Source organism: Streptomyces mutabilis, assembly GCF_014649815.1.
Lineage (GTDB): Bacteria > Actinomycetota > Actinomycetes > Streptomycetales > Streptomycetaceae > Streptomyces > Streptomyces mutabilis.
On record NZ_BMTT01000011.1, the window covers coordinates 1 to 227296 of the forward strand.

The 227296-nt window shown below is 72.0% G+C and carries 205 protein-coding genes, 2 tRNA genes and 12 pseudogenes; 80 read left to right on the forward strand and 139 right to left on the reverse strand.

Annotation, left to right across the window (positions count from 1 at the left end; all coding sequences use genetic code 11):
- Positions 1 to 92 precede the first annotated feature (92 nt).
- Positions 93 to 164: transfer RNA gene (locus tag IE142_RS21880), tRNA-Val, on the forward strand.
- A gap of 307 nt (positions 165 to 471) precedes the next feature.
- On the opposite strand, the gene IE142_RS21885 is transcribed toward IE142_RS21880, so the two are convergent.
- Positions 472 to 654 (reverse strand): hypothetical protein, encoded by a 183-nt coding sequence (locus IE142_RS21885; RefSeq protein ID WP_043375017.1) that lies wholly within the window; start codon positions 652 to 654, stop codon positions 472 to 474.
- Positions 655 to 1240: 586 nt separating this feature from the next.
- Between IE142_RS21885 and IE142_RS21890 the strand changes: the two genes are divergently transcribed.
- Positions 1241 to 2737: a serine/threonine protein kinase gene (locus tag IE142_RS21890; protein WP_191887491.1), complete on the forward strand. Its 1497-nt coding sequence runs from the start codon at positions 1241 to 1243 to the stop codon at positions 2735 to 2737.
- Positions 2738 to 2976: 239 nt separating this feature from the next.
- On the opposite strand, the gene IE142_RS21895 is transcribed toward IE142_RS21890, so the two are convergent.
- The 8 genes from IE142_RS21895 to IE142_RS21930 form a co-directional block, all read right to left on the reverse strand.
- Entirely contained in the window at positions 2977 to 3795 is an 819-nt protein-coding gene (locus tag IE142_RS21895; RefSeq protein ID WP_191887330.1) for a TrmH family RNA methyltransferase, read from the reverse strand.
- Position 3796: 1 nt separating this feature from the next.
- Positions 3797 to 5029, reverse strand: a complete 1233-nt coding sequence (cobA, locus tag IE142_RS21900) for a uroporphyrinogen-III C-methyltransferase (protein WP_191887331.1) — start codon at positions 5027 to 5029, stop codon at positions 3797 to 3799.
- 212 nt (positions 5030 to 5241) lie between these two features.
- A complete protein-coding gene (gene cobT, locus IE142_RS21905; protein ID WP_191887332.1) occupies positions 5242 to 9534 on the reverse strand; it encodes a nicotinate-nucleotide--dimethylbenzimidazole phosphoribosyltransferase in 4293 nt (1430 codons plus the stop codon).
- A 347-nt stretch (positions 9535 to 9881) separates the two neighbouring features.
- Positions 9882 to 11102 (reverse strand): precorrin-6y C5,15-methyltransferase (decarboxylating) subunit CbiE, encoded by a 1221-nt coding sequence (gene cbiE, locus IE142_RS21910; protein ID WP_191887333.1) that lies wholly within the window; start codon positions 11100 to 11102, stop codon positions 9882 to 9884.
- A 116-nt stretch (positions 11103 to 11218) separates the two neighbouring features.
- The gene (locus IE142_RS21915) at positions 11219 to 11857 is read right to left on the reverse strand and encodes a GNAT family N-acetyltransferase (protein ID WP_191887334.1); all 639 of its coding nucleotides are present in this window, start codon (positions 11855 to 11857) and stop codon (positions 11219 to 11221) included.
- A 127-nt stretch (positions 11858 to 11984) separates the two neighbouring features.
- Positions 11985 to 12812 carry a MetQ/NlpA family ABC transporter substrate-binding protein gene (locus tag IE142_RS21920; RefSeq protein WP_191887335.1) on the reverse strand — a complete coding sequence of 276 codons (828 nt, stop codon included), beginning with the start codon at positions 12810 to 12812 and terminating at the stop codon, positions 11985 to 11987.
- 67 nt (positions 12813 to 12879) lie between these two features.
- A complete protein-coding gene (locus IE142_RS21925) occupies positions 12880 to 13617 on the reverse strand; it encodes a methionine ABC transporter permease (protein WP_191887336.1) in 738 nt (245 codons plus the stop codon).
- Positions 13614 to 14666: a methionine ABC transporter ATP-binding protein gene (locus IE142_RS21930; RefSeq protein ID WP_191887337.1), complete on the reverse strand. Its 1053-nt coding sequence runs from the start codon at positions 14664 to 14666 to the stop codon at positions 13614 to 13616. Before IE142_RS21930 ends, IE142_RS21925 begins: the two co-directional genes overlap by 4 nt.
- Positions 14667 to 15335: 669 nt before the next feature.
- On the opposite strand from IE142_RS21930, the gene IE142_RS21935 reads away from it, so the two are divergent.
- A complete protein-coding gene (locus tag IE142_RS21935; RefSeq protein WP_191887338.1) occupies positions 15336 to 15695 on the forward strand; it encodes a hypothetical protein in 360 nt (119 codons plus the stop codon).
- Position 15696: 1 nt separating this feature from the next.
- Positions 15697 to 16113 (forward strand): hypothetical protein, encoded by a 417-nt coding sequence (locus tag IE142_RS21940; protein WP_191887339.1) that lies wholly within the window; start codon positions 15697 to 15699, stop codon positions 16111 to 16113.
- 25 nt (positions 16114 to 16138) lie between these two features.
- Here IE142_RS21940 and IE142_RS21945 read toward each other — a convergent pair whose 3' ends face one another.
- The 3 genes from IE142_RS21945 to IE142_RS21955 form a co-directional block, all read right to left on the reverse strand.
- The gene (locus IE142_RS21945) at positions 16139 to 16636 is read right to left on the reverse strand and encodes a GNAT family N-acetyltransferase (RefSeq protein ID WP_043374993.1); all 498 of its coding nucleotides are present in this window, start codon (positions 16634 to 16636) and stop codon (positions 16139 to 16141) included.
- Positions 16637 to 16693: 57 nt separating this feature from the next.
- On the reverse strand, positions 16694 to 17188 hold the full coding sequence (locus tag IE142_RS21950; RefSeq protein WP_191887340.1) for an RNA polymerase sigma factor: 495 nt from the start codon (positions 17186 to 17188) through the stop codon (positions 16694 to 16696).
- 74 nt (positions 17189 to 17262) lie between these two features.
- A complete protein-coding gene (locus tag IE142_RS21955; RefSeq protein WP_191887341.1) occupies positions 17263 to 18438 on the reverse strand; it encodes a glycerophosphodiester phosphodiesterase in 1176 nt (391 codons plus the stop codon).
- A 404-nt stretch (positions 18439 to 18842) separates the two neighbouring features.
- Between IE142_RS21955 and IE142_RS21960 the strand changes: the two genes are divergently transcribed.
- Positions 18843 to 19514, forward strand: a complete 672-nt coding sequence (locus IE142_RS21960; RefSeq protein ID WP_100049552.1) for a lysophospholipid acyltransferase family protein — start codon at positions 18843 to 18845, stop codon at positions 19512 to 19514.
- 107 nt (positions 19515 to 19621) lie between these two features.
- Here IE142_RS21960 and IE142_RS21965 read toward each other — a convergent pair whose 3' ends face one another.
- The 4 genes from IE142_RS21965 to argH all read right to left on the reverse strand — a co-directional run bounded on the left by IE142_RS21965 (position 19622) and on the right by argH (position 24277).
- Positions 19622 to 21154, reverse strand: a complete 1533-nt coding sequence (locus tag IE142_RS21965) for an MFS transporter (protein ID WP_191887342.1) — start codon at positions 21152 to 21154, stop codon at positions 19622 to 19624.
- 3 nt (positions 21155 to 21157) lie between these two features.
- Complete coding sequence (locus tag IE142_RS21970; protein ID WP_229830768.1) at positions 21158 to 21703, reverse strand: TetR/AcrR family transcriptional regulator; 546 nt, start codon at positions 21701 to 21703, stop codon at positions 21158 to 21160.
- A gap of 93 nt (positions 21704 to 21796) precedes the next feature.
- Entirely contained in the window at positions 21797 to 22768 is a 972-nt protein-coding gene (locus IE142_RS21975; protein WP_191887344.1) for an aldo/keto reductase, read from the reverse strand.
- Positions 22769 to 22849: 81 nt separating this feature from the next.
- Positions 22850 to 24277 (reverse strand): argininosuccinate lyase, encoded by a 1428-nt coding sequence (gene argH / locus IE142_RS21980; RefSeq protein WP_191887345.1) that lies wholly within the window; start codon positions 24275 to 24277, stop codon positions 22850 to 22852.
- Positions 24278 to 24602: 325 nt separating this feature from the next.
- On the opposite strand from argH, the gene IE142_RS21985 reads away from it, so the two are divergent.
- The 4 genes and pseudogenes from IE142_RS21985 (at position 24603) to IE142_RS21995 (ending at position 26954) form a co-directional block, all read left to right on the forward strand.
- Entirely contained in the window at positions 24603 to 25190 is a 588-nt protein-coding gene (locus IE142_RS21985; protein ID WP_043374975.1) for a pyridoxamine 5'-phosphate oxidase family protein, read from the forward strand.
- 3 nt (positions 25191 to 25193) lie between these two features.
- Positions 25194 to 25904, forward strand: coding sequence for a L,D-transpeptidase family protein (locus IE142_RS21990; RefSeq protein ID WP_191887346.1), 711 nt, complete (start codon positions 25194 to 25196; stop codon positions 25902 to 25904).
- 84 nt (positions 25905 to 25988) lie between these two features.
- A pseudogene (locus IE142_RS36845) lies at positions 25989 to 26276 on the forward strand (ferric reductase); the annotation flags it as partial.
- Positions 26256 to 26954: an FAD:protein FMN transferase gene (locus IE142_RS21995; protein WP_229830776.1), complete on the forward strand. Its 699-nt coding sequence runs from the start codon at positions 26256 to 26258 to the stop codon at positions 26952 to 26954. The pseudogene IE142_RS36845 and the gene IE142_RS21995, both read left to right, overlap by 21 nt.
- 135 nt (positions 26955 to 27089) lie before the next feature.
- On the opposite strand, the gene IE142_RS22000 is transcribed toward IE142_RS21995, so the two are convergent.
- From IE142_RS22000 to argC, 5 genes are read right to left on the reverse strand one after another with little or no spacing between them, the layout of a single operon-like run.
- Positions 27090 to 27629 (reverse strand): arginine repressor, encoded by a 540-nt coding sequence (locus IE142_RS22000; protein WP_043374970.1) that lies wholly within the window; start codon positions 27627 to 27629, stop codon positions 27090 to 27092.
- Between the two features lie 7 nt (positions 27630 to 27636).
- Positions 27637 to 28845, reverse strand: a complete 1209-nt coding sequence (locus IE142_RS22005) for an acetylornithine transaminase (RefSeq protein WP_191887347.1) — start codon at positions 28843 to 28845, stop codon at positions 27637 to 27639.
- Positions 28846 to 28877: 32 nt separating this feature from the next.
- Positions 28878 to 29780, reverse strand: coding sequence for an acetylglutamate kinase (gene argB / locus IE142_RS22010; protein WP_043374967.1), 903 nt, complete (start codon positions 29778 to 29780; stop codon positions 28878 to 28880).
- Complete coding sequence (gene argJ, locus IE142_RS22015) at positions 29777 to 30928, reverse strand: bifunctional glutamate N-acetyltransferase/amino-acid acetyltransferase ArgJ (RefSeq protein WP_043374965.1); 1152 nt, start codon at positions 30926 to 30928, stop codon at positions 29777 to 29779. The genes argB and argJ overlap by 4 nt, the downstream gene beginning before the upstream one ends.
- Entirely contained in the window at positions 30925 to 31953 is a 1029-nt protein-coding gene (argC, locus tag IE142_RS22020) for an N-acetyl-gamma-glutamyl-phosphate reductase (protein WP_191887348.1), read from the reverse strand. The genes argJ and argC overlap by 4 nt, the downstream gene beginning before the upstream one ends.
- A 183-nt stretch (positions 31954 to 32136) precedes the next feature.
- On the opposite strand from argC, the gene IE142_RS22025 reads away from it, so the two are divergent.
- On the forward strand, positions 32137 to 32274 hold the full coding sequence (locus tag IE142_RS22025) for a hypothetical protein (RefSeq protein WP_191887349.1): 138 nt from the start codon (positions 32137 to 32139) through the stop codon (positions 32272 to 32274).
- A gap of 58 nt (positions 32275 to 32332) precedes the next feature.
- Positions 32333 to 33532 carry an SMI1/KNR4 family protein gene (locus tag IE142_RS22030; protein ID WP_191887350.1) on the forward strand — a complete coding sequence of 400 codons (1200 nt, stop codon included), beginning with the start codon at positions 32333 to 32335 and terminating at the stop codon, positions 33530 to 33532.
- A gap of 24 nt (positions 33533 to 33556) precedes the next feature.
- On the opposite strand, the gene IE142_RS22035 is transcribed toward IE142_RS22030, so the two are convergent.
- The gene (locus IE142_RS22035; RefSeq protein WP_191887493.1) at positions 33557 to 36031 is read right to left on the reverse strand and encodes an alpha-L-arabinofuranosidase family protein; all 2475 of its coding nucleotides are present in this window, start codon (positions 36029 to 36031) and stop codon (positions 33557 to 33559) included.
- Between the two features lie 148 nt (positions 36032 to 36179).
- On the opposite strand from IE142_RS22035, the gene IE142_RS22040 reads away from it, so the two are divergent.
- On the forward strand, positions 36180 to 36632 hold the full coding sequence (locus IE142_RS22040) for a DUF6314 family protein (protein ID WP_191887351.1): 453 nt from the start codon (positions 36180 to 36182) through the stop codon (positions 36630 to 36632).
- 97 nt (positions 36633 to 36729) lie between these two features.
- Positions 36730 to 37564, forward strand: a pseudogene (locus IE142_RS22045) (transposase).
- A 60-nt stretch (positions 37565 to 37624) separates the two neighbouring features.
- Here the strand turns inward: IE142_RS22045 and IE142_RS22050 are convergent.
- From IE142_RS22050 to IE142_RS22055, 3 genes and pseudogenes are all read right to left on the reverse strand, one after another.
- Positions 37625 to 38203, reverse strand: coding sequence for a histidine phosphatase family protein (locus IE142_RS22050; RefSeq protein ID WP_191887352.1), 579 nt, complete (start codon positions 38201 to 38203; stop codon positions 37625 to 37627).
- Between the two features lie 73 nt (positions 38204 to 38276).
- A pseudogene (locus IE142_RS36850) lies at positions 38277 to 38716 on the reverse strand (GNAT family N-acetyltransferase).
- An 84-nt stretch (positions 38717 to 38800) separates the two neighbouring features.
- On the reverse strand, positions 38801 to 40246 hold the full coding sequence (locus tag IE142_RS22055) for an aminotransferase-like domain-containing protein (protein WP_191887353.1): 1446 nt from the start codon (positions 40244 to 40246) through the stop codon (positions 38801 to 38803).
- Here IE142_RS22055 and IE142_RS22060 point away from each other — a divergent pair.
- Positions 40245 to 41171 (forward strand): DMT family transporter, encoded by a 927-nt coding sequence (locus IE142_RS22060; protein WP_191887354.1) that lies wholly within the window; start codon positions 40245 to 40247, stop codon positions 41169 to 41171. The genes IE142_RS22055 and IE142_RS22060 overlap by 2 nt on opposite strands.
- Positions 41172 to 41210: 39 nt before the next feature.
- Positions 41211 to 41405: a DUF1918 domain-containing protein gene (locus IE142_RS22065; protein WP_191887355.1), complete on the forward strand. Its 195-nt coding sequence runs from the start codon at positions 41211 to 41213 to the stop codon at positions 41403 to 41405.
- Positions 41406 to 41426: 21 nt separating this feature from the next.
- On the opposite strand, the gene IE142_RS22070 is transcribed toward IE142_RS22065, so the two are convergent.
- Complete coding sequence (locus IE142_RS22070) at positions 41427 to 42674, reverse strand: glycoside hydrolase family 10-like protein (protein ID WP_191887494.1); 1248 nt, start codon at positions 42672 to 42674, stop codon at positions 41427 to 41429.
- A 177-nt stretch (positions 42675 to 42851) separates the two neighbouring features.
- Between IE142_RS22070 and IE142_RS22075 the strand changes: the two genes are divergently transcribed.
- Complete coding sequence (locus tag IE142_RS22075; protein WP_306432590.1) at positions 42852 to 43724, forward strand: 3-hydroxybutyryl-CoA dehydrogenase; 873 nt, start codon at positions 42852 to 42854, stop codon at positions 43722 to 43724.
- 210 nt (positions 43725 to 43934) lie between these two features.
- Here the strand turns inward: IE142_RS22075 and IE142_RS22080 are convergent.
- The 8 genes and pseudogenes from IE142_RS22080 to infC all read right to left on the reverse strand — a co-directional run.
- Positions 43935 to 44405: pseudogene (locus tag IE142_RS22080) on the reverse strand (NsdA family TPR-like regulatory protein); the annotation flags it as partial.
- Positions 44406 to 44855: 450 nt separating this feature from the next.
- Entirely contained in the window at positions 44856 to 47369 is a 2514-nt protein-coding gene (gene pheT, locus IE142_RS22085) for a phenylalanine--tRNA ligase subunit beta (protein ID WP_191887356.1), read from the reverse strand.
- Positions 47369 to 48490: a phenylalanine--tRNA ligase subunit alpha gene (gene pheS, locus IE142_RS22090; RefSeq protein ID WP_191887357.1), complete on the reverse strand. Its 1122-nt coding sequence runs from the start codon at positions 48488 to 48490 to the stop codon at positions 47369 to 47371. The genes pheT and pheS overlap by 1 nt, the downstream gene beginning before the upstream one ends.
- Before the next feature lie 170 nt (positions 48491 to 48660).
- On the reverse strand, positions 48661 to 49800 hold the full coding sequence (locus IE142_RS22095) for a sensor histidine kinase (RefSeq protein ID WP_191887358.1): 1140 nt from the start codon (positions 49798 to 49800) through the stop codon (positions 48661 to 48663).
- Between the two features lie 50 nt (positions 49801 to 49850).
- Positions 49851 to 50699 carry a TrmH family RNA methyltransferase gene (locus IE142_RS22100; RefSeq protein WP_043377230.1) on the reverse strand — a complete coding sequence of 283 codons (849 nt, stop codon included), beginning with the start codon at positions 50697 to 50699 and terminating at the stop codon, positions 49851 to 49853.
- A gap of 198 nt (positions 50700 to 50897) precedes the next feature.
- On the reverse strand, positions 50898 to 51281 hold the full coding sequence (gene rplT, locus IE142_RS22105) for a 50S ribosomal protein L20 (protein WP_043374933.1): 384 nt from the start codon (positions 51279 to 51281) through the stop codon (positions 50898 to 50900).
- A 96-nt stretch (positions 51282 to 51377) separates the two neighbouring features.
- Entirely contained in the window at positions 51378 to 51572 is a 195-nt protein-coding gene (gene rpmI, locus IE142_RS22110; RefSeq protein WP_003977225.1) for a 50S ribosomal protein L35, read from the reverse strand.
- 111 nt (positions 51573 to 51683) lie between these two features.
- On the reverse strand, positions 51684 to 52337 hold the full coding sequence (gene infC / locus IE142_RS22115; protein ID WP_071528818.1) for a translation initiation factor IF-3: 654 nt from the start codon (positions 52335 to 52337) through the stop codon (positions 51684 to 51686).
- Between the two features lie 386 nt (positions 52338 to 52723).
- Here infC and IE142_RS22120 point away from each other — a divergent pair, with 386 nt between their 5' ends.
- On the forward strand, positions 52724 to 53089 hold the full coding sequence (locus IE142_RS22120) for a DUF1844 domain-containing protein (protein WP_191887359.1): 366 nt from the start codon (positions 52724 to 52726) through the stop codon (positions 53087 to 53089).
- 21 nt (positions 53090 to 53110) lie between these two features.
- On the opposite strand, the gene IE142_RS22125 is transcribed toward IE142_RS22120, so the two are convergent.
- Positions 53111 to 53842 (reverse strand): SseB family protein, encoded by a 732-nt coding sequence (locus IE142_RS22125; RefSeq protein WP_191887360.1) that lies wholly within the window; start codon positions 53840 to 53842, stop codon positions 53111 to 53113.
- 117 nt (positions 53843 to 53959) lie between these two features.
- On the opposite strand from IE142_RS22125, the gene IE142_RS22130 reads away from it, so the two are divergent.
- On the forward strand, positions 53960 to 54946 hold the full coding sequence (locus IE142_RS22130; RefSeq protein ID WP_191887361.1) for a serine hydrolase: 987 nt from the start codon (positions 53960 to 53962) through the stop codon (positions 54944 to 54946).
- Here IE142_RS22130 and mycP read toward each other — a convergent pair.
- Together mycP and IE142_RS22140 are read right to left on the reverse strand one after the other, a co-directional pair.
- Positions 54931 to 56109, reverse strand: coding sequence for a type VII secretion-associated serine protease mycosin (gene mycP / locus IE142_RS22135; protein WP_191887362.1), 1179 nt, complete (start codon positions 56107 to 56109; stop codon positions 54931 to 54933). The genes IE142_RS22130 and mycP overlap by 16 nt on opposite strands.
- Complete coding sequence (locus tag IE142_RS22140) at positions 56106 to 56999, reverse strand: hypothetical protein (RefSeq protein WP_229830778.1); 894 nt, start codon at positions 56997 to 56999, stop codon at positions 56106 to 56108. The genes mycP and IE142_RS22140 overlap by 4 nt, the downstream gene beginning before the upstream one ends.
- 798 nt (positions 57000 to 57797) lie before the next feature.
- On the opposite strand from IE142_RS22140, the gene IE142_RS22145 reads away from it, so the two are divergent.
- On the forward strand, positions 57798 to 59000 hold the full coding sequence (locus tag IE142_RS22145; protein WP_191887363.1) for an amino acid deaminase/aldolase: 1203 nt from the start codon (positions 57798 to 57800) through the stop codon (positions 58998 to 59000).
- Between the two features lie 14 nt (positions 59001 to 59014).
- On the opposite strand, the gene IE142_RS22150 is transcribed toward IE142_RS22145, so the two are convergent.
- The 4 genes from IE142_RS22150 to glnA4 are packed head-to-tail and all read right to left on the reverse strand — an operon-like array spanning position 59015 to position 63563.
- Positions 59015 to 59968, reverse strand: a complete 954-nt coding sequence (locus IE142_RS22150) for a DUF2510 domain-containing protein (RefSeq protein ID WP_191887497.1) — start codon at positions 59966 to 59968, stop codon at positions 59015 to 59017.
- Positions 59969 to 60005: 37 nt separating this feature from the next.
- Entirely contained in the window at positions 60006 to 60788 is a 783-nt protein-coding gene (locus tag IE142_RS22155) for a 3-oxoacyl-ACP reductase (protein ID WP_191887364.1), read from the reverse strand.
- The gene (locus tag IE142_RS22160; RefSeq protein ID WP_191887365.1) at positions 60785 to 62194 is read right to left on the reverse strand and encodes an aldehyde dehydrogenase family protein; all 1410 of its coding nucleotides are present in this window, start codon (positions 62192 to 62194) and stop codon (positions 60785 to 60787) included. Before IE142_RS22160 ends, IE142_RS22155 begins: the two co-directional genes overlap by 4 nt.
- A gap of 7 nt (positions 62195 to 62201) precedes the next feature.
- On the reverse strand, positions 62202 to 63563 hold the full coding sequence (gene glnA4 / locus IE142_RS22165; protein ID WP_191887366.1) for a gamma-glutamylethanolamide synthetase GlnA4: 1362 nt from the start codon (positions 63561 to 63563) through the stop codon (positions 62202 to 62204).
- Positions 63564 to 63636: 73 nt separating this feature from the next.
- On the opposite strand from glnA4, the gene IE142_RS22170 reads away from it, so the two are divergent.
- Positions 63637 to 64371, forward strand: a complete 735-nt coding sequence (locus tag IE142_RS22170; RefSeq protein ID WP_191887367.1) for a FadR/GntR family transcriptional regulator — start codon at positions 63637 to 63639, stop codon at positions 64369 to 64371.
- An 85-nt stretch (positions 64372 to 64456) separates the two neighbouring features.
- Positions 64457 to 65149, forward strand: a complete 693-nt coding sequence (locus IE142_RS22175; protein ID WP_191887368.1) for a gamma-glutamyl-gamma-aminobutyrate hydrolase family protein — start codon at positions 64457 to 64459, stop codon at positions 65147 to 65149.
- 103 nt (positions 65150 to 65252) lie between these two features.
- Here IE142_RS22175 and IE142_RS22180 read toward each other — a convergent pair whose 3' ends face one another.
- Complete coding sequence (locus IE142_RS22180) at positions 65253 to 66221, reverse strand: LysR family transcriptional regulator (protein WP_229830770.1); 969 nt, start codon at positions 66219 to 66221, stop codon at positions 65253 to 65255.
- Positions 66222 to 66291: 70 nt separating this feature from the next.
- On the opposite strand from IE142_RS22180, the gene IE142_RS22185 reads away from it, so the two are divergent.
- Entirely contained in the window at positions 66292 to 67449 is a 1158-nt protein-coding gene (locus tag IE142_RS22185) for a TDT family transporter (RefSeq protein ID WP_191887369.1), read from the forward strand.
- On the opposite strand, the gene IE142_RS22190 is transcribed toward IE142_RS22185, so the two are convergent.
- From IE142_RS22190 to IE142_RS22205, 4 genes are all read right to left on the reverse strand, one after another.
- Positions 67376 to 68095 carry a helical backbone metal receptor gene (locus IE142_RS22190; RefSeq protein ID WP_191887370.1) on the reverse strand — a complete coding sequence of 240 codons (720 nt, stop codon included), beginning with the start codon at positions 68093 to 68095 and terminating at the stop codon, positions 67376 to 67378. The two genes, IE142_RS22185 and IE142_RS22190, sit on opposite strands and share 74 nt — an antisense overlap.
- A gap of 25 nt (positions 68096 to 68120) precedes the next feature.
- Complete coding sequence (locus tag IE142_RS22195; RefSeq protein ID WP_043374896.1) at positions 68121 to 68690, reverse strand: helix-turn-helix domain-containing protein; 570 nt, start codon at positions 68688 to 68690, stop codon at positions 68121 to 68123.
- 432 nt (positions 68691 to 69122) lie between these two features.
- On the reverse strand, positions 69123 to 71738 hold the full coding sequence (locus IE142_RS22200; protein ID WP_191887371.1) for an ABC transporter permease/substrate binding protein: 2616 nt from the start codon (positions 71736 to 71738) through the stop codon (positions 69123 to 69125).
- A complete protein-coding gene (locus tag IE142_RS22205; protein WP_191887372.1) occupies positions 71731 to 72819 on the reverse strand; it encodes a quaternary amine ABC transporter ATP-binding protein in 1089 nt (362 codons plus the stop codon). Before IE142_RS22205 ends, IE142_RS22200 begins: the two co-directional genes overlap by 8 nt.
- A 241-nt stretch (positions 72820 to 73060) precedes the next feature.
- Between IE142_RS22205 and IE142_RS22210 the strand changes: the two genes are divergently transcribed.
- Positions 73061 to 73966, forward strand: coding sequence for a 5'-3' exonuclease (locus tag IE142_RS22210; RefSeq protein WP_191887499.1), 906 nt, complete (start codon positions 73061 to 73063; stop codon positions 73964 to 73966).
- 183 nt (positions 73967 to 74149) lie between these two features.
- A complete protein-coding gene (locus IE142_RS22215; protein ID WP_191887373.1) occupies positions 74150 to 74995 on the forward strand; it encodes a siderophore-interacting protein in 846 nt (281 codons plus the stop codon).
- Positions 74996 to 75028: 33 nt separating this feature from the next.
- Here the strand turns inward: IE142_RS22215 and IE142_RS22220 are convergent, their stop codons facing one another.
- Positions 75029 to 75610, reverse strand: coding sequence for a GNAT family N-acetyltransferase (locus tag IE142_RS22220; protein WP_043374884.1), 582 nt, complete (start codon positions 75608 to 75610; stop codon positions 75029 to 75031).
- A 167-nt stretch (positions 75611 to 75777) separates the two neighbouring features.
- On the opposite strand from IE142_RS22220, the gene IE142_RS22225 reads away from it, so the two are divergent.
- Entirely contained in the window at positions 75778 to 76758 is a 981-nt protein-coding gene (locus tag IE142_RS22225) for an RluA family pseudouridine synthase (protein ID WP_191887374.1), read from the forward strand.
- Here IE142_RS22225 and IE142_RS22230 read toward each other — a convergent pair.
- From IE142_RS22230 to IE142_RS22305, 16 genes are all read right to left on the reverse strand, one after another.
- Entirely contained in the window at positions 76752 to 78248 is a 1497-nt protein-coding gene (locus tag IE142_RS22230; RefSeq protein WP_191887375.1) for a cytochrome P450, read from the reverse strand. The two genes, IE142_RS22225 and IE142_RS22230, sit on opposite strands and share 7 nt — an antisense overlap.
- Before the next feature lie 55 nt (positions 78249 to 78303).
- A complete protein-coding gene (locus tag IE142_RS22235; protein WP_191887376.1) occupies positions 78304 to 78924 on the reverse strand; it encodes a GTP-binding protein in 621 nt (206 codons plus the stop codon).
- A complete protein-coding gene (locus IE142_RS22240; protein WP_191887377.1) occupies positions 78905 to 79318 on the reverse strand; it encodes a DUF742 domain-containing protein in 414 nt (137 codons plus the stop codon). Before IE142_RS22240 ends, IE142_RS22235 begins: the two co-directional genes overlap by 20 nt.
- Positions 79315 to 79692 carry a roadblock/LC7 domain-containing protein gene (locus IE142_RS22245; protein ID WP_370466402.1) on the reverse strand — a complete coding sequence of 126 codons (378 nt, stop codon included), beginning with the start codon at positions 79690 to 79692 and terminating at the stop codon, positions 79315 to 79317. Before IE142_RS22245 ends, IE142_RS22240 begins: the two co-directional genes overlap by 4 nt.
- A gap of 26 nt (positions 79693 to 79718) precedes the next feature.
- Positions 79719 to 81338, reverse strand: coding sequence for a sensor histidine kinase (locus IE142_RS22250; protein ID WP_191887378.1), 1620 nt, complete (start codon positions 81336 to 81338; stop codon positions 79719 to 79721).
- 371 nt (positions 81339 to 81709) lie between these two features.
- A complete protein-coding gene (locus tag IE142_RS22255; protein ID WP_191887379.1) occupies positions 81710 to 84562 on the reverse strand; it encodes a DEAD/DEAH box helicase in 2853 nt (950 codons plus the stop codon).
- An 89-nt stretch (positions 84563 to 84651) separates the two neighbouring features.
- Positions 84652 to 85602, reverse strand: coding sequence for a twin-arginine translocase subunit TatC (gene tatC, locus IE142_RS22260; protein ID WP_191887380.1), 951 nt, complete (start codon positions 85600 to 85602; stop codon positions 84652 to 84654).
- Positions 85603 to 85649: 47 nt separating this feature from the next.
- Positions 85650 to 85937: a Sec-independent protein translocase subunit TatA gene (gene tatA / locus IE142_RS22265; protein WP_043374867.1), complete on the reverse strand. Its 288-nt coding sequence runs from the start codon at positions 85935 to 85937 to the stop codon at positions 85650 to 85652.
- Positions 85938 to 86164: 227 nt separating this feature from the next.
- Positions 86165 to 86359 carry a hypothetical protein gene (locus tag IE142_RS22270; protein WP_191887381.1) on the reverse strand — a complete coding sequence of 65 codons (195 nt, stop codon included), beginning with the start codon at positions 86357 to 86359 and terminating at the stop codon, positions 86165 to 86167.
- A 10-nt stretch (positions 86360 to 86369) separates the two neighbouring features.
- Positions 86370 to 86639 carry a hypothetical protein gene (locus IE142_RS22275; protein ID WP_191887500.1) on the reverse strand — a complete coding sequence of 90 codons (270 nt, stop codon included), beginning with the start codon at positions 86637 to 86639 and terminating at the stop codon, positions 86370 to 86372.
- 20 nt (positions 86640 to 86659) lie between these two features.
- The gene (locus IE142_RS22280; protein ID WP_191887382.1) at positions 86660 to 87706 is read right to left on the reverse strand and encodes a helix-turn-helix transcriptional regulator; all 1047 of its coding nucleotides are present in this window, start codon (positions 87704 to 87706) and stop codon (positions 86660 to 86662) included.
- An 18-nt stretch (positions 87707 to 87724) separates the two neighbouring features.
- Complete coding sequence (locus tag IE142_RS22285; protein ID WP_043374861.1) at positions 87725 to 88678, reverse strand: helix-turn-helix transcriptional regulator; 954 nt, start codon at positions 88676 to 88678, stop codon at positions 87725 to 87727.
- A gap of 154 nt (positions 88679 to 88832) precedes the next feature.
- A complete protein-coding gene (locus IE142_RS22290) occupies positions 88833 to 89204 on the reverse strand; it encodes an FKBP-type peptidyl-prolyl cis-trans isomerase (protein WP_100047305.1) in 372 nt (123 codons plus the stop codon).
- 61 nt (positions 89205 to 89265) lie between these two features.
- Complete coding sequence (locus IE142_RS22295; protein WP_191887501.1) at positions 89266 to 90267, reverse strand: FKBP-type peptidyl-prolyl cis-trans isomerase; 1002 nt, start codon at positions 90265 to 90267, stop codon at positions 89266 to 89268.
- 167 nt (positions 90268 to 90434) lie between these two features.
- Entirely contained in the window at positions 90435 to 91796 is a 1362-nt protein-coding gene (pafA, locus tag IE142_RS22300; RefSeq protein WP_043374854.1) for a Pup--protein ligase, read from the reverse strand.
- A gap of 9 nt (positions 91797 to 91805) precedes the next feature.
- On the reverse strand, positions 91806 to 93065 hold the full coding sequence (locus IE142_RS22305; RefSeq protein WP_191887383.1) for an MFS transporter: 1260 nt from the start codon (positions 93063 to 93065) through the stop codon (positions 91806 to 91808).
- A 105-nt stretch (positions 93066 to 93170) separates the two neighbouring features.
- On the opposite strand from IE142_RS22305, the gene IE142_RS22310 reads away from it, so the two are divergent.
- Entirely contained in the window at positions 93171 to 94187 is a 1017-nt protein-coding gene (locus tag IE142_RS22310; RefSeq protein ID WP_191887384.1) for a LacI family DNA-binding transcriptional regulator, read from the forward strand.
- A gap of 56 nt (positions 94188 to 94243) precedes the next feature.
- Here IE142_RS22310 and prcA read toward each other — a convergent pair whose 3' ends face one another.
- The 6 genes from prcA to arc all read right to left on the reverse strand — a co-directional run bounded on the left by prcA (position 94244) and on the right by arc (position 100406).
- A complete protein-coding gene (gene prcA, locus IE142_RS22315) occupies positions 94244 to 95014 on the reverse strand; it encodes a proteasome subunit alpha (protein WP_107476808.1) in 771 nt (256 codons plus the stop codon).
- A 63-nt stretch (positions 95015 to 95077) separates the two neighbouring features.
- Positions 95078 to 95923: a proteasome subunit beta gene (gene prcB / locus IE142_RS22320; protein WP_191887385.1), complete on the reverse strand. Its 846-nt coding sequence runs from the start codon at positions 95921 to 95923 to the stop codon at positions 95078 to 95080.
- Positions 95875 to 96492 (reverse strand): endonuclease VII domain-containing protein, encoded by a 618-nt coding sequence (locus IE142_RS22325; RefSeq protein WP_191887386.1) that lies wholly within the window; start codon positions 96490 to 96492, stop codon positions 95875 to 95877. The genes prcB and IE142_RS22325 overlap by 49 nt, the downstream gene beginning before the upstream one ends.
- An 8-nt stretch (positions 96493 to 96500) precedes the next feature.
- A complete protein-coding gene (locus tag IE142_RS22330) occupies positions 96501 to 96719 on the reverse strand; it encodes a ubiquitin-like protein Pup (RefSeq protein ID WP_043374843.1) in 219 nt (72 codons plus the stop codon).
- A gap of 176 nt (positions 96720 to 96895) precedes the next feature.
- Positions 96896 to 98407 (reverse strand): depupylase/deamidase Dop, encoded by a 1512-nt coding sequence (gene dop, locus IE142_RS22335; RefSeq protein WP_368857238.1) that lies wholly within the window; start codon positions 98405 to 98407, stop codon positions 96896 to 96898.
- 232 nt (positions 98408 to 98639) lie between these two features.
- Positions 98640 to 100406: a proteasome ATPase gene (gene arc, locus IE142_RS22340; RefSeq protein ID WP_043377224.1), complete on the reverse strand. Its 1767-nt coding sequence runs from the start codon at positions 100404 to 100406 to the stop codon at positions 98640 to 98642.
- A gap of 245 nt (positions 100407 to 100651) precedes the next feature.
- Between arc and IE142_RS22345 the strand changes: the two genes are divergently transcribed.
- Positions 100652 to 100957 carry a ferredoxin gene (locus IE142_RS22345; protein WP_191887387.1) on the forward strand — a complete coding sequence of 102 codons (306 nt, stop codon included), beginning with the start codon at positions 100652 to 100654 and terminating at the stop codon, positions 100955 to 100957.
- 74 nt (positions 100958 to 101031) lie between these two features.
- On the opposite strand, the gene IE142_RS22350 is transcribed toward IE142_RS22345, so the two are convergent.
- The 3 genes from IE142_RS22350 to IE142_RS22360 all read right to left on the reverse strand — a co-directional run bounded on the left by IE142_RS22350 (position 101032) and on the right by IE142_RS22360 (position 104524).
- On the reverse strand, positions 101032 to 101610 hold the full coding sequence (locus IE142_RS22350; RefSeq protein ID WP_191887388.1) for a hypothetical protein: 579 nt from the start codon (positions 101608 to 101610) through the stop codon (positions 101032 to 101034).
- Positions 101611 to 101889: 279 nt separating this feature from the next.
- Positions 101890 to 102792 (reverse strand): tRNA (adenine-N1)-methyltransferase, encoded by a 903-nt coding sequence (locus IE142_RS22355; RefSeq protein ID WP_043374834.1) that lies wholly within the window; start codon positions 102790 to 102792, stop codon positions 101890 to 101892.
- 97 nt (positions 102793 to 102889) lie between these two features.
- On the reverse strand, positions 102890 to 104524 hold the full coding sequence (locus tag IE142_RS22360; RefSeq protein WP_191887389.1) for a site-2 protease family protein: 1635 nt from the start codon (positions 104522 to 104524) through the stop codon (positions 102890 to 102892).
- A 175-nt stretch (positions 104525 to 104699) separates the two neighbouring features.
- Between IE142_RS22360 and IE142_RS22365 the strand changes: the two genes are divergently transcribed.
- A complete protein-coding gene (locus IE142_RS22365; protein ID WP_191887390.1) occupies positions 104700 to 105677 on the forward strand; it encodes a RecB family exonuclease in 978 nt (325 codons plus the stop codon).
- A gap of 14 nt (positions 105678 to 105691) precedes the next feature.
- A complete protein-coding gene (locus IE142_RS22370; protein WP_019325237.1) occupies positions 105692 to 106363 on the forward strand; it encodes a response regulator in 672 nt (223 codons plus the stop codon).
- Between the two features lie 94 nt (positions 106364 to 106457).
- Here the strand turns inward: IE142_RS22370 and IE142_RS22375 are convergent, their stop codons facing one another.
- From IE142_RS22375 to metH, 3 genes are all read right to left on the reverse strand, one after another.
- Positions 106458 to 108062, reverse strand: coding sequence for an ABC transporter substrate-binding protein (locus IE142_RS22375; RefSeq protein ID WP_191887391.1), 1605 nt, complete (start codon positions 108060 to 108062; stop codon positions 106458 to 106460).
- A 454-nt stretch (positions 108063 to 108516) separates the two neighbouring features.
- Positions 108517 to 109218 (reverse strand): HAD family hydrolase, encoded by a 702-nt coding sequence (locus tag IE142_RS22380; RefSeq protein WP_191887392.1) that lies wholly within the window; start codon positions 109216 to 109218, stop codon positions 108517 to 108519.
- Between the two features lie 127 nt (positions 109219 to 109345).
- The gene (gene metH / locus IE142_RS22385; RefSeq protein WP_191887393.1) at positions 109346 to 112858 is read right to left on the reverse strand and encodes a methionine synthase; all 3513 of its coding nucleotides are present in this window, start codon (positions 112856 to 112858) and stop codon (positions 109346 to 109348) included.
- A 478-nt stretch (positions 112859 to 113336) separates the two neighbouring features.
- Here metH and IE142_RS22390 point away from each other — a divergent pair, with 478 nt between their 5' ends.
- The 6 genes from IE142_RS22390 (at position 113337) to parJ (ending at position 120416) form a co-directional block, all read left to right on the forward strand.
- Entirely contained in the window at positions 113337 to 114101 is a 765-nt protein-coding gene (locus tag IE142_RS22390) for an IclR family transcriptional regulator (RefSeq protein WP_191887394.1), read from the forward strand.
- Between the two features lie 328 nt (positions 114102 to 114429).
- Positions 114430 to 115224 (forward strand): MIP/aquaporin family protein, encoded by a 795-nt coding sequence (locus IE142_RS22395; protein ID WP_191887395.1) that lies wholly within the window; start codon positions 114430 to 114432, stop codon positions 115222 to 115224.
- Positions 115225 to 115309: 85 nt separating this feature from the next.
- Entirely contained in the window at positions 115310 to 116848 is a 1539-nt protein-coding gene (glpK, locus tag IE142_RS22400) for a glycerol kinase GlpK (RefSeq protein WP_191887396.1), read from the forward strand.
- Between the two features lie 8 nt (positions 116849 to 116856).
- On the forward strand, positions 116857 to 118473 hold the full coding sequence (locus tag IE142_RS22405; protein ID WP_191887397.1) for a glycerol-3-phosphate dehydrogenase/oxidase: 1617 nt from the start codon (positions 116857 to 116859) through the stop codon (positions 118471 to 118473).
- A 141-nt stretch (positions 118474 to 118614) separates the two neighbouring features.
- A complete protein-coding gene (locus IE142_RS22410) occupies positions 118615 to 119286 on the forward strand; it encodes a FadR/GntR family transcriptional regulator (protein WP_191887398.1) in 672 nt (223 codons plus the stop codon).
- Positions 119287 to 119426: 140 nt separating this feature from the next.
- Complete coding sequence (gene parJ / locus IE142_RS22415; protein WP_100049081.1) at positions 119427 to 120416, forward strand: filament polymerization regulator ParJ; 990 nt, start codon at positions 119427 to 119429, stop codon at positions 120414 to 120416.
- A 61-nt stretch (positions 120417 to 120477) separates the two neighbouring features.
- On the opposite strand, the gene mshC is transcribed toward parJ, so the two are convergent.
- The 4 genes from mshC to IE142_RS22435 form a co-directional block, all read right to left on the reverse strand.
- The gene (mshC, locus tag IE142_RS22420) at positions 120478 to 121707 is read right to left on the reverse strand and encodes a cysteine--1-D-myo-inosityl 2-amino-2-deoxy-alpha-D-glucopyranoside ligase (protein WP_191887399.1); all 1230 of its coding nucleotides are present in this window, start codon (positions 121705 to 121707) and stop codon (positions 120478 to 120480) included.
- Positions 121708 to 121838: 131 nt separating this feature from the next.
- The gene (locus IE142_RS22425; RefSeq protein WP_191887400.1) at positions 121839 to 122669 is read right to left on the reverse strand and encodes an SCO1664 family protein; all 831 of its coding nucleotides are present in this window, start codon (positions 122667 to 122669) and stop codon (positions 121839 to 121841) included.
- Positions 122633 to 123223 (reverse strand): DUF3090 domain-containing protein, encoded by a 591-nt coding sequence (locus IE142_RS22430; RefSeq protein ID WP_043374805.1) that lies wholly within the window; start codon positions 123221 to 123223, stop codon positions 122633 to 122635. The genes IE142_RS22425 and IE142_RS22430 overlap by 37 nt, the downstream gene beginning before the upstream one ends.
- 84 nt (positions 123224 to 123307) lie before the next feature.
- On the reverse strand, positions 123308 to 123994 hold the full coding sequence (locus IE142_RS22435; RefSeq protein ID WP_191887401.1) for a histidine phosphatase family protein: 687 nt from the start codon (positions 123992 to 123994) through the stop codon (positions 123308 to 123310).
- A 61-nt stretch (positions 123995 to 124055) separates the two neighbouring features.
- Between IE142_RS22435 and corA the strand changes: the two genes are divergently transcribed.
- Positions 124056 to 125051, forward strand: a complete 996-nt coding sequence (gene corA / locus IE142_RS22440) for a magnesium/cobalt transporter CorA (RefSeq protein WP_191887402.1) — start codon at positions 124056 to 124058, stop codon at positions 125049 to 125051.
- Between the two features lie 16 nt (positions 125052 to 125067).
- On the opposite strand, the gene IE142_RS22445 is transcribed toward corA, so the two are convergent.
- Both IE142_RS22445 and IE142_RS22450 read right to left on the reverse strand, forming a co-directional pair.
- A complete protein-coding gene (locus IE142_RS22445) occupies positions 125068 to 125856 on the reverse strand; it encodes a ferritin-like domain-containing protein (RefSeq protein ID WP_191887403.1) in 789 nt (262 codons plus the stop codon).
- A 247-nt stretch (positions 125857 to 126103) separates the two neighbouring features.
- Positions 126104 to 127159, reverse strand: a complete 1056-nt coding sequence (locus IE142_RS22450; protein WP_107479992.1) for an LLM class F420-dependent oxidoreductase — start codon at positions 127157 to 127159, stop codon at positions 126104 to 126106.
- Between the two features lie 112 nt (positions 127160 to 127271).
- On the opposite strand from IE142_RS22450, the gene IE142_RS22455 reads away from it, so the two are divergent.
- Both IE142_RS22455 and IE142_RS22460 read left to right on the forward strand, forming a co-directional pair.
- Positions 127272 to 128258 carry an aldo/keto reductase gene (locus IE142_RS22455; RefSeq protein ID WP_191887404.1) on the forward strand — a complete coding sequence of 329 codons (987 nt, stop codon included), beginning with the start codon at positions 127272 to 127274 and terminating at the stop codon, positions 128256 to 128258.
- Positions 128255 to 130696: a helix-hairpin-helix domain-containing protein gene (locus tag IE142_RS22460; RefSeq protein WP_191887405.1), complete on the forward strand. Its 2442-nt coding sequence runs from the start codon at positions 128255 to 128257 to the stop codon at positions 130694 to 130696. Before IE142_RS22455 ends, IE142_RS22460 begins: the two co-directional genes overlap by 4 nt.
- Positions 130697 to 130775: 79 nt before the next feature.
- Here IE142_RS22460 and IE142_RS22465 read toward each other — a convergent pair whose 3' ends face one another.
- Complete coding sequence (locus tag IE142_RS22465; protein ID WP_191887406.1) at positions 130776 to 131510, reverse strand: hypothetical protein; 735 nt, start codon at positions 131508 to 131510, stop codon at positions 130776 to 130778.
- Positions 131511 to 131557: 47 nt separating this feature from the next.
- On the opposite strand from IE142_RS22465, the gene IE142_RS22470 reads away from it, so the two are divergent.
- Entirely contained in the window at positions 131558 to 131746 is a 189-nt protein-coding gene (locus tag IE142_RS22470) for a DUF5703 family protein (RefSeq protein ID WP_027758838.1), read from the forward strand.
- Positions 131747 to 131851: 105 nt separating this feature from the next.
- Here IE142_RS22470 and IE142_RS22475 read toward each other — a convergent pair whose 3' ends face one another.
- The 3 genes from IE142_RS22475 to IE142_RS22485 form a co-directional block, all read right to left on the reverse strand.
- A complete protein-coding gene (locus tag IE142_RS22475) occupies positions 131852 to 132619 on the reverse strand; it encodes a chaplin (protein ID WP_191887407.1) in 768 nt (255 codons plus the stop codon).
- A gap of 209 nt (positions 132620 to 132828) precedes the next feature.
- Positions 132829 to 133062: a chaplin ChpH gene (gene chpH, locus IE142_RS22480; RefSeq protein WP_043374785.1), complete on the reverse strand. Its 234-nt coding sequence runs from the start codon at positions 133060 to 133062 to the stop codon at positions 132829 to 132831.
- A 142-nt stretch (positions 133063 to 133204) separates the two neighbouring features.
- The gene (locus tag IE142_RS22485) at positions 133205 to 134530 is read right to left on the reverse strand and encodes a M20/M25/M40 family metallo-hydrolase (RefSeq protein ID WP_191887408.1); all 1326 of its coding nucleotides are present in this window, start codon (positions 134528 to 134530) and stop codon (positions 133205 to 133207) included.
- A 183-nt stretch (positions 134531 to 134713) separates the two neighbouring features.
- Here IE142_RS22485 and IE142_RS22490 point away from each other — a divergent pair.
- A tRNA-Leu gene (locus tag IE142_RS22490) sits at positions 134714 to 134801 on the forward strand.
- A 70-nt stretch (positions 134802 to 134871) separates the two neighbouring features.
- Positions 134872 to 135246, forward strand: a complete 375-nt coding sequence (locus tag IE142_RS22495; protein ID WP_191887409.1) for a YchJ family protein — start codon at positions 134872 to 134874, stop codon at positions 135244 to 135246.
- Between the two features lie 36 nt (positions 135247 to 135282).
- On the opposite strand, the gene IE142_RS22500 is transcribed toward IE142_RS22495, so the two are convergent.
- Complete coding sequence (locus tag IE142_RS22500) at positions 135283 to 135984, reverse strand: FadR/GntR family transcriptional regulator (RefSeq protein ID WP_191887410.1); 702 nt, start codon at positions 135982 to 135984, stop codon at positions 135283 to 135285.
- A gap of 137 nt (positions 135985 to 136121) precedes the next feature.
- On the opposite strand from IE142_RS22500, the gene IE142_RS22505 reads away from it, so the two are divergent.
- From IE142_RS22505 to IE142_RS22520, 4 genes are all read left to right on the forward strand, one after another.
- Entirely contained in the window at positions 136122 to 136649 is a 528-nt protein-coding gene (locus tag IE142_RS22505; protein ID WP_191887411.1) for a gluconokinase, read from the forward strand.
- Positions 136650 to 136752: 103 nt separating this feature from the next.
- A complete protein-coding gene (locus IE142_RS22510) occupies positions 136753 to 138150 on the forward strand; it encodes a GntP family permease (protein ID WP_191887412.1) in 1398 nt (465 codons plus the stop codon).
- A 136-nt stretch (positions 138151 to 138286) separates the two neighbouring features.
- A complete protein-coding gene (locus IE142_RS22515) occupies positions 138287 to 138511 on the forward strand; it encodes a hypothetical protein (protein WP_191887413.1) in 225 nt (74 codons plus the stop codon).
- 80 nt (positions 138512 to 138591) lie between these two features.
- Complete coding sequence (locus tag IE142_RS22520; RefSeq protein ID WP_191887414.1) at positions 138592 to 138813, forward strand: hypothetical protein; 222 nt, start codon at positions 138592 to 138594, stop codon at positions 138811 to 138813.
- Positions 138814 to 138816: 3 nt separating this feature from the next.
- Here IE142_RS22520 and IE142_RS22525 read toward each other — a convergent pair whose 3' ends face one another.
- Both IE142_RS22525 and IE142_RS22530 read right to left on the reverse strand, forming a co-directional pair.
- Entirely contained in the window at positions 138817 to 140355 is a 1539-nt protein-coding gene (locus IE142_RS22525; protein WP_191887415.1) for an APC family permease, read from the reverse strand.
- 36 nt (positions 140356 to 140391) lie between these two features.
- The gene (locus tag IE142_RS22530; protein WP_191887416.1) at positions 140392 to 141342 is read right to left on the reverse strand and encodes a tetratricopeptide repeat protein; all 951 of its coding nucleotides are present in this window, start codon (positions 141340 to 141342) and stop codon (positions 140392 to 140394) included.
- Positions 141343 to 141595: 253 nt separating this feature from the next.
- Between IE142_RS22530 and IE142_RS22535 the strand changes: the two are divergent.
- The 3 genes and pseudogenes from IE142_RS22535 to IE142_RS22545 all read left to right on the forward strand — a co-directional run bounded on the left by IE142_RS22535 (position 141596) and on the right by IE142_RS22545 (position 142972).
- Positions 141596 to 142107: pseudogene (locus IE142_RS22535) on the forward strand (NUDIX hydrolase).
- A 131-nt stretch (positions 142108 to 142238) separates the two neighbouring features.
- Complete coding sequence (locus IE142_RS22540; protein ID WP_191887417.1) at positions 142239 to 142631, forward strand: YidH family protein; 393 nt, start codon at positions 142239 to 142241, stop codon at positions 142629 to 142631.
- Between the two features lie 2 nt (positions 142632 to 142633).
- Positions 142634 to 142972: a DUF202 domain-containing protein gene (locus tag IE142_RS22545; RefSeq protein ID WP_191887418.1), complete on the forward strand. Its 339-nt coding sequence runs from the start codon at positions 142634 to 142636 to the stop codon at positions 142970 to 142972.
- A gap of 41 nt (positions 142973 to 143013) precedes the next feature.
- Here IE142_RS22545 and IE142_RS22550 read toward each other — a convergent pair whose 3' ends face one another.
- Positions 143014 to 143946 (reverse strand): NADP-dependent oxidoreductase, encoded by a 933-nt coding sequence (locus tag IE142_RS22550; protein ID WP_191887419.1) that lies wholly within the window; start codon positions 143944 to 143946, stop codon positions 143014 to 143016.
- A gap of 73 nt (positions 143947 to 144019) precedes the next feature.
- Here IE142_RS22550 and IE142_RS22555 point away from each other — a divergent pair, with 73 nt between their 5' ends.
- From IE142_RS22555 to IE142_RS22565, 3 genes are all read left to right on the forward strand, one after another.
- Positions 144020 to 144316 carry a hypothetical protein gene (locus IE142_RS22555; RefSeq protein ID WP_191887420.1) on the forward strand — a complete coding sequence of 99 codons (297 nt, stop codon included), beginning with the start codon at positions 144020 to 144022 and terminating at the stop codon, positions 144314 to 144316.
- 141 nt (positions 144317 to 144457) lie between these two features.
- Complete coding sequence (locus IE142_RS22560; RefSeq protein WP_191887421.1) at positions 144458 to 145483, forward strand: phosphotransferase family protein; 1026 nt, start codon at positions 144458 to 144460, stop codon at positions 145481 to 145483.
- 6 nt (positions 145484 to 145489) lie between these two features.
- Positions 145490 to 146704 (forward strand): acyl-CoA dehydrogenase, encoded by a 1215-nt coding sequence (locus IE142_RS22565; RefSeq protein WP_191887422.1) that lies wholly within the window; start codon positions 145490 to 145492, stop codon positions 146702 to 146704.
- Between the two features lie 225 nt (positions 146705 to 146929).
- Here IE142_RS22565 and IE142_RS22570 read toward each other — a convergent pair whose 3' ends face one another.
- From IE142_RS22570 to IE142_RS22575, 3 genes and pseudogenes are all read right to left on the reverse strand, one after another.
- The gene (locus tag IE142_RS22570; RefSeq protein ID WP_100046341.1) at positions 146930 to 147523 is read right to left on the reverse strand and encodes a TetR/AcrR family transcriptional regulator; all 594 of its coding nucleotides are present in this window, start codon (positions 147521 to 147523) and stop codon (positions 146930 to 146932) included.
- A 108-nt stretch (positions 147524 to 147631) separates the two neighbouring features.
- Positions 147632 to 147980: pseudogene (locus tag IE142_RS36860) on the reverse strand (AMP-binding protein); the annotation flags it as partial.
- Positions 147977 to 148747: an SDR family oxidoreductase gene (locus IE142_RS22575; RefSeq protein WP_191887424.1), complete on the reverse strand. Its 771-nt coding sequence runs from the start codon at positions 148745 to 148747 to the stop codon at positions 147977 to 147979. The gene IE142_RS22575 and the pseudogene IE142_RS36860, both read right to left, overlap by 4 nt.
- Before the next feature lie 173 nt (positions 148748 to 148920).
- Here IE142_RS22575 and IE142_RS22580 point away from each other — a divergent pair, with 173 nt between their 5' ends.
- Positions 148921 to 150177 carry an exo-beta-N-acetylmuramidase NamZ family protein gene (locus IE142_RS22580; protein ID WP_191887425.1) on the forward strand — a complete coding sequence of 419 codons (1257 nt, stop codon included), beginning with the start codon at positions 148921 to 148923 and terminating at the stop codon, positions 150175 to 150177.
- A gap of 16 nt (positions 150178 to 150193) precedes the next feature.
- On the opposite strand, the gene IE142_RS22585 is transcribed toward IE142_RS22580, so the two are convergent.
- Positions 150194 to 153001, reverse strand: a complete 2808-nt coding sequence (locus tag IE142_RS22585; protein ID WP_191887426.1) for a penicillin acylase family protein — start codon at positions 152999 to 153001, stop codon at positions 150194 to 150196.
- 222 nt (positions 153002 to 153223) lie between these two features.
- Between IE142_RS22585 and IE142_RS22590 the strand changes: the two genes are divergently transcribed.
- A complete protein-coding gene (locus IE142_RS22590; protein WP_191887427.1) occupies positions 153224 to 153826 on the forward strand; it encodes a hypothetical protein in 603 nt (200 codons plus the stop codon).
- Between the two features lie 96 nt (positions 153827 to 153922).
- Positions 153923 to 154030, forward strand: a pseudogene (locus tag IE142_RS39370) (3-keto-5-aminohexanoate cleavage protein); the annotation flags it as partial.
- Between the two features lie 168 nt (positions 154031 to 154198).
- Here the strand turns inward: IE142_RS39370 and soxR are convergent.
- Positions 154199 to 154717, reverse strand: coding sequence for a redox-sensitive transcriptional activator SoxR (gene soxR / locus IE142_RS22595; protein ID WP_191887428.1), 519 nt, complete (start codon positions 154715 to 154717; stop codon positions 154199 to 154201).
- Between the two features lie 131 nt (positions 154718 to 154848).
- Between soxR and IE142_RS22600 the strand changes: the two genes are divergently transcribed.
- Positions 154849 to 155310 carry a MaoC family dehydratase gene (locus IE142_RS22600; RefSeq protein WP_107477022.1) on the forward strand — a complete coding sequence of 154 codons (462 nt, stop codon included), beginning with the start codon at positions 154849 to 154851 and terminating at the stop codon, positions 155308 to 155310.
- Here IE142_RS22600 and IE142_RS22605 read toward each other — a convergent pair.
- From IE142_RS22605 to IE142_RS22615, 3 genes are all read right to left on the reverse strand, one after another.
- Positions 155301 to 155945 carry a TetR/AcrR family transcriptional regulator gene (locus tag IE142_RS22605; RefSeq protein WP_043374735.1) on the reverse strand — a complete coding sequence of 215 codons (645 nt, stop codon included), beginning with the start codon at positions 155943 to 155945 and terminating at the stop codon, positions 155301 to 155303. The genes IE142_RS22600 and IE142_RS22605 overlap by 10 nt on opposite strands.
- Positions 155946 to 156029: 84 nt before the next feature.
- Complete coding sequence (locus tag IE142_RS22610) at positions 156030 to 156320, reverse strand: YiaA/YiaB family inner membrane protein (protein ID WP_043374733.1); 291 nt, start codon at positions 156318 to 156320, stop codon at positions 156030 to 156032.
- An 82-nt stretch (positions 156321 to 156402) separates the two neighbouring features.
- Entirely contained in the window at positions 156403 to 157554 is a 1152-nt protein-coding gene (locus IE142_RS22615; protein ID WP_191887429.1) for an acyl-CoA dehydrogenase family protein, read from the reverse strand.
- Positions 157555 to 157676: 122 nt separating this feature from the next.
- Here IE142_RS22615 and IE142_RS22620 point away from each other — a divergent pair, with 122 nt between their 5' ends.
- The 3 genes from IE142_RS22620 (at position 157677) to IE142_RS22630 (ending at position 160088) form a co-directional block, all read left to right on the forward strand.
- Complete coding sequence (locus IE142_RS22620; RefSeq protein ID WP_191887430.1) at positions 157677 to 158318, forward strand: TetR/AcrR family transcriptional regulator; 642 nt, start codon at positions 157677 to 157679, stop codon at positions 158316 to 158318.
- A gap of 47 nt (positions 158319 to 158365) precedes the next feature.
- Positions 158366 to 159073 (forward strand): ArsR/SmtB family transcription factor, encoded by a 708-nt coding sequence (locus tag IE142_RS22625; protein WP_191887431.1) that lies wholly within the window; start codon positions 158366 to 158368, stop codon positions 159071 to 159073.
- Between the two features lie 67 nt (positions 159074 to 159140).
- Complete coding sequence (locus tag IE142_RS22630) at positions 159141 to 160088, forward strand: DMT family transporter (RefSeq protein WP_370466403.1); 948 nt, start codon at positions 159141 to 159143, stop codon at positions 160086 to 160088.
- Here IE142_RS22630 and IE142_RS22635 read toward each other — a convergent pair.
- From IE142_RS22635 to IE142_RS22675, 9 genes are all read right to left on the reverse strand, one after another.
- Positions 160085 to 161182, reverse strand: coding sequence for a Zn-dependent alcohol dehydrogenase (locus IE142_RS22635; protein ID WP_191887433.1), 1098 nt, complete (start codon positions 161180 to 161182; stop codon positions 160085 to 160087). The two genes, IE142_RS22630 and IE142_RS22635, sit on opposite strands and share 4 nt — an antisense overlap.
- Before the next feature lie 20 nt (positions 161183 to 161202).
- Positions 161203 to 162591: an aldehyde dehydrogenase family protein gene (locus IE142_RS22640; protein ID WP_191887434.1), complete on the reverse strand. Its 1389-nt coding sequence runs from the start codon at positions 162589 to 162591 to the stop codon at positions 161203 to 161205.
- Positions 162592 to 162714: 123 nt separating this feature from the next.
- On the reverse strand, positions 162715 to 164061 hold the full coding sequence (locus tag IE142_RS22645) for an ABC transporter ATP-binding protein (RefSeq protein ID WP_191887435.1): 1347 nt from the start codon (positions 164059 to 164061) through the stop codon (positions 162715 to 162717).
- A gap of 198 nt (positions 164062 to 164259) precedes the next feature.
- A complete protein-coding gene (locus IE142_RS22650) occupies positions 164260 to 164436 on the reverse strand; it encodes a hypothetical protein (protein WP_191887436.1) in 177 nt (58 codons plus the stop codon).
- Complete coding sequence (locus IE142_RS22655) at positions 164433 to 165677, reverse strand: MFS transporter (protein WP_191887437.1); 1245 nt, start codon at positions 165675 to 165677, stop codon at positions 164433 to 164435. Before IE142_RS22655 ends, IE142_RS22650 begins: the two co-directional genes overlap by 4 nt.
- Before the next feature lie 94 nt (positions 165678 to 165771).
- Entirely contained in the window at positions 165772 to 167226 is a 1455-nt protein-coding gene (locus IE142_RS22660; RefSeq protein ID WP_191887438.1) for a CitMHS family transporter, read from the reverse strand.
- Positions 167227 to 167349: 123 nt separating this feature from the next.
- The gene (locus tag IE142_RS22665) at positions 167350 to 169593 is read right to left on the reverse strand and encodes a molybdopterin oxidoreductase family protein (protein ID WP_191887439.1); all 2244 of its coding nucleotides are present in this window, start codon (positions 169591 to 169593) and stop codon (positions 167350 to 167352) included.
- 116 nt (positions 169594 to 169709) lie between these two features.
- Positions 169710 to 170327, reverse strand: a complete 618-nt coding sequence (locus tag IE142_RS22670; protein ID WP_191887440.1) for a TetR/AcrR family transcriptional regulator — start codon at positions 170325 to 170327, stop codon at positions 169710 to 169712.
- Positions 170328 to 170391: 64 nt separating this feature from the next.
- Positions 170392 to 170976: a hypothetical protein gene (locus IE142_RS22675; protein WP_191887441.1), complete on the reverse strand. Its 585-nt coding sequence runs from the start codon at positions 170974 to 170976 to the stop codon at positions 170392 to 170394.
- Between the two features lie 181 nt (positions 170977 to 171157).
- On the opposite strand from IE142_RS22675, the gene hmgA reads away from it, so the two are divergent.
- Genes hmgA through IE142_RS22690 form a run of 3 tightly spaced genes read left to right on the forward strand, consistent with a single transcriptional unit; the run spans position 171158 to position 174433 of the window.
- The gene (gene hmgA / locus IE142_RS22680) at positions 171158 to 172474 is read left to right on the forward strand and encodes a homogentisate 1,2-dioxygenase (protein WP_191887442.1); all 1317 of its coding nucleotides are present in this window, start codon (positions 171158 to 171160) and stop codon (positions 172472 to 172474) included.
- Positions 172475 to 172500: 26 nt separating this feature from the next.
- Positions 172501 to 173250 carry a GntR family transcriptional regulator gene (locus IE142_RS22685; RefSeq protein WP_191887443.1) on the forward strand — a complete coding sequence of 250 codons (750 nt, stop codon included), beginning with the start codon at positions 172501 to 172503 and terminating at the stop codon, positions 173248 to 173250.
- Positions 173251 to 173272: 22 nt separating this feature from the next.
- The gene (locus IE142_RS22690) at positions 173273 to 174433 is read left to right on the forward strand and encodes a type ISP restriction/modification enzyme (protein ID WP_191887444.1); all 1161 of its coding nucleotides are present in this window, start codon (positions 173273 to 173275) and stop codon (positions 174431 to 174433) included.
- 45 nt (positions 174434 to 174478) lie between these two features.
- Here the strand turns inward: IE142_RS22690 and IE142_RS22695 are convergent.
- From IE142_RS22695 to IE142_RS36865, 3 genes and pseudogenes are all read right to left on the reverse strand, one after another.
- A pseudogene (locus tag IE142_RS22695) lies at positions 174479 to 174708 on the reverse strand (TetR/AcrR family transcriptional regulator); the annotation flags it as partial.
- A 341-nt stretch (positions 174709 to 175049) separates the two neighbouring features.
- Positions 175050 to 175319 carry a hypothetical protein gene (locus IE142_RS22700; protein WP_043374703.1) on the reverse strand — a complete coding sequence of 90 codons (270 nt, stop codon included), beginning with the start codon at positions 175317 to 175319 and terminating at the stop codon, positions 175050 to 175052.
- A 115-nt stretch (positions 175320 to 175434) separates the two neighbouring features.
- Positions 175435 to 176126, reverse strand: a pseudogene (locus IE142_RS36865) (anti-sigma factor); the annotation flags it as partial.
- Positions 176127 to 176192: 66 nt separating this feature from the next.
- Here IE142_RS36865 and IE142_RS22705 point away from each other — a divergent pair.
- On the forward strand, positions 176193 to 176516 hold the full coding sequence (locus IE142_RS22705) for a hypothetical protein (protein WP_370466399.1): 324 nt from the start codon (positions 176193 to 176195) through the stop codon (positions 176514 to 176516).
- 12 nt (positions 176517 to 176528) lie between these two features.
- Here the strand turns inward: IE142_RS22705 and IE142_RS22710 are convergent, their stop codons facing one another.
- On the reverse strand, positions 176529 to 177335 hold the full coding sequence (locus tag IE142_RS22710; RefSeq protein ID WP_191887445.1) for an SGNH/GDSL hydrolase family protein: 807 nt from the start codon (positions 177333 to 177335) through the stop codon (positions 176529 to 176531).
- A 618-nt stretch (positions 177336 to 177953) separates the two neighbouring features.
- Here IE142_RS22710 and IE142_RS22715 point away from each other — a divergent pair.
- From IE142_RS22715 to IE142_RS22735, 5 genes are all read left to right on the forward strand, one after another.
- Entirely contained in the window at positions 177954 to 178832 is an 879-nt protein-coding gene (locus IE142_RS22715; protein ID WP_052412064.1) for a glycosyltransferase family 2 protein, read from the forward strand.
- On the forward strand, positions 178829 to 179830 hold the full coding sequence (locus IE142_RS22720) for a glycosyltransferase family 2 protein (RefSeq protein WP_191887446.1): 1002 nt from the start codon (positions 178829 to 178831) through the stop codon (positions 179828 to 179830). The genes IE142_RS22715 and IE142_RS22720 overlap by 4 nt, the downstream gene beginning before the upstream one ends.
- Complete coding sequence (locus tag IE142_RS22725; RefSeq protein ID WP_191887447.1) at positions 179823 to 180653, forward strand: polysaccharide deacetylase family protein; 831 nt, start codon at positions 179823 to 179825, stop codon at positions 180651 to 180653. The genes IE142_RS22720 and IE142_RS22725 overlap by 8 nt, the downstream gene beginning before the upstream one ends.
- Positions 180654 to 180758: 105 nt before the next feature.
- The gene (locus IE142_RS22730) at positions 180759 to 181853 is read left to right on the forward strand and encodes a DUF5925 domain-containing protein (RefSeq protein ID WP_100047237.1); all 1095 of its coding nucleotides are present in this window, start codon (positions 180759 to 180761) and stop codon (positions 181851 to 181853) included.
- A 16-nt stretch (positions 181854 to 181869) separates the two neighbouring features.
- On the forward strand, positions 181870 to 182634 hold the full coding sequence (locus tag IE142_RS22735) for a DUF72 domain-containing protein (RefSeq protein WP_191887448.1): 765 nt from the start codon (positions 181870 to 181872) through the stop codon (positions 182632 to 182634).
- An 80-nt stretch (positions 182635 to 182714) separates the two neighbouring features.
- Here the strand turns inward: IE142_RS22735 and IE142_RS22740 are convergent, their stop codons facing one another.
- Positions 182715 to 183083: a GntR family transcriptional regulator gene (locus IE142_RS22740; RefSeq protein ID WP_191887449.1), complete on the reverse strand. Its 369-nt coding sequence runs from the start codon at positions 183081 to 183083 to the stop codon at positions 182715 to 182717.
- A 70-nt stretch (positions 183084 to 183153) separates the two neighbouring features.
- Between IE142_RS22740 and IE142_RS22745 the strand changes: the two genes are divergently transcribed.
- Together IE142_RS22745 and IE142_RS22750 are read left to right on the forward strand one after the other, a co-directional pair.
- The gene (locus IE142_RS22745; protein ID WP_191887450.1) at positions 183154 to 184083 is read left to right on the forward strand and encodes a GNAT family N-acetyltransferase; all 930 of its coding nucleotides are present in this window, start codon (positions 183154 to 183156) and stop codon (positions 184081 to 184083) included.
- The gene (locus tag IE142_RS22750; RefSeq protein ID WP_191887451.1) at positions 184064 to 184564 is read left to right on the forward strand and encodes a ribonuclease FAU-1 family protein; all 501 of its coding nucleotides are present in this window, start codon (positions 184064 to 184066) and stop codon (positions 184562 to 184564) included. The genes IE142_RS22745 and IE142_RS22750 overlap by 20 nt, the downstream gene beginning before the upstream one ends.
- A gap of 13 nt (positions 184565 to 184577) precedes the next feature.
- On the opposite strand, the gene IE142_RS22755 is transcribed toward IE142_RS22750, so the two are convergent.
- Complete coding sequence (locus IE142_RS22755; protein ID WP_191887452.1) at positions 184578 to 185207, reverse strand: class I SAM-dependent methyltransferase; 630 nt, start codon at positions 185205 to 185207, stop codon at positions 184578 to 184580.
- 150 nt (positions 185208 to 185357) lie between these two features.
- Here IE142_RS22755 and IE142_RS37385 point away from each other — a divergent pair, with 150 nt between their 5' ends.
- Complete coding sequence (locus IE142_RS37385; RefSeq protein WP_078949008.1) at positions 185358 to 185492, forward strand: hypothetical protein; 135 nt, start codon at positions 185358 to 185360, stop codon at positions 185490 to 185492.
- A gap of 30 nt (positions 185493 to 185522) precedes the next feature.
- Here IE142_RS37385 and IE142_RS22760 read toward each other — a convergent pair.
- A pseudogene (locus IE142_RS22760) lies at positions 185523 to 185678 on the reverse strand (GNAT family N-acetyltransferase); the annotation flags it as partial.
- Between IE142_RS22760 and IE142_RS22765 the strand changes: the two are divergent.
- Positions 185678 to 185983, forward strand: a pseudogene (locus IE142_RS22765) (cupin domain-containing protein); the annotation flags it as partial. The pseudogenes IE142_RS22760 and IE142_RS22765 overlap by 1 nt on opposite strands.
- Positions 185984 to 185995: 12 nt before the next feature.
- Here the strand turns inward: IE142_RS22765 and IE142_RS22770 are convergent.
- Together IE142_RS22770 and IE142_RS22775 are read right to left on the reverse strand one after the other, a co-directional pair.
- Positions 185996 to 186964, reverse strand: coding sequence for a DNA polymerase Y family protein (locus IE142_RS22770; protein ID WP_191887453.1), 969 nt, complete (start codon positions 186962 to 186964; stop codon positions 185996 to 185998).
- A complete protein-coding gene (locus IE142_RS22775) occupies positions 186961 to 190488 on the reverse strand; it encodes a DNA polymerase III subunit alpha (protein WP_191887454.1) in 3528 nt (1175 codons plus the stop codon). Before IE142_RS22775 ends, IE142_RS22770 begins: the two co-directional genes overlap by 4 nt.
- 152 nt (positions 190489 to 190640) lie before the next feature.
- Between IE142_RS22775 and IE142_RS22780 the strand changes: the two genes are divergently transcribed.
- Positions 190641 to 191699 carry an ABC-2 transporter permease gene (locus tag IE142_RS22780; RefSeq protein WP_191887455.1) on the forward strand — a complete coding sequence of 353 codons (1059 nt, stop codon included), beginning with the start codon at positions 190641 to 190643 and terminating at the stop codon, positions 191697 to 191699.
- Between the two features lie 90 nt (positions 191700 to 191789).
- Here the strand turns inward: IE142_RS22780 and IE142_RS22785 are convergent, their stop codons facing one another.
- The 3 genes from IE142_RS22785 to IE142_RS22795 form a co-directional block, all read right to left on the reverse strand.
- Complete coding sequence (locus IE142_RS22785; RefSeq protein ID WP_191887456.1) at positions 191790 to 192872, reverse strand: S1 family peptidase; 1083 nt, start codon at positions 192870 to 192872, stop codon at positions 191790 to 191792.
- A gap of 427 nt (positions 192873 to 193299) precedes the next feature.
- A complete protein-coding gene (locus tag IE142_RS22790) occupies positions 193300 to 194205 on the reverse strand; it encodes a S1 family peptidase (protein ID WP_043374672.1) in 906 nt (301 codons plus the stop codon).
- Positions 194206 to 194459: 254 nt separating this feature from the next.
- Positions 194460 to 195653, reverse strand: a complete 1194-nt coding sequence (locus IE142_RS22795; protein ID WP_191887457.1) for a DUF5685 family protein — start codon at positions 195651 to 195653, stop codon at positions 194460 to 194462.
- Positions 195654 to 195942: 289 nt separating this feature from the next.
- Between IE142_RS22795 and IE142_RS22800 the strand changes: the two genes are divergently transcribed.
- Positions 195943 to 196380 (forward strand): cell division protein SepF, encoded by a 438-nt coding sequence (locus IE142_RS22800; protein WP_043374667.1) that lies wholly within the window; start codon positions 195943 to 195945, stop codon positions 196378 to 196380.
- Positions 196381 to 196441: 61 nt separating this feature from the next.
- Here the strand turns inward: IE142_RS22800 and IE142_RS22805 are convergent, their stop codons facing one another.
- Together IE142_RS22805 and IE142_RS22810 are read right to left on the reverse strand one after the other, a co-directional pair.
- Positions 196442 to 197635: an acyl-CoA dehydrogenase family protein gene (locus tag IE142_RS22805; protein WP_191887458.1), complete on the reverse strand. Its 1194-nt coding sequence runs from the start codon at positions 197633 to 197635 to the stop codon at positions 196442 to 196444.
- Positions 197636 to 197938: 303 nt separating this feature from the next.
- Positions 197939 to 199537: an MFS transporter gene (locus IE142_RS22810; protein ID WP_191887459.1), complete on the reverse strand. Its 1599-nt coding sequence runs from the start codon at positions 199535 to 199537 to the stop codon at positions 197939 to 197941.
- A gap of 255 nt (positions 199538 to 199792) precedes the next feature.
- Here IE142_RS22810 and IE142_RS22815 point away from each other — a divergent pair, with 255 nt between their 5' ends.
- Entirely contained in the window at positions 199793 to 200980 is a 1188-nt protein-coding gene (locus IE142_RS22815; RefSeq protein ID WP_191887460.1) for a glycosyltransferase family 39 protein, read from the forward strand.
- A gap of 236 nt (positions 200981 to 201216) precedes the next feature.
- Positions 201217 to 202233, forward strand: coding sequence for a phosphatase PAP2 family protein (locus IE142_RS22820; protein ID WP_191887461.1), 1017 nt, complete (start codon positions 201217 to 201219; stop codon positions 202231 to 202233).
- 49 nt (positions 202234 to 202282) lie between these two features.
- Here IE142_RS22820 and IE142_RS22825 read toward each other — a convergent pair whose 3' ends face one another.
- Together IE142_RS22825 and IE142_RS22830 are read right to left on the reverse strand one after the other, a co-directional pair.
- Positions 202283 to 202498: an I78 family peptidase inhibitor gene (locus IE142_RS22825; RefSeq protein WP_191887462.1), complete on the reverse strand. Its 216-nt coding sequence runs from the start codon at positions 202496 to 202498 to the stop codon at positions 202283 to 202285.
- A 543-nt stretch (positions 202499 to 203041) separates the two neighbouring features.
- The gene (locus IE142_RS22830) at positions 203042 to 203863 is read right to left on the reverse strand and encodes a hypothetical protein (protein WP_191887463.1); all 822 of its coding nucleotides are present in this window, start codon (positions 203861 to 203863) and stop codon (positions 203042 to 203044) included.
- A 391-nt stretch (positions 203864 to 204254) separates the two neighbouring features.
- Between IE142_RS22830 and IE142_RS22835 the strand changes: the two genes are divergently transcribed.
- Both IE142_RS22835 and IE142_RS22840 read left to right on the forward strand, forming a co-directional pair.
- Complete coding sequence (locus tag IE142_RS22835; protein ID WP_191887464.1) at positions 204255 to 205073, forward strand: DUF8842 C-terminal domain-containing protein; 819 nt, start codon at positions 204255 to 204257, stop codon at positions 205071 to 205073.
- A 76-nt stretch (positions 205074 to 205149) separates the two neighbouring features.
- Positions 205150 to 205440: a hypothetical protein gene (locus tag IE142_RS22840; RefSeq protein ID WP_191887465.1), complete on the forward strand. Its 291-nt coding sequence runs from the start codon at positions 205150 to 205152 to the stop codon at positions 205438 to 205440.
- 68 nt (positions 205441 to 205508) lie between these two features.
- Here the strand turns inward: IE142_RS22840 and der are convergent, their stop codons facing one another.
- The 5 genes from der to aroH all read right to left on the reverse strand — a co-directional run bounded on the left by der (position 205509) and on the right by aroH (position 209959).
- The gene (der, locus tag IE142_RS22845) at positions 205509 to 206987 is read right to left on the reverse strand and encodes a ribosome biogenesis GTPase Der (RefSeq protein WP_030187531.1); all 1479 of its coding nucleotides are present in this window, start codon (positions 206985 to 206987) and stop codon (positions 205509 to 205511) included.
- A 75-nt stretch (positions 206988 to 207062) separates the two neighbouring features.
- Positions 207063 to 207710: a lysophospholipid acyltransferase family protein gene (locus tag IE142_RS22850; RefSeq protein ID WP_043374646.1), complete on the reverse strand. Its 648-nt coding sequence runs from the start codon at positions 207708 to 207710 to the stop codon at positions 207063 to 207065.
- On the reverse strand, positions 207707 to 208402 hold the full coding sequence (gene cmk / locus IE142_RS22855; protein ID WP_191887466.1) for a (d)CMP kinase: 696 nt from the start codon (positions 208400 to 208402) through the stop codon (positions 207707 to 207709). Before cmk ends, IE142_RS22850 begins: the two co-directional genes overlap by 4 nt.
- A gap of 112 nt (positions 208403 to 208514) precedes the next feature.
- Positions 208515 to 209600 (reverse strand): prephenate dehydrogenase, encoded by a 1086-nt coding sequence (locus IE142_RS22860; RefSeq protein WP_191887467.1) that lies wholly within the window; start codon positions 209598 to 209600, stop codon positions 208515 to 208517.
- Positions 209597 to 209959: a chorismate mutase gene (gene aroH, locus IE142_RS22865; protein WP_191887468.1), complete on the reverse strand. Its 363-nt coding sequence runs from the start codon at positions 209957 to 209959 to the stop codon at positions 209597 to 209599. The genes IE142_RS22860 and aroH overlap by 4 nt, the downstream gene beginning before the upstream one ends.
- Before the next feature lie 132 nt (positions 209960 to 210091).
- Between aroH and IE142_RS22870 the strand changes: the two genes are divergently transcribed.
- Positions 210092 to 210490 carry a Rieske (2Fe-2S) protein gene (locus tag IE142_RS22870; RefSeq protein WP_191887469.1) on the forward strand — a complete coding sequence of 133 codons (399 nt, stop codon included), beginning with the start codon at positions 210092 to 210094 and terminating at the stop codon, positions 210488 to 210490.
- Between the two features lie 22 nt (positions 210491 to 210512).
- Entirely contained in the window at positions 210513 to 211256 is a 744-nt protein-coding gene (locus tag IE142_RS22875) for a nucleotidyltransferase domain-containing protein (protein ID WP_191887470.1), read from the forward strand.
- Here the strand turns inward: IE142_RS22875 and IE142_RS22880 are convergent.
- From IE142_RS22880 to pyrG, 12 genes and pseudogenes are all read right to left on the reverse strand, one after another.
- A pseudogene (locus IE142_RS22880) lies at positions 211182 to 211905 on the reverse strand (nucleotidyltransferase domain-containing protein). The gene IE142_RS22875 and the pseudogene IE142_RS22880 sit on opposite strands and share 75 nt — an antisense overlap.
- 7 nt (positions 211906 to 211912) lie before the next feature.
- Positions 211913 to 212935 carry an ADP-ribosylglycohydrolase family protein gene (locus IE142_RS22885; protein ID WP_191887471.1) on the reverse strand — a complete coding sequence of 341 codons (1023 nt, stop codon included), beginning with the start codon at positions 212933 to 212935 and terminating at the stop codon, positions 211913 to 211915.
- On the reverse strand, positions 212932 to 213651 hold the full coding sequence (locus IE142_RS22890) for an NUDIX hydrolase (protein ID WP_191887504.1): 720 nt from the start codon (positions 213649 to 213651) through the stop codon (positions 212932 to 212934). The genes IE142_RS22885 and IE142_RS22890 overlap by 4 nt, the downstream gene beginning before the upstream one ends.
- A 72-nt stretch (positions 213652 to 213723) precedes the next feature.
- Complete coding sequence (locus IE142_RS22895; protein ID WP_191887472.1) at positions 213724 to 214839, reverse strand: pseudouridine synthase; 1116 nt, start codon at positions 214837 to 214839, stop codon at positions 213724 to 213726.
- Positions 214839 to 215492, reverse strand: coding sequence for an SMC-Scp complex subunit ScpB (gene scpB, locus IE142_RS22900; RefSeq protein ID WP_191887473.1), 654 nt, complete (start codon positions 215490 to 215492; stop codon positions 214839 to 214841). The genes IE142_RS22895 and scpB overlap by 1 nt, the downstream gene beginning before the upstream one ends.
- Positions 215489 to 216586 (reverse strand): segregation and condensation protein A, encoded by a 1098-nt coding sequence (locus tag IE142_RS36875; RefSeq protein WP_370466404.1) that lies wholly within the window; start codon positions 216584 to 216586, stop codon positions 215489 to 215491. The genes scpB and IE142_RS36875 overlap by 4 nt, the downstream gene beginning before the upstream one ends.
- Positions 216587 to 216991: 405 nt before the next feature.
- Positions 216992 to 217567, reverse strand: coding sequence for a hypothetical protein (locus IE142_RS22910; RefSeq protein WP_191887475.1), 576 nt, complete (start codon positions 217565 to 217567; stop codon positions 216992 to 216994).
- A complete protein-coding gene (locus tag IE142_RS22915) occupies positions 217552 to 218682 on the reverse strand; it encodes a ParA family protein (RefSeq protein ID WP_167343748.1) in 1131 nt (376 codons plus the stop codon). Before IE142_RS22915 ends, IE142_RS22910 begins: the two co-directional genes overlap by 16 nt.
- Before the next feature lie 388 nt (positions 218683 to 219070).
- Positions 219071 to 220186, reverse strand: a complete 1116-nt coding sequence (ald, locus tag IE142_RS22920; RefSeq protein WP_191887476.1) for an alanine dehydrogenase — start codon at positions 220184 to 220186, stop codon at positions 219071 to 219073.
- A 141-nt stretch (positions 220187 to 220327) separates the two neighbouring features.
- Positions 220328 to 222355, reverse strand: a complete 2028-nt coding sequence (locus tag IE142_RS22925) for a tetratricopeptide repeat protein (protein WP_191887477.1) — start codon at positions 222353 to 222355, stop codon at positions 220328 to 220330.
- Between the two features lie 162 nt (positions 222356 to 222517).
- On the reverse strand, positions 222518 to 223153 hold the full coding sequence (locus IE142_RS22930; protein WP_191887478.1) for an NUDIX domain-containing protein: 636 nt from the start codon (positions 223151 to 223153) through the stop codon (positions 222518 to 222520).
- A gap of 85 nt (positions 223154 to 223238) precedes the next feature.
- Complete coding sequence (gene pyrG / locus IE142_RS22935) at positions 223239 to 224888, reverse strand: CTP synthase (protein ID WP_043374614.1); 1650 nt, start codon at positions 224886 to 224888, stop codon at positions 223239 to 223241.
- Positions 224889 to 225427: 539 nt separating this feature from the next.
- On the opposite strand from pyrG, the gene IE142_RS22940 reads away from it, so the two are divergent.
- Positions 225428 to 227230, forward strand: a complete 1803-nt coding sequence (locus IE142_RS22940; protein ID WP_191887505.1) for a glycoside hydrolase family 15 protein — start codon at positions 225428 to 225430, stop codon at positions 227228 to 227230.
- Positions 227231 to 227296 lie beyond the last annotated feature (66 nt).

The following is a 227296-nucleotide window of genomic DNA, read 5'->3' on the forward strand; positions in this document are numbered from 1 at the left end:
ATTAGCTCAGCGGGAGAGCGCTTCCCTGACACGGAAGAGGTCACTGGTTCAATCCCAGTATCGCGCACGCAGTACCGCACCTGGTGCTCCCAGGACGATTAGCTCAGCGGGAGAGCGCTTCCCTGACACGGAAGAGGTCACTGGTTCAATCCCAGTATCGTCCACACTCACCGAAGCCCCCGGCCGTCTCGCACGGTCCGGGGGCTTCGTCGTGGTTTTCGCTCGGATCAGCCGGCTCAGCTGGAGAAGAGCATGTGGCCGAAGCTCGGAGGCACCGACGCCGCGTCGCACATCGGCTCGCAGCGCCGGGAAGCCCCGGCGACGGGCCGGGAGCTCCCGGGCGGGAAGAGCAATGCCGGCGCAGCTCCCCAGCTGCGCCGGCATTTTGCCGTCCGCCGCACCCCCGTCCCCACGGGGTTTCATGGATGGATGTCCCCGCCCGGACCGCTCTTCCGGGCCTGGGGTCGCCGCTCAGCGCCCCAGCATCACACCCACGGACGACGCCTGTGTGGCCACCGTCTCCCACCCGTCGAAGACGAGGAGGAGCAGGGCCGCCAGGGGCAGGGCCATGACCGTCGCCACCAAGGGGTGACGGCGTCCCTGACGGCGACTTCCGCGTGTGCGGACCAGCGTCCGCGGTACCGTCTGGGCCATGGTCCCTCTCCTGACCGTTTCCGTTGTCTTGGCAGCGGCGGGCGTCTGACCTCGGGGGACGAGTGCTGCACCCGCCGCTTGACCTCAAATCTAGGCGCCCGGCGGTCACCGGACGTCATGCCCTCGTACCGATTGCCGGGCCTCCCGGAGGATGAGCCATGCCCCGGTACGTACTCCTCTGGGTGGAGACCGGGTCCCGGGCCTCGGGGTCTTCCCCGAGGGGGCGCCCGAAGTATCCCTGTTCATCCGTACTGTCCGGTGACATCGCTCTCTCCGGCCACGCCCCGGCGTACGCCCGCCTCCCTCCACCGCTCGTCCCCGCACGCCACCACGGCGCGCGCGTGCCGTCGCCACGGGGTCTCCGCCACTTCCGCCCGCTCACCCGCGCCCGGCCCAATGCCCGCACCGCGGCGGCTGGTTGGGAAGGCCGGCGCCACCCCGGCCGGACGGACCTCGCGTTCCCTGACCGTTCCTCAACTCTCCCACCCGGTACTGACAATCCCTCGCCCCGAGAGGGCGCGGCCTCTGCGCGCGGGCGGCCATGGAAACGTAAGCTGTGGCACGTCACAGGGACCGGGCAGCGGGGATGAACATGGCGATGATGCGCCTGAGGCGCGAGGACCCGCGCGTCGTCGGCTCGTTCAGGCTTCACAGGCGGCTCGGCGCGGGTGGAATGGGCGTGGTCTACCTGGGCTCCGACAAGAAGGGGCAGCGGGTCGCGCTCAAGGTCATCCGGCCGGATCTGGCCGAGGACGAGGAGTTCCGGTCGCGGTTCGCCCGCGAGGTCTCGGCGGCCCGGCGCATCCGGGGCGGCTGCACCGCGCGGCTGGTCGCCGCGGACCTGGAGGCGGACCGCCCCTGGTTCGCGACGCAGTACGTGCCCGGCCCCTCCCTGCACGACAAGGTCGTCGACGGAGGCCCGCTCGGTGCGGCCGACGTGGCCGCTGTGGGCGCCGCCCTGTCCGAGGGGCTCGTCGCGGTGCACGAGGCCGGCGTGGTCCACCGGGACCTGAAGCCGTCCAACATCCTGCTGTCCCCGAAGGGGCCGCGGATCATCGACTTCGGCATCGCCTGGGCCACGGGTGCCTCCACACTCACGCACGTCGGCACCGCGGTCGGGTCCCCCGGGTTCCTCGCGCCGGAGCAGGTGCGCGGGGCGGCGGTCACGCCGGCCACGGACGTGTTCTCGCTCGGTGCCACACTGGCGTACGCCTCGATGGGCGACTCGCCCTTCGGGCACGGCAGTTCCGAGGTGATGCTGTACCGCGTGGTGCACGAGGAGGCCCAGCTGGACGGCGTCCCGGACGCCCTTGCCCCGCTGGTGCGGGCCTGCCTGGCCAAGGACCCCGAGGAGCGCCCGAGCACACTGCAACTGTCTCTGCGGCTCAAGGAGATCGCCGCCCGGGAGGCCCAGGGCCTGGCCGACGTACGGCCGCCGGCGCCGCGCAGCGCGGAGGCGGACCTGCCGACGGGGCGGCTCGCCGACACCTACCCGGAACGTGCGCAGCGGCGTCCACAGGGCCGACCGGGTGCGCAGGGCACCCCCGCCCCGAGGAACACCTCCGGGTCCCGGGGCCCCGGGCCCGCCCGCGGGGCCGACGCGTCACGCGGCGGCACGCCTTCGCGCGGTGGCGCACCGTCGCGGGGCGGGGCCTCGGCCCGGGGCGGCAACGCGTCGCGCGGAGGCGGTACGGGCTCACGGGGGGGCTCGCGGCCCACGCCCGCCTCCCGCAGCAACACGGGACGCACCGGGAGCGGATCCCGCAGCAACACGGGACGCAACGGGAGCGCCTCCCGTCACGACAGCGGGGGCCGGTCCGCGCCGCGCAGCGGGGCCGGCCGTACGGCGCCGCGGACCACGGGGACCGGTTGGCGGCGGCCCGCGAACCCGCGGCTGCTGCGGCAGCGGCTGTTCGTGTTCGTGGTCGTGACGCTGCTGGTCGCGCTCGGCATCGCCGCCGCGCAGGGCTGTCAGGGGCCGTCTCGGGGACTCGGCGACGAGCGGGACGGGGTGCGGGCGGCACAGGAGCGGGTGGACGTACGGGATGACACGCCCGGTCAGGGGCAGGTACCCGGTCTCTGAGGCTCCGGATGTGCCCGGCGGCCGGGGATCGGATGACGCGGTCCTCGTGCGGGGGGGGCGGCGCGTGGGCCGGATCGTCGGCCCGTCGGTCGCGTCGGCCCGTAGGCGCGTCACCCCGTCGGCCTCGTCAACGGTCCTCTGGTAGAGGCCGGCCGCGGGCGCGCGCCCCGCCCGGCGGGCTCCCTCCGGCCGCGTCGACGCCGGACGGCGGACCGCCGGACGAATCCCGTAGCCGACGTCTACGCCGTGGGCCGGCCCGTCGTCACCGCGTAGAAGGCGACCGCCGCCGCCGCGCCCACGTTCAGGGAGTCGACGCCGTGGGACATCGGGATGCGGACCCGTTCGTCGGATGCCGCCAGGGCCCGCCGGGACAGGCCGTCGCCCTCGGCGCCCAGCATCAGGGCCACCCGGTCCATGCGGTGCGGGGCGACCTCGTCGAGGGACTTCGCCCGCTCGTCGGGGGTGAGGGCGAGGAGCGTGAAGCCCGACTCGCGCACCGTCGCCAGTCCGGCGGGCCAGGTGTCGAGGCGGGCGTAGGGAACCGAGAAGACCGCGCCCATCGAAACCTTCACGCTGCGCCGGTAGAGGGGGTCCGCACAGTCCGGGGAGAGGAGTACCGCGTCCATGCCGAGGGCGGCGGCGGAGCGGAAGATCGCGCCGATGTTGGTGTGGTCGTTGACCGACTCCATGACGACCACGCGCCGGGCGGTGGTCAGGATGTCGGCCGCCGCGGGCAGCGGTTTGCGCGCCATCGAGGCGAGCGCGCCGCGGTGCACGTGGTAGCCGGTGACGCGTTCGGCGAGCTGCGGGTCGACGACGTACACCGGTGCGGGGGCCTCGTCGATGACGTCGCGCATGGTGTCGACCCACTTGGCGGAGAGCAGCATCGAGCGCATCCCGTAGCCCGCTTCGCCGGCCCGCCGGATGACCTTCTCGCCCTCGGCGATGAACAGGCCCTCGGCGGGTTCGCGGCGGCGGCGCAGTTCGACGTCGGTCAGGCCGGTGTAGTCGTGCAGGCGCGGGTCGTCGGGGTCGTGGATCGTGATGAGGTCGGCCATGTCACGCCGTCCCGTGCGGGCCGACGCCGACGACCTCGCCCACGACGATGACGGCGGGAGGCTTGACCTCCTGCGCGACGACCGTCTCGGCGACCGTGCCGAGGGTGGCGTCGACCCGGCGCTGGGCGGCCGTCGTGCCCTCCTGGACGAGGGCTACCGGAGTCTCGGGGGACCGTCCGTGTGCGACGAGGGCCTCGGCGATCTTGCCGATCTTGTCCACGCCCATGAGGATCACGAGCGTGCCGGTGAGCTTGGCGAGGGACGGCCAGTCGACCAGGGAGCGCTCGTCGTCGGGGGCGACGTGGCCGCTGACCACGGTGAACTCGTGGGCGACGCCACGGTGGGTGACCGGGATGCCGGCGGCGCCGGGGACCGAGATGGAGCTGGAGATCCCGGGAACGACCGTGCAGGGGATGCCCGCCTCGGCGAGCGCCTGTGCCTCCTCCATGCCCCGGCCGAAGACGAACGGGTCGCCGCCCTTGAGCCGTACGACCGCCTTGCCCTGCTCGGCGTGCTCGATCAGCGCGTTGTTGATGGCCTCCTGGGCCATGAAGCGGCCGTACGGGATCTTCGCCGCGTCGATGACCTCCACGTGCGGCGGCAGCTCGGCGAGCAGGTCGCGCGGGCCGAGCCGGTCGGCGATGACGACGTCGGCCTCGGCGAGCAGACGGCGGCCCCGGACGGTGATCAGGTCCGGGTCGCCGGGTCCGCCGCCGACCAGGGCGACTCCGGCGGTGCGGGTGCGGTGGTGCGGGGCGACGATGGTGCCGTCGCGCAGGCCCTCGACGACCGCGTCCCGGATGGCGGCGGTGTGGCGGGGGTCCCGGCCGCGGGCGTCCGTGGTGAGCACGGCGACGGTGACGCCCTCGCTGTGGCCGGTCGCCGGGGTCCAGGCGGTGGCCCGGTCGGCGTCGTCGGAGCGGACGCACCACACGCGGTGCCGCTCGGCCTCGGCGGAGGCGGCGGCGTTGGCCGCGGTGTCGCTGGTGGCGATCAGGGCGTACCAGGCGTCCGCCAGGTCGCCCTCCTCGTACGGGCGCCGCTCCCAGGTGATCTCGCCCGCGTCGGCCATGGCCTCGACCGAGGGGGTGGCGTCGGGGGACACGAGGCGGATGTCCGCGCCAGCGGCGAGGAGGGCCGGGAGGCGGCGCTGGGCGACCTGACCGCCGCCGAGGACCACCACGCGGCGGCCGGTCAGACGGAGGCCTACGGGGTAGGCGGGGTGTTCAGCCATGCGGGAGCGCTCCTCGTCCTGGCGGTGCGGCGGGCGGCGCTGCGGCATCGGAGCGGCCCTGACGTGCGGATACGTGGGGTCACGTGGGGATACGTGCGGATTCTAGGAGACGGGCACGGGCGGTACGAGGCCGGTCCGGTGTACGGCGGGGTCCGGGGCCCACGGGGGTGGGCGGCGCGGAACAGCCGGTCGCGCCGCCCGCCCCGCTGTGGCTACTTCTCCGTCACGCCCGCCGAGTCGAAGGTCGCGACCTCGTGCATCGCCCGCGCCGTGCTCTGCACCATCGGCAGCGCGAGCAGCGCGCCCGTGCCCTCGCCGAGGCGGAGGTCCAGGTCGACCAGGGGGCGCAGGCCGAGCTTGTTGAGCGCGGCGACGTGGCCGGGCTCGGCGCTGCGGTGACCCGCGATGCAGGCCGCCAGGACCTCGGGGGCGATCGCGCGGGCCACCAGTGCGGCGGCACCGGCGCTGACGCCGTCCAGGATCACCGGTGTGCGCAGGGAGGCGCCACCGAGCAGCAGGCCGACCATGGCCGCGTGTTCGAAGCCGCCGACCGCGGCGAGGACGCCGATCGGGTCGGCCGGGTCGGGCTGGTGCACCTCGATCGCCCGGCGCACGACCTCGGTCTTGCGGACCAGGGTCTCGTCGTTGATGCCGGTGCCCCGGCCGGTGACCTCGGCCGGGTCGGCGCCGGTGAAGACGGAGATGAGCGCGGCGGAGGCGGTGGTGTTCGCGATGCCCATCTCGCCGGTGAGCAGCGCCTTGTTGCCCGCCGCCACCAGGTCGCGGGCAGTCTCGATACCGACCTCGATGGCCTGCTTGGCCTCCTCGCGGGTCATCGCGGGGCCGGCCGTCATGTCGGACGTGCCCGCGCGGACCTTGCGGGGCAGCAGGCCGGGCGTCGCGGGCAGGTCGGCGGCGACCCCGACGTCCACGACGCACACCTCGGCGCCGACCTGGGTGGCGAAGGCGTTGCAGACGGCTCCCCCGCCCAGGAAGTTGGCCACCATCTGGGCGGTGACCTCCTGCGGCCAGGGGGTGACGCCCTGGGCGTGCACCCCGTGGTCGCCGGCGAAGACCGCGACGGCCGCGGGCTCCGGGATCGGCGGCGGGCACTGCCGGGACAGGCCGGACAGCTGCGCGGAGATGATCTCCAGCATGCCGAGCGCCCCGGCCGGCTTGGTCATGCGCTTCTGGCGCTCCCATGCCTCACCGAGCGCCTTGGCGTCGAGCGGGCGGATCTGTGCGACGGTCTCGGCGAGCAGGTCGTGCGGTTCCTCTCCGGGCAGGGCGCGGCGGCCGTACGTCTCCTCGTGGACCACCCAGGACAGCGGGCGGCGCTTGGACCAGCCGGCCTGCATCAGCTCGGGCTCGTCCGGGAACTCGTCGACGTAACCGACGCACAGGTAGGCGACGATGTCCAGGTGTTCGGGCAGGCCCAGGGCGCGGACCATCTCCCGCTCGTCGAAGAAGCTGACCCAGCCGACGCCGAGGCCCTCGGCGCGGGCGGCGAGCCACAGGTTCTCGACGGCGAGCGCGGAGGAGTACGGCGCCATCTTGGGTTGGGTGTGCCGCCCCAGGGTGTGGCGGCCGCCGCGGGTCGGGTCGGCGGTGACGACGATGTTCACCGGGGTGTCGAGGATGGCCTCGATCTTCAGTTCCTTGAACTGCTTGGCCCGGCCCTTGGGCAGCGACTTCGCGTACGCGTCGCGCTGACGCATGGCCAGTTCGTGCATCGCGCGGCGGGTGTCGGCGGAGCGGATGACGACGAAGTCCCAGGGCTGCGAGTGGCCGACGGAGGGCGCGGTGTGGGCGGCCTCGAGGACGCGGAGCAGCACCTCGTGCGGGATGGGGTCGCTGCGGAAGCCGTTGCGGATGTCGCGGCGTTCGCGCATGACCTTCAGGACGGCCTCGCGTTCGGCGTCGGCGTAGGCGGGGGCCGCCGGGCCGGTGGACTGTCGTACTTCCGCCTCCGCGGTCGCGCTCACGTCGTGCGGGTCTTCCTGGTCGGCGGCTCGAGTGTCCAGGTCGTCGGCGTTCTGGGCGACTTCGGGGTCGGCCTCGCGCGGGGCGGGGACCGGGGCCACGGGCTCCGAGGCCTGCGGGGCGTCCTGGGTGCCCGGGGCCTCTTGAGGAGCCTGAGCCGCCTGGGTCTCCCACGTCTGCGGCGGTACGACGAGCGCTTCGTGGGGCGTCGGCGCGAGATGCGGGTTGGTCGGGACCTGCCCGCCGTCGACCGGCACGAACTGGCCCACGGGCTGGTCGGGACCTTGCTCCGCGGGCTGGTCCGGGTGCGGCTCGGACCGGACGCCGTCCGCCGATGCCGCGTCGGCCACCGCCGGTTCGGGCGCGGGGTGCGAAGCGTCCGCTTCCGGCGGTACGTCGGTGCCGACGAGGGACTGAGGGCCCTGAGCGAACTGCGCGTCACGCGGGGCGGACTGGCCGTCCGGGGCGGGCCGGGCGTCCGGGGCGGGCCGGGCGTCCGGGGCGGGCCGGGCGTCCGGCTGGGCATCGGCGACGGGCTGGGGCTCCGGCTGGTGTGCGACGGAGTGCGTGCCGGCGTCCTGGGGTGGGGTGGGCTGGGGTGCGACCTGCTCGGGTGCGGCCTGCACGTCCGCGTGCGGGCGGTCCTCCACCGCCTGGACGGGCTGTGCGGTGTCCGTCGGCTGTGCGGAGGTCTCCGGCGCCGTTGCGGGCTGCCCGGTGGCGGCCGCGGTCTGCGGGAACGGCTGGTGCCCGGCGGGTTCGGCGGCGGACTCGCCGGGTGCCTGACCGGCCGCGACGACGGAGGCGGCCCGGTCGGGCTCGGCCACGGGCGCCTCGGCAGGCGGTGCTTCCTGGGGCTCGGGGACCTCGGTGGGCTCGGCCGTCTGTACGGGCTGGGGAACGTCGGTCGGCTCGGCCACCGTCGGTACGGGCTCGGGAGACTGGGGCGCCGTCTCCGCGACGTCTTGTGCCCGGGACGACTCGACCACCTGCGCGGGGCCGGGGACCTGCGTCGACTCGGCCTCCTGCACGTCCTCGGCAATCTCGGCCCGCCGCACCGCCTGACCCGCCTCCGGGACGCCGGTCGGCTCGACCGGTTGCGCGGCGGGGTCGGCTCCCTGCGGCGGCGCACCCTGCTGCGCGGCTTCGGAGAACTCGGTCGGCTGCTCCGCCGGCGCGGGCTCCGGCACAGTCCCCTCGGCGGTCTCGGCGGCATCAGCTGTTTCGGCGGCCTCGGTCTGCGGTACCGACGGCCCAGGGGCCTCCGCCACGGGGTGAACGGCATCGGCCACCGGCTGTACGGCATCGGCCGCGGGCTCCACGGCGCCCGCCTCGTCAGCCGGAGCCTGGTCGGACGCCTGGTCCGGCGCGGCGGCCTCCTCCGCTCCCGTCTCCGGGAGGACCGCCGCGGACGCCTGCTCGGCCTCGGGACCGGGCACGGTGTCCGTCGCGGGAGCCTCTTCCCCGACGGCGTCGGCCACGACCTCGGGCGCGGGAGTCTCTTCCGCGACGGCGTCGGCCACGACCTCGGGCGCGGCAGTCTCTTCCGCAACGGCGTCGGCCACGACCTCGGGCGCGGCAGTCTCTTCCGCAACGGCGTCGGCCACGACCTCGGGCGCGGCAGTCTCTTCCGCAACGGCGTCGGCCACGACCTCGGGTACAGGCGCCTGAGCCACCACGGGCTCGGCCACGGCCTCCCGCACCTCGTCACCGCCGGCCGGAGTCTCCCTGCCGTACGTCGTCCCGTCACCCGACACGGCGCCGGCACCGTCGGCGTCTCCCGGCGCACCCCCGGTCCGGTCCGAGACCTCGGCGTGGGCGTCCGCGGCCGGACCCTCGGTCTCGCCGGTCTCCCCGCCCGTCGCCGCCACGGCCTCCGTCGCCACGCGGGCCACGAGGGCCTGGGCGGCGCCCACCGGCTCGGGGGCCCGGTCCGCTGCCGGAATAACCGTTTCCGCACGAGCTGTCCCGGTGCCCACCGGCGCCTCGGCCGGCTGCTGGGCCTGCGCAGCCGCCTGCGCGTCCCAGGGCGCCGCACCCTGAGGAGGCATCGCGGCCGCCTGGGGGACGTCGAGGTACTCGGGGCCGGAGGTCGCCGGGCCGGTGTGGCGCACCGGCGCGTCGGCGGGGCCGCGGTCGGCGAGCGAGCGGACCGGGCTGGCGGAGGTGTCGGGGATCGGCGGACCGAGGTGCAGCGGCCTGCGCGGCGGGGCGGGGGCGGACGCGGGCTCGTGCGCCGGCTCGGGCAGACGGACGCCGCCGAGGTCGACCGAGCCGCTGTCGCGGCCGGACGTCTCGTGCGGGCCCGGCTGGTGCACGGTCTCGACGACCGGCTCCGGCGCGGGCGGCGCGACCTCGTTGCCCCAGGCGCTCTGGGCTCCCGGCAGCAACAACAGGTCCTCGTCCTCGGCGGTGGTCTCGGAGAGGTAGGTGTACGCGCCGGGTGCGGGGACGCCCGGCTGCTCCACCATGCCTGCGTTCTCCGGCAGCCCCTCGCCCGGGATCTGGCCGGTGTCGGTCATGCGTAACCCCTCGCCCATCGGTTAGTGCTTCTACGACCAGCTCGCCCGGGACGGCGCACCGACCGCCCCGTAGTGAGAACGAGCGTGCGTGCCCAGCGGCACGAACGACCCGTCGGAAATGACGACAAAGCCATTGAGTGGCATTGTCGCGGTCGTTGCCCCGTCACGACAGCTTGATCCGCGACGGCCCGCTGTGGACTGCGCCACGTTGCGCGTCCTCCGGTGCTGCCGTACCACACCGGACTCCGCAACAGGCGGGCTTTTACGGACATCGACCGATGAATGGTCGGGTGTCCGGGTGCGGCACAACAATCCGCCAGCCTACCCCGCGCGGTACGACTAACCGATCACGGGGCGCGGTCCGGGAGTACCCCGCTGAGCAGGAACACAACGCTCCGCTCCGTCTCCGTCCAGGCCCGGGTGTCGAGTCCGACGGACTGCAGCAGGGCGCACTCGACCCGGTAGCCGTGTTCCGTCAGGTCCCTGCCGACGAGTTCGGCCGCGTCACGGGTCGCGGCGTGCGCGACGATGCGCTGCGGACGGCGGTCGGCGACCGCGGAGACCACGGCCGCTCCCCCGCCGCCGACACGCACGACGTCGGGTTCGGGGAGGTTCTCCAGGACGTGCGGGGCGGTGCCGTGCACGATCTGGAGCTGGACTCCGAAGTGTCGGGCCGTGGCCTCGGTGCGGGCGCAGGCGTCCGGGTCCCGGTCGACGGCGATAACGGCGGCGCCGGCGCGGGCGGCCTCGGTGGCGAAGGCGCCGCCGCCACAGCCGATGTCCCACACGAGGTCGCCGAGGCGGGGCCCGAGCCGGGCGAGTTGGGCCGTGCGGAGCAGCTCGGTCTCTCCCTCGCCGAGGTCACCGCCGTACGCCTCGGCGGGCAGCGACCAGCCGCGCGGCCCGGCGGCGGGCCCCCGGCCGGCGATCCAGCCGGTGCCGTCGCCCGCCGCGCCCGGGCCGGTGCTCCCGCCGACGACGATGACGACGTTCGGGTCGCGCCAGGTGTGGTCGGCCGCCTTCTCCGAGGTGACGACGGTGACCTGTTCGCGCGTGGTGCCGAGTTCCTCGCAGATGACGAAGGTGCGGTGGATGCCCTCCAACAGCAGGCCGAGTTCGGCGGGACCGGCGCCCGGGGAGGTGAGGACGGCGACCTTGGTGTGGGCCCGGCATACGTTCACCGCGCGTCGCAGGGTGCGGGGGTGGGCGACGACCACGTGGGCGTCGTCCCAGGGCATGCCTGCGCGGGCGAAGGCGGTGGCGACGGAGGAGACGGCCGGGACGACTTCCACCTCCAGGCCGAACTCGGGGGCCCGCAGGGTGCGTACGACGCCGAAGAAGCCGGGGTCGCCGTCGGCGAGCACGACCGCGGTGCCGCGGTGGGCGGCGATGCGGCGGGCGGCGAGGGCGACGCTGCCGAGGCGGATGCGTTCCGCGGCGGGCGGTACCTCGGGAAGTGCCAGGTGGTGGGCGGCGCCTGCCACCAGGGTGGCCGCGCCCAGCGCGGAGCGTGCCGCGGCGGTCAGCGGCGAACCGTCCCAGCCGATCACCGTGACCCGGTCGGCCATCGTCGTCAGTCTCCAGGGGTCTTGCGGGTCGTGTCGCGGAACCGTTCGCGGGTGCGCCCCGTGAGGGTACCCGCTGCGGACTCGGGGCGGGGCGTCGGCGCCACCGGCCCCATGGATCAGTTCCAGTCGGGGAAGGTGCCGAAACCGCCGTCGTCGGTCAGCGGCCCGGTCGCTCCCTCGAGGTCCTCCGGCAGGAGGCTCCACACGATGAAGTCGGTGCGTACGTCCGTCCACACGTCGTCGTCGGTGTGGACGCGGGCTATGCAGGCGTTGCGCAGGACGCCCTCGCTGATGCAGCCGATCTTCTGGGCGACCTGCTGGGAGGCGGTGTTGTCGGCGGCGGTGCGCAGCTCGACGCGCTCGAACTTCTGGTCGCCGAAGAGCCACTGGGCGGTGGCGAGCGCCGCCTCAGACGCGTAACCCTCGCCGCGCGCCCAGTGGGCGACTATGTACGACATCTCGGTGGACCGTACGTGCCAGTTGGTCTTGGTGAGCTGGATGACGCCGACCAGCCGTTGGGTGAGGAACTCGGTGACGGCCAGGTCGAGTCCCCGTCCCGCCGTGCGCTCGGCGGGGGCGCGGTCACCGATCCAGGTGCGGGCGTCCTGCTCGGTGAAGGGCTGCGGGGCGTGGGTCCAGGCGGCGACCTGCTCGTCGTTCATCATGGCGGCGAGAGCCGCGACGTCGTCCTCGTCGAGGGGGCGCAGCACCAACCGCTCCGTGCTGATGGAGATGTTGGGGAAGGTGCTCGTCATGCGCCGCTCCGTAACCTGTGTAGCCGTCAGGGCCTGCTCGAACTGCCCAGCATGCAGCATGAAAGCACTCAACCGCACCACGGGGTCCACTCCGGCGGAGCGGACCCCGTGGTGCGGGTGGAGGGGGTCAGAACGACGGCAGCACGGCGCCGTCGTACTTGTCCTCGATGAACTTCTTCACCTCGGGCGAGGTGAGGAGCTTCGCGAGCTTCTTCACCCGCGGGTCGTCCTCCTGGCCCTCCTTGACAGCGAGGAGGTTGTTGTTCGGGTTGTCCTTGGCGGACTCCAGGACCAGGGCGTCCTCGGCCGGCTTGAGGTCGGCCTCGATGGCGTAGTTGCCGTTGACGACCGCGGCGTCGACGTCGCCCAGGGAGCGCGGCGTGGTGGCCGCCTCCAGCTCCTTGAACTTGAGGTTCTTCGGGTTCTCGGTGATGTCCGCGGGGGTCGCCGTGGTGCCGACGCCGTCCTTGAGGGTGATGAGGCCGTTCGCGGCGAGCAGCTGCAGGGCGCGGCCCTCGTTGACGGTGTCGTTCGGGACGGCGACGGTCGCACCGCTCTTCAGGTCCGCGGCCTTGTCGACCTTGTTCGAGTACAGGCCGAGGGGCTCCAGGTGCACGTCGACGACGGACACGATGTGAGTGCCGCGCTTCTTGTTGAAGTCGTCGAGGTACGGGGTGGTCTGGAAGAAGTTGGCGTCCACCGAGCCGTCCTCCGTGGAGGTGTTCGGCGTGACGTAGTCCGTGACCTCCTTCACCTCCAGGTCGAGCCCCGCCTTCTGCGCCAGGTCGTCCTTGACGTAGTTGAGGATCTCGGCGTGCGGGACGGGGCTGGCGGCGACGACCAGCGGTCCGGAGGTGTCGGAGGCGGTGTCCTTGTCCGAGCCGCAGGCGGAGAGCCCGAGGGTGAGGGCTCCGACGGCGAGGACGGCGGTGGTGATCTTGGCGGTGTTACGCACGAAAAGTGCCTTTCCTTGGTGGTGCGACCCCGTCTCGGGTAATACGGGGAGTCTGGGGGGCGGTCGTTCAGGCGACCTTGCTCACGTCGGCCGTGGCGGGCTCCTCGGTCTTCAGCAGCCGCAGCCGGGGGGCGGCTCCGGAGCGTCCGCCGCGGCGGTGCAGGGCGCGGGCGGTGGCGTCGCCGGCGAACTGGATGAGCGAGATGGCGACGGCGAGGATCGCGACGGTGACCCACATCAGGCCGGACTCGAAGCGGTTGTATCCGTAGCGGACGGCGAGGTCGCCGAGGCCGCCGCCGCCGACGGTGCCGGCCATGGCGGAGTAGCCGATGAGGGCGATGATCGTGGTCGTGGTGCTCGCGATCAGCGACGGGAGCGCCTCGGGGACCAGGACCTTGCGGACCACGGTCCAGGTGTTGCCGCCCATGGCCTGGACGGCCTCGACGAGTCCGCCGTCGACCTCGCGGACGGCCGTCTCGACCAGGCGCGCGAAGAACGGTATGCCGCCGATGGCGAGCGGCACGATCGCGGCCTCGCTGCCGATGGTGGTGCCGGTCACCCAGCGGGTGAAGGTCATCAGCGCGACCATGAGGATGATGAACGGCAGCGAGCGGCCGATGTTCACGACCTGCCCGATGACCTTGTTCACCACGGTGTTCTGCAGCAGGCCGCCCTTGTCGGTGAGGACCAGCAGGATACCGAGCGGGAGTCCGCCGACGACCGCGAGCAGGGTGGACCAGCCGACCATGATCAGGGTCTCCTGACCGGCCTGCTCCAGCAGGGGCTGCATCTCGGACCAGGTCACTTGGCACCTTCCTTCACCAGCAGCGGCTGGCCGTCGCCGACCGCGTCGTTGTTCACCACGTCGATCTGGAGGCCCTGCTCGCGCAGGAAGCCGACGGGTACGACGTTGTCCTCGTAGCGGCCGGGCAGTTCGATGCGCATGCGGCCGACCTGGAGCCCGCCGACGGTGTCGATGGCGGCGCCCAGGATCGATATGTCGATGTTGTAGGTCCGGGAGAGGTGGGAGATGACCGGCTGGGTGGCGGCCTCGCCGTGGAAGGTGACGTCGAGGACGGTGCGGTCGTCCCCGGACGGGTCGCCGCCGACCGGGAAGAGGGCGGCGGCCAGTGCGGAGCCGGGCGTCGCGAGCAGGTCGCTCACGGTGCCGGACTCGACGATGCGCCCCTTCTCCATGAGGGCGGCCGAGTCGCAGATGCTCTTGACGACGTCCATCTCGTGGGTGATGAGCAGGACGGTCAGTCCGAGCTGCCGGTTCAGGTCGCGCAGCAGCTGGAGGATGGAGCGGGTGGTCTCCGGGTCGAGGGCGCTGGTGGCCTCGTCGGAGAGCAGCACCTTGGGATCGCCGGCCAGGGCGCGGGCGATGCCGACCCGCTGCTTCTGCCCCCCGGAGAGCTGGGCGGGGTAGGACTTGGCCTTGTCGGCGAGACCGACCAGGTCGAGCAGTTCGAGCGCCTTGCGGGAACGTTCCTGCCCCGTCTTGCCGAGGATTTCCAGCGGCAGCTCGATGTTGTCCTGCACGGTCCGGGAGGAGAGCAGGTTGAAGTGCTGGAAGACCATGCCGATACGGCTGCGCGCCTGCCGCAGTTCCTTGCCGGCGCGGGGGCCGCGGCCCGCCAGCGCGGTGAGGTCCTGGCCGGCGACGGTGACCGTGCCGGCGGTGGGGCGCTCCAGGAGGTTGACGCAGCGGATGAGCGAGGACTTGCCGGCGCCGGACTGGCCGATGACGCCGTACACCTCGCCCTCGCGGACGTGCAGGTCGACGCCGTCCAGGGCGGTGACCTCGCGGCCGCGGGAGCGGTAGACCTTGGTCAGGCCCGATGTGGTGATCACGTGGGTTTCCGTCACTGTCGAGTGCGCGACGCGCTGGTGTGCGCCGGGCACGGGGGGCGTTGTTCTTCGGGGTTCGGGGGGACCTTCGGAACGCGGCACGGTTCTCGCGGTGGCGATGCGCGGTGGCGGTGAACCGGGGAGAAACGTGTGCGCGGGGCGTGGCTCGGCCGCGGGCGCGGAGCGCGGGGACGGACTCGAGCGGGCGCTCGCTTCGGGGCGCGAGGCTCAGGTGGTGCAGGGGCCCTCTAGAAGGCGCACATTCGACACATACAACGAGCACCGGGCGTCATCGTCGCCTCGGTCGCAGGGGTGCGGTCGCTCGTCGTGCTCATGCGATCAGTAAAGCAGACGGGCGGTCCTGACCGGAGACGACCGTCCGGATGCTGGACACCCGTGGGCGGTGACCGGACGCCGGGCCCGGCGGCGGGACGCGACACCGGCCCCGCCCTCCGATCCGTATGACCAGTTCCGACAAGGCGTGCGCGTCGGTGACCGCCGTGCGGGGTGCGGGTCCGGCGACCCGGCGGTCTGTGGCCAACGCCACGGTGGACGCAGCCGGCACCGCCTTCTCCGTGGCCCGCCCCTCGCGGCTTCCGGGGCGGCACGGGCGGGGCGGCGCGAGCGGGGTCGGAGGCGGCGGGGCTTTTGGGGCGTAATAGGGTCGGCGCCATGCTTGACGTCCTGACGCTGGTGACCGGCGTCGCCGCGCTGCTGCTCGCCGCCTGGTGCGGCTGGGCGGCCTACCGTGACCAGCCGACGAAGGACTGGCACTTCATCGGCATGGCCGTGGTCTCGGTGCTGGCGCTGATCCAGCTGGTCGCGGGGACCGTACTGCTGGCGCGGGGCGAGGAGCCGGAGCAGGGCACCACGATCTTCGTGGCGTATCTCCTGGGCGCCTTCGCCTGCGTCCCGGCGGCGGGCTTCATGTCGCTGGCGGAGCGCACCCGCTGGGGTTCGGTGACGGTGGCCGCCGGTGGCGTCGTCCTCGCCGTCCTCGAGGTGCGGCTCTATGACATCTGGGGAGGCTGAGATGGTGGCGACACCAGAGCGGGCGGGCCGGCAGCGACTGATCGGCGGCCCGGGCATCCTGCTGGTGTGGCTGTACGGCGTGATGGTCGTCGGCGCGGTGTCGCGCTCGGTGTACCAGATCGCTACCGAGTTCGACCGGGCGCCGCTCGCCTACACGCTCTCGGCGCTCGCGGGTGTCGTCTACGGCTTCATCACCTGCACCCTGGTGCGCGGTGGCGAGACGGCCCGCAAGGCGGCGCTGGTGTGCTGCGCCGCCGAGCTGGTGGGCGTCCTCGCGGTGGGCACCTGGACACTGGTGGAGCCGTCCGCCTTCCCCGACGCGACCGTGTGGTCGGATTTCGGGATGGGCTACCTTTTCATCCCGGTGCTGCTGCCGCTGTCGGCCCTGTACTGGCTGCGCCGGGCCCGCACCGCGTAGCGACGGACCCGGTGGCACGCGCCGCTCAGGCGGTGGTCGCGTAGGTTCCGGCCGCCTTCTCCAGGACGATCATGGGTACGCCGTCCGCACCCTGCGCCGTCCCCACCGTCTCGTAGCCGACCCGCCGGTACAGCCGCAGGCTGCTCTCGCTGCGGTGCCCGGTGTGCAGGCGGAAGCGCTTGGCACCGCGTTCCTCGACGAGCGCCGACTCCGCGGCCCGCAGCAGCCGGGCGCCGATGCCGTGCCCCTGGAGCCGTGGGTGCACGCAGAGCTTGCCGATGGACGCGGCCCCGTCCTCGGTCACCCGCCCGCGCACCGAGCCGACGACCTCGTCGCCGAGCCGAGCGACGAAGACGCAGTCGCCGGCGACCTCCTCGCGCACGGAGTCGAGGGTCTGGACGAGCGGGTCGATGCGGTAGTTGCCGTACAGCGCCGCCTCGCTCTGGAAGCAGAGGTACTGCAGCCGGAAGATCTGCTCGGCATCCTGCTCGGTCGCCGCCGAGATGGTCACGCTCATGCCCATGTGTGCATGCCTCCCGCTCACCTGATCCGCTGTGGTCCCCCACTCCTATCCCCGTCCTCAACGGGCCGCAACCTCCGGCGTCAGCAATCGACGCAGACATCCCAGACATCGGGAACGTTCCGGTCCAAGACTGCCCTGTGAGATACCCAACTCCCCCGCGATCTCCCGGTATGTGAGGTCTTTCGGCGACAGCAGGGCCTCGATCAGCCGGGGGCAGCGGCCGGGCAGCCGGCGCACGACGTCGCGCAGGGCACGGCGGCGGGCGGCGGCGAGGGCGAGCTGCTCCGGCTCGTGCTCGGCATCGCCGGCGGGTTCTGTCTCGTACGGCCGCTCGTCGCGGCTGGTTCGGCGGCTGCGGCGGGCCTCGTTGCGGACCGCGCTGCGCAGCCAGTCGTGGGGGTCGCGGGGCGGCCCTTCGACCTCCAGCCGTTCGAGGAGGCGCAGCCAGACGGCCTGTTCCAGGTCGCCGGGCTCGGTTCCGGACGCATATGCCTCGGCCGAGGCCTCGGCGGTGAGCAAGGGGTACAGAGAGGCGACCAGGTCGGGTGTCATATGCGGGTCGACGCGACCGCCCGGGCGGTGGGTTGCCCGGGCGGCCGAAGGTCACCCCAACCGGGGTCCTGCGCTCAGCTGTTGACGAAGTCCTCGCGGGCCAGCACGCCGGTGTCGGGGTGGTCGGTGAAGACACCGTCGATGCCGGTGGCGAAGTAGGCCCGGAACGCGCCGAACACGTCGCCGTAGGCGTCGGGCTCGCTGCCCTTGCGGAAGTCCGCGGGCAGGAAGGGGTTCTCGTTGCGCATCGTGTACGGGTGCAGGATCAGGCCCGCGCGGTGCGCGTCGCGGACCAGCGTGGTCGGCTCGGTGAGCCGCCCGGCGGAGTCCTTCGGGATGATCAGGTCCAGGGTCGGGCCGATGCCCTGCGCGTAGGAGGCGATCTCCTTCAGCCCTTCCGGCGTGATGAGGTCGGCGGTCGTGCGCGGGTCGCCGTTCTCGACGAAGTCCCAGGGGCGGCTCTTGGCGCCGGACAGCAGGACGGCGAGGGGGTTGCCGACGAGCCTGTTCATCCGCTGGATGCTGGTGGGCTCGAAGGACTGGATGATGACGGGCGAGTTCTTCCGGTCCTTGCCGTACTTGCGCAAGAGCCGCGCGAGTCGCTCCTCCGTGCCCAGGCCCAGCTTGCGGAAGTAGGTGGGGTGCTTGAGTTCGGGGTAGATCCAGACCTGCTTGCCGCGCTTGCGGGTCTGCTCGTTCTGCCAGCGGAGCACCTCTTCGAAGGTGGGGATCTCCCAGCGGCCGTCGTAGAGGGTGTTGTGCGGGCGGTTGGCCGGGATGCGCTCGGTGGCGCGCAGCGTCTTGAGTTCGGCGAGGGTGAAGTCCTCGGTGAACCAGCCGGTGGTGGAGACCCCGTCGAGCAGCTTGGTGCGCTTGCGGTCGGCGAACTCCGGGTGGTCGGCGACGTCCGTGGTGCCGCCGATCTCCGGCTCGTGCCGGCAGACGAGGTGACCGTCCTTGGTGGGCACCAGGTCGCCGGCCTCGACGATGTCGGCGCCCATGTCGAGGGCGAGTTCGTAGGCGCCGAAGGTGTGCTCGGGGCGGTGGCCGCTGGCGCCGCGGTGGCCGATGACCGTCGGCACGGGCAGGCCCTTCACGCCGCTTCCGCGTCCGCCGCCGTGCCGGGGGTCGGCGGCTCTCGCCGTGCCGGGCAGGCCCAGTACGGCTCCGCCCGCGCCGAGCACCGCCGCCCCGAGGAGCGCCCGCCGTCCGGTGCCGCCCGTCTGCTCGTCCGACTCCTGCGTTCCCATCAGGGCCTCCCTGTCGTTGACCGTCGGTGCGGGCCGATCGTAGGGGCGCATACATGACGGGTGGGAGACCGCGGCGGGAACACGCGGGTGCGTCGGGATGTCGTACGGGCGTGGAGTGGCCGGTGGGACGGGACGGGTGACGTGCCGTCGGCTTCGGACCGGCGGGCCGGAGTACGCGGTCGGTGGCCGCGAGTCCCGTCGTGACGGTGGCTCGCGAGCCCGCGGGAGCGAGCTGCCTCACATCCCCGGCAACCGTCGCCTCCGCGCAACGTCCCTGCACCGCAGGTGAACGCATGTCAACACCGTGTGACGCCCGGGTGACCCGACGTGCGCGACCCCCTGGGCCGCGAGTAATGTCCTCACCTGCACAGACTCATACCGCATCCCCGACACCGGAGGACCCGTTGTCCCGCTTCGCGCTCATCAAGGCAGTGCTCGGTCCGATCATGCGCCTGATGTTCCGCCCACGGGTGGAGGGTGTGGAGAACATCCCGGGCGACGGCCCGGTGATCCTGGCCGGTAACCACCTCACCTTCATCGACTCGATGATCCTGCCGCTCGTCTGCGACCGGCAGGTCTTCTTCATCGGCAAGGACGAGTACGTCACCGGCAAGGGCCTCAAGGGCCGGCTGATGGCCTGGTTCTTCACCGGCGTCGGCATGATCCCGGTCGACCGCGACGGCGGCCGGGGCGGGGTCGCGGCGCTGATGACCGGCCGCCGGGTGCTGGACGAGGGAAGGATCTTCGGCATCTACCCGGAGGGCACCCGCTCTCCCGACGGCCGCCTCTACCGGGGGCGCACCGGCATCGCGCGGCTCACGCTGATGACCGGCGCTCCCGTCGTACCGTTCGCCATGATCGGTACCGACAAGCTCCAGCCGGGCGGCGCGGGCCTGCCGCGACCGGGCAAGGTCACCGTCCGCTTCGGCGAGGCGATGGAGTTCTCCCGCTACGAGGGCATGGACCGCGACCGCTACGTCCTGCGGGCCGTGACCGACTCCGTGATGACCGAGGTCATGCGGCTGTCCGGCCAGGAGTACGTGGACATGTACGCGAGCAAGGCGAAGGCGGCGTAGGGCTGCGGAACGCACGGACACGCAAGACGAACGAATGGGACGGCGGGTCGCTCGGTGAGCGGCCCGCCGTCCACGTCCACGTCCACGGCCCTACGGCCGCCGTACGGCTACGGGTGCTCCACCCGGTCCTCCAGGTGCTGGCCGCGCAGCAGGAACCAGGCGGCCACGGCAGCCGCCAGCAGGACCGTCGCGCCTACGCCCGCCGCGAGGGTCAGGCCGTCGACGAAGGCCTGGCGGGCGGCGTCCAGCAGGGCCCCGGCCGACCGGACCGGCAGGTGCGCGGCGCCCCCCACCGCGCCGCCCAGTGACTCGTGAGCCGCGGCCGGGGTGCCGGCCGGGCCGGTGAAGTCGCGGTAGACGCCGGTCACGATGGAGCCGAGCACGGCGATGCCGAGGGCGGCGCCGAGTTCGTAGGCCGTCTCCGAGACCGCGGAGGCCGCGCCCGCCTGCTCCTTGGGCACGCTGGAGAGGATCACGTCGGCGGTGACGGTGAAGGAGAGCCCGGCGCCGACGCCGACGACCAGCAGGGCGGTACCGAGCAGCGGGTACCCGGTGTGCTGGCCGATGACGGTCAGCACGGCCAGCGCGAGGCCCACGGCGGCCAGTCCGCCGGAGACGACCGCGCGGACCGAGAAGCGCCGTGCGGCGCGACCGGCGATCAGGCCCGCCACCACCGCGCCGATCGCGGCGGGCAGTTCTGCCAGGCCCGCCTCGAACGGCCGCCTTCCCTGCACCAGTTGCAGGTACTGGGAGAGGAAGAACACCAGCCCGGACAGGCCGAGGATGGTCAGCAGGTCGGCCAGGACCGCACCGCTGAAGCCGCGGCTGCGGAACAGCCGCATGTCGAGCAGCGGGGCCGGCATGGTCAGCTGGCGGCGGACGAAGCCGTGGAGCGCGGCGGCGCCCAGCAGGCCCGCGGCGAGCGTGGCCCACGCGAACCCGTGCGCGGCGGCCTCCTTGACGGCGTACACGACACCGACCATGCCGACCAGCGAGAGCACGACGCTGAGCAGGTCCCACGGGCCCGGGTTCGGGTTGCGCGACTCCGGCAGCAGCTTGATGCCGACGACGACCAGGACGGCCATCACGGGCAGGTTGATCAGGAAGACCGAGCCCCACCAGAAGTGCTCCAGCAGGAAGCCGCCGACGACCGGGCCGACCGCCGCACCGGCCGAGGCCGCCGCGCCCCAGATGCCGACGGCGAGGCTGCGCTCGCGCGGGTCGTGGAAGAGGTTGCGGATCAGGGCGAGGGTGGCCGGCATCAGGGTGGCGCCGGCGACGCCGAGCAGGGCCCGGGCGACGATCATCAGCTCGGGGGTGTGCGCGTAGGCGTTGAGGACGGAGATCGCGCCGAACGCCGTGGCGCCGATGAGCAGGATCCGCTTGCGGCCGATGCGGTCGCCGAGGCTGCCCATGGAGACGAGCAGTCCGGCGATGACGAAGGAGTAGACGTCGCCGATCCACAGCAGCTGGGTGCCGGAGGGGGCGAGGTCCTCGCTGATGTAGGGGGTCGCGAGACCGAGCACGGTCGCGTCGACGGCCACCAGCAGTACGGCCAGCACGAGGACGGACAGCGCCAGCCAGCGGCCGGGGCGCTTCACCGCCTCGGTGGACTGCGCCGACTGCAGGGTGCGGGTCATGGTTCACTCTCTCCGAAGCGCGCCGCCGAGCAGCAGCTCGACGATCATGTGGTTGAAGTCGTTGCGGGCCACGCGGCCCGCGGCCACGGCCCAGGCACCCGCGCCCAGCAGGCCGTAGAGGGCCTCGGTGAGCCAGGCCGGGGTGAGGTCGATGCGGAACTCCCCACTCTCCTGGCCCCGTCGGAACAGGTCGGTGAGCCCGGCGTCGATGCGGGCCCAGCCCGCGTTCTGCTCCTCGCCCTCGAACAGCTGGTTCTCGGTGTGCAGGAAGGCGAGCAGCGCGGCGGCGGGTTCGATCCCGCGCACGAGCCGGCGCACCGCGTCGGCCGCCGGTCCGTCGTCCGTGCGGGCCGCATCCAGGGCGGCCTCGCACTCGGCGATGCCGAGCTCTTCCAGCGCCTTGACGAGGGCGTCGCGTCCGGCGAAGTGCCGGTGGAGCGTGGCCCGGCTGATCCCGGCGGCCCTGGCGACCTCGTCCATGGTCGCGGTGGATTTCCGGGTCAGCAGGGCCGCGGCGCTGCGCAGTACCTGTTCTGGATCGACGGCCATGAGACGACGATAACCCACATGAGACATTCATGTCTCACACTGGGCAAGGGTGACTCACCTCTCAGGTCAGTCACGGTCTCGAAGAGGCGAGGCTCAGTGCCAGCGCAGCTGCCCGCGCCGCCCCCAGTACGCCTGCGGGTCCTCGACGAGTGCTCCGAGGCGTGCCACCTGGTCTTCGTCGAGGTCGACCACGGCGGCGTGCAGATTCGAGCCGAGCTGGTTGACGGTCGCCGCGCCGGAGAGGACCACGCCGGCCCAGGGCTGTCGCAGGATCAGCGCCAGGGCGACCGCGTCACAGCCCAGGGCCGTCTCCTCCGCCACCGCCTTCAGTGCCTCGGGCGCGTACGGCTCCGCGAGGCGGCCGTTGGCCATGCCCTCCTTGACGATCACGGTGAGTCCGGCGTCGTGCGCCTCGGCGAGCGCGGGCCCGGCGGAGGTCTCCAGCATGTTGTACGTCGACTGCACGGTGCGGAAGAGGGGTTCGCCGTCGACGGTCACGGCGAGCGCCGCGCGAATGGCGTCGGCCTGGGCGGGACCGCTGGTGGAGAAGCCTACGCTGACGCCGCGCGCGGCGGCCTCGGCCAGCTTGGCGTGCAGGTCCTTGTCGGTGAGGGCCGGGCTGTCGGGGGTGAGCGAGTGGATCTGGTACAGGTCCAGTCGGTCACCGAGCAGGGCGTCGCTCTCGGCGCGCTGGCGCTCGTACGTGGCGACGCCGTGGTCCTTGACCTCGTGCTGCTCGGCGTCGGCGGACCAGTCGGCCGTGTAGGTGTAGCCCCACTTGCTGCCGACGACGACGTCGTCGACATCGGGGCGTTCCCGGAGCCAGCCGGCCAGGAACTCCTCAGAGCGGCCGTAGGAGCGGGCGGCGTCGAAGTAGCGCACGCCCTGGGCGTAGGCGGCGTCGAGGAGGTCGTGGGTGCGTTCGCGCATCGCCTCGACGGTGCGGTCGGCCGGCAGGTCCCGGTCGCGGCCGAGGTTGATGTAGCCGGGGCGGCCGACGGCGGCGAGACCCAGTCCGATGTTGCAGGTGGGGGTGGTCGCCGCGGCCAGGCGGGCGAAGGGCATCGCGGACTCCGTTCGGTCGGCTGCTGAGCTTTTGAAGCTGTTGACCAACGTAACCGCGATGCCCCCCGGGCACACCGGGTGCTACTTCTTGGCGTCCACCCACGCGTGCTGGGCGGCCACGTCTTCCTTCACCTCGGCGAGCTGGACGGCGACCGCGCCGGGCGCCGTGCCGCCGCGGCCGTTGCGGGAGGCGAGGGCGCCGGGGACGTTCAGGACGCTGCGGACCTCGGGGGTGAGGTGGGCGGAGATCTTCGCGAACTGCTCGTCGGTCAGCTCGTCCAGCTCCTTGCCCTCGGCCTCGGCGACCTTCACGCACTCGCCGGCCACCTCGTGCGCGACGCGGAACGGCACGCCCTGCCGCACCAGCCACTCGGCGATGTCGGTGGCGAGCGAGAACCCGGCCGGGGCCAGCTCCTCCATCCGCTCACGGTGCACGGTGAGGGTGGCCATCATGCCGGTGAAGGCGGGGAGCAGGATCTCCAGCTGGTCGATGGAGTCGAAGACCGGCTCCTTGTCCTCCTGGAGGTCTCGGTTGTACGCGAGCGGGAGGGCCTTGAGGGTGGCCATCAGGCCGGTCAGGTTGCCGATGAGGCGGCCGGACTTGCCGCGGGCCAGCTCGGCGATGTCCGGGTTCTTCTTCTGCGGCATGATCGACGAGCCGGTGGAGAACGCGTCGTGCAGCGTGACGAAGGAGAACTCCTTCGTGTTCCACAAGATGATCTCCTCGGCGATCCGGGAGACGTTGACGCCGATCATCGCGGTGATGAAGGCGAACTCGGCGACGAAGTCGCGGGAGGCCGTGCCGTCGATGGAGTTGCCGGCGCTGCCGCGCTCGAAGCCGAGGTCCGCGGCGACCGCCTCCGGGTCCAGGCCGAGGCTGCTGCCCGCGAGCGCTCCCGAGCCGTACGGCGACACGGCCGTGCGCTCGTCCCACTGGCGCAGCCGCTCCGCGTCCCGCCCGAGCGCCTGGACGTGGGCGAGGACATGGTGGGCGAAGAGCACCGGCTGGGCGTGCTGGAGGTGGGTGCGGCCGGGCATCGCCACGTCCGGGTGGGCTTCGGCGAGGCCGATCAGCGCGTCCTGGAGTTCGGCGATCAGGCCGCCGACGATACGGGCGTGGTCCCGCAGGTACATGCGGAAGAGGGTCGCGACCTGGTCGTTGCGGGACCGGCCGGCGCGCAGCTTGCCGCCGAGGTCGGGACCGAGGCGTTCCAGCAGGCCCCGCTCCAGGGCGGTGTGGACGTCCTCGTCGGCGATGGTGCCGGTGAAGGAACCGTCGGCGACATCGGACTCCAGCTGGTCGAGACCGGCGATCATCCGGGTCAGCTCGTCCTCGGTGAGCAGCCCCGCCTTGTGCAGCACGCGCGCGTGGGCACGCGAGCCGGCGATGTCGTAGGGCGCGAGCCGCCAGTCGAAGTGGACGGACGCGGACAGCTTCGCCAGCGCCTCGGCGGGACCGTCGGCGAAACGGCCGCCCCAGAGCCGGACGTCACCGCTGTTGCTGCTCACTTGGGTCGCTCCTCAAGGCCGTCGATGTGCCACCGCTTCCGCACGGTTGCCTCCGGTGGCATGCATGAGTATGCAGAGTACTGCATGATTCGTCAATTCAGTGGCCGGTTGAGTGCGCAGGGCCCTGAGCCCGTATCCCCCTGGCCGGGCACAGTCGCCGTGGCCGCCCCGTGGAACGCCGGCCGGGACGGCCACGGCTTCGCCCGGCGCGGGTGCGGGTGCGGGTGCGGGTGCGGGCACAGCCTGCCAGGGTTCGCGTCCGGATGGCGGGACCGCCGACCGGATTCCCGGACAGGCGTACGACCGCCACCCATAATCGTTAGACATGGGAAAGACTCACGCACGCATAGACGGCAGGCTCCGCACCTTCATAGAGGCACAGCCCCTCTTCTTCACCGCCACCGCACCCTTGTCCGGCGACGGCACGGTCAACCTCTCCCCCAAGGGCCTCACGGGCAGTTTCGCCGTCCTGGACGACCTCACCGTGGCCTACCTCGACTTCGCCGGCTCCACCGCCGAGACCATCGCCCACCTGCGTGAGAACGGGCGGATCACCCTGATGTGGTGCGCCTTCCAGGGGCCGCCGAACATCGTCCGGGTGCACGGCCGCGGCGAGCCGGTCTTCCGCGACGACCCCCGTTTCCCGGAACTTCTCACCCACTTCCCGGACATCGACCCGAGCGCGCACGGGCTGCGCGCCGTCATCGTCGTGACCGCCGAGCTCATCCGGGACTCCTGCGGCTACGCGGTCCCCTTCATGGCGTACGAGTCGGACCGGGACCTGCACGGCAAGCGTTTCGCCCGCGAGGACGACGCCTCGCTCAGCGCGTACTTCACCAAGAAGGAGCACATCGCGACGAGCCTGGACGGACTTCCCGGGCTGCCGTTGCCGCTGCCCCCCTCTACCGTCTGAGCCATGCGTCCCGGTGTCGTCGCCGCCCTCCTCTCCGCCTCCCTGCTCGTGCCCGGTGCCGCGCCCGCCGGCGGGTCCGCTCCGCGGCCGCTGCCGGCCCGGATGGCGGACACCGGCGGCGGCACCCAGCTGATCACCGCGGTCGCGCCGGGCACCGGCTCGACCGATGGCCGGGTGACCTGGTGGGAGCGCGGGGGCGGCGGTCGGTGGGTGAAGGCCGGTTCCGCACCGGCCCGCTTCGGCGCGGGCGGGCTGACCGACGGGTCGACGCGCGAGCAGGGCACGAACACCACCCCGACCGGCCTGTACGACCTGCCGTACGCCTTCGGCATCGAGCCCGCGCCGCACGGGACGGCCTACCGGTACCGCCCCGTCCGCGAGAACTCCTGGTGGTGTCAGGACAATGCCTCCCGCGCCTACAACCGCTGGACCGAACCCCGCCCCGCCGACTGCCGCGCCACCGAGGCCGAGCACCTGATCACCTACACGGAGCAGTACGCCCACGCGCTGGTCGTCGGCTTCAACTACCACCGCCCGGTGCGCGGCCGCGGTGCGGGCATCTTCCTGCACGTGAACGGAGGCGGGGCGACGGCGGGCTGCGTGTCGGTGCCCGAGGAGGCGATGCGGCGCATCCTGGGGTGGGCGGAGCCGTCTGAGCGCCCGCACATCGCCATCGGCACCTCGGGCGGGGCGACGGCGATCACGCGCTACTGAACGGCGACGGCCCGGCGGACGCTGAACGCTCGGCCGGCACGGCGCGTATCTGTGGGCCAAGGGTCAAGTCCCCACGGAGGAACCGTGACCACCACGCTCGCCGGCGGCCGTGCCGCCCGCCGTCAGACGATGCGGCGCATCCGTCCGCGCCGCTCCCCCGCCGTCCCTCTGCTGCTCGTCGTGTGGGCGGGCGCGGCGGGCGTGTTGTGGCTGTGGTGGCGCAACACGCCCGCCATCTCCGACCGGACCGGCATGATCCTGAACGCGGGCCGGATCACGGGCCTGCTCGCCGGGTACCTGATGGCACTGGTGGTGCTCCAGATGGCGCGCGTGCCGGCGCTCGAGCGGCGGGTGGGCTCCGACCGGGTCGCGCTGGACGAGGCGGCAGCGGAACTGCGGCGGGTCGACGAGGTGTTCAGCACCTATCGGGAGGACAGTGAGGTCTCCCGGCTGGCAGGCGGTGAGACGACGCTCGCACGGTGCGCGCACGAGGTCGCCGAGGTGCTGGAGCTGGCCGCTGAGGCGGAACGGGTGAGCGACGGCTGGTTCAGCACGTCGTACCGGGGGCGGCCGGATCCGACGGGGATCGTCAAGGGCTGGGCCGTGGAGTGTGCCGCCCGGCGGGTCGCGGCGGCCGGTGCGACGGGCGTCAGCGTCAACGGGGGCGGGACCGTGCAGTTGCTCGGTACGCCGGGGGCGGGGCGGCCGTGGCGGGTCGGCGTGTCGGACCCGCTGCGTCCGGGTGGGCTGGCGGCGGCCGTGTCGGCGGCGGGGGCGCCGGAGCTGGCCGTGGCGACGTCCGGCTCGGCGGAGCGGGGCGCGCACGTCGTCGATCCGCGCACGGGGCGGTCCGCGGTAACCGATCTGGTGTCGGTGACGGTGGTGGCGGCCCGGCTGACGTGGGCGGACTGCTGGGCCACGGCGGCGTTCGCGAGGGGGGCGCGGGAGGGGTTGCGGTGGCTGGAGTCGCTGGACGGGGTGGAGGCGCTGTTGGTGACGGCGAGGGGCGAGGTGCGGTGCACGGGAGGGCTGGCCGCCCGCTTGGGCTGAGGTACCCGCGTATCACTCACCCGCAGCCGCGGGGGGTGCTGTGGCCGGCCTCGCTGCAGCGCACCCGGGGGCGCGGGGAACTGCGCGACCAGCCACCGCCCACCCGCAACCGCCCCCCGGCAGCCTCCGCGGCGCTCAGCTCCCGTTCTGAGCCAGCCGCAGCAAATGGTCCGCCAACGCCTGCCCACCCGTCGGCTCCCTGCTGATCAGCAGCAACGTGTCGTCACCCGCGATCGTCCCCAGGATGTCGTGCAGCTCCGCCTGGTCGATCGCCGAGGCGAGGAACTGCGCCGCCCCCGGAGGAGTCCGCAGGACCACGAGGTTCGCCGACGCCTCCGCGGAGATCAGCAGCTCCGCGGAGAGCCGCCGCATCCGCTCCTCCTTCGCCGACTCCCCGAGCGGCGCCCGCGGGGTGCGGAAACCACCCTCGCTGGGCACCGCGTAGATGAGGTCGCCGTCGTTGTTGCGGATCTTGACCGCGTTCAGCTCGTCCAGGTCCCGGGAGAGCGTCGCCTGCGTGACGGTCAGCCCGTCGTCGGCGAGCAGCTTCGCGAGCTGGCTCTGCGAGCGCACCGCCTGCCGGTTGAGGATGTCCACGATCCGGCGGTGCCGTGCGGTGCGGGTCTGCGGTACGGCAGGCCCACCGGTCTGCTCGTGCTCCTGCGCCTGGCTCATCGTCGTCTCATTCTCCGGATCGTCCGTCCCCGTGGGCCGCGTCGGCGGCTTGGTCAAGGATGCCGGGCAGCGCCCGGAGGAACGCGTCCACCACGTCGTCGCCGAGGTTCAGCGGCGGCATCAGCCGTACGACATCGGGTGCGGGCGCGTTCACCAGGATTCCGGCGTCCTGAGCCGTCTGCTGCACCTGGGGCGCGAGCGGCTCGGTGAGCACGATACCCAGGAGGAGTCCGGCGCCCCTGACGTGGGCGATCAACGGGTGGCCCAGCGCCTCGACCGCGCCGCGGATCTTCTCGCTCTGCCGCTTGACGTTGTCCAGCAGCCCCTCGTCCGCGATGGTGTCGAGGACGGCGAGGCCGGCGGCGCAGGCGACCGGGTTGCCGCCGAAGGTCGTGCCGTGCTGACCCGGCTGGAGGAGCTCGGCGGCACGGCCGAAGGCGACGGTCGCGCCGAGCGGCAGGCCGCCGCCGAGGCCCTTGGCCAGGGTGACGACGTCCGGCAGGACGCCCTCGTGCGCCTGGTACTCGAACCAGTGCCCGGTCCGGCCGACGCCGGTCTGCACCTCGTCCAGGACGAGCAGCGCGCCGGTGGCGGCGGTGATGGCGCGGGCCGCCTTCAGGTAGCCGGGGGGCGGGACGACGACGCCGTTCTCGCCCTGGATCGGCTCGATGATCACCAGGGCCGTCTCCTCGGTGACCGCGGCGGCCAGCGCCTGCGGGTCGCCGTACGGGACGTGCGTGACCTCGCCGGGCAGCGGCAGGAAGGGCGCCTGCTTGCCGGGCTGGCCGGTCAGCGCCAGCGCCCCCATGGTCCGGCCGTGGAAGCCGCCGTCGGTGGCGACCATGTGCGGGCGCCCGGTCAGCCGGCCGATCTTGAAGGCGCCCTCGTTGGCCTCGGCGCCGGAGTTGCAGAAGTAGACCTTGCCGTCGCGGCCGAAGCGCTGGAGCAGCCGTTCGGCGAGCGCGACGGGCGGCTCGGCGATGAAGAGGTTGGAGACGTGGCCGAGGGAGGCGATCTGCCGGCTCACCGCCTCGACCACCGCCGGGTGCGCGTGGCCGAGTGCGTTGACCGCGATGCCGCCGACGAAGTCCAGGTACTCCTTGCCGTCGGCGTCCCAGAGCCGCGAGCCCTCGCCGCGCACCAGGGGCAGGCTGGGCGTGCCGTAGTTGTTCATCAGCGCGCCCTGCCAGCGCCCGGTCAGCTCTTCGTTGCCCACGGCTTCCCCTGTGTTCGGTCCCCCGGCGTTGCTCACGACTCCCCCTGTCCGTCCGGCACGACCATCGTGCCGATGCCCTCGTCGGTGAAGATCTCCAGCAGGATCGAGTGCTGGACCCGGCCGTCGATGACCCGGGCGGTGGTCACGCCGTTGCGTACGGCGTGCAGGCAGCCCTCCATCTTCGGCACCATGCCGCTGGACAGCTCGGGCAGGAGCTTCTCCAACTGGACGGCGGTGAGACGGCTGATCACCTCGTCGGAGTTCGGCCAGTCCTCGTACAGGCCCTCGACGTCGGTGAGGACCATGAGAGTCTCGGCGCCGAGCGCCGCAGCGAGTGCCGCAGCCGCCGTATCAGCATTGACGTTGTAGACATGTCCGTCGTCCTGGGAGCGGGCGATCGAGGAGACGACCGGGATGCGGCCGTCGGCGAGCAGCGCCTCGATGGCACCGGTGTCGATCTCGGTGATCTCGCCGACCCGTCCGATGTCGACGGACTCGCCGTCGATCTCGGGCCGGTGCTTGGTGGCGGTGATGGTGTGCGCGTCCTCGCCGGTGAGGCCGACGGCGAGCGGTCCGTGCTGGTTGAGCAGCCCGACCAGCTCGCGCTGGACCTGCCCGGCCAGCACCATCCGTACGACGTCCATGGCGTCCTCGGTGGTGACGCGCAGCCCGGCCTTGAACTCGCTGACGATGCCGGCCTTGTCGAGCGCCTTGCTGATCTGCGGGCCGCCGCCGTGCACGACGACGGGCTTGAGGCCGGCGTGGCGCAGGAAGACGACGTCCTGGGCGAAGGCGGCCTTCAGGTCCTCGTCGATCATGGCGTTGCCGCCGAACTTGATGACGACCGTCTTGCCGTGGTGGCGAGTCAGCCAGGGCAGCGCCTCGATGAGGATCTGGGCCTTGGGGAGCGCGGTGTGCTTCCTCGTCGTACTCATGAGCTGTAGGCGCTGTTCTCGTGGACGTAGTCGGCGGTGAGGTCGTTGGTCCAGATGGTGGCGGTGGCGTCGCCGGCGGCGAGGTCGGCGACGATGTGGACCTCGCGGTAGCGCATGTCGACCAGTTCGCGGTCCTCCCCGACGCCGCCGTTCTTGCAGACCCAGACGCCGTTGATGGCGACGTTGAGGCGGTCCGGCTCGAAGGCGGCCGAGGTGGTGCCGATCGCGGAGAGCACGCGGCCCCAGTTGGGGTCCTCGCCGTGGATGGCGCACTTGAGGAGGTTGTTGCGGGCGATGGTGCGGCCCACCTGGACGGCGTCGTCCTCGGTCGCGGCGTTCACGACCTCGACCTTGATGTCCTTGCTGGCGCCCTCGGCGTCCCGGATGAGCTGCTGCCCGAGGTCGTCGCAGACGGTGCGGACGGCCTCGGCGAAGTCGTCGTGGGCCGGGGTGACGCCGGAGGCGCCGGAGGCGAGCAGCAGCACCGTGTCGTTGGTCGACATGCAGCCGTCGGAGTCGACCCGGTCGAAGGTGACCCGGGTGGCGGCGCGCAGCGCGCTGTCGAGGGCGTCGGCCTCCAGGTCGGCGTCGGTGGTGAGGACGACGAGCATGGTGGCGAGGCCCGGCGCGAGCATGCCGGCCCCCTTGGCCATACCGCCCACGGTCCAGCCGTCCTCGGTGACGACGGAGGTCTTGTGCACGGTGTCGGTGGTCTTGATGGCGATCGCGGCCTTCTCGCCGCCGTGCTCGGAGAGCTGACCGGCGGCGGTCTCGACGCCGGGGAGCAGCTTGTCCATGGGCAGCAGTACGCCGATGAGTCCCGTCGAGCAGACGGCGACCTCGCCCGCGCCCGTCCCCAGCACCTCGGCGACCTTCTCGGCGGTCGCGTGGGTGTCCTGGAAGCCCTTGGGGCCGGTGCAGGCGTTGGCGCCGCCGGAGTTGAGGACGACCGCGGACAGCTGCCCGCTCTTGAGCACCTGCTCCGACCACAGGACCGGCGCGGCCTTGACGCGGTTGGAGGTGAAGACACCGGCGGCGGCGCGTCGGGGGCCGTTGTTGACCACGAGGGCCAGGTCGGGGTTCCCGCTGTCCTTGATCCCGGCGGCGATGCCCGCCGCCGTGAATCCCTTTGCTGCCGTCACACTCACGGCGCGACTCCGATCGTCGTCAGTCCGGTGGTCTCGTCTAGACCGAGGGCGAGGTTCATGCTCTGGACGGCACCGCCCGCGGTGCCCTTGGCCAGGTTGTCGATGGCGCTGATCGCGATGATGCGGCCCGCTGCGGCGTCGTACGCGACCTGCACCTGAACGGCGTTGGAACCGTAGACGGACGCGGTCGCGGGCCACTGGCCCTCGGGCAGCAGGTGCACGAAGGGCTCGTCGGCGAGGGCCTTCTCGTAGGCGGCGCGGACGGCCTCGGCGGTGACGCCGGGCTTCGCCTTGGCGGTGCAGGTGGCGAGGATGCCGCGGGGCATCGGCGCGAGGGTAGGAGTGAAGGAGACGGTGACCGGTTCCCCCGCCACCGCGCCGAGGTTCTGCATCATCTCGGGGGTGTGCCGGTGCAGGCCCCCGACGCCGTACGGCGACATGGAGCCCATGACCTCGCTGCCCAGCAGGTGCGGCTTGGCCGCCTTGCCCGCGCCGGAGGTGCCGGAGGCGGCGACGATCACCGCCTCGGGCTCGGCGAGCGCGGCGGCGTACGCCGGGAAGAGCGCCAGGGAGACGGCGGTCGGGTAGCAACCGGGAACCGCGACACGCCTGGACCCCTCCAGCGCGGCGCGGGCCCCCGGCAGTTCGGGGAGGCCGTAGGGCCAGGTGCCGGCGTGCGGGGAGCCGTAGAACCTCTCCCAGTCACCGGCGTCCTGCAGCCGGAAGTCGGCGCCCATGTCGATCACCAGCACGTCCGGGCCGAGCTGCTCGGCGACGGCGGCGGACTGCCCGTGCGGCAGCGCGAGGAACACGACGTCGTGCCCGGCGAGCACCTCGGGCGTGGTCGGCTCCAGCACCCGGCCGGCCAGCGGCAGCAGGTGCGGCTGCAGCGCGCCGAGCTTCTGTCCCGCGTTGGAGTTGCCGGTCAGGGCACCGATCTCGACGCCGGGGTGTGCGAGCAGCAGACGCAGCAGCTCACCGCCCGCGTACCCACTCGCTCCGGCCACCGCCGCACGTACCGCCATGACATCCTCCATCCTTGATGGCATGACTATACGTACCGCCGCACTTTTATGCAATCCGCTTCCGGGAGCACGGCGTCGGCCGTGGCCTTCCCGCCATGGGCAATACGTTCGGCGCCGGCCACGACACCCTGTACCTGTCCGACGGCGCCACCGCCGCGTTGGTCGACGTGCTGGCCCCGGCCGTTGTCGTTCGACCCCACGGACACCGATCCCGGCGACCGCGACGGGCTCCCGAACCGCCACCTCGTCGCCTGCTGCGTACGGCACCGGGTACTGAGCGGACTGCCGTACTGGGAGGGGTGCGTCTTCTGCCACCGGTGACCGTGGGAGATGATCGGCGGGCTTCGCAGCCGATCACCACAGTGCACCGGAGGACCGTGTGACCGTCGATCTCGCCGACTTCACCGCACCCGACGGCGAGCGGCCGCCCGCTCCCGTACCCGTGGACTGGGCAGCCGTCGAGGAGTGGCTCGGGGTTCGGCTGCCGGGTGAGTACAAGCGGCTCGCCGACCGGTACGGGCCGCTGGACTTCGGCGAGTTCTTCTGGATCCACGTGCCCTGCGTGGAGGAGGGCCGGTTCGACTACGGCCAGTGGCTGCGCGAGACGCACCGCGAGGCTCGGATCGAGGCCCGGGACCAGCCGGAGGCGGAGCGCCACGCGATCCACCCCGAGCCGGGCGGGCTCCTGGCCTGGGGGGTCACCCGTGGCTCCGACACGCTCTTCTGGGACACGTCCGTCTCCACCGACCCGGACGAGTGGACCGTCGTCGTGCGGCACCAGGGCTCGGTGCCGGGCAGTGGGCTGCGGGACTGGCACGCGTACGACCTCACCCTCACCGAGTACCTGCGGCACGCCGTCCGCGACGGCTGGGAGCTGCCCTCCCCGCCCGGCCCGCTGATGGGCCCGTTGCCCGGACGCGTCGCCCGGACCGCCTTCCTGCCCACGGCCGCCCCCTGGACGCCGCCGGAGCCCGTCCCGCCCCGGCTCACCGCCGAGGAGCGGCAGGTCGCCCTGGAGACCGGCGCCGGGCTGGACGCCCTTCGTCTGCTGTCACCGCCGCCCGAGCACCCGTACCTCGGCGGCGGCACCTGGGACAGGCTGTTCGCGGAGCTGGGTACGCGGTTGCCGGGCGAGTACACGCGGCTGATGGACGTCTACGGCGCCGGTTGCTGGAGCGAGTGGCTGCGCTTCCTGACGCCCCTGCGGACCGGCGAGCGGCGCTTCGTCACCCATGTGGAGGAGGTCCTGGAGGCGTACCGCTCGCTCGGGAGCGGGTACCCGGAGGAGTACCCGCTCTCCCTCTGGCCCGAGCCCGGCGGCTTCCTGCCCTTCGCCAACTCCATCGACGCCGACCACCTCGGCTGGCTCACCGAGGGCGACGACCCCGACGCGTGGCCCTTGGTCGTCTGGCCGCGCCACGCCCCGCAGGGGGCGCCGCTGGAGGGCGGCCTGGTCGACACCCTGGTCGCCTGGCAGCGCGGCCGGCTCGTCACCCACGGGCTGGCCGGCCCGGACGAGGAGGACGACCCGCTGGAGTCCGCCGGGTTCGAGGCCTGGGACGACCGCGCGTACTGGTGAGGCCGCCCCAGGCCCGCTCGACGACTACCGCTGCCTGATCCGCAGGAACGTCACCGAGTTCGCCGGGAAGGTGTACGTGAACTCGTCAGCCACGCCCGAGAAGGTGGACCGCACCGGCGTGACCGGGGTGTCCGTCTCCGTGTTGACCGCGTCCTGGTCGGCGGCCAGCGTGGTGACGCGGGCCTTGGGAGCGACCTTCGCGCCGCCGAGGTCGACCGCCGTGCGGGCCGGCGTGTCCTGAGCGTTGACGACCTTGACGATCAGCTCGCCGGTGCGCTCGTCCTCGGTGACGATCTGGCGGAACGGCTCGGCCGGCTTGTCGTCGGTGAAGCTGCCCCACTCCTTCCCGTCGAGGTAGAGGGTGACCTGGCGGCCCCGCACCTTGACGTCGATGTCGTAGGCGCGGCCCGTCTCGATCGAGCCCGCCTTCGACAGGAGCGTCGACTTGCCGCCGTCCGAGGCCTGTTCGACGGCGGACTGGGTGTTGTTCCAGCCGCCCAGGTTCCACCAGTAGTAGTTGCCGGTGTCCTTGACGCCGAAGGCGATCAGGAAGCCCTCGTTGCCGGACTTCTTGGTGGCCTTCACGTGCAGGTCGTAGTCCTTCCAGGCCGGGTCACCCGCCGTGACCATGGTGTTCTCGGCCGCGGTGTCGGTCTGCACGTACGCGCCGTCCTGGACGGTCCAGGATCCGGTGCCGGTGTGGGTCCACTGCGAGGCGTCACCGGAGAAGTCGTCGGACAGCAGGGTCTCGCCGTCCGCCGACGTCACCCGCACGTCGTCGTACGCCGCGCTGGTCGCCCACGTCGACAGGCCGACCGCACCGGTGATGGGGCCGCTGACGGCCGGGGTGCCGGTCGCCGTGGACGGGACGACCCGGTCGCCGGTGTTGTTCATGAAGAGCTTCTGGACCTCGTAGTTGGCCGAGCCCCAGGACGCGTGGTTGTTGAACCAGATCATGTCCGGGCTCCACTGCACGTAGTCCTCGTTGGCGAGCAGCGGGGCGTAGGAGGCGAGCTTGACGATGTCCGCGTTGCGCTCCAGGCCGGTCATGAAGGCCGCCTCGGCGAGGGCGTTCTTCCAGGCGTTGCCCTGGGAGGCGTACTCGCCGAGGAAGACCTTGGGGCCGTTCCTGTCGTAGGAGTCGTAGCGGTCGTTGTTCTGCAGGAACCACTGCGGGCTGTTGTAGTAGTGCTCGTCGACCATGTCGACGCCGGCCTCGCGGTTGAGCTGCCAGGCGGTGTCGAAGGTGGCTCCGGAGTCGTCCGGACCGGAGTTGGAGACGACGGTGATGTCCGGGTACTCGGACTCGATGGCGGCGCGGAACTCCTTGAAGCGGGCCATGAACTCCCGGGGCAGGTTCTCCTCGTTGCCGACGCCGATGTGGGTGAGGTGGAAGGGCTTGGGGTGGCCCATCTCGGCGCGCTTGGCGCCCCACTCGCTGGTGCGCGGACCGTTGGCGAACTCGATGAGGTCCAGGGTGTCCTGGATGTGCCGCCTCAGCAGCGCGTCGTCGTCGGTGGCCTTGTTCTGGCCGCAGCCGGTGACCAGCGCGGGGACGACGGGCAGCGGCATGGCGCCGATGTCCTCGGCGAAGCGGAAGTACTCGTAGTAGCCGAGGCCGTAGCTCTGGTTGTAGCCCCAGAAGTTGGCGTTGGTGGCGCGCTCCTCGACCGGGCCGATGGTGTCCTTCCACTGGTAGCTGCGCTCGCGCTGCCAGCCGCTCGCCTCGCTGTAGTCCTCCATGGAGCCGGTGTTGACCAGGCAGCCGCCGGGGAAGCGCAGGAAGCCGGGGCTGAGGGCCTCGATCTTCTCGGCGAGATCCTTGCGCAGACCGTTGGACTGCCCCTTGTAGGTGTCGCGGGGGAAGAGGGACACCATGTCCAGGGCGGCCGGTGCGGTGGTGGCGACGGCGAGGCGGCCTCGGTTGCTGGTGCGGGTGGCCGTGAAGGTGGCGGTGTACTTGCGCCACTCCCCCTCGGCAGCGATCTCGCGCACCTTCGCGAGCGTGCCCGCCGCGTCCCTGAGCGTGACGGTGAGGGTCGTGCCGCTCTCGGCGCGGGCCCACACCGAGAAGTCGTACTTCTTGCCCTTCTCCACACGGATGCCGGTGTTGTAGCCGCTGTTGGCGACGGAGGAACCGGCGCCCAGGGCCAGGTAGTTGCGGTTGCGCTCGTTGAGGCGGCCGGCGTCGTCCAGCACCTCGGCGGTGCCGTCGGCCGTCCAGGAGGTGAGCGGTGTGTACGAGGCGTTGTCGGCCGTCGAGTACTCGAAGGACCGGTTCTGCACGAGCTCGGCGTACAGGCCGCCGTCGGCGGCCCGGTTGATGTCCTCGTAGAAGACGCCGTACATCGTGTCGTCGATCGCGGCGCCCTCGGCGGACGGGTCGACGGTGATCGTGTAGTCGGCGGCGGCCTCCGCGTGTGCGGGGGACGGCAGCAGGGCCGATGCCGTCAGGAGGGCGGTTATGCCGAGACCGAGTCTCCAGCGGGTGCCTGACATGGATGACATGGATACTCCGCGGCTCTCACTAGGTCATTCGAAATATCGGACACTGGTCAGCACTTCGAACGGCAAGATAGGTAGGGGGCGGAGGCGCGTCAATGGGTCGCGCGGCAACCAGGGGGCCGGAGACGGAAAGCTGGTGGAAATGGGCGAGTTGTGGCCGGTGCCGGACGTGTTCGCGTACCTCGCGGGCCGGTGGCGCACCGAGCGGAGGGTGCGGGACCTGGCGAGCGGGGCTCAGGGCCGCTTCGAGGGGTCGACGGCGTTCGACGCGCTCGCGGGCGGCGGGCTGCTGAGCCGGGAGACCGGGACCTTCACCTGGCAGGGCGTGACCCGCCCCGCCGAGCGGACGCTGCGCTACGAACCGGGAGCGGGGCCGGGGGCCGCCGACGTGCGCTTCGCGGACGGCCGCCCCTTCCACGCACTGGACCTGACGTCGGGCCACCACGTCGCCGACCATCCGTGCGCCGCCGACCTGTACCGCGGCGAGTTCACCGTCCGGGACGCGGACCACTGGCGGACCGTGTGGCGGGTGGGCGGGCCCGCGAAGGACCTGCTGCTCGTCACGGACTACACGCGCGAGAAGGCCGCGGCATAGCCAGGGCCTGTCAGACAGGCCCTAGAGGGCTCGTGAAGATCTTGGGTTCTGGCCCTGCCGCGTGAGCGGTAGGGCCAGACTCGTCGTGTGGCGATGGGTGAGTGGGTGGACGAGAGCGTCGGGCCGGACGTGTGGGAGATGCCGGGAGTTGATCCCGGTCGGGAGTGTGTTCGCGTTCCTGGCCGAGTACCGGGGCGAGCTGTTCCCGGCGGCGATGTTCGTGGACATGTATCCGTCGGCGAACGGGCGGCCGAGCATGCCGCCGCAGATCCTGGCCGCCGCGATCACCTTGCAGGCCCTGCACGGGCTGTCGGACTTCGAGACGGTGCAGGAACTGCGGTGCGACCTGCGGTGGAAGGCCGCCTGCGAGCTGGGCCTTCACGACATGGCGTTCGACCCGTCGCTGCCGGCCTACTTCCGCCGCCGGCTGGCCCGTTCCGCCCGCCCGAACCGCATCTTCGAGGCCGTGCGCGAGGTCGTGACGGCCACCGGCGTACTCAAGGGCAAGCACCGCCGGGCGCTGGACTCCACCGTGCTGGACGACGCGGTCGCCACCCAGGACACCGTCACCCAGACGCAAAGCCTCCTTCGGCGACTTGTGCACCGGATGCCACCTGCGCGAGCAGTGCACCAAAGCCAGAGCCGGACGCATCCTGACCATCCGCCCGCACCACGACCTCCAAACAGCCGCCCGCCACCAGGCCGCCACCGACCCCGGCTGGCAAGCCGACTACCGTCGTTGGCGCCCCCCGGTCGAACGCGCCGTCGCCTGGCTCGTCCACCATGGCAACCGGCGCCTGCGCTACCGCGGCACCCTCAAGAACGACACCTGGCTCCACACCCGAGCCGCCGCCCTCAACATCCGCCGACTGATCAACCTCGGACTCACCCACACCAGTGGTACCTGGCACATCGCACCGGCCGGTGCATGACCGGAGGGGCTGTCCGGCCTGACGGCCGGACAGCCCCTCACCAAGATCTTCATCAGCCTTCTAGGCCGGCGCGCCTTCGAAGCGGAGGTTCCAGCGGCCCGCGCGGCCCGTGACGGTGGAGGTCGACAAGGGGCGGACGTCCAGGTTCCAGTACGTCGACGGCGGCGCCTTCAGCACGTGGACCAGCGCGGCCCGGATCACGGACGGCTCGGCCACGGCCACGATGCGGTCCCCGTCCCCGCCGGGACGCGTGTCGAGCCAGCCGCCGACCCGGGTGATGAAGGCCAGCAGCGACTCCCCGCCGTGCGGTGCCGTGCGCGGATCGGCGAGCCAGGCGTCCACGGCGGCCGGCTCACGGGCCATGGCCTCGCCGAGGGTCAGCCCGCGCCAGCGCCCCATGTCGCACTCCCTGAGCGCCGGTTGCGCCAGCGGGGAGACGCCGATGGCGTCGCCGGTGGCCCGGCTGCGGGGCGTGGGCGAGCAGTAGCGCAGCTCGGCCGCCGCGAGCGGCAGCAGGACGCCCGTCACGCGCAGTACCTCGTCCCAGCCGGCCCGGTCCAGCGGCCGGTCGTCGTCGAAGCGCTCCGCGAGCAGCGGTGAGCTGCGCGCGGCCGCGACGAACGTGACCCGAAGCGCCATGCGGTGATGGTGCTGCGCAGGGGTACACGGGTCAAGGGGTGTCACCTGTGGGTCACCGTGGGTACGCCCCGGCTCACGGGCCGAAGGTGTGCGCCATCCACTGGTCCGGCCGGTCCAGGGCCCTGAACCCGAGCTTCTCGTACACCCCGTGCGCGTCGTGCGCGGCCAGCAGGACGCCGCAGCCCGTACCGCCGCAGTCGCTCGCGCACCGCCGCGACCAGCGCCGTGCCGAGACCCTTCCCGCGCGCCGAGGGGTCTACTTACACATCGCACAGCCAGGCGAAGGTCGCCCGGTCGGTGACCACCCGGGTGTGCGCCCACCTGCTCCCCCGACAGTCCCTCGTAGAGACCGAAGTCGAGCGAGCCCTCGATCGCGCGGTCCTGTTTCTCCCGGGTCCGTCCGAGCGCCCGGTACGCGTCGGTGGACAGCCGGCGGTGCGCGCGCTCGGCGTCGATCCGCTGCGGGTCGTTGGAGATTTCGTAGCCCTCGGGGAGGCTCGGTGTGGCGGTCATGCGGGGGACGGTCGCGGGGGCGGCGGGACGGCGGCGGCCCATTCAGGGGCGGCGGCCGTGGATGCCCGGCTGACGAGCGCCGGCTCACGGATGCCGCCCCCACACCTCCGCGCAGGCCGCGCGCAGGCGCCGCACCCCCTGCGCGATCTCCCCCGCACCCGCCACCGCCGCGAAGCTCAGCCGCAGGTGGGGGGCCGGGGGCTCAGCGCTGAAGTACGGGCGTCCCGGGGTGACGGCCACACCGGCCCGCAGGGCGGCCGCGGTGAGGGCGGCCTCGTCCGTGCCCTCGGGCAGCCGGGGCCACAGATGGTAGCCGCCGGAGGGGATGTGGGCCAGGGAGATCTCAGGCAGGTGCAGGCGCAGGGCGGTCGTCATCGCGTCCCTCCGGGCCTTCAACTCCGCCGAGACGGCGCGCAGATGACGGGGCCAGGCGGGCGAGCCGACCAGCTCCAGCGCCGCCTCCTGGAGAGGGCGGGGCACGAAGAAGGTGTCGACGACCTGGATGGCCCGCAGCCGCTCCAGCACCGGCCCGCGCGCGGCCAGGGCGCACACCCGGAAGCTCGGCGAGGTCGCCTTGGTCAGCGAGCAGACGTGCACGACGACGCCGTCCGGGTCGTCGGCGGCGAGCGGGGCGGGCAGCGGTCCCGCGTCCTCGTGCACCAGCCGCCGTACGAAGTCGTCCTCGACGACGAAGGCTCCGGCCGCGCGGGCGGTGCGCAGCACCTCGCCGCGCCGCTCGGGGGCGAGCACGGCACCGGTCGGGTTCTGGAACAGGGGCTGGCAGACGAAGACGCGGGCGCCGGTCGCCCGGAAGGCGTCGGCGAGCAGGGCCGGGCGCACGCCGTCGGCGTCCACGGGGACCGGCACGGGGCGCAGACCGGCCGCCCGCGCGATGGCCAGCATGCCGGGGTACGTCGGGGACTCGACGAGGACGGGGGCGCCGGGCGGGGCGAGGGCGCGCAGGGCGGTGGTCAACGCGGACTGGCCGCCCGAGGTGACCAGCACCTCGGCCGCCGTAACGGCCCCGCCGATGCCGCGCGCGAACCACTCCCGCAGCTCCGGCAGCCCCTCCATCGGCGGCCTGCCCCACGCTCCCGGCCGCCGCCCGGCCCGGGACAGCGCCGCCGCCATCGCCCGTTCCGGCTGCAGCGAGGGGTGCAGGTAGCCGCCGTTGAACTCGACGACGCCGGGCGGCGGGGCGGCCAGCGAGACCAGGACCCCGGACGCGTCCACCGAGCGCGGTACGAGGTCGGCGGCGCCGTCGGCACTGAGCGCGACCTCCTGCCAGGAGGTGTCCCCGCCGGGTGTCGCGGAGGAGCGCGGCCGGGCCCGGAAGGCCCCGGCACCGGGCCGGGTGACCACCAGCCCCTCGGCGGCCAGTTGCGCCAGGGCACGGGAGACGGTCACGGGGCTGACCCGGAAGCGGTCGACGAGGGCCCGGCTGGACGGGAGCTTTCCGCCGGGAGAGTAGCGGTCGAGCTCAATCCTCAGCTGGTTCGCCAGGTCAGCGACGCTGCTACGCTCTTGCATGAGAGCACAGAGTAGCGCTACCAACCCGACGACGATAGCAGTGGACGGCTCGGGCACCGAGTCCGGCACCCGCTCCCTCGGGACCCTCCAGGCGGCCCTCGGTGTCGTCGCCTTCTCCCTCACCTTCCCCGCCACCGCCTGGGGCCTGGAGGGTTTCGGCCCCTGGTCCCTGATCGCCGTGCGCAGCATCCTCGCGGCGGTGATCGCCGGAGGCTGTCTGCTGGCCCTGCGCGTGCCCGTGCCCGAGCGGCGCCACTGGTTCGGGCTGGCGGTGGTGGGCGCGGGCGTCGTCCTCGGCTTCCCGCTGCTGACCACGCTCGCCCTGGAGACCTCGACCACCGCGCACGCCGCCGTCGTGGTCGGCCTGCTTCCGCTGACCACCGCGCTGCTGTCCGCCCTGCGCATCGGCACCCGCCCCTCGCGAACCTTCTGGATCGCGGCACTTGCGGGCGCGGCGGCCGTGATCGCGTTCACGGTGCAGCAGAGCGGCGGGGCGCTGACCACGGCCGACGCCTATCTCTTCGGGGCGCTGCTGGTGTGCGCGGCCGGTTACACCGAGGGCGGGCGGCTGGCCCGGGTGATGCCGGGCTGGCAGGTCATCGGCTGGGCGCTGGTGCTGTGCGTGCCGGCGACCGTGCCGATGGCGGCCGTGGCCCTGTCGTTCGAGCCGGTGCACCTGACGGCGCACGGTGTGGCCGGGCTGCTGTGGGTGGCGGTGGGCTCGCAGTTCCTCGGGCTGGTCGTCTGGTACCGGGGCATGGCGGCCATCGGCATTCCGAAGGCCAGCCAGTTGCAGCTGGCCCAGCCGCTGCTCACACTGGTGTGGTCGGTACTTCTCCTGGGCGAGCACCTGACGGTGGCCGCGCCGCTGACCGCCGCGGCAGTGCTGGTGTGCATCGCGGTCACCCAGCGGGCCCGGGGCTGAGCGGCACACCCGCGGCACACGCGTGAGGAGGCCTCACAGATGCACGCAACCAAGGGCGACCAACTGATCCAGCACGGCCGGGTGGTGGGTGAGCACGACAAGGTCGCGGAGATCGTCGAAGTCATTGGCAGGGAAGGCGCTCCCCCGTACCGGGTCCGGTTCGAGGACGGGCACGAGGCGGTGTGCTCGCCCGGTCCCGACTCGGAGATCCGGCACAGGGAGATCCGGTTGTAGCCGAGGCCCTGTCGGCGCGGGCTACGGCCGCGCGTAGTGGTCGGCGCCGACCCGTGCCATCGCGCCGATCCGGTCGTCCGCCACGTCCTTCGCGGAGAAGAAGACGTGCCCGCGGACCTCGGGGTGCCGCTGGGCGAGCGTGAGGTGCCGGGAGAGTTCGGCCGGGTCCTGCCAGGCGGCGCCCTGCGCCGGGTCGCCGGCCTTGTACAGCGCCTCGCCGACGTACAGCTCGGTCCGGCTTCCCTTGGCGACCTCCGCCCACCACGGGAGGAGCTTGGCGTAGTCGGCGGCCTCCGAGCCGATGTTCCAGTACAGCTGCGGGACGATGTAGTCGATCCAGCCCTCGCGCACCCACTTGCGGGTGTCCGCGTGCAGGTCGTCGTAGGTCTGCACGCCGGCCTTCGTGTCCGAGCCTTCGGCGTCGGTGGTCGCGTTGCGCCACACGCCGAAGGGGCTGACGCCGAAGCGGGCGGAGGGCCGGATTTTCTTCACCCGGTCCGCGGTCTCGCGCACCAGCAGGTCGATGCTGTTCCGCCGCCAGGCCGCCTTGGTCGAGAAGCCGCTGCCGTACGTGCCGAAGGTCCCGCCGTCGTCGAAGCTCCGCCCCGCCACCGGATACGGGTAGAAGTAGTCGTCGAAGTGGACGCCGTCCACGGCGTACTTCTCGACCGCGTCCATCATCGCGTCCTGGACGAAGGCCCTGACCGCGGGCAACCCGGGGTTGTAGTAGAGCTTCCCGCCGTACCGCACCACCCACTCGGGGTGCTCGCGCGCGGGGTGGGACGGCACCAGCCGGCTCGGATCGTCGTGCGTGGCGACGCGGTACGGGTTGAACCAGGCGTGCAGCTCCAGGCCGCGGGCGTGCGCCTCCGTGACCGCCGTGCCCAGCGGGTCCCAGCCCGGGTCCCGGCCCTGGCTGCCGGACAAGTACTCGGACCACGGCTCGTACGCCGAGGGCCACAGCGCGTCGGCCGTGGGCCGTACCTGGAAGATCACCGTGTTGAGGCCGTGCCGCACCGCCGTATCGAGGTGCTCGATCAGCTCGGCGCGCTGCTCGGCCGCGCGCAGCCCCGCGCGGGTGGGCCAGTCCCGGCCCGCCACCGTGGCCAGCCACATGCCTCGCATCCCGGCGGTGACGGCACCGCCCGCGCGGGCCCCCGCGGCGGGGTCCGGTGCGGTCGGCGGAGCCGGGGCGGCCGACGCCCGGGACGCCATCGTGAACGCCGACAACGCCGCCACCGCGAAGGCACGACGCGAGACACCGCCCATGGGGAGACCTCCTGAACGCTGCGGATCCGCGCGGTCACGGATCGTGTACGGGCCCTCAGCATGCCCGACCCGGGGGACGGATCCGTGGCCATTCGGAGGTAACGTGCTCGATCGGAGCAGGCACCGGGACCCCGGCGTGCCTGCTGCCACAGCCGTGAAGTCAGCGAAAGGGACGATGTGACCGGCATCTCGGGAGATATCGCACGCGTCGGCGTGGTGGGCTGCGGTCAGATGGGAGCGGGCATCGCCGAGGTGTGCGCCCGCTCCGGTCTGGACGTGATGGTCGCCGAGACCACCGGTGAGGCGCTGGAGATCGGCCGGACCCGGCTGTACAACTCGCTCACCAAGGCCGCCGAGCGCGGGAAGATCACCGAGGAGGAGCGGGACGCGACGCAGGCACGGCTGAGCTTCACCACCGACCTCGGCGAGTTCGCCGACCGGGACCTGGTGATCGAGGCCGTCGTCGAGAACGAGCAGGTCAAGACCGAGATCTTCCAGGTGCTGGACCAGGTCGTGACCCGGCCGGACGCCATCCTGGCCTCCAACACCTCCTCGATCCCGCTGGTGAAGCTGGCCGTCGCCACCTCGCGCCCCGACCACGTCATCGGCATCCACTTCTTCAACCCGGCCCCCGTGCAGCAGCTGGTCGAGCTGATCCCGGCGCTCACCACCTCCGAGGGCACGCTCAGCCGGGCGCAGCTGTTCACCGAGAAGGTGCTCGGCAAGCACTCCATCCGCGCCCAGGACCGCTCCGGCTTCGTGGTCAACGCGCTGCTGATCCCGTACCTCCTCTCGGCGATCCGGATGTTCGAGTCGGGCATCGCCAGCCGCGAGGACATCGACAACGGGATGGAGATGGGCTGCGCCCACCCGATGGGCCCGCTCAAGCTGTCCGACCTTATCGGCCTGGACACGGTCGCCTCGGTCGCGTACTCGATGTACGAGGAGTACAAGGAGCCGCTGTACGCCGCTCCCCCGCTGCTCCAGCGCATGGTCGACGCGGGCCGGCTGGGCCGCAAGAGCGGCTCGGGCTTCTACACGTACGGCTGAAGACCGGAGCCGTCGACCACGGCTGACACGAAGGGTGACGATCCGCGGGCCCGGCACCTGACGAGGTGCCGGGCCCGCGGGCGAACCGCTCCTCTCCGTAGTCGTCTCACGTCCCTTGCATGCGCATGGTGAGTCAACTCGCCTGGTGGGCGCCTGGGGAGAGTGTGCGGACGGCATGTGCGAGCCAGGTGCGCACACGCCGTGTGAACAGCGCAGCATCTCCAGGTCGGCCGGGTGACCCGGTGCCGCCCGCCGCGGGAGACGTCCACGTCCTCGGGCGGGTTCTCCCACTCCCACACCGGCATCACGGCGGGCGTGCCGGTGAGCGCGGGAGCGCCGAGGATGTGCGGGCGCTCTTGCTGGTCGGAGCGCCACAGGACGGTCGCCCGTTCCACGAAGCCGGACAGCGAGCCGGTGTGCGCGGTGGCGGGTTCGCCGGGGCACGGGAGGCCGATGTCGTCGAGGGTGACGGGCCGGTGCATCCGGGCCGCGAGGACCTCACAGATCAGGTCGGGCACCTGCCCGCGGGGCCGCTGTCCCTTCAACCACCGGGCGACGGCGGTGTGTTCGTATCTCAGACAGAGCCCGCGGGCCCGCCCGGCCTGGTTGACGTGCGGCCAGTCCCGCGTGCGAGACCCCGGCCTCGTCCAGGATCGCGTCGAGCAGGGTGTTGGGTTGCATGGGCGCCCCCCGTTGACTCGTTGCCCGACAGCGTGATGCGTCGGCCTTCACACGGGGTGCGAACGGAGTACGCGCATCCGCAGCGTGCGCGCGCTGTCGCGGGAAGTGCCGGGCCGGTTGACCGAAGGGCCTCGAAAGAGGCCGGCCGGGTCGCCGGCTCCCCCTCGTACAGTGCGGCGGCCCGTTCCCACGCCGTCCGCCCAGCTGCCTGCCCGACACTCCGTGGCGGGGCGGACGGCTCCGCCGGCTGTGCGGGGCGACTCAACGCCGTTGCGCGACGGATGCGCTGTCGAGTACGGGTGCGTCGTGGTTGCCCGCGCGGTTCCCCGCGCCCCTTGTCGGCCTCGGGGTGACGTCCCTCCAAGGGCGCGGGGAACTGCGCGACCGGCCACCGACTGCCCGCAGCCGCCGATCGGCAGAAGCCCCCCGCTCCTCGGGCGGACGCGAACCCTAACTACGCAGCACCGCTCCGACCCGCTCGCCCGCGAGGGCGACCGCCGCGTCGCGGGCGGCCGACGCCTCGTCGACCGTCAGCGTCCGGTCCCCCGCCCGGAAGCGCAGCGCGTACGCCAGGGACTTGCGCCCCTCACCCAGCTGCTCCGCGTTGCCGTAGACGTCGAACAGCCGGATGGACTCCAGCAGTTCGCCGGCGCCCTCGCGCAGCGCGGCCTCGACCTCACTGGCCGGGACGAACTCGTCGACCACCAGGGCGACGTCCTGCGTCGCGACCGGGAAGGTGGAGATGCCCGGCGCCTGCGGGGTGTCGTCGCCGACCCCCGCCACCGCGTCGAGGTCCAGCTCCATCGCACAGGTGCGCGCGGGCAGGCCGAGCGTCTTCACGACGCGCGGGTGCAGCTCACCGGCGTGTCCGACGACGCGGTCCTCGCCGTCCACGGTGACGAACAGCTCGGCGCAGCGGCCCGGGTGCCACGGCCCGTACTGACCCTTGCGAACACCCAGTTCGGCGGCGGCCTCGCGGGCGACGGTGCGGGCGGACTCGACCGCGTCGGCCCAGTCGGCCGGACGGCCCTTGCCCCACCAGCCGGACTGCTCACGGGCGCCGGCCAGGACGACGGCGACGTGCCGCGGCTGGTCGGGCAGCGCGGCGTCCAGCGCGACGAGGTCGTCCTCGCTGGGGCGCCGGTCGACAGGCAGGTTCGCGGCGACGCGCTGCTCGTCGCGCGGGTGGAAGACCAGGCCTGTCTCGTAGAGGGCCAGGTCGTGCGAGCCCCGGCCGTCGTTGCGGCGCAGCGCGCCGAGCAGGCCCGGCAACAGCGAGGTCCGCAGCGCGGGCTCCTCGTCGCTCAGCGGGTTGACCAGCTTGACGACGCGGCGCGCCGGGTCGTCGGCGTCCAGCCCGAGCTGGTCGAAGACCTGCTCGCTGACGAACGGGTAGTTCAGCGCCTCGACGTAACCGGCACCGGCCAGGGCACGCCCGACGCGGCGGTGCAGGCGCTGGCGGGCGGTCAGGCCCCGGCCCGCCGGGGGCCTGGGCAGCGTGGAGGGCAGGTTCTCGTAGCCCTCCAGGCGGATGACCTCTTCGGCGAGGTCGTTGGGGTCGGTGAGGTCGGGCCGCCAGGACGGGACGGTGACGATCAGCTCGTCCTGCCCGTACACGTCACAGCCGACCTCCTGGAGGCGGCGTACGACGGTCTCGCGGCCGTACTCCACGCCCGCGACCTTGTCCGGGTGGTCGGCCGGGACGCTGACGGTGTGCGGCACGGGCGGGGCGCTGATCTCGGTGACCCCGGCCTCGGCGGTGCCGCCCGCGAGCAGCACCAGCAGGTCGACGGTGCGCTGCGCGGCAGCGGCGGCGGCCTGCGGGTCGACACCCCGCTCGAAGCGCCGGGACGCCTCGGAGGACAGCTTGTGCCGGCGGGCCGTGCGCGCGACGGACACCTGGTCGAAGTGGGCGGCCTCGATGACCACGTCACTCGTCGCGTTCTCGGCGTCGCTGTGGTCGGCGATCTCCGTGTTGGCGCCGCCCATGACACCGGCGAGACCGATGGGCCCGCGGTCGTCGGTGATGACCAGGTCCTCGGCGTGCAGCTTCCGCTCGACGCCGTCGAGGGTGACGATCTTCTCGCCCTCCTCGGCCCGGCGCACGCCGATCGTGCCCCGGACCAAGGAGCGGTCGTAGGCGTGCAGGGGCTGGCCCAGCTCCATCATCACGTAGTTCGTGACGTCGACGGCGAGGGAGATCGGGCGCATGCCGACCTTCTGGAGCCGGCGCTGGAGCCAGATCGGGGAGCGCGCCTCGGCGTTGAGGCCGGTCACCGTGCGGGCGGTGAAGCGGTCGCAGCCGCTCGGGTCGGCGATCTTCACCGGGTAGCCGTAGGCGTTCGGCGCGGGCACGTCCAGCAGGGCCGGGTCGCGCAGCGGCAGGCCGTAGGCGATGGCGGTCTCACGGGCGACGCCGCGGATGGACAGGCAGTCGCCGCGGTTGGCGGTTACGGCGATGTCCAGGACCTCGTCGACCAGTTCCAGCAGCTCGATGGCGTCCTTGCCGACCTCGGTCTCCGGCGGCAGCACGATGATGCCGTGGGTGCCGTCGTCGCCCATGCCCAGCTCGTCGCTGGAGCAGATCATGCCGTGGGACGTCTTGCCGTAGGTCTTGCGGGCGCTGATCGAGAAGCCGCCGGGCAGGGTGGCGCCGGGCAGGACCACGACGACCTTGTCGCCTACGGCGAAGTTGCGGGCGCCGCAGACGATCTCCTGGGGCTCACCGGTGCCGTTGGCCTGGCCGACGTCGACCGTGCAGAAGCGGATCGGCTTCTTGAAGCCCTCCAGCTCCTCGATGGTCAGCACCTGGCCGACGACGAGGGGGCCCTTGAGGTCGGCGCCGAGGTACTCGACGGTCTCGACCTCCAGTCCGGCCGAAATGAGCTTGGCCTGTACGTCACGGCCGGTCTCCGTCGCCGGCAGGTCGACGTACTCCCGCAGCCAAGAAAGCGGGATCCGCATCAGATCTCCATCCCGAACGGCCGGGTGAACCGGACGTCACCCTCGACCATGTCTCGCATGTCCTCGACGTTGTGGCGGAACATCAGCATCCGCTCGATGCCGAACCCGAAGGCGAAGCCGCTGTACTTCTCCGGGTCGACGCCGCAGGCCGTGAGCACCCGCGGGTTGACCATGCCGCAGCCGCCGAGCTCGATCCAGCCCTCGCTGGAGCAGGTGCGGCAGGGCCGGTCGGGGTTGCCGACGGACGCGCCCTTGCAGACGTAGCAGAGCATGTCCATCTCGGCGGACGGCTCGGTGAAGGGGAAGAAGTTCGGCCGCAGCCGGGTCTTCATCTCCGCGCCGAACAGCGACTGGAGCATGTGGTCCAGGGTGCCCTTGAGGTCCGCCATGGTCAGGCCCTCGTCGATGGCGAGCAGCTCGACCTGGTGGAAGACGGGGGTGTGCGTGGCGTCCAGCTCGTCGGTGCGGTACACGCGGCCGGGGCAGATCACGTAGACCGGCAGCTCACGGTCGAGCAGGGAGCGGATCTGCACGGGCGAGGTGTGGGTGCGCAGCACCACGCCGGCTTCGGTGCCGCCCTCGGGGCCCTGCACGAAGAACGTGTCGGCCTCGCCGCGGGCGGGGTGGTCCGGGCCGATGTTGAGCGCGTCGAAGTTGAACCACTCGGCCTCGACCTCGGGGCCCTCGGCGACCTCGTAGCCCATGGCCACGAAGACGTCCTCGATGCGCTCGGAGAGCGTGGTGAGCGGGTGCCGGGCGCCGGCCGGGACGCGGTCGTGGGGCAGCGTGACGTCCACGGCCTCCTCGACCAGGACGCGCGCGTCGCGCTCGGCCTCCAGCTCCTCCTGGCGAGCGGCCAGCGCCTTGTTCACGGCGCCGCGGGCCATGCCGACGCGCTTGCCGGCCTCGGCCTTGGCGTGCGGGGGCAGGGCGCCGATCTCGCGGTTGGCCAGCGACAGCGGGGAGGTGCCGCCGGTGTGGGCGACCTTGGCCTCCTGGAGCGCGTCGAGGGAGTCCGCGGCGGCGAAGGCGGCGAGCGCCTCGTCCCGCATGCGCTCGATCTCTTCCGGTTTCAACGCCTCGACCTCGACAGGGTCGTACGACTTATTCGGTGCCGACATCTCTTCCCGTGCTTCCGATTGGCTGGCTGGAACGCCCCGTCTACGGTCCGGAGACGGAACGGGAGACGCTTCGTCTGCGGAACTGGACGCAAAGGTGCCAAAGACCGAGTCTAACGGGGCTGTGGAACGCTGATTACGCCCGTGGGGGTAGTCGGCCGCCTCTGGTGCTCTCAGGTGAGGTACGCCGGTGCCGCCACGGGCAGGGTAAATCGGAACTCGGCGCCGCCGCCGGGGGCGCGGCCGACCGTGATGGTGCCGCCGTGGGCCTCGACGATGCCCTTGACGATGTACAGCCCGAGGCCGGTGCCGCCGCGCTTGCTGCCCCGCCAGAAGCGGGTGAAGACGCGGTTCATGGACTCCTCCGGGATGCCCGCCCCTTCGTCGCTCACCGTGACCGACGTGCCGGTTTCCTCCCCTTCGCGGGGAGACGCCGTGGGCGTGACGTCAATGGTGACGGTTCCCTCGCCGTGCCGCACGGCATTTTCGAGCAGGTTGCTGAGCACCTGGTCGATCTTGTCGGGGTCGGCCCACAGGTCGGGCAGCGGCTGGGCGATGCGGAGCAGGAAGCGGCCGGCCTCCAGGCCGGCGGCGACGTACGCCTGGATGTGGCGGCCGACGGCGGCACCGATGTCGACGGGCTGGCGGCGCACCTCGAGCCGGCCGGAGTCGATGCGGGAGATGTCGAGCAGTTCGGCGATGAGGCGGGTGACCCGGTCGGCGTCGGCGTCGACGGTCTCCAGCATCAGCCGCTTCTGGTCGTCGGTGAACCGCTCCCACTTGGCCAGCAGCGTGGCCGTGAAGCCCTTGACGGAGGTGAGGGGGGAGCGCAGCTCGTGGGCGACGGTGGCGATCAGCTCGGCGTGGCTGCGCTCGGTACGGCGCCGGGCCTCGGTGTCGCGGAGGGTGACGACGACGCGGCGGACGGGGCCGAGGCGTTCGGCGCGGACGTAGCGCGCGGAGACGAGGACCTCCCGGCCTCCGGGCAGGAGCAGGTTCCGCTCGGGCTGGCGGACGCGGATGGCGAGGCCGCCGTAGGGGTCGGTCAGCTGCCACCAGCGTCCGCCCTCCAGGTCCTCCAGGGGCAGCGCCTTCTCCAGCGGCTGTCCGAGGGCTTCGGCCGCGGGGACGGCGGTGATGCGCGCGGCGGCGGCGTTGAAGCAGGTGACGTGGCCGTGCTCGTCGGCGACGACGAGGCCGTCGGGCAACTGGTCGGGGTCGATGCCGAGGCCGACGGGATCGCCGGGCGTACGGGGCGCGGGCGGACGCGGCGCGTGACGTGCTCCCGGTGCGCTGCTCGTGCCGACGCTCATCCCCGTACCCCACCTCTCAGCCGTGCGGGGGCCCTGAGCTGGTCACCCTACTAGCTCTCGGTGACGGAGCGGCACCCTCCGGCGGCGCGCTGTGCACGCGCCGACGCGTAGAGACATACGGCGGCGGCGGTGGCGAGGTTCAGGCTCTCGGCCTTGCCGTGGATCGGGACGCGCAGGACGGCGTCGGCGAGGGCGCGGGTCCCCTCCGGGAGCCCCCAGGCCTCGTTGCCGAAGACCCAGGCCGTGGGTCCGCCCATGGTGCCCGCGTCCAGTTCGGCGTCGAGGTCGTGTTCGCCCGCCCCGTCGGCGGCGAGGACCCGCACCCCGGCGTCCCTGAGCCCCGCCACGGCCTGCTCGACGGGCACGCCGACGGCTACGGGCAGGTGGAACAGCGAGCCGACGGAGGCGCGTACGGCCTTGGGGTTGTAGAGGTCGACGGAGGCGTCGGTGAGCACGACGGCCTCGGCGCCGGCGGCGTCGGCGCAGCGCAGCACGGTGCCGGCGTTGCCGGGGTCGCGGACGTGGGCGAGGACGGCGACGAGCTTGGGGCGGGCGGCGAGGATCTCGTCGAAGGGGGTGTCCAGGAACCGGCAGACCCCGACGAGCCCCTGCGGCGTGACGGTGGTGGAGATGTCCTCGATCACCGCCTCGGCGGCGAGGTGGACCCGGGCTCCGGCGCCCCGGACGGCCCCGATGATGTCGGCGTAGCGCTCGGCGGCCTCGACGGTGGCGAACAGCTCGACCAGCGTCTTCCCGTACCCCGCGGCCTCCCGCACGGCCTGCGGCCCCTCGGCCAGGAACAGCCGCTCCTTCCCCCGGAAGTTCCGCTTGGCCAGCCGCCGCGCGGCGAGGACACGGGGGGAACGGGGGGAGATCAGCTCGGGGGCGGCGGGCGCCATGTGTTCCATCACCTTCACAAATGTCTCGACGCGGGGTGCGACTGTCTCGCCGCGAGGGGCGACGCCCCAGGGGCGCGGGGAACTGCGCGACAAGCCACAACGGACCCGCGGCACTCAACGGACCGAACGGCGGCAACCGAAGGACCCGCAGGCTCAAAGCCTGCGGGTCCTTCGACGTCGGCTAGAGCCGGCGCAGCGTCACGCCGCCTTCGGCGCGTTGACGTCGCTCGGCAGCGCCTTCCGCGCGACCTCGACCAGCGCGGCGAACGCGCCCGCGTCGTTGACGGCCAGCTCGGCCAGGATCTTGCGGTCCACCTCGATGTTGGCGGCCTTCAGACCCTGGATGAAGCGGTTGTACGTGATGCCGTTGGCGCGGGCAGCGGCGTTGATGCGCTGGATCCACAGCTGGCGGAAGTCACCCTTGCGCTTCTTGCGGTCGTTGTAGTTGTAGACCAGCGAGTGGGTGACCTGCTCCTTGGCCTTGCGGTACAGGCGCGAACGCTGACCGCGGTAGCCGGAGGCCTGCTCGAGGATCGCCCGGCGCTTCTTGTGGGCGTTGACTGCCCGCTTGACGCGTGCCACTTTTTACTCCTTGTAGCGGGGCCGCGGTTGTCCTCACGCGGCCCGGTATCGAATGGGTCCCGGTCCTGCCGTACGGCGCTCAGCGGCGCCCGTACGTCACTTGCCGAGAAGCTTCTTGATCTTCGCGGCGTCGCCCGGGGCCATTTCGGCGTTGCCGGTGAGGCGACGCGTCACGCGGGACGACTTGTGCTCGAGCAGGTGGCGCTTGCCGGCGCGCTCACGGAGCACCTTGCCGGAGCCGGTGATCTTGAAGCGCTTGCTGGCACCGCTGTGCGACTTGTTCTTCGGCATAGCGCCGTTCTCTCCTCGTCGGTGGCGCTCCGGTGCCCGGTCGTGAAACCGGGCACGGTGGAGCGTCGCTTGTATCGGTTACGTCCTGGGGACCTGGGGAGTCCCCCGGAGTCACGCCTCGGCGGGAGCCTCGGCCGGAGCCTCGGCGTCCACCTCGTCGGTCTCCGCGGCGTTCTGCGACTTGCCGGGGTTGGCCTTCGCGTCCGCCTTGCGGGCTTCCTGCGCCTGGCGAGCCTCGGCCATCGCCTCGGTCTTCTTCTTGTGCGGACCGAGGACCATGATCATGTTTCGGCCGTCCTGCTTCGGGTTCGACTCCACGAACCCCAGGTCGGCCACGTCCTCCGCGAGACGCTGCAGCAGTCGGTAGCCGAGCTCCGGCCGGGACTGCTCGCGACCACGGAACATGATCGTGATCTTGACCTTGTCGCCCTGCTTGAGGAACCGGACGACGTGACCCTTCTTGGTGTCATAGTCGTGCGGGTCGATCTTCGGCCGGAGCTTCATCTCCTTGATGACCGTGTGCGCCTGGTTCTTGCGCGCCTCACGGGCCTTCATGGCCGACTCGTACTTGAACTTCCCGTAGTCCATGAGCTTGCACACGGGCGGACGGGCGTTCGCCGCGACCTCGACGAGATCGAGGTCGTACTCCTGCGCAAGCTCCAGGGCCTTGGCAAGCGGGACAATCCCGACCTGCTCGCCGCTGGGACCGACAAGTCGCACCTCGGGAACGCGAATCCGGTCGTTGATGCGGGGCTCGGCGCTGATGGATCCTCCTCGGTAGCACCACGCGACGGTCTGGCGGACAGCCGCGTAACGTCTGTGTTCGATAGACCTAACCGCGCCGGTGCAACAAAAATGCCCCGGACGATCACAGGCGGGGCTCCTCATTACTACCGGAGCACCGCCGCGGTGTGATCGCGGGGCGCGATTTCGGGCTGGTCGCCGCCGCCGGGGCGGGACCGCCTGACCGGTGACCCGCCATCCTGAGGATGGCCAGGTGGGAGTTCGGAGCCTCCACTTGTGGGCCGGGCCCGCTGCCGTGGGGGCGTGCGTGTCCGACCGGTCGTTACACAAGGTTAGCAGCTCGGCGGGGGAACGGCTAACCGAGACCGAGTGGGGCCGCCGGCCGTCCTGCGCCTATCGTGAGCGGCATGAGTGAGACCCCTGCCGAATCCTCGGCGAATCCCGACTTCGACGCCATGACCCGCGACATCGCCGAGGTGCCGGCGGTCGAGGTGATCGTGACGGTCGCCGTCAACCTGATGAGCGCCGCCGCCGTGAAGCTCGGACTGACCGAGGAGGGCGAGGCGCACAAGGACCTGGACGAGGCCCGCAAGCTGGTGCACGCGCTGGCCGGTCTGCTGGACGCGACCGCGACCGAGATCAGCTCGTTCCACGCGGCGCCGCTGCGCGACGGGCTGAAGTCGCTGCAGCTGGCCTTCCGCGAGGCGTCGCTGGTCCCGGACGAGCCGGGCCAGGGCCCGGGCGAGAAGTACACCGGCCCGGTCTACGGCTGAACGGCTCCGGCCGACCCGGAGCTACCCCCGTACGTACAGGGGATCGCCCGGCGGCGTCGCCCCGGCCGGCAGCAGTGCCAGGTCGAGGCCGCGCACCAGGCGGGCCCTCAGTGTCTCGTCGGCTGCCAGCCGCTCGGCGACGGCACGGGCGGCCCGCGCCGGCTCGGCACCGGGGTCCAGGAGCAGCGCGAGGATGCCGTCTGCCCGGCCCGGACCGAGGTGCGCCCGCAGCACGGCGGGCTCGGCGGCCAGGGCGACGCGCACGGCCTCGGCGACGGCCGGGTCGGCGAGCGGGTCGGTCGTCGTACGGCCCTCCGCCAACGCCAGCAGCACCCGCCCGGTCAGCTCGAAGGGCACCGGTCCGGCGAGGTCGAGGACGACCGTGTCCGCCTTCTCGTGCGCGGCGGCCTGGAGCGCCTGGTGCACGGGGACGGCGACGGGACGGGCCTTCGGGTCCCAGCGGGCGAGCGAATCGGTGGACGTGAAGGCGGGCAGCGCGGTCCGGCCACCGGCCTTCAGCGTCGGTACGGCCATGTCGCTGGTCTTCTCGCGGCGCAGCCCGTTCTCGTCCTCCTCCACCTCGCCCAGGACGGCGACCACGGGCACGAGCAGGCGAGCGCCCTTGAGCGCCTCCAGCACGGGTGCCAGGGCGGTGCGGTCCTCGGCCCACGCGGCGAGCGCCGTGCTCAGCCGGGGGTCGGCGGAGCCGTCGTCGTCGGAGAAGGCGGAGTCGGGGATGTTCTTGTTCGCCACGGTCCCTGAGCCTATCGGGGAGCGAAGGACACTCCTCACGGGCCTCTGAGGGATCTCTGACCGACTATTCACGTCCGTCCCGAGGACCGCACAGCCAACGCCCGAAGCATCGCGGGCATGTCCTCTTACAGAACCCGGCGTGCCCGACGTGACCGACCTGCCGGGCGGCGGCGCGCGCGGGTGTGTGCCGCCCTGGTCGCGTGCGTCGTCGTGGGCGGTACGGCCGCCGGGGCCGTGTACCGGCAGGGGCACGCACGCCCCGGTGCCGGCGGCGCCGTATCGTCGTCGGCCTCGGCGCGCGCGGAGGGGGAGGCATCGGTGGAGACGGTCGAGCCGGTCGTGGACCGCGACGCGGTGCTGGCCGCCGCCATGGCGTCGGTGACCGTGCCGGACGGCGCCGAGGTTTCGGTGGCGGTGCTCGACCCGGCGTCCGGCGAGGGCGCCTCGTACGGCAGGGGGGTCTTCGACACGGCGAGCATCGTCAAGGTCGACATCCTGGCGGCGCTGCTGCTGCGGGCCGAGGACGCGGGCCGGACGCTGACCGCCACGGAGAAGTCGTACGCCGCCGCCATGATCGAGAAGAGCGACAACGACTCGACCTCGGCGCTGTGGCGGACGATCGGTGAGGCGGACGGACTGGACGCGGCGAACGAGCGCCTCGGACTCACGGGTACCGCGGGCGGCGACGGACCGCTGTGGGGGCTGACGCGGACCACGGCCGCCGACCAGGTCACGCTGCTGCGGCAGGTGTTCGTGGCGGACGGTTCGGAGCTGGGCGAGGCCGCACGGGCGTATGTACGCGGGCTGATGGGGTCGGTCGTCGACGGTCAGCGGTGGGGTGTGTCGGCGGCGGCCGACGGTGGCGCGGACGGTTCCGCGTGGTCGCTGAAGAACGGCTGGCTGCGGCGCAGCACCACGGGGCTGTGGGTGGTGAACAGCATCGGACGGGTCACGGCCGACGGCCGGGACCGTCTGGTGGCGGTGGTGTCCCGGGGCAGCGCGACCCTGGCTGAGGGGATCGCGCTGACCGAGGCGGCGGCGCGGGCGGCGGTGTCGGTGTTCACGGAGGCCGGTGGGACCCGCGTCGGTCAGAAGTCGTCGTAGCGTTCGCGGCGGCCGCGCCACAGGACGACGGCCGCGACGATCATGACACCGCCCGCGCTGCCCGCGAGCGGGCCCGCCCAGGCCGAGGTGTCGTCGTCGGAGGCGGGGGCGTCCGGGCCCGGGCCGAAGTACTTCTCGCCGTACGCCGCCGACTTCAGGCCCTCCGGCTTCAGCCGTCCGGCCGCCTCGATGGCGGCGGCGGGGTCGACGAAGCCGTAACCGCGGGAGTCGTCGCGACCACCGGCGGGAGCGTTGCGGGCCGTGTCTTCCAGGAGGTCCTTGACCTGGGCGGGGGTGAGGTCCGGGTGGGCCGACTTCACCAGGGCGGCGGCGCCGGAGACGAAGGCGGAGGCGGCGCTGGTGCCCCAGCCCTCGTAGTAGCGGTGGTCGGGGTCGGCGATGATCACATCGACGCCGGGGGCGCTGACCGTGGCGTACCAGCGGCGGGTGGAGAAGGAGGCGCGGGTGCCGTAGCGGTCCACGGCGGTCGCGGCGATGACGCCCGGGTAGGCGGCCGGGTAGGAGATGTGGTCGCCTTTCTCGCCGCCGTTGCCGGCCGAGGCGACGACGACCACGCCCTTCCCCAGGGCGTACTGGATGGCCTCGTCCTCGGCGGGTTCGGGGTGGGCGGAGGCGGAGTCGTCGCCGAGGGACAGATTGATGATGTCGGCGCCGTGGTCGGCGGCCCAGCGGATGCCCTCGGCCAGCGCGTTGCCGCGGGTCTTGCGCGCCCTGGTGCGGGAGGGGTCGCCGTCCTCCAGGATCACCCGAAGGGGAAGGATCTTCGCCTCCGGGGCGATGCCCATGACGCCCTCGGCGTTGCCCGGTCCGTGTCCGTGACCGGCGATGATCCCGGCCATGGCGGTGCCGTGCCGGGCCCAGGCGCGCTCACCCTCGCTGGCGCCGAAGCCGACCAGGTCCTTGCCGGTGAGGACGTTGCCGGCCAGGTCGGGGTGGTCGGCCTCGACGCCGGTGTCCAGGACGGCGACGGTGACGCCGGCGCCCTTGGTGGTCCTCCACGCCTCCTGGGTGTGCATGGCGTCCAGGGCCCACTGCTGGGCGCGGATGCCGTCGGCGTGCGCGGCCGGTGCCGGGACCAGGACGAGGGCGGCGGCGAGGAGGAGGCTCAGGGTTCCCGTCGTACGGGTCGCGTCGGTGTTCACGAGGGGTGCTCCGTGGGCGTGCCGACGTTCTTGCGCAGGGCGCGTTCGACGCGGTCGGCGAGGCCCTGCGCCTCGTGGCCGAGGCCGGCCTGGGCGGGGGCCGAGGTGGCGCCGGTTTCCATGGCCTCCTCGGCGGGCTCGGGTTCGTCGACGGTGCGTCCGTCGGCCCAGCCGGAGACGGCGTAGACGACGACGGGGGCGTCGGTGAGGACGGAGACGGTCCACGAGGCCCGCTGCGGCGCGCCGAATCCGGCGGCGACGCTGTCCTCGGCGGCGTACGGCAGGGGCATGAGGTCCGTGCGGCGGCCCAGGTCCTCCTTCTCGAACCGGCCGGCCAGTGCGGTCATGGCGGCGGCGTCGGCCTTGGCGAAGAGCAGGCCGACGGTGGTGACGTGGCTCCGGGTGGCGTCGGCGTAGGTGGCGCGTACCAGGCGTGCGCAGCCGACCGGGTCGAGGACCTTGGCCAGCAGCGGGTCGAACGCGCCCGCGCAGTCGCTGTCCGGGGCGACGGCGACCCGGGTCCAGGTGCGGTCGGCGCCACCGGGTCCGGCGCCGTGCCCCCGGACGGTGGGCGGGAAGAGCTGGTCGACCGGCACGCTGTGCCACAGGTCCCCGGCCGCGGTGAACGCGCTGTGCGCGCCGTCGTCCCCGGAGTCCCCGGCGAGCCAGCTGCCGGTGACGGCACCGGTGACCAGTCCCAGCCCGAGCACGAGGCAGACGGCCGCGGCCGTGGCCTGTGGCCGCCCGCGCCCGCCGAGCGAACGCGGCCGGGCGAGTCCGTCGTACCCCTCGGGCTGCCCGAACGACACCCGGGGGGCGTTGCCCGAGGCGGTGGGGGCGGTCGGGGCAGCCCAGGACAGCGCGGGGTGGGGGGCGGTGGCGGTGTCCACCGGGCGGGACGCCGGCCTCGGTGTTCCGGCGGGCGCCGGGGCGGGTGCGGGTGACCGCTCCGAGTCGGGCTCCGTTGGGATCGGCCGGAGGCGCCTGGTCGTCTCGGAGGCTCTTTCCGCGGGTGCGGCGGGGCGCCGGGGTGGCGTCTCGGGGACGGCGGGTGCCCGCGGGGGCCGGGCGGGCGTTCCGGGGTCGACGGGTGCGGACCCGCCGGTATGTGGCGCCGCCGGGCGCTCCGGCCGCGGCCTGCCGCTCTCACCCGGAAGCTCTGGGCCGACGGTCTCCTTGCCGACGGTCTCCGGGCCGTCGGTCGTCTCCTGGCCGACGCTCGGCGGGACGTCCGGGAAGCGGGCGGAGGCCCGGGGCGGCGGGGGCGTCTGTGCCGGAGGCGGCGTCCCGGGGCGCGGCGGGGTGCCCGGGCGGGGCGGATTCGCGGGGGCGGACGGTGCCGTGGGTCCGGGTGGTACGGCGGGGCGTGGGGGCTGGGAGGCGCGGCGCGCTTCCGTGCTCATGCACCCCCCGTTCCCTCGGGCCCGGGCCGCTTCTCCGGCGCGGGCCGGTGATGTGGTCTCCTGCCCCGGCCCGGCGCGGAACGGTCCGTCCCGGGCACGCTTACCCGCACGGGAGGATCCCCATCCGGCGCGGAGCCCGGAGCCCCGGCCGCCGGGGTCGTCCCGCCGTGCGTGCGCGTCACTCTACGGCGTGACCCCGCCCGGCGGGGAACCAGTCCGCGCGCCCGTGGCATTGGCCCGGAACGTCCCCTACCCTGCGGTAATCCTGTCTGGCAGGCTGCGGTCATGACTGCGCGCGCCGCTGACCGGGCCCGTTACGACCGGGCCACCGCCCATCTGGACGCCCCCGTGGCGATCGTGGACCTGGAGGCCTTCGACGCGAACGCCGACGACCTGCTCCGCCGGGCCGGCGGGAAGCCGATCCGGATCGCCAGCAAGTCCGTACGCTGCCGTGCACTCCTCGAACGGGCCCTGACACGGGACGGCTTCGCGGGCCTCATGTCGTTCACACTGGCCGAGTCCCTGTGGCTGGCGCGCTCCGGTTTCGAGGACGTGCTGCTCGCCTATCCGTCGGCCGACCGCGCCCGGTACGCCGAGCTGACCGCCGACCCCAAGCTCGCCGCGGCCGTCACCGTGATGATCGACGACCCGGCGCAGCTCGACCTGATCGACGCGGCGCGCGACGGTGGCCGGGAAGTCGTGCGGGTCTGCCTGGAGTTGGACACCTCGCTGAAGCTGTTCGGCGGGCGGGTGCGGGTCGGGGCCCGGCGCTCCCCGCTGCACTCCCCCGCCCAGGTCGCCGACCTGGCCCGTGCGGTGGCCCGCCGGCCGGGGTTCGAGGTCGTCGGCATCATGGCGTACGAGGGGCATGTGGCCGGTGTCGGGGACGCGTTGGCCGGCCGACCGCTGCGGTCTCGCGCCGTGCGGCTGATGCAGGCCGCGGCCCGCCGCGAGCTGGCCGAGCGGCGCGCGGCGGTGGTGCGTGCGGTCCGGGCCGTGGTGCCCGGCCTGGAGTTCGTCAACGGCGGTGGCACGGGCAGCGTGCAGCACACCGCCGCGGAGGAGGCGGTCACGGAGATCGCCGCCGGGTCGGGACTGTACGTGCCGCGACTGTTCGACAACTACACGTCGTTCCGGGGCCGTCCGGCGGCCCTGTTCGCCCAGCCCGTCGTACGGCGCCCGGGAGTCGGAGTGGTGACCGTGCTCGGCGGGGGCTACCCGGCCTCCGGTGCGGCCGGCAGGGACCGGCTGCCGATGCCCTACCTCCCCGAGGGGCTGCGCTACGACCCCCAGGAGGGCGCCGGCGAGGTGCAGACGCCGCTGCTCGGCACGCCCGCCGACGATCTGCTCATCGGCGACAAGGTGTGGTTCCGGCACGCCAAGGCCGGCGAGCTGTGCGAGCGGTTCGACGCCCTGCACCTGGTGGAGGGGGACGCGGTGACGGCGACGGTGCCGACGTACCGGGGCGAGGGCCACGCCTTCCTGTAGCGCGGCCCTGCGGCTCAGTCCGTCGGTCCGATGCCGCTGCCCACGCCGCCGCCCGTGTCCGCGTCGCCGGCGGGGCGAATGCCGTCGGTGATCTCGTCCATCGTGGCGAGCGGTGGTCCCTCCTCGCCCGCGTCGAAGACGTAGCGGACGACGATCGGGGACTCGGTGCCGACGGTGGAGGGGAAGACCAGCGACTGCACGTAGCCGCCGGGGCCCTCGGCCGTCGTCACCCGCCAGCGGACGTAGTACCCGGCGCGTCCGGCGACCGCGACCGGGCCGGCCCCGACCCGCTCGCGGGACTCGATGCCGCCGAAGGGTTTGTCGCCGACCGGGTCGCGGTCGTAGGCGTCGTCGGCCGCGTCCTCGATGTCCTGCTCCGCGAGCGCCTTCGGGGAGGACTCGGCGTTGCCCGTGACGGTGCGGGAGATGACCAGGCCGTGTCGGCAGACGCCGCCGTCGCCGGGGCAGTCGTAGGTGCCTTCGGTGGTCATCATGACGTCGTCCTCGGCCATGTGCTGGGGCCTCACCCAGCCGTCCGGCAGCGGGAAGGTGATGCCGTTGAGCGGGTCCTCGACCACGGCCGGGGCGTCCGCGGAGGGTTGCGAGGGAATCGGTGCGGTGCTCACCGGTGCCGGGCCGGTGGCGGGGGACGAGACCGGCGGGTTCTGCGTCCCGGGTGTGCCGCCGTCGTCCTCGCCCAGGAGGAGGACACCGGTGACGATCGCCGAGACCAGCACGGCCCCGGCGGTGGTGAGGGCGACCGCTTTCGCACGGCCGTTACCACCGGCCGGGCGACACTGCCCGGGGCCGGCCGCGTAGGGCGGCAGGGGCGACGGCGGCGGCGCTTGGGGGGCCGCGTACCCGGCGGCACCGGGCACCCGCCGGTGCTCCGTCCAGGCCGCTCCGTCCCACCAGCGTTCCTGGTGCGGGGCCGACGGATCGGGGTACCAGCCGGACGGCGGCGTCATGCTCATCCCGGCACTGTAGGACGCCGCCCGCGCCCGGCTACAGCGGTGTGACGTACGCCCCGGAAATGCCGCCGTCCACCAGGAAGTCGGTGGCGTTCACGAAGGAGGAGTCGTCGCTGGCCAGGAAGGCGACGGCCGCGGCGATCTCCTCCGCCTCGGCGAACCGGCCGAGCGGGATGTGCACGAGGCGGCGCGCGGCCCGCTCCGGGTCCTTGGCGAACAGCTCCTGCAGCAGGGGGGTGTTGACCGGGCCGGGGCACAGGGAGTTGACGCGGATGCCTTCCCGCGCGAACTGCACGCCCAGCTCCCGGGACATGGCGAGGACGCCGCCCTTGGAGGCGGTGTACGAGATCTGGCTGGTGGCGGCGCCCATCCGCGCGACGAAGGACGCGGTGTTGATGATCGAGCCCCTGCCCTGGCGCCGCATGTAGGGGATGGCGGCCTTGCAGCACAGGTAGACGGAGGTGAGGTTGACCTCCTGGACTCGCTTCCACGCCTCCAGGCCGGTCTCCAGGATGGAGTCGTCGTCCGGCGGCGAGATGCCCGCGTTGTTGAACGCGACGTCGACGCTGCCGTAGGTGTCGTACGCCGTCCGGAACAGCGCCTCCACCTGCTCCGGGTCGGTGACGTCGGTCTCGACGAAGGTGCCGCCGGTCTCCTCGGCCGCCGCCTTGCCCCGGGTCTCGTCCACGTCGCCGCAGACGACGTGGGCACCTTCGGAGGCGAGCCGGCGGGCGGTCGCGAGGCCGATGCCGCTGCCCGCTCCGGTGACGACGGCGGTACGGTCCACGAGCCTGCGGCAGACGATGTCTTCGCTCACTGTGCGGGGTCCTCCGTGCTCGACGGGATGTCACTGATGAAGACGTTCTTGGTCTGAGTGAAGGCGGTCAGCGCGTCCGGCCCCAGTTCCCGGCCGAGGCCCGACTGCTTGAAGCCGCCGAACGGCGTCCAGTAGCGGACGCTGGAGTGGGAGTTGACCGACAGGTTCCCGGCACGCACCGCGCTCGACACGCGCAGGGCGCGGCCGACGTCCCGGGTCCACAGCGAGCCGGACAGGCCGTAGTCGGTGGCGTTGGCCAGGCGCACCGCGTCGGCCTCGTCGTCGAAGGGCAGGACGACGGCGACGGGCCCGAAGACCTCCTCGACGGCCACGGGCGCGTGCGCGTCGACACCGATGAGGACGGTGGGCGGGAACCAGAACCCGGGCCCGTCCTCGGGTGCCTTGCCGCGGATGCCGTCGGCGTCGTCGGGGACGTAGGAGCGGACGCGGTCCAGCTGGGCGCGGGAGATGAGCGGGCCCATGTCGGTGCCCTCGTCGGCCGGGTCGCCGACGCGGACCGACTCGATCGCGGGGGCCAGGAGGGCGAGGAAGCGGTCGTACACCGTGCGCTGGACGAGGATGCGGGTGCGGGCGCAGCAGTCCTGGCCGGAGTTGTCCAGGAAGGACATGGGGGTGGCGGCCGCGGCTGCCTCCAGGTCGGCGTCGGCGAAGACGATGTTGGGGCTCTTGCCGCCGAGTTCGAGGGTGACGGGCTTGAGGAGGGCCGCGCCCTTGGCGGCCACCCGCCGGCCCACGGCCGTCGACCCGGTGAAGACGATCTTCGCGACGCCCGGGTGCTCGACCAGCGCGTCGCCCGCGACCGGCCCGCGTCCCGGCAGTACCTGGAACAGTCCGTCGGGAAGACCTGCCTCCAAGGCGAGTTCGGCCAGGCGCAGCGCGGTCAGCGGGGTCGTCTCGGCGGGCTTGAGGAGGACCGCGTTGCCCGACGCCAGCGCCGGTGCCGTGCCCCAGGCCGCGATCGGCATCGGGAAGTTCCAGGGGGCGATGACGCCGACCACGCCGAGCGGTTCGAGGAACGTCACGTCCAGGCCGCCGGCGACCGGGATCTGCCGGCCGGTGAGCCGCTCCACTCCCCCGGCGGCGTAGTCGAGCAGGTCGCGGACGTTACCGGCCTCCCAGCGGGCGTTGCCGAGGGTGTGCCCGGCCTCCGTGACCTCCAGCCGGGCCAGTTCCTCCAGGTGGTCGTCGACGGCGGCGGCGAAGCGGCGCAGCAGCCGGGCGCGGTCACCGGGAGCGAGGGCGGCCCAGGCGGTCTGCGCCCGCGCGGCCCGTGCGACGGCGGCGTCCACCTCGGCCGCGGAGGCGGCGGGGACGGTGGCGACGACCTCTTCGGTGGCGGGGTTCAGGACCCGCAGTTCGTGCGGCTCATGGGGCGAGTGGGTCAAGGGGGCCTCACATGCGTTCGAAGGAGCGGCGCAGTTCCCAGTCGGTGACGGCGGCGTCGTAGGCGTCGAGTTCGACGCGGGCCATGTTGCGGTAGTGGGCGACGACCTCGTCCCCGAAGGCGGCCTTGGCGAGGGCGCTGTTCTCCCACAGCTCGGCGGCCTCGCGCAGCGTGGTGGGGACGTGTTCGAAGTGGGCGGCGTAGGCGTTGCCGGGGCAGGGCTCGGGCAGCTCCAGCCGCTGTTCGAGGCCGTGCAGGCCGGCCGCTACCATGCCGGCCACCGCGAGGTACGGGTTGACGTCGCCGCCGGGGAGCCGGTTCTCGAAGCGCAGCGAGCGGCCGTGGCCGACGACCCGCAGGGCGCAGGTGCGGTTGTCGTGGCCCCAGGCGACGGCGGTCGGGGCGAAGGAGCCGGGCTGGAAGCGCTTGTAGGAGTTGATGTGCGGGGCGTAGAGGAGGGAGAACTCGCGCAACGCCACGAGTTGTCCGGCGAGGAAGTGCCGCATGACCTCGGACATGCCGGGGCCGTCGGCCATGACGCTGTGTCCGTCGGCGTCGGCGAGGGAGAGGTGGATGTGGCAGGAGTTGCCCTCACGTTCGTTGTACTTGGCCATGAAGGTGAGGGACATGCCCTCCTGGGCGGCGATCTCCTTGGCGCCGGTCTTGTAGACCGCGTGCTGGTCGCAGGTGACCAGGGCCTCGTCGTAGCGGAAGGCGATCTCGTGCTGGCCGGGGTTGCACTCGCCCTTGGCCGACTCGACGGTGAGACCGGCGCCGGCCATCTCGTTGCGGATGCGGCGCAGCAGGGGTTCGACGCGGCCGGTGCCGAGGACGGAGTAGTCGACGTTGTACTGGTTGGCCGGGGTCAGGCCGCGGTAGTTCGCGTCCCAGGCCTGTTCGTAGGTGTCGCGGAAGACGATGAACTCCAGCTCGGTGCCGGCCTGCACGGTGAGGCCGTGTTCGGCGAGGCGCTCCAGCTGGCGGCGCAGGATCCGGCGGGGCGCGGCGAGCACCGGGGAGCCGTCCTCCCAGGCCAGGTCGGCGACGGCCAGCGCGGTGCCCTCGTGCCACGGCAGGCGGCGCAGGGTGGCCAGGTCGGCGTGCATCGCGAAGTCGCCGTAGCCGCGGTCCCAGGAGGACATCGCGTAGCCGTCGACGGTGTTCATGTCGGCGTCGACGGCGAGCAGGTAGTTGCAGCCCTCGGTGCCGTGCCGGAGGACCTCGTCGAGGAAGAAGCGCGCGGCGAACCGCTTGCCCTGGAGGCGTCCCTGCATGTCCGGGAAGGCCAGGACGACGGTGTCGATGTCACCGGCGGCGACGAGCGCGTGCAGTTCCTCGACCGCGAGCGGGGGTGTGCGGTCTGCTGCCACGGGGGGAGCCTCCTTCGGCCGGGAGCCATAAGGTATTGCCGGAGACCATTGCTTGGAAAGGGGGCGCGGCCGCATGCCGGAGGAAGGCCCGGGGAGCGTGCCGGACCGGCTCGCGCCGGTGCTGCGGCCGGTGCGGGCCGGCAACGGGTTCGAGGAGGCGCTGGAGCAGATCCTCCAGGTCGTCAGGCTGGGCCTGGTGTCCGGTGGTGAGCGGCTGCCCGCCGAGCGGGAGCTGGCGGAACGGCTGGGGATCAGCCGGGTGACGCTGCGGGAGGTGCTGCGGGTGCTCCAGGACCAGGGGCTGGTGGAGGCGCGGCGGGGGCGTTACGGCGGGACGTTCGTGCTGGCGCGGGCGGACGCGGGCGGTGAGGGCGAACTGCGGCGCCGGGTCGCCGGGGTCGACCTCGAGGACGTACTGCGCTTCCGGGAGGTGCTGGAGGTGGGCGCGGCCGGGCTGTGCGCGGCGCACGGGCTGACCGGCGCGCAGGCGGCGCGGCTGCGGGCGGCGTTGGCGGGCACGGGGGAGGCGCCGCCGGCGGAGTACCGGCGGCTGGACACGATGCTGCACCTCACCCTGGCGGAGCTGTGCGGTTCGCCCGCGCTGGCCGCCCAGTACGCGGCGGTCCGGGCCACTCTGAACGCCCTGCTGGACTGCATCCCACTGCTGGTGCGCAACCTGGAGCACTCCCAGCGCCAGCACGCGGCGCTGGTGGAGGCGGTGCTGGACGGCGACGCGGAGGGGGCGCGGGAGATCACGCGGGAGCACTGCGCGGGGACGGCGGCGCTGCTGCGCGGGTTCCTGGCGTGAGCGCGGGCGGGCGTCTTGCCTCGGGAGCCTGTCCCGGCAAAGGTATGCGTACGGTCCATTGCGGGTAGGCCGGGGGAGGTCGACGATGGCGGACAGGCCGCTGATCGGCGTCAGTACGTACCTGGAGTCTGGGGCGCGCTGGGGCGTGTGGGAGCTGGAGGCGGCGCTGCTGCCCGCGGGGTATCCGCGGCTCGTGCAGCGGGCGGGCGGACTGGCCGCGATGCTCCCGCCGGACGCGCCCGAGCACGCCGCCGCCACGGTCGCCCGCCTCGACGGGCTGGTGATCGCGGGCGGCCCGGACGTGGAACCGGTCCGGTACGGCGCCGAACCCGACCCGCGAACCGGCCCGCCCGCCCGGGCCCGGGACACCTGGGAACTGGCGCTCATCGAGGCGGCCCTGGCCACGCGCGTCCCCCTGCTGGGCGTCTGCCGGGGCATGCAGCTGCTCAACGTCGCGCTCGGCGGCACCCTGGTCCAGCACATCGAGGGGCACGCCGAGGTGGTGGGCGTCTTCGGCGGCCACCCGGTCGCGCCGGTGCCCGGGACGCTGTACGCCGGTGTCGTGCCCGAGGAGATGTTCGTGCCGACGTACCACCACCAGGCGGTGGACCGACTCGGGACGGGGCTGGTCCCCTCGGCCCACGCGGCGGACGGCACCGTGGAGGCCCTGGAGCTGCCGTCCGGCCCCGGCTGGGTCCTCGGGGTGCAGTGGCATCCGGAGATGGGCGAGGACGTACGGGTGATGCGGGCGCTGGTGGAGGCGGCGGGCGGGGCCTGAGCCGTCCCCGCTCCGCCGGCCGACTGAGACTCGCGGGGCGTCCGGCACCGGCCTGTGCGCCACGGCCAGCCCCGTGCCCGGGTCGAGGACAGGCGCGGCGGCCCTACGCCCGGGTCAGGGACAGGAGCCGGCGGGCCGGGCCCGTCGGGCGGTGGCCCGTGGGCCACACCGCGCGCAGGTCCCGGGCCAGGGCGACGTCCGCGACCGGCACGCTGACCAGGCGCCGGGTGCTCAGCTCCTCGCCGACGGCGAGTTCGCTGAGGACGGAGGGACCGGCGCCGCTCACGGCGGCGGCCTTCACCGCGGTGGTCGACGAGAGTTCGATCAGGGGGCGGGCCAGGCCGCCCAGGGCCGCGTCCAGGACCTGCCGGGTGCCCGAGCCCTTCTCCCGCAGGATCAGCGGGGTCGCCGCCAGTTCCGCCGCCTCGATCGGACGCCGACGCCGGGTCCACGGGTGGCCCGGTGCCGCCACGACGATGAGCCGGTCATGGGCGATGACCGCGGAGTCGAGGCCCGTCGGGACGCTCACCCCCTCCACGAAGCCCAGGTCGGCCTCGCCGGCCAGCAGGCGCTCCGCCACCGCCGTCGAGTTGCCGGCGAGCAGCGACACCGCGGTGTCCGGCAGCTGGCTGCGCAGCGCGACCAGCCAGCCCGGCAGCAGGTACTCGGCGATCGTCATGCTCGCCGCCACCCGCAGCCGCGAGTCCCGCCGGTCCCGCAACGCCTGCGCGCCCGCGTCGAACGCCTCGGCCGCCTCCACGATCCGGCGTGCCCAGTCCGTGACCAGTGCGCCCGCGTCGGTGAGCCGGGAACCGCGCGGCGAGCGGTCGACCAGGGCGACCCCCAACTGCCGTTCCATCGAGCGGACGCGGCTGCTGGCAGCGGGCTGCGTGATGCCCAGCTCGCGTGCCGCCCCGCCGAGGCTGCCCAGGCGAGCCACTGCCAGCAACAGCTCCAGGGCCCCGAGATCCGGTACCCGATGGGCCAGTGAGCCCGTCACATGCCGTTCCCGTACGTCCTGCCCGCCCTCCGTGTCGCCCGTACCGTTCGTACCGCCCGCACTGCTGCCCATAACCCCAGCTTATGCCCTCATAGAGACATGGTCCCTGGTCAGAGGCTTCGGCCACCGGGACGGTGGACGCATGGTCACCGCAGCCCAGCCCCTGCCATCCGCCTCCGCCCCGGCCCGGCGCGTCCCGGCGGTCCGTCACCTCGGGCCCAACTGGTACGCCTGCGTCATGGGCACCGCCATCGTCGGCACCGCGGGAGCCGCGCTCCCCTGGCACGTGCCCGGGCTGCGGACCGCGTGCACATCCGTCTGGGCACTGTCCCTGGTCCTGCTGGCGGCCCTCCTGGTGGCCCGCTCCCTGCACTGGGTCCACCACCGCGACCAGGCCCGCGCCCATCTGCTCGACCCGGCAGCGGCCCCGTTCTACGGCTGTCTGTCGATGGCCCTGCTGTCCGTCGGCGGCGGCGCCGTGACCGTCGGCCGGGACTGGATCGGCACCTCGGCCGCGGTGGCCCTGGACACCGTGCTGTTCACCGCCGGTACGGCCGTCGGACTGGCGGCGGCGGTCGCCGTGCCGTACCTGATGGCCGTACGGCACCGGATCGAGCCGGGGCAGGCGAGTCCCGTGTGGCTGCTGCCACTGGTCGCGCCGATGGTGTCCGCGGCCATGGGGCCGCTGCTGGTGCCGCACCTCCCGCCGGGGCAGCCCCGCGAGACGCTGCTGCTCGCCTGCGTCGCGATGTTCGGGGTGAGTCTGCTCGCGACCCTGGTGACCCTGCCGGTGATCTTCGAACGCTTGCTCACCGGCGGCCCGCTGCCGCTCGCGCTCACCCCGACGCTGTTCCTGGTGCTGGGCCCGCTCGGGCAGTCGACGACGGCCGTCGGGAGGTTCGCGGATGTCGCCCCGGGGGTCGTTCCGGACCCGTACGCGGAGGCTTTCGGGGTGCTCGCCGTCCTGTACGGCGTGCCCGTGATGGGCTTCGCGCTGATGTGGCTGTGCCTCGCCGTCGCGCACGTCGTTCGGGCGCGGCGGGAGGGCATGGGCTTCTCGATGACCTGGTGGTCGTTCACCTTCCCGGTGGGCACGTGTGTCACCGGCGCCGAGGCGCTGGCCCGGCACACGGGGCTCGCCGTCCACGACGCGCTCACCGTAGTCCTGTACGCCGTCCTCGTCGGCGCCTGGGCGGTGGCGGCCGTGCACACCGCACGCGGCCTGCTCAGCGGCGCGCTGCTCGCAGGGCCGCGCCCAGCACCCGGGGCGCCTCGGCCAGCGACGGCCCGTACCACGTGAGGCTCCGTCCGTCGACGAGGGCGCAGGGCGGGCCGGGGAACGCCTCCGGGCCGTCGTCGGCGGTGAAGCGGTACGGCTCGTCCGGCAGGACCACCAGGTCCGGGCGGGCCGCCCGCAGTTCCTCGAGGGAGACCTTCGGATAACGCTCGGTGTGAGCGGCGTACAGGTGGTCGACGCCGAGGCGGGCCAGTACGTCGCCGGCGAAGGTGTCGCGGCCCAGGACCATCCAGGGCCTGCGCCAGATCGGTACGACGGCCGTGGTGCGCCGCCCGGGGCGGGGCAGGTCGGACCACGCGGCCTGCGCCTCCTCCAGCCACCGCGGTCGGGCCGGCGCCCCGCAGGCGGTGATCACCCGGTCAAGTTGGGTGAAGGCCTGCGCCACCGTGCGCACCTCGGTCACCAGCACCTCGACGCCCGCCGCGCGCAGCGCGTCCAGGTCGGAGGCGCGGTTCTCCTCCTCGTTGGCGACCACCAGGTCGGGGGCGAGGGCGAGGATGCGGTCGGTCTTCGGGTTCTTCGTGCCGCCTACGCGCACGACGTCGAGGTCCGCCGGGTGCGTGCACCAGTCGGTGGCGCCGGCCAGGGCGCCCGGGACCGTGCGGGCCACGGCCTCGGTCAGCGACGGCACCAGGGAGACGACCCTCACCGGCGCGTTCCTTCCGGCGTCGCCTTCACCGGCGGGGCCCTCCGCGCACCGCCTCGATGTGCTCGGCGACGGCGACCACGATCAGCCGGGTGTCGGGCACCGTGGCCCGCCAGCGGTGCCGCACCCCGCCGGTCAGGTACAGCGTGTCGCCGCGTCCGAGCCGGTAGGCGCGGCCCTCGGCCTCGATCTCCACGGCGCCTTCGGCGACGAACATCAACTGGTCGTTGCGGTACTGCAGTTCACGGCCCGCGTCGTGGTCGCCGGTGAACTCCGAGGCGTGCATCTGGTGGTGTCCGCGCACCAGCGAACGCACCTTGGGCGCCAGCTCGGGGTCGGGGTCCTCGGCCCGGACCACGTCCACGCTGCACGCGGGGTCGGCGGCGGCCAGCAGTTCGACGGCGGTGGTGCGCAGCGCGTCGGCCACCTTCTCCAGGGAGCTCCGACTGGGCCGCGCCCGGTCGTTCTCGATCTGGCTCAGGAAGGGCACGGACAGGCCGCTGCGCTCGGAGACTACGGCGAGGGTGAGTTCCAGGGACCGGCGCCGCCGCCGTACGGCCGCGCCCACTCGCAGCTGCTGATCTTTGTGGTCGCCCATCGCTCCGGCTCCCTCCTTCACCCGTCGTCGTACCGTCGCGGTGCCCGGGTGCGGGCGCCGTCTCCCTGATGAGTTCTCTGCACCCTACGCATGTTCGGCAAACCGTTTCATGCGGCCGTCACGTCGACGTCACGGTGCGGTGGCCGCGACCTCACGTTTCTCGCCATCCCTCGGGCCTCCCGTCCGCCCTGCCGGAAGCCTTACCGGTTCAAGGCCCGGACGGTCCCGCATGTTCCCGCCAGCCTCTCCCTGCCCCGGTGAAGTGAGGCTCGGGCGGTCGGTTGGCGCTCCGTGGTTGACCGAATCCTTACCGTGTCCCGGCCGCACGTCAAAGGGGTGGGCCCGGGACGCGTCTTCGCAGCGAAGCGTGTCCCGGGCCCACCCTCGGGGCGGCCGGCACGGGCAGGCCGCACCGGTGCCGTCACGGTCGTACTACTGAGGGGTCATCCGGCCGACCATGCCCGGGTGCTCCTCGAGCCAGGCGGCCACGGCTTCCTCCTCGTGCCCCTGGCCGCGGTCCTTGATCTCCGCCTCCAGGGTGCCGAGCTCGTCCTCGCTCATGCGGAAGTTCTTGATCCACTCGGTGAGCTGCGGGTACTGCTCGGGGAACGCCTTGCTGGAGATGGTGTGGATCGTGTTGTTCGCACCGAAGGACTTCTTCGGGTCCTTCAGCTTGGTCAGCTCGTACTCGCTGTACGCCCAGTGCGGGGACCAGAGCGTGACCGCGATCGGCTCCTTCTTGGCCAGCGCGCGCTTGAGCTCGGCCAGCATCGCCGGCGTGGAGCCGTCGACGACCTCGTACTCGTCCTGAAGGCCGTAGGCCGGCATGACGTCGTTCTTGACCAGCTGCATCTGACCGGTGCCGGGCTCGATGCCGATGATCTTGCCGTCGAAGAGGTCGGCCTTGCCCTTGAGGTCCGCGAGGGACTTGACGTCCTTCACGTACGAGGGCACGGCGATCTCCAGTGAGGTCGGCTCGTACCAGGTGCCCAGGTCGGTGAGGTTGTTCTTGTGCTTGTCCCAGTAGTTCTTCTGCGCGTGGGGCAGCCAGGCGTCGAAGTTGAGGTCCAGGTCGCCGGTGGCCAGGCCGGTGTAGACCGGGCCGACGTCCATCTGCTTCAGGTTCAGCTTGTAGCCGCGCCGCTCCAGGACGTTCTTCCACAGGTAGGTGACGGCGACGTCCTCCTCCCACGGGAACCAGGCGACGTCCAGCGGACGCTTGGCCTCGGCCGGGGTGGCGCCGGAGCCGCCCTCGACCGGGGCGAGCTTGTCGACGACTCCCGGGTTGGCCTTCAGCCAGGTGCGCACGGCCTCCTGCTGCTTGCCCTTGCCGGACTTGTTGATCTCGGCCTCGAGGCTGGTGAGCTGCTTCTCGGTGAGCTTGAAGTCCTTCATCCACCGGGCGGCGGTGGGATCGTCGGCGGCGAAGCCCTTGCGGGACAGCAGGTGCACGCCGTCGCCCTCGCCCCAGGCGCCCTTGGGGTCCTTCAGCTTCTTCAGGTCGTAGTCGTTGTACGCCCAGTGCGGGGACCAGAGCGTGACGACGATGGGCTCCTTCTTGCTCATCGCCCGCTTCAGCTCGGCCAGCATCGCCGGGGTGGAGCTGTCGACGACCTTGTACTCGTCCTGAAGGCCGTACGCGCCCATGACCTTGCTCTTCAGCAGTGCCATCTCACCGGCGCTGGACTCGATGCCGGTGATCCTGCCGTTGAAGAGGTCGGCCTTGCCCTTGAGGTCCGCCAGCGTGTTGACGTCCTTCATGTAGGCGGGGACGGTCAGCTCCAGGGACGTCTCGTCGTACCAGGAGCCGAGGTCGTCGAGCCGGTCGCCGTACTTCTTCCAGTACTGCTCGTGGGTGGTGGGCAGCCAGGAGTTGGTGACGACGTCGATGTCGCCCTGCGCCAGGGAGGTGTAGAGCGGCCCGGCGTCGAACTGCTTGGCCTCCGCCTCGTAGCCGCGCTGTTCGAGGATCTCCTTCCACAGGAACGTCGAGGCGACGCCCTCGTCCCAGGGGACGTAGCCGAGGGTGATCTTCTTGCCCTGGCCGACGTTCTTGCCGTCGGCGACGCTCTCGGTGTCGCCGGAGCCGCCGAACATGCCCATGCCGCCGGCCACGAGGGCCAGGATCACGACGCCGATGACGGCGACCTGCGGGCGGGGCCGGTAGGACCAGATCTTCAGGCCGCCCGTGCTGCGGGCCTTGGCGGCGGCGCGGCGGCCGAGCGGCGAGACCTGGGTCCCCAGGGCGCTGGTCATGCGGTCCAGGTAGATCGCGAGGATCACGATGGCGACACCGGACTCGGAGCCGAGTCCGACGTTCAGCTGGCCGATGGCCTCGTTGACGTCGCCGCCGAGGCCGCCGGTGCCGACCATGCCGGCGATCGCGGCCATGGACAGGCCGAGCATGATGACCTGGTTGACGCCCGCCATCACCGTCGGCAGGGCCAGCGGGAGCTGGACGCGCAGCAGGGTGTTGCGGGGGGAGGTGCCGAAGGCCTCGGCGGCCTCGACCAGTTCCTTGTCGACCTGGCGGATGCCCAGCTCGGTCATGCGCACGCCCGGGGCGAGCGCGAAGATCAGGGTGGCGACGATGCCCGCGGAGGCACCCGTGCCGAAGAACAGGATCGCCGGGATGAGGTAGATCATCGCGGGCAGCGTCTGCATGAAGTCCAGCACGGGCCGGACGATGCCGCTGACCCGGTCGGAGCGGGCCGCCCAGATGCCGACGGGCACCGCGACGACCAGCGCGATGATGGTCGCGACGAGCACCAGCGCCAGGGTGATCATCGCGTTCTCCCACAGCTCCATGGAGACGATGAACGCGAATCCGAGGAAGGTGAGAACACCGGCGAGCGTGCCGCGCAGCCAGAAGGCGATGACCGCGAAGATACCGACGAGGAGCAGCGGTTCGGGCGCCTGGAGGACGGCGTTGATGCCGTCGTAGGTGCCGGTGAAGACGGTCTTGAGGAAGTCGAAGAGCCACGCGACGTGGTCGAGCAGCCAGTCGACGGCCTCGTTGACCCAGTCGCCGAGCGGAATCCTAGGCACGGCTCATCACCTTCTCGCCCCCCTTGTCGCGCGGGGAGTCGCAGGTACCGGCCTCGCCCCGCTCGTCGCCCAGGAAGCCGATGAGGCGGCGTGAGGGGACCACGCCCACGAGGTCGCCGTCACCGTCGAGCACCGCGACGGGGTGGGGTACGCGCGTACTGATCGCGCACAGCTCGGTGAACGGGGTGGCGGGCGTGGCCGTCTCGCAGGCGCAGTCGGCCTCGTCGCCGCGCAGTTCCGTCTCCATGACGGCACCGGCGGTGAGCACGCGGGAGCGGTCGACGTCCTGGGTGAAGGAGGCGACGTACTCGTTGGCGGGACGTATGAGGATGTCCTGCGCGGTGCCTATCTGCACGATCCGGCCGTCCCGCATGACGGCGATGCGGTCGCCCAGGCGCATGGCCTCGTTGAGGTCGTGGGTGATGAAGACGATGGTCTTCTTCAGGGTCTTCTGCAGTTCGATCAGCTGATCCTGCATGTCGCGGCGGATCAGCGGGTCGAGGGCGCTGAAGGACTCGTCCATCAGCAGCAGGTCGGCGTCGGTGGCGAGCGCACGGGCCAGGCCCACGCGCTGCTGCATACCACCGGACAGCTCGTCCGGCCAGGACTTCTCCCAGCCGGCCAGGCCGCACAGGGCGAGCGCCTCGTCGGCGCGGCGTTCGCGCTCGGCGCGGGGCACGCCCTGCACTTCGAGACCGTAGGCAGCGTTGTCACGGACGCTGCGGTGCGGGAAGAGCGCGAAGTGCTGGAAGACCATGCTGATCTTCCGGGAGCGGACCTCGCGCAGCCGGCGCCCGCTGATCTCGGTGAGATCCTCACCACCGAATCGGACGTGCCCGGCGGTCGGCTCCAGCAGACCGTTGAGCATGCGCAGCAGCGTGGACTTGCCGGACCCGGACAGCCCCATGACCACGAAGATCTCGCCGGGCTCCACGGTGAAGGACGCGTCGATGACGGCGGCCGTGGTGCCGCCGGCGTGCAGTTCCTTCCGGTCGGTTCCCTGGCGCAGTCGTTCGACAGCCTGGTCCTGTTTTCTGCCGAAGACCTTGTACAGGTTCTCGGCCTCTAGCCTCGCTGACACGCTTACCTCTTGGATCGGGGGCAGGGACAGGGGCGTGAGAACTCGCTCATGCGCAGACTCGTCGAGCGAGGGATCGTCGATTCGAAGACTCGCTAACAGTTGAATGCATCAACCAGCTTCGGCCCGGCTGCGCGCCTGCCCCGATCCTTACGGGGCAAACATTTTAGTGATCCAGTTCACACACCCTCCCTCACTCGCCCACCTTCGCTGCGGCATGATGCGAGGCGTGACCGGACGACTGATGCTTCTCGACACCGCCTCTCTCTACTTCCGCGCCTACTTCGGCGTGCCGGACTCCGTGAAGGCCCCCGACGGCACACCCGTGAACGCCGTGCGCGGACTCCTCGACTTCATCGACCGCCTGGTGAAGGACCACCGGCCCGACCACCTGGTCGCCTGCATGGACGCCGACTGGCGACCGCGGTGGCGGGTGGAACTGATCCCCACCTACAAGGCGCACCGCGTCGCCGAGGAGCAGGCGTCGGGCCCCGACACCGAGGAGGTCCCCAACACCCTCTCGCCGCAGGTCCCGGTCATCGAGGCCGTCCTCGACGCGCTCGGCATCGCCCGCGTCGGCGTCCCGGAGTACGAGGCGGACGACGTGATCGGCACCTACACCGCGCGGGCTGCGGGCCCCGTCGACATCGTCACCGGCGACCGGGACCTCTACCAGCTCGTGGACGACGCGCGGGGCGTGCGCGTGCTGTACCCCCTCAAGGGCGTCGGCACCCTCGCCCTCACCGACGAGGCCGCGCTGCGGGAGAAGTACGGCGTCGACGGGCGCGGGTACGCCGATCTGGCGCTGCTGCGGGGCGACCCGAGCGACGGCCTGCCGGGCGTGGCGGGCATCGGCGAGAAGACGGCGGCCAAACTGCTCGCCGAGTTCGGGGACCTCGCCGGGATCCAGGCCGCCGTCCACGACCCCCGGGCGAAGCTCACGCCCTCGCAGCGCAAGCGCCTGACCGAGGCCGAGCCGTACCTCGCGGTCGCCCCGAAGGTGGTCCGGGTCGCCGACGACGTCCCGCTGCCGGACGTCGACACCGCGCTGCCGCGCGCGCCGCGCGACGCCGCGGCACTGGACGGGCTGGCGGCGCGCTGGGGGCTGGGCCGGTCCCTCCAGCGGCTGCTGGCGACACTCTCCGCCTGAGCGGTGCCGTACGGGGCGGGCGGAGCCGTGCGCGGTGAATCGGAGTCCCGAGCAGGGGAAGCCGTACCTTGCGTGCGGGTGGGGCCCTGAGACCGTCACACGTGACGCGACAGCCGGGACAGGGATGCTAACTTAGGTAAACCTAACTCAGGGAGCCCTCACGCAGGGAGCAGGGAGGCCGTCATGGCAGACCGTCCGGGACGCAAGCCGCGCAAGCCGCACACCGCGCAGGTCGTGCGCACCGAGCGGCTCACCCCGCACATGCAGCGTGTGGTGCTCGGCGGCGAGGCCCTCTCCGCCTTCTCCGCGGACACCTGCACCGATCACTACGTGAAGCTGCTGTTCCCGCCGGAGGGCGTGACCTATCCGGAGTCCTTCGACATGGAACGCATCCGTGAGGAGTTCCCGCGCGAGCAGTGGCCGGTGACCCGGACGTACACGGTGCGCCATTGGGACGCCGAGCACCGCGAGCTGGCGCTGGACTTCGTGATCCACGGCGACGAGGGGCTGGCCGGGCCCTGGGCGAAGCGCGTCCGGCCGGGCGAGACCGTTCGTTTCCTGGGCCCTGGCGGCGCCTACGCCCCCGATCCCACCGCCGACTGGCACCTGCTCGCCGGTGACGAGAGCGCGCTGCCGGCGATCGCCCGGTCCCTGGAGGCGCTGCCCGACGGCGCCCGCGCCTTCGCCTTCATAGAGGTGGACGGGGAACAGGAGGAGCAGAAGATCGACTCCGACGTGGAGGTGGTCTGGCTGCACCGCGGCGACCGTCCGGTGGGCCAGGCCCTGGTCGAGGCCGTGCGCGGCCTGGACTTCCCCGAGGGCCGGGTGCACGCCTTCGTGCACGGCGAGGCCGCCTGCGTGAAGGAGCTGCGCAGGTTCCTGCGGGTGGAGCGGGAGATTCCGCGCGAGGACCTCTCCATCTCCGGCTACTGGCGCCTGGGCCACAACGAGGACGGCTGGCAGGCGTCGAAGCCGGAGTGGAACGCCCGCATCGAGGCGGAGCAGGAGGGCACGGCCTCGGCGGCGTAGCGCCCCGGTGGCACCGGCGCCCGCCTCCCCCACTCAGTCGCCGCGCACCCGCGCGTGCAGGTGCATGTCGTGCCAGCCGTCGGCGTGCAACAGGGCACTGCGCTTGGTGCCCTCCAGGGCGAAGCCAGCCTTGGCGGCGACCCGGCAGGAGGCCTCGTTGGCCACGGCGTGGGACAGTTCCAGGCGCTGGAAGCCGATGTCGTCCAGCGCCCAGCGGGCCAGAGCCTCGGTGGCGCGGGCGGCGACGCCCCGGCCGCGGGCCGCCGCCGTGGTCCAGTAGGCGACCTCGGCCACCCCGTCGCCCAGCAGCACCTGCCGCAGCGCGACCCGGCCGAGCAGCCAGTCGTCGGCCGCGTCGGCGACGGCCCACTGGACGTTCCGCTCCTGCTGCCAGCCCCGCTGCCACTCGGCGATCCAGCCGCGCACCTCCTCCTCGGAATGGGCGGCGCGGAGGTGCCACTGGTGCATCACCGGGTCCTGGAAGGCGGCGTGGACGGCGGGCGCGTCCTCGGCCCGCCACGGGCGCAGCAGCAAGCCGTCGCCGGTGGGGAGCGTCGGCTGCGGGGCACGGGAGAGGGTGCCGGCGGGCAGGACGGGACTCGTCAGGTAGGGCATGGGCGCATCCTGCCAACGGGTCCGGCCGACGGCCCAGCGGATTTTTGGGCGCACCCAGCGGACTCCGGAGCGGGCCCACCGGACTCCGGAGCGGGCCAACCGGATCCCCGGCACTTGGGTACACCGGATCCCCGGCCCCGGCCCGCCGCCTCGTACCCTGGCAGGCGATGAGACGCCGCTCCTCTCCCCCGCCCTCACCCCTCCCCCAGCGCGACGGGGTCGACGCGGTGCGGCTCCGCCTGCCCCCGGACGGGCCGTGGTCCACGGTGCGGGAGCACCTGACGGAGCGGCTGTCCGGCGCGGGCCCCGGCGTCGTCGACGGCATGTTCGAGGCGGGGTCGTTCGTGGGGGCTGACGGGCGGCCGGTGCCGGGGGACGCTCCGTTCGAGTCCGGGATGTTCCTCTGGTTCCACCGGGAGCTGCCCGCCGAGGTGCCGGTGCCCTTCCCGTTGGAGACGGTGTACCGCGACGAGCACATCGTCGTCGTCGACAAGCCGCACTTCCTGGCCACCACCCCGCGCGGCGGGCACGTCACCGAGACCGCGCTCGCCCGGCTCCGCCGCGAGCTGGGCATCCCGTCGCTCGGCGCCGCGCACCGCCTGGACCGGCTCACCGCGGGACTGCTGCTGTTCACGGTGCGCCCCGAGGAACGCGGCGCGTACCAGTGCCTGTTCCGCGATCGGCTGGTGCACAAGGCGTACGAGGCCGTCGCCCCGTACGACCCCGCGCTCGCCCTGCCCCGGACCGTACGCAGCCGAATCCTGAAGGAACGCGGCGTCCTGGCCGCCCGGGAGGTCGAGGGCGAGCCGAACGCCGTGAGCCGCGTCGAGCTGATCGAGCACCGCCCCGGCCCCGGGCCCGCTCTGGGCCGGTACCGGCTCGTGCCCCGCACCGGACAGACCCACCAACTGCGCGTCCACATGAACGCGCTCGGCCTGCCGATCCTCGGCGACCCCCTCTACCCCGTGGCCGCCCCGCCCGTGCCGCCCGGCGACTTCCGGCGCCCGCTGCAACTGCTGGCACGGGAACTGGCGTTCACCGATCCGATCACGGGGCACGATCATCTGTTCCGCAGCACCCGGTGCCTGGAAGCCTGGACGGCGTACGCCGACTGGGCGGCGCACGCCGACGGGCCGGGCCGTCAGTAGCCGCGCCACCAGAGCAGGAAGCGCTGCCAGGCGCCGCGCGGACGGGGATGTTGCGGTTCGGGCCCCGGCTGGGGCCGCCCGGCCGTGAACGACACGGGCTCCGGCGGGTGCGCGGGCGCCTTCGGTTCCGGGCGCTCCTCCGGGCGCGGGATGCCGACGTGCCAGGCCGTGCGCTGTGCCGGGGCCGGGGCGTGGCTCGGCTGCTGCCTGATGTCCTGCTGCGCCTTGGGCTCGAACCGCACGGGCAGCTCCACCAGGTGCCGGGACGCGATCGACGAGCGCCACCTCAGCTCGTCCTCGTCGCAGGCGAGCTGCACGTCGGGCAGCCGCATCAGCAGGGCGTCGATGCCCGCGTCGGCGATGGCCCGCCCGATGTCCTGACCCGGACACTCGTGCGGGCCGCCGCCGAAGGCGAGGTGGGCGCGGTTGCCCTGCATGCTCGCGTCCAGGTCGGGACGGATGCGCGGGTCGACGTTGCCGGGCGCGATGCCGAGCAGCAGCCCGTCGCCCGCGCGGATGCGCTGACCGCCCAGTTCGGTGTCCTGCTTGGCGAAGTAGGCGAAGACGGTGCTGAACGGCGGCTCGTCCCACAGGGACTGCTCGACCGCCTCGTACACCGGCATCTGACCACCGTTGAGCTGGGCGCGGAAGCCCGGGTGGGTGAGCACCACGCGCAGTACGTTGGCGATGAGGTTGACGGTCGCCTCGTAGGCGGCCAGGAGCACCACCCGCAGGTGTTCCCTGACCTCGTCGTCGGTGAGTCCGGCCGGGTGGGTGACGAGCCGGCCGGCGATGTCGTCCTCGGGGCGGGCCCGGCGCTCGGCGGCGAGCCTGCCCAGGGCCTCCATGAGGTAGGCGTGGCTGGCGATCGCGGTCTCGGTGCCCTTGAGCGTGTCCCGTGCCGCCTCCACCATCCGGTCGCTGTACGCGTCCGGCATGCCGAGGAGGTGGCACATCACGCCCATCGGCAGGTGCTCGGCGAACTGGCCGACGAGGTCGGCGCGGCCCTCCTCGCAGAACCGGTTGACGAGGCGCTGGGTGTACCTCTTGATGTGGCGGCGCAGCTCCCGGTAGTCGATGTCGGCCATGGCACTGGTGACGGCGCCGCGCAGCCGCTTGTGCTCCTCGCCCTCGGCGTGGGAGCAGATGGGCTGCCAGGCGATGTGCGGCATCAGCGGGTGGTCGGGCTTGACCACGCCCTCGTTGAGCGGGGTCCAGATTCTGCTGTCGCGGCAGAACTGGGCGGGTGTGCTCACCATGTGCAGGTTCTCGGCGTGGCCGAGGACCACCCACATCGGTACGTCGTCGTGGAGCAGCGCCGGTGCCACCGGCCCGTGCTGCTCGCGCAGCTTCTCGTACAGCTCGTCCAGGTCGTCGGCCTCGTGCAGCCGGTGCAGTCCGCCCGGTCCGAGGCCGTGCGCGGGGCAGCCGGGTGGTGGTTCGAGCAGGGGGTCGCCCGTTCCGGTGGGGGCGTGGCGTTCAGGCGTCACAGTGTCGCTCCGCAACAGAGGTGTGGGTAGGGAGGGGTCGGCGGGCCTCGCCGGTTCAGGTGAGCGCGCCCTTCATGGCGAGGGAGTGCAGGAAGCGCATCAGGGTCAGCAGGACGTCCCGGCTGGAGGCGCGGCGCCGTACGTCGCAGTCGAGGATGGGGATCTCCTCGGGCAGGTCGAGCGCGGTCCGGAGCTCGGACACGGCGTAGCGGGGCGCGTCGGGGAAGGAGTTGACGGCGACGACGAAGGGAACGCCGCGCTCCTCCAGCCGTCCCATGACGTCGAAGCTGACCTCGAGGCGGCGGGTGTCGACGAGGACGACCGCGCCGAGGGCGCCCTCGAACAGCCCGTTCCACAGGAACCAGAACCTTTCCTGACCGGGCGTGCCGAAGAGGTAGAGGACCAGTTCGTCGGTGATGCTGATGCGGCCGAAGTCCATGGCCACCGTGGTGGCGGTCTTGGAGGCGGAACCGTAGTTGTCGTCGACCCCGATGCCCGCCTGGGTCATCGTCTCCTCGGTGGTCAGCGGTCTGATCTCGCTGACCGAGCCGACCATGGTGGTCTTGCCGACCCCGAAGCCGCCCACGATGACGATCTTCACTGCGGCCTCGGCCGTGTGCGGCAGCCGGTCCTCGGTGCGCGGGCCCGGGATCGTGTCAGAGTTTTTGAAGTCCATGCATCACCGCTTCGAGGAGGTTTCGGTCGGCGACCGTCTTGCGGACGATCGGGGCGCGGGCCTGCACCAGATCCCTCGCCAGCAGGTCGGTGAGCAACACGGTCACCACGCTGAACGGCAGGCTCAGGTAGGCCGACAGTTCGGCCGCGGACAGGGGCGCCACGCACAGCCGCAGCAGGGCCGCCTCTTCCGGGGTGGCGGACACCGGCGGCTCGGTGCGGGCCACGATCAGCGTCACCAGGTCGATGTCGGCGCGATCGCCGGCTCCTTCCCCGCCGATGACGAACAGCCGCTCGGGATTGTGGTTCTCGCCTTCCTTGGCCGTGCCGGAGGCGGGTAACGGGGCCGGGTTCCCCTGCCCGGGGGATCGCCGCTGGCGCTGGGGAGGCGTCATACGGTCTGCCCGTTGCGCCTGGCGGGACTGGTCAGGTGGGGTCCGATCCGGGCGACCAGGTCGGCCATGCTGAGACCCATCCGGCCGGGCTCGCAGCGGACGTCGGAGAGGACGGCGAGGTAGGCGTTGGGGCCGGCGGCCATCAGGTAGAAGTAGCCGCCGTTCATCTCGATCAGGACCATCTTCATGTCGCCGTCGCTGGTCGGGATCTCCTGGGCGACCGCGCCCGCGAGGCTCTGCAGACCCGCGCAGGCGGCGGCGACCCGGTCGGCGGCGTCCGGATCACCGGAGTAGCGGGCGATGCGCAGGCCGTCGGCGGACAGCACCACGATCATCTCGATGCCCGGGACCCCGTCGTAGAGATCCTTGAGCATCCAGTCGAACTTGCCTTGTTGCTCGATCACTTGAGGTTCCCCTCGTCGTCGGCCGGGGCGTGGGCCGGCTCACTGCTGGTGGACTGCTGGTGGGCCTGGGTGATGCCCGGGTGCTGCTTGAGGCCCTCCCAGAAGGCGCCGATCCAGTGCCCCGGCGGGAGTTCCTCGGTCTTCTCGGGTTCGGGTTCCGGGGCGGGCGCCGGAATTCCGTTGCGGGCCCGCTCGGCGGCCAGGCGGGCCTCGCGCTCGGCGTCCTCGCGCTCCCACTTGGCCTGTTCGGCCAGGCGCTGGCTGAGCGGCATCTTGACCCGGCTGCGGCGCTGCGGAAGCCCGCCCGCCGTCCACTCGGTGACCTCCGGGACGTCGTCCTCCAGCAGGACGCCTGCCGGGATGCGGGGGCTGGTGGGGCGGCGCTTCTTGGGCCGGCGCTCGGGGCCGGGGAGGGCGTCCGGGCCGGGGGTGGGGATGGAGGTGGCGCCGATGCCGTGGGCGAGACCGACGCCGGGTTCGGTCGTCATCATCTTGCTGGGCACGATGAGGATGGCCCGGACGCCGCCGTACGCGGAGGCGCGCAGCGAGACGTCCATGCCGAACTGCGTGCACAGCCGGCCGACGACGGACAGGCCCAGGCGCGGGTGCTGGGCGAGGTCCTGTACGTCGGTGCCGCGCTTGGCGTCCTCCAGCAGTCCCTCGATGCGGGCCCGGGACTCCTCGCTGAGGCTGACACCCGCGTCCTCGATCTCGATGCAGACGCCGCTCTGCACTTCGGTCGCGGTGACGTGCACCTTGGCGCCGGGCGGCGAGTAGCGGGTGGCGTTGTCGAGGAGTTCGGCGGCGGCGTGGATGACCGGCTCGACCGCGGTGCCCTTGATGTTGACCTTGGCGATGGAGGCGAGGTTGATCCGGCCGTACTGCAGGATCCGGGACATGGCGCCGCGCAGCACGCTGTAGAGGGCGACCGGTTCGGGCCACTGGCGGCCGGGGCGGCCGCCGCCGATGACGGAGATCGAGTCGGCGAGGCGGCCGATCAGCGCGGTGCCGTGGTCGATGCGCAGCAGGTCGTCGAAGACCTCGGGGTTGCGCCCGTGGTCCTCCTCCATCTCGCGGAGTTCCTTGTTCTGCTGGTGGACGATCGCCTGGACCCGGCGGGCGATGTCGACGAAGGAACGCTCGGCGGACTCGCGCATGGAGTCCTGGTGGTCGACGATGTCGCACACCATGCGGATCAGCTTGCGCTGGGGCTCGCCGAGTTCGGTGTAGGAGGGGTCGACCTCGCCGAGGCGGCGCATCACCTCACGGGGGGTGCTGCCCGAACGCATGAAGTCCAGCACGTTGGGGATGACTTCGCTCCCGAGCCGGACCATCTCGTCGTAGTGGCTCGCGGCCCGGCGTTCCAGGTACGCGTTGTGACGGGCGTGCTCCTCGCGCATCACCCGCATCGCACGGCCGCGGCGCACGAGTTCGACGCCCGCGAGGACCACCAGCAGCGTGGCGAGGGCGCCGCACAGGCCGACGGCGAGCCGGGCCGGTTCCGTCACGAGGGCGACGGCGGCCCCGGTGGCCGCGGCCATCAGTATGGCCGGCAGCAACAGCGTGCGCGCGTAGGGAAGTTCGCGGCGCCCTGGAGGGGAATCAACACTCACCATGTAGGCCCTCTGAAACGAATCGGCGGGGATGGGGAAGCTTGCAGCGGGGTATCTCTGGGAGTTGTCGGGACCTTCGGCGCTATTGGGAACAAGCGCGCGATTCCACCTCAACTCGGTGCGCTGCGGGCGAGCTTAGTCCGAGCGGATCATCGCCGTGTCATATTCAGCAAGCACCTGAAACGGGCGGGGGGACTGGAGTAGCCTCGGACCCATTTGCACGGTGGGAGATCATTCGAACACGCACCGTAACAGCAAATGACCATACGAAAATCACTCACCGTGATGAGGGAAAGAGAGGCGTGCGCGCGTCGGCCGTGCCCCTACGCACGGAGGCCCGGCGGTGGAACCGCCGGGCCTTTGAGGGACGGTGACTAGCCCACCGACGAGTAGGCGACCACCCCGCGCAGCAGCCCGTCGACCGCCTTGCGCGCGTTCTTCGGGACCGTCGACCCCTCGCCGGGGGCGGCGGCCGCGATCTGGCCCAGGACGTCGATGACCTGCTTGCACCACCGCACGAAGTCACCCGCGGGCATCTCCGCCTCGCGCAGCACCTCGTCCAGGCCCTTGCCGGACGCCCACATGTACGCGGCCCAGGCGAAGCCGAGGTCCGGCTCCCGCTGGCCGACGCCCTCGGTCTGGCTGATCCGGAACTCCTCCTCCAGCGCATCGAGCCGGCCCCAGATGCGGACGGTCTCGCCGAGCGCGCCCTTGGCCTTGCCCGAGGGCACCTTCGGGGCCATCGCGTCGTCGGCGACCCGGGACTCGAAGACCAGCGCCGAGACGCACGCGGCGAGCTCGGCCGGGGACAGGCCCTCCCATACACCCTCGCGCAGGCACTCGCTGGCGAGCAGATCCAGCTCGCCGTAGAGCCGCGCGAGGCGCTTGCCGTGCTCGGTGACCTCGTCGCCGCGCAGGTAGTCCATCTCCGTCAGCAGCGCCACGATCCGGTCGAAGGTGCGGGCGATGGTGTTCGTACGGCCCTCGATTCGGCGCTCCAGCTGCGAGGTGTCGCGCAGCAGACGGTGGTAGCGCTCGGCCCAGCGGGCGTGGTCCTCGCGGTCGTCGCAGCCGTGGCAGGGGTGGGCGCGGAGGGCCTTGCGCAGCCGGGCGACCTCCCGGTCGTCGGCGGCCTGGGAACGCTTCTTGCGGGCCCGCTCCGGCGGGATGTGCCCGGCCTTGGTCCGCAGCGCGGAGGCGAGGTCGCGGCGGGACTGGGGCGAGCGCGCGTTGAAGGACTTCGGGATGCGCATCCGCTCCAGCGCCTCCACCGGCACCGGGAAGTCCATCGACGCCAGCCGCTTGACCTGGCGCTCGGCGGTCAGCACCAGTGGGCGGGGCCCGTCGTGGTGCTCGAAGCCGCGGTGGCCGTTGGACCGCCCGGCGGGCAGGCCCGGGTCCAGCACCAGCGCGAGGCCCGCGTACTTGCCCGCCGGCACGTGGATGACGTCGCCCGGCTTCAGCTTCTCCAGCGCCACGGCCGCCTCGGCGCGCCGCTGGTTGACGCCCTGCCGGGCCAGCTCGTTCTCGCGGTCCTTCAGCTCGCGGCGCAGCCGCGCGTACTCCTCGAAGTCACCGAGGTGGCAGGTCATGGAGGCTTTGTAGCCCTCCAGCCCCTCCTCGTTGCGCTGCACCTGCCGGGAGATGCCGACGACCGACTTGTCCGCCTGGAACTGCGCGAAGGACGTCTCCAGCAGTTCCCGAGAACGGTGCCGGCCGAACTGCTCGACCAGGTTGACCGCCATGTTGTACGACGGCCTGAAGCTGGAGCGCAGCGGGTAGGTGCGCGTGCCGGCCAGTCCTGCGAGGTGCTCGGGGTTCATGCCGCGCTGCCACAGGACGACGGCGTGGCCCTCCACGTCGATGCCGCGCCGTCCCGCCCGGCCGGTGAGCTGCGTGTACTCGCCCGGGGTGATGTCGGCGTGCTGCTCGCCGTTCCACTTGACGAGCTTCTCCAGCACCACCGAGCGGGCGGGCATGTTGATGCCGAGGGCGAGGGTCTCGGTCGCGAAGACGGCCTTGACCAGACCGCGGACGAACAGCTCCTCGACGACCTCCTTGAAGGTCGGCAGCATGCCCGCGTGGTGGGCGGCGATGCCCCGCTCCAGACCCTCCAGCCACTCGTAGTAGCCCAGGACGTGCAGGTCCTCGGTGGGGATGGAGGAGGTGCGCTCCTCGACGAGGGCGCGGACCCTGTGCCGCGCCTCCTCGTCGTTGAGCCGGAGCCCGGCGTACAGGCACTGCTGCACGGCGGCCTCGCACGCGGCCCGGCTGAAGATGAAGGTGATGGCGGGCAGCAGCCCCTCGGCGTCGAGCCGCTCTATGACCTCGGGCCGGCCGGGCGTCCACATGCGCGAGCGCTGCCTGCGCTCCCGCTCGCGGTCGGCCTCGCGCATGTGCCGGCCGCGCCGCCGGTCCTGGTAGGAGGGGCGGGTGGCCTCCAGGCGCGCCATGCGCATGAGATCGGGGTTGACGGCCTTCTTGTGGCCCTCTCCCTCCTCGAACAGGTCGTACATCCGGCGTCCGGCCAGGACGTGCTGGAACAGCGGCACGGGCCGGTGCTCGGAGACGATCACCTGGGTGTCGCCGCGCACGGTGTCCAGCCAGTCGCCGAACTCCTCCGCGTTCGACACGGTGGCCGAGAGCGACACCAGGGTCACGGACTCGGGGAGGTGAATGATCACTTCCTCCCAGACGGCGCCGCGGAAGCGGTCGGAGAGGTAGTGCACCTCGTCCATGACCACGTACCCGAGACCGAGGAGGGTCTGCGAGCCCGCGTACAGCATGTTCCGCAGGACCTCGGTGGTCATCACGACCACCGGGGCGTCGGAGTTCACGCTGTTGTCGCCGGTGAGCAGGCCCACCCTGTCCGCGCCGTAGCGGCGGCACAGGTCGGCGTACTTCTGGTTCGACAGCGCCTTGATGGGCGTCGTGTAGAAGCACTTCTTGCCCTGCTCGAGGGCGAGGTGGACGGCGAACTCGCCGACGATCGTCTTGCCGGAGCCGGTGGGCGCGGCGACCAGCACGCCCTTGCCGCTCTCCAGTGCCTGGCAGGCCTCGATCTGGAAGGGGTCGAGGCCGAAGTCGTACATCTCGCGGAACGAAGCGAGCGCGGTGGCCTGCTCGACAGCGCGCCGCCGCGCTGCCGCATACCGCTCGGCCGGAGAGAGATCCTCTGTCATCGTGCTTTCGAGCGTACCGGGCCGCACTGACAACAGGACGATCATTATCCGGATCGGCCCCGTGGGGGCTCCGTGGAGGCTCCGCAAGCGCTCCCGCGGGGCGGCGACACGCGTCGCCACCGCCCCGGTGTGCCTCAGGTCACGTCGTCGTAGCCGTTGACCCGGTCCTTCGTGGTCTGCTCGGGCAGGGCGCGAGCGGTCGTCACCGGTTCGACCTCGCCGATGTCATCGGGGGTGAGGTCGAGCTCGGACGCCTCGTCGTCGTCGGGCTCCAGGGCCTCGCGACGGGCCCGGCGGCGGTCGTTCAACAGGGAGATGGTGACCGCGGCGAAGTACAGCACCCAGATCGGACCCGCCAGCATGAGCATCGTCAGGGGGTCGGTGCTCGGCGTGGCGATGGCCGCGAAGAGCGTGATACCCATGATCATGGCGCGCCACCAGCCGAGCATCCGCTTGCCGGTCAGCACTCCGGTGAGGTTGAGCATGACCAGCAGCAGGGGCAGCTCGAAGGAGAGGCCGAAGACGACGACCATGCGTGTGACGAGGTCGAGCAGCTCGTCCAGCGGCAGCAGGTTGTCGACGTCGCTCGGCGTGAACTCGATCAGCACCTTCGCCGAGGTGGGCAGCACCGCGTAGGCGAAGTAGGCGCCGACGAGGAAGAGCGGGGCGCCGGTGCCGACGAACGCGTAGGCGTACTTCTTCTCGCCCTTGTGCAGGCCCGGGGCGACGAACGCCCAGAGCTGGTAGAGCCAGACCGGAGAGGCCAGCACGATGCCGGCCGTCAGGGACACCTTCAGCGCCAGGGTGAAGGGGCCGAGGAGACCGTTGATGGTGATCTGCGCACACGGCTCCGCGCCGTCCTGCGACTGGGCCAGCTCCGCGAACGACTTCTCACAGCCGATCGACTCGAGGATCGGCTCGGTGAGGACGTTGATGATCTCCTGGTAGAAGAAGGCGGCGGCCACAGTGACGACGACGATGGCCAGCAGCGCCTTCGCGAGCCGGTTGCGGAGCTCACGAAGGTGCTCCGCGAGGGGCATCCGCCCTTCGGGGTCCCTCTCCTTGCTGCGGGCAGACTTCAGCAACCCACGTTCCCATCTCGTGCGGCGGGCCGGAGGTCACCGGCCCTGCGTCAGCGCTTGGTCGTGTCCGTCGGCTCGGTGACCGGCCGGGAGCTGGTCACGTCGCCGGGGGCGGCCTGAATGGTGCGCTTCGCCGCGGACTCCTCGGGGTTCGGCGGGTCAGCGGGAGCGGAGTCGTCGGACTTGCTCTCGCTCTTCATCGCCTTGGCCTCGCTCTTCAGGATGCGGGCGGACTTGCCCAGCGAGCGCGCCATGTCCGGAAGCTTCTTCGCGCCGAACAGCAGGATGATGACGACGAGGATGAGAATGATCTCGGGGGCGCCGAGCCTTCCGAACATAAGTCTTTACCTTCTCACCGAGGCGGCTGGGTGGGGGTGGCTGTCCGATCGGTCGGACACGCGTCCAGTCGATCGTCTTGTGCAGCGATCGTAACGCTCAGGGGTGAACGTGAGGCAATCCCTGTGCATACTCCCGTCCGCGGCCGGGCCTCGTTCTCCGGACCGCGACCAGCAGCGTACCTGGCGCCCTCTGCGCGGTGACAGGGCGAAGTGCCCCGATTCGCGACTCACAGCGCGTCCACAGCACGGGCGGCGCTCTCGGTGGCCCGTTCCAGGTCCTCCGCGGCCCGGCCGATCCGGCGAGCCGAGTCCGTCACCTGCCTCCCCAGACGCTGCGCCTCCACGAACACCTTCACGGCGAACACCGCTAGGACGGCGAGACCAAGAAAACCCACGGCAACGGCGAACATCGGCCAGAACATGACGCCGACCCTAGACGGTGGAGTGCAGCCGCAGGGTCCTGACCCCGCCGCCGGTGAGCAGCTCCACGACCCGCTCCCCCGCCGGCTTGCGGACGGCGGCGCCGCACTCCGGGCACGTGAACGAGTAGAACGTGGTGCGGCTCGTGGCGCCGATGGCCAGGCGCAGAGCGCTCGCGGCGAGTTCGAAGCGGCCGCGGCAGTCCGGGCAGCCCGCCTTGAACACGACCGGCGGGACGCGTCTCATGCCGGCGAACGCGGTCGCCGCCGTCATGCCCGGCATCCCCGGCCCCACGGACTCGCTCACAGTCCTCGCTCCTGCCTGTCGTGCTGTCCCTCGCCCGGCCCGCGCGGCACCCCGGCCGCCTCGATCCCGTCGTACGCCGCCAGCGCCTCGCGAGCCGCCTGCCGGGCGCTGTCGGCGAGCTCGGGCGGGGAGACGATCCGGCCGTCGCGCCCCAGCCGCAGCGCCAGCCGCCGCAGGGAGGCCGGGTCGGGGGTGCGCAGGGTGATGCGCAGGCCGCCGTCGGGGAGTTCATCAGCGCTGTCGTGCGGGTAGTACTCGGCGACCCAGCGTCCGCCGGGACCGACCTCGACGACGACCTCGGGGTCCTCGGCGGCCGGCTGCACCAGCCCCTCCGACAGGTCCCGCAGCTCCACCTCGGGCGGCGCGGACGGCTCGTCCAGGATGCGGATCTCGGCGACCCGGTCGAGCCGGAAGGTGCGCCGCGCCTCGGAGCGGCGACACCAGGCCTCGACGTAGGTGTGGCCGACGCTGACCAGGCGTATGGGGTCGATCTCCCGCTCGGTGACCTCGTCGCGGGCCGGTGAGTAGTAGCGGATCCACAGCCGGCGGCGCTCGGAGATCGCCCGGTCGACGTCGGCGAAGACGCCACCCTCGGACTCGAAGGTGACGGACAGGCGGGAACTGGCACCCGCGGCCTCGCCGGCCGAGGTCTCCACCTTGGCCGTCGCCCGCAGCAGCGCCTGCCGGTCGCTCTCCCGCAGGCCGGGCAGAGTCGCGACCGCCCGGGCGGCCACCAGCAGCGCGGTCGCCTCGTCGGCGGCCAGCCGCAACGGCTCGGCGGCGTCCGCGCCGAGTGCGGCCGGGTTGTGCCACCAGATGCGCTCGCCGTCGGTGTCGATGTCGAGCAGATCGCCGCCGCGGAAGCTGGTGCCGCACATGGGCAGCACGTCGAGATCGGAGACCAGCTCGTCCTCGGTGATGCCGAAGGCGCGCGCCACGTCCTCGACGCGGGCACCGGGACGCTCACGCAGATACGTCACCAGGGACAGCATCCGTCGGGTCTGGTCGATGGCGTTCACGGGCCTGACCGCTTTGCCTGCCACAGTGTTGTCCGCTCCCCCTCAGCCCTTGGCCACGGCACGCAGCCGGTCCACCACGTCCGCGCGCAACTCCGCCGGCTCCAGCACCACCACGTCCGGCCCGAACTCCACCAGCCAGGCGTCCAGGCCGTGCCCGTACGGAATCTCCAACTCGTCCCAGCCGTCACCGAGTTCCCGAACCGCGGTGGCCTTCGCCCGGAGGGGGTAGCCGGCGCCCGTGCGCAGCCGGATGAGCGCGGAACGGTCGGCGGTCTCCCCGGCCCAGCTCGCGACCGTCTCGCGCACGGTGACGACGTCGGGCACGGGCGCGGAGAACCGCGCGCCGCGCGAACGCACCCTGCCGGTGATCCGCGACAGCCGGAACACCCGCTCCGCACCGCGATCGCGGTCGAAGCCGGCCAGGTACCAGTGGCCGCGCCAGCACTCCAGCGCCCACGGCTCCACATGCCGGGGCTCCGGCTGGGCGGCGTTGGCCTTGCGGTAGTCGAAGACGACCGGACGGCGGTCGCGGCAGGCCAGCATCAGCGGCTCGAAGGCCGCCTCGTGCACCGGGATACGGGGCTCCAGCGCGCTGTGCGCCTCGTACGGGTCGACGTCCTCGGGCAGACCGGCCGCCCGCAGCTTCTGCAGGGCACCGCTCGCGGCACCGGCCAGCCGGGCCTGCTGCCACACCTTGGCGGCGAGCCCCAGCGCGGCGGCCTCCTCGGCGTCCAGGGTGATCGGCGGCAGGCGGTTGCTGTCGCGGCGGGCCAGATAGCCCACCTCGCCCTCGAGGCTCTCGACGGTCTCGATGACCAGCCCGAGCTCCCGCAGGTCGTCCTTGTCCCGCTCGAACATCCGGTTGAAGGAGTCGTCGGAGCCCGCTTCCAGATAGGCCTCGATGGACTGGCGCAGCTCACGCTTGCTGAGTGGCCGCCGCGTCCCCAGCAGACACAGCGCCAGGTTCATCAGCCGCTCGGCCTTGGCAATGGCCATCGACGCCCTTCTCCCTATGGTGCTTACGACGGATGACCGTACCGCCCCGCGGTGGCCCGGCAAAAGCCGAGGGCCCATGCCCGGACAGGCATGGACCCCAGGTGACCGGCTCTGATCGCTGTCCCTCGGACATCGATCGGACTTCGGACTCCGATCAGACTCCGAGCAGGTCGACCACGAAGATCAGCGTCGAGCCGGGCGGGATCGCCGGGGTCGGGCTCTGGTCGCCGTAGGCGAGGTGGGGCGGGATGGTCAGCTGACGACGGCCGCCGACCTTCATGCCCTGCACGCCCTGGTCCCAGCCCGCGATGACGCGGCCGCCACCGAGCGGGAAGCGGAACGGCGTACCGCGGTTCCAGCTGGCGTCGAACTCCTCGCCCGTGCTGAAGGTCACGCCCACGTAGTGGACGGTCACTGTCTGACCGGCCTCGGCAACCGGGCCGTCACCCTCCCAGATGTCCTTGATCTCGAGGTCCGCCGGGGGCTCGCCGCCCGGGAAGTCGACCTCGGGCTTGTCGATGCTCACGTGTTCAGCTCCTGCTTGTCTGCGGAAAGGCAACGTCCCCAAGTCTTACATCTCCGGGGCGTCACATCTTCGCGAGGATGTCGACGGAGAACACCAGCGTGGAGTCCTTCTCGATGCCGCTGCCCTGCGGCGGGTTGTCTCCGTACCCCAGGTCCGGCGGGATGACGATGAGGACGCGGCTGCCGACCTTCCTGCCGGTCAGCCCCTGCGCCCAGCCCTTGACGACTTGCTGGAGCGAGAACGACGTCAGCTGCTTCCTGCCGTACGTCGAGTCGAACTCCTTGCCGCCGTCCCAGACCACGCCCTTGTACTGCACGAGCACGGTGTCCTGGGCGCCGACCTCCGCGCCGTCGCCCTCCAGCACGTACTCGGCGACGAGCTTCTTCGGCGCGTCGGCCTCCGGCACCTCGATGGAGGGCGCCTTGCCGTCGGTGTCGGTGCCGACCTCGGGCAGCGCGGCGTCGTCCTGGGGGACCTTCTTGCCCTTGGCCGAGCTCTTGGCGTTGAAGGTGTCCTGCACGTCGACCACGAAGACCAGCGTGTCGTCGCCCTTGATGCCCGCCTGCTCGTTGCCCTGCTCGCCGTACCCCCAGGTGGGTGGCACGGAGAACTGGACGCGGCTGCCGGTCTTCTTGCCGGTGAGCGCGTACCGCCAGCCGTCGATGATGCTGTCCTGGGAAAGCTGGATGATCAAAGGGGTCTTGCGGTCGTAGGAGTTGTCGAAGACCTTCGCGCTCTGCCAGACCTGGCCCAGGTAGTCCGCCGACACGAAGTCGTTCTCCGCGACGGCCTTGCCGCCGCCGGCGATGACCGTCTTCACCGCGAGGTCCTTGGAGGGCTCCCCGCTGCCCTTGGCGACGGTCGGCTTCTCACCGAACTTCGTCCCCGCGGTGATCGCCGGCAACGGACCGTCGACGATCTTCGGAGCCGGAGCCGCCGAGGTGGCCGACGCCTCGGGCGTCGCGCTGTCGCCGGCGTTGCTCGAGCCGGAGTCCTCGTCGCCGCAGGCGGCGAGCGTGACCAGTCCGGCGGGAACGGCGATGAGGAGGGAGCGTCGGCGCACGGTGGGGGCCTCGTATCGGTATCGATCGGTGTACATGTCATGGACGGCGTGCGCGCAACTCTACGGCGTGAGAAGGGCACCGTACGGCTAACGTACGGTGCCCCTGTGACGTTCCGCCCCTTCACGGGGGAAACGTGCGTCTCACCCTTTCGCCCGGCCCGCCCGGCTCACATCCCGGCGATCAGCTTTTCCACCCGGTCGTCCACCGAACGGAACGGGTCCTTGCACAACACGGTGCGCTGCGCCTGGTCGTTGAGCTTGAGATGGACCCAGTCGACGGTGAAGTCCCGACGCTGCTCCTGAGCGCGCCGGATGAAGTCACCGCGCAGCCGGGCCCGAGTGGTCTGCGGCGGCACGGACTTGCCCTCGAAGATTTTCAGGTCGTTGGCGACTCGGGCGGCCTGCCCCTTCTTCTCCAGCAGGTAGTAAAGACCACGACGGCGGTGGATGTCGTGGTACGCGAGGTCTATCTGCGCGACCCGCGGATGCGACATGGTCATGTTGTGCTTGGCCCGGTACCGCTCGAGCAGCTTGTACTTCATGACCCAGTCGATCTCGGTGTCGATGCGGTCGAGGTCCTCGGTCTCGATCGCGTCCAGCGTCCGGCCCCACAGCTCCAGCACGCGCTCGACGGTGCCGGTGCGGATACCGCGACGCTCACAGAAGTCCACGGCCTTCTCGTAGTACTCCCGCTGCACCTCCAGAGCGGAAGCCTCCCGGCCGCTCGCCAGGCGAACCTTCCGCCGCCCGGTGATGTCATGGCTGACCTCACGGATCGCCCGGATCGGATTCTCCAGAGTGAGGTCACGCATCACGGTGCCCGCCTCGATCATCCGCAGCACCAGGTCGGTGGCACCGACCTTGAGCAGCATCGTCGTCTCGGACATGTTCGAGTCGCCCACGATGACGTGCAGACGCCGGTAGCGCTCGGCGTCCGCGTGCGGCTCGTCGCGGGTGTTGATGATGGGCCGCGAACGGGTCGTCGCCGAGGAGACGCCCTCCCAGATGTGCTCGGCCCGCTGGCTGACGCAGTACACGGCGCCCCGCGGCGTCTGCAGCACCTTGCCCGCACCGCACAGCAACTGCCTCGTCACCAGGAACGGGATGAGGATGTCCGCGAGCCGCGAGAACTCCCCGTGCCGGGCCACGAGGTAATTCTCGTGACAGCCGTAGGAGTTGCCCGCGGAGTCGGTGTTGTTCTTGAAGAGGTAGACGTCGCCCGCGATTCCCTCCTCGTGCAGGCGTCGTTCGGCGTCCACCAGGAGTCCCTCGAGAATGCGCTCGCCCGCCTTGTCGTGGGTGACGAGTTCGATCACGTTGTCACATTCGGGTGTGGCGTATTCCGGATGCGATCCCACGTCGAGATAGAGGCGGGCCCCGTTGCGCAGAAAGACATTGCTGCTGCGGCCCCATGACACGACACGGCGGAAGAGGTACCGCGCCACCTCGTCAGGCGACAGGCGGCGCTGTCCCCTGAACGTGCACGTGACGCCGTACTCGTTCTCCAGCCCGAAAATGCGGCGGTCCATGACTGAACATTACGCCTGATGACCCGAACTGAAACGGGGTTCGACGGCACGGTTCGGATCATTTTCCGATGAAGCCGCAACCACCGCTGCCCTCGCGGGAACTGTGAGGACCCCTCCGGTGCACAGCAGGACGAGCAGCGACACACCGCCGGCCGCCGCGGGCACGGCGAACCCCCACTGCGCCCCGCCGTGCTCCACGACCGGCCCTGCCAGGCCCGTCCCCACCGAGGCGCCCACCGTGAAGGTCGTCACCAGCCACGAGAACGCCTCCGTCACCGTGCCCCGCGGCGCATGCAGGTCGACGAGGACGAACGCGCAGGCGATGCACGGCGCCAGGAAGACACCCGCGACCACGGTGAGCAGCACCATGGCCACCACGCCCGGCGTCAGCGTCAACGGCAGGTAGCACACCGCCAGCAGGGCCACCAGCAGCCGCAGCCGCCGCGCCGGGTCACCCGTCCACTGCCGGGCCCCGTACACCGCTCCCCCGATCAGCGCACCGAGCCCCAGGGCCGCCATCAGCCAGCCGTACACGGCGTCGCCACCGTGGTCGTCGGCATACGGCACGGAGGCAACCGTGATGGAACCGAGCGCCATCCCGATGAACAGGAAAGCACCCAGCAACGCCAGCAGCCCCGCCGAACGCAGCGCACCCAGCCAGTGCGCCTGGCGCGGCGCCGACCGCCACGCACGCGAAGGCGGAGACACCACCACGGACAGCGCCCCGAGGACACCCACCACGTTCAGCACCAGCAGCGCCACCTGCGGCGACCACAGCGACACGCACACCGTCACCAGCAGCGGCCCGACGGTGAACATGACCTCCTGGGCCACGGCGTCCATCGCGTACGCCGTGTGGACCTGGTCCTCCTTGCGCAGGACGCTGGGCCACAAAGCCCGCAGGCCGCCCTCCAGCGGCGGTGTGAACAGCCCCGCGGCACCCACGGCGAGGTACGCGACGGCGACCTGCCCGGTCCCGGAGAAGGCGAAGACGCCCATGGCCAGCGCCGACAGCACCGCGGCCGGCAACTGCACCCGCGGCTGCCCGTGCAGGTCCACGAGCCGCCCCAGCACCGGCTGGCCCACGGCGTTGGCGACGCCGTACACCGCGGCAAGCGCACCCGCGAGGCTGTACGAACCGCCCTCCGCCCGCACGAACAGCACGATCGCGATCGCCGCCGTCGCGTTCGGCAGCCGCCCCACGAGCGTCCCGACGAGCAGCCGGACGGCGTGCCGCGCCCGAAGAATGTCCAGGTACCCGGCGACCACGACCAGCCCCTTCCGAACGGACCCCGTGAAGTTTTACGTATAACGTGTCCCGTCATACGTACCATGGCGGCTGTTCACGAGTCCAGACGAAAGCGCAGGCGAACGGTGGCACGAGGCAGCACCCGCCCCACGAGCCGGGACGTCGCCCAAGCCGCCGGCGTCTCCCAGGCCGCCGTCTCCCTCGTCCTCGGCGACAAATGGCGCGGCCGCGTCTCGGAACCCACCGCACAACGGGTCCGCGACGCCGCCCACCGACTCGGCTACCGACCCAACCTCGCCGCTCGCAACCTCCGCCTCGGCCGCACCCGCACCGTCCTCCTGGTCGTGCCCGCACTCACCACCGAGTTCTTCGCGGAGGTCTACACCGGCGCCGCACGCATCGCCGCCGAACACGGTTTCGGTGTGGTCCTCTACCCATCCCCCGAGGGCGTCGGCCCCGCGAGAGACCCCTTCGCCTCCGCCCGAGCCGCCCTCGACGGCGTCATCGCCTCCTCCATGGCCGCCGACGCACTCACCGCCATCCGCGGCGACCAACTCCCCCTCGTCATGCTCGACAGCGACCCGGAAGGCAGCCTGGGCGCCGCGACGGTCAACCTCGACATCACCGACGGCATCCGCCAAGTCACGGAACACCTGCTCGCCCTCGGCCACCGCCGTTTCCTGCACCTCGCCGCCGACGTCCCGTCCTGGACCTTCGACATCCGCGCCCGCGAACTGGCCGCACGCCTCGCCGGCACCCCCGGCACCACCCTGCGCACGGCCCACGCCCCCATCTCCATCGAAGGCGCCCAGGCCGCCACGGAGACCGCCCTGGCGGCCCCCGGCCCCCGGCCCACGGCACTCGTCTGCGACGACGACAAACTGGCGGCAGGCGCCTACAAGGCCGCCCGCCGGGCCGGACTCCGCGTCCCCGACGACCTGTCCGTCACCGGCCTCGACGACCTCGGCCTCGCCACCGCCATCGACCCCGAGCTGACCACCGTGCGCCTCGACGCGGAACTCTTCGGCGAACGCGGAATGCACGCCCTGCTGGCGGTCATGGAGGGACAGACGCCCCAGGAGGGCGACATCCCGGTACACCTGGTCGTACGGGGCTCCACAGCACCGCCACCGCAAGACTGAACGGCGCCGGGCACATGGCCCGACGCCGCTCCAAAGCTCTCGGCAGCGGCCGCCCGCTACTCCTCGCCCTTGTCCCCGCCCTCGTCCTCGTCCGGCAGAGACAGGTCTTCGGCAGCTCCGGCACCGGCCCCCGAATCCAGCAGCCGCGACAACTGAGCCCCCACGATCCGCTTGAACTTCCGCTTCTGCGGCCGCGTACGATCCAGCACCGCGACCTCCAGCCGCTCCGCCGGAATCTCCCGCTCACTGCCGTTCGTGTCCCGCGACAGCGCCTGCACCGCCAGCTTCAGCGCCTCGGCCAGCGTCATGTCGTCACGGTGCCGCTGATCCAGGTACCCGCTGATCTGCTCGGCGTTACCCCCGACCGCGACCGAACCGTGCTCGTCCACGATCGAACCGTCGTGCGGCAACCGGTAGATCTGATCCCCGTCGGCGCTGTCACCGACCTCGGCGACGACCAGCTCCACCTCGTACGGCTTCTCGGCCTGGCTGGAGAAGATCGTGCCCAGCGTCTGCGCATAGACGTTGGCCAGACCGCGGGCCGTCACATCATCCCGGTCGTAGGTGTAACCACGCAGGTCGGCGTAGCGCACACCACCGATGCGCAGATTCTCGTACTCGTTGTACTTACCGGCGGCCGCGAAACCGATCCGGTCATAGATCTCGCTGAACTTGTGCAGCGCACGGGACGGGTTCTCACCGACGAACACGATGCCGTCGGCGTACTGCAGCACGACCAGGCTGCGGCCACGGGCGATGCCCTTGCGGGCGTACTCCGCCCGGTCCGCCATCGCCTGCTGGGGTGAGACATAGAACGGCGTCGACACCGGTTATCCGTCCCTTTCTGAAGAAGTCACCGAACCACCTGACAACACGACCGACCGCGCCCGCTACAGCAACGCGGCCCGCGGACCGTCCGGCTGCTCCAGCCGCCGCTCCAGCACCGAACGGGCGAGCTGAGACGCCTCGTCCTCACTCAGCCGGCGGAAGCCGTCCTGGGTGATCACAGTGATGATCGGGTAGATCCGGCGCGCGACGTCGGGACCACCGGTCGCCGAGTCGTCGTCCGCCGCGTCGTAGAGCGCCTGCACCACGAGCGTCGTGGCCTGCTCCTCGGTCAGGTCCTCCCGGTAGAGCTTCTTCATCGCACCACGGGCGAAGATCGACCCCGACCCGGTGGTCGCGTAGCTCTGCTCCTCCGACCGCCCGCCCGTCACGTCGTACGAGAAGATCCGCCCCCGGCCGCGATCCACGTCGTACCCCGCGAACAGCGGCACCACGGCGAGCCCCTGCATCGCCATGCCCAGATTCGAGCGGATCATCGTCGACAGACGGTTCGCCTTGCCCTCCAGGGACAGCTGCGCGCCCTCGACCTTCTCGAAGTGCTCCAGCTCCAGCTGGAACAGCTTCACCATCTCCACGGCCAGTCCCGCCGTACCCGCGATGCCCACCGCCGAGTACTCGTCGGCCGGGAAGACCTTCTCGATGTCCCGCTGGGCGATCATGTTGCCCATCGTGGCCCGCCGGTCACCGGCGAGGACCACACCGCCGGGGAACGTCACCGCCACGATCGTCGTCCCGTGCGGCGCCTCGACGACACCCTGCACCGGCGGCAGCTGCCGGTTGCCCGGGAGCAGCTCCGGCTGGTGCTCGCCGAGGAAGTCCATGAAGGAGGAGGACCCAGGCGTCAGGAAGGCAGCTGGTAGACGCCCGGTGCTACGAGTGTTGGCTTCCACGCGATTCCTTCCACGTAAGCTGCAGCCCGCCTTATGGCATCGGGCCGATCCTTGAACTGCCCCAGGGCTGCGTTGCGGCTGAAGCACAGTACGCCACGGACCCTACCCGTCCCGTGGCAGTGATCCACATGTGCGGCGGGGGCCGCAAGACATATGCAGCAGACGCCGCCTTGACTTGCGATCAGGGCATCACGTTCCGCTTCGGTGCTTCCGTACTGGCGCTTCGGACGACCTGCTCGCCCCTGCGCCGCTTCGCGGGACTTGCAGAGCGTCGCCGGACCATCTGGAGCTGTGCGGTTCCGGGTCCACTCGCTGTGGGGCTTGATATCCCCGCACGTCCGGCAGAGCTTATGTCCCTCGGGCACGTCCACTCGCGGGCGGACGTTGCGCCCCTTGGCCAACTGGCGTTCTTGGTGACAGGCCGCAGCACACTCTCGGCAGTAGGCATGCAGCCCGTCACGCATCGCCTTGTTCCGTGCGAACGCTGCCCGCGGCTTATGGTCCTTGCACCGCGAGCAACGCCTACCAGATTCTTCGATCGACAAGCGCCCGCCCGTTGCAGCCTTCATTTCGAAGGCTACTCGCCGCCCTTTTGAACGAACGAGCGAACGAAGTCCTCTGCGTTCTCCTCGAGCACATCGTCGATCTCGTCCAGGACGGAGTCCACGTCGTCGTTCAGCTTCTCCTGGCGTTCCTTGAGGTCCTCGGAGGCCTGCGCGTCCTGCGCCTGCTCCTCGACCTCCTCGGTGGACCGCGTGGCCTTCTGCTGTCCGCCGCCGGTGTCCTTGGTCGCCATAACCCTCACCCCGCTCGGTTCGCCCGACACAGTTGCTCGGTCAAGATCAGACCCTACAAGCCGGGTCCGACATCGGCCCCGCGTTTCTCCAACGAACGGGGGCCATCTCGATGGTTCCCGGACGGGGTGGGTTTCCACCCCGTCCGCCGGTCTCGTTCGTGTACCGTTCCGTCCACTCACCCGCCGGTCAGGACCTTGACCAGGTCTTCCGCGGTACGGCAACGGTCCAGCAGTTCCTTGACGTGATTACGCGTTCCGCGAAGCGGTTCCAGGGTTGGGACCCGCTGGAGGGAGTCCCGCCCCGGCAGGTCGAAGATCACGGAGTCCCAGGAGGCCGCCGCGACGTCGTCCGCGTACTGCTCCAGGCAGCGCCCGCGGAAGTAGGCGCGCGTGTCCTCCGGCGGCTTCGTGCGGGCCCGCTCGACCTCGTTGTCGTCCAGCAGCCGCTTGATGCGGCCGCGGTCCACCAGTCGGTTGTAGAGGCCCTTGTCGGGCCGTACGTCGGCGTACTGGAGGTCGACGAGGTGGAGCCGGGCGGCGTCCCAGTCGAGGTCGTCGCGGCGCCGGTAGCCCTCCATGAGTTCGCGCTTGGCGACCCAGTCCAGTTCGCCGGCGAGGCTCATCGGGTCGTTCTCGAGCCGGTTCAGGGTGTCTTCCCAGCGGCCGAGGACGTCCTTGGTCTGGTCGTCGGCGTCGGCGCCGTAGCGTTCCTCCACGTATTTGCGGGCCAGCTCGTAGTACTCCATCTGGAGCTGGACCGCGGTGAGTGTGCGGCCGCTGCGGAGGGTGACCAGGCGCTTGAGCGCCGGGTCGTGCGATACCTGGTGGAGGGTCCGTACGGGCTGGTCGACGGCGAGGTCGACGGCGATGAAGCCGTCCTCGATCATGGACAGGACCAGGGCCGTCGTGCCCAGTTTCAGGTAGGTCGAGATCTCCGACAGGTTCGCGTCGCCGATGATCACGTGGAGGCGCCGGTACTTCTCGGCGTCGGCGTGGGGCTCGTCGCGGGTGTTGATGATGGGGCGCTTCAGTGTCGTCTCCAGGCCGACCTCGACCTCGAAGTAGTCGGCGCGCTGGCTGAGCTGGAAGCCGTGTTCGTGGCCGTCCTGTCCGATGCCGACGCGGCCGGCGCCGGTGAAGACCTGGCGGGAGACGAAGAAGGGCGTCAGGTGGCGCACGATGTCGGAGAAGGCGGTTTCCCGCTTCATCAGGTAGTTCTCGTGCGTGCCGTAGGAGGCGCCCTTGTTGTCGGTGTTGTTCTTGTAGAGGTGGATGGGCTGGGCGCCGGGCAGGTGGGCGGCGCGTTCGGCGGCTTCGGCCATGATGCGTTCGCCGGCCTTGTCCCAGAGGACGGCGTCGCGGGGGTTGGTGACCTCCGGAGCGCTGTATTCGGGGTGGGCGTGGTCGACGTAGAGCCGTGCTCCGTTGGTGAGGATGACGTTGGCGAGGCCGATGTCCTCGTCGGTGAGCTGGCTGGAGTCGGCGGCCTCTCGGGCGAGGTCGAAGCCTCGCGCGTCCCGCAGCGGGTTCTCCTCCTCGAAGTCCCAGCGGGCCCGGCGGGCCCGGTGCATCGCCGCCGCGTAGGCGTTGACGATCTGGGATGAGGTGAGCATGGCATTGGCGTTGGGGTGGCCGGGGACGGAGATCCCGTACTCCGTCTCGATGCCCATTACTCGCCGTACGGTCATGCGGCCCTCCTTGCCCGGCGGTGCCCGTGGTGGGCGCCGCTCGCGTACCGCTGGCGCTCCGATGCGTGTGCGGTGCCCGTCCCCGCACTGCGCGACTCGGCGGTATGGAAGAGCCTAGAACGCCTTTGCGCTGGTGGGGAGATCATTTGCGGCATTGCCTTGCTCCAGTCGGGGCTCCGGAAAGCAGTCGGCTGCGGGTACCCGCTGAGGGGACCCGCAGCCGCCCTTCCTTTTACAGGTACTGACCTGTGTTGGCCACCGTGTCGATGGAGCGTCCGGTGTCCGCGCCCTGCTTTCCGGTGACGAGCGTACGGATGTACACGATCCGTTCGCCCTTCTTTCCGGAGATGCGGGCCCAGTCGTCCGGGTTGGTGGTGTTGGGGAGGTCCTCGTTCTCCTTGAACTCGTCCACGCAGGCCTGGAGGAGGTGGGAGACGCGAAGGCCCTTCTGGTTCTTTTCCAGGAAGTCCTTGATCGCCATTTTCTTGGCGCGGCCCACGATGTTCTCGATCATGGCGCCGGAGTTGAAGTCCTTGAAGTAAAGGACTTCCTTGTCGCCGTTGGCGTAGGTGACTTCCAGGAAGCGGTTTTCCTCGGATTCGGCGTACATCTGTTCCACCGCCGTCTGGATCATGCTCTGGACGGTGGCTGCCTTGTCCTTGTCGTGTTCGGCGAGGTCGTCGACGTGCAGCGGGAGACGCTCGGTGAGGTACTTGCCGAAGATGTCCTTGGCCGCTTCGGCGTCGGGACGTTCGATCTTGATCTTCACGTCGAGTCGGCCGGGCCGCAGGATGGCGGGGTCGATCATGTCCTCGCGGTTGGAGGCACCGATGACGACCACGTTCTGCAGGCCTTCCACGCCGTCGATCTCGGCGAGCAGCTGCGGGACGATGGTGTTCTCCACGTCGGAGCTGACGCCGGAGCCGCGGGTGCGGAAGAGGGATTCCATCTCGTCGAAGAAGACGATGACGGGGGTGCCCTCGCTGGCCTTCTCGCGGGCTCGCTGGAAGACGAGGCGGATCTGCCGCTCGGTCTCGCCGACGTACTTGTTGAGGAGCTCGGGTCCCTTGATGTTGAGGAAGAAGCTCTTGCCGGCGGCTTGGCCGGTCACTTCGGCGACCTTCTTGGCCAGTGAATTGGCGACCGCCTTGGCGATGAGTGTCTTGCCGCATCCGGGGGGTCCGTAGAGCAGGACGCCCTTGGGGGGACGCAGCTCGTGCTCCTTGAACAGGTCGGGATAGAGATAGGGGAGCTCGACCGCGTCGCGGATCATCTCGATCTGTCCGCCGAGGCCACCGATCTGTTCGTAGCCGATGTCGGGGACCTCTTCGAGGACGAGTTCTTCGACCTCGCTCTTGGGGACGACCTCGTAGACGTAGCCGGATCGGGGTTCGAGCAGAAGGGCGTCGCCGGGGCGGATGGTGACGCCCCGCAACGGCTCGGCGAGCCGCACGACCCTTTCTTCGTCGGTGTGCCCGAGTACCAGGGCGCGTTCGCCGTCCTCGAGGATTTCCTTGAGGGTGACGATGTCGCCGACGCTCTCGTACTCCATGGCCTCGACCACGTTGAGTGCTTCGTTGAGCATCACTTCCTGGCCGCGTCGGAGTTCGTCGAGCTCGACGCTCGGGCTGACGTTCACCCGGAGTTTGCGGCCGCCGGTGAAGATGTCGGCGGTGCTGTCCTCGTTGGCCTGCAGGAAGACGCCGAAACCCGCCGGTGGCTGGGCCAGCCGGTCGACTTCCTCCTTGAGGGCCACGATCTGGTCGCGGGCCTCGCGGAGAGTGCTGGCGAGTCGCTCGTTCTGGGCGGACACGCCGGCCAGGTTGGTCTGCAGTTCGACGATCCGCTCTTCGAGGATTCTCGTGTGTCGCGGAGATTCGGCGAGCTTGCGTCGCAGGACGGCGATCTCCTGCTCAAGGTAGGCCACCTGCCCGGCCGGGTCGTCGGACCCGCGTCCCGGGCGGATGCCGCGGTTCATGTCGTCGTCGTGGGCTGCCACGGTCCTCACCTCCTCCAAGGGGAGCTGGACGCTTCCAGACCCTACCTGGGTGGGTGTCGATTGAAACCCCTAGATCACAAAGACTGTCGGGGTGTGTCCGATCTTCACCCTTGCGCTCTCCCTCACGCCAGGGGAATACCCACGGAACGTGGATGGAACCCAGGCGAAGGTAGGGTCGAAGCGTTCAACACCCGTCAGAGCTGGCCGGATTCCCGGTCGGCCCGGCGCAGGAAACGGCAGGAGAGATGAGCGTGCAGCAGGAGGCCGGAGTCGACGGCGAGGCTCTGGAGGTCTGGATCGACCAGGACCTGTGTACCGGTGACGGCATCTGTGCCCAGTACGCGCCTGAGGTGTTCGAGCTGGACATCGATGGTCTGGCCTATGTGAAGGGCGGGGACGACGAGCTTCTGCAGAGTCCGGGGGCGGCAACGCCTGTGCCCTTGCCGCTTCTCACGGACGTGGTCGACTCGGCGAAGGAGTGTCCGGGCGAGTGCATCCATGTGCGTCGTGTTTCGGACAGGGCCGAAGTCTACGGCCCGGACGCGGAGTGACCGAAATGTCACTCGATCCGCACGCTGAGTGACCGCTGTCGGTAGGGTCACGCTATTTGCGCAGGGGGCATCGGTCATACGGTGCGTGCCTGGGACGGCGTGTCGCGGACGAACGTGCCGTTCTTCCAATGCCACTTCACCACGTCGGTGACGTCGGGGCAGCAACTGGGTACGTCGGCCGAGGAGTAGCCGAGCAGTGTGGCGTGGACGCCGCCGCCGCGCACCGCGAAGTCGGTGACCGTCCGGCGGTCGGCCGGGTCCACGAGGGTGGCCACGACGCGGGGCTCGCCGCCGTCGGCGTCTCGCGTGAGGACGTACACGGCGTCGGGCGGGGTGCCCATGGGCGCGTCGCAGTGCACTACGGCCACCGTTTCGGGGCGGCCGTCGCCGTCCAGGTCGCCGGAGGACTTCTTCTGCACCACGGCCTTGACCGGGCCGCACTCCAGCGGGAACGCCACGGCGGCCGGGTCGGGCGGCACGGTGTGCGCGGGGGTGTCCTTCTGTTCGGTGCCGGGGGGCTGTGCCGCCGTCGCGGCGTCGGGCTGCAGGACCGAGGAGAGGGCGACCACTGCGGCGAGGGCCGTGGCGGTGGCGACCCAGTGGATCGGGCGGGTGTGCGTGTGGGACAGGTCCGGAACGGCGGGGTGCTGCACGAGGAGTGTCTCCTGTGAGGGCTGTGCCGGCGGGGGGTGGCCAGCATCGTGCCACACGTCACAGTGCGGGGGAACGGCGGGGTGGGTACCCGGCGCCTTTTCCGGGTCCGGTGGCGCTCCCGTCGTCGGTGGCCCTGCGTCCCGTCGCCTTCGTGGTCCCGGCGCCCCTGCCGTCCTGTCGTCGGGGCGCGGCAACATGGCGACGCCGTGGTGGAGTTCCCGGACGGGCCCGGGAACTCCACCACGGCGTCAGTACGTTGTACGCGGCACCGGGCCGTCTCAGCGGCCGGAACCGCCGCCGGCGTTGGGACCGTCGTAGTCCTCGCCGTAGGCACCCTTGGCAGGGCGGCGTCGACGCATGGGCGGCTCGACGCCGTCGGCGAGACGGCGGGCCGTGAGCAGGAAGCCGGTGTGGCCGATCATCCGGTGGTCCGGGCGGACGGCGAGTCCCTCGACGTGCCAGTTGCGGATCATGGTCTCCCAGGAGGTCGGCTCGTTGAAGCAGCCGATCTCACGGATGGACTCGACGGTCCGGGCGAGCTGGGTCGTGGTGGCCACGTAGCAGCACAGGATGCCGCCGGGCACGAGTGCCTTCTTGACGACGTCCAGGCACTCCCAGGGGGCGAGCATGTCGAGGATGACGCGGTCGACGTCGGTGTCGGACAGGTTGTCCTGGAGGTCGCCGACGGTGAGCTGCCAGGCGGGGTGCGGGCCGCCGAAGTAGCGCTCCACGTTCTGCTTCGCGATGTCGGCGAAGTCTTCGCGGCGCTCGTAGGAGTGCAGCATGCCCTGGTCGCCGATGGCGCGCAGCAGGAAGCTGCTGAGGGAGCCGGAGCCGACGCCGGCCTCCACGACGCGTGCGCCGGGGAAGATGTCGGCGAAGGCGAGGATCTGTCCCGCGTCCTTCGGGTAGACGACGGCTGCCCCGCGGGGCATGGAAAGGACGTAGTCGGGGAGCAGGGGGCGCAGCGCGAGGTAGGCGACGTTCCCGGTGGTGCGGACAACGCTGCCCTCGGGAGCGCCGATCAGTTCGTCGTGGGGGAAGGAACCCTTGTGGGTGTGGAAGTTCTTCCCGGCCTCGAGCGTGAACGTGTAGTGGCGGCCCTTGGGGTCGGTCAGCTGAACCTGGTCCCCGACCTTGAAGGGCCCGCGCCTGCGGGCGGCACCGGTCGGTTCGGACATGTGACCAGCCTACCGGTCCCGGGCGGGGCCGCCGACCACGCCGGTGATCGGGCCGGTTGTCGGGGCCGGTGGGCCGCTCCGGTGTCGGGGCCGATGGTCAGGAGGGGCGGGCCATGGCCTTGACGAAGGCGCGCTCGACGTCGGCCGCGGAGAGGACGCCGTAGATCTCGCCGGTCTCCTCGACGACCAGGTACTCGGTGGCCGGGTTGGCGCGCAGGGCGTCCAGGAGTTCCTCGCCGGACAGCTCTGCGGAGACGCGCATGCCGTCCGTGAGGTCCTGGGCCAGGGTGCTCACCGGGACCCAGGGGCGGCGGTGCTCCGGTACGCCGACGATGGCGGCCTCGCGGACCAGTGAGACGGGGGCGCCGTCGGCGTCGACGACGACCAGGGCGCGGGCCCCGGAGGCGTTGGCGCGGCGCAGCGCTTCGGAGAGGGGGGTGTCGGCCGGGACGGGGACGGCGCGCCGGGTGAGGGCACGGGCGCGCAGTTCGGGGAGGTGTTCGCGCAGGCGGGCCATGCGGAGGCTGTTCCCGGCGCCGGTCCAGATGATCGCGGCGAGGATGGCGGCGAGCAGGGCGTCCATGACGGTGTCCATGCCGACGTCGTCCGCGGCGTCGGAGCCGAGGGACTGCGTGAGCAGGGGCAGGCCGATCAGGACGGCGATGGCGAGGGCGCGGCCGATCCACGCGGCGGCGATGGTGCCGCTCATCGGCTTGCCGGTGATCTTCCATACGACGGCGCGGAGCATGCGTCCGCCGTCGAGGGGGAGGCCGGGCAGCAGGTTGAAGGCGGCCACCAGGAGGTTGGAGATCATCAGGCCGGCCAGCAGGACGCCGGGGACCGAGTCCGGTTCGACGGGGAGCAGGGCGGCGTAGAAGACGCCGGCGAGGACCAGGGAGAGCAGGGGGCCCACGAAGGCCAGCACGAACTCCCGGCCGGGGGACTCGGCCTCCTTCTCGATCTCGGAGACGCCGCCGAAGAACTGGAGCTGGATGCGGCGCACCGGGAGCCTGAAGCGGAGGGCGGCGACGGTGTGGGCCAACTCGTGGACCAGGACGGAGGCGTAGAAGGCGACGGCGAAGAAGAGGGAGACCAGGTAGCGGGCGGCGCCGAGCTCGGGCAGCACGCGGTCGAGCTGTCCGCCGAAGACCCAGGTGATCAGGGCGGCGACCAGGAACCAGCTGGGCGCGACGTACACGGGTACGCCGAAGGCTCGGCCCATCAGCAGCCCGCCCCCGGGTTCGGGCTTGCGCTGCGGAGGCTTCCCCGGCCCGGCTCCGCCGTCGGTGTGGGGGTCGGGGCGGGTGGCGCCGGGCATCCTCGCCCCCTGGGCCCCGGTCTCGGGCTTCTTGGCCTCAGGTGCCACGGCCTCGGGCGTCCCGGGGCCCGGTGTCCCGGAAACCCCCGCCCCCGGGGCGGGGGTCCGGGAACCCTGCGGCTCGGGGCCGGGGGGCTCGGTGTCCGGCGTTCCTGGGGCTCCCGGCTTCGGGGCTCGGGTTCCGGAGTCTCCCGTCGGCGGATGGGCTCCGGTGGGCTCGGGCACCGTCGGGACGGGCTGTCCGTGGTGCTCGTCCGCCGGCCCCGGCCGGTCCGCGGACCGTTCTCCGGGCGGGCCGGTGTCCGCGGGCTCCGGCCGGGCGGAGCCGGAGGCCGGGGCAGTGGGTTCTGCCTGGGGCTCGGCCGACTCGTCGTTGCCGGGCCGCGGCCGCCCGCTCCCGCCGCTCACGTCCACGGTGTCCCCTCGTTCGAAGCGTCTCCCGCGCCTGCCGGGCGGGAGGGTACTCGTGTCGATGGTATGCGTCCGCCGCGGCCCGTTCCGCCCCGGCACCCCCCTGGTTCCCTTCCGTCGCACGGGTCACGACCGCGGGCTGGGTGACTGTCAGTGGCGGGCCGTAGGGTCTGTGGGCATGGAGACGAGTATCGGGGATGTCACCGAGGACACCGGCGCACCCGCCGGGCCGACGGTGACGGCGGCGGACCACGCGGACGCGGTGACGGACACGGCGGTACCGGCCGCGGCCCCAGCGCCCGTGGCCACGGCGCCCGCGTCGCTCTCGCCCTCCCGGGCCGGCGATTTCATGCAGTGCCCGCTGTTGTACCGGTTCCGGGTCATCGACCGCCTCCCGGAGAAGCCGAGCGAGGCGGCGACACGGGGCACGCTGGTGCACGCGGTGCTGGAGCGGCTCTTCGACGCTCCGGCGGCCGAGCGCACCGCGCCGCGGGCGAAGTCGCTGGTCCCGGGCCAGTGGGACCGGCTGCGGGAGAGTCGGCCGGAGCTCGGTGAGCTGTTCGCGGACGACCCGGAGGGCGAGCGTCTGGCACAGTGGCTGAGCGAAGCGGAGCGGCTCGTCGAGCGCTGGTTCACCCTCGAGGATCCGAGCCGGCTGGAGCCCGCCGAGCGGGAGCTGTTCGTCGAGGCCGAGCTGGACTCCGGGCTGCGGCTGCGCGGCATCATCGACCGGGTCGACGTCGCCCCCACCGGTGAGGTGCGCATCGTCGACTACAAGACGGGCAAGGCGCCCCGGCCCCAGTACGCCGAGAATGCGCTGTTCCAGATGAAGTTCTACGCGCTGGTCGTCTGGCGGTTGAAGAAGGTCGTGCCGCGGCGCCTGCAGCTCGTCTACCTCGGCAGTGGTGACGTGCTCACCTACGACCCCGTCCTCGCCGACCTGGAGCGGGTCGAGCGCAAGCTGCTGGCACTGTGGGAGGCCATCCGGCTCGCGACGGAAACCGGTGACTGGCGGCCGCGTCCCACCAAGCTGTGCGGCTGGTGCGACCACCAGGCGCACTGCCCGGAGTTCGGCGGTACTCCCCCGCCCTACCCGCTGCCGGTGAGGGCGGCCGAGTCCGGCAACACCGAGCAGGGCAGAATGGGGCCGGACTAGCGAAGGAGACTTACGTGGCCATCCGCGTCCTACTGGTCGACGACCAGCCGCTGCTGCGCACGGGCTTCCGCATGATTCTGGAGGCGGAGCAGGACCTCGCGGTCGTCGGCGAGGCCGGAGACGGCCTCCAGGCACTCGACCAGGTGCGGGCGCTGCAGCCCGACGTAGTGCTGATGGACATCCGCATGCCGCGGATGGACGGTGTGGAGGCGACCCGGCAGATCACCGGGCCCGAGCGGGACGGTCCGGCGAAGGTGCTGGTGCTGACCACGTTCGACCTCGACGAGTACGTGGTGGAGGCGTTGAAGGCGGGCGCCAGCGGGTTCCTGCTGAAGGACGCCCCGGCGGGCGAACTGGTGCAGGCGATCCGCGTGGTGGCGAACGGCGAGGCGATGCTCGCGCCGAGCATCACCAGGCGACTGCTGGACAAGTACGCCACGCACCTGCCCTCCGGGGAGGAGCCGGTGCCGGACACCCTGCACACGCTGACGGAGCGTGAGGTGGAGGTGCTGAAGCTGGTGGCGCGCGGTCTGTCCAACGCGGAGATCGCCGCCGACCTCTTCGTCAGCGAGACCACCGTCAAGACGCATGTGGGTCATGTGCTGACCAAGCTGGGCCTGCGCGACCGGGTGCAGGCGGCGGTGTACGCCTACGAGAGCGGTCTGGTGCGCCCCGGCGCACAGTAGTCCGCCGCGCTCGCTGCGCACGGGCACGTGACGAAATCCCGAAGGGCGCCCCTCCTCGTCGGAGGGGCGCCCTTCGGGATTTCGTCCGGCGGGGTCAGCCGCTCACGCCCCGGCCCAGCTCCCACACCTGGAGGGTGGAGGAGGAGTTGAGGAGGTAGGCCGTGCCCGTGATGTCGTCCCTGGCGGCGACGTACTGCTTGCCCTGCCAGAGCGGGATCACCGGGACGTCGATCGCGGTGATCTCCTGGATCCGGTTGAGGCTGTCCACGGCGGAGAGCCGGTCGGCCTCACGACGGGACTCGGGGATCAGGGTGTTGCGGATCTCCTGGTTCGCGTAGGGCGAGTTGAGGGTGTTGTCCTTGTCGAGGAACGGCGCGATGAAGCTGTCGGCGTCCGGGAAGTCGGGGAACCAGCCCATGCCGAAGACGTCGTACTCGCCGTCCAGCTCCGCCGGGCGGAACTTGTCCCAGGGCTGGCCCTCGATGTCGATGTCGAAGAGACCGCTGTCGTTCAGCTGCTTCTGGAGCTGCTCGAACTCCTGCTTGGTCGCGGCGCCGTAGTGGTCCGTCGTGTAGTGCATCGTCAGCTTCACCGGCGTCTTGATGCCCGCATCCTCGAGCATCGCCTTGGCCTTGGGCACGCTGGGGTCGCCGTACTTGTTGAAGAACGAGTTGGAGTGACCGGTGATGGTGGCGGGGACCATCGAGTACAGCGGCTCGGCCTGGGAGCCGTAGACCTGAGAGACGAGTGCGCTGCGGTCGATGAGCTGGGCCATCGCCTGGCGGACGGCCTTGTCCTTCACCGTCGGCGCGTCCGTGTTGAAGCCCAGGTAGCGGATTTCCAGGCCGGCCACCTCGATGAGGTCGACGTTGCTGTCCGTGGAGTTGGAGAGCTTCCGGATCTGGTCCGGCGTCATGGCGCGGGTCATCACGTCGATGTCGCCCTTGTCGAGCGCGGCGCCCATGGCCTCGGCGTCGTTGAACGACACGACCTCGACCTTGTCGTTGTTCACCTCGAGACTCCCCTTGTAATTGGGGTTCTTGGTGAACACGGCCTTGGTCATCTCGTCGCCGTCGGTCTCGGCCTTCATCGTGTACGGCCCGGAGCCGTCCAGCTCGAAGCCCTCGCGCAGCTTGCCCTTCTCGTAGTCGTCCTTGTTGACGATGCCGGCGACCGGGGTCGACAGCTTGTACGGGAAGGTGGCGTCGGCGGTGTTGAGGTGGAAGATGACCTCGCGGTCGCCCTGCGTCTCGACGGTGTCGACGGTCGACAGCAGGGCGTACACCTGGCTGTCGGCCTTGATGGACAGGGCGCGCTCGATGGAGTACTTCACGTCCTCCGCGGTGATGGCGTCGCCGTTGGCGAACTTCAGGCCGTCACGCAGGGTGCAGGCGTAGCGCTCGTTTCCGGTATCGGTGAATCCGCACTTCTCGGCTGCCTCGGGTACGGGTTCACCGTCGCCACGAGGCTGGATCATCAGGGTCTGCGTGGTCTGACGCAGGATGTTCCAGAGGCCGACGTCGTAGGCGAACGCCGGGTCGAGAGGCGCGGGCGCCTCCTCCGAGGCGGTGAACCGGTCCGTGGTGCCGACGACGATCGCGTCCCCGCCGCCGCTGCCGCTGTCGGACCCGCCACAGGCGGCGAGCACCGGCGCGAGCAGGCCGACGACGGCCGGCAGCACCAAAGTCTTGCGGTTCATGCTCGAGTTTCTCCAGAGCTGTCGGTCCGTGTATCCGGCATGCAGGGGTGTCGCGGCGGATCACGGGGGTAGTGGCCGATGTTCTCGCGACGAGATTAGTCCGCGCCCGTACGGGGGTTCGCAGCCACCGGAGTTGAGCGCTCATCACGGAGCGAAACCGGGTGTGGACGCACCGAAAACCCGACAGTGGAAGGATTAGTGCAGCGTTTCACCAATCGGGACACAAGGGCGCCTCGACAACGTTCGCCAAGCGCGAGGAAGCACACCTACGCCCGCCTGTCGACCCCTGACAACGTGTCAAACGTCACACATGCATGGTGGTGGGTGCGGGTCACAATTCGGCCGTTCGCGGTGGCCGTAATTCACGCGCCGCTCCTCGTGTTGTCTCCCGGGTTCTCACGCCGGGATGTTCCGGGAATTGCCGCGTTAACGCCGCCGCACGCTGGGTGAACGTCTAGCGCATTTGTGTCATCAGGCCGCGGAGAAATGTCAGGTCGACGTCTTCCAGCGAGCGGACCACCGTACGCCGGGCGGCCGGGGTGATGGGGGCGGCGGAGGGCACCGCCACGACGTGGCAGCCCGCGGCCTCCGCGGCGGCGACGCCGGTGGTGGTGTCCTCGACGACGGCGCACCGGGCCGGGTCCACGCCCAGGCCGGCCGCGGCGGCCAGGTACGGGTCCGGGTGGGGCTTGGTCCGCGGTACCTCGTCGCCGGCCACGGTCAGGCCGAAGTGATGGGGGCCCAGTGAGGCCAGCACGCGGTCGATGATGCGCCGGTGGGAGGCGGAGACCAGGGCGGTGGGGATCTCGTGCGCGGACAGCTCCGCGAGCAGCCGGGCGGCTCCCGGCATGAGCGGCAGGGTGCGGCCGATGCGTTTCTCGAAGCCGTCGTTGAGCAGCACGCTGAGTTCGGCGAGTGTGATGTCGGCCCCGGTGGCCTCGATCAGGAATCCGGCGCTGCGGCTCATGGGGCCGCCGACGACCACGTGACGCCAGGAGTCGTCGAGGGTGTGGCCGAGGGAGGCGAAGACCTCGACCTCGACGTCCCACCAGAAGCCCTCGGTGTCCACCAGGGTGCCGTCCATGTCGAGGAGCACGGCCTGCAGGGCGGAGCCTTCGGCCGTACGGGTTCCGAGCGCGGGGACCGTACTGGTCATCCACGTACCTCCTTGAAGGGACGATCAGGCCGGTTCCCACGTGGGGAACCGGCCTGCAGTGGACCGACCAGTGTACGTCGTGCGGGGCGGGAACGCCCTATGCGGCCCGTGAAGCTGTACGGGGCGCCTAGCGGGCGTTGAAGTACTTGGCCTCCGGGTGGTGGATCACGATGGCGTCGGTGGACTGCTCGGGGTGGAGCTGGAACTCCTCCGACAGGTGGACGCCGATGCGCTCCGGCTGGAGCAGCTCGGCGATCTTGGCGCGGTCCTCCAGGTCCGGGCAGGCGCCGTAGCCGAGGGAGAAGCGGGCGCCCCGGTACTTCAGGGCGAACATGTCCTCCATCTGGGCCGGGTCCTCCCCACCGAAGCCGAGTTCGGCGCGGACGCGTGCGTGCCAGTACTCGGCGAGTGCCTCGGCGAGCTGGACGGACAGGCCGTGCAGTTCGAGGTAGTCCCGGTAGGCGTTGGCCTGGAACATCCGGGCGGTCTCCTCGCCGATGCGGGAGCCGACGGTGACGACCTGGAAACCGACGACGTCCCTCTCGCCGGACTCCTCCGGGCGGAAGAAGTCGGCCAGGCACAGCCGCCGGCCGCGCCGCTGACGGGGGAAGGTGAACCGGGTGCGCTCGTTGCCGTCGTCGTCGAGGACGATCAGGTCGTCGTCCTTGGACACGCACGGGAAGTAGCCGTAGACCACGGCCGCCTCCAGCAGGTTCTCTGTCTGCAGCCGGTCCAGCAGGCCGCGCAGCCGCGGCCGGCCCTCGGTCTCGACCAGTTCCTCGTACGAGGGTCCCTCGCCGGTACGGGCCTGCTTCAGCCCCCACTGGCCCTTGAACAGGGCGCCCTCGTCGAGCCAGGACGCGTACTCCTTGAGCTGGATGCCCTTGACCACGCGCGTGCCGCGGAACGGCGGCTCGGGGACCGGGTTGTCGGTGGCCACGTCCGAGCGCACGTGCCCTTCCTCGGGGCGCTCCTCGGCCTCGACGGTGGCGGCCCGCACACGGCGCTGCTTCAGCTCGGGCAGCTTGGCGCCGGGCACGCCCCGCTTGATGCCGATCAGGGCGTCCATCAGGCGCAGGCCCTCGAAGGCGTCGCGGGCGTAGCGGACTTCGCCGTCGTAGATCTCGTGGAGGTCCTGCTCGACGTAGGCGCGGGTGAGGGCGGCGCCGCCGAGGATGACGGGGTAGTCGGCGGCCAGTCCCCGCTGGTTGAGCTCCTCCAGGTTCTCCTTCATGATCACCGTGGACTTGACCAGGAGCCCGGACATGCCGATCACGTCGGCCCGGTGCTCGTCGGCCGCCTCCAGGATCGCGGAGACCGGCTGCTTGATACCGAGGTTGACGACGTTGTAGCCGTTGTTGGAGAGGATGATGTCGACGAGGTTCTTGCCGATGTCGTGCACGTCACCGCGGACGGTGGCCAGCACGATCGTGCCCTTGCCCTCGTCGTCGGTCTTCTCCATGTGCGGTTCCAGGTGGGCCACCGCGCTCTTCATGACCTCGGCGGACTGGAGCACGAACGGCAGCTGCATCTGCCCGGAACCGAACAGTTCACCGACGACCTTCATGCCGTCCAGCAGCGTCGCGTTGACGATGTCCAGGGCCGGACGCTGCGTCAGCGCCTCGTCCAGGTCGGCCTCCAGGCCGTTGCGCTCGCCGTCGATGATGCGGCGCTTGAGCCGCTCCTCCAGCGGCAGCGCCGCCAGCTCCTCGGCCTTGGACGCCTTCAGCGACTTCGCGGTCGCCCCCTCGAACAGCTGCATCAGCTTCTGCAGCGGGTCGTAGCCCTCGGCGCGGCGGTCGTAGATCAGGTCGAGGGCGGTCTGCACCTGCTCCTCGTCGAACCGGGCGATCGGCAGGATCTTCGAGGCGTGCACGATCGCCGAGTCCAGGCCGGCCTTCACGCATTCGTCGAGGAAGACGGAGTTGAGCAGGATGCGGGCGGCCGGGTTGAGGCCGAAGGAGATGTTCGACAGGCCCAGCGTGGTCTGCACATCCGGATGGCGGCGCTTGAGTTCGCGGATGCCCTCGATGGTGGCGATCCCGTCGCCCCGGGACTCCTCCTGACCGGTGCAGATGGTGAAGGTGAGACAGTCGACGAGGATGTCCGACTCGTGGATGCCCCAGTTGCCGGTGAGGTCGGCGATCAGCCGTTCGGCGATCTCGACCTTCTTCTCGGCGGTGCGGGCCTGGCCCTCCTCGTCGATGGTCAGCGCGATCAGCGCCGCCCCGTGCTCCTGCGCGAGCCGGGTGACCTTCGCGAACCGGGACTCGGGGCCGTCTCCGTCCTCGTAGTTCACCGAGTTGATCACCGCCCGGCCGCCCAGCTTCTCCAGGCCCGCGCGGATGACGTCGACCTCGGTGGAGTCCAGCACGATCGGCAGCGTCGATGCGGTCGCGAACCGGCCGGCCAGCTCCTCCATGTCCGCCACGCCGTCCCGGCCCACGTAGTCCACGCACAGGTCGAGCATGTGCGCGCCCTCACGGATCTGGTCCCGGGCCATCTCCACACAGTCGTCCCAGCGGCCCTCCAGCATCGCCTCACGGAACTTCTTCGACCCGTTGGCGTTGGTCCGCTCACCGATCGCCAGGTAGGAGGTGTCCTGCCGGAACGGCACCGTCTGGTAGAGCGACGCCGCGCCCGGCTCCGGACGCGGGTCACGGGCAGTCGGCGCGGCGCCCCGGACCCGCTCCACGACCTGGCGCAGGTGCTCGGGCGTGGTGCCGCAGCAGCCGCCCACCAGGGACAGGCCGTACTCACGCACGAACGTCTCATGGGCGTCGGCCAGCTCCGGCGCGGTCAGCGGATAGTGCGCGCCGTCCTTGCCCAGGACCGGCAGACCGGCGTTCGGCATGCAGGTCAGCGGCACGCGGGAGTGGCGTGCGAGGTAGCGCAGGTGCTCGCTCATCTCCGCCGGACCGGTCGCGCAGTTCATGCCGATCATGTCGATGCCCAACGGCTCCAGCGCGGTCAGCGCCGCACCGATCTCCGAGCCCAGCAGCATCGTCCCGGTCGTCTCGACGGTCACGGACACGATGACGGGCAGGTCGAGGCCGAGGGCCTCCAGAGCACGCCGGGCGCCCAGCACGGACGTCTTGGTCTGCAGCAGATCCTGCGTGGTCTCCACCAGCAGCGCGTCCGCGCCGCCGGTGACCAGGCCCTCGGCGTTGCGCTGGTAGGCGTCGCGCAGGACGGTGTACGGGGCATGGCCCAGCGTGGGCAGCTTCGTGCCCGGGCCGATGGAGCCCAGCACCCAGCGCTGCCGTCCGTCCCGGGCGGCGAACTCGTCGGCGACCTCGCGGGCCACCCGCGCACCGGCCTCGGACAGCTCGTGGACGCGTTCGGGGATGTCGTACTCGCCGAGCGCCGAGTGGTTCGCGCCGAAGGTGTTGGTCCCCACGCAGTCCACACCGGCCGCGAAGTACTCCTCGTGCACCGAACGCACGATGTCCGGGCGGGTCACGTTCAGAACCTCGTTGCACCCCTCCAACTGCTGGAAATCGTCCAGCGAGGGGTTCTGCGCCTGGAGCATGGTGCCCATCGCGCCGTCGGCGACCACCACGCGGGTGGCGAGGGCCTCTCGGAGGGCGGACACGCGGGTCCGGGTGTCGGCGGGCGGGGTGGCTGGCGACGAGGCCATGAAAGGGCTCCCTATGATGCGACGGCTGTCGGCTTTGCGCTGCCCGGTGCCGTCCACAGGGGACGTGCCGGGGGAGAACGCACGCCGCCAGGGTAGCCGGGACCGGAGGTTGGTGGTCGAGGCGTCCACGAGACGGACGAGGATGGCGGATCACAAGCCCGCCGAAGGGGTGACTTTCCGGCCCGGGGATCCACCGGTGGACGACCCGGGATCCACCCGTGGACGACCCGGGATCCACCCGTGGACGACCCGGGGACCGCCGGTGGACGACCCCGGAGGATCCGCCGGGGAACGGCCCGGAGGCCGTCCGGGGCCCGTTCCCGGACGCGGGGTCCGGGGCGATGGGAACCGGCCGGGGTGCAACAGTTGCCCGCCAACCATTAGCGGGAGGTCGGCATCGACCGGTAGTGTTCGGCATTGCCGAACGACGTCAGCGACGCCGAGGTCGGCAGTCGAAGGGGACGGAGGCAGTACGTCGATGGCACGGAACATCCAGTCGCTCGAACGGGCGGCCGCGATGCTGCGCCTGCTCGCGGGCGGCGAGCGGCGGCTCGGCCTGTCGGACATCGCCTCGTCGCTGGGTCTGGCCAAAGGCACCGCGCACGGCATCCTGCGCACCCTCCAGCAGGAGGGCTTCGTGGAGCAGGACGAGGCCTCCGGGCGCTATCAGCTGGGCGCCGAACTGCTGCGCCTGGGCACGACCTATCTCGACGTGCACGAACTGCGGGCGCGCGCCCTGGTGTGGACGGACGACCTTGCGCGCTCCAGCGGTGAGAGCGTCCACCTCGGGGTCCTGCACCAGCAGGGCGTCCTGATCGTGCACCACGTCTTCCGCCCCGACGACAGCCGGCAGGTCCTGGAGATCGGCGGCATGCAGCCGCTGCACTCCACGGCGCTGGGCAAGGTGCTGTCGGCGTACGACCCGGTGGCGCACAGCGAGGCGCTGGAAGCCGACCGCAAGGCGTACACCGACCGGACCGTCTGCGAGCCGGACGGGTTCGAGCACATCCTGGACATCACGCGCGCGCGTGGCTACGCCGCCGACGTCGAGGAGACCTGGGAGGGCGTCGCGTCCATCGCCGCCCCCATCCACGACCGCAGGCGCATGCCGGTGGGCGCGGTCGGCATCACGGGTGCCGTGGAACGGCTGTGCCGGGAGGGCGAGCTGCGTCCCGAGCTCGTCGCGGCGGTACGGGACTGTGCCCGCGCGGTGTCGCGGGACCTGGGCGCCGGACGGTTCTAGCGGGGCACGGACAGGGACCGGGACGCGGTACGGCGTTCCGGTCCTTCGGCGTTTCCCTGGGAGGTCAGGCACCGCCGTCCCGCCCCCGGGACCGATAACTCGCGACGATCAATAACGATCGTGCTTTCGATAACACAGCTCTTGACGCATGCGTGACGCCGCGGCGAGACTCGCGTCCATCGGTCGGCATTGTCGAACACCTACCGGTAATACGCGTTAGAGTGTGACAACGCCAAGGGCCGCCATCGCTCTCACACCGAGGGCGCCAGAACACCCGGAGGGACCCGGGGGTTCGGCTTCCCCTGGACGAAGGACAAAGGAGTCGCGGGTGTCCAGCTCCGACATCTTCATCGGCGAGACCATCGGTACCGCCATACTCATCCTGCTCGGCGGCGGCGTGTGTGCCGCCGTGACGCTCAAGGCCTCCAAGGCCCGCAACGCCGGCTGGCTCGCCATCGCCTTCGGGTGGGGCTTCGCGGTCATGACGGCGGCGTACATATCGGGTCCGCTCTCCGGCGCCCACCTCAACCCCGCCGTGACGGTCGGCATCGCGATCAAGGACGGCGACTGGAGCAACACGCCGACCTACCTCGCGGGTCAGCTCCTCGGCGCCATGATCGGCGCGGTCCTGGTCTGGATCGCCTACTACGGCCAGTTCCAGGCCCACCTCACCGACCGCGAGATCGTCGGCGGCCCCGGCGCGCAGGACACGACGGCCAAGTCGGTCGAGGCACAGGAGAAGGGCGCCGGCCCCGTGCTGGGCATCTTCTCCACCGGCCCGGAGATCCGGCACACGGTCCAGAACCTCGCCACCGAGATCATCGGCACCTTCGTCCTGCTGCTCGCCATCCTGACCCAGGGCCTGAACGACGCGGGCGACGGCCTCGGCGTCCTGGGCGCCCTGATCACCGCGTTCGTCGTGGTGTCGATCGGCCTGTCCCTCGGTGGCCCGACGGGTTACGCGATCAACCCCGTCCGCGACCTCGGTCCGCGCATCGTGCACACCCTGCTGCCCCTGCCCAACAAGGGCGGTTCCGACTGGGCCTACGCCTGGATCCCGGTCGTCGGTCCGCTGATCGGCGGTGCGCTCGCCGGAGGTGTCTACAACGTCGCGTTCGCCTGAGCGGACCTCCGCTCGGCCATCATCGAGCCGCAGATCACGCGCCGTACGCACCGGCCGCCACACCACGGAAACCCAGGAGCACACTGTGACCGACGCTCACACCGCAGGCCCCTTCATCGCCGCCATCGACCAGGGCACGACCTCCTCGCGCTGCATCGTCTTCGACCGCGACGGGCGCATCGTCTCCGTCGACCAGAAGGAGCACGAGCAGATCTTCCCCAAGCCCGGCTGGGTCGAGCACAACGCCACCGAAATCTGGACCAACGTCCAGGAGGTCGTCGCCGGGGCCGTCGAGAAGGCCGGCATCACCCGCGACGACATCAAGGCCATCGGCATCACCAACCAGCGCGAGACCACGCTGATCTGGGACAAGAACACCGGCGAGCCCGTCCACAACGCCATCGTCTGGCAGGACACCCGCACCGACGCCCTGTGCCGCGAGCTCGGCCGAAACGTCGGCCAGGACCGCTTCCGCCGCGAGACCGGCCTTCCCCTGGCCTCCTACTTCGCCGGCCCCAAGGCGCGCTGGCTGCTCGACAACGTGGACGGCCTGCGCGAGCGCGCCGAGGCGGGCGACCTGCTCTTCGGCACCATGGACTCCTGGGTCATCTGGAACCTGACGGGCGGGGTGAACGGCGGCAAGCACGTCACCGACGTCACCAACGCCTCGCGCACCATGCTGATGAACCTGCACACCATGCAGTGGGACGAGCGAATCGCCGAGTCGATCGGCGTGCCGACGCCGATGCTCCCCGAGATCCGCTCCTCCGCCGAGGTGTACGGCGAGATCAATGGCGGCAGGCTCGGCGAGCTGCTCGGCGGCATCCCCGTCGCCTCCGCGCTCGGCGACCAGCAGGCGGCCCTGTTCGGCCAGACCTGTTTCTCCGAGGGCGAGACCAAGTCGACGTACGGCACCGGCACCTTCATGGTGATGAACACCGGTGACAAGATCATCAACTCGTACTCGGGCCTGCTGACCACGGTCGGTTACAAGATCGGCGACCAGGACACGGTCTACGCCCTGGAGGGCTCGATCGCCGTCACCGGTTCGCTGGTGCAGTGGATGCGCGACCAGATGGGCCTGATCTCCACCGCCGCCGAGATCGAGACCCTCGCCCTCACGGTCGAGGACAACGGCGGCGCCTACTTCGTACCGGCCTTCTCCGGCCTGTTCGCCCCGTACTGGCGCTCCGACGCCCGCGGTGTGATCGCCGGCCTGACCCGGTACGTCACCAAGGCGCACCTAGCGCGCGCCGTGCTGGAGGCCACCGCCTGGCAGACGCGGGAGATCGCGGACGCCATGACGAAGGACTCCGGTGTGGAGCTGACTGCCCTCAAGGTCGACGGCGGCATGACCTCCAACAACCTGCTGATGCAGACCCTCGCCGACTTCGTGGACGCCCCCGTGGTGCGCCCGATGGTCGCCGAGACCACCTGCCTCGGCGCCGCCTACGCCGCCGGCCTGGCCGTGGGCTTCTGGAACAGCACCGACGACCTGCGCGCCAACTGGCGGCGGGCCGCCGAGTGGACCCCCCGCATGGACGCGGAGACCCGCGACCGTGAGTACAAGAGCTGGCTCAAGGCCGTCGAGCGGACCATGGGCTGGCTCGAGGACGAGGAGTAAGAACCGCAATGACCACTCAGTCCACCCTGCAGTCCGTGCCTGCCCTGGGGACGCACCCGGCCTCCGGCTCGAACCCGAGCCGGGCCGAGACCCGGGAGCAGCTCTCCAAGGCGTCGTACGACCTCCTCGTGATCGGCGGCGGCATCCTGGGCATCTCCACCGCCTGGCACGCCGCGCAGTCCGGCCTCAGGGTGGCCGTGGTCGACGCCGGCGACTTCGCCGGTGCCACCTCCTCCGCCTCCTCCAAGCTGCTCCACGGCGGTCTGCGCTACCTGCAGACCGGCGCGGTGAAGCTGGTGGCGGAGAACCACTTCGAGCGCCGCGCGGTCTCCCGCCAGGTGGCCCCCCACCTGGCGAACCCGCTCACCTTCTACCTCCCCGTGTACAAGGGCGGGCCGCACGGCGCGGCGAAGCTCGGCGCGGGCGTCTTCGCGTACTCGGCGCTGTCCGCCTTCGGTGACGGCGTCGGCCACCTGCTCTCCCCGGCCAAGGCCGCGCAGGACGTGCCGGAGCTGCGCACCGACAACCTCAAGGCCGTGGCCGTGTACGGCGACGACCAGATGAACGACGCCCGCATGGCGCTGATGACGGTCCGCGCGGCGGTCGACTCCGGCGCGGTCGTCCTCAACCACGCCGAGGTCACCGGTCTGCGCTTCACCAAGGGCCGGGTGACCGGTGCCGAGCTGAAGGATCGCCTGACGGGCGACGAGTTCGGGGTGAACGCCCGCCTGGTGCTCAACGCCACCGGCCCCTGGGTCGACCACCTGCGTCGCATGGAGGACCCGAACGCGGCCCCGTCCATCCGCCTGTCCAAGGGGGCGCACCTGGTGCTCAAGCGCACCGCGCCCTGGAAGGCCGCGCTGGCGACCCCGATCGACAAGTACCGCATCACCTTCGCCCTCCCCTGGGAGGACATGCTGCTGCTCGGCACGACCGACGAGGAGTTCGAGGGCGACCCGGCGGACGTCGCGGTCAACGAGAAGGACACCGCCCAGATCCTCGACGAGGCCGCGTTCTCCATCCGCGACCAGCAGCTCGACCGGGACCTGATCACGTACTCCTTCGCGGGTCTGCGCGTGCTGCCGGGCGGCCCCGGCGACACCGCGAAGGCCAAGCGCGAGACGGTGGTCAGCGAGGGCCGAGGCGGCATGTTGTCCGTCGCGGGCGGCAAGTGGACCACCTTCCGCCACATCGGCCGCACCGTCATGAAGAAGCTGGAGGCGCTGCCCGGCCACCCCCTCGGCGACGACTTCGAGCCGGTCTCCTCGCTGCCGAAGAAGCTGCCGCTGCCCGGCGTCGCCAACCCGCGCGCGGTCGCCCACCGGCTGCTGGTGGACGGCCCGGCACCCGGCCCGCGCATGGCGGCGGACACCGCCAAGCACCTGGCCACCCACTACGGCTCGCTGGCCTTCGACATCGCCCGGCTCGCGAACGAGAGCCCCGAGCTGGCGGAGCGCGTCCACCCGGACGCCCCGGAGATCTGGGCGCAGGTCGTGTGGGCCCGCGACCACGAGTGGGCCGAGACGCCCGACGACGTGCTGCGCCGCCGCACCACCCTGACGATCCGCGGCCTCGCCACGGACGACGTCCGCGCGAAGGTCCAGGACCTGCTCGACAAGAAATAGAACCGACGGAGTGACCCGTGCCCGGCCCCGGCACCCCCGGGGCCGGGCACGGGTCTCATCGTGCCGGTGCACGGTCTCATAATGTCGTGAGACATCGGATGTCTGTCCGAGGGGCATCCCGGGAACGCGGGGAGGTCGGCCGTGGCGGTCACCGACGAGGCGATCGAGAAGATCAAGGACATGATCGTCTCCGGCAGGCTGGCGCCCGGCGACCGGCTGCCCAAGGAGAGCGAACTCGCGGCCGGCCTCGGGCTGTCCCGCAACTCCCTGCGGGAGGCCGTTCGCGCCCTGTCGCTGATCCGGATCCTGGACGTGCGGCAGGGCGACGGCACCTACGTCAGCAGCCTGGATCCGCAACTGCTCCTGGAGGCCATCGGGTTCGTCGTCGACTTCCACCGCGACGACACGGTGCTGGAGTTCCTCGCCGTACGCCGCATCCTGGAGCCGGCCGCCACCGCGATGGCGGCCTCCCGGATCACCGGGGCGGAACTGGACGCGCTGGGCGCCGCCTTGGACGCGCTGGGCGCCGAACCGTCGGTGGAGGATCTGGTCGCCGCCGATCTCGAGTTCCACCGTGCCATCGTGCGGGGCTCGGGCAACTCGGTGCTGTGCTCGCTGCTGGACGGCCTGTCCGGCCCGACCACCAGGGTCAGGGTCTGGCGCGGACTGACGCAGGAGGACGCGGTCGCCCGCACCCTGCGCGAGCACCGCGCGATCCTGGACGCCCTGCGGGACCGGGACGCGGAGGCGGCACGTTCCTGGGCGACGGTGCACATCGCGTCCGTGGAGCAGTGGCTGCGCGCCGGCCGCTGAACCCGGCCCCGGCGGGGTGTCCGACCCGCGGGAACGGGGCAGTGATCCGTTCACTCCCCCGTGCACGGGGGCTGCGGGCGGCCCCTCGGCACGCCGTAAGGTTGGGGGGTACGCGAGGGCACGTCGGAAGGAGGCGCTGGGTGATCGAGCTCGAGGGGGTTCCCGAGCTGGTCGACCCGGTCATGGTGGCCGCGTTCGAGGGCTGGAACGACGCCGGCGACGCCGCCTCCACCGCGGTCGCGCATCTCGACCGGGAGTGGAAGGGCGAGGTGTTCGCGGCGCTGGACGCCGAGGACTACTACGACTTCCAGGTCAACCGGCCCACGGTGTTCCTGGAGGACGGCGTCCGCAAGATCACCTGGCCGACGACCAGACTGTCGGTGGTCCGGGTCGGCGGTGACAAACCGCGCGACCTGGTCCTGGTCCGCGGCATCGAACCGTCCATGCGCTGGCGCTCGTTCTGCAACGAACTGCTCGGCTTCGCCCACGAGCTGGGCGTCGAGCTGGTGGTCGTCCTGGGCGCCCTGCTGGGCGACACCCCGCACACCCGTCCGGTGCCGATCAGCGGGACGACGTCGGACGCCGACCTGGCGCGGCGCATGGACCTGGAGGAGACCAAATACGAGGGGCCCACGGGCATCGTCGGCATCCTCCAGGAGGCGTGCACGCACGCGGGCGTACCGGCCGTGTCGCTGTGGGCGGCGGTGCCGCACTACGTGTCGCAACCGCCGAACCCGAAGGCGACGCTGGCCCTGCTGAACCGGCTGGAGGACCTGATCGACGTGCGCATCCCCCTGGGCGAACTGCCCGAGGACGCGCGCGCCTGGCAGGTGGGCGTGGACCAGCTGGCGGCCGAGGACAGTGAGGTCGCCGAGTACGTGCAGTCGCTGGAGGAGGCCCGGGACACCGCGGAGCTGCCGGAGGCGTCGGGCGAGGCGATCGCCCGCGAGTTCGAGCGGTACCTGCGGCGCCGGGACGGCTCCGGACCGGGCCAGCCGGGCGGTCACGCCACGGCGGACGGGGACACGACGCCCGGGACGCCGTATCTGCGGGACAATCCGAGCGGGCGGACCCGCCCGCCCAAGCCGCCGAGGACCGGCGGGGACGACGAGGAGTCGTCGGAGGACTGACCGCACGTGACGGGGGGCGCTTCCGGATGGGAAGCGCCCCCCGTCACGTGCGGGTCCGCGCCTACAGAGCGACGCCGAGCAGCGCGTCGACGGCTCGGGACACCACGCCGGGCGCGCCGGTGTCGGTGCCGCCGGTTGCCTGCTGGAGCGCGGCCCAGCGGTCGACGGCGTCCAGCGCGGCCGGGGAGTCCAGGTCGTTCGCGAGGGCCTCGCGGATCTCCTCGACCAGCGCCTCGGCGGGCGGGCCGTCGGGCCGGGAGACGGCGGCGCGCCAGCGGTCCACACGGGCGAGGGCGTCCTCGAGCACCTGGTCCGTCCACTCCCAGTCGGAGCGGTAGTGGTGGGCGAGCAGCGTGAGCCGGATGGCGGCCGGGTCGACGCCCTCGCGGCGCAGCTGCGACACGAAGACCAGGTTGCCCTTGGACTTGGACATCTTCTCGCCGTCCAGCCCGACCATGCCGGCGTGGACGTACGCCTTGGCCATGGGGAACTCGCCGGTGAGCGCCTGGGCGTGCGAGGCGCCCATCTCGTGGTGCGGGAAGGCGAGGTCGGAGCCGCCGCCCTGGACGTCGAAGCCCATCCCGAGGTGGTCGAGGGCGATGGCCACGCACTCGATGTGCCAGCCGGGGCGTCCGCGGCCGAGCGAGCCGCCGTCCCAGCTGGGCTCGCCCTCGCGGGCCGCCATCCACAGCATCGGGTCGAGCGGGTTCTTCTTGCCGGGCCGGTCCGGGTCGCCGCCCCGCTCGGCGGAGAGCAGCCGCATGGCGGCGGCGTCCAGGTGCGACACCTGGCCGAAGTGCGGGTCGGACTCGACCGAGAAGTAGATGTCGCCCTCGAGCTCGTAGGCCGCGCCCGCGTCACGCAGCCGCTCGACGAGCGGGACGATGCCGGGTATGGCCTCGACGGCGCCTATGTAGTGCCGGGGCGGCAGCATCCGCAGCGCCGTCATGTCCTCGCGGAAGAGGGCGGTTTCCCTCTCGGCGAGGGCGGTCCAGTCGACGCCGTCGCGCACGGCCCGCTCCAGCAGGGGGTCGTCGACGTCGGTGACGTTCTGGACGTAGTGGACCTGCCGCTTGTTGTCGAGCCACACGCGCTGCACGAGGTCGAACGCGTTGTAGGTCGCCGCGTGCCCCATGTGGGTGGCGTCGTACGGCGTGATGCCGCAGACGTAGATACGGGCGACGGGACCGGGGTCGAGGGTGACCAGGCCGCCGGTCGCGGTGTCGTGGATCCTCAGGTCGCGACCCTGACCAGGCAGGGCGGGGACCTCGGAAGCGGGCCAGGCATGCATGCCATGAGCCTAACCGGACGGGTGTCCCGTACACGAACCGGACCGGGCCGGATGGCCGGTAAGGCGGTCTTGCGCCTGACCGGCCGTTGTGCGTTGCGATACCCGCACACGCCGCTGGTGCGGCGGGGTGCCTACACCGGCGGCCACGGGATGGCCGGCCACTCCCCGCCCGGTTCCGGGTGCCTGCCGGACGCGAGCAGGGCGTCGACCCGCGCGCGTGTGGCGTCGAGCTCGGCGGAGGTGATGAGGGCACCGAGCCGGGTGGCCAGGGTCGCGCCGTCCTTGAGGGCCTCCTTGAGGCCGTCGAGCGCGGCCCGGGCCTCATCGGTGAGCGGCTCGCCCGCCCAGCCCCACAGCAGGGTGCGCAGCTTGTCCTCGGCGTGGAAGGTGACGCCGTGGTCGATGCCGTACAGCCGCTCCCCGGCGGCGGGCAGCAGGTGGCCGCCCTTGCGGTCGGCGTTGTTGACCACGGCGTCCAGGACGGCGAGCCGGCGCAGCCGCTCGTCGTCGGCGTGCACGAGCAGCGCGGTGCGTCCCTCGCCGACCTCCGCCAGGGCGACCGCCTTCCAGCCGGGGCCGGGTTCCTCGGCGTCCACCAGGGCGAGCAGTTCCGTCTCCGGGACGGCCTCGATCCACAGCTGGACCATGCCCTCTCCGTAGGGCCCGTCGCGCAGCACGGTGGGCGGGACCAGGCCCCAGCCGGTCGCCTCGGAGACCTCGTAGGCGGCGACCTCCCGCTGGGCGAGGGTGCCGTCGGGGAAGTCCCACAGGGGCCGCTCGCCCGCGACCGGCTTGTAGACGCAGGCGGCCTCGCGGCCCTCGTGGGTCACCGTGCAGTACAGGGCCGCGTTGGAGGCGTCACGGATGCGTCCGCGCACGGTCAGTTCGCCCTGGGCGAGCAGGTCGGCGGCCGCCGTGTCGGTGGTCACGCTCCGCGGCGGTATCCGTTCTGGCGCGGACATACGTGTCCTTCCGGGTCGAGCGGGAGGCTGCACAGCGGGCACGGCGGCCGCCCGGCGTTGACGACGTCGAGGGCACGCTTGGCAAAGGCCCTGGCCTGCGCGCCGGTGAGGCGGACCCGGAGCATCGGGGGGCCGTTCTCCTCGTCCTGGAGGAGCCGCTCCTCGGCCTCGGCCAGGTCCTCCTCGGACTCGGCGTCCAGCTCCACGAGGGCCTGCGCCTCGACGATCATGCGCTGTTCCTCGCCGTCCCAGGCCAGCGCCATGGTGCCGACCCGGAACTCCTCCTCGACGGGCGTCTCCAGAGGCGCTGTGTCGGCGGGCCCGGTGGGAGCCACGGCGGGGACGGCGGTGCTGCCGCCGCTGCGCCGTACGACCTCGTCGAGGAGTTCGTCCATGCGCTCGGCGAGTGCGGCCACCTGGGTCTTCTCCAGGGCCACGCTGGTCACCCGGGAGCCGGCGGAGGCCTGGAGGAAGAACGTACGGCGCCCGGGCAGTCCGACCGTGCCGGCCACGAAACGTTCCGGTTGGTCGTAGAGGAACACCTGACGGGACACGTCCTGTCTCCATGAGAAGTCGTAAGAAGCGGGTGGGCGGGGTCGGTCACTGCTGCGGTCGCTTCACCCTACTGCGGCCGACGATCACGGTGCGCCCGCACCGCCACCGACGGTGGCCTCGTCGCCCGGCGGCTCCTCGCGCGGGGCGAGGGAGGCGAAGTCGCCGGTGTCGCCGAGGCGGACGAGGAACGGCCGCAGCCGGGTGTAGCGGATCGCGGTGACGGAGCAGGGCTCGACGGAGATCCGCTGGAAGAGGTCGAGGTGGAGGCCCAGTGCCTCCGCGACCAGGGACTTGATGATGTCGCCGTGGGAGCACATGAGGTAGACGGCGTCGGCGCCGTGGTCGCGCTCCACGCGCGCGTTCCACTCGCGGACCGCCTCGGCGGCGCGGGTCTGCATCGCGCGCATCGACTCGCCGCCGGGGAACGCGGCGGCGGAGGGGTGCGCCTGCACCACCTCCATCAGGGGCTCGTCCTTGAGCTCGGCGAGCTTGCGGCCGGACCAGTCGCCGTAGTGGCACTCCCCGATCCGCTCGTCGGTGTGTGACCGCAGCCCGGGCCGGGCGTCGAGCAGCGGCCGGATCGTCTCCTGGCAGCGTTGCAGGGGGCTGGAGACGACCTCGGACAGCGGCAGGCCGTCGAGGCGGCCGGGGAGCGCGGCGGCCTGGGCGGTCCCGCGTTCGTCGAGGGCGACGCCGGGCGTCCAGCCGGCGAGCAGTCCCTCGGTGTTGGCGGTGGATCGTCCGTGCCTGACCAGGATCAGCGTGGGCATGCGGACAGGGTAGGCGTACGGCGCGGTGCTGGGGCGCCGGGGCGAAGGGAGAATGCGTTCGGTGATCGTCGACTGTGCCATCTACCGGGACGGGCGCCGCACGGACGGGCCTGAGGACTTCTCCGACGCGCTCGGCGAGGCGCGGTCCGCGGGCGGCTTCGTCTGGATCGGGCTGCACGAGCCGTCCCAGGAGGAGTTCGACCTGGTCACCGAGGAGTTCGCGCTGCATCCGCTGGCGGTGGAGGACGCCCTCAAGGCGCACCAGCGGCCGAAGCTGGAGGTCTACGAGGACTCGCTCTTCGCCGTCCTGAAGCCGGTGGTGTACGAGCCGGAGAGCGACACCGTGTCCACCGGCGAGCTCATGATCTTCCTGGGTGACGCCTTCGTGGTCGTCGTCCGGCACGGCGAGGGCTCCCCGCTGAAGGCCGTCCGGCAGCGTCTGGAGCACGAGCCCGAACTGCTCGGCAAGGGGCCGACCTCGGTGCTGTACGCGATAGCGGACGCCGCCGTCGACCACTACCTGGACGTCGCGGCGGAACTGCAGAACGACCTGGAGGAGCTGGAGGCGGAGGTCTTCTCGCCGGACGGCGGCGGCTCGCGGCACACCGCGTCACGGATCTACAACTTCAAGCGGCAGATCCTGGAGTTCCGCCGGGCGACCGGCCCCCTGGCGCCGCCGCTGGCCCGGCTGGCCGGGACGGGCGCGTTCGGCGCCGTGGTTCCGTTCGTGAACGACAGGGCGCGGCCGTTCTTCCGGGACGTCAGCGACCACCTCTCCCGCGTCAACGAGTCGGTGGAGGGCCTGGACCGGCTGGTCTCGGACATCCTGTCGGCGCATCTGGCGCAGACGAGCGTCCGGCAGAACGACGACATGCGGAAGATCTCCGCGTGGGCGGCCATGGCCGCGGTCCCCACGATGGTCGCGGGGGTTTACGGCATGAACTTCGCGCACATGCCGGAACTGCGCTGGGTATGGGGGTATCCGGCGGTGATCGTGCTGATGGCCGGGTTGGAGGTGCTGCTGTTCCGGCTGTTCAAGCGGCGGGGCTGGCTCTGAGTGGGGGTCGTGCCGGTCAGGCGACCTCGGGGGCCGCGGTTGCGGGTCCGCCGAGCGCGCCGCGCCGTGCGGGCGTGCGCAGGGTCACCATGCGGCGCCAGCCGGCCAGGCGCTCGTAGGCGTACATCGCGTGGATGCCCGCGGCGAGCAGCCCTGACCTGGCGCGGGACCAGCCGAGGAGGCGGCCCATGCGGGCCATCACGCCGAGGCTGACGTCCCGGTGGACGCGGATCTCGGCGAGCGCGCACTCGCGCAGCGTCGCCTGGATGCAGCGGCCGTGTCCGGCGGCGGCGTAGCGCAGCAGTTCCTCGTGGGAGTAGGCGAGGTGGTTGTCCTCGTCGGCGGAGATCATGCGGACGGCCCGGCCGAGGTCCGGGTGGTCCCCGAAGTGTTTGAGCAGCATCGCCATCTGCTCGGCCGCGCGCTGCTCGGTGACCCTGCTGTGCGCCAGGTAGGTGATGATGTCCCGCACCGTGAGGGGCTGGTCGGCCTTGAGCTTGTCGTGGGCGAGGCCGATGCCGTGCCGCTCCAGGAGCATGGTGTAGTCGGTCTCGGGCGGTACTTCGACGGGTTCGAGGCCGCGCTTCTTCAGCAGGGCGTTGAAGATCCGCCCGTGCTTGTCCTCGTCCGCGCCGTGCCGGGTGATCTTGGGGGCGAGGGCGCGCTCACTCTCCGGCACCAGCGCCGCGATGCGTGCGTTCTCCCAGCCGCCCTGGGACTCGCCGCTGGCCGCGATGGAGCAGAAGAGACGGAACGACTCGTCGTTGTCGAGGATCTCCTGGAACAGACTCTTGGCCGAAAGCATCGCTGGCACCTCTCTGCCGCTGCAGGATTGCGCAGGTTCCGCAGACTCCGCGAACAACGAGTCAAGGGCGGGAACTGAGGCGCGGCAACAGGTACGGCGGACAACTCAGTCAAATGAAGGACGGCCGGGAACGGAAGGAGGCGTAACTCCGCGCGCGTGGGGACGTTGTTCCTCGTGACGGCCGTGGCGGGGAAGACCCCCGAGCCCCCACCACGGCCGCAGAACCTTCTGGGTCGCTCCTGAGTCGCTACGCCAGTCCGGCGCGCTCCAGGGCCTCGGTGCCGGCGCGGAGCGCGGCGATCCGCTCGTCCAGGGTGAACCCGGCGGGGGCGAGCGTCAGGGTGGTGACGCCGGCGGCGGCGTAGGCCTTCATCCGGTCCGCGATGCGGTCGACGGAGCCGAGCAGGGTGGTCTGGTCGATCAGTTCGTGCGGTACGGCCGCGGCGGCGCCCTCCTTGTCGCCGGACAGGTACTTGTCCTGGATCTCGGCGGCCTCGGCCTCGTAGCCCATGCGCTGCGCGAGCTGGTTGTAGAAGTTCTGCTTGCGGCTGCCCATGCCACCGACGTAGAGCGCGGTGTAGGGGCGGAAGGTGTCGGCGAGCGCGGCGACGTCCTTGTCGTCGCCCAGGGCGAGCGGCAGGGTCGGGCAGACGTCGAAGCCGTCGAGGGTCTTGCCGGCCTTCTCGCGCCCGGCCCGCAGGTGCTTGACCGCGGTTTCCTCCAGGTGGTCCGCGGAGGGGAAGATCAGCAGGGCGCCGTCGGCGATCTCGCCGGTCTGCTCCAGGTTCTTCGGGCCGATGGCGGCGATGTACAGCGGGATGTGCTCGCGCTGCGGGTGCACGGTCAGCTTGATCGGCTTGCCGGGGCCGCCGGGCAGCGGCAGCGTCCAGTGCTGTCCTTCATAGGAGAGCCGTTCCCGGGTCATCGCCTTGCGCACGATCTCGACGTACTCGCGGGTGCGGGCGAGCGGCTTGTCGAACTTGACGCCGTACCAACCCTCGGAGACCTGAGGACCGGAGACGCCGAGGCCGAGGCGGAAGCGGCCCTTGGAGAGGGAGTCCAGAGTGGCGGCCGTCATCGCGGTCATCGCGGGCTGGCGGGCCGGGATCTGGAAGATGGCCGAACCCACGTCGATGCGCTCGGTCTGGGCGGCGACCCAGGTGAGCACGGTGGCCGCGTCGGAGCCGTAGGCCTCGGCGGCCCAGCAGACGGCGTAGCCGAGCCGGTCGGCCTCCTGGGCGACGGCCAGGTTGTCCGCGTCCATTCCGGCACCCCAGTAGCCGAGGTTGATCCCGAGCTGCATGGCCGATTCCCCTTACCGATCAGTAACGTGTTCTGTGCCCCGACCTTAGCGCGGCGATTCGGTTGTCCACAGGCCCCCACAGCGCAAGCCGTGGCCAGTAATGTCGGCGTTCATGGAGCAGAGGCATCTCGGCCGCACCGGCCTGCGCGTGTCCCGCATCGGTCTCGGCACCCTGACCTGGGGCCGGGGCCCCGACGAGCATGACGCCGCCGACCTCTTGAAGACCTTCTGGGAAGCGGGCGGGACCCTCGTCGACACCGCGGACGTGTACGGCGACGGGGAGGCCGAGTACCTGCTCGGACGGCTCATGGAAGGGCTGGTGCCGCGCCGGGACCTGGTGCTCTCGACCAAGGCCGGCAGTGTGCCCGATCCCGGCCGCCGCTTCGACGGTTCTCGCGCCCACCTGCTCTCCGCGCTGGACGCCTCGCTGGCCCGCCTGGGCACGGATCACGTCGACGTGTGGCACCTGCACGCCTTCGACCCGCACACGCCGCTGGAGGAGACGCTGCACGCCCTCGACGTGGCGGTGAGCAGCGGCCGGGCCCGGTACGCGGGCGTATCGAACTTCTGCGGCTGGCAGTTGGCCAAGGCGGCGACCTGGCAGCTGGCGGCGCCGGGCGTGCGGAACCGGCTGGCGAGCACGCAGATGGAGTACTCGCTGCTCCAGCGGGGCATCGAGCGGGAGGTGCTGCCTGCCGCGCTGGACCTGGGCATCGGCCTGCTGCCCTCCTCCCCGCTGGGCCGCGGGGTCCTCACCGGCAAGTACCGCAAGGACGCGACGCCACCGGACTCGCGGGGCGCCTCGGACCATCTGGCTCCGTTCGTCGCCCCCTACCTCGACGACACGGCCGGTCACGTCGTGGACGCGGTGGCGACGGCCGCCGACGGGCTCGCGGTGACGCCGCTCCAGGTGGCGCTGGCGTGGGTCCGGGACCGGCCGGGCGTGGTCGCGCCGATCGTCGGCGCGCGCAACGCGCAGCAGCTCACGGCGGCGTTGTCAGTGGAGACCCTTAGTCTTCCTGACGAGATCTGCCGGGCGCTCGACGATGTGTCGGCGCCCGTGCACCGCTATCCCGATCACGACTGGAGCACGCTGTGAGCACGGAGCCCGAGCCCACCTCCGAGGACCCCACGGCCACCGTGGACGCCGGGCCGGAGACGCCGGGCACGACGGACGAGGCCGACGCGGGCCACGCGGACGCCGGGCGGCCCGTCGGCGACGGTGCGGGCGACGCCGGTACGGGGGACCGGGGCGTGGTTTCCGCCGGTGTGCCGGCCGTCGAGGCGGGCCCGGCGGGCGACGAAGGCGGCACCACCGGGCCGGCGGAGGGCGGGGTCGTCGAGGACGCCGGGTCGGCCGGGGAGTCGTCGGAGCCCGGCGGCATCGGTGGCGAGGGCGCCTCGGGGTCGCCGGCCGGCACAGTGGAGGGCGACGGTGAAGCCGCCCAGGTCTCCGAGGCCGAGGCGGAGCTGGCGGCCCAACAGGTCGAGCGGGAGCGGATCGCGCGGCGGAAGGCCGAGAAGCGGGGGGCGATCGACGCCGGGGGCAAGCTCAGCGGCACGGCGGCCGACCTGCTCGCCGCCGTACGGGCCGTGGAGAGCGGCGATAAGCCCGCGGCCACGGTCTTCGGCGACTCCACCCCCGCGCCGCGCCGCCCCGCCCCCGAGACGGCTCCACGCCGCCGGCCGGTGCGGGCCGAGCAAGCCGCCGGCCACGCGGGCCCTGCGCCGGAGACCGTTCAGGCCGTGCGCCGGGTACTGGCCGAGGGCGGCGCCCCCGAGGCGCTCGCACCGCAGACCGCCGCACTGCTCGGCGAGAGGGCGGAGGAGGCGCTGCGCGCGGACCCCTGGCAGTTGCTGCGGGTCGGCGGAGTACGGCCGGAGCAGGCCGACGGGTTCGCCCGGGCCCTGCTCGGCGCGGCGTGCGGCCCGGACGACGAGCGCCGCGGCCGTGCGGTCACCGTGTGGCTGCTGGAGCAGGCGGCCCTCGCCGGACACACGGCCCTGGAGCTGCCGCGGCTGACGGCCACGCTGGCCCAGCGCGGCCTGCCGGACCCCGACGCCGCCGTACAGAGCACGCTCGCTGAAGGTGAGGCGCTGGCCTTCCAGGACGCCGTGGAGGATCCCGGGGCCCGTCCGGAGCCCGCGTCCGGCGGGACCGGTGGGACGGAGGCTCCGGACGAGGACGAGAAGCGCCCGGTCCGGGTCCTGATCGGCCTGGAGCGGTTCGCGCTCGCCGAGGAGAGCCTCGCGGACGGCCTGGCACGGCTGGTCGACTCCGCGCCCAAGCAGGACGGTTCCGCCGCGGACTGGGAGCGGGCCGCCGACTCCGCGCAGGGTGCCGCCGCCGACCTGATCCGCGCCGTCGCGGGGCACGGACTGGTCCTGCACACCGGCGGCGAGGCGTCCCTGGCCGAGCTGGCCGCCCTGCTGCGCGCCGCGCGGGAGCTCGGCCTGCGCGCCTGGGCCGCGGCGCCGGGCCCGCTCGGCCGTGACCGTTTCGCCGCCCAGCCGGGCGGCGGCACCTCGCCCGCTGCCCACGACTCCGACCTGACCGCCCCCGCTCCCGCCCCGGAAGGTTCCGCCGCCGTCACGCTGGCCGGGCTGCTGGCCGGCACCGAGGGGCCTGGCCGGGACGCCGACGGTGCGCTGGACCTCGATCTCCTCGTGCTGCTCGACGCACCGCAGCTGGACGTCGAGGCGGGTGCCCTGCTGGTGGAGTCCCTGCCGGACGGGGCGCGGCTGGTACTGGCCGGCGACCCGGCGGTGCTGTGGTCCGCGGGCCCGGGACGGGTCTTCGCGGACCTGCTGGCGGCGCGGGTCTGCCCGCAGGTCGCCTCCAGGCGTCCGGATCCCGGCCCGCTCGGCGAACTGGTCTCCGGCATCGGCATCGGCGAACTCGTTCAGGTGGACGCGCCCGGCAAGGAGGTCGTGATCGTGCCGGTGCGGGACGCCGGCGAGGCCGTGCACCGCACCGTCCAGCTCGTCGCGGACTCGGTGCCGCGCGCGATCGGCGTCCCCGCCGAGGACACCCAGGTGATCACACCGGGTCACGGCGGCGCGGCGGGCACCCGGGCGCTCAACGCGGTACTGAAGCAGCGGCTGAACCCGGGCCCCGGCCGCTTCGGCGGCTTCGACCCCGGCGACCGTGTCGCCTACTCCCCCGTGCCGGGTCGTACGCTGCCGGGCCGGGTCGTGAAGGCCGACGCCGACGGACTGCACCTGTCCTGCGCGGGCGAGACCGTCGTCGTGCCGCAGGAGCGGGTGGAGCGGTCCGTGCGGCACGGATGGGCGCTGACCGCGCACCAGGCGGTGGGCGGCCGGTGGCCGGCGGTGGTCGTGGTCCTGCCCGGCGACGCCGCGCAGGCTCTCAGCCGCCCCTGGATCTACACGGCGTTCGGCCGGGCCGTCCGTCATCTGTCCGTGGTGCAGGGTGTGGAGCAGGCGCTGCCCCGGGCCGTGGCCGAGGGTCCGGCCGAGCCGCGCACGACCCGGCTGCCGGTGCTGCTCGCGCCGCAGGTTCCGGTGGCCGACTGACCGGGGCCGACACTCCGATGGCGGCGGCGGTCAAGGGAATCCCCGTCGACCGCCGCCGCCCGGTCCGGTGCGTCGTCGCTCACGGCCCCCGGCGGTCCGCCTCCAGCCGCGCCGGCTCGCCGCCCTCATCCGGATCCGGCCTCCCGTCGAGATCCCCCTGTGGATCCGTCTCCAGATCCGCGTCGAGGTCCTCCTCGATGTCGTCGTCGAACTCGTCGTCGAATACCGCGCTGACGTCGAATCGGCAGACCACCCGCTGCGGGTCGACCTGTTCGAACGGGGCTTCCAGCCACTCCCCCGGTTCGGCCGTCTCATCCGCGGCCGTCACCCACAGCGTGGAGTCACCCTCCTCCAGGCCGAAATCCTTGTGCCGGGACGCGATCTCGTCGGGCTCGAACTCGCCGAACAGGAGACCGAGCGCACCGTGCACCGTGCCGGAGGCCGCCGTTCCCTCCTCCTCCTCGTCAGCGGCCCCGACCCGCCGTGCCTGGGCCATCAGCCGCTGTGGCTCGGCCACGGCGTAGTCACGGCGGATCAGTACGCTCAGCGCGCTCGGTTCCTCGGGTCCCGTGTACGGCGGCAGGGAGTCGTCCGCGCCGGGAATTTCGAAGGGGGTGACCTCGTCGTAGCGGTCGTACAGCAGTTCGTCGTACGCCTCCGCGGCCGCGGCCAGCTGGTTGAACGCGTCGTAGACGGCCGGGTCGTCCTCCCCCGACCGGCGTTCGACCGCGGCCAGGTGGCGGTCGAGCGCGGTCTTGACCGCCTCGGCGGCGGCGCGTACCTCGGCAGCGGTGGGCTGCGCAGCATCAGACATAGTGCAGACGCTATCCGTACCGGGCCCCAGCCCGCACAATAGATTCGATGCCGGAATACGAATTCGTCGACGTGTACGTGCCGCGCGGGGTTTCCCGCAAGGAGACGACGCGTCTGCTGACCGACCACGCCGAGTACGGACACTGGGAGTTGTACCGCCTGAGTCTGCTGCGCGACGGCAGCCGCAGGGTGCGGCTGCGGCGGCGGATCATCCGCCAGGTACGCGCCACCTGGTGAGCCCGGTGACCGGGCTCGACCGGGCACGGGTGCCCGGTCGAGCCGGCCCCGCCGTGCGGGGCCCGCTGTTCGTGCGGGCCACCCGCCCCCGTCGCACGGGGCGCGTCAGGCCGAGGCGCGTGCCTTGCGGTAGAGCACCGTGCCCGCGAGCAGCGCACCCGCGCCCACCGGAAGGGCCAGGCCCAGCGGCAGGTCGCTGCCGGTCTCGGCGAGCTGTGCGTTGCCCTGGGGCTGGGCGACGGTCTGGGTGTCCGGCTGGTTGCCGTCCGAGGAACCGCCCGGAGTGTCCTCGCCCGAGTCACCGGGGTCACTCGGGTCCCCAGGGTCCCCAGGGTCACCCGGGTCACCGGGTTCACCCGGGCCGGCCGGGTCACCGGGGTCACCCGGCTTTTCGGGCGGCGTGGAGTGATTTCCGCCACCCCCGTTGCCGCAGTCGTTGCCGGTGGTCGGGTTGAGGGCGCCGACGACGTCGACGCTGTTGCCGCACACGTTCACCGGCACGTGCACCGGCGCCTGCACGGTGTTGCCGGAGCCGACGCCCGGCGAGTCGCCGGCGTGTCCGTCGGCGTGCGAGCCCCCGTGCGCGCCTGACTGGTTCTTGGAGTCGCCGTGTCCGCCGGAGGCACCGCCGCCCTGGTTGGCGCACGAGTTGCCCATCGCCGGGTTGAGGATGCCGACGACGTTGACCGTGTTGCCGCACACGTTCACCGGCACGTGCACCGGCGCCTGCACGGTGTTGCCGGACAGCACGCCGGGCGAACCCGAACTGGAGCCGTGCGCCCCCGAGTCCGCGTGGGCGGCGCCGCCCGCGGCGGCGATCACGCCGGTGGCCGCCGCCATAGTCATCAGGCCCTTGCGGGTGACCTGTCGCATTTCCTGAATCCCTGCCTTGCCCTAGTCCCGTAGTCCTCAGGCCCGGATGTACCGAGGCCAGTAGGCCGTGAAATCCCGTGGTTACCGGGGATTCCGGCGTTGCCGTCGTTTCCCTCTCCCGGAAGGCCCGTGCAGGCCGTCGGCCCCGGAGCGCATGGCGCGCGCTCCGGGGCCGGCGGACTCAGACCCTCACGGGGCGAGGCACAACGTCACTTGTTGATGCAGACGTTGCCGAAGGCGGGGTTCAGCAGGCCGATCACGGAGACCGTGTTGCCGCAGAGGTTCACCGGAACGTGAACGGGCACCTGAACGACGTTGCCGGAGAGGACGCCGGGCGAGTGCACGGCGGCACCCTGGGCACCGGAGTCGGCGGCGGCCATGCCCGCACCCGCGAGGACCAGACCACCGGTGGCAGCCGCGACGGCGACGACCTTCTTGAGCATTATTCCTCCTAGTTGGCAAAAGCGATCCAGGTTGCTGATCGCATCACCTGTAACGAGGAGGGAGTAATGAGGCTACGAGCCTATGAGCGCATTCACCCTTCCTGGTCGCACCCCGCACGCGCGACCGAATACGTCATGGAGGTCAGGACGCGTCGATGAAGCGGTCGAGCACCCGCACGCCGAACTGCAGTCCCTCCACCGGCACCCGCTCGTCCACCCCGTGGAACATGCCCGCGAAGTCCAGCTCCGGCGGCAGCTTGAGCGGCGCGAAGCCGAAGCAGCGGATGCCGAGGTCGTCGAAGGACTTGGCGTCGGTGCCGCCGGAGAGCATGTACGGCACCGCCCGTGCGATCGGGTCCTCGGCGCGCAGGGCGGTCTGCATCGCGTCGACGATCCGGCCGTCGAAGTCGGTCTCCAGCGCCTTGTCGGCGTGCACGTCCTCGCGCCGCACGCGCGGGCCCAGGATGCGGTCGAGGTCGGCGAGGAACTCCTCCTCGTAGCCGGGCAGGAAGCGGCCGTCGACGTGCGCGGTGGCCTGCCCGGGGATGACGTTGACCTTGTAACCGGCGCCGAGCTGGGTGGGCGCCGCCGAGTTGCGCAGGGTGGTGCCGATCATCCGGGCGATGCCGCCGAGCTTGGCGAGGGTCTCCTCCATGTTCTCGGGGTCGAGTTCGGTGCCGAGCGCGTCGGAGAGCTCGTCGAGGAAGGCCCGTACGGTCTTGGTGACCCTGACCGGCCACTTGTGCCGGCCGAGCCGCGCCACGGCCTCGCACAGCTCGGTGATCGCGTTGTCGTCGTTGGTCATCGAGCCGTGGCCGGCCGTGCCGTCGACGGTGAGCCGCATCCAGTGCATGCCCTTCTCGGCGGTCTCGACGAGGTAGAGCCGCAGCTTCTCGTTCACGGTGAACGAGAAGCCGCCGACCTCGCCGATCGCCTCGCTGACGCCCTCGAACAGCTCCGGGTGCTTGTGCACCAGGTGCTTGGCGCCGTACGTCCCGCCGGCCTCCTCGTCCGCGAGGAACGCGAGCACGATGTCGCGCGGGGGCTTGCGGCCGGTACGCAGACGGTCGCGGACGACCGCGAGGGTCATCGCGTCCATGTCCTTCATGTCGACCGCACCGCGTCCCCACACGCACCCGTCGGCGATCTCGCCGGAGAAGGGGTGGTGGGTCCAGTCGTCCGCGTTGGCCGGGACGACGTCGGTGTGGCCGTGGATGAGGAGCGCGGGCCGGGACGGGTCCTCGCCCTCGATCCGGGCCACCGTGGAGGCGCGCCCGGGGTGGGACTCGAAGATCTGCGGTTCGAGTCCCACCTCGGCGAGCTTCTCGGCGACGTACTCGGCCGCCTTGCGCTCGCCCGGACCCGAGTGGTCGCCGTAGTTGCTGGTGTCGATCCGGATCAGCTCGCGGCAGAGGTCGACGACCTCGTCCTCGCCGGTGACGCTCCTGGCCGTGCCCGAGTCGCTCACGTGCTTCCTCCCGCTGTCGCTGCTGGTGTCCCTGCTGGTGCCCTGGGGTGTCCCCGCTGGTGGGTCCCCCTCATCCTCCCCCTCCGGCCGTCCGCGCCCAAGGAGGGGGTGATCGGCCGCCCCGGAAAGCCTGGTAATGTTTACGTCGTCGCCGCGGGCAGCAGCCCGCACGACAGACACCTTGTCCGGGTGGCGGAATGGCAGACGCGCTAGCTTGAGGTGCTAGTGCCCTTTATCGGGCGTGGGGGTTCAAGTCCCCCCTCGGACACCAGTGAAGACCCCTGCCGAGCAGGGGTCTTCTGCTTTTCCCGGCGACGCGAGCAACGGGCACAATGACCGTCATGACCACGCCTTCCTGTCCCTGCGGGCTGCCCGAGCCCTACGAGAAATGCTGCGGCCGCTTCCACGCGGGGCCCGCCTCCGCGCCGACCGCCGAGGCGCTGATGCGTTCCCGCTACAGCGCCTTCGTCAAGGGCGACGCTGGATACCTGCTGCGGACCTGGCACCCGAGGACCCGGCCCGCCCGCCTGGACCTGGACCCGGGCATGCGCTGGACGGGGTTGGAGATCCTGGACGCGGCCGACGGTTCCGCGTTCCACGCCACCGGGACCGTCACGTTCCGGGCGTCCTACCGCGGCGGTGCGCTGCACGAGCGGAGCCGGTTCGAACGGGTGGACGGGGCGTGGGTGTACGTGGACGGGGAGTTCCTCGACTGACACGACCCCCGGACCGACCGGTGCCCGCCCCGTCGGTCAGGGTGCCAGGATGTCCAGTTCGTGCAGCGCCCCCACCGTGATCTCCCGGGTCAGCCGCTCGGCGCGCTCGGCGTCCCGGGCGCGCACCGCCTCGGCGACCTTGACGTGCAGGGTGACGGCGGCCGGATCGGGATCCTCGAACATCACGTCGTGGTGCGTGCGGCCGGCCAGGACCTCGGCGACGACGCCGCCGAGTCGGGCGAACATCTCGTTGCCGGAGGCGGTCAGGATGACGCGGTGGAAGGCCACGTCGTGGAAGAGGTACTGCTCCAGTTGGTGGCCGCGTGAGTTGGCGACCATGCCGAGCGCGCACTCGGTCAGTTCGGCGCACTGCTCCGGCGTCGCGAGCCGCGCCGCCAGGCCCGCGGCCACCGGTTCGACCGCCGACCTCAGCACCGTCAGGGAGCGCAGCTGGCGCGGGCGCTCGGAGCCGGCCAGGCGCCAGCGGATGACCTGCGGGTCGTAGACGTTCCACTCGCACTCGGGCAGGACGGTCACGCCCACGCGGCGGCGCGACTCCACCAGGTGCATGGACTCCAGTACCCGCACGGCCTCACGCATCACCGAGCGCGACACCTCGAAACGCTGGGCGAGTTCGTCCGTGCGCAGAACGCTGCCCGCAGGGTACTCGCCCGCTGTGATCGCGGGCCCGAGGGTGTCCAGTACGCGGCCGTGCAGCCCCCGGCCCGGTGTGCTCATGCACTCAGAGTACGGGGCAGGTCACGGGAGCAAAAAGTCAGACTTATATGTCACAGCCTCTTGAATTCGTCGTACCTAATGGGTTTCAGTTGCGTCGACATCACGTGTCGACGAAGACAGCAGACAGCGAGAGTGCGATGCAGCGACTGCACACCCCCCACGTCGTCGTGGTCATGGGCGTAGCGGGCACCGGGAAGACCACCATCGGTCCCCTGCTCGCGGCCCGGCTCGGCGTTCCCTACGCCGAGGGCGACGACTTCCACCCGCCGGCCAACATCGCCAAGATGACGGCCGGCACCCCGCTCACGGACGAGGACCGCTGGCCGTGGCTGGACGCCATCGGCGGCTGGGCTCACGGGCGGGCGGGGCTCGGCGGGGTGGTGAGCAGTTCGGCGCTCAAGCGGTCGTACCGCGACCGGCTGCGAGCTGCCGCTCCCGGTGTCGTCTTCGTGCACCTCACGGGCAGCCGCGAGCTGATCGAGGACCGGATGTCGCACCGGCAGGGGCACTTCATGCCGACGGCCCTGCTCGACTCCCAGTTCGCCACGCTCCAGCCCCTGGAGCCGGACGAGGCGGGAGTCGCGGTGGACGTCGCCGGCACCCCGGAGGAGATCGCCGAACGGGCGGTGCACGCCCTCGAGGATCTCTCCGAACCGACCCGGTAATCCGGCGATCCGGTAACCCCCACGCCTCCCCCGGGGTCGTGCCGCCCCTGCGGACACGGCCCCGACCCCTCCCCCGAATCCCCATCACCGCAAGGGAACCACCGTGACCAGACTCAGCGTCGAGATGCTGGCAGCGGACACCGTCGAGCCCATCACCTCGGCCGGCCACGCCCAGCTGGGCATCGCCGTGCTCCTGGGCATCGCCGTCATCGTTCTGCTCATCACCAAGTTCAAGCTGCACGCCTTCCTGTCGCTGACCATCGGGTCACTGGCGCTCGGCGCGTTCGCCGGGGCGCCGCTGGACAAGGTCATCACCAGCTTCACCGCCGGACTCGGCTCCACCGTCGCGGGCGTCGGCGTGCTGATCGCCCTCGGCGCGATCCTCGGCAAGATGCTCGCCGACTCCGGCGGCGCCGACCAGATCGTGGACACCATCCTCGCCAAGGCGACCCCCCGGTCGATGCCGTGGACGATGGTGCTGATCGCCTCCGTGATCGGACTGCCGCTGTTCTTCGAGGTCGGCATCGTGCTGCTGATCCCGGTCGTCCTGATGGTCGCCAAGCGCGGCAACTACTCCCTGATGCGCATCGGCATCCCGGCCCTCGCGGGCCTGTCCGTGATGCACGGTCTGGTCCCGCCGCACCCCGGCCCGCTGGTCGCGATCGACGCGCTCGGCGCCAACCTCGGTGTGACGCTCGCGCTGGGCGTCCTGATCGCCATCCCGACGGTGATCATCGCCGGTCCGCTGTTCTCGAAGTACGCGGCCCGCTGGGTGGACGTCCCCGCTCCCGACCGCATGATCCCGCAGCGCGCCTCCGAGGAGCTGGAGAAGCGTCCCGGCTTCGCCGCCACCCTCGCGACGATCCTGCTGCCGGTCGTGCTGATGCTGGCCAAGGCGCTGGTCGACATCGTCGTCGACGACCCGGACAACGTGGTGCAGCGCACCTTCGACGTCATCGGCAACCCGCTGGTCGCCCTGCTCGCCGCCGTGATCGTCGGCATCTTCACGCTGCTGCGTCCGGCCGGATTCGGCAAGGACCGCCTCTCGGGCCTGGTCGAGAAGGGTCTCGCGCCCATCGCGGGCATCCTGCTGATCGTCGGCGCGGGCGGCGGTTTCAAGCAGACGCTGATCGACTCCGGCGTGGGCCGGATGATCCTGGAGATCTCCGAGGACTGGTCGATCCCGGCACTGCTGCTGGCCTGGCTGATCGCGGTGGCGATCCGGCTGGCGACCGGTTCGGCGACCGTGGCGACCGTCTCGGCGGCCGGCCTGGTGGCGCCGCTGGCGGCCGACATGTCGACGACCCACGCGGCCCTGCTGGTCCTGGCGATCGGCGCCGGCTCGCTGTTCTTCAGCCACGTCAACGACGCCGGCTTCTGGCTGGTGAAGGAGTACTTCGGCCTGAACGTCGGCCAGACCATCAAGACCTGGTCCGTCATGGAGACGATCATCTCGGTGGTCGCGGGCGCCCTGGTCCTGCTCCTCTCACTGGTCATTTAGGGGTACGAGGACGACGGCCCGTCCTCTCTGCGACACCGGCGGGCGCGCCGCCCCGGTGACCGGTTCCCGCCGGGGCATCGGGCCGGCGCCGGCCCCGGGTCCGGCGGAGGCCGGCTGCCGGGGCAGAGCCCCCTTCGTGGGAAACCTGATGGTGAGCCGGGAGATCGAGCCGCGCGGGGCGTTCCGCTTCCGACGACGGGTTCGACGGGGCGCTGCACCTGCTCGCTCCGAGCCCGCGTTCGACGCGCCGGTCAGCGCGGTGGTGCCGGTCCGGGCGGTGGAGTCGGCGTTCGCGCTTGCCGCGGACCGCGGCCGGTCTCGGAAGGTGCTGCCGGACCGCGGCACCGACTCCGCCGCCTGAGCCACTTCCCCGGCGGGGCGTGCGCCCGGATGACGGGAGCCCCCCGGCACGCTTCCGGGGCGGTCACGTCGGGGGGCGGCATGGGGATTTCGCTGGGCACGCGGATCGCGGGGCTGTGCCTCGCCGGGACCGTGGCGGTGATCGCCGCTTCCTGCCCCACCGGTGAGGTCGGGCCGCCGGACAGGACCCAGGACGCCACGGCGCTCGACGTGCGCGTCCGGTACGGCGGTACGGAAGGGGCCCGGGAGGACGCGTTCGTGCTCGCCGCCCCGGACCCGCTCACGCCCTCCGCGTCCCCCTGAGTTTCAGGAGGACGCCTCCTTGTCGAGCTGGAACGCCTCGTTGCCCTGGCCGATCCGGGCGTGCCGTTCGGGCGCCCGTGTCCGCAGCACCATGCCCTGCACCAGACCGCCGGCCGCGGCGAGGCCGATGATGCCCGGCAGTATCCAGCTCAGCGAGGAGCCGGGGCCGGCGCCGACGAGGACGTCGAAGTCCTTGACCGTGTAACCGGCGATCACCAAAAGGGCGACGCCCGCGACGGTGGAGGTCGCCAGCCGTACGCCCTGGGTGCCGGCGGCGCCACGCCGTACGAAGAAGGCGACGACGGAGAACGACGCGGCGGCCATCAGCACGATCACGCCGAGGGCACCGATGTTGCCACCCCAGGTGAAGAGGTGCAGCACGGGCTGGGTCGGGTCGCCGTTCGGCTTGTCGTCGGCGATGGCGAAGCCGATGACGACGACGGCGGACACGGCGGTCTGGAGCAGCGATCCGGTGCCCGGGGCGCCGCTGGAACCGCTGGCCCGTCCGAAGGCCGCGGGCAGCAGCCCTTCACGCCCCATGGCGAAGGCGTACCGGGCGACGACGTTGTGGAAGCTGAGCAGGGCGGCGAACATGCCGGTCACGAACAGGACGTGCAGTACGTCGGTGAAGGCCCCGCCGAGCCGGGACTCGGTCAGGAAGAACAGCAGTCCGGCACTCTGCTCCCGCGCGGTCCCGACGATCTCGTCCGGCCCGGTCGCGACGGTCAGGGCCCAGCTGCTCAGCGCGAAGAAGACCGCGACCCCGCCCACCGCCAGGAACATGACACGCGGAACGAGCACGTGCGGCCGACTGGTCTCCTCCGCGTACACGGGCGCCTGCTCGAAGCCGAGGAAGGCGGCGATGCAGAAGCACAGCGCGGTGCCCACTCCCGCCCCCGTCAGGGTTTCCGGGTCGAAGGCCCGCAACGACAGCCCCTGCGCCCCCGGATCGGCGACGGCGGCGATGTCGAACACGACGACCAGCACGACCTCGATCAACAGCAGCACACCCAGGACGCGCGCGTTGACGTCGATCTTCAACCGGCCCAGCGTGCCGACCGCGAGCACGGCCAGCAGCGCCGGAATCCACCAGGCCACCTCCAGGTCGGCGTAGGTGGCCAGGAGCCCGGAGACCTCGAAGCCGAAGATGCCGTAGATGCCGACCTGGAGGGCGTTGTAGGCGACCAGGGCGACCAGGGCGGCACTCGCGCCGGCGGTGCCGCCGAGCCCGCGGGAGATGTACGCGTAGAAGGCCCCCGCGTTGTGCACGTGCCGGCTCATCTCGGCGTACCCGACGCTGAAGAGGATGAGCACCACGCCCAGCACCACGAAGAGCAGCGGCTGCCCGACGATGCCCATCACCGCGAACGTGGTGGGCATGACCCCGGCCACCACCATGAGCGGCGCGGTGGCGGCCAGCACGGAGAGCAGCAGGCCCCCCGTGCCCAGCCGGTCGGCGCGCAGCGCCCGCTCCCGGCCCTTGAAGGTACTGATCGTGCCACCGCTCGCGGTTCTGCTCGTGCTCGAACTGCCCGTGGTCATCGGGGGACCGACCTTCTCTCGTGTTCGTGGCGGATGTCAGGCCGTGCCGAGCGCGCCGGCGCGGGCGGCCCGGAAGGCGGGGTACGGATCGCGGTCCGGGTACGACCACGGCGCGGGCGTGGGGTGCTCGCCGATGCGGTGGAACAGGGCGGCGGCCTCGGCCCCGCGGCCCTCGCAGGACTTGGCGTGGGCGAGGAAGTTGAGGTCGATCAGGCGCCGCGGGTGACCGTCCTGCTCCCACTCCAGCCACCAGTCGAAGGCCGCCTTCATCACCAGCCGGGCGCGGCGGTCGGCCCAGTGCCCGGAGGCGTTCGGATCGGCGGGCTGGTGCCCGGCCGCGGCCAGCACGCGGTAGCGCTCGGCGTGCGCGACCACCGGGAGGATGGCGAGCGGGGAGTCGGCGGGGGCCTGCTCGGCGGCCCAGGAGGCGAAGTCGTACACCTCGTGCAGTGGATCGGGGCCCCGGTCGGCGCCGCACTCGGCGAGCCGGGCCACCATGAGGTGGTGGGCGTGGTGGTGGTCCGCGTACCGCCCGCGCACCGCCTCGAAGGCCCGTACCGCCTCGTCGTCGGCACCGAGCGAACGCTCCAGCAGGAGGATCCCGAGCCAGGGGGTGGGGTCGTACGGCAGCAGCTCGGCGGCGCCCCGGCAGGCGTCCCTCGCCTTGCCCGGCTTCTCCTTGCCGCGCAGGGCGCGGTGCACCAGAGCCACGGCGAGCAGCAGTGAGGCGTCGGCGGAGTCGGGTTCGGCGAGCAGCCACTCGCGGGCCCAGGCGGCGCAGTAGGTCTCCTTGGCGAGGACGGTCACCCGGTGCCCCCGGCGGTCCCAGTCGTCGCCCGTGTGGACCAGCAGGGACCGGGCGGACTGCCACCGCCCCTGGGCCAGGGCCGCGCGGGCGGCGACGAGTTCGGCGTCGTCGAGGGCCTCGTCGAAGGCCTGGGCGGCGCGTCTGCGGCCGCGGCCGAGGGGAGGCGGAGGTGGGGACACCGCGGGATCTTCCTCACGCGACGCGCTGGGTCGTCGTAGCCGGTTTGCCATGCACTGATCACTCACAGCAAACCGGCCGCCAAGGCTCGGCGTCAAGGCCCGACCACGCGTTACACGCGTCAACTCGCTTGTAGAAAAAGCAACTTGTCCGCAGGGCGTCTGCGGTGTGACACCGCTGTGCGCAGGTCGTCGCCGGCCCACGAGCGGCCCCTGGAGCGACGCCGGAGGAACGTCCGCTGCTTGGATGGAAGGCATGAGCGCTGCTGACGAGATCCTGGACGTCGTCGACGAGGACGACCACGTCGTGGGGCAGGCCCGCAGGGGTGACGTGTACGCGGGGGGACTGTGCCACCGCTGCGTCTTCGTGTGGGTCCGGGACGCCGGGGGCCGTGTCTTCGTCCACCGCCGCACGGCGACGAAGCTGGTCTCCCGTCCCTCTACGACATGTTCGTCGGCGGGGTGGTGGGCGCGGGCGAGTCCTACGACGACGCGGCGCTGCGGGAGGCGGAGGAGGAACTGGGGGTGACCGGGCTGCCGCGCCCGGAGTACCTCTTCAAGTTCCTGTACGACGACGGCGCCGGGCGGACCTGGTGGTCGGCCGTGTACGAGGTGCGCTGGGAGGGACCGGTCGCTCCGCAGGTGGAGGAGGTGGCGTGGCACGGGTTCCTCACGGAGGCGGAGGTGGAGGTCAGGCTCGGGGAGTGGGAATGGGTGCCGGACGGGTTCGCGGCGTACTCGCGGCTGCGGGCTCGGCGGACCGGGTGAGCTCAGGGGCGGCGCGGGCCGGCGCCTCCCTGCGCGCCGGTCCGCCGCCGGCCGCCGCCCGGCCGCCGGAGGCAACCCGCGGGCATCCCCCGCCCCACCGCCAAGAGCGCCCCTCCCGATAGGGTCCCCGCGTGATCCAATTCGTGCGGAACGTCCGGCTCTGGTTCGCGCCCGAAGAGGTCCGACAGGAGGGCGACACCCCCGACTACCGGTTCTCGCTCGCCAACGAGCGCACCTTCCTGGCCTGGTTGCGCACCGCCCTCGCCCTCATCGGCGGCGGTTTCGCGGTGGACCAGTTCCTTCCCGACCTGCGCTGGGGCTGGCGGGTCGGGCTGGCCCTCGCGCTGCTCGCGGCCGGCGTCCTGTGCTCGCTGCGCGCGGTGAACCACTGGGTGCGCTGCGAACGCGCCATGCGCCGGGGCGAGGACCTCCCCGTCTCCCGCTTCCCGGCCCTGCTCAGCATGGTCGTCGCCGTGGTCGCCGTGGCGATGGTCGTCGTGGTCCTCGTCGGGTGGGAGGGCTGACGGTGACCACCGGCACGCCCGACCCCGTCCCCGGCCCCTGCCGCGACCCCGGTCTCCAGCCCGAGCGCACCCGCCTCGCCTGGCGCCGCACCACCCTCTCCGGCACCGTCGTCGCCGTACTCGCCGCGAAGACCGTGCTGCACGGCGGCGCGACCCCCGCCTCGGTCGTCGCCGCCGCCCTGTGCTGCGCCCTCTGGCTGGTCTTCCTGCGCATCGCCCACGAGCGCATCCGCACCCTCTCGGCGACGCCCAGACCTCGCCCTCTGACCCCGCCCTACGCCACGGCGGCAGCCCTGTGCACGGTGGCACTCGCGCTGTGCGGCGCGCTGCTCGTCCTCTAGGGCCGGCCCCGCCGACCACCGACCACGCCGGTGAGGAGCGGTCAGGACCAGTCCACCGTCACCACGATCTTCCCCCGCGTCCGACCCTCCTGGTTCCGCCGGTGCGCGTCCGCCGCCCGCTCCAGCGGAAACGTCTCCGACACGTGCACGGTCACCACCTCCTGCTCCGCCAACTCGGTCAGCCGCAGCAGATCCTCCGCGTCGGGGCGCACGAAGAAGTACCGCCCTCCGTAGTCGACGGCGTCCGCGTCGGCGATCGACACGAGCCGGCCGCCGGGAGCGAGCAGGTTCGCCGAGACCTTCAGCGTCTCGCCGCCGACCGTGTCGAACACCGCGTCCACCCCCTCGGGCGCCAGCCCCCGCACCCGCTCAACCAGCCCTTCCCCGTGCGCCACCGGCTCCCCGCCCAGCCCCCGCACGAAGTCGTGGTTGTGCTCACTCGCCGTACCGATCATCCGCGCCCCCAGATGCCGCCCGAGCTGGACGGCGATCGAACCGACCCCACCCGCCGCGGCGTGCACGAGGACGGTCTCACCCCGTTTCACCCGCAGCGCCTCGGTCAGCACCTGGTACGCGGTCAGCCCGGTCAGCGGCAGCCCGGCCGCCTCCTCGAAGGAGAGGTTGCGCGGCTTGCGCGCGAGGGTTCGCACGGGCGCCGCCACGTACTCCGCGAAGGTGCCCCGGGAGAGGAAGTCCTCGCGGACGTACCCGACGACCTCGTCCCCGACCGTGAACTCCGTGACGGAGGCCCCGGGCTGCACCACGACCCCCGACACGTCCCACCCGGGGACCACCGGGAAGACGGGCTGGAGGATCGCGTCGAGATGACCGTCCCGGCACTTCCAGTCGACGGGGTTGACGGCGGCGGCCCGCACCTTCACGAGCACCGAGTCGGGCCCGACCCGGGGATCGGGGACCTCTCCGTACTCCAGCACCTCGGGACCGCCGTACCGTGCGTAACTGATCGCCTTCATGGCTTCGACCCTCCGGGGTACCCGGGCACCACGCAAGCCGAATGTCTGGATATCCACCCTTAAGGTGAGCGCCATGACCACTCTCCACCAGGAACACGTCGCCCACGACCACGTACACGGCCCGGAGTGCGGCCACATCGAGGTACCCCACGGCGACCACGTCGACTACGCGCACGACGGCCATCTGCACCGCGCGCACGGCGGCCACTGGGACGAGTGCGAGCCCGCCGGGCACACCGCGCACGTGAGCCACGACCACCGGCACGGCGAGGGCTGCGGGCACGCGCGCGTACCGCACGGCGACCACGTCGACTACCTGCACGACGGCCACCGCCACGCGGCGCACGAAGGCCACTGGGACGACCACTAGAAGCCGGCCGCTCGAAACACCAACACCTCACCCATCGGGGCCCACCGTGGCCCCGAACACGTTCCGCTCCTCCTCTGGACGCCATACCGACCGGTCGGCATCATGAGTCGGGTACTGTTCACCTGCCCGTAGGAGCGACGAATGAGCCCCGACCACCCGCCCGGACTCGATCTCGACCGGTTGCGCGGCCTGCTCGACCGCGAGCGGCCCGGTCTGGTGGCCGGCCCGCTGTCCGGCCGACTGATCGAGGGCAGACGGTCGAACCTCACGTACGCGGTCTCGGACGGTACCGCGCGCTGGGTCGTGAGACGACCCCCGTTGGGCCATGTCCTGGCCACCGCCCACGACATGAGGCGCGAGCACCGCGTGATCAGCGCCCTGCACCCCACCGACGTACCGGTGCCGCGGCCGGTCCTGCTCTGCGAGGACGAGGACGTCCTCGGGGCGCCCTTCTACGTCATGGAGTTCGTGGAGGGCACCCCGTACCGCACCGCCGAACAGCTCGCCCCGCTCGGCCCCGAGCGCACCCGGGCCGCCGTGCTGAACCTGGTCGACACGCTCGTCGGCCTGCACACGGTGGACCCCGCCGAGGTCGGCCTCGGCGACTTCGGCCGCCCCGCCGGCTTCCTCGACCGCCAGCTGCGCCGTTGGGCCAAGCAGTTGGACGCCTCCCGCAACCGCGACCTGGCCGGCATCGACGAGCTGCACGCCACCCTCGGCCGGGAACTGCCCCGCTCCCCCTCCCCCACCGTCGTGCACGGCGACTACCGCCTCGACAACGTCCTGATCGGCGGGGAGAACGACGAGATCCGGGCGATCCTCGACTGGGAGATGTCGACCCTCGGCGACCCGCTCACCGACCTGGGCCTCCTGGTGATGTACGGCAGCCCGCTCGGCATGCCCGACTCCCCCGTCTCCACCACGGCCCAGGCCCCCGGCCATCCCGCCCCCGCGGAGCTGATCGAGCGGTACGCCGCGCGCTCGGGGCGCGACGTGTCCGCCGTCGCCTGGTACACGGCGTTCGCCTGGTTCAAGCTCGCCGTGATCCTGGAGGGCATCCACTACCGCTACACGCTGGGCCGGACGGTCGGCCGCGGCTTCGACCGCATCGGCGACCTCGTCCCCGTCTTCATCGAGCACGGCCTGACCACCCTTCAGGAGGGCTGACCCGCCATGGACTTCGCGTTCGACGCACGCACCGAGGAACTCCGCGCCAAGCTGCTCGCCTTCATGGACGAGCACGTCTACCCGGCCGAGCAGGTCGCCCACGAGCAGCGCGCCCGCCTCGCCTCCCCCTGGGACACGCCGCAGGTCGTGGAGGACCTCAAGGCCGAGGCCCGCCGCCAGGGCCTGTGGAACCTCTTCCTGCCCGACGCCGAGCACGGCGCCGGCCTCACCAACCTCCAGTACGCCCCGCTCGCCGAGATCACCGGCCGCAGCCCGCAGCTGGCGCCGACGGCGACGAACTGCGCGGCGCCCGACACCGGGAACATGGAGGTGCTGGCCCAGTTCGCCGACGAGGGGCAGAAGAAGCAGTGGCTCGAGCCGCTGCTCGCCGGTGAGATCCGCTCGGCGTTCGCGATGACCGAGCCGGACGTGGCCTCCTCGGACGCCACGAACATCACCACGCGCATCGAGCGGGACGGCGACGAGTACGTCATCACCGGCCGCAAGTGGTACATCTCCGGGGCGATGAACCCGGACTGCAAGATCTTCATCGTGATGGGCAAGACCGACCCGGACGGCGCGGACATCCGACGCCAGCAGTCCATGGTGCTGGTGCCGCGCGACACGCCCGGCGTCACCGTCGACCGCGCGATGCAGGTCTTCGGCTACGAGGACCACTACCACGGCGGCCACGCCGAGGTGACCTTCGACCACGCGCGCGTGCCGGTGTCGAACCTGATCGGCGAGGAGGGCGGCGGCTTCTCGATCGCCCAGGCCCGCCTCGGTCCGGGCCGCATCCACCACTGCATGCGGCTGATCGGCATGGCCGAGCGCGCGATCGAGCTGATGTGCCGCCGCGCGGTGTCCCGCGAGGCCTTCGGCAAGGCGCTGGCCCAGCAGGGCGTCGTGCACAACTGGATCGCGGACGCCCGGGTCACCGTCGAGCAGCTGCGGCTGCTGGTGCTCAAGACCGCCTGGCTGATGGACACGGTCGGCAACAGGGGCGCCCACACCGAGATCCAGGCCATCAAGATCGCCACGCCCCGCGCGGTGGTCGAGATCATCGACCGGGCGATCCAGCTGCACGGCGCGGGCGGCGTGAGCCAGGACTTCCCGCTCGCCGAGCTGTACGCGGGCGCCCGGACGCTGATGATCGCCGACGGCCCGGACGAGGTGCACCAGCGCTCGCTGGCACGGCGGGAGATCAAGAAGTACCTGTAGGGCGCCCCTGCGTCGGCCAGTAGCCGCCGGAGGGGTGGTGGTCCGCGCGCGGGCGAAGGAGACGAGGCGGAGCCAGAGGGACGGTCTGCGAAGCATGCCTCCAGATCGGCGAGCGCGCCGGGCTGCCGTGCGTGGAGCTCCGGCAGCCGGAGCCGGGCCGGACCGTCGTCCTGGCCGGGCGCGGGCCGCGGCCGCGCAATCCGGCGGCGGCCCTCGCCGACCACCTCACGGGCGCAGGGCCCGCAACAGCAGGTCGGCCAGGTGGTCGGCGACCTCCTGCGGACTGAGCGGGCCGTCGGGACGGTACCAGGTCGAGAGGTGGTGGACGGAACCGAAGTGGTAGTCCACCACCAGGTCGGCCGGGGTCTCCTTGGTGAAGACGCCGGCCCGCTGGCCCTCCTCGATGAGCGCGCGGAAGCGTTCGTGGTAGCGCCGGCGCTCGGCGCGCACCTGCTTGTTCTTCTCCGGGCTCAGCTGGTGCATGGAGCGGAAGAAGATCGACGCGTCGTCGAGGTTGTCGATGGTGGTGACGACGACATCGGCCGCCGCCTCGCGCACCCGCTTCTCGACCGGCTCGTCGGAGTCCGCGTAAGCGTCCAGGCGTTCCTGCTGGAGGCGCAGCACGCGCGCGTACACCTCGTGCAGCAGGTCGTCCTTGGAGCCGAAGTAGTGGTAGAGGGCGCCCTTGGTGACGCCGGCCGCCTCGACGATCTCCTGTACCGAGGTGCGGTCGTAGCCCTGCTCCGCGAAGAGCCGGGTGGCGGCGGCCAGGAGCCGCTGCGGCACCGGAGTGCCGTCCCCGTCCGTGGTCCTGGGCACTGCCGTCACCTGCCTTTCCTTTTCAGTGTCCGTTCGATGTTCGTCCTGTTGCGTACAGGAACGCCAGTTCCCGACGGAGGATCTTCCCACTCGCCGTCTTCGGCAGCCCACCTCCCCCGCCTTGTACATGGGGTTGACGAGTACGGCCACCGCCCCCGCCTTCCAGGCGCCCAGCACCGCGAGCACGAAGTGCGGGGAGTTCTGCAGCAGGACCGCGACCCGCTCGCCGCGCTCCTGGCCGCGCGCGGCGAGGTGCCCGGCGACGGAGTCGCTCAGCTCGTCCACCGCGCGGTAGGTGAGGCGCCCGTCGAAAGTAGGCGAGGAAGGTGCGGTGGGGTGCCTCGGCGGCGGCCCGGCGCTACGCGTGCACCAGGGAGGCGTCCGAAGTCCAGCGGCGCCTTCGGGCGTCGGTCAGCAGGTCCAGCCAGGGCTTGGCGGCGTAACGCGAGGCGGTCATCGGGCCGTAGCTCCCTCCCACTGCCGCTGGAGGCGGTTCATGCCGTGCAGCCAGCGGTCGGGCTCGGCGGCGCGGGCCCGGTAGTACTCGGCGACCTCGGGGTGGGGCAGGATCAGGAAGCGGTCCTCCTCGATGCCCTTGAAGAGGGCGTCCGCCACGTCCTGCGGTTCGATCGCGGTGGGCTGGAGCACCAGTTCCCCCGCGCTGCCGCTCGCGGTGAGCATGTCGGTGCGCACGCCCTGCGGGCAGATGGCGTGCACCTTGATCCCGCGGTGGCGGTACGTGAGGGACAGCCACTCGGCGAAGGCGTAGGCGCCGTGCTTGGTGACGCTGTAGGGCGCGGCGCCGATCATGGTGAGCAGGCCGGCCGCGGAGACGGTGGAGACGAATCGGCCGTTGCCGCGCTCCAGCCAGTCGGGGATCAGCTCGTGCGCCGCCCGTACGTGGGCCATGACGTTGACGTCCCAGGCGAGCGCCCAGACGGCCTCGTCCGCGGCCTCCGAACCGCCGGAGCCCACGCCCGCGTTGGCGCAGTACACGTCGACCGCGCCGCCCAGCGCCTCGCGGGCCTCGGTGACGATCGCGGATGCGTCGCCGGGGACCGCGACGGCGCCGATCTCGTCGGCGACGGCCTTCGCCCGGTCGGCGTCCAGGTCGTTGACGACGACCCGGGCCCCCTCCGCGGCGAAGCGGCGGGCCAGCGCGGCCCCGATGCCGCCTCCCGCCCCGGTGACCACGACCCCGGCATCCTGTACGGCTTCCACCATCGGTCTCCTTCGACACGGCTGCGACACCACGGAGGGCTCTGCTGCAGCGCCAGACTAACCAGTCGGTATGTAGGACGGAAGAGGCGAACCGCGGTCTACTCCATTCCGTACGGCCCGGGGCGCGGGTTAGCGTGCGTGCGCATGACACCCGCCGCGATCACGGAGGTCACCGCATGACGCTGTCCAGACGGTCCCTGCTCGCCACCACGGCCGCGGTGGCGGCCACCACCACGGCCGCCGCGACCGGCACGGCGCAGGCGGCACCGGAGGGCCACGGCGGCCGCCGGCTGCGCACCGGCTTCGAGCGCCTCGCCGACGACGGCTACGCCCCGCTCGACGGGCAGCGGGTCGGCGTCGTGACCAACCCGACCGGCATCGCCCGGGACGTGCGCCACATCGTGGACGTGATGCACGCCGACGACCGCGTGGACCTGATCGCCGTCTTCGGCCCCGAGCACGGCTTCCGCGGCACCGCGCAGGCCGGCGGCTCCGAGGGCCGTTACGACGACCCCGCGACCGGGCTCCCGGTCTACGACACGTACCTGAAGAGCGGGCAGCCGCTCGCGGACGTCTTCACGGCGTCGGGTGTGGACACCGTCGTCTTCGACATCCAGGACGTGGGCGCGCGCTTCTACACCTACATCTGGACGCTGTTCGACTGCATGGAGGCGGCCCGGCTCGCCGGGAAGCGGTTCGTGGTCCTGGACCGGCCCAACCCGGTGACCGGTCGGGCGGCCCTGGGCCCGGTCCTGCACGAGCAGTTCGCGACCTTCGTCGGCCGCAAGCCCATCGCGCAGGCCCACGGCATGACGGTCGCCGAGCTGGCCCGGCTCTTCAACGGCGAGTTCCTGACCGAGCCGGTGTCCCTGGAGACCGTGACGATGTCGGGCTGGAAGCGTTCGGAGTTCTACGACGCCTCCGGGCTGCCCTGGGTGCCGCCGAGCCCGAACATGCCGACGCCGGAGTGCGCGCTGGTGTACTCGGGGACGTGTCTGTTCGAGGGCACGAACCTGTCGGAGGGGCGCGGTACCACCCGCCCGTTCGAACTGATCGGCGCAGAGGGCATCGACGGGAGCTGGGCCGCGGCCGTCGAAGCGCTCGGCCTGCCGGGCGTGCGCTTCAGAGAGGCGTACTTCGCGCCCACCTTCTCCAAGTTCCAGGGTAAGACCGTCGGGGGCGTACAGCTCCACGTGCACGACCGGGCCGCCTTCGACCCGGTGCGCACGGGGATCGCGCTCCTGGTGACCGCGAAGCAGTCGTGGGACGGCTTCGCCTGGCGGCCGGACAACTGGATCGACAAGCTGACCGGCTCCACCCAGGTGCGCACGATGATCGACGCCGGCGCGGACACCGACGAGGTGGTGGGCGCCTGGCAGGGGGAACTGGCGGCGTTCCGCGGGACACGCCGCCAGTACCTCCTCTACAGGTGACCGTGGGAGCGGCCGGTCACCGGTGGGACGTGAACTCCACGACCTGCTGGTAGGTCGGCCTGTTCTGCCAGCTGATGCCGCCGTGCTCGATGCCGCCGAGGGTGCGGTGGATCACCGAGTCGGCGCACCACTGGTCGCCGGCCGCGCAGTTGTCGTCGCCGGGATAGACCTGGGCGGCCGTCCGGCCCGCCGCCTCCTTCAGGGTGGCTACCAGGGTGTCCCGGCAGGCGGCGAGGTCACCGCCGCCGCAGTACTCGCGTGCCAGCGGCCCCTTGACGGGATCGCCGAGCACGGACCGGATGTCCTTGTCGACATAGCTCCACCAGCCGTACTGGAAGGCACTGCCGGCGTGGGCGCCGGTCGGGCCGTGGGCGGCGGACGGGGACTCGTCGACGGGCAGGTTGCGGGTGAAGGCGGTGTACAGGTCGCTGCCGAGGCCGGGTTCGAACTCGGCCTTCACCAGCAGCGGCCACCAGGCGTCCAGGGTGCGGATGGCGTCGGAGTGGGCGTACTCCTTCGACCCTGCCGACGTCTCCGTGCGCAGGCCGCCCGCCGCCCGCCACGCCTCGAGCCGGTCCACGGCCGTCTTCGCCGCGGGGTCGGTGACCGGCGCCGACTCGATCACCCTCAGCAGGTCGGGCACGACGCCCTCGGCCCGCAGGTCGGCGAGGCCCGCCTCGGCCATCGCCTTCACCAGCGCGGCCCGGGTGACACCGCCCTCGGCGACCAGCTTCTTCACGCGGTCGTCGAGCAGGTTGCCGCGGTGAACGGAGCCGTTGCCCCAGGGGGCGGTGGTGTAGTCCCTGGCCTGCTTGTTGTTCCAGGAGACGTAGTAGTCCTGGTCCAGTGACTGCGGGTGGGCCGCCGCAGGAGTGTACCGGGCCGTGTTATCGGCCGGGTCCCAGTCGCGCCACTCGTACGCCGCTCGCGCCCGGACCGGGAAGTCGGCGTCGACGCCGTCCGCCCGTACCGGGTTGTCGCCGCTGTTGTGATACGCGGTGTGCTCGGAGTCGGCGTAGAACCAGTTGAAGGTGTAGTTGATGTGCTGCACCGCGCTCCGGAAACGCTCCGGGCCGTTCAGGTACTCCGGGTCGTTCAGCATCTGGAAGCCGATGATCGAATCGGCCTCGTGCAGGAACGACGAGCGCAGGGAGGTGTACGCGACCTTCTTGCCGCCGACCGTGGCGCGGTATTCGACCGGGCCGTACTTCGTGCGCCAGACCCGCATCGTGTAGGAGCCGGCCTTCGTGCCGTCGGCGACGGTGGGCTTCCAGGCGTTCTTCCGTTCCACCTTCTCCATCGGTGTGCAGGTGCCGCGGTAGACGTAGTGGTAGTCGTCCTGGCACAGCTCGACGGCGTAGGTGTCGATGACGTCCTGGCCCGACGTGGTCGCGCTCCACGCGTAGTCCTGGCCGCGGCCGAGTTCGACGTACATGCTCAGACCCGCGAAGGAGGCGCCGCGGGCGCTGATGCCGGGGCCCTGGATCTCCTGGAGCATGAGGAGCTGGGGCGCGAAGTAGCCGGTCTGCGGGCCGAAGACGGCGACCGGGTGACCGCTCGCGGTGTGCTCGCCGCTGACCACGAGGGCGTTGGACATGCCGCGCCGGGCCGAGGAGAGAGCCGCGTCGGCGGCAGTGGCGGAGGCACCGGTCGCGTTCGACGCGGCGGCGCTGCCCGTGCGGTCGTACACCAGTGGTTCCGCCTCGACCGAGCCGGCGTCGGGCAGGGCACGGCCCTGCGGGTCCTCGGGCCTGGTCAGGTACGGGAAGCTGCCGGTCTGCTGGGTGAGGACCGCCTCGGGGTCGTTGCGCTGGCGGAAGGACTCCCAGACCTTCGTGCCCTCGGCGACGCCGTACCTCTCCTGGGCGGCGAGCAGGGAGAGCGCGTTGCCGACCTCGCCTCCGCCGCCCGCGCCGAAGAGGGAGCCGATGACGGAGGCCAGCGCGATCAGGTCGGTGCGCTTGAAGTGCTCGATGGTGCCGGCGTTGGTGATGGCGTCCTTGTGGCCGGTCAGGACGTACTCGCCGGGGAAGTAGCGGCCCTTGTCGGAGGCGTCGATGTAGGCGTTGACGCCGGCGACGTAGGCGTCAACGTCGGCCAGGGCCAGCTCGCCGCGCTCGCCGGCCTCGTCGGCGGCGCTGACGATCTGGGCCTCCAGCTCGGCCTCCGTGTAGGGGGCGCTGCGCCAGAACTGCTGTTCCAGGCCCTGGTTCGCGGGGGCGCCGCCGGCGAAAGGGGTCAACTGGCCGCGTCCGACGTGCCGGAAGAGGTCCATCAGCCACAGCCGGTCCTGGGCGGCCGCGTAGCCGGCGCCGAACTCGGTGCCGTAGCGGGTGGTGCCGGTGATGTGCGGCACGCCGGTCTTCTTGTCGCGGACGATGGTGACGTCGTCGCGGCCGGCGGGGCGGACGGTGGAGGCGACCTGGTCATCGGGGACACCGAAGGAGGCGTCGTTGAAGAAGGTGTTGATCTTGTCATTGGTGAGGCCGGAGTAGCCGGTGGCGAGGTTCGCGTAGGGCCCCAGCTGGTCGTCGGCGTGGGCGGGTTGGGTGCCGAACGCCTGGTTGAGGAGTATCTGGGCGAGGGTGGCGTTGCCGTTCTGGCCGGGCGGCAGGATGTCGGAGCACCGGCCGCCGCAGTGGTCGCTCGCCGCCGCCTGGGCGGTGGTTGCGGCGGGGGCCCGCGTGTCTGCGGCCGTCGCCGGGGAAAGCGGTGACAAAAGGCCGGCGACGAGAACGCATACGGATGCGCTCTTCAGGAACCCGTGGAAGCCGCGGGGAGTTCTCAGTCTGTCGAGGGCGTTGCGTGGGGTGCGCCGTGGCATGGCAGCTCCTCCCGACGGGGGTGGGCCGGACGTTACCGCCGGTATCCCCGAGTTGGAAGATGAACATGCGTCACTTTTCGAGGAGCGGGTGGGCCGGCTTATGAGGGGCATCGAAATTCGGATGGAGCCGAATCGCCTGTCGATACGTCTATTCGGCGACGTCCGCTGGACGACGCCGAAGTGACCGAAGTGCAGGTGCAGGTGTGACGGAGGTGCAGGGCGATGGCCGGTTTCCGGAGTCTCGCGAGACAGGTCCGCGATCCACGGTGCGACCTGGCGCTGCGGCGCTATTCGCTGCGCAAGTGCCTTGAACGGTTCGCCCCTTACGGGCACAGGGCGACCTGGGACCACCTGTGTGCCCGGGCCGGCTTCGGCCCCGAGGACCGCTCCCCGGATCCAGTGCGGCTCGTGGCCGCACTGGAGGAGCTGGAGGCGGCGCGTTCGGTGTGGCTGGCCTACGAGGTCGAGTTCGCCGAGCGGCGCAGGAAGGAGAAGCACGACGGTCTGCGCAGGCCGGGCAGTGTGGACGACTGGCACCGGCTGACCTGGGGCGGTTTCGGGGTCGCTTGGTGCGACGATCCCCGGGTGTACCCGGACGGGCCGCTGGCCGAGGTGCTGCGCCGCCTGATCTCCGCGCTGGAGCGTGAGCCGGGGTCGGTGTGCCCGGTCTGCAAGGGGGAGCGCCTCGTCTGGAAGTACGGCCTCGACCACGAGCCCTCGGCGGGCCCCGTCTGCACGGACTGCGGAATCCTCGTTCCGCGGCCCGTCCTCACCCCCGACGCGCTGGCGGACGCCCGGCGGGGACAGTTGCTGATGTCGGCGTAGCCGGCCCGGGGGTGTGCAGGGGATGCCGCACCCCCGACGGCCCGAACGGGGTCGCGGCCGACGAGTGTTGTCAGTGGTGACCGGCACCGTGGGGGAATGGTGCCGGTCTGTGTGAACGGAGCCCGCGGGAGCGCGGACGGTGCCACCGTGCCGCTCTCACCGCAGGCCATCGCGGACTCGGCGGCCGAAGCGGTGGCCGCCGGGCCGCGTCCAACGCCGAGTTGGTCGCCGCCGGGTCGGCGGAATGGGCGTCGGCGCGGCGGTACGGGTGCGGCGGCGCGCGGCAGTGACGGGCAGGGTAGGTCGGCCGAGCGTCGAGGCGTGCTCGTCGTCAGGCCGGCCGGTCGCTCTCGCCCGCTCCCGGCCCGCGCGTCAGTTGCAGCACTCCGCCTCCCGTTCGCGGGCGCGGCTCGCGGGCGCGGGGGCCGGGTTGTCGCGGCGTTCCACCAGCAGGCGGGAGCCGGTGAGGCGTTCACCGAAGGCGTCGTCGGGGTTGGACAGGACGCAGGTCTCCAGGGACAGGCAGCCGCAGCCGATGCAGTCGGTGAGGTGGTCGCGCAGCCGGTTCAGCTGCTTGATGCGCTCGTCCAGTTCCGAGCGCCAGGACTCGGAGAGGCGGGCCCAGTCCTCCTCGGTGGGCGTGCGCTCCTCCGGCAGCTCGGCGAGCGCCTCGCGGATCGTGGCGAGCGGGATGCCGACGCGCTGTGCCGCGCGCACGAAGGCGACCCGGCGCAGCGCGTCACGGCTGAAGCGGCGCTGGTTGCCCGAGGTGCGGCGGCTGCTGATCAGGCCCTTGGACTCGTAGAAGTGCAGGGCGGAGACGGCGGCGCCGCTGCGCGCGGCGAGCTGGCCGACCGTGAGCTCGTGAATCTTCTCGGGAATCTGAGGCACTCCCCGAACCCTACCGACCCCGTCACCCGCGTGGGCGCCACCGGTCCGTTGACAGCGGCCCCGCCGGCGACCATGCTAAGCAGTCGCTTAGGTAGACGTTCGCAGTCGTGCGAGAGCAGAGAGGCCGGGACATGGCAGAGCCGAGGATCTTCACATCCGCCGACGAGGTGAAGGCGGCGGTCGGCGAGCAACTGGGGTACACCGACTGGCTGGACGTCGACCAGAAGCGGATCGACCTGTTCGCCGAGGCGACCGGCGACCACCAGTGGATCCACGTGGACCCGGAGAAGGCCGCCGCCGGGCCGTTCGGCACCACCATCGCGCACGGTTACCTGACCCTGTCGCTGCTCCCGCTCTTCGGGCCGCAGCTGATCAAGGTGGAGGGCGTGAAGATGGGCGTCAACTACGGCACCAACAAGGTCCGTTTCCCCTCCCCCGTCCCCGTCGGCTCGCGCCTGCGCGCCACGGCGACGATCACCGGCGTCGAGGACGTCAAGGGCGGCATCCAGGTGGCCGTCGCCTTCACCGTGGAGCGCGAGGGCGGCGACAAGCCGGTCTGCGTCGCCGAGTCGGTCTCCCGCTACTACCTCTGAGCGGAGCCGGCCGGTTCGGCTCCCACCATCCGCAGCACGAGGTCGGCGTAGAGCGCGCCGACCTCGTCGGGCGTGCGGGGGCCGTTCACGTTGAACCAGCGGGCGACGTCGATGCAGAGCGACAGCACCGCCAGGGTGGTGCCCTTGACGTCCGGCACGTCGAACTCGCCCGTCGCCACACCGTCCTCGATGATGCCGCGCACGGCGGCATCGCACTGCCGGCGAAGCGTGAGGATCTCGTCGCGGGCTTCGGGGCCGAGCGCGTCCAGCTCGTACTGGACCACCCGCGCGGTCGTGCGCCGCCCGGCGTGCCAGCGCACGAAGGAGCTCACGGCGTCGGCGAGCCGCTCGGTGGCGCCGCCCTCGCCCTGGGCCGCGGTGCGCAGGATGCCGACCGCCCGGTCGTGGCCGATGCGGCTGATGCGATGCAGCAGCTCTTCCTTGGTCTTGTAGTGGATGTAGAGCGCGGCCGGGCTCATACCGGCCCGCCCGGCGATGTCGCGGGTCGTGGTCGCGTGGTAACCGCGCTCCGCGAAGGCCTCCACGGCGGCGACCAGGAGCCGCCGGGCCGCGTCCGGGGTGACCTCTTCCCACGGCTCGATGTCGCCGCCCGTCGTCTCGGCCGCCGTACTCATCGCTCGTTCGCCCCTCTCGGTGACAGGAGCACCACCATACCGTCGAGTATGAGCGGTCGCTTAGCGCGGCGCCCGGCGGGCACGTCAGCCCAGCTTTTCGAAGGGGTCGTGCTCGGCGAGGAGCTTGTCCAGCCGGGCCTGGTCGACACGGCTGATGATCTGGCCGGCCTCCTGTCGGTCGCGGATGATTTTGGCCAGCGTGAAGGCCGAGGTGACCAGGTAGAGGACGGCGACGGCGAGGAAGGCACGCACCCAGGCGTCGGCTTGGAGGTTGTAGATGCCGACGGCGGTGGCGATCATCGCCACCGCGAACGAGGCCACGGCCTGCCCGTAGAAGGCCGTCGTGCTCTGCTGCTTGACCGGTGTGTCACTCATGGGGACAAGGGTCGGCCGACGTGGCACGGGCCACATCCGCCGGCGTACTCAGTTCTGGTACTCAGGAGCCGCCGCACATGCCTCAGAAGGCCGAGACCCCGGTCAGCGCACGCCCGATGACCAGCTTCTGGATCTGACTGGTGCCCTCGTAGAGGGTCATCACGCGGGCGTCGCGCAGCAGCTTGCCGGCCGGGTACTCGTCGATGTAGCCGTAGCCGCCGAAGACCTGGAGGGCGTTGTTCGCGGCGCGCACCGCGGCCTCCGAGGCGAAGAGCTTGGCCTTGGAGGACTCGACGGTGAAGGGCTGCCCCCGGTCGATCAGGTCGGCGACCCGCCAGGTCAGCAGCCGGGCCGCGTCCACGTCGAGGGCGATGTCGCTGATCAGCTCCTGCACCAGCTGGTGGTGGGCGATGGTCTTCCCGAACTGCTCGCGCTCCCCCGCGTACCGCACGGCCGCGTCCAGCGCGGCCTGGGCTATGCCGACGCAGCCCGCCGCGACCGACATCCGGCCCTTGGCGAGGGCCGACATGGCGACCGAGAAGCCCTTGCCCTCGGAGCCGAGCATCGCGGAGGCGGGGACCCGGACGTCCTCCAGGACCAGTTCGGCGGTGGCCTGGCCGCGCAGCCCGAGCTTGCCGTGGACCGTGCGGCGGGTCAGGCCGGGAGTGCCGGTGGGGACCAGGAAGGCGGAGACGCCCTTGTGGCCGGGGGCGTCCGTGGAGCGGGCGAAGAGCAGCACCACGTCGGCCCAGGTGCCGTTGGTGATGAACATCTTCGTGCCGTCGATGACGTAATGGTCGCCGTCGCGCACCGCGCGGGTGGACAGGTTCCCGGCGTCCGACCCCGTACCGGGCTCGGTCAGCCCGAAGCAGCCGACGTACTCGCCGGAGGTGAGGCCGGGCAGCCAGCGCCGCTTCTGCTCCTCGTCGCCCCAGGCGGCGATGGTCTTGGCGACCAGGCCGAGGGAGACGGAGACGATGCCGCGCACGGAGCTGTCGCCCCGGCCCAGCTCCTCCGTTACCAGGCAGTAGGCGAGGTGGTCGCCGCCGGAGCCGCCGTACTCCTCGTCGATCGTCAGCCCCAGGAAGCCGACCTCGCCGAGCTTCTTCACGATGGCCCGGTCGACTTCCTCCGCACGGTCCCAGGCGACGACGTTCGGGGCGATCTCGCGCTCCACGAAGTCCCGGGCGAGCTGCCGTACGGCGGTCTGCTCCTCGCTGAGCTCCAGGTTCATGCCGAGTCACCCCACAGGAAAGGAATCTTGAATGCCGACACTTCAAGGGACTTCAGAATCTTGAAAGCCGTACATTTAAATTAGCACTGCTAGTTTCTGCGCGCAGCCCTACTATGTGCGCCATGGCCCGACCGCGCAAGCCCCTGCTCAGCACCGACCGGATCGTCGAGACGGCCCGCGCGCTGGTGGACGCGGAGGGCCTCGCGGCCGTCTCCACCCGCCGGCTCGCGGCGGAGCTGGGGGTCAGCGGCCCCTCGCTCTACAACCACTTCCGCACCAAGGACGAGATCCTGGAGGCGGTCGCCGACTCGGTGAGCGCGCAGGTCGACCTGTCGATGTTCGAGGACGGCCGGGACTGGCGGACCGCGCTGCACGACTGGGCGGTCTCCTACCGGGCGGCCCTGCGCGACCACCCGAACATCGTCCCGGTACTGGCCCACGGCCCCGGCCGCCGGCCGGCCGCGCTGCACCTTGCCGACGCCGTCTACGGCGCGATGGTCGAGGCGGGCTGGCCGCCGGCCCAGGCCACCTCCATCGGCGCCCTGATGCGGTACTTCGTCATGGGCTCGGCCCTCGGCTCCTTCGCCCGCGGCTTCCCCGACGACGCGAGCGCGTACGACCCCGCCGACTACCCGCACCTCGGCAAGGCGCACCTGCTTGCCGAGCAGCAGGAGAAGATCGACGAGCGGGCGTTCGAGACCGGGCTGACAGCGCTGCTGGACGGGCTGGCGCAGCAGTACGCGCAGGTGGCGCGGGGCGCGTGAGGACACTTCGGCGCCGGCCGAACCGTGCGTACCGCATCCTGGGAGGCATGACCGACAAGGACGCCGAAGCGCCGATGCTCGCGCGGCTGGCCGGGCTGATCGCCGACGAGACCAGGGCCGCCTGCCTGCTGGCCCTGCTCGACGGGCGGGCGTGGACCGCCGGTGAGCTGGCCCGGCACGCGGGGGTGGCCGCGTCGACGTTGAGCGAGCACCTGGGCAAGCTCGTCGCGGGCGGGCTGCTCGCCGAGGAGCGGCAGGGGCGGCACCGGTACGTGCGGCTGGCCGACGAGCGGGTCGCACAGCTCGTGGAGGACCTGGCCGCCCAGGTGGCGCCTCGGGCGCGGCGCCCGCGCACCTTGCGAGCGTCGAGCGCCGGTTCGGCGATGGCCCGGGGCCGCACCTGTTACGACCATCTCGCCGGGCGCCTCGGGATCGCGGTCACCGACGCGCTGACCGGGCGCGGGCTGCTGCGCCAGGACACCGGCTTCGCGCTCACGGACGCGGGGCTCGACTGGTTCGACGGTGCCGGGATCGCCCTGAAGCCCACCGGTCGCCGCCCCCTGGCCCGCGCCTGCCTCGACTGGACCGAACGCCGTCCCCATCTGGCGGGCGTCGCGGGCGCGGCGCTGTGCCGGCACGCCCTGGACTCGGGCTGGTGCGTGCGCATCGGGTCCGAGCGGGCGGTGAAGGTGACGGCGGCGGGCGAGGAGGCGCTGTCCGGGCTGCTGGGGATCGATCCCGTGGTGCTGCGCTGAGCGGCGCCGGTTCCCGTCCGGAATCCGCCGGTAGTCCCGTCCCTTCCTTCCTAGCCTCGGGAGCATGATGAGCACCGCCCCGTCCCGCCGCCCGGACCTCCGCGCGGCCGGCGCCGCCACGGTCACCGTCGTCCTGTGGGCCTCCGCCTTCGTCTCGATCCGCAGTGCCGGCGAGGCGTACTCGCCCGGCGCGCTGGCGCTCGGGCGGCTGCTGTCGGGGGTGTTGACGCTCGGGGTGATCTGTGCGGTGCGCCGGGAGGGGCTGCCGCCGCGCTCCGCCTGGCGGGGCATCGCGATATCGGGGCTGCTGTGGTTCGGCTTCTACATGGTGGTCCTGAACTGGGGCGAGCAACAGGTGGACGCCGGTACGGCCGCCCTGGTGGTGAACGTCGGGCCGATCCTCATCGCCCTGCTCGGCGCCCGGCTGCTCGGGGACGCGCTGCCGCCGAGGCTGCTGGCGGGGATGGCGGTGTCGTTCGCCGGTGCGGTGACCGTGGGCCTGTCGATGTCCGGTGAGGGCGGTTCCTCGCTGTTCGGGGTGGTGCTGTGCCTGCTGGCGGCCGTGGCGTACGCGGGTGGCGTCGTGGCGCAGAAGCCCGCGCTGGGCCACGCGAGCGCGCTCCAGGTGACGACGTTCGGGTGCCTGGTCGGGGCGGTGCTCTGCCTGCCGTTCCTGGGGCGGTTGGTGCACGAGGCGGCCGACGCGCCGGTCACCGCGACGCTCAACATGGTGTACCTGGGCGTGTTCCCGACCGCGCTGGCGTTCACGACGTGGGCCTACGCCCTGGCCCGTACGACCGCGGGCCGTATGGGGGCGACCACGTACGCCGTGCCCGCCCTCGTCGTGCTGATGTCGTGGCTGGCGCTGGGCGAGGTGCCGGGGCTGCTCACGCTGGCGGGCGGCGCGCTGTGCCTGGCCGGCGTGGCGGTGTCGCGCTCCCGTCGGCGCGCGGCGGTTCCGGGGCACGCGAAAGCCCCGGAACCGCGCCGCGAGGATGCGGAGGACCGGCGCTAGAAGACGACCAGCGCCCGCCCGCCCTTGCCCGCCAGCATGTTCTCGAAGGCGGCCGGGATGCCCTCCAGGGCGATGCGTTCGGTCACCAGGGCGCCGAGGTCCAGGCGGCCGGCGCGGACGTGGTCGGCCAGTACCGGGAGGTCGCGGGCCGGGTCGGCGTTGCCGTAGACGCAGCCGGACAGGGTGCGGCCCCAGTGGAAGATCTCCAGGGCGTTGAAGGTGACCTGCTGGTCCTTGCCGCCGATGCCGACGACCGTGGTGCGTCCGCCGCGCCGGGTGGACTCCCACGCGGTGCGGATGGTGACCGCGCGGCCGACGCACTCGACGGCGACGTCCACACCCTGCTTGCCGGTGAGGGCGCGGATCTCGCGGGCGGTGTCGTCGGAGGCGATCAGGTAGTCGGTGGCGCCGGCGGCGCGGGCCAGATCCTCCTTCTCCGGGGACACGTCGACGGCGACGATCTTCGAGGCGCCCGCGATGCGGGCCGCCTGGAGGGTGGCGAGGCCCACTCCCCCGACACCGAACACCGCGACCGTCTCGCCCTCGCGGACCCGCGCCGAGTGGTGGACGGCGCCGTAGCCGGTCAGGACGGCGCAGCCCAGCAGCGCGGCGTCGGTGAGCGGGATGCCGTCGGGGCACGGGAGCACGCACCGGGCGTCCACCACGGTCTCCTCGGCGAACGCGGCGACGTTCAGGCCGGGGTGCAGGTCGGTGCCGTCGTCGGCGCGGCGGGCGTGCGTGTTCGCGGCGCCGGCCAGGGCGTCGGCGCAGAGCCAGACCTCGCCGAGCGAGCAGGCGTGGCAGGCGCCGCAGGACGGGGCCCAGTTGAGGACGACGTCGTCACCGGGTGCGACGTGGGCGACGCCCTCGCCGACGGAGAGGACCGTGCCGGCGCCCTCGTGACCGAGGACGGCGGGGAGCGGCACGCGCATGGTGCCGTTGGACAGGGAGAGGTCGGAGTGGCAGACCCCGGCGGCGACGAGCTTCACCCGGACCTGGCCCGGGCCGGGCTCCGGCAACTCGATCCCGGTGACCTCCAGCGGGGCACCTGTGGCGGGTACGACGGCGGCGCGGACAGCGGTGCGGACGGCCATGGCGTGGGCTGCTCCCCTGGCTAGAACTGGAGGGACTTGGTCTGGAGGTACTCGGTGAGGCCGTGCAGGCCCAGCTCGCGGCCCACGCCGGACTGCTTGTAGCCGCCGAAGGGGGCCATCGGGTTGAAGCGGCCGCCGTTGATGTCGACCTGGCCGGTGTCCATGCGGCGAGCGAAGGCGACCGCCTCGGCCTCGTCGCCGGCCCAGACCGCGCCTGCGAGGCCGTAGACCGTGCCGTTGGCGATCCGCACGGCGTCGTCCTCGTCGTCGTAGCGGAGGATGGACAGGACGGGCCCGAAGATCTCCTCCTGGGCGATCGTCATCCCCTCGGTGACGTCGGCGAAGACGGTGGGGCTGACGTAGTAGCCCCGCTCGCGCGGTGCCTCGGGGCCGCCGGCGACGAGGCGGGCGCCTTCGGCGACGCCCGCGAGGATGTAACCGCGCACCCGTTCCTGCTGCTTGGCGTTGACGAGGGGGCCGATCCGGTCGCCGTACTTGGCGGCGGCCTCGGCGGCCAGCTCCACGGCCTCGTCGTATTGGTCCCGGTGGACCAGCATGCGGGTCCAGGCGCTGCACGTCTGGCCGGAGTTGGACATGACGTTGGCGACGCCGACGTTCACGGCCTTGGCGAGGTCGGCGCTCGGGAGGATCACGTTGGCTGACTTGCCGCCGAGTTCGAGGGCGACCCTCTTGACGGCGGCGCCGGCGGCCGCGCCGATCCGGCGGCCCACGGCGGTGGAGCCGGTGAAGGAGACCAGGTCGACGCCCGGGTGCTCGGCGAGTGCCTGTCCGGCGACCGGTCCGAGGCCGGTCACCAGGTTGAAGACGCCGGCGGGGACGCCGGCCTCGTGCACCACCTCGGCGAAGAGCTGGGCGGTGAGCGGGGTGTCCTCGGCGGGCTTCAGCACGACGGTGCAGCCGGCCGCGAGCGCCGGGGCGACCTTGGCGACGATCTGGTGGAGCGGGTAGTTCCAGGGGGTGATGGCGCCGACGACGCCGATCGGCTCGTGGTGGACGACGGAGTTGCCGACCTTCTCCTCGAAGCCGTACGTCGCCGCGAGCTCGGCGTAGGAACCGGCCACCGCGATGGGGGCGCCGGCGTGCACGGCCTGTGAGAACTTCAGCGGTGAGCCCAGCTCGGCGGTGACGGTCTCGGCGATCTCGTCCTTGCGGGCCACCAGCACGTCCCGCAGGGCGGCCAGGCGGGCGGCACGCTCGGCGGGCGGGGTGGCGGCCCAGGCCGGCAAGGCGGCGCGGGCGGCCCGTACGGCGGTGTCGACATCCAGGGCGGTGCCGGCGGGGACCCGGCCGATGACCTGCTCGTCGGCCGGGTTCACGACGTCGGTCGTGTCCCGTCCGTCGGCGTCTCGCCAGGCGCCGTCGATGTACATGCCGTCGTGTGCCTTCATCGGGTTCCTTCCGGGCGGGCCTCGTCGTCCGAGCCCAAACTAGCGCCGATAGTTTTACGGCACCAGGGGCGGCCTCGATGGTGGCGCGGCTCACCCTTCCGGCGGGCGGGAGTCCCGGCGGTCTCACTCCTCCAGGTCCGGCAGCCGCGCCGGGGCGGGGCAGATCCGGTCGCCGTGCTGGTCGAAGACGAACAGGTGGGCGAGGTCGACCAGGAGGGGAACCTGCATGCCGTGGCGCAGGTCGATGTCGGGGGTGGTCCGGACGATCAGGTCGCCGGGGAGGCGTCCGTCGGGGGCGGCGACCGCGGGTTCGGCGTCGGGGCCGGACACGGGCTCGTCCATGACCACCACCGGACCGGCGCGCAGGGCGCCCGCCCGTTCCCTCAGCCGGTTCAGGACCGTGCCGTCGCGACGGCGGCGGACCGGGCGGCGGGCGGCGGGGCGGGGGGCCTCCAGTTCGGGAACGACGGCCGGCCGCGAACCGGTGTTGAAGTGGACGAGGACCTCGTGGCCCTGGAACTCGACGTGCTCCACCAGACCGGTGAGCAGCACCTCACCGGGGCGGGCGGAGGAGGGATCGGCGATCCGCACGGCCTCCGAGCGCAGGCCGACGATGACCTCGCGGCCCTGCTGGACCCGGAGCAATTGGTGGTCCAGCGAGAGCGGTTCGGGCAGGCGCAGGTACTGCTTGCCCAGACTGATGGTCATCGCGCCGTCCAGCGGGGCCCGGACCAGGCCACGCAGCAGATTGATGCGCGGGGTGCCGATGAAGGCGGCGACGAAGACGTTGCGCGGCAGGGCGTACACGGCGCGGGGGCTGTCCACCTGTTGCAGCACGCCCCCGCGCAGGACGGCGACGCGGTCGCCGAGGGACATGGCCTCGGACTGGTCGTGGGTGACGTAGACGGTGGTGACGCCCAGTTCGCGGGTGAGCTTGGTGATCTCGGCGCGCAGGTGGTTGCGGAGCTTGGCGTCGAGGTTGGACAGGGGTTCGTCCATCAGGAAGACACTGGGGTGGCGGGAGATGGCCCGGCCCATGGCGACGCGCTGGCGTTCGCCGCCGGAGAGCTGGGCGGGGAAGCGGTCGAGGAGGTCCTCGATGCCCAGCATGCGGGCGGTGGCGTCCACGCGGGGACCGTGGTCGCCCTGCGGGTCTTCGACGCGCAGCGGGAAGCCGATGTTCCCGCGGGTCGTCATGTTGGGGTAGAGGGCGAAGTTCTGGAAGACCATCGCCATGCTCCGCTCGGAGGGGAGCAGGTCGTTGGCGCAGGCCCCGTCCAGCAGCAGCCGACCCTCGGTGATCTCCTCCAGGCCGGCGATCATGCGCAACACGGTGGACTTGCCGCAGCCGGAGGGCCCGAGCAGGACGAGGAACTCGCCGGGCGCGATGTCCAGCGACAGCCGGTCCACCACGCGGACGCCTCGCGCGTAGGTCTTGCTCACGTCGTGCAGGGAGATGGCGCGTGTCATGAGAGGTGCCCCCGGGGGCTCACTGAGCGCTGGTGCTCCGCGGTCGGACGCCCTCGTGCGGGTCGTACGGGGCGCGTGAGTCACGGAAGTTAACGGAATGTGCGCGGCCGAGGGAAGACGCCGGACTCAATCTCGGTGCGGGTGTCCATCTGGTGAGAAAGCGGACGGCTGGATTCAGGAGCAGTGAGCGACCGCGCCTCAGTCGTCCGATCCGCGGCCGTTGCCGCGGCCCGGCGCGCGCACCAGTTCGCCCGCCAGAAGCGTCCCCTTGGCCACCACCCGCGTCCAGCGGGGGCCGCCCCGGGCCGCCCACACCACGCAGACGCAGCCGCCCACGACCAGGAGGAGGACGGCGGACAAGAGGATGAGGATCATGCTCGTTCCCTGCTTTCCGAAGCGGTCCGCGCCATCTTGCCAGTCCGTCGCCGGATCCCACCGTCGGCGTCCGCCTCGGCGGACGGGGAGCGCAGGGCGACGCCCGAGGACAGGAGCAGCAGCGCGCCGAGCATCACGAACGGCGCGGCGACGCCCGCGACGCCCGCGATCAAGCCGGCCGCGGCGGGTGCGGCGACCTGGCCGAGGCGGTTGCCGGTCAGGCGCAGGGCGAGGGCGGTGGAGCGGGCGTCGTCGGGGGCAGCCTGGACGACGGTCGTCATGGACAGCGGCTGGCCGACGCCGAGGCAGAAGCCGAGGACGACCAGCATCAGGGCGAGCGCCCACACCGGCACCGGCAGCGCGACACCCGCGCACAGCAGGGCGGCCAGCAGACAGGTGACGGTGAGCAGCGCGGTGCGGCCGAGCAGCCGCAGCAGGGGCGTCAGCACCAGCCGGCAGGCGATGGTGGCCGCCGCCCGGAGGCTGAGCAGGACGCCGATCACGGCCGGGGAGATGCCCCGGTGCTCGCCGACCACCGGCAGGTAGGCGGTGAGGATGTCGGTGGCGGACAGCACGGACAGGCTGATCAGGATGCCCGCGGGTACGCCGCGGGCGCGCAGGATGCTGCCCACGGGCACGCGCGCGCCCGCCTCCGTACGGGACTCGGCGGCGCCCGGGTGCTCTATGCGCCACAGCGACGTGAAGGCGACCGCCGCGCCGACGCCCGCCACCACCAGGGCAAGCGCGCTGCTGCCCGCCATGTCGTGGCCGCCGATCAGGGCGCCCGCGGCGATCGGCCCGATCAACTGGCCGAGCGAGGCGCCGATGGTGAAGTGGCCGAAATTGCGGTCCTGTTCGTGCGGCGCGGACTGGCGGGCGACCAGCGACTGGGCGCCGATGACGAAGCAGAGGTGGCCGAGGCCCATGACGCCGCTCCACAGGGCCATCGCCCACGGGGAACCGGCGACGCCGCTCAGCGCGCAGCCGCCGGCGATGAGCACCACGCCGACGGGCAGCAGCGGCGCGCAGCGGCCGTGGTCGGTGCGGCGGCCGAGCGGGACGGCGGCGAACAGCGGCAGCAGCGCGTAGACACCGGCGATGACGCCGACCGCCCGCTCGTCCGCGCCCAGCGCGAGGGCGTGGTAGGAGACGGCGGGCCGGGCCATCGAAACCGCCCCCTGGGCGAAGCCGAAGGCGATGACGAGACGGAGCAGCCAGCCGCGGTTCCCACCGGGCGCCATGATCGTTCCCTTCCCGCGCTGCCGGTGTCCGAACCGCCGGGTCCCCGGGCGCCTCCTCCACGGAGTCCCCAGGGAACCGGATCCGGACCGATGATCAGATGATGCCGAACAGGATGCCCGCCGCGAGGATGACCAGGCTCGTCAGGACCGCCCACTTCACGACGAATTTCGTGTGGTCGCCGAACTCGACCCTGGCCATGCCGACCAGGACGTAGACGGCCGGGACGAGCGGACTGGACATGTGCAGCGGCTGGCCGACGATCGAGGCACGGGCGATCTCCAGCGTCGACACGCCGTGCGCCTGGCCGGCCTCGGCGAGCACCGGCAGGACGCCGAAGTAGAAGCCGTCGTTGGACATGAAGTAGGTCAGCGGCAGGCTCAGCAGACCGGTGACCAGGCCCATGTGCGGGCCCATGCCGTCGGGGATGGTGTCCACGAGCCAGTTGGCCATGTGGTCGACCATGCCGGTGCCGGTGAGGACGCCGGTGAAGACGGCGGCGGCGAAGACCATGCCGGAGACGTTGAGGACGTTGTCGGCGTGGGCCGCGATCCGGGCCTTCTGGTCGGGTATGTGCGGGAAGTTGACGGTGAGCGCCAGCGCGGCGCCGATCAGGAACAGCACCGGGATCGGCAGCAGCTCCATGATCATGGCGGTGAGCAGCGCGACCGTGAGCAGCGCGTTGAACCAGTACAGCTTGGGACGCAGGGTGGCGCGCTCGGGGTCGAGGCCCTGGAATGCGTCGTCGGACTCGGCGTCCCGGGCGGCGTCACCATCGGTGCCGTCGCTGCCGGAGGCCGCGCCGGCACCCGCACTCGAACCCGTGCCGGGCTTGGCACCGGACTCTGACTCGGCACCGGACTTCGCGCCCGAGCCCGCCCCGACCAGCACCGTCTCGCTCTCCGCCTCGCGCACCAGCGCCTCGTCCAGCGTCAGCGTGCCCAGCCGCCTGCGCTCGCGCAGACCGAGCACGTACGCCAGGACGACGACCGCGAGCAGGCCGACGGCCAGGGCCGGGATCATCGGGACGAAGATGTCGGTGGCGTCGACCTTCAGAGCGGTGGCCGCGCGGGCGGTCGGGCCGCCCCACGGCAGGGTGTTCATCACACCGTTGGCCATCGCGGCGACACCCGTCATCACCACCAGGCTCATCTTCAGGCGCTTGTACAGCGGATACATCGCCGAGACCGTGATCATGAAGGTGGTGGAGCCGTCGCCGTCCAGCGAGACGATGGCGGCGAGCAGGGCGGTACCGACGACGATCCGCATCGGGTCGGCCTTGCAGAACCTCAGGATGGCCCGGACGACCGGGTCGAAGAGCCCGACGTCGATCATCACCCCGAAGTAGACGATCGCGAACATGAGCATCGCCGCGGTGGGGGCGAGGCTGGACACGCCGTCGATGACGTAGTCACCGAGGTGGGCGCCCTTGCCGACGAACACGCAGAACAGCGCGGGGATCAGCACGAGCGCCGCGATCGGCGACATCTTCTTCATCATGATCAGGACCAGGAAGGTCGCGATCATGGCGAAGCCGAGGATGGTCAGCATGTGTGAGTACCTAACGTTCGCCCTTGAACATCCCACCGGGGCAGGCGGTGCGAGCGACGTTAGGTGGCGTGAAGCGGCGTTAACAAGATGTTGACACGCGAGCAATAAGCGCAAAACTCCAGGTCACAGCTGTGCGTCGGTCAGCGGCGCGAGCTCCACCGGTACGCCGTTGAGGACCGCGTTGCCGGAGAGCGGGTCGAGCGTGCCGCCGTCGAGGAGCTGGTTGACGTTGACCCCGGGGACGGTGGCGGCGTGGGTGAGACGGGTGTTGGGGCGGTCGTGGCCCCAGCCGTGCGGCAGGCTCACCACGCCGGGGCGGACGGTGTCGGTGACCTCGGCGGGTGCGGTCACCTCTCCCCCGGCGCCCTTCACGCGTACGGGCTGTCCGTCGCGCACCCCGAGCCGTTCGGCGTCGTCGGGGTGGAGGTGCAGGGTGCAGCGGTTGGAGCCGCCGGTGAGGGCCGGGACGTTGTGCATCCAACTGTTGTTGGACCTCAGGTGCCGGCGGCCGACGAGGAGGAGCCCTGCGGGGCGCTCGGCCAGGGCCTGCCCCAGACGCGGCAGGTCGGCGGCGATCGGCCCCGGGAGCAGCTCCACCCTGCCGCTGCGGGTCTTCAGGGGCCGGGGGAGCCGGGGACGCAGCGGGCCGAGGTCGATGCCGTGCGGGTGGGCGAGCAGCCGCTGCAGGGTCAGCCCGTCCGGCCGTGCGCCGAATCCGTCGCCGTAGGGGCCGAGGCGCAGCATCAGGTCGAGGCGCCGCTCGGGGCCGTTCTCGCCGGTGAGCTGCGCCGCCAGTTCACCGGGGTCGCGTCCGTGGACGGGTGAGTGCGGGTCGCCGACGGCCTTGCCCAGGGTCTGCCGGACGGCCATGGCGTCGACGGCGGCCGGGTCGGTGCCGTGCCGGCCGGCGACGGCCAGGGTGAGCCGGGCCAGGATCTCGGTCTCGGCCATCCGCCCGGGCTCCAGCGGCACGGCGGGGCGGGAGTAGCGGACCTGGTTGCGCACGGCCAGGGTGTTCAGGGCGAAGTCGTGGTGCGGGCTCTGGGCCGGCGGGGGCGGCGGCAGGACGACGTGCGCGTGGCGGGAGGTCTCGTTGAGGTACGGGTCGACGCTCACCATGAAGTCGAGCGAGGCCAGCGCCTTGTCGAGGCGGTCGCCGTCGGGTGCGGAAAGGACCGGGTTGGCGGCGATCGTGAGCAGCGCGCGGACCGGCTCGCCCTCGTCGGTCGCGGTGTCGATCTCCTCGGCCAGGGCGGACAGGGGCAGTTCGCCCTTGGCCTCGGGGTGACGGCTCACCCGGGAGTGCCAGCGGCCGAGCGCGAAGCCGCGGCCTGGCCCGGCGGGGCGCGGGGTCCTGTCGGTCGCGGCCTGCGGGAAGAGGGCGCCGCCGGGCCGGTCGAGGTTGCCGGTGATGATGTTGAGGACGTCCACGAGCCAGCTGGCGAGCGTGCCGTGCGGGACGGTGCAGCTGCCGATGCGGCCGTAGACGGCGGCGGTGGGCGCGGCGGCGAGTTCGCGGGCGAGCGCGCGGGTCACGCCGGCGTCCACGTCGCAGGCGGCGGCGACGGCCTCGGGGGTGAAGTCGCGCAGGGCCTCCCCGACTTCGTCGACGCCCTCGACGTGCGGGGCGAGTGCGCCGAGGTCCACCAGGTCCTCTGCGAAGAGCACGTGCGCCATGGCGGCCAGGAGCAGGGCGTCGGCGCCGGGCCGGATCGCCACATGCCGGTGGGCGAGCTTGGCGGTGCGGGTGCGGCGCGGGTCGATGACGGTGAGGGTGCCGCCGCGGGCCTTCAGTGCCTTGAGCCGGCCGGGGAAGTCGGGCGCCGTGCACAGGCTGCCGTTGGACTCCATCGGGTTGGCGCCGATGAGCAGCAGGTGGTCGGTGCGGTCGAGGTCGGGGACCGGGATGGCGTTCGCGTCTCCGAAGAGCAGGCCGCTGGAGACGTGCTTGGGCATCTGGTCCAGCGTGGAGGCGGTGAAGAGGCTGTGGGTGCCGAGGGCGCCGAGCAGGAGGTTCGGGTAGAGGGCGCCGGCCACGGTGTGCACGTTGGGGTTGCCGAGGACCACGCCGACGGAGTGCGGCCCGTACCGCTCGACGACGGGCCGGACACCGGCGGCGACCGCGTCGAACGCCTCCCCCCAAGTGGCCTCGCGCAGCTCGCCGCCCCTGCGCACCAGGGGCGTGCGCAGTCGGTCGGGGTCGGCGTCCAGGGCCCCGAAGGCGGCACCTTTGGGGCAGATGAACCCGCGGCTGAAGACGTCGTCGCGGTCGCCGCGGGCGGCGGTGACCGCGGTGCCGTCGACGGTGAGCGCCAGGCCGCAGGTGGCCTCGCACAGGGGGCAGATACGCAGGGCGGTGCGGGACACGGGTCCTCCCGGGAAAGGGGCGGCGTTGACGCTTCGCCGCGAGCATACCGACCGGTAGGCATGTTGGGGAGCCCTTGCGCCGACGGCTGCGTGAACAGCCGGACACCATCGGCCCGTCAGTCCAGGACCCGGCCCAGATACGCCCGCAGCAACGCACGCGTCTCTCCGATGATCTTCTCGTCGCCGTCGGGTGCGACCCGGAAGGCCAGCTGCACGAGGGTGTCGGCGGTCTCCACGGCGACGAGGAAGGTGCGGCGCAGATCGTCGTCGGGGCGGCGGCCCAGGTAGCCGGAGAGCAGCTCGGTGAGCCGGTCGGCGACGCGGTGGTTGGGAACGGCGTGGCGGTCCCCCACCGGGATCTGGTTGCCGAAGTCGATCAGGGAGAAGCCCGGCGCGGTGCGCTTCATCGCCAGGTACTCGTCGAGCACCGCGTCCAGCGCCCCGCGCCAGCCGTCGTCGGCCGACTCCGTCAGCCGCTCGGTGACGCGCTCCGCGTAGCGCTCCAGGTTGCGCTGGGCCAGAGCGTCGGCCATCTGCCGCTTGTTGCCGAAGAAGCGGTACACCGAGCCGATGGGGACGTCCGCGCGCAGCGCCACGGCGCGGGTGCTCAGCGCGTCGTAGCCGACCTCGTCGAGAAGGTCGGCGCAGGCGTCGAGGATCCTGGTCAGCCGTTCGGCGCTGCGCCGCTGCACGGGGGCGCGGCGGAGCGGGGTCGCTTGGGACACGGTCCTCATGATGGTCTCCTGCCGCGCTCCGGTGAACTGTGCCCTCCGGCACGCGGGGAAGGAGTGACCGTACTCATCGGGCTGCCGCCGCGGGGTCGGGCGGCGTCCGGCTCCCCGAGTCCTCCGTTATCTCCTCCGGCTGCGTCGCCTCGGTCGGCTCCGCGTCCGACGCCGTGATGTCGGCCGTGCTCTCGACGGGTTTGCCGTCGACGGCCCAGCCGGTGCCGTCGTCGGCGTACAGACGGACCGTGAGCTGGTGGGTGCCGCGCGGGACCAGGGCCGCGTCCAAGCGGTGGTAGGGGCCGCGCAGGCGTGTGATCAGGTCGCCGTCGAGGAAGAGGTGGGCGAGGCCGCGGCCGGCCACCGCCCTGGCTTCCGTGCCCGCCGGCGAGAACCTGAAGTCGCGCACGGTCAGACGTACGTCCCAGCTGTCGTCGCCGGCCGGCTGCACCTCGATGCCGACCTCCGGCGCGTCCTCGGCGTCCACCTCCCGGTAGCGCCGGCCCTCCTCGTCGGTGACGTCGAGCAGCCTGCCCACCGGCGTGACCGAATCCCGGGCCTCCGCATCGCCCGTATCACTGGAACCGCAGCCCGCGGATCCGGTCAACAGCAGGACACAGACCGCGAGCACGGCGAGCACTCCCCGCGTCCACGACATGACGGGAGACTAGAACACCGGTCCGACGGTGCGAATCCCCCGGGAGTCTGGTTCCCGCCATCCTCCTCCGGAGGGACCAGTATGAGAGCCGAAGCCCGCGCGACCTCTTGCGCCCGGGAAACCGCAATCCTACGGTGTCCCATAGGAATCGGGTGGGACACGGGTTGCGAGGGAGCGATCGATGAGCGGGGACGCGCGGAAGACCGCGGAGGGGCTGGCCTACTTGTCCGGCTTCGGCAACGAGCACAGCTCGCAGGCCGTCCCGGGCGCGCTGCCCGAGGGCCGGAACTCGCCGCAGCGGGCCCCACTGGGGCTGTACGCGGAGCAGCTGAGCGGTACGGCGTTCACCGAGCCGAGGGCGCACAACCGCCGCTCCTGGCTGTACCGGATCCGCCCGTCGGCCGCGCACCCGCCCTTCACCCGTACGGGCAACGGGGCGATCCGCACGGCGCCCTTCGCCCAGGCGGTCCCGGACCCGAACCGCCTCCGGTGGAACCCGCTGCCCGAGCCCGGGGCCGGCACCGACTTCCTGGCGGGACTGTGGACGCTGGGCGGCAACGGCGACGCCACGCAGCGCACGGGCATGGCCGTGCACCTGTACCACGCCACGTCGTCCATGGAGCGCGTCTTCAGCGACGCCGACGGCGAGCTGCTGATCGTCCCGGAGCGCGGCGGCCTGCTGCTGCGCACCGAGTTCGGTCTGCTGCACGCCGAGCCGGGCCACGTGGCGCTGATCCCGCGCGGGGTCCGCTTCCGCGTGCAGCTGCTGGACGCCGACGCGCGCGGCTACGTCTGCGAGAACTACGGCGCCCCCTTCCAGCTCCCCGACCTCGGCCCGATCGGCGCCAACGGGCTCGCCAACGCCCGGGACTTCCGCGCGCCGGTCGCCGCGTACGAGGACGTCGAGGGGCCGGTCGAGGTGGTCAACAAGTTCTGCGGCAACCTCTGGGCGGCGACCTATGACCACTCCCCGCTCGACGTGGTCGCCTGGCACGGCAACCACGTGCCGTACGTCTACGACCTGCGCCGCTTCAACGTCATCGGCACCATCTCGTACGACCACCCGGACCCGTCGATCTTCACGGTGCTCACCTCCCCCTCCGACACCCCGGGGCTCGCGGGCGTCGACTTCGTGGTGTTCGCGCCGCGCTGGCTGGTGGGCGAGGACACCTTCCGGCCGCCGTACTTCCACCGGAACGTGATGAGCGAGTACATGGGCCTGATCGAGGGCGCCTACGACGCGAAGGCGGAGGGCTTCGTGCCGGGCGGCGGCTCGCTGCACAACATGATGTCGGCGCACGGCCCGGACCGGGAGACCTTCGACCGGGCGAGCGCCGCCGAGCTGAAGCCGCAGCGGATCGACGACGGGCTGGCGTTCATGTTCGAGACCCGCTGGCCGGTGACGCTCACGCCCCAGGCGGCCCGCGCCGAACACCTGCAAGGGCGCTACGACGACGTCTGGCAGGGCATGGAGCGTCACTTCCGCCCCTTGCACTGAGGATTCACTACCGGTACGGATGGCCCGTGACCTCCTTCGCCCCGGACTCCATCGTGCTGAACCGCAAGCTGCCGCTCTGGTATCAGGTGTCGCAGTCGCTGCGCGCGTCGATACTGGGCCGCTCGCCCCGGGACCCGCTGCGCCTGCCCACGGAGGAACAGTTGGCGGGGCACTACGGGGTGAGCGTGCTGACCATGCGGCAGGCACTGAAGGAGCTGGAGGACGAGGGCCTGATCACCCGCCACCGGCGGCGCGGCACCTTCATCGAGCCGGACGCCCGGCGGGGCGCCCCGGTGCGGCTGCTGGGCTCCGTGGACGCGATCGTGGCCCAGCAGTCCGGCATGAAGGCCGAGCTGCTGGACCACGGCACGGGTCCGGTGCCGCCCGAAGTCGCCGAGTACTTCCCGCAGTCGTCCGAGGTGGGGACGTACCACCGGCTGCGCTGCGACGAGCAGACGGGCGAGCCCACCAACCACGCCCGCAACTACGTCCGTCCCGAAGTGGCCGCCCGTATCGACCCCGACGACCTGGTCCGCGCGCCGATGACCAAGGTGCTGCGGGACGTGGTGGGCATGGACATCAGCCGGATCACGGACACCGTGGAGGCACGGCTCGCCGACCCGGAGACGGCGCGGCTGCTCGAAGTGCCGCTGCTCAGCCCGATCCTGCACTACACCGGCGTCACCTACGACACCGCGGGCCGGGTACTGGACGTGGCGGTCATCCACTACCGGGGCGACCGCTTCTCCTTCACGGTCACCCTGGATGCCACATGAGGCCGTGCCGCCCCGTCGTACGATGCCCGGCGTGACGCACGACGATGCTCCGCACCTGGCGGACCTCATGCCGTGGTCCGTCGCACCGCCGCGGCTCGGCCGGGGGTGGCCGGCGGCCCCCGACGCGGCATCCCTGAAGGCCCGCTGGGACGCCCTGATGAAGGCCGAGGGCGCCGACCGCGAGGCCCTGCTGGAACCGACGCGCTCCCGCACGCTGCACACGGCGGTCGGGCGGCTGCCGGGCACGTCCGGCGGCACGGAGAAGCTCGTGCGCGCCTCGGGACCGTGCCCGGAACCGGTCCGTGTGCTGCGCGCGCCCTTCGACGAGCAGTGGCTGATCCCGGACCAGCGGCTGATCGACGCGTCCCGTCCGGAGCTGTGGCGGGTGGCGGACGAGCCGCAGGTCTTCGCAGTGGAGGCACCCGGCGCCGCCGGCCCTCCCCTGCTTCTCGCGACCTCCCGGCCGCCCGTGTTCGGTCCCGCCCGCGTCCGGCCGCTGTACCGCCGTCCCGGCGGAACGGAGCCGAATCTCGCACCGGGCCTCCTCGACCACCTGGGCGCCCGCCTCGGCCGGCGTCCCGAACCGCTCGACGTACTGGCCTGGGCCGTGGCGACCGTACGGCAGGGCTCACGCGTCCCGCTCACCGCGGACCCGGCGCTGTGGGAGCGCGGAGTGGAGCTGGGCCGGCGCGTCCTGTGGCTGATGCGCCGCGACGGTGAACGCCCCAAGCTGCCCGGCGGCCGTCGCCCCTACGTCCGCGCCCCGCTGCCCGCGCGCCCGCTGACGCTGCGCTACGACCGGGACGAGGAGGCCCTGTACCTGGACGAGGGCCGCATCTCCCCCGTGCCGCCCGGCGCCTGGGACTTCGAGGTGAGCGGGGCCCGGGTGCTGGAGCAGTGGTTCGCGGCCCGCACCGCGGAGGGTGCGCCCGGGACACTGGCGGCGGTCCGCCCGGCGACCTGGCCTCAGACCTGGACGTCGGAGCTGCTGGAGCTCATCACGGTCCTCGCGCTGCTCGCCGAAGCGCGCCCGCGGTGCGGGGAACTGGAGGTGACGGAGGAGGTCACGGCCGCCGAGCTACGCGCGGCGGGCGTGTTTCCGGTTCCTGCGGCGGCCCGCAGGCCGGCGTCCGTGCTGGACGGGCAGGAGGAGGGTCCGGAGGGACAGCTGGCGCTGCTGTAGCACGTCGGGCACCCCGGGCCCCTTGCGTCCCCCGGCCTCTCCGGATCAGGCGAAGCCGTCCAGCACCCGCGTCAGCGCCCGCTCGAAGACGCCTCCAGGTCGATGGGCCCGGCGCCCTCCCCGAAGGACGCCGCCAGCCGCGGGTAGGCGCCGCTCGCCAGCTGCGCGCCCAGGTAGGCGATGCGTGTCGCGTTCTCCCGCTCCTCGGACCAGGGCAGCGAGCGGGTGCGCTCGGCCGTGGAGATCTCGTTGGTGACGTACGTCGTCACGACGCCGCGGTCCTGCTGGCGGTGCTCGTCCCGCTCGCCGTCCGCCGGTACGCGCGCGGAAAGGACTGAGCGGGCCGGCGGGGGTCACCGCCGGACGGGGAGACGGCGGGACTGACGTGCGGGAGCGGCGGGCGTGGGACGCCGTGAGAACGCGGACGCACGGACGGGACAGACGTACGGAGCGGACGTACGCGAGAGAAAGACGCACGGAGCGGACGTCCGCCGGAGCCGGGCATACGGGTGACACCCGCGCTCGGGACCACACCGGGGCGCCGCTGCGTGCCGTGGGGATGACGGACGAGTGCGCGGCGCCGCGCCGGGACGGTGTGACCGCCGGAGCGCGGGCCTCAGTTGCCGCCGAACAGCGAGCGGCGCAGTCGCCGCACTGGCGCGAACAGCGAGACCCGGCGCACCCTGGCGCCCCTGCCGCTGCGCTTGTGCGCGGGCTCACGCGCGGTCAGCTCACGCATCAGCGACGTCGCCTCCACCGTCTCCCGCTGCGGGAGGGCAGGCCCTCCGAGCACCGCGAGATGGCGGTCGAGGCGCGAGCTGGTCGCGCTGCTGCCGCAGGTGATCGCAGGGACCCTGGCCCTGCTGCGCACTGTTATCTGTTCCATGTCACTCCCCACCCGTACGAGTCCGCCCGGCCCGGGCAGGGTAACCCTATCGCCCCGGTACGGCATGCGTGTATCGCGGTCGCAGGATTCACCTTCCCCGTAAGGGGGTTGACGATCACTCTCCGAATCCAACGGGTTTCAGGGTGAGTTGAAGGACCGGCCTGCTCGTCGGCCGGTCCGAGCCGCCGCCGGGTTCGACCGTCACCGCGAGTGAGGTGGCCTACCGGTTCAGGCCGGAGGCGACCAGGGGCGTGTCGGCGTCGAAGAGGCCCAGGGAGCGCGCTTCGGCGCCGGGCGCACGAGCCAGAGCTGGTGCACGCGGCCGCCGGGCGGCTCGCCGTATCCGCTCAGGGTGACGACCGCGCGCCCCTCGGATGCGGAAGAAACCACTCCGGTACTGCCGCCCCGGCCGTCCTCCTCGCTGGTCGCGCGTGCGTCAGGAGCGGCGAAAACGTGGGCGATCTCACGTGCCCGTCTCCCGCGCGGTGTCCAGTTCGCCCTGCGTCCGGTTCGCCTGCACGGCGAAGAGCGAGGCGACCACGAGCGGCCGCGGCGGACGTCACCGTGGCGAAGGGCACCGGCAAGGGGCGCGGCCGGGACGGACGGGAACGTTCCGGCGCGGGCCGGCCGCCCCACGCGTGGGGTGGCAGCCGGCGGGCGGGCCCACGTCCGGGCGCGGGTTCCTGCGCGGTGGTGCGTACGGCGGCCAGGACGCGGTCGCGCAGGGACGGCCGGGGACGGGGCGGCCGTGGGCCAGGCCGGCCGGGCGGCGTCCTCGGACAGCGCCCGCACGACCGAGGGCACGCGCACGGACACGGGGACCGCCTCAGCCACAAGCACGACCGGGCGCCGGCCTTCACGGCGACGTTCACGGTGGGGCGGCTGCCGGCGCAGGTCGGCTACCGCTGGGTGACCGGGGACGGGGCGGTGTCCGATCCCGGGTGGCGGACGCTGTCCTTCCCCGCAGGCGGTGAACCTTCTCGCCAGGACACGGTCGTCGTGACGACGGACGAGGAGAGCGGCGCGTTCGAGGGGGCGGTCCGCGTGGAGGTGCGGGAGCCGGTGGAGGCGACGTCGAACGCGGTGGCGTTCTCCGTTGCGTGCGGGACGGAGACGGAGAAGGAGCCCGGGACGGAGACCCCGACGGGCGGGGCCTCCTCCTCTTCTTCTCCGTCTCCTTCCGGACTGGGTCCGTGACGGACGGCCGGGTCAGGCGGCGCCGTTGAGGACCGGCAGGTAGCCGCCGGACTGACCGGCCGCCGTCGGGTGGTACGAATCGCCGATGTTGAGCCAGTTCACGCTGTGCAGCCAGGAGCTGCCGGAGCAGATCTCGTGGCCGGTGAAGGTGGGACGTACGTCGCCGAAGGTGAAGCCGTGGCCGGCGGCGCGCTTGGCGATCGCGGTGTTGAGGTGGTCCGCGGCGTCGTTGATCGCCTTCCGCTTGGACTCGGAGAGGCCGACGCAGGAGGTGCCGAGCTTGTAGAAGCGCGGGTAGCCGAGGACGACGACGTGGGCGTTGGGGGCCTTGTCGCGGATCGCGGAGTAGACGTTGTCGAGGTTGCCGGGCAGCGTCGAGTCGACGTACGCCTTCGCGGTGGCGATCCGCGACAGGCAGGAGCTGTCGGACTGGAGGACACAGGTCATCATGACGTCGGCGAAGCCGGCGTCGTTGCCGCCGACACTGACCGACACCAGGCCGGTGGCGGAGCTGAGCGGGCCGAGCTGTCCGGCGAGAACATCACCCGTACGGGCGCCTGAGCAGGCGGTGAAGTCGAAGCTGGAGGGTGAGTTGGCGGCGGCCCACAGGTAGGGGTGGGCCTTCGTGCTGCGCTTGCAGTCGCCACTGGAACCGATGTAGCTGCCCGCTCCGACGCCGGAGGAGTAGGAGTCGCCGAGCGCCACATAGCCGTCGGCGACGGCGGGTTGGGCGGCCTGCGCGGTCGCGGCCCCGGTGAGGGCGGCGCCGGCGGCGAGGAGGAGCGAACTCAGTAGGCCGACAAGTCGGGAACGTCTCATGGAACCTCCTTTAGCAGGACCTCTGCCGTCAACCGTGGTAGCAGCTACGCGTGTTGACAGGAAGTGTCCATGCCAATGAATGGCTGATGGTCGTTCAAAATCGGACGAAAACCGGTGGGAACGCCAGTGCCGTCTTGACGGTTCCCCGAGCACTGGGCCACATTGAGGCCCGGCATCTTGGGCTTCGGGGGGCAAAGCGGAACGGTCCGGGAGACCCGCGCCGCACGGAATCGCCCTTCAAGAAGAACGGATGACGGCAAACCAACAAAAACGTGAGACTTGGTTCCAGGTCTTGCCATACGGGTTCAATCGTCAATACCGTCATACATCTCCCGCATCGGTACGTCGGCAAGCGGCCCAGGGGAGGGCTCGAGGCCGCGGCGGACCGGCACGGGACGCGCGGTAGGGGGGTGCCGTGCCCGGTGACCGCTTCGGTGGCCGGGCCGTGCCGCGCGGTCGGCCGTCGTTTTCTCGCGGCGCCGACAGGCTTTGCCAGCTCACCTGGCACGCACGGAGATTTGTCCCGTCGCGCGTGGGTGAGAACCCCCCTTTCGAACCGGATACAGAGCCGGACCGCCCCTGGGGCGGGCGGTCCGCCGGACGAGAGGGACCAGACTCATGAGCTCAGTTCTGCAGCCGGCGTCGACGGGCAACGAACCGTCGTCCGATCCGTCCTCCGAGCCGTCTCCCGCCGAGAAGTACCGGCCCGTCTCCTCGCACCTGGCGATAGCACCGCCGGTGAGCGTGGTGATACCCGCCATGAACGAGGCGGAGAACCTTCCCTACGTCTTCAAGACGCTGCCCGACTGGATCCACGAGGTCGTCCTCGTGGACGGCAACTCGACGGACGACACCGTGCGGGTCGCCCGGGAGCTGTGGCCGGACGTCAAGGTGGTCGAACAGCGCGGCAAGGGCAAGGGGGACGCTCTGATCACCGGCTTCAAGGCGTGCACCGGGGACATCATCGTGATGGTCGACGCCGACGGCTCGGCCGACGGCCAGGAGATCGTCTCCTACGTCTCCGCGCTGGTCTCGGGCGCGGACTTCGCCAAGGGGTCGCGCTTCGCCAACGGCGGCGGCACCGACGACATGACCTTCGTCCGCAAGCTCGGCAACCGCGCCCTGTGCGCGGTCGTCAACCGGAAGTTCGGCGCCCGCTACACCGACCTGTGCTACGGCTACAACGCGTTCTGGCGGCACTGCCTGGACAAGATCGACCTCGACTGCACCGGTTTCGAGGTGGAGACCCTGATGAACATCCGGGTCGTCAAGGCCGGCCTGAAGGTGCAGGAGATCCCCAGCCACGAGTACCTGCGCATCCACGGTGTCAGCAACCTGCGCGCGGTGCGGGACGGGCTGCGGGTGCTCAGGGTGATCCTCGACGAGCGCTCCAACCGGCGTGCGCTGCGCAGCCGTACGCACGCGCCGACGCTCGCCTCGGTCGGCCCGGTCGGCACGGCCGCCCCGGTCGTCCCGGTCCGTAGGAAGGCGTCTTGAGCGGTACGGACGCCTCCCTCACGATCTCCGTCGTGATCTGCGTCTACACCGAGGACCGCTGGGACGACATCCTCGCGGCGGTCGCCTCGGTGCGGGCGCAGTCCCACCCGGCGCGGGAGACGCTGCTGGTCGTCGACCACAACGAGGCGCTACGGGAACGGTTGCTGAAGGAGTACGAGGAGCGGCAGGACGTGCGGGTGCTCGCCAACGCGGGCCCCCGCGGCCTGTCCGCCGGCCGCAACACCGGCATCGCCGCCTCGCGCGGGGAGGTGATCGCCTTCCTCGACGACGACGCCGTGGCCGAACGCGACTGGCTGCGGCACTTCGCCGAGGGGTACGCCGACCCGGCGGTCGTCGCGGTCGGCGGGCGCACGGTGCCGATCTGGGCGTCGGGGCGCCGGCCGGTCTGGTTCCCGGAGGAGTTCGACTGGGTGGTGGGCTGCACGTACCGGGGCCTGCCGCCCGGCCGGGTCCGGGTGCGCAACGTGCTGGGCGGCAACGCCTCCTTCCGGCGTGAGGCGTTCGAGGCGGCGGGCGGCTTCGCCACCGGTATCGGGCGCGACGGCGACAAGCGCCCGCTGGGCTGCGAGGAGACCGAGCTGTGCATCCGGCTCTCGCGCGCCCGGCCCGACGCCGTGCTGCTGATCGACGACCGCGCGGTGATCCACCACCGGGTGCCGGAGGCGCGCGAGCACTTCGCCTACTTCCGCACCCGCACCTACGCCGAGGGCCTGTCCAAGGCCCTGGTGGCCCGCAGCGTCGGCGCGGACAAGGGCCTGGAGTCCGAACGCCATTACGCCACCCGGGTCCTGCCGGCCGGCGTGGTGCGCGGGTTGCTCGACGCCGTGCTGGCCCGGCCGGGCGGCGCGGGACGGGCGGGCGCGATCGTCGCCGGGGTGCTCACGGCGGCGGGCGGCTACGTGGTGGGGAGCGTGCGGGCGCGGCGGGGCGGGGACTCGTTCTCCGTGGCGCCCGTCGAGGGGCGCGCGCATGGCTGAGGAGGTCCACGAGGCCGACACGCGCGTGCCGATCCTGATGTACCACGCGGTCGCGGCCGACCCGGGCGACGCCACCCGGGCGCTGTCGGTGGCCCCGGATGCCTTCGCCGAGCAGATGGCGGCGATCGCCGACCGGGGCCTGACCCCGGTCGGCACGGCGGAACTGGCCGCCGCCTGGCGCTCCGGCCGCCCGCTGCCGAAGCGGCCGGTTCTCATCACCTTCGACGACGGCTACGAGGGCGTGCACCGGCACGCCCTGCCCGCCCTCGCCGAGCACGGCTTCCCGGCCACGCTGTTCGTCTCCACCGGCTGGCTGCGCGGCCCGTACGACACCGGGGGCGCCCTGGACACCATGCTCGACTGGGACCAGGTCCGCGAACTGGCCGCCGCCGGCGTGGAGATCGGCGGGCACAGCCACACCCACCCGCAGCTCGACCAGCTCGACGAGGAGCTGCTGCGCTTCGAGCTGATCCACTGCAAGGAGATCGTCGCCGACCAACTGGGCGCCGTACCGGCCTCCTTCGCCTACCCGTACGGCTACTCCGACCGCCGGGTACGGCGGGTGGTGCGCGAGACGGGGTACGCGCAGGCGCTCGCCGTCGGCAACGGCTTGGCCCGCCGGGTCCAGGGGCCGTACGCCCTGCGGCGGGTCACCGTGCGCAGGAGTACGGGGCCGGAAGAGTTCGTCCGGCTGATCGAGGGCCGCGCGATCGCCCGCACCTTCGCCCGGGACCGGGCCCTCACCAAGGGGTACGCCGTACTGCGCGGGGCACGGCGGGCACGGGGACGGCTGCGGGAGCGGATGCCGGGTGCCGGTGGCTGAACCACCGGCCCCGGCACCCCTCGCCCTGCGCCGTTCGCACTCGGCGTGCCGCGTGTGCCCGGGAAACCGGGTGCACGCGGCGGCCGGGTGCCGGATCATGGCGGCATGTCCGTGAACCCGCACGACGCCCTGCCGATCCGGCTCAACGTCGACGACAGCGACTCCCCGTCCGATGTCGTCGACGCGCTGTTCCTCGGCCGCTTCGCGACGGGCGAGCAGCCCTTCGCACACGCGGCGAACATCGACCGCGTGCGGTCCGGGGCGACGCTGCTGCCGCCCGGCGCGCGCGTGCTGCGGATCGCCCGCGACGACGACCGCAGCGCGACGCTGGCGGAGGGCGACGGCTGGACCCTGCTGGTCTCGCGTTGGAACCGCGGCGCTGACGTCACGGTGACGGCGACCACCGCCGACCTGGCCGAGAAGGTGCTCGCCGACGCGACGGACGGCGCGGCGGACGAACCCGAGCCGCAGCCGGAGAACGTGACGATGGGCTTCTGGTACGTCTCCCCGCGCCGCGGCCCGCACCGCACCACCCGGCAGATCTCCGCGGGCACCTGGGACGAGGTCCGGACCAACTACACGGCCCCGGTCGCGGACGCGATGGACACCCTGATGAAGACGACGCCCGAGGACATCGCCGGCCGGCTGCTGCTCCTGCACGGTCCGCCGGGCACCGGCAAGACCTCGGCGCTGCGCACCCTCGCCCGCTCGTGGCGGGACTGGTGCCAGGTGGACTGCGTACTGGATCCGGAGCGGCTCTTCTCCGACGTGGGCTATCTGATGGACATCGCCATCGGCGAGGAGGACGCGGCGGGCAAGGGCCGCTGGCGGTTGCTGCTGCTGGAGGACTGCGACGAGCTCATCCGCGGTGAGGCCAAGCACACGGCGGGCCAGGCCCTCTCCCGGCTGCTGAACCTGACCGACGGGCTGCTGGGGCAGGGCCGCAACGTGCTGGTCGGCGTCACCACCAACGAGGACCTGGAACGCCTCCACCCCGCAGTCGTCCGCCCCGGCCGCTGCCTGGCCCGCATCGAGGTCGGCCCGCTGACCCGTCGGGAGGCGGTGGAGTGGCTCGGCACCGAGGAGGGGATCGGCCGCGAGGGCGCGACGCTGGCGGAGCTGTACGCGCTGCGCCGGGGCACCTCGCCGACCACGCTGCCGGAGCCGCGGGACGGCGCGGAGGCCGGGCTCTACCTGTAGCTGCTTTGATGAGGGTATGACCCTGTTGGTCGGCACCTCGGGCTGGCAGTACCGGGACTGGCGGGAGGTTCTCTACCCGCCCGGCCTGCCCGTACGGCTGTGGTTGGAGCGGTACGCGGAGGCCTTCGCCACGGTCGAGATCAACAACGCCTTCTACCGGCTTCCGTCCCGGGAGACGTTCGAGGCGTGGCGCGAGCGGGTGCCGGCGGACTTCACGGTCGCGGTCAAGGCCAGCCGCTACCTCACGCACATCAAACGCCTGCGGGAGCCCGAGGAGCCCGTCGACCGCCTGATGACCCACGCGGCGGGCCTCGGCGACCGTCTCGGCCCGGTCCTGCTGCAACTGCCCCCGACGCTGCGGGCCGACCCGGCCCTCCTGGACACCTGCCTCGCCTGCTTCCCACCGGGCACCCGGGTGGCGGTGGAACCCCGGCACGAGTCCTGGTGGACACCCGAGGTGCGAGAGGTCCTGGTCTCCCGGGGCGCGGCCCTGTGCTGGGCGGACGTCCTGGCGCGCCCGGTCACCCCGCTGTGGCGCACCACCGACTGGGGCTACGTCCGCTTCCACCAGGGCCGGGCGGCAGCCTGGCCGCACTACGGCCGCCGGTCGCTGATGACGTGGGTCCAGCGCATCCAGGACACCTGGCCCCGGCAGGACGTCTACGCGTACTTCAACAACGACCCGAACGGTGCGGCGGTGAGCGACGCACAGACTTTCGCCCGACTGGCGCGTACTTCTGGCCTCGCGGTCACCCGAACACCGCTGGGGGCGCGGGGCTGAGACACTTTGCGGCTCCGCCGCGCGGGCGCGACCGGCCACAACGAACCCGCAGCCGCCCACCGGCCCCGCCGAAACGGCGCTCAGTCCCCGAAAGCCGCCCGCAGGGCATCCCGCACCGCGGCCACCGCGTCCTCCTCCGCCACCCCGAGCCGCCGAGCCCGCTCGGCATAGCCCTGGGCCGCGGAGGCCAGCTCCCGCTCCGCCGCCGAGCCCGCGGCGGCGACGAACGTTCCGTTGCGCCCCCGCGTCTCGATCACCCCGTCCCCCTCCAGCGCCCGGTACGCCTTGGCGACCGTGTTCGCGGCGAGCCCGAGGGACTCGGCCAGTCCGCGCACGGTCGGCAGCCGGTAGCCGACCGGCAGGGCCCCCGACCGCGCCTGTTCGGAGATCTGCGCCCGCACCTGCTCGTAGGGCGGGGGGCCGTCATCGATGTGGATCTGCAAGGTCACCCGGCGATTGTCCCGTATCCCCGGAAAATGAGAGGCACCCGACCGCCCGTCCGCCGTAGCGTGCGCCCACATGACCGTACTCGTACGCGATCTGCGTCCTGACGATCCGGCCGACGTCGCGGCCTTCGCACATGTCCGGCATCTGGCCCTGCCGTACATCCTGTGGACGCCGGAGGCCGTCGTCCACCGCCTCGTCCACACGCACCCGGACGCCCGGAGCCGGTCCCTGGTCGCGGAGGAGGACGGGGAGACGATCGGCACGGCCCAGATCGGGCTGGTCCACGACAGTCCGGAGCCCGGCCAGGGGTACCTCAACGTCTACGTCCGCCCGGACAGGGTCCGGCGCGGTGCCGGCGGGCTGCTGGTGCGCACGTCCGAGGAGTACCTCGCCGCCGAGGGCGCGACGAAGCTGTTCGCGTGGGTGCTGGACGAGCCCGCCGACCTGGCCTTCGCCTTGCGGCACGGCTACGCGCGGCGGCGCTCCGCCCACTTCCTCCGGCTGGACCTGGCGAACGCGACGCTGCCGGACCCGCCACCCCCTCCCCCGGGCGTCGAACTCCGCACCGCGGCCGACTTCGCGGACGATCCCCGCCCGATGTTCGAACTGGACGCGGAGACGCTGGCGGACGAACCGAGCGACGTCGACGTCGAGTTCACGGACTACGAGGCCTGGCTCGCGGAGACCTGGCGGCACCCGCTGCTCAACCGTGAGCTGACCTCGGTCGCGGTCGTCGACGGCCGCCCCGTCGCCTTCAGCGTGGCCTACACGGACGGCGGCACCCGGTACTCCACCGCGATGACCGGCACCGTCCGCGCCCACCGCGGCCGGGGCCTGGCCAAGCTCACCAAGACCGACTCCCTGCGCCGGGCCCGCGCCGCCGGGTGCACGGAGGCCCTCACCGGCAACGACACGGACAACGGCCCGATGCTCGCCGTCAACAAGTGGCTCGGGTACGAGACCTGCGGGACGGAGGTGCGCCATGTCCGCGAACTCGGCTGAGGCACCGGCGGAGGTGGACGTCGTCCTGGTCAAGGCGGGCCGTACGAAGATCCGGTACCCGGGTGTGCTGCTGCGCGACGACGGCACCCGCCTCGCCGTCAACGCCCCCTGGGCCGGTGCCGGCGTCCGCGACTTCGGCTTCGTGCGCTTCGAGGCCGGCGACGTCTTCACCGAGTACTACTGGCGCGACCGGTGGTACTCGGTGAAGGAGGTCCGGACGGCGGACGGTGCGCTCAAGGGCTGGTACTGCGACATCACCCGCCCCGCCGTGCTCACGGGCACCGAACTGGTCGTCGAGGACCTCGACCTGGACCTCTGGCGCTCGGCGGACGGCACGGACGTACGGCGCCTCGACGAGGACGAGTTCGCCGAGAGCGGCCTGGCGGAACGCGACCCCAAGTCCGCTGCCGCCGCCGTGGCCGCACTGGACGAACTGGAACGCCTGGCCCACGGGGAGCATTTCGAGGACCTGTTGGCATAGCGGCCGGCCCGGCTCACCCGGGTGTCGCCACCACCGCGTACCGCTCGTCCGCCACCTCCCTCCCCCACAGCGCCGGGTCGTCCGACAGCCGCTCCACGCGCACCCCTCCGGCGACCGGGGCGAGGAGCGCGGTGAGCCGGCCGGCGGGTATGCCGACCGGGGCGACGGTCCCCCACACGCCCTCGACCAGGACCAGCCGCCCTCCCGGACGCAGCAACTCCCGCCAGTGCCGCAGGGCCCGGGCGGGGTCGGGCAGCACCCACAGCACGTGCCGGACGAGCACGGCGTCGAAGCGCTGCCCGTCCACCGGGGGCGCCGCGGCGTCACCGGTGAGGAACACCGCGTCACGACCGGCCAGTTCGGCCCTGGCCTGCCGCAGCATGGCCGGGGACAGGTCGACACCGGTGACGCGGTGCCCCTGCTCGGACGCGAGGAGCGACAGGCTGCCGGTGCCGCAGCCCAGGTCGAGGAGGTCGCCGGGCCGCTCCGGCAGCCAGGACCTCAACCGCGCGGCCCAGGCCCGGCGCACCTCAGGGTCCCGCAGGCCGTGGTCCGGCTCGTCGTCGAAAACGGCGGCCCGCGCGTCCCAGTCGATGTCCGGTGTGCCGCTCAACGTGCTCGCACCGTCACTGTAACTGCCCATGCACCCAGGGTGACACCGGGCACTGACAACACGGTCGGGCGCGGGAAGGTGACAACCGCCACTGACAGGGACGCATCGATGGGCAAGTCTCGGGGAAAGGGTCTACCTCCGTGAGAACGCGGAACCCGGTGGATCCGTAAGGAGGCAGCCATGCGCCGTCTGACCGTGCACAAGCCCCTGAAGAAGACCGACGCCCGCCTGGTCCGCGAGGAGGCCGACGAGCGCCCCTCGGGGCGCCCGGAGGTCCGCAAGGACATCGCGCGCACATGGTGGCCGGACAGCTGACCGGGCCGGTCGGTCACATCACGAGACGCGTCACGGCAGCCGCTTGCGGTAGTGGACACGGTCGTAGGGCCCGTCCACCCGGCGCTCCACGACCTCGTACCCGTTCTTCGGGCAGATCTCCTGGTTCTCCCACATCACGGCGTTCGTGTAGAGCCTGACCTCGGGCATGCCCAGCGCACGCGCGTGCTCCCCGCACCGGCAGCAAGGAGCTGTGCGCCTGGCGGGGCGAGATCCCGACGGGTACGAAGGCACCCGCGCACACCGTCAGCCGGGAGGAGGTCTTCCACCTCCTCACCGGCGAACTGCTGATCACCCTCGACGGCCGCACCGAGCGCGTCACCGCGGGTGACACGGTGATCGTCAACCGGGGGACGACCCTCGCCGTCGAGAACCCCACCGGCCGGACCGCGACCTCCTGGGTCACCGCCTCCGTCGGCCTGGAGGCGGAGCTGGCCGACGGCACCCTGATCACTCCCCCGTGGGCCGACTGACCCGCGGAGGGGTCACGCCGCCAGGGACCCCGGCATCACCGCCCGCGGCCCGAACTTCGCCCGCGCGCGGTCCGCGACCTCCTCGATCCGGCGGACCTTCTCGTCCACGGGGTCGAAGGTGAGCTGGTGGGCCGCCTGCTCGGCGGGGGCCAGCCCCTCGGCGCGCAGGGCGATCGAGCGGACCCGGGCGCGCTGGAGACCGAGCGCCTCGTACATGTCGTACGCGGTGCGCGTCAGCGCCGCCGAGTGCGCGGTCGGTTCCTTCAGGGTGCGACCGCGGGTGGTCGCCGACCTGTCGGCGTAGCGCACGGTGAGGGTGAGGGTGCGGCACACCTTGTCCACGGCGCGCAGCCGGGCGCCCAGCTCCTCGGCGGCCGACAGCAGGGCGCGGCGGTGGCGGCCGGCGTCGAGTTCGTCCCGGTCGAAGGGGCGGTCCGCGGCCAGCGACCGGGAGATGCCGTTGGGGACCACCCGGCCCCGGTCGACACCCTGCGCCTTCTCGTGCAGCTCGCGGCCGGCCTTCGCGCCGATCAGGCGCTGGAGCGTGGAAGGGGGCGCGGCGGCGACCCGGCCGAGGGTGTCGAGGCCGTACTCGCACAGGGTGCGGGCGGTCGCGGTGCCGACGCCGGGCAGCGCGGCGACGGGCTTGCCGGCGAGGAAGTCCCGCTCCTCGCCCTCCGGCACCGCGCGGGTCAGTCCCGGCCGGGCGTCCCGCAGGGCCATGCGGGCGAGCATCGGGCCCGGACCGGCGCCGATCACGCAGTCGACGCCGTACAGCGCGAGGGCGCGGACGCGGATCACCGAGGCCAGTTCCACGGCGTCCCGCTCGAAGTAGCGCTCGGCGCCGCGCAGGTCGGCCAGCGCACCGTCGGGCGGCAGCGCCTCGATGACCGGCGTGAACTCCTCCAGCAGCCCGAGCAGCTGGGGCAGGGCCGCCTCGTACATGGGCGGCAGCTGGAAACGTACGCAGAGGATGGTCATCCCGCACTCCCCGGGCTCTGGTGCCACAACTTCCTTCCGACCGCGGGGTCTTCGCCCGCGGGACGCAGATCGGCCCAGGGGTGCATCTCGTACCCGGTGGACATGCGGATCTTCCGCCGCTCCATCGGGTCCTGGGCCGCGGAGCCGGTCGGCGCGGGCTGTCCGTCCGAACCGGCGAGACGGCGGCGCGCCGGGCCGCCCTCGGGGTCGTCACCCTGGTCACCGCCCGCTCCGGCCAGCCGGGCCGCGACGCCTTCCAGACCTTCCTCCCGGCGCACTTCCAGCAGGTCGGCGAGGTTCCAGGCGGCGGAGCCGACCACGCTGAAGCTGCGCGGGCCGCGCCGCTGCACCACCCCGCGCACCAGCAGCAGCCAGGAGTGGAAGACGGTGTGCGCGCAGGTATCGTGCGAGTCGTCGAAGAAGGCGAGGTCGACCAGGCCGGAGCCGTCGTCCAGGGTGGAGAAGATGACCCGGCGGCCGGAGCGGACCGGCGGTGTCTGGGTGGCCGCCTTGGCGCCCGCGACCAGCACCGTCTCCCCGTGTTGGACCTCGCGCAGCCGCTTGGCCGACACCACGCCGAGCTCGCGCAGGAAGGAGCGGTGATCGTCCATCAGGTTGCGCGAGGCGTCCATGGAGAGCACGCCCAGCTCGGCGCTGAGCTTCTCCGCCGAGGTGAGGTCGGGCAGTCCGGCGGAGGCGGTCCTGCGGCCGCCGGACAGGGGGAGCTGGTCGCCGCGTCCGCCCCGGGCGCCACGGTGCAGCTCGGTCAGGTGCAGTTGCAGGTCGCGGCGGTTGGCGCCGAACGCGTCCAGCGCGCCGACCTGGGCGAGCCGTCCGGCCAGCGGCCTGCTGGGGCGGGCCCGTTCCCAGAAGTCGAGCAGGGAGGCGTAGGGCTGCCCCTCGGCGATGCGTTCCGCCTCGGCCTCGCTGATGCCGTGCACGTCCGAGAGGGCGAGGCGCAGACCCCAGACGGTCCCCTCGGAACGCCGGGATTCAGACACCAGTTCGACCCTGTGTGCGACCCCGGACCTGTTCACGTCCAACGGCAGGATCGGCACCCCGCGCCGCCGCGCGTCCGCCAGCAGCAGCCGCTTCGGGTACATGCCGGGGTCATGCGTGAGCAACCCCGCGTAGAAGGCGGCCGGGTGATGGGCCTTCAGCCACGCCGACTGGTAGGTCGGCACGGCGAAGGCGACCGCGTGCGCCTTGCAGAAGCCGTAGCTGCCGAAGGCCTCGACGATCTCCCAGGTCCGCTGGATCGTTTCCGCGTCGTACCCGTTCGCCGTCGCGTGCTGGGCGAACCACACCTTGATCCGCCCCTGCGACTCCGGATCGGACAGCCCGCGCCGCACCCGGTCGGCCTCGCCGCGCCCGCAGCCGGTCATGATGGCCACGATGTCGATGATCTGCTCGTGGAAGACGACGACCCCGTACGTCCCCTCCAGCGGCTCCGCCAGGTCCTCGTGCGGGTAGCGCACCGGCGCCCGCCCGTGCCGGGCCTCGATGAACGGCCGCACCATGTCGGCGGCGACCGGCCCCGGCCGGAAGAGCGAGATGTCGACCACGAGGTCGTGGAAGGTCGACGGCTGGAGCCTGCCGACCAGGTCCCGCTGGCCGGGCGACTCGATCTGGAAGCAGCCCAGCGTCTCGGCGGACCGGATCATCCGGTACGTCGCCGGATCGCCCTCCGGTACGGCGTCCAGGTCGACCTCGGCGCCCGACACCCGCTTCACCTCGGCGACCGCGTGCGCCATCGCCGACTGCATCCGCACGCCGAGCACGTCCAGCTTGAGCAGCCCCAGGTCCTCCACGTCGTCCTTGTCGAACTGAGCCATCGGGAAGCCCTCACCGCTGGTCGGCACGACCGGCGTGCGGGAGAGCAGGGAGGCGTCGGAGAGCAGGACGCCGCAGGGGTGCATGGCGACCCCGCGCGGGAGGGCGTCGAGGCCCTCGACCAGCTCCCAGAGCTTCCCGTACCTCTCCCGCTCCCCCGCCAGCTCCTTCAGCTCGGGCAGTTCCTCCAGCGCCGCGCGGGCGTCGCGGGCGCGGATGTGCGGGAAGGACTTGGCGACGCGGTCGATCTCGGCCGGGTCCATGGACAGGGCGGCACCCACGTCGCGGATGGCGTGGCGCACCCGGTACGTCTCCGGCATGGCGACCGTGGCGACCCGCTCGGTGCCGAACCGGCCGATGATCGCGCGGTAGACCTCCAGGCGGCGCGCGGACTCCACGTCGATGTCGATGTCGGGCAGGACCACCCGCTCCTTGGACAGGAACCGCTCCATCAGCAGCCCGTGCTCGACCGGGTCGGCGTGCGCGATGCCGAGAAGGTGGTTGACGAGCGACCCCGCGCCGGAGCCGCGCGCGGCAACCCGGATGCCCATGTGCCGCACGTCGTCCACGACCTGGGCGACGGTGAGGAAGTACGAGGCGAAACCGTGGTGGGCGATGATGTCCAGCTCGTGGTGCATCCGCTCCCAGTAGTGGCGCCGCCGGTCGTAGCCGCGCAGCACCATGCCCGCCGCCGCCCGGGAGGCGAGCGCGCGCTGGGCGGTGCGGCGGCCGGCTCCGACGAGGTGCGGCTCGGGGAAGTGGACGGCGCCCATGCCGAGGTCGTCCTCGGGGTCGACCAGGCACTCGGCGGCGGTCGCCTGCGTCTGCTCCAGCAGGCGGTGGGCGGTGTCACGCCGGAAGCCGGCGGCCTCGACGATCCGCTCGGCGGCGTGCCGCATGGCGCCGGCGTCCTTGAGCCAGGCCTCGCCGGAGTCCAGCTCCTTGGTGGCGTCGATCGGGACGAGGCGGCGGGCGGCGTCCAGGACGTCGGCGACCTGGCCCTGGCCGGGGTCGGCGTAGCGGACGGCATTGGAGAGCACCGGCCGGATGCCCTGTTCGGCGGCGAAGCCGACGGTACGAGCGGCCAGGCGCAGGGAGCCGGGGCCGGTGCCCGTGCGGCCGTGCCAGACGGCCTCCAGGCGCAGGGCGTCGCCGTAGACCTCCCGCCAGGGGGCGAGGAGGCGGGCCGCGCGGTCGGGACGGCCGGCGGCGAGCGCGCGGCCGACGTCGGAGTCCGGACCGAGCAGGACGGTCAGGCCGTCGGCGCGGTTGTCGGACCAGGACAGCAGCGGGGTGTCCTCGGCCGTGTGGGCGGCGGAGACCAGCCGGCACAGGCCGGCCCAGCCGCGGGCGCCGTCGCGGGCGAGGAAAGTCACCCGCGGGGCCGACTCGTCGACGAAGGCACCTCCGCGCACGGGGGCGCGGCGCCGGTCCCGTCGTACGGAGGTCTCCGTGCGTTCCGCCTCCCGCTCGGGGGCGGCCACCGCCAGCTCCGCACCGAACAGCGGACGGACGCCCGCCTTCGCGCAGGCCTTGGCGAAGCGGACCGTGCCCGCGAGGGTGTCGCGGTCGGTGAGGGCGAGGGCGTCCATGCCCCGCTCGAGGGCGCGCTCGGCCAGCCGCTCCGGGTGGGAGGCGCCGTAGCGGGCGGAGAACCCGGAGACGGTGTGCAGATGCGTGAAACCCGGCACACGCACCTCCCGATCTCATGAACCGACGCCCTATCGAACGTCTGTTCCCAACAGCCTCACCCCCACCATAGACCAATTTTCGAATGTGTGTGCGACATCCGTTCGGCCCCGCCCCACCTGCGCAAACGCCGGTCGGCCCGGACCGTGGGGACATGTCGCACACCCCTGTCACCGGCCCCCGGAGAAGCTCCTTCCTCGATGAGGTGAAGGACGCCGTCACCCCGCGGGCCACCCTGCTCGTGCTCGGCGTGATCGCGCTCCAGTTGCTGTTCATCGCCTCCTACGTGGGCGCACTGCACGACCCGAAGCCGAGGGACGTCCCCTTCGGGGTGGCCGCTCCGGCGGCGGCCGCCGAGCAGACCGTGGGCAGGCTGGAGCGACTGCCCGGGTCGCCGCTGGACCCGCGCGCGGTGGCCGACGAGGAGAGCGCCCGGCGGCAGATCACGGACCGGGAGATCGACGGCGCCCTGATCGTGAACCCGGACGGCACCAGGGACACCCTGCTGGTCGCCTCCGGCGGCGGCACCGTCCTCGCCACCACCTTGGAAGGGCTGGTCGCCGAGGTGGAGCGGGCCGAGGGCCGCACGGTGCGGACCGTCGACGTGGCCCCTGCCTCGGCCCGGGACTTCGACGGGCTGTCGTCCTTCTACCTGGTCGTGGGGTGGTGCGTCGGCGGCTACCTGTGCGCCTCGATCCTGGCGATCAGCACCGGGGCCCGGCCGGCCAACCCGGTCCGCGCGGCGATCCGGATCATCGCCATGGCGCTGGTGTCGATCGTCGGCGGACTGGGCGGCGCGGTGATCGTCGGGCCGATCCTGGATGCGCTGCCCGGCAGCGTGGTGGACCTGTGGGGGCTCGGCGCGCTGATCACGTTCGCGGTGGGCGCCGCCACACTCGCCCTCCAGGGCGTCTTCGGGGTCGTCGGCATCGGGCTGGCGATCCTGCTGGTGGTGATCGCCGGCAACCCGAGCGCGGGCGGCGCCTTCCCGCTGCCGATGCTGCCGCCGTTCTGGAAGGAGATCGGCCCGTGGCTGCCGCCGGGCGCGGGCACCTGGGCGGCCCGCTCGATCGCCTACTTCAAGGGCAACGCCGAGACCGTGTCCCTGCTGGTGCTGTGGGCGTGGGCGGTCGCGGGGACGGTGATCACGCTGCTGGCGGCGGTGCTGCGCAGCCGACGGCAGGAGACGGAACTGCCCACGCAGGCCGGCTGACCCGCCGCAGGCACGCTGAAGTCCCGCCCCTCGCGCGCGGGGCGGGACTTCAGCGGTACCTCAGAGGTACTTCACGGGTGCGGGCGCAGCTCAGCCGATCTGCGTACCGGTGGCCGACAGGGCCTCCGTCACCGGCTGGAAGAAGGTCTCGCCGCCCGAGGTGCAGTCGCCGCTGCCGCCGGAGGTGAGGCCGACGGCCTGGTCACCCGAGAAGAGTGAGCCACCGCTGTCGCCGGGCTCGGCGCAGACGTCGGTCTGGATCAGGCCGTTGACGATGTCGCCGTTGCCGTAGTTGACGGTGGCGTCCAGGCCGGTGACCGTGCCCGAGTGCACCTGGGTGGTGGAGCCGCTGCGGGTCACCTCCATGCCGACGGTGGCCTCGGCGACGCCCGAGATGGCCTGGGAGGAGCCGTCGTAGAGGTTCACCTCGCTCGGGTGGTCCACTTCGGCGGTGTACTTGACCAGGCCGTAGTCGTCGCCCGGGAAGCTGGACGCCTCGTTCTCGCCGATGACGTTCCCGGAGGAGTCCGACCAGGTGGTGACACCCTCGGTGCAGTGACCGGCGGTGAGGAAGTACGGCTCCCCGCCCTTGGTCACGTTGAAGCCGAGCGAGCAGCGCCCGCCGTCGCCGGTGATGGCGTCGCCGCCCGCGACGAAGGGCTTGTACTCGCCCTCGGTCCGCTTGAGCTCGGCCTTGGCGCCCAGCCCGTCGACGACCTCGGCCAGCCTGGCCCACTCGGCCTTCGAGACCGTGCGGTCGGCGGTGACGACGACCTTGTTGGTGGTCGGGTCGGTCGCCCAGGAGGTGCCCGGGATGGTGGCGTCCTCGGTGAGGGTGGTGCGCGCGCTCTTCAGGTCGGCGAGCGAGTTCTCGACGATTCTCGCCTTGGCGCCGGCCTCCTCGACGGTCTGCGCGGCGTTCTCGTCGAGCACGTTGACGACGAGGCTCTTCGCCCGTGCGTCGTAGTACGTGCCCGCCGCGTCGGCGCCGAGGTCGCCGAGCAGCTTGGAGGCGAGCTTTCCGGCCGCCGTGACCGACAGGGTCTCGGGGGCGGATGCCTCCGGGGTCTCGCTGGCGTTCGCACTCTGGAAGGTGACTCCCGCGGCGACCAGTGCGGTGATACCCGCACCAACCACGGCGGCCCGCCGCCTGGGTATGCGTCGGTGCTTCAACTCACGTCCTCCTGTGGGGGGTCGGCCCGAGACGTTGTGGGGACCTCGCGGGCCGGAAGGCTGGTTGACGAGCGCCAACTCTTCCAACCCCACAGTGGGCACACAAGGTCGACTTCAGGACGTGCGCACGACAACTTCAGCGCGCACACACGACCTTCACCATTCATGTCCCTTCCAGCAGGATTCGTGTGACGAACGCTCCAGCAAACGCTACGAGTCAGTAACCGGCGACCGGCGGCACAAGCCGACCCCTGGCCGAGATTCACCTCTTGCGCGAAGGCCCCCAACCGTGCGTCTACACGCGGTGGCGGCTCCCGGACGTCCGGACAAGGCAGAGCCCCCGCACACGGCCGGTGTGCGGGGGCTCGTCGCGCTGCTGGCTGCGCTCGGTTCGACGGACCGCGCGGCCCGACGGATGCCCGACGGACTAGTAGACGCTGACGCCGTAGGCGCTCAGGGCCTCCGTGACGGGCTGGAAGAACGTCGTACCGCCGGAGGAGCAGTTGCCGCTGCCGCCGGAGGTCAGACCGTAGGCGGTGCCGTTGCTGCCGTAGAGCGGGCCGCCGGAGTCGCCGGGCTCGGCGCAGACCGTGGTCTGGATCAGCCCGGAGACGATGTCGCCGCCGCCGTAGTTGACGGTGGCGTTCAGGGCGGTGACCCGGCCGCTGTGGGTACCGGTGGTGGAGCCGTCGCGGATGACGGTGGTGCCCACGCTCGGGGTGGCCGCGCGGGTGATGTCCACGCCGTTCGCGGTACCGGGCCGGCTGACGGACCCGCTGTACCGGACGATGCCGTAGTCGTTGCCCGGGAAGCTGGACCCGGCCGTCGAGCCGATGACCGAGGTACGCCCTGAGTTGGAGTACCAGGTGCCGGCGCCGTCGGTGCAGTGACCGGCGGTCAGGAAGTACTCGGCGCCGCTGCTGCTGCGGACGTTGAAGCCGAGGGAGCAGCGCCAGCTGCTGGCGTAGATGGCGTCGCCGCCCTGGATGAGCTTGTTGAACGTGCCGGGAGTGCGCTCGATCTTGAGGGCGCCGGCCTTGTCGCCGGCCTCCTTCTTGATCTTCGCGATCTCGGCCTGGGAGACCGTGCTGTCGACCGTGAGGAGTACCTGGCCGGACTTGCTGTCGACGGCCCAGGCGGTGCCCGGGACGTCGGCCTCGAGCACCGCGCCGCTGGCACTGTTCAGCTCGGCGGCGCTGAAGGCGGCGGGCGTTTCCGAGGCGTTCGCGCTGGGGATCGCGATCGCGGCTGCGGCCACGATGCCGGTGGATACGGCGATCAGCCGAGTCCGTCTCGTGATGCCGCTGCGGGGGGTGGTGCGCTTGATCCTCACTTTTCGTTCCTCCACAAAGGAAGTCGGGGGCCCTCTTGTGGGGTCGGGCCCGTGAGGCGCAGCCAGGGACGGACGTCCGGGTTCCGAATGCGTCGTGCCCCTGACAAGCGCTGATGTTGGAGTATTCGGCCGAACGGCCGGTCGGCGCAAGAGTGCACTTTCGGCCGTCGACCTTTGCACCACCTTTGAGCGACCTCTGCCGACCCCGCCGGGCTGGGGGTCGCCATGGGACCGACCCCCGCACGCCGGGCGCCTCAGCAACTGCAGCCGCAGTCGCAGCCGTCGCAGCCGCACCCGTCGCCGCCGCAGCAGTTGCCGCAGCACTCGCAGCAACTGCAGCAGTCACCGCACCCGCTGCAGTCGCAGTTGGCGCACGTCCCCTCCTTGCGCTCTCCGCTCCACGGGTCGTGGTAGGTGCCGCAGCACATCTGGCACGTACAGGCCAGCCCCACCCACACCGCGCACCCCGCGAGCAGTCCGCGCCGGTTGCCTCGCGGTGGCTCCGGCGGCATCGGCGCACCGGGGCCACCGGGGGCACCCGGAGTGCCGGGCGGGGCGTACGGGTGGTGGCTGCCGTGCACGCAGGAGACGTTGCCGAAGGCGCGGTCGACGGAGTTGGCCAACTCGTGCACGAGCAGCCGGTGCACCAGCCGCCCGTCGGTGAACTCCGCCTCGTGCAGCGCGAGCCGCACGCCGTGCAGGGCGTCGTCCGCGAGCCGACGGGCCTCGGTGAGCGGGGTCCCGGTGGCGGTGAGCGGGTTCCAGGCACCCGACGCGGCGTCAGCTTCCCTGTCCTCGACGGCGTCGAGGAGGTGGGCGAGCCGGCCGAACAGGCGCCCGGCCTCGGCGAGCGGTTCGGCGTTGTACGGGCGAGAGGCGAGATGCGCGGTGTGCGCGAACGCGGCTGCGGTCGCGGTCTCGGTCGGCTCGGTGACGGTGAGCAGCGGCGTGCCGGGCCCGGCGAGCGCCTCGATGCCGCCCTGCCGGTCCACGGCGTCGACCAGTACGGCGGTGTCGAATCCGACGGCGCTGCCGCCGCGCGCACCGGCCGCGTCCCAGCCGGTGGCGATCCGGCGGGCGGCGAGGGCCACTGGACGCCGCGCCAGCATCCCGTCCCGGTCGGCGACATGGTCGCGGACCTTGGCCGAGGCCAGCACCAGCGAGACGGCCGCCGCGAGCCGGGCGCCCTCACCGTGTGCGACGGAAGCGGTCCGCATCCCGCGCAACGGGCAGGGACCCGCCGTACGCCGCCCGGCGCCCGCGCCGCCCCGCTCGGCCTGAGCCTCCGTCAAAAGCGATATGAGCAGCCCGTCATAGTTCGTCACGATGCGCGCGAACTGTCCGTGATCCTTGCGCAGCGCGAGACACAGCCCGCACAAATGCGCCATCCACTGACTCGTGAGGCTCTCCCCGAGCCGGTGCCTGCACGGCCTGACGATTCCGAACACGACTTTCCCCCGTGGTGCGTACGACGCTGAGCTGCGGCATCGTACCGACCGCCGCGTTCACCCGTACGCACCCCCTCTCACCCGTCCGCCGAGAAGAATCATATTTCACTCACAGTCAGCCTCCGTTTGGGAAACGGCCCTTGGGACACAAGGACTCTCGACGGAATCGCTGTGCACCAGTACCGTCACAAACCCCCCGCGCGGCGTCTGTCCACTTGGCGCGACGTCCGCATCATGGATGACCATAGGGATGCGGAAGCACGGAAGACCGCTGTGAGAGGAGGCGTCCATGGGATCGGTACGCAAGGCGAGTGCGTGGCTCGGCCTCGTCGACGACAACGATGACGAGCGCTACTACGACGACGACTACTCCGAGGGCAACGAGCCCGGCGACGCCTGGGTCACCGACCCGCGCGTCAAGGTGGCCTCGGACGTGGCCGAGGAGAGGGGCCGCCGCATCGCGACCGTCACCCCGGACAGCTTCCGGGACGCACGGTCGATCGGCGAGCTGTTCCGGGACGGGGTCCCGGTTATCATGAACCTGACGGCCATGGAGGGGGCCGACGCCAAGCGCGTGGTCGACTTCGCGGCCGGGCTGATTTTCGGCCTGCGCGGTTCGATCGAGCGGGTCTCCACCCGGGTGTTCCTGCTGAGCCCGGCCGACACTCAGGTCATCAGCGGCGAGCCCGCCGCGCACCGTTCCGACGGTTTCTTCAACCAGAGCTGAGGCGGGGCCGCGCACCACGGCCCCGCCCCCCGCCGGACCTCCGGGTCCGTCCCGCCGGCTGCTACCGGAAGGCGTCGAGTCCGGTGAGCGCCTTGCCCAGCACGAGCTGGTGCATCTCGACGGTGCCCTCGTAGGTGAGCACCGACTCCAGGTTCGTCGCGTGCCGCATCACGGGGTACTCCAGGGAGATCCCGTTTGCGCCGAGGATCGTCCGCGCCGTCCGGCAGATGTCGATGGCCTCGCGCACGTTGTTGAGCTTGCCGAAGCTGACCTGCTCGGGACGCAGGCGGCCGGCGTCCATGCGCCGCCCCAGGTGATGGGCGAGCAGAATCCCCTTGTGCAGTTCGACCGCCATGTCGGCGAGCTTGGCCTGGGTCAGCTGGAAGCCGCCGATGGGGCGTCCGAACTGCTCCCGCGACTTGGCGTACTCCACGGCCGCCTCGAAGGAGCTCCGGGCCGCGCCCATCGAGCCCCACACGATGCCGTAGCGGGCGTGGGTGAGGCAGCTGAGCGGTCCGCGCAGTCCGGTGGCCTCCGGCAGTACGGCGTCGGCGGGCAGCCGTACGTCGTCCAGGACCAGCTCACTGGTGACGCTGGCCCGCAGCGACCACTTGTGCTTGATCTCGGGCGCGGAGAAACCGGGGCTGTCGGTCGGTACGACGAACCCGCGGATCCCCTCCTCGGTCTGCGCCCAGACGACGGCGACACCGGCCACCGAACCGTTGGTGATCCACATCTTGCGCCCGTCGAGCACCCAGTCCCCGCCGCCGTCGCGCTTGGCGCGGGTTCGCATGTTGGCCGGGTCGGAGCCGTGGTCGGGCTCGGTCAGGCCGAAGCAGCCGATGACCTCGCCGGCGGCCATCCGCGGCAGCCAGGTCTGCTTCTGCTCCTCGCTGCCGAAGCGGTGGATGGCGTACATGGCGAGGGAGCCCTGCACGGAGACCAGCGACCGGATGCCGGAGTCGGCCGCCTCCAGCTCCAGGCAGGCCAGCCCGTACTGGACGGCGCTCGCGCCGGCGCAGCCGTAGCCGTCGAGCGACATGCCGAGCGCGCCGATGGAGCCGAGTTCGCGCGCCAGTTCCCTGATCCCGGGCAGCTCGCCCTTCTCGTACCAGTCCGCGATGTGCGGCAGCACGCGGTCGGCGGCCCAGTCCCGCACCGTGTCCCGGACGGCCAGATCCTCCGGCTCCAGGAGGTCGTCGACGCCGAGGGGGTCGGCGGGGTCGAAGGCGGGCAACTTGGGGGACGCGGCCATGGAACACCCTCCGGGGCTATTCAAAACTAGCACTGCTAGTCACAGTTCTCGTGCCGACGTTACGACGCACGGTGCCGCACGTCCACCATGCCCGCCTCCACCCCGCGGACCACCCGTTCACCGTCAGGAGCGAGGCGGATGTCGCCTGTGGGGGTGATCCATCCCCGGCGGCTCGCGGTGAGTGGTGGCCGGGAGCGGTGGATCGGCGACGCCCTGTCGGACCGATGACCGGCCGCCCACGGGCGACGCCCGCCTCCCGGTCGGCGGTGAACGGGTGGTGCGTGGGTGGGGAACCCCCGGCGGTCACACGGAGACGCGTGTCTCCACCGCGTCCCGAGGCGCCGGCACGGGAACCGCCTCGCACTGCATCACCCGCGGCAACCGCAACGCCATCACCGCGCCCAGCAGCAGCAATCCCGCACTCACCACCAACGTCACATGCAGCCCGTGCACGAACGCGTCCCCCGCGGCCCGCCGCAGCGCCACCCCCGCAGGCCCACCGAGCTGCGCGGCGACCTCGTACGCCTCCCCCAGCGAATGCCCCGCCGCCACCGACGCCGACGCCGGCACCCCGGGCACTCCCCCCGTCACCCCCGGCGCGTACGCCGCGTTCATCACGCTGCCCAGCAGCGCGATCCCGATCCCGGCGCCCAGCTGGTACGACGTCTCGCCGATCGCCGCCGCCCCGCCGGCCTGCTCCTGCGGCGACTCGCTCAGCATCGACTCGTACGCCCCGAACAGCGTCGTCTCAAGGCCGAAGCCGAGCAGCACGAACCCGGAGACCAGCAGCGCACAGTTGTCGGCCCGGCCCATCGCGGTCAGCAGCAGCACCGCGAAGGCCGTCAGGCAGAAGCCGGCGCACACCATCCGCCGCGGCCCGAACCGCCGCAACATCCGCGCGCCGGCCAGCCCCGCCGCCATCGCCGCGAAGGTCAGCGGCAGCAGCCGCAGCCCGGTCTGGAGCGGGGACAGCCCGAGCACGAGCTGCAGGTACTGCGCCGCGATCAGTTCCAGGCCCACCAGCGCCAGCATCGCCAGCACGATGCACCCCACCGACGTGCTGAACGCCGGCCGCCGGAACATCTGCAGGTCCACCAGCGGATGCGGACGCCGCCGCTGCCGCCGTACGAAGGCGACCAGCAGGGCCGCGCCCGCCACCAGCGGCAGCAGGGTGAACACGCTCGCCACCGGCTCGCCGCCGCCCAGCCGCTTCACCCCCAGGACCACCCCGAAGAGCCCGGCCGCCGCCATCAGCGCACCGACCACGTCCCAGGGGCCGGCGCGGTCGCCCTTCGACTCGGGCAGCAGCAATCGCCCCACCGGCAGGCTGACCAGCATCAGCGGAATGTTGACGAGGAAGACCGAGCCCCACCAGAAGTGCTCGAGCAGAAAGCCGCCGAGCAGTGGCCCGACCGCCGCGCCGACCGCGGCCACGGCGCTCCAGATGCCGATGGCGAGCGCCCGCTCCCGCCGGTCGGGGAAGACCTGCCGCAGGATCGACAGCGTCGCCGGCATGATCATCGCGCCGCCGACACCGAGCAGCGCGCGGGCCGCGATCAGCACCTGGGCGCCGCCGGCCACGGCCGCGAGTGCGGAGGCGACGCCGAACAGGGCGTAGCCGAGCAGGAGGACCCGTCTGCGGCCCACCCGGTCGCCCAGGGTGCCGAAGAGGATCAGCAGCGAGGCGCAGACGAGTGGGTAGACGTCGACGATCCAGAGCAGTTCGATCGCGCCGGGCCTGAGGTCCTCGGTGACGGCGGGGACCGCCACGTGCAGCACGGTGGCGTCGACCGCGACGAGCAGCAGGCTGACGCAGAGGACGACCAGAACCACCCAGCGGTTGGCCCCGGCCCCGGCCGCCCGGCGGCGCAGCGCGGCGGCAGCCGTGGTCGTCCCGGACATGTACGTACCTCCAAGATTCCCTCGCGTCCGGCGGGCTGCGGGGTGGGGACTCCCCGGCGGCTCGGCCGGAGAGGAGCGGGGTCTCCGGGCCGTGCAACGGAACGCGAGTGACTCGTCAGGGTACGCGAGACCGAGCACCGCACACGTGGTGGGCCTCACACATCCCGCGTGACCCGTGTGGCATGCGCCACTGCGGCCACGGCGCGCTCGCCCCGGCCGGTCGGCCGGCACCCGGCCCGGCGGATAATCGCGCCCGTGACCGATCTTGAAACGCGCACGTCGGGCCGCCCGGGTGCCCTGCGCCGGGCCGCCCCGGCGCTCCTCGGCTACGCGGCAGTACGCGCCCTGGGCCTGCTCGTCCTGGCCCTGTGGAGCGCCGCGCGCGACAAGAGCGCGTACACACTGCTGACCGCCCGCTGGGACTCGCTCTGGTACACCGGGGTCGCCGAGCTGGGCTACGGGTACGAGGTGCGCTTGCCGAACGGCGACGTGCACTCCAACCTGGCCTTCTTCCCGCTGCTGCCCTGGCTCGAGCGGCTGGGCGCGGCGGTCTCGCCACTGTCGTACGCGGACGCGGGCTTCGTCGTGAGCCTTCTCGCCTCGCTCGCCGCGGCCTGGGGGATCTTCGCGGTGGCGGAACATCTGTACGGCCGCCGCGCCGGCGTGTGCGCGGCACTGCTGTGGGCCGTGCTGCCGGTCGGGATCGTGCAGTCGATGGCCTACAGCGAGTCCCTGTTCACGGCGCTGGCCGCCTGGACGCTGTACGCGGTGCTGACCGGACGCTGGGTGACGGCGGGGCTGCTGGCCGCGCTGGCCGGGCTGACCCGGCCGGTGGGGCTCGCGGTGGCGGCGGCGGTGTGGACGGCCGCGGTCGTGGCATTCGTGGGAACCCGGAGCGTCACCGCCCCGGACGGCGCCCCCGACGCGGGCCGCGCCCCCGGCGACGGCGCGCGGCGCGTACTCGGCGCGGTTCTTGCGCCCCTGGGCGCCGCCGGCTACGTCCTGTGGGTCGGCCACCGCACCGGCAAGGGCCCGTTCGGTTATCTCGACGTCCAGGCCGGCTGGCGCAACGGCTTCGACGGAGGGGTGGCCTTCGCCCGCTTCGTCGCCGGGAGGTTCACGTCGTTCCCGTCGGCCCTGGCGGGCGTGGCATTGGTGAGCGGGGTCGTACTGCTGATCGGGCTGTACGTCGCCGGCGTAAGGCAGTGCCAGCCGCTCCCGCTGCTGGTGTACACGGGGATCGTCGTCGCCCTCGCCCTGTGCGCGTCTAGCTACTTCGGCTCGAAGCCGCGGCTGCTGCTGCCCGCCTTCCCACTGCTGCTGCCGCTCGCCCTGGCCCTGGCCCGGCTGCGAACCTCCAGGTCAGCGCTGATCGTGAGCGGTGTGGCGGTCGCGTCCGCGGCGTACGGGGGATTCTGGCTCACCGGCTCCGGCCCGCCCTGACCGGCCGGGTTCCCGATGACCATCGGGGTAATTCCGCACCAGCATTCGGTGAACGAATTCATAAGCACGATAAAACCGCAGACCGGGCCGATCAAAGGAATTGAAGTCCACAACCGAACCGGATTGCGGATTCCTCGGAATTGGAACGCCGCCTGAGAGGAATCCCACATCACATCGTCATCACAAAGCCGTTGATTCGGCGGGGATCACTCCTCACTCGCTGTAACGTCGATTGGGTGCGTACCGAACGTAGCCTCACCCGTCTGGATCGGGTGTTCGCGAGACTCGACCGGGAGCCGGAACGGCCGGTCCACCTTGATGTGCCGGAGATGAGCCGGCACCGGATTGCGTTGTTCGCCGGAACCCTCGCGTTCTACATCGCGATCGTGTGGGCGGTGCTCATCACCTCGTGGCTGGTCCGGCTCGACTGGCAGGTCATGTTCTTCCGGCCGTACCAGCAGTGGCCGGAGATCCACGCGTTCGTCGACTACTACGTGGTCCTCGGCCAGCGCGGCCCCACCGCGGTGATGGTCACGGCCTGGCTCGGCTGGCGCTCCTGGCGGCAGCACACGCTGCGCCCCCTGCTCGCGCTCGGGGTCTCCCTGCTCCTGCTGAACGTCACGGTCGGTGCCGCGAAGATCGGCATGGGCCGGCTCGGACCGCACTACGCGACCACGATCGGCTCGAACGAGATGTGGCTCGGCGGCGATATATTTCCGAGCGGTCACACCGCGAACGCCGTCGTGACCTGGGGCATCCTGGCGTATCTGGCCTCGACGCCGAGAGCGCGGCGCTGGCTGTCGGCGCTGTCCGCGGTCACCTCGCTCGGGGTGGGCATGTCCACCGTCTACCTCGGTACGCACTGGCTCAGCGACGTGCTGCTCGGCTGGGCCGCGGGCCTGCTCATCCTGCTGGCGCTGCCGTGGTTCGAGCCGCTGATCACCCGTGCGGAGGCCTGGATCCTCGACCTGCGCGACCGCTGGTTCGCCCGCCTCAGCCGCCCGCGACCGGCGAAGGAGCCGGTCAGTACGCCCGTGGCTCCCGTGCCGCTCGGCCCCGGGCGGGAGGAGGTCCCGGTGCGCGAGTCGGTCACCGCGCCCCGCACCCGGACGCCCGTGCACCTGGCCCCGGGCCCGCACACCACCCGCTCGGACCGTACGCCGGTGACCCCGGCCGGCAGCCGCCGGCCGCCGCACGCCGACCGCCACCCGCGCAACACGGCCCCGGCCGCCCGTCCCTTGTCGGGAAACTGACCCCTCGCACGACGCCGCGGGAGCCGGTACGCGCAGCTTTCCCCAGGCGTCAGCCCTTCCAGGCGCGGGCCACGCGGCCGTCCTTCACCTCGAAGTTGAGGCGTCCCACGCGGTACTCCATCGTGATGACCGTCCCCGGTGCCAGTGACCGCACCGTCGACCAGCCCCGCTTCCGGGCGAGCCGTTCGGCCGCTTCGGATTCGAGGCCCACATAGGTGTCCGGGCTGTCCTGGGGCTCGGCCGGGGGTGTCGGAATCGGTGCCATGCCGTCACGCTATGCCCTCCTCCCCGAGCGGGGAAGCCCAGGTCGGTAACCGGACGCACAGACACCTGTCCGGTCACATTTCTGTCACAGGATCATGGGCAGCGTTTCGACCGAACTCCATACCCGGACGGAGGGCTTCCGGCACCTTCCGTGGGCATGCCAGGTGAATTCCCGCGTGTCGCACCGACCCTTCGAATAGAGGGCCGGAAAGGGCGCGCAAAGAACCCGGGGGCTCGCCGTATTCCGCGTGCGAGCATCACCGAACGGGCTTGCGGATATCGGGTACCTGCACAGCGAACGCATCGCCCGCTCACAGGTTCCCCGGCACCGCCGGATCCGCCGGCCCGGCCCAGGGCGCGGGTGAGCCGTTCGCCTGCCGTCCTGATCGCCTCCGTCAGCCCGGCCGGCTCCAGCACCTCGAAGTCGAACCCGAGCAGCAGCACGTGGTTCACGATGCCGTCCGGGCTCCCGACGCCGTGCGCAGCAGGCAGCGGCATGGCGCCGAGCCCGCCAGTGGTCGCGGACAGGTCTCGTCCGCGACCGTCACAGCTCCGGAGCGGTGACGGACACCGACAGGTCGTTGTCCCGGGTGTAGTACGGCCCGGCCTCCGCGGGGCCGTACCGCGTCCGTACGCGCGCGCGTGGATAGGTGAAGACGGGGTGCTTGTCGGCGACGTCGTCCAGCAGTCGCGCGACGCGGACGGCGGGGCCCGGGTCACCGGTGGGCCGCAGCCACAGGTCCCAGACGCCCGGCACGAGCGTGCCGTAGGGCACGGTGAAGCCGAACTCCGACCGGTCGGCCGCGAGCTCCAGCCGGCGCACACCGCCCTCGCCGGTGCTTGGCCGGGCCCGCAGTTCGGCGTGGGCTCCGTGGGCGAGCTGAGTGCCGTACACCCGCCCGTGCACGGTCAGCCCGTCGTTCGCGAGGCGCAGCTCCCCGGTCTCCGCGTGCGGGGCGCGCAGCCAGCTGCGGACGGTGAGGTTGCCCTGCCGGGTGGCGTACGGGATGCGGACGGCGACGTGGCCGAGCAGTCCGCTCGGGGTGCGGTCGGCGAGGGAGCGCAGGTCGGTGACGCCGGGCACCAGGCGGCGCGGCTGCTCGCGGTCGGACACCCGCGCGTAGGCGTCCCAGCGGCCCTCGGGCAGGGCGACGCTGCTGGGCAGCGCGGCGCGCAGCCGGCCCTCGGCGGCCGGGGCGAGCGGGAGGCTCACCGTGTCCTCGGCGGCCTCGCAATCGCGGCGGCGCAGGAGCAGAAGAGGCGTCCCGAAGTCCCCTGGTACGGCGACGTCGAAGGTCAGACCGCCCGCGGAGTCGCCGATGCAGTCGGCGCGCAGTGGGGCGGCCGGTGGGGTCGGCGGCGTCATGCGGTGCGGTTCCTCCCTGGGTGTCCCGTCGTCCGGTCAGACCCGGATTTCCGCCTTCTGGTTGTCCGTGTCCGATTGCGATGTGGTCACGACCGAGGTGCTTTTCGGTCACCCGGTTCATTCGCTGATTTCCCGATTTGTCGACCCCGGAGCACCGGGTCCGGCACCCGTCCGACCGTCCCAACAAGCCCGCTGCTCCCGCTACTTGAGCCCCCCGGGCGGTGCGGGCCGACAGGCGGCCACGCGTGCCGCATGGTTCGATTCCGTTGGCCATGGGGCGTTACTCCCGCCACAGATCGCCCGTTGTCTTCTGCATGAGCCGGGGACCGCCCGGACCACGGCCCGGGAGCCACCCGGTCCGGCCACGCACCGCATCCCGAGGGAGCCACCCGTGCCGCGCATGCTCGACGTCAGCGACGACGTACGCGCCGAGATCGGCGACGAAGAAGCCGACCGCCTGCTCTCCGGGGAATCGGCCCCGGGCAGCTACGACTGCACGTCCTGCCGCACCCCGGGCGACTGCGAACAGGAGCGCACCAGCACCGTCCTCTTCATCGGCGAGGAAACGGCCGTCCTCGCCTTCGCCCACGCCGGCTGCCTGCCCTCGCAGGTCGTCAAGGTCACCGAGGAGCAACTCCAGGGGGCCGTGCGGTCCATCAACGCCGACCAGACCCGCCCCCAGCCGGACCAGGCCCCGCCCCGGCCCGAGCAGGCCGCTCCCGGCAATGTGGCGCCCGAGCAGGCGGTGCTCGGCGTCACCAGCGGACTGATCCTGATCGCCGGGGAGCTGCACCCGGCCCTCGTGGTGGAACCCACCGCCCCCATCGCCCGCCCCGGCACGGCCGGCTCCGGCGACGACTTCCTGCCGCTCCTCATCGAGCAGGGCTTCCTGCCGGTCACCGAGCTGTCCACCACGCCGACCGTGCTGCACGGCTGGTCGGTGCTGCTCGCGATGGGCCAGCTGCACGCGGTGCTCCAGCCCGGAACGAACGGCGGCCGACCGGTGGCCTGGTGGCAGGCGCACCAGCCCCTCCAGGTCACCGAGGGCTGGCGCACGGCGGCCAGCAAGCACCAGCAGGTACTGCTGTTCGCGGCGCCCGTCGGCTCGATCGGACGGCAGCCGCGCGAGGACCTGCTGCGGGACGCCCTCGACAAGGCGGCGGCCAACGGTCAGCTGGTCGCGGCGGCACTGCCGCTGGCGGGAACCTGAGCGCCGTCCGCGCGTACGGCGCCAGTCGGTCACCGTCCGGCCGCATCCCTTCCAGCCCGGTGTCGTTTGGACATACGTGTACGCATACGACGCCTTCCACCGCCAGTGCGGCCCCTCGGCCACGCCGATCTACGACGCGCTCTACGCCGAGTACGTCAGGTCCTTCCGATCGCTCCCGGGTGATCGCAGCGGCGAGGAGGAGCTGGGATTCACGTCCTTCAGGAGCCTCCCCCGCAGCAGGGGCTCCTACAGCGTCTACAGCGCCGGGGCCCAGAGCGCCCGCGTGGGCCAGCAGTCGGTGTGGCAGCGCGTCGGCACGCACCACGTCCCGGCCGCGCTGCCGCCCGCCCCGCGCTCGGGCGACTGACGGCCACCCCAGCGACGAGAGAGGGCGCCCCCGGCCGGGGGCGCCCTCTCTCGTCGCGTCGTGCGCCGCTACTTCTTCTTCGCGCCGCGCTTCTCACGCACTCGCACGGAGATGTGGATCGGCGTCCCCTCGAAGCCGAACTCCTCACGCAGCCGGCGCTCGATGAAGCGCCGGTAGCCCGCCTCGATGAAGCCGGAGGCGAAGAGCACGAACCGCGGGGGCTTGGTGCCCGCCTGGGTGCCGAACAGGATGCGCGGCTGCTTGCCGCCCCGCACGGGGTGCGGGTGGGCGGCGACCAGTTCGCCGAGGAAGGCGTTCAGGCGGCCCGTCGGTACGCGGGTCTCCCAGCCGGCCAGGGCCGTCTCGATCGCCGGGACCAGCTTCTCCATGTGCCGACCGGTCTGCGCCGAGACGTTGACCCGCGGGGCCCAGGCCACCTGGCCGAGCTCGGTCTCGATCTCCCGCTCCAGGTAGTAGCGGCGCTCCTCGTCGAGGGTGTCCCACTTGTTGTAGGCGACGACGATCGCGCGTCCCGCCTCGACGGCCATGGTGACGATCCGCTGGTCCTGGACCGAGATCGACTCGGAGGCGTCGATGAGGATGACGGCCACCTCCGCCTTCTCGACGGCGGCGGCGGTGCGCAGCGAGGCGTAGTAGTCGGCGCCCTGCTGGAGGTGGACGCGCTTGCGGATGCCCGCCGTGTCGACGAACTTCCAGGTGACGCCGCCCAGTTCGATCAGCTCGTCGACCGGGTCGCGGGTGGTGCCGGCCAGCTCGTTGACGACGACGCGCTCCTCGCCGGCCACCTTGTTGAGCAGCGAGGACTTGCCGACGTTGGGTCGGCCGATCAGGGCGATGCGGCGCGGGCCGCCGACGGCGGTGCCGAAGGTCTGCGCCGGGGCCTCGGGCAGGGCCTCCAGGACCCTGTCCAGCATGTCGCCGGTGCCACGGCCGTGCAGCGCGGAGACCGGGTGCGGCTCGCCGAGCCCCAGCGACCACAGATAGGAGGCGTCGGCCTCGCCGCTCGGGCCGTCGACCTTGTTGGCGCACAGCACGACGGGCTTGCCCGCCTTGCGCAGCAACCGTACGACGGCCTCGTCGGTGTCGGTGGCGCCGACCTTGGCGTCCACGACGAAGACAACGGCGTCGGCGGCCTCGATCGCGTACTCGGCCTGCGCGGCCACGGAGGCGTCGATGCCGAGGACGTCCTGCTCCCAGCCGCCGGTGTCGACGACCTTGAAGCGGCGGCCCGCCCATTCGGCCTCGTAGGTGACGCGGTCGCGGGTGACGCCGGGCTTGTCCTCGACGACGGCCTCGCGGCGGCCGATGATCCGGTTCACCAGGGTCGACTTGCCGACATTGGGGCGGCCGACGACGGCGAGGACGGGCAGCGGGCCGTGCCCGGCCTCCTCGATCGCGCCCTCGACCTCCTCGATGTCGAAGCCCTCTTCGGCGGCGAGCTCCATGAACTGCGCGTACTCGGCGTCGCCGAGCGCCCCGTGGTCGTGCTCCTCGCCCGAGCCCTCGGAGTGGATGTGGTCGTTCATGAAGTCCGTACCTCGTTCATCGTGGTGATCGGTGGAAAACCCCCAGTTCCGGGTGATCCACTACTCAAGTGTCGCCTAGCGGCTCGTGAGCCGCCTGGCGTTTTCCAGGTGCGCGGTGAGCTGCTTCTGGATGCGTTCGGTTGCCTCGTCCAAGGCCTTGCGGGTACGCCGTCCGCTGCCGTCGCCCGCGTCGAAGGGGTCACCGAAGACGACGTCGACCCGGGAGCGCAGCGGGGGCAGCGCCTTTATCAACCGTCCGGGCCGGTCGGTGCTTCCCAGCACCGCGACCGGGACGATCGGGGCGCCGCTGCGCACCGCGAAGTAGGCGAGCCCGGCGCGCAGCGATGCGAAGTCGCCCTCGCCCCGGGTCCCCTCCGGGAAGATGCCCAGTACGCCGCCGTTGTCCAGCACGCCCAGGGCGCGGGCGATGGCCGTGCGGTCGGTGGAGTGACGGTCCACCTCGAGCTGGCCGATGCCGGTCAGGAAGCGCCCGAGCGGTCCGACGAACGCCTCCTTCTTGATCAGGAAGTGCGTCGGCCGGGGGGCGACGCCCATGACCATCGGGCCGTCGATGTTGTGCGAGTGGTTGACGGCGTAGATCACCGGGCCGTCGGCCGGCACCCGCCAGGCGCCCAGCACGCGCGGCTTCCACAACCCGTACATCAGGCCGACGCCGATGCGCCGCCCGACCTCGGCGCCCCGCGCCGACGGGACCTCGGTCACTTCTCCGCCCGCTTCTCCTCGACGAGGGTGACGACGCACTCGATGACCTGCTCGAGGGTGAGGTCGGTGGTGTCCACCTCGACCGCGTCGTCGGCCTTGGCCAGCGGCGAGGTCTTGCGGCTGGAGTCGGCCGCGTCCCGCTTGATCAGGGCCTCGCGGGTGACGTTGACGTCGGCGCCCTTGAGCTCGCCGCTGCGGCGGGCGGCGCGGGCCTCGGCCGAGGCGGTGAGGAAGATCTTCAGGTCGGCGTCCGGCAGCACGGTCGTGCCGATGTCGCGGCCCTCGACGACGATGCCGAGCGGGGCGCCGGCGGCGATGGTGCGCTGCAGCTCGGTGATCCGGGTCCGCACCTCGGGGACGGCGCTGACCGCGCTGACCTTGGCGGTGACCTCCTGGGTGCGGATCGGGCCGGCCACGTCCGTGCCGTCGACCGTGATGGTCGGGGCGGCCGGGTCGGTGCCGGAGACGATCTCGGGCTTGCCGGCCGCGGCGGCGATCTCGTGCGGGTCGTCGGTGTCGATGCCGTTGGTCACCATCCACCAGGTGATCGCCCGGTACTGGGCGCCGGTGTCCAGGTAGCTCAGGCCGAGCTGGGCGGCGACGGCCTTCGACGTGCTCGACTTGCCCGTGCCGGAGGGGCCGTCGATGGCGACAATCACGGCCGGGGCGGTCGGGGCGGCGCCGTTTTCCACGTGGGGACACCTTCCTGGTGCGGTGCGGTGAGTGGTGTGCGGGACGCGAACGCGTCCCGCACAAGGTTACCGGGCTCGCAGGACGCCTCTTACAGCCGTACGGCGCCCGCGGTCACTGCCGGATCGCCCAGCCCCGCTCCTTGAGTGCCGCCGTCAGTACGGCGGCGGCCCTCGGCTCGACCATGAGCTGCACCAGACCGGCCTGCTGCCCGGTCGCGTGCTCGATCCGCACGTCCTCGATGTTGACCCCGGCCCGGCCCGCGTCGGCGAAGATGTGGGCCAGCTGGCCGGGCTGGTCGTCGATGAGGACGGCCACGGTCTCGTAGACCCGGGGCGCACTGCCGTGCTTGCCGGGGACCCGCACCTGTCCGGCGTTGCCGCGCCGCAGCACCGCCTCGATGCCGGCGCTGCCCTCGCGGCGCTTGACGTCGTCGGAGGACTGGAGGGCGCGCAGGGCCCGCACGGTCTCCTCCAGGTCGGCGGCGACGTCCCCGAGCAGGTCGGCGACCGGCCCCGGGTTCGCCGAGAGGATGTCGATCCACATCCGGGGGTCGGAGGCGGCGATCCGCGTCACGTCGCGGATGCCCTGCCCGCACAGCCGTACGGCGGCCTCCTCGGCGTGCTCGAGGCGGGCCGCGACCATGCTGGAGACCAGGTGGGGCATGTGGGAGACGAGGGCCACAGCACGGTCGTGGGCGTCCGCGTCCATCACCACCGGTACCGCGCGGCAGTGCGAGACGAGTTCCAGGGCGAGGTTCAGCACCTCGGTGTCGGTGTCCCGGGTCGGGGTGAGCACCCAGGGCCGGCCCTCGAAGAGGTCGCCGGTGGCGGCCAGCGGCCCGGACTTCTCGCGGCCGGACATGGGGTGCGTGCCGATGTAGGCGGAGAGGTCGAGCCCCCGTGCCTCCAGCTCGCGCCGGGGGCCGCCCTTGACGCTGGCCACGTCGATGTAGCCGCGGGCGGCGCCGCGCCCCACGGCGTCCGCGAGCACGTCGGCGACGAGTGCGGGCGGGGCGGCGACGATCGCGAGGTCGACGGGCCCGTCCGGCGCCTCGTCGGTGCCGGCGCCCAGCGCTGCGGCCGTCCGGGCCTGCTCGGGGTCGTGGTCGGCGAGGTGCACGGTGACGCCCCGCTGGGTCAGGGCGAGGGCGGCGGAGGTGCCGATGAGGCCGGTGCCGATGACGAGTGCGGTTCTCACTGGGCGATGTCCTTGCGCAGGGCCGCGGCGGCGCCGAGGTAGACGTGGCAGATCTCGGCCCGGGGCCGGTCGGACTCGATGTGCGCGAGGATCCGGACGACGCGCGGCATGGCGCCCTCTACGTCCAGCTCCTGGGCGCAGATCAGCGGGACGTCTGTGATGCCGAGGCCCCGCGCGGCGGCGGCCGGGAAGTCGCTGTGCAGGTCGGGGGTGGCCGTGAACCAGATACTGATCAGGTCGTCGCCGGTCAGCCCGTTGCGTTCCAGGACCGCCGTCAGCAGGGCCGCGACCTGCCGGCCCATGTGCTCGGCCTCGTCCCGCTCCAGTTGGACGGCGCCCCGGACCGCTCGTACCGCCACGGCGTTGCTCCTTGCTGACGTGCGTATCGATTCTTGGTCCGTCCAGCCTAGTCAGCCCGCCGCGTACCGGCTCCGGGCGCCCGTCTCCTGAGACGCTGTCCCGGCCGGAACCCTCTCCCCCGGAGGTGCGAGATGCCCCACACCCCCACCCGCCGCACGGTCCTCCTCTGCACGGGCGCGGCGGCGCTCGCCGCGGGCTGCGGTGACGGAGGCGGCGACGGCGGCTCCTCGGCCGCCTCGCCGGGGCAGGAGTTGGCCACGACGAGCGACATCCCGGTCGGCGGCGGCCGGGTCTTCACGGACGAGAAGATCGTGGTGACCCAGCCGGAGCAGGGTACGTTCAAGGCGTTCTCGGCGGTCTGCACGCACCAGAACTGCCTGGTGTCCGAGGTGCGGGACGGCACCATCGACTGCGCCTGCCACGGCAGCCGGTTCAGCATCACCGACGGCTCGGTGGAGCACGGGCCGGCGACGCGGCCCCTGCCCGAGGAGCGGATCGCGGTGGAGGGAAATTCGGTCCGGCCGGCGTGAACCGCCCGCGTACGCTCCCGGCATGGAACCCGAGACCCTGGTGCGCGACCACACTGTCTACGCCTGTGTCATGGGCTCCCGCGCCTTCGGTCTGGCCACGGAGGACAGCGACACGGACCGCCGGGGTGTGTTCCTCGCCCCGACGCCCCTGTTCTGGCGCTTCGAGAAGCCGCCGACGCACGCGGAGGGCCCTGCCGAGGAGCAGTTCAGCTGGGAGCTGGAGCGTTTCTGCGAGCTGGCCCTGCGCGCGAACCCGAACATCCTGGAGTGCCTGCACTCCCCGCTCGTCGAGTACGCCGACGAGACCGGGCGCGAACTCCTCGCCCTGCGCGGCGCGTTCCTCTCCCGCCGGGTCCACGAGACGTTCACGCGGTACGCGCACGGCCAACGCCGTAAGCTCCACGCCGACGTGCGCACCCACGGCGCCCCGCGCTGGAAGCACGCGATGCACCTGCTGCGGCTGCTGACGTCCGCCCGCGACCTGCTGCGCACGGGCGCCCTCACCGTCGACGTCGGCGACCGACGCGAGCCGCTGCTAGCCGTGAAGCGCGGCGAGGTTCCCTGGCCGGAGGTCCAGTCCCGAATGACCCGCCTGGCGGAAGAGGCCGAGCGGGCCGCTCCCGGCAGCCCGCTGCCCGCCGAACCGGACCGGCGCCGCGTCGAGGACTTCCTCGTCCGCGTCCGCCGGACCTCAGCTCTCCAGCCGCGTCCGTACGGCGAAGACGTGCAGCGCGTCGTAGGCGGTGGGGGCGTCGGGCAGCGCTGACGCCGCCTGCGCCTCGTCCAGCACGCCGTGCAGCCGCTCGACGTCGGCCCGCACGCGCGCGTGGTCGACGCCCGCGTCCCCGTGCTCGCGCTCCGCCTTGGCGGCGATCAGCTCGGGCAGGTAGTCCGGGGCGGCGTCGACCTCCCCGAGGAGCGTGGGCAGATGGGGCTGCACCTCGGCGGAGTGCATCAGGTGGATGCCGGTGAGCAGCACCCGGAAGGTGTAGAGCAGCGGCTTGAGCTCGCCGGTCTTCTCGAACAGCCGCCACTGGGTGTTCATGAGAGGTGAGGACGACCGGCGCGAGCGCGGCCAGCTCCCGGTGGGCGTCGGTGGTGTGCACGGCCAGCGGCGACAGCAGCTGCTCCAGCACGTAGCCGTTGCGCCGGGGCATCAGCCGTACGAACTTGCGCAGGTCGTGCGTGACCAGGTCCATCTCGACGCCTCCCGGTCCCACATCCGCGACCGGGTCTCCTCGGGCTCGCGCAGGCCGACCAGGTCGGCGGCGGGCAGCAGGTGGACGCCGCGCAGGTCGACGTCCGAGTCGCGGGAGGGGAAGCCGTAGAGGTGGGCGCCGGAGACGGTGGCGAACAGCACCGGAAAGGGCTGTTCGGCCACCACCGGGGCCAAGGACGTCGAGGGCGTCGATCATGCGCTGCTCAAGCGTCCCAGAGCGCTCCGAGGGCGAGCAGGTCGGCCCGGTACTCGATGCGGTCGGCCCACTCGGCGGGCCAGGCGTCGGCGCCCAGGTACGCACCGGCGAAGGCGCCCGCGAGGCTGGCGACGGAGTCGGAGTCGCCGGAGGTGCAGGCGGCGCGGCGCAGGGCGGTCAGCGGCTGGTCGACGAAGAGCAGGAAGCAGAGCAGCCCGGCCGCCATGGCCTCCTCGGCGATCCAGCCCTCGCCGACCACCAGGCACGGGTCGGTCTCCGGAGAGACCGTGCGCACCGCCTCCCGGAGCCGGTCGAGTATCGCCAGGCACTCGTCCCAGCCGCGGGCGATGAAGTGCTCGGGTGTCGGGTCCTGGGCGCGGGTCCACAGGTCGCCGAGCCAGCGCTCGTGGTAGCGGGTGCGGTTGTCGTAGGCGTACGACCGCAGCAGCCCGACCAGTCCGGTCGGCTCGGCTCCCTCGGCGAGCAGCCGTACGGCGTGCGCGGTGAGGTCGGAGGCGGCGAGCGCGGTCGGGTGCCCGTGGGTGAGTGCCGATTGCAACTGGGCGGCGCCCGCGCGCTGTTCGTCGCTGAGACCGGGGGCGAGTCCGACGGGGGCGACGCGCATGTTGGCGCCGCAGCCCTTGGAGTGGACCTGGCTGGCGTCCTGCCAGGGGCGGTCCGGCCTCTTGAGGAGGTTGCAGGCGCGGAGGCAGGTGTTGCCCGGCGCCCGATTGTTCTCCGGTGACTGGTACCAGTCGACGAACGCGTCGCGCACCGGCCGTTCCATGCGCTTGGGCCCGAGCAGGCCCCGGTCCATCGCCGTCCGCAGCCCTTTCCCCAGCGCCAGCGTCATCTGCGTGTCGTCGGTGACGATCGCGGGCCGGGGCAGCTCCATCTCCCGCCAGGGGCCGAACTCGGCGAGGATCGACGGCACGTCGTTGAACTCGGTGGGGAAGCCCAGCGCGTCGCCGAGGGCGAGCCCGGTGAGCGCTCCAGTGGCGGCCCGCTTGGTGACGGTGGTCGTGGTCATGCGGGGCGTCCTTCCCGAGGGGCGCGGAGCAGGGGCGGGTGCAGGGTGGTGGCGGGGCCCGCGCGGTAGAGCGCGGCCGGTTTGCCGCGGCCCCCGGTGAGGCGGGCGGCGCCGGGGACCGCTTCGACGAAGCCCGGGGTCGCCAGCACCTTGCGGCGGAAGTTGGGCCGGTCGAGGGCCGTGCCCCACACCGTCTCGTAGACCTGTTGCAGCTCGCCGAGCGTGAACTCGGCGGGGCAGAAGGCGGTGGCCAGGCAGGTGTACTCCAGCTTGGCGCCGACGCGCCGCCGGGCGTCGGCCAGGATCCGGTCGTGGTCGAAGGCCAGGTCCACCGCGGCGTCGTACGGCACCCAGCGGGCCTGCGAGGCGTCACCGCCGCCGTGCGGTGCGGGTGGGTCGGGCAGCAGCGCGGCGAACGCGACGGACACCACCCGCATGCGGGGGTCGCGGTCGGGCTCGCTGTAGGTGCGCAGCTGCTCCAGGTGCAGGTCGGTCACGTCCGCGAGGCCGGTCTCCTCGGCCAGCTCGCGCCGGGCCGCCGTCTCCGCCGACTCCTCGGGCAGCAGGAAGCCGCCGGGCAGCGCCCAGCGGCCGGCGTACGGCTCCTGCCCTCGTTCGACGAGCAGCACGTGCAACGCGTCCGCGCGGAGCGTGAGGACGGCGAGGTCGACGGTGACGGCGAAAGGCTCGAAGGCGTGCTTGTCGTAACCGTAAATGACTGACCACCCCCTTAATAGTCACTACGACTATAAAGAGGGTGGCTCAGGCGCACAAGCCCGTACGGCTGGCTAGAGGTCGACCTCCTGCATCAGCATCCCGACCTCCGTATTGGACAGCCGGCGCAGCCAGCCCGACTTCTGGTCGCCCAGCGTGATCGGGCCGAAGGCGGTGCGCACCAGCTTGTCGACCGGGAAGCCGGCCTCGGCCAGCATCCGGCGGACGATGTGCTTGCGGCCCTCGTGGAGGGTGACCTCGACCAGGTAGTTCTTGCCGGTCTGCTCGACGACCCGGAAGTGGTCCGCGCGCGCGTAGCCGTCCTCCAGCTGGATGCCGTCCTTCAGCCGCTTGCCGAGGTCACGCGGGATGGGACCCACGATGTGCGCGAGGTAGGTCTTCTTCACGCCGTAGCGGGGGTGGGTCAGACGGTGTGCCAGCTCGCCGTGGTTGGTGAGCAGGATGACGCCTTCGGTCTCGGTGTCGAGCCGGCCGACGTGGAAGAGGCGGGTCTCGCGGTTCGTGACGTAGTCGCCGAGGCACTGGCGGCCGTCCGGGTCCTCCATGGTGGAGACGACACCGGCGGGCTTGTTGAGCGAGAAGAACTGGTACGACTGCGTGGCGACGGTCAGGCCGTCGACCTTGACCTCGTCCTTCTCCGGGTCGACCCGCTTGCCCTGCTCGAGGACGATCTCGCCGTTGACCTCGACGCGCGCCTGCTCGATCAGCTCCTCGCAGGCCCGCCGGGAGCCGTAGCCCGCGCGCGCGAGAACCTTCTGCAGCCGCTCGCCCTCCTGCTCGGCGCCCGGGAAGGTCCTGGGCAGCTTGACGTCCTTCTTGCCCGCGTACCGCTCGCGGTTGCGCTCCTCGGCCCGCGCCTCGTACTCGCGGGACGTGGCCGGCACCGAGCGCCCCCGCTGCAAGGGCTTCTTCGGCCCGCCCTTGGCGCCGCCCCGGGCCGAGGGGCCGCGGCCCGACTTCGGGCCGTCCTTCGTGGCGCCGGGTCCCACGTCGTAGCGCCGCTCCTCCGGGCGCGGCTTCTTCGGACGACCGCCCTGCTTGTCGTCGCGGTTGTTTCCGGCGCCGCGGTAGTTACCGCGGCCACCGCTGCTCCCGCCGCGGCCGCCGCTGTTGCCACCACGGCTCCCGCCGTTGTTTCCGCTGCTGTTCCTGCCGCTGCTGCTTCGCATCAAAGTTCCGTCTTGTCGTCTGCGTCCTCGGAATCCGGGGCGTCCGGATCGAACGACGGGACCCCTTCCAGCGTCTCGGACTCGATCGCCGCCGCCTCGGGGAGGAAGGGCGCGAGCTCCGGGAGCTCGTCCAGGCCGCGCAGGCCCATCCGCTCCAGGAAGTAGTTCGTCGTCACGTACAGGATCGCACCTGTTTCGGGTTCCGTGCCCGCCTCCTCCACCAGACCCCGCTGGAGGAGGGTGCGCATCACACCGTCGCAGTTCACACCGCGCACCGCGGAGACGCGGCTGCGGCTGACCGGCTGGCGGTAGGCGACGACGGCGAGGGTCTCCAGGGCGGCCTGGGTGAGGCGGGCGTGCTGGCCGTCCAGGACGAAGCCCTCGACGGCGGCCGCGTACTCGGGGCGGCTGTAGAAGCGCCAGCCGCCCGCGATCAGGCGCAGTTCGAAGCCCCGGCCCTGCACCGTGTACTCGTCGGCCAGTTCGCGCAGGGCGTCCGCGATCTGCCGCCGGGGCCGCTGGAGTATCTTCGCCAGGTGCTCCTCGGTCGCGGGCTCGTCCACGACCATGAGGACGGCTTCGAGCGCGGGCTTCAGGTCGAGGGCGGCGACGGCGGCCGGCCCGCCCGGGGCCTCGGTGATCTCTTCGCTCACGCCTTCTGCTCCTCCTTCGGCGCCTCGGGCGGCCGGTCGAACTCGTCGGTCACCACCGGTTCGGTGTCCCCGTCCCCGCCGGTCCAGCGCACCAGCAGGTCGCCGAGTGCGGTCTCCTGGTCCAGGGCGACGGCCTTCTCCCGGTACAGCTCCAGCAGCGCCAGGAAGCGGGCCACGACGGTCAGCGTGTCCTCGGTGTCCTCGACCAGGACCCGGAAGCTGGCCTCGCCCAGCTCCTTCAGCCGCGCGACGACGATCCCGGCCTGCTCCTGCACGCTGACCAGCGGCGCGTGAATGTGCTCGACGTACACCTGCGGCTTGGGCTTGGGCTGCATCGCCTTCACGGCGAGCTTGGCGAACCCCTCCGGACCGATGCTGATCACGACCTCGGGCAGCAGCTCGGCGTGGTGGGGTTCCAGGCCGACGGTGCGCGGGTGGCGGCGGGCCTCGGCGTCCAGCCGTTCGTTGAAGATCTCCGCGATCTGCTTGTACGCGCGGTACTGGAGCAGCCGCGCGAAGAGCAGGTCGCGGGCCTCCAGGAGCGCGAGGTCGGCCTCGTCCTCCACCTCGGCGGCGGGCAGCAGCCGGGCCGCCTTGAGGTCGAGCAGTGTGGCCGCGACCACCAGGAACTCGGTCGTCTCGTCGAGGTCCCAGTCCGGGCCCAGCGCGCGGATGTGCGCCATGAACTCGTCGGTCACCTTGGACAGGGCGACCTCGGTGACGTCCAGCTTGTGCTTGGAGATCAGTTGGAGGAGCAGGTCGAACGGCCCCTCGAAGTTGGCGAGCCGCACCGTGAAGACCCCGTCGCCCTCGCCGGGCGCGGCCTCGGGGAGGGCGTGCGTGACCTCCACGTCCGCCTCCGCCGACCGCCGGGTGTCGTCGCCCCGCGGGGTGCGGGGAAGCCCTGCGTGCCCCGTAGGCCGACCGTCCGGTGCCCGCGCGTCCACGGGCGGCCCAGCGCCCTGTGGGGAGCCGAGGCCGCCTCCAGGAGACTGCTCGGGCCCGGAACCGGCCGTCGCGCGGGGCACCCGCGGAGGCGTTGCCGTGCCCCGCCGCGAGGCATCCGCGAGCGCGGACGAGGCCGCCACCGGCACCGCGGGGCCGACGCCCCCGGGCCGACCGGGGACGTCGGGCTCGGGGCCGGTCCCGGTCTGGGCCCCGGTCGCGACGGTGGTCCCGGGGTCCGTGTCGGGGGCGGCTGCGGGTTCGAAGCCGGTCCGAGAGGCCGCAGTGGTCCCGGCGCCCGTCTCGAAACCAGCGTGACCCGACCGCCCGGGTACTGCGCCGGACCCTGGAACGATCTCGGGACCGGCCTGGCCGGACGGCCCCGCTCCGACGGGCGCCTCTCCAGGCGGCTCGGCCCCCTCGGTCGCGCCGGACGCGTCCGGAACCGGCCCGGCCGCCCGCTCGCCCGGCCCCCGGCCCAGCGCACGCCGACGGCCGGCGCGGGCACCGGGGCGGGAGGCGTCGTACGAGGTCATGGCCCCCGCAGGCTACCGCTACCGTCCCCGCAGCCGTCGTACGAGGATGCTGGCGTCCCCCCGGGTCTCCAGGTCGGCGAGGACGACGGCGACGGCCTCGCGGACGATGCGGCCGCGGTCGACGGCCAGTCCGTGCTCGCCCCGGAGCACCAGGCGGGCGTGCTCGAGGTCCATCAGCTCCTCGGCGGAGACGTACACGGTGATCTTCTCGTCGTGGCGCTCGCGGCCGCTGGGCCGACGGGCGGCGGCCCGGCCGCGCTTGCGCGACTGGGGCTGGGCGGCGGCCGAACCTTCCTGCGCACCCCCGCCCGCTCCGGCGCCCCGCGCGGAGCGCTCCGTGCCTCGGCTGCGCGACTCACCCGCCGAGCCCTGTTCCGCGTCCGCAGCGGCGTGCTCCGCGCCCTCGCCGTCACCGCCCTGCGCGGGCACCGACTGCGGTGCGTCCTCGGCGGCGGCCTGGTCGCTCTCCCCCGCCGGTGCCGGTACCCGGGCTTCCCCGTTCGCCGGTCGCCGCGGGGAGGACGCCTGGAGCGCCGTTCCCCCTGTCGTACGGAAGAGTTCGTCGGCCCCCGGCAGACTCACTCGGCGTGACACCGGGCGAGCACCTCCCTGGCGAGCTGGCGGTAGGCGGCGGCACCGACGGAGTTGGAGGCGTACGTGGTGATCGGCTCACCGGCGACCGTGGTCTCCGGGAAGCGGACCGTGCGCCCGATGACCGTGTGGTAGACGTGGTCGTCGAACGCCTCGACCACCCGCGCGAGCACCTCACGGCTGTGCACGGTGCGCGAGTCGTACATCGTGGCGAGGATGCCGTCGAGCTCCAGGTCGGGGTTGAGCCGCTCCTGGACCTTCTCGATGGTCTCGGTCAGCAGCGCCACACCGCGCAGTGCGAAGAACTCGCACTCGAGCGGCACGATCACCTTGTGCGCGGCCGTCAGGGCGTTCACCGTCAGCAGGCCGAGCGAGGGCTGGCAGTCGATCACGATGAAGTCGTAGTCGTCCATCAGCGGCTTCAGCGCCCGCTGCAGGGTGGACTCGCGCGCGACCTCGCTCACCAGCTGGACCTCGGCCGCCGACAGGTCGATGTTGCTGGGCAGCAGGTCCATGTTGGGGACCGCCGTCTTCAGCAGCACCTCGTCGGCGGCCATGCCCCGCTCCATGAGCAGGTTGTAGACGGTGAGGTCGAGCTCCATCGGGTTGACGCCGAGACCGACCGACAGCGCGCCCTGCGGGTCGAAGTCGACGAGCAGCACCCGGCGCCCGTACTCGGCGAGCGCGGCACCCAGGTTGATGGTCGACGTGGTCTTGCCGACGCCGCCCTTCTGGTTGCACATCGCGATGATCTTGGCGGGGCCGTGATCGGTCAGCGGGCCGGGGATCGGGAAGTACGGCAGCGGGCGTCCGGTGGGACCGATGCGCTCACGGCGCTGACGGGCTGCGTCGGGCGCGAGCGTCGCCGCGTACTCGGGATCGGGCTCGTACTCCGCGTCCGGATCGTAGAAGTGCCCCTCGGGCAGTTCGTCGTAGTCGGCGAAGTGGTTGCGGGGCGCGCCACTTCCGTCGCCGGCCATGGCGTTCACGTGTTGGCCATCCATACTCATGTGTGCTGTCTGAGTTGCCTGCGGACTCGGGTGGGCGGCTGCGAAGGTACGTACAGCGACGGAGCCGACAGCCTCGAGACGCCCGGGGCCGTGGGCCCGTGCAGGCATTCCTGGTTGACCACCCCCGGGAGTAAATGTCGACTCATTCACAAGTCGTCTTACCTCCTTGGTGACCAGGAAACTTCTAGACAGGTCAGCGTGGCACCATGCCGACGTTCGGCGACTCTATGGCGTGTCGACCGTCCGCAGCAACACAATCCGCCGGACCCGGCCCGATGTGTCGGCAATGGAACATCCCCCCTGTCAAGGGCGTACGGCCGTCGCACAGCAGGTTTCACCGGTGCGCGAATCGGTTGAAGCGTTACGTTCGAGGCGAGTTGGCCGAGAATCGCAAAGTGACCATACACACACCCGGCCGGACCTTGTCGGACAAGGCCCGGCCGGGCGTGCGGGGTTGACGGCGACTGTTGACGTATCGCCTTTACCGTTTGGTGACTCAGGCGAGCAGGGTGGCCGGGTCGACGAACTCCATGCCGTGCGCCTCGGCGACCTCGCGGTAAGTCACCTTGCCGTCATGCGTGTTGAGACCCCTGGCCAGCGCGGAGTCGCGGCGCAGCGCCTCGGCCCAGCCGCGGTCCGCCAGCTCGACGATGTAGGGCAGCGTGGCGTTGGTCAGCGCGTTGGTGGAGGTGTTCGGCACCGCGCCCGGCATGTTGGCGACGCAGTAGAAGACCGAGTTGTAGACCTTGAAGGTCGGCTCGGCGTGCGTGGTCGGGTGGGAGTCCTCGAAGCAGCCGCCCTGGTCGATCGCGATGTCGACAAGAACACTTCCCGGCTTCATGCGGGAGACCAGCTCGTTGGTGACCAGCTTCGGAGCCTTGGCGCCCGGGATGAGCACCGCGCCGATGACCAGGTCGGCGTCGACGACGGCCTTCTCCAGCTCGAAGGAGTTGGACATGACGGCCTTGACCTTGGTGCCGAAGATCTTGTCGGCCTCACGCAGCTTGTTGATGTCGCGGTCGAGCAGGGTCACGTCGAAGCCCATGCCGACGGCGATCTGGGTGGCGTTCCAGCCGGAGACACCGCCGCCGATGACGACGGCCTTGGCGGGGGTCACGCCCGGCACGCCGCCGGGCAGCACGCCGCGGCCGCCGTTGGGGGCCATCAGGTGGTAGGCGCCGACCTGCGGGGCGATACGGCCCGCGACCTCGGACATCGGGGCGAGCAGCGGCAGCGCGCGGTTCGGCAGCTCGACCGTCTCGTAGGCGATGGCGGTGGTGCCGGACTCGATCAGCGCGTCCGTGCACTCCTTGGAGGCGGCCAGGTGCAGGTAGGTGAAGAGCGTCTGGTCCTTGCGAAGGCGGTGGTACTCCTCCGCGATGGGCTCCTTGACCTTCAGCACCAGGTCGGCGGTGGCCCAGACCTCGTCGGCGGTGTCGAGGATCCGCGCGCCGGCGGCGACGTACTCGTCGTTGGGGATCGAGGAGCCCACACCGGCGTCACGCTCGATGACGACCTGGTGACCGTGGCGCACCAGCTCGTGCGCGCCGGCGGGGGTGATGGCCACCCGGAACTCGTTGTTCTTGACCTCGCGGGGGATACCGACCTTCACGTCGATCACGGTCCTTGGCTCAGAGGATGGGGCTATAGCTACACATACCCGCGCACACATGGGCACAACGGGAGACACCGCAAGAACGTGCGGCAGAGCCAGTCTAATGAAGGTGTTCCTGCTGTCTAGCCTTTCAAAGCATCAATCTTCAGACGCTGCGCTGCGGATTTCGCAGGCTTCGGTGTGATCTTCCCTCAGCATGCGATCTGCTGTGCCCCGCTGCAGACCGGCCGCCGTCGGGTCGCCGAGCCGGTCGAGCGTGTCGGCCAGCCGCAGATGCAGTGCCGCCTGGAGCCGGACGTCCTCGGCCCGGCGGGCCCACTCGACGGCCTCCTGGCAGGTGCGCAGCGACTCCCCGGGGCGTCCGGCGTACTCCTGGACACGGGCCAGTTCGCTCAGAGCCCGCGCGTGGGCGGCCACGTCGCCGGTCCTGCGGTACCCGGCGACCGCGGCTCGCCAGCCCCGCAGCGCCTCGCCGTAGCGGCCCGCGTAGGTGTGGGCGGTGGCGAGGCGGCCGTACACCCGGGCGGCGTCGGCGCGCTCGTCGCGGGCCAGGCGCTGGGCGAGGGCGCGGCCGAACCAGTCGGCGGCCCGGTCGTAGTCCCCCAGCTCGAGATGGGCTCCGCCTACGGATTCCATCGCGCGGGCGGTCGCGTACGGGTCGTTCGCCTCGCGTCCGGCGTCCAGTGCGGCCCGGTAGCGCACCAGGGCCTCGGCGGTGCGGCCGGTGCGGGCGTCCAGGTCGGCGAGGTTGAGCAGGGCCGCCGCCTGCTCACGGGGCAGTTCGCGGCGCTCGGCCACGTCGAGGACGAGGCGGTGGATACCGTACAGGTCGGGTGCGGCGGCCTGGGTGCCGAAGTGGGCGACCATGGCCCGCACCAGCTGGGACATCAGCCGGCGGGCGAGGGTGTCGAGCTCCCCGTCGGCGACCGCCAGCCGGGCCGCGGCCAGGAGGGCGGGCCGGCGGGCGCGCAGCCAGTCGGCGGCGGCCCTCGGGGTGGGGAAGCGCAGGGCGCGCGGCATGTCCAAGAGCTTCTCGCGGGCCTGCGGGCTGTCCGTCTCGGTGACCGCCCGGCAGGACTGGAGCAGCCGCACCGTCCGTTCCAGCATCCGGGCGCGGGCGAGCTGGAGCTCGGCGGGCCGGTCGTGCGTCTCGGCGAGGGCGTGCAGCCGGTCGTGCAGGCACCCCGGCACCTCGTACTCGGGCAGCGGCGAGTCGACCGCGCGCAGCATGCCGAGGGCCACGAAGTCGTCCAGGGTGGTGCGGGCGCCGTTCACGGAGCAGCCGGCGAGCGCCGAGGCGGTGTGCGGGTCGACCATCCCGGCGGGGGCGAGGGAGAGCAGTCGCAGTATCCGGGCGGCGGGGCTCGGCAGCGCGGCGTAGGCGACCCGGAAGACCCGGCTCAGCGGCGTGCCCTCACCGTCCTCCGCGCGGACGTGCTTGGCGAGGTCGGCGACGGCCGCCTGGGGCCGGGCGGCGAGCCAGCCGCCGGCCAGCGTCAGCGCGGCCGGCTGGGCCTGGCACGCCTCGACCAGTTGCTCGGCGGCCCGGGGATCGACGGTGATGCGCACCGACCCGGTGTGCCGGGACAGCAGCTCCACCGCCGACTTGGTGTCCAGGCCGCCCAGTGTGCACGGGCGGACGTCCGCGATGCCGGTCAGCGGGCCCTGGGCGACGACCACGGCCAGGCATTCCGGGGTGTCCGGAAGCAGGGCGTCGACCTGCTCGGCGTCGGCCGCGTCGTCGAGCAGGAGCAGGACCCTGCGGTCGGCGAGGGCGGTGCGCAGGGCCTCTGCGAGGTCGTCCTCGTCGGCTCCGGGCGGGGTGGCGCACTCCAGCTCGGTGAGCAGTTCCCGGGCGATCCGTCCCACCGGCACGCGGGTGCCGTCCGGCTCGCTCAGCCGGGCGCGCAGCACGCCGTCGGGGTAGGCGTCCGCGACCTGGGCGGCCAGTTCCTCGGCGAGCGCGGTGCGGCCGGATCCGGGTCGGCCCGCGATGAGCAGCACCCGCGCGCGGGGGGCCTTGCGGCCGGAGAGGGTGTCCAGACCGGCGCGCTCGATGTCGGCGCGCAGCTCCTTCAACTCCCGGGTGCGGCCCAGGAACCGATTCTCCTCAGCAGGGTCCTCCGACAGCCGTACGCCGTCCGTGTCCACCGCCTGATCCGTCACGGGCCACACTCCCGATCCACCGCGCACCGGCGCCCGCCGGAACTCCGGTTCGGGCGTTTCCCGAGCCTAGTTCACGCGCTGCGGCGTTCCCGGCGGAGCAGGGCGGGCACGTCCCCCGATCGGATCAACCGATGGTCACACCGGTGCGGGTCCTCGGAGTTCTCAGGTCTCGAACGGACGCGCCGGCCACGGTGCCTCGGCCGGACGGAGGGTGTCGAGACCGTCGCCCTGCTCCGCGGCCACCAGCGAGAGCACGCCCACGACCAGGCAGTTGTTGTGCAGGTCGCCGGCGAGCACGCCCCGGACCAGGTCCGCGACGGGCACCCGCGCCAGCTCCATGTCGGCCTCTTCGTCCTCGACCTCGAAGCGCTCGCCCTCGGCCTCGGAGAGGCCCTGGGCCAGGAAGATCCGCACGGCCTCGTCGCAGCCGCCGGGCGTGGTGTAGACGTCGGTCAGCACCCGCCAGTCCTCGGCCTTGACGTGCGCCTCCTCGTACAGCTCACGCTGCGCGGCGTGCAGCGGGTTCTCGCCGGGGACGTCGAGCAGGCCGGCCGGGATCTCCCACAGCTTTTCGCGCACCGGGTGCCGGTACTGCCGGATGACGATGACCCGTCCCTCGTCGTCCAGGGCGAGGACGGCGACGGAGCCCGGGTGGACCTGGTAGTCGCGGGAGGCGACGGAGCCGTCGGGCATGACGACCTCGTCCGTGCGCACGGAGGTCTTCTTGCCCCGGAAGGGGGTCTCGGTCCGCCGGACCTCCCACTCCTCGTGGCTGTCCGTGATCGTGCTGCCCGCCATGCTGACCTGCCCTTCCAGACGTACGCGAAAAGCCGGGGCACGCGCTGTTGAGTGCGCGTGCCCCGGCCACCGTACAACCGGTTTGCTACTTCGACGTCTTCCGCTCGACCGCGGCCTTGACCAGCCCGGCGAAGAGCGGGTGCGGGCGGGTCGGGCGCGAGCGCAGCTCCGGGTGCGCCTGCGTGGCGACCAGATAGGGGTGGACGTCGCGCGGGTACTCCACGTACTCGACGAGCTTGCCGTCCGGAGAGGTGCCCGAGAAGAGGATGCCGGCCTTCTTCTCCAGCTCCGCGCGGTAGGCGTTGTTCACCTCGTAGCGGTGGCGGTGCCGCTCCTCGACGTACTCCTTGCCGTCGTACACCTCGCGCACGATCGAGCCCTCGGCCAGCTTGGCCGGGTACATGCCGAGGCGCATGGTGCCGCCCATGTCGCCCTCGCCGGCCACGATGTCCAGCTGCTCGGCCATGGTGGAGACGACGGGGTGGGCGGTGGCGGGGTCGAACTCGGTGGAGTTGGCGTCCTCGATGCCGGCCAGGTTGCGCGCGGCCTCGACCACGATGCACTGCAGGCCCAGGCACAGGCCCAGCAGCGGGATCTTGTTCTCGCGGGCGTACTTGATCGCGCCGACCTTGCCGGTCACACCGCGTTCGCCGAAGCCCCCCGGGATGCAGATCGCGTCGACGTCACCGAGCTGTGCCTTGGCGCCGGCCGGGGTCTTGCAGTCGTCGGACGTGACCCACTTGATCTTCACGCGGGCCCGGTTGGCGAAGCCGCCGGCCCGCAGGGCCTCGGTGACCGAGAGGTAGGCGTCGGGCAGGTCGATGTACTTGCCGACCAGCGCCATGGTGATCTCGTGCGCGGGCTTGTGCACGCGGTCGAGCAGGTCGTCCCAGGTCGTCCAGTCCACGTCGCGGAACGGCAGGTCCAGCTTGCGGACGACGTAGGCGTCCAGGCCCTCGGCGTGCACGACCTTGGGGATGTCGTAGATCGAGCGGGCGTCGGGGCAGGCCACCACGGCAGCCTCGTCGACGTCGCACATCAGGGAGATCTTGCGCTTGATCGCCGTGGGTACCTCACGGTCGCAGCGCAGGACGATGGCGTCCGGCTGGATGCCGATGTTGCGCAGCGCGGCAACGCTGTGCTGGGTGGGCTTGGTCTTCAGCTCGCCCGAGGGACCGATGTACGGCAGGAGCGAGATGTGCACCACGAACACGTTGTCCCGGCCGACCTCGTGCCGGACCTGGCGGACGGTCTCGAGGAACGGCAGCGACTCGATGTCGCCGACGGTGCCGCCGACCTCGGTGATCACGACGTCGACCTCGTCCGTCGCCATGCGGCGGATGCGGTGCTTGATCTCATTGGTGATGTGCGGGATGACCTGCACGGTGTCGCCGAGGTACTCGCCGCGCCGCTCCTTGGCGATCACCGTGGAGTACACCTGGCCGGTGGTGACGTTCGCGGAGCCGTCGAGGTCGCGGTCGAGGAAGCGCTCGTAGTGTCCGATGTCCAGGTCGGTCTCGGCACCGTCGTTGGTGACGAACACCTCACCGTGCTGGAAGGGGTTCATCGTGCCAGGGTCGACATTGAGGTACGGGTCGAGCTTCTGCATCACCACGCGCAGACCCCGTGCCTTGAGCAGCATGCCGAGGCTGGAGGCGGTCAGCCCCTTGCCGAGCGAGGAGGCGACACCCCCGGTGACGAAGATGTGCTTGGTCGTCGAGGATTTGGGCGGCATGGCCAAGAGGGGGCTCCCGTGGTCGCGGTCTGGGGTGCGGTGCGTTCGTCGTCCGACCCGGTCGAACCGGGTTGCCGTCGGCGGCGCCGTCGCTGCGGTTCCGGGGTTCTTCTCCCACCGGTCCACGGGCTACCAGCGTATCAGCGCCGCGGGGCGGTGGCTTCCGGCCACCCTCCGCGCACATCCCGTCACCCAGGAGCGCGGCTCACCGATTCCTCACCCGGCGGTCACCCGTTCGGCGGAGGCGCGTTGTCCGGAGCGGCACACAGATCATCTACGTGCGTCGTATCCTGCTCGGACGTTCGCTGCCGAGCCCGCCCGGCGACACGGCACCACCCCTCGCCCGTCAGCACCGGAACAACGAGAGCTCGTCAGTTCGTTGGGCAACAATTGTCTTTCGTGGCACAGCGTTTGGCTTCACGGCCCGACGGCTGCTTTGCTTCATGGCTCAACGACACATGACTCACCCCTGACCCCCCTTGACCGCACTAGCGACCGCCCCCATGCGGGGTGACGTGGCCGTTCGACTGGAGTTGCACGTGGCCGGGCGCATCGAAGACTACGCACTCATCGGAGACATGCAGACCGCCGCACTGGTCTGCCGGGACGGCACAGTCGACTGGCTGTGCCTGCCCCGCTTCGACTCGCATGCCATCTTCGCCGGTCTGCTGGGAACCGGGGAACACGGATTCTGGCGGATGGGACCGGCCTACGCCCCCGGCGCGGAGCCCCCGACCGCGGCCCGGCGGAGCTACCGCGGTGACTCGCTGATCCTGGAGTCCGAGTGGGACACCCCGCGCGGCACGGTGAGGGTGACCGATTTCATGCCGCCCCGTGACGGCGCGCCCCAGCTGATCCGCATCGTGGAGGGCGTCTCCGGCCGGGTGCCGATGCGCTCGGAGCTCAGGATGCGGTTCAGCTACGGCCGGGTGGTCCCGTGGGTGCACAAGCACGAGGGCCGCACGGTGGCCGTCGCGGGCCCCGACTCCGTGTGGTTCGACACAGAGGCCGAGACGTACGGCAAGGCGCTCACCACGTACGCGGACTTCACGGTCGCGCCGGGTGACCGGATCGCGTTCACCATCTCGTGGGAGCCCTCGCACAAGGAGCCCCCGCCGCTGCCCGAGCCCGAGCAGTCCCTGGAGGCCACCGAGGACTTCTGGCGCGACTGGGTCGAGCACTGCACGTACCACGGGCCCTACCGGGAGGCCGTGGTCCGCTCCCTGATCACCCTCAAGGCCCTGACGTACGCCCCCACCGGCGGCATCGTCGCCGCGCCCACCACGTCCCTGCCGGAGGACATCGGCGGCGTCCGCAACTGGGACTACCGCTACACCTGGCTGCGGGACGCGGCGATCACCCTGTCCTCGCTGCTGCGCACCGGCTACCGCGAGGAGGCCCGCGCCTGGCGCGAGTGGCTGCTGCGCGCGGTCGCCGGCGACCCGGAGAACCTGCAGATCATGTACGGCATCGCCGGCGAGCGCGAGCTCGGCGAGGCGGAGCTGGACTGGCTGCCGGGCTACGAGAACTCCACCCCGGTCCGGGTCGGCAACGGCGCCGCGCACCAGCTCCAGCTCGACGTCTACGGCGAGGTCACCGAGGCCCTCCACCTGGGCCACATGACCGGCCTGGCCCGCAACGACTACGCCTCCGTGCTCCAGCTCAAGCTCATCCGCTACCTGGAGGACCACTGGCAGGAGCCGGACGAGGGCATCTGGGAGGTGCGCGGCCCGCGCCGCCACTTCGTGCACTCCAAGGTGATGGCCTGGGTCGCCGTCGACCGCACCATCAAGCTGATCGAGTCCGGCGACGCCGACGGCCCGCTGGAGCGCTGGAAGCAACTGCGCGACGACATCCACCGGGACGTGTGCGAGAAGGGCTACGACAAGGAACGCAACACCTTCACGCAGTCCTACGGCTCCCAGGAGCTGGACGCCTCGCTGCTGCTGATCCCGCAGATGGGCTTCCTGCCGCCGGACGACAAGCGGGTCATCGGCACCATCGAGGCCATCCAGCGGGAGCTGTCCACGTCGGACGGCTTCATCCTGCGCTACCCGACGGAGGGCGGCGACGAGGGCGTCGACGGCCTGCCCGGCGACGAGGGCGCCTTCCTGGCCTGCTCGTTCTGGATGGCCGACGACCTGGCGATGATCGGCCGCGTGGACGAGGCGCGCAAGCTCTTCGAGAAGCTCCTCTCCCTGCGCAACGACCTGGGCCTGCTGGCCGAGGAATGGGACCCCCGCCTCCAGCGCCAGGTCGGCAACTTCCCCCAGGCATTCAGCCATGTCCCCCTGATCGACACGGCCCTGCGGCTGACGGCGAGCGGGGCGTACGGGGGCTGACGTACGAGGGCCGACGTACGGCTGCCCGCAGTGGCTGCGGGCAGCCGTACCGCCGTAGCTGCCCAA

Excerpts from the sequence above, each read along its gene's own strand:
- IE142_RS22250 (WP_191887378.1), bottom strand. The coding sequence starts at position 81,338 with ATGGTGAGTGTTGATTCCCCTCCAGGGCGCCGCGAACTTCCCTACGCG.
- IE142_RS22235 (WP_191887376.1), bottom strand. The coding sequence starts at position 78,924 with ATGGACTTCAAAAACTCTGACACGATCCCGGGCCCGCGCACCGAGGAC.
- IE142_RS22210 (WP_191887499.1), top strand. The coding sequence starts at position 73,061 with ATGCTTCTCGACACCGCCTCTCTCTACTTCCGCGCCTACTTCGGCGTG.
- IE142_RS22885 (WP_191887471.1), bottom strand. The coding sequence starts at position 212,935 with ATGACCACGACCACCGTCACCAAGCGGGCCGCCACTGGAGCGCTCACC.
- IE142_RS22630 (WP_370466403.1), top strand. The coding sequence starts at position 159,141 with ATGAGCACCGCCCCGTCCCGCCGCCCGGACCTCCGCGCGGCCGGCGCC.
- IE142_RS22615 (WP_191887429.1), bottom strand. The coding sequence starts at position 157,554 with ATGAACCTGGAGCTCAGCGAGGAGCAGACCGCCGTACGGCAGCTCGCC.
- IE142_RS22120 (WP_191887359.1), top strand. The coding sequence starts at position 52,724 with ATGAGTGAGACCCCTGCCGAATCCTCGGCGAATCCCGACTTCGACGCC.
- IE142_RS22275 (WP_191887500.1), bottom strand. The coding sequence starts at position 86,639 with ATGCCGGGCATGACGGCGGCGACCGCGTTCGCCGGCATGAGACGCGTC.
- IE142_RS22605 (WP_043374735.1), bottom strand. The coding sequence starts at position 155,945 with ATGAGTACGGCGGCCGAGACGACGGGCGGCGACATCGAGCCGTGGGAA.
- IE142_RS22810 (WP_191887459.1), bottom strand. The coding sequence starts at position 199,537 with ATGTCCGGGACGACCACGGCTGCCGCCGCGCTGCGCCGCCGGGCGGCC.
- IE142_RS22405 (WP_191887397.1), top strand. The coding sequence starts at position 116,857 with ATGACCACTCAGTCCACCCTGCAGTCCGTGCCTGCCCTGGGGACGCAC.
- hmgA (WP_191887442.1), top strand. The coding sequence starts at position 171,158 with ATGAGCGGGGACGCGCGGAAGACCGCGGAGGGGCTGGCCTACTTGTCC.
- IE142_RS22700 (WP_043374703.1), bottom strand. The coding sequence starts at position 175,319 with ATGGAACAGATAACAGTGCGCAGCAGGGCCAGGGTCCCTGCGATCACC.
- IE142_RS22255 (WP_191887379.1), bottom strand. The coding sequence starts at position 84,562 with ATGATCGTCCTGTTGTCAGTGCGGCCCGGTACGCTCGAAAGCACGATG.
- IE142_RS22735 (WP_191887448.1), top strand. The coding sequence starts at position 181,870 with ATGACCCTGTTGGTCGGCACCTCGGGCTGGCAGTACCGGGACTGGCGG.
- IE142_RS22675 (WP_191887441.1), bottom strand. The coding sequence starts at position 170,976 with ATGTCGTGGACGCGGGGAGTGCTCGCCGTGCTCGCGGTCTGTGTCCTG.
- IE142_RS21970 (WP_229830768.1), bottom strand. The coding sequence starts at position 21,703 with ATGGCCGTCGATCCAGAACAGGTACTGCGCAGCGCCGCGGCCCTGCTG.
- IE142_RS22170 (WP_191887367.1), top strand. The coding sequence starts at position 63,637 with ATGCCGGAGGAAGGCCCGGGGAGCGTGCCGGACCGGCTCGCGCCGGTG.
- IE142_RS22225 (WP_191887374.1), top strand. The coding sequence starts at position 75,778 with ATGAGACGCCGCTCCTCTCCCCCGCCCTCACCCCTCCCCCAGCGCGAC.
- IE142_RS21895 (WP_191887330.1), bottom strand. The coding sequence starts at position 3,795 with ATGGCCGACCTCATCACGATCCACGACCCCGACGACCCGCGCCTGCAC.
- IE142_RS22000 (WP_043374970.1), bottom strand. The coding sequence starts at position 27,629 with ATGAGCCAGGCGCAGGAGCACGAGCAGACCGGTGGGCCTGCCGTACCG.
- IE142_RS22690 (WP_191887444.1), top strand. The coding sequence starts at position 173,273 with ATGCCCGGCGTGACGCACGACGATGCTCCGCACCTGGCGGACCTCATG.
- IE142_RS22550 (WP_191887419.1), bottom strand. The coding sequence starts at position 143,946 with ATGAAGGCGATCAGTTACGCACGGTACGGCGGTCCCGAGGTGCTGGAG.
- IE142_RS22215 (WP_191887373.1), top strand. The coding sequence starts at position 74,150 with ATGGCAGACCGTCCGGGACGCAAGCCGCGCAAGCCGCACACCGCGCAG.
- IE142_RS37385 (WP_078949008.1), top strand. The coding sequence starts at position 185,358 with ATGCGCCGTCTGACCGTGCACAAGCCCCTGAAGAAGACCGACGCCCGC.
- pyrG (WP_043374614.1), bottom strand. The coding sequence starts at position 224,888 with ATGCCGCCCAAATCCTCGACGACCAAGCACATCTTCGTCACCGGGGGT.
- IE142_RS22780 (WP_191887455.1), top strand. The coding sequence starts at position 190,641 with ATGTCGCACACCCCTGTCACCGGCCCCCGGAGAAGCTCCTTCCTCGAT.
- dop (WP_368857238.1), bottom strand. The coding sequence starts at position 98,407 with ATGACCGTACGGCGAGTAATGGGCATCGAGACGGAGTACGGGATCTCC.
- IE142_RS22425 (WP_191887400.1), bottom strand. The coding sequence starts at position 122,669 with ATGTCCGCGCCAGAACGGATACCGCCGCGGAGCGTGACCACCGACACG.
- cobT (WP_191887332.1), bottom strand. The coding sequence starts at position 9,534 with ATGACCGACACCGGCCAGATCCCGGGCGAGGGGCTGCCGGAGAACGCA.
- IE142_RS22750 (WP_191887451.1), top strand. The coding sequence starts at position 184,064 with ATGTCCGCGAACTCGGCTGAGGCACCGGCGGAGGTGGACGTCGTCCTG.
- IE142_RS22470 (WP_027758838.1), top strand. The coding sequence starts at position 131,558 with ATGCCGGAATACGAATTCGTCGACGTGTACGTGCCGCGCGGGGTTTCC.
- IE142_RS21965 (WP_191887342.1), bottom strand. The coding sequence starts at position 21,154 with ATGACCCGCACCCTGCAGTCGGCGCAGTCCACCGAGGCGGTGAAGCGC.
- der (WP_030187531.1), bottom strand. The coding sequence starts at position 206,987 with ATGAACGACCACATCCACTCCGAGGGCTCGGGCGAGGAGCACGACCAC.
- IE142_RS21915 (WP_191887334.1), bottom strand. The coding sequence starts at position 11,857 with ATGACGAGCACCTTCCCCAACATCTCCATCAGCACGGAGCGGTTGGTG.
- IE142_RS22710 (WP_191887445.1), bottom strand. The coding sequence starts at position 177,335 with ATGAGACGTTCCCGACTTGTCGGCCTACTGAGTTCGCTCCTCCTCGCC.
- IE142_RS22325 (WP_191887386.1), bottom strand. The coding sequence starts at position 96,492 with ATGAAGGCTGCAACGGGCGGGCGCTTGTCGATCGAAGAATCTGGTAGG.
- pheS (WP_191887357.1), bottom strand. The coding sequence starts at position 48,490 with ATGTCGGCACCGAATAAGTCGTACGACCCTGTCGAGGTCGAGGCGTTG.
- IE142_RS22195 (WP_043374896.1), bottom strand. The coding sequence starts at position 68,690 with ATGGGCGACCACAAAGATCAGCAGCTGCGAGTGGGCGCGGCCGTACGG.
- IE142_RS22435 (WP_191887401.1), bottom strand. The coding sequence starts at position 123,994 with ATGCCCACGCTGATCCTGGTCAGGCACGGACGATCCACCGCCAACACC.
- IE142_RS22520 (WP_191887414.1), top strand. The coding sequence starts at position 138,592 with ATGGGGATTTCGCTGGGCACGCGGATCGCGGGGCTGTGCCTCGCCGGG.
- IE142_RS22555 (WP_191887420.1), top strand. The coding sequence starts at position 144,020 with ATGACCACTCTCCACCAGGAACACGTCGCCCACGACCACGTACACGGC.
- IE142_RS22060 (WP_191887354.1), top strand. The coding sequence starts at position 40,245 with ATGAGAGCACAGAGTAGCGCTACCAACCCGACGACGATAGCAGTGGAC.
- IE142_RS22715 (WP_052412064.1), top strand. The coding sequence starts at position 177,954 with ATGAGCTCAGTTCTGCAGCCGGCGTCGACGGGCAACGAACCGTCGTCC.
- pafA (WP_043374854.1), bottom strand. The coding sequence starts at position 91,796 with ATGGACCGCCGCATTTTCGGGCTGGAGAACGAGTACGGCGTCACGTGC.
- IE142_RS22725 (WP_191887447.1), top strand. The coding sequence starts at position 179,823 with ATGGCTGAGGAGGTCCACGAGGCCGACACGCGCGTGCCGATCCTGATG.
- IE142_RS21975 (WP_191887344.1), bottom strand. The coding sequence starts at position 22,768 with ATGCCCTTCGCCCGCCTGGCCGCGGCGACCACCCCCACCTGCAACATC.
- pheT (WP_191887356.1), bottom strand. The coding sequence starts at position 47,369 with ATGCGGATCCCGCTTTCTTGGCTGCGGGAGTACGTCGACCTGCCGGCG.
- cobA (WP_191887331.1), bottom strand. The coding sequence starts at position 5,029 with ATGGCTGAACACCCCGCCTACCCCGTAGGCCTCCGTCTGACCGGCCGC.
- IE142_RS22930 (WP_191887478.1), bottom strand. The coding sequence starts at position 223,153 with ATGGCGGGCAGCACGATCACGGACAGCCACGAGGAGTGGGAGGTCCGG.
- IE142_RS22585 (WP_191887426.1), bottom strand. The coding sequence starts at position 153,001 with ATGCCACGGCGCACCCCACGCAACGCCCTCGACAGACTGAGAACTCCC.
- IE142_RS22800 (WP_043374667.1), top strand. The coding sequence starts at position 195,943 with ATGGGATCGGTACGCAAGGCGAGTGCGTGGCTCGGCCTCGTCGACGAC.
- IE142_RS22220 (WP_043374884.1), bottom strand. The coding sequence starts at position 75,610 with ATGCCCTACCTGACGAGTCCCGTCCTGCCCGCCGGCACCCTCTCCCGT.
- IE142_RS21990 (WP_191887346.1), top strand. The coding sequence starts at position 25,194 with ATGCGTCCCGGTGTCGTCGCCGCCCTCCTCTCCGCCTCCCTGCTCGTG.
- IE142_RS22100 (WP_043377230.1), bottom strand. The coding sequence starts at position 50,699 with ATGGCGCCCGCCGCCCCCGAGCTGATCTCCCCCCGTTCCCCCCGTGTC.
- IE142_RS22525 (WP_191887415.1), bottom strand. The coding sequence starts at position 140,355 with ATGACCACGGGCAGTTCGAGCACGAGCAGAACCGCGAGCGGTGGCACG.
- IE142_RS22245 (WP_370466402.1), bottom strand. The coding sequence starts at position 79,692 with ATGCTCAAGGATCTCTACGACGGGGTCCCGGGCATCGAGATGATCGTG.
- chpH (WP_043374785.1), bottom strand. The coding sequence starts at position 133,062 with ATGCTCAAGAAGGTCGTCGCCGTCGCGGCTGCCACCGGTGGTCTGGTC.
- argB (WP_043374967.1), bottom strand. The coding sequence starts at position 29,780 with ATGAGTACGACGAGGAAGCACACCGCGCTCCCCAAGGCCCAGATCCTC.
- IE142_RS22050 (WP_191887352.1), bottom strand. The coding sequence starts at position 38,203 with ATGGCGCTTCGGGTCACGTTCGTCGCGGCCGCGCGCAGCTCACCGCTG.
- IE142_RS22040 (WP_191887351.1), top strand. The coding sequence starts at position 36,180 with ATGGGCGAGTTGTGGCCGGTGCCGGACGTGTTCGCGTACCTCGCGGGC.
- IE142_RS22455 (WP_191887404.1), top strand. The coding sequence starts at position 127,272 with ATGGAGCAGAGGCATCTCGGCCGCACCGGCCTGCGCGTGTCCCGCATC.
- mshC (WP_191887399.1), bottom strand. The coding sequence starts at position 121,707 with ATGCATGCCTGGCCCGCTTCCGAGGTCCCCGCCCTGCCTGGTCAGGGT.
- IE142_RS22180 (WP_229830770.1), bottom strand. The coding sequence starts at position 66,221 with ATGGGCAGCAGTGCGGGCGGTACGAACGGTACGGGCGACACGGAGGGC.
- IE142_RS22365 (WP_191887390.1), top strand. The coding sequence starts at position 104,700 with ATGGAGACGAGTATCGGGGATGTCACCGAGGACACCGGCGCACCCGCC.
- IE142_RS21885 (WP_043375017.1), bottom strand. The coding sequence starts at position 654 with ATGGCCCAGACGGTACCGCGGACGCTGGTCCGCACACGCGGAAGTCGC.
- IE142_RS22355 (WP_043374834.1), bottom strand. The coding sequence starts at position 102,792 with ATGTCCGAACCGACCGGTGCCGCCCGCAGGCGCGGGCCCTTCAAGGTC.
- IE142_RS22770 (WP_191887453.1), bottom strand. The coding sequence starts at position 186,964 with ATGACCATCCTCTGCGTACGTTTCCAGCTGCCGCCCATGTACGAGGCG.
- IE142_RS22330 (WP_043374843.1), bottom strand. The coding sequence starts at position 96,719 with ATGGCGACCAAGGACACCGGCGGCGGACAGCAGAAGGCCACGCGGTCC.
- argC (WP_191887348.1), bottom strand. The coding sequence starts at position 31,953 with ATGGCGGTACGTGCGGCGGTGGCCGGAGCGAGTGGGTACGCGGGCGGT.
- IE142_RS22475 (WP_191887407.1), bottom strand. The coding sequence starts at position 132,619 with ATGCGACAGGTCACCCGCAAGGGCCTGATGACTATGGCGGCGGCCACC.
- IE142_RS22825 (WP_191887462.1), bottom strand. The coding sequence starts at position 202,498 with ATGGCACCGATTCCGACACCCCCGGCCGAGCCCCAGGACAGCCCGGAC.
- IE142_RS22035 (WP_191887493.1), bottom strand. The coding sequence starts at position 36,031 with ATGTCAGGCACCCGCTGGAGACTCGGTCTCGGCATAACCGCCCTCCTG.
- IE142_RS22175 (WP_191887368.1), top strand. The coding sequence starts at position 64,457 with ATGGCGGACAGGCCGCTGATCGGCGTCAGTACGTACCTGGAGTCTGGG.
- metH (WP_191887393.1), bottom strand. The coding sequence starts at position 112,858 with ATGGCCTCGTCGCCAGCCACCCCGCCCGCCGACACCCGGACCCGCGTG.
- IE142_RS22635 (WP_191887433.1), bottom strand. The coding sequence starts at position 161,182 with ATGGCCGTCCGCACCGCTGTCCGCGCCGCCGTCGTACCCGCCACAGGT.
- IE142_RS22655 (WP_191887437.1), bottom strand. The coding sequence starts at position 165,677 with ATGGCGCCCGGTGGGAACCGCGGCTGGCTGCTCCGTCTCGTCATCGCC.
- IE142_RS22580 (WP_191887425.1), top strand. The coding sequence starts at position 148,921 with ATGACGCTGTCCAGACGGTCCCTGCTCGCCACCACGGCCGCGGTGGCG.
- IE142_RS22065 (WP_191887355.1), top strand. The coding sequence starts at position 41,211 with ATGCACGCAACCAAGGGCGACCAACTGATCCAGCACGGCCGGGTGGTG.
- IE142_RS22145 (WP_191887363.1), top strand. The coding sequence starts at position 57,798 with ATGACTGCGCGCGCCGCTGACCGGGCCCGTTACGACCGGGCCACCGCC.
- IE142_RS22465 (WP_191887406.1), bottom strand. The coding sequence starts at position 131,510 with ATGTCTGATGCTGCGCAGCCCACCGCTGCCGAGGTACGCGCCGCCGCC.
- IE142_RS22070 (WP_191887494.1), bottom strand. The coding sequence starts at position 42,674 with ATGGGCGGTGTCTCGCGTCGTGCCTTCGCGGTGGCGGCGTTGTCGGCG.
- IE142_RS22375 (WP_191887391.1), bottom strand. The coding sequence starts at position 108,062 with ATGAACCGCAAGACTTTGGTGCTGCCGGCCGTCGTCGGCCTGCTCGCG.
- IE142_RS22610 (WP_043374733.1), bottom strand. The coding sequence starts at position 156,320 with ATGAGTGACACACCGGTCAAGCAGCAGAGCACGACGGCCTTCTACGGG.
- IE142_RS22270 (WP_191887381.1), bottom strand. The coding sequence starts at position 86,359 with ATGTTCTGGCCGATGTTCGCCGTTGCCGTGGGTTTTCTTGGTCTCGCC.
- IE142_RS22055 (WP_191887353.1), bottom strand. The coding sequence starts at position 40,246 with ATGCAAGAGCGTAGCAGCGTCGCTGACCTGGCGAACCAGCTGAGGATT.
- IE142_RS22185 (WP_191887369.1), top strand. The coding sequence starts at position 66,292 with ATGGTCACCGCAGCCCAGCCCCTGCCATCCGCCTCCGCCCCGGCCCGG.
- IE142_RS22590 (WP_191887427.1), top strand. The coding sequence starts at position 153,224 with ATGGCCGGTTTCCGGAGTCTCGCGAGACAGGTCCGCGATCCACGGTGC.
- IE142_RS22600 (WP_107477022.1), top strand. The coding sequence starts at position 154,849 with ATGGCAGAGCCGAGGATCTTCACATCCGCCGACGAGGTGAAGGCGGCG.
- IE142_RS22565 (WP_191887422.1), top strand. The coding sequence starts at position 145,490 with ATGGACTTCGCGTTCGACGCACGCACCGAGGAACTCCGCGCCAAGCTG.
- IE142_RS22240 (WP_191887377.1), bottom strand. The coding sequence starts at position 79,318 with ATGACGCCTCCCCAGCGCCAGCGGCGATCCCCCGGGCAGGGGAACCCG.
- IE142_RS22500 (WP_191887410.1), bottom strand. The coding sequence starts at position 135,984 with ATGAGCACACCGGGCCGGGGGCTGCACGGCCGCGTACTGGACACCCTC.
- IE142_RS22445 (WP_191887403.1), bottom strand. The coding sequence starts at position 125,856 with ATGCTTTCGGCCAAGAGTCTGTTCCAGGAGATCCTCGACAACGACGAG.
- IE142_RS22915 (WP_167343748.1), bottom strand. The coding sequence starts at position 218,682 with ATGCCTGCACGGGCCCACGGCCCCGGGCGTCTCGAGGCTGTCGGCTCC.
- cbiE (WP_191887333.1), bottom strand. The coding sequence starts at position 11,102 with ATGGCCGACCGGGTCACGGTGATCGGCTGGGACGGTTCGCCGCTGACC.
- IE142_RS22495 (WP_191887409.1), top strand. The coding sequence starts at position 134,872 with ATGACCACGCCTTCCTGTCCCTGCGGGCTGCCCGAGCCCTACGAGAAA.
- IE142_RS22730 (WP_100047237.1), top strand. The coding sequence starts at position 180,759 with ATGTCCGTGAACCCGCACGACGCCCTGCCGATCCGGCTCAACGTCGAC.
- IE142_RS21945 (WP_043374993.1), bottom strand. The coding sequence starts at position 16,636 with ATGGGCATGAGCGTGACCATCTCGGCGGCGACCGAGCAGGATGCCGAG.
- IE142_RS22650 (WP_191887436.1), bottom strand. The coding sequence starts at position 164,436 with ATGATCCTCATCCTCTTGTCCGCCGTCCTCCTCCTGGTCGTGGGCGGC.
- IE142_RS21950 (WP_191887340.1), bottom strand. The coding sequence starts at position 17,188 with ATGACACCCGACCTGGTCGCCTCTCTGTACCCCTTGCTCACCGCCGAG.
- IE142_RS22755 (WP_191887452.1), bottom strand. The coding sequence starts at position 185,207 with ATGGGCAGTTACAGTGACGGTGCGAGCACGTTGAGCGGCACACCGGAC.
- IE142_RS22660 (WP_191887438.1), bottom strand. The coding sequence starts at position 167,226 with ATGCTGACCATCCTCGGCTTCGCCATGATCGCGACCTTCCTGGTCCTG.
- IE142_RS22620 (WP_191887430.1), top strand. The coding sequence starts at position 157,677 with ATGGCCCGACCGCGCAAGCCCCTGCTCAGCACCGACCGGATCGTCGAG.
- IE142_RS21985 (WP_043374975.1), top strand. The coding sequence starts at position 24,603 with ATGGGAAAGACTCACGCACGCATAGACGGCAGGCTCCGCACCTTCATA.
- IE142_RS22095 (WP_191887358.1), bottom strand. The coding sequence starts at position 49,800 with ATGAGCGTCGGCACGAGCAGCGCACCGGGAGCACGTCACGCGCCGCGT.
- IE142_RS22640 (WP_191887434.1), bottom strand. The coding sequence starts at position 162,591 with ATGAAGGCACACGACGGCATGTACATCGACGGCGCCTGGCGAGACGCC.
- tatA (WP_043374867.1), bottom strand. The coding sequence starts at position 85,937 with ATGTTCGGAAGGCTCGGCGCCCCCGAGATCATTCTCATCCTCGTCGTC.
- IE142_RS21940 (WP_191887339.1), top strand. The coding sequence starts at position 15,697 with ATGGTGGCGACACCAGAGCGGGCGGGCCGGCAGCGACTGATCGGCGGC.
- IE142_RS21890 (WP_191887491.1), top strand. The coding sequence starts at position 1,241 with ATGAACATGGCGATGATGCGCCTGAGGCGCGAGGACCCGCGCGTCGTC.
- IE142_RS22390 (WP_191887394.1), top strand. The coding sequence starts at position 113,337 with ATGGCACGGAACATCCAGTCGCTCGAACGGGCGGCCGCGATGCTGCGC.
- rpmI (WP_003977225.1), bottom strand. The coding sequence starts at position 51,572 with ATGCCGAAGAACAAGTCGCACAGCGGTGCCAGCAAGCGCTTCAAGATC.
- IE142_RS22875 (WP_191887470.1), top strand. The coding sequence starts at position 210,513 with ATGGAACCCGAGACCCTGGTGCGCGACCACACTGTCTACGCCTGTGTC.
- IE142_RS22870 (WP_191887469.1), top strand. The coding sequence starts at position 210,092 with ATGCCCCACACCCCCACCCGCCGCACGGTCCTCCTCTGCACGGGCGCG.
- IE142_RS22645 (WP_191887435.1), bottom strand. The coding sequence starts at position 164,061 with ATGACACGCGCCATCTCCCTGCACGACGTGAGCAAGACCTACGCGCGA.
- IE142_RS21935 (WP_191887338.1), top strand. The coding sequence starts at position 15,336 with ATGCTTGACGTCCTGACGCTGGTGACCGGCGTCGCCGCGCTGCTGCTC.
- IE142_RS22625 (WP_191887431.1), top strand. The coding sequence starts at position 158,366 with ATGACCGACAAGGACGCCGAAGCGCCGATGCTCGCGCGGCTGGCCGGG.
- IE142_RS22505 (WP_191887411.1), top strand. The coding sequence starts at position 136,122 with ATGCAGCGACTGCACACCCCCCACGTCGTCGTGGTCATGGGCGTAGCG.
- IE142_RS21955 (WP_191887341.1), bottom strand. The coding sequence starts at position 18,438 with ATGGGAACGCAGGAGTCGGACGAGCAGACGGGCGGCACCGGACGGCGG.
- IE142_RS22670 (WP_191887440.1), bottom strand. The coding sequence starts at position 170,327 with ATGAGGACCGTGTCCCAAGCGACCCCGCTCCGCCGCGCCCCCGTGCAG.
- IE142_RS22830 (WP_191887463.1), bottom strand. The coding sequence starts at position 203,863 with ATGACGCCGCCGACCCCACCGGCCGCCCCACTGCGCGCCGACTGCATC.
- IE142_RS22450 (WP_107479992.1), bottom strand. The coding sequence starts at position 127,159 with ATGCAGCTCGGGATCAACCTCGGCTACTGGGGTGCCGGAATGGACGCG.
- IE142_RS22745 (WP_191887450.1), top strand. The coding sequence starts at position 183,154 with ATGACCGTACTCGTACGCGATCTGCGTCCTGACGATCCGGCCGACGTC.
- IE142_RS22130 (WP_191887361.1), top strand. The coding sequence starts at position 53,960 with ATGTCCTCTTACAGAACCCGGCGTGCCCGACGTGACCGACCTGCCGGG.
- IE142_RS22560 (WP_191887421.1), top strand. The coding sequence starts at position 144,458 with ATGAGCCCCGACCACCCGCCCGGACTCGATCTCGACCGGTTGCGCGGC.
- IE142_RS22380 (WP_191887392.1), bottom strand. The coding sequence starts at position 109,218 with ATGACCAGTACGGTCCCCGCGCTCGGAACCCGTACGGCCGAAGGCTCC.
- IE142_RS22285 (WP_043374861.1), bottom strand. The coding sequence starts at position 88,678 with ATGGCCATTGCCAAGGCCGAGCGGCTGATGAACCTGGCGCTGTGTCTG.
- IE142_RS22895 (WP_191887472.1), bottom strand. The coding sequence starts at position 214,839 with ATGCGAAGCAGCAGCGGCAGGAACAGCAGCGGAAACAACGGCGGGAGC.
- IE142_RS22805 (WP_191887458.1), bottom strand. The coding sequence starts at position 197,635 with ATGGCCGCGTCCCCCAAGTTGCCCGCCTTCGACCCCGCCGACCCCCTC.
- IE142_RS22150 (WP_191887497.1), bottom strand. The coding sequence starts at position 59,968 with ATGACGCCGCCGTCCGGCTGGTACCCCGATCCGTCGGCCCCGCACCAG.
- IE142_RS22345 (WP_191887387.1), top strand. The coding sequence starts at position 100,652 with ATGAGCGTGCAGCAGGAGGCCGGAGTCGACGGCGAGGCTCTGGAGGTC.
- IE142_RS22575 (WP_191887424.1), bottom strand. The coding sequence starts at position 148,747 with ATGGTGGAAGCCGTACAGGATGCCGGGGTCGTGGTCACCGGGGCGGGA.